The sequence below is a fragment of the Brevibacterium aurantiacum genome (genome assembly GCF_003932995.1).
In the GTDB taxonomy this organism is placed as follows: domain Bacteria; phylum Actinomycetota; class Actinomycetes; order Actinomycetales; family Brevibacteriaceae; genus Brevibacterium; species Brevibacterium aurantiacum.
In genome coordinates this window covers 3,226,649-3,452,453 of sequence record NZ_CP025333.1, presented here as the reverse complement: position 1 = coordinate 3,452,453, position 225,805 = coordinate 3,226,649, and the positions used below count along the sequence as shown (strand labels likewise).

General features: G+C 62.9%; 220 protein-coding genes, 2 tRNA genes and 4 pseudogenes (2 of these 226 cut by a window edge). 122 read left to right on the top strand and 104 right to left on the bottom strand.

Annotation, left to right across the window (positions count from 1 at the left end):
• From CXR25_RS16010 to CXR25_RS15965, 10 genes are all read left to right on the top strand, one after another.
• On the top strand, positions 1 to 103 hold the 3' end of the coding sequence (locus CXR25_RS16010) for a TRAP transporter permease (RefSeq protein ID WP_096161801.1). The gene continues 1,970 nt to the left of window position 1, outside the view; 103 of the gene's 2,073 nt are visible here — the last part of the coding sequence; its start codon lies beyond the left edge, outside the window; it ends in the stop codon at positions 101 to 103.
• A gap of 85 nt (positions 104 to 188) precedes the next feature.
• Positions 189 to 320, top strand: coding sequence for an ABC transporter ATP-binding protein (locus CXR25_RS19150; RefSeq protein ID WP_226825638.1), 132 nt, complete (start codon positions 189 to 191; stop codon positions 318 to 320).
• Entirely contained in the window at positions 313 to 1,443 is a 1,131-nt protein-coding gene (locus tag CXR25_RS16000; protein WP_101597863.1) for a S66 peptidase family protein, read from the top strand. Before CXR25_RS19150 ends, CXR25_RS16000 begins: the two co-directional genes overlap by 8 nt.
• Before the next feature lie 85 nt (positions 1,444 to 1,528).
• Positions 1,529 to 2,383: a serine hydrolase gene (locus CXR25_RS15995; RefSeq protein WP_226830443.1), complete on the top strand. Its 855-nt coding sequence runs from the start codon at positions 1,529 to 1,531 to the stop codon at positions 2,381 to 2,383.
• A gap of 81 nt (positions 2,384 to 2,464) precedes the next feature.
• Entirely contained in the window at positions 2,465 to 2,779 is a 315-nt protein-coding gene (locus CXR25_RS15990) for a DUF3870 domain-containing protein (RefSeq protein ID WP_069600892.1), read from the top strand.
• Between the two features lie 213 nt (positions 2,780 to 2,992).
• Positions 2,993 to 4,144 (top strand): DUF819 family protein, encoded by a 1,152-nt coding sequence (locus CXR25_RS15985; protein ID WP_009883668.1) that lies wholly within the window; start codon positions 2,993 to 2,995, stop codon positions 4,142 to 4,144.
• A gap of 106 nt (positions 4,145 to 4,250) precedes the next feature.
• Positions 4,251 to 5,300 (top strand): dipeptidase, encoded by a 1,050-nt coding sequence (locus CXR25_RS15980; RefSeq protein ID WP_009883666.1) that lies wholly within the window; start codon positions 4,251 to 4,253, stop codon positions 5,298 to 5,300.
• Positions 5,297 to 6,007 (top strand): type 1 glutamine amidotransferase, encoded by a 711-nt coding sequence (locus CXR25_RS15975; RefSeq protein WP_009883665.1) that lies wholly within the window; start codon positions 5,297 to 5,299, stop codon positions 6,005 to 6,007. Before CXR25_RS15980 ends, CXR25_RS15975 begins: the two co-directional genes overlap by 4 nt.
• 40 nt (positions 6,008 to 6,047) lie before the next feature.
• On the top strand, positions 6,048 to 7,478 hold the full coding sequence (locus CXR25_RS15970; protein WP_009883664.1) for an APC family permease: 1,431 nt from the start codon (positions 6,048 to 6,050) through the stop codon (positions 7,476 to 7,478).
• A 49-nt stretch (positions 7,479 to 7,527) separates the two neighbouring features.
• Complete coding sequence (locus CXR25_RS15965) at positions 7,528 to 7,923, top strand: universal stress protein (RefSeq protein WP_009883663.1); 396 nt, start codon at positions 7,528 to 7,530, stop codon at positions 7,921 to 7,923.
• A gap of 19 nt (positions 7,924 to 7,942) precedes the next feature.
• Here CXR25_RS15965 and CXR25_RS15960 read toward each other — a convergent pair whose 3' ends face one another.
• Positions 7,943 to 9,055, bottom strand: a complete 1,113-nt coding sequence (locus tag CXR25_RS15960) for an NAD(P)/FAD-dependent oxidoreductase (protein WP_096161795.1) — start codon at positions 9,053 to 9,055, stop codon at positions 7,943 to 7,945.
• 362 nt (positions 9,056 to 9,417) lie between these two features.
• Between CXR25_RS15960 and CXR25_RS15955 the strand changes: the two genes are divergently transcribed.
• The 3 genes from CXR25_RS15955 (at position 9,418) to CXR25_RS15945 (ending at position 14,358) form a co-directional block, all read left to right on the top strand.
• The gene (locus CXR25_RS15955; RefSeq protein ID WP_101556502.1) at positions 9,418 to 11,745 is read left to right on the top strand and encodes a DUF222 domain-containing protein; all 2,328 of its coding nucleotides are present in this window, start codon (positions 9,418 to 9,420) and stop codon (positions 11,743 to 11,745) included.
• Positions 11,746 to 11,815: 70 nt separating this feature from the next.
• On the top strand, positions 11,816 to 12,907 hold the full coding sequence (locus tag CXR25_RS15950; protein ID WP_009883660.1) for an LLM class flavin-dependent oxidoreductase: 1,092 nt from the start codon (positions 11,816 to 11,818) through the stop codon (positions 12,905 to 12,907).
• Positions 12,908 to 13,269: 362 nt separating this feature from the next.
• Entirely contained in the window at positions 13,270 to 14,358 is a 1,089-nt protein-coding gene (locus CXR25_RS15945; protein ID WP_009883659.1) for a C40 family peptidase, read from the top strand.
• Between the two features lie 105 nt (positions 14,359 to 14,463).
• Here CXR25_RS15945 and pepN read toward each other — a convergent pair whose 3' ends face one another.
• Complete coding sequence (gene pepN, locus CXR25_RS15940; protein ID WP_096161793.1) at positions 14,464 to 17,442, bottom strand: aminopeptidase N; 2,979 nt, start codon at positions 17,440 to 17,442, stop codon at positions 14,464 to 14,466.
• 30 nt (positions 17,443 to 17,472) lie between these two features.
• Between pepN and CXR25_RS15935 the strand changes: the two genes are divergently transcribed.
• A complete protein-coding gene (locus CXR25_RS15935; RefSeq protein ID WP_096178529.1) occupies positions 17,473 to 18,675 on the top strand; it encodes an FUSC family protein in 1,203 nt (400 codons plus the stop codon).
• A gap of 41 nt (positions 18,676 to 18,716) precedes the next feature.
• Here the strand turns inward: CXR25_RS15935 and CXR25_RS15930 are convergent, their stop codons facing one another.
• Positions 18,717 to 19,268, bottom strand: coding sequence for a helix-turn-helix domain-containing protein (locus CXR25_RS15930; RefSeq protein WP_009883656.1), 552 nt, complete (start codon positions 19,266 to 19,268; stop codon positions 18,717 to 18,719).
• Positions 19,269 to 19,333: 65 nt separating this feature from the next.
• On the opposite strand from CXR25_RS15930, the gene CXR25_RS15925 reads away from it, so the two are divergent.
• The 7 genes from CXR25_RS15925 (at position 19,334) to CXR25_RS15895 (ending at position 24,216) form a co-directional block, all read left to right on the top strand.
• A complete protein-coding gene (locus CXR25_RS15925; RefSeq protein ID WP_009883655.1) occupies positions 19,334 to 20,155 on the top strand; it encodes an AzlC family ABC transporter permease in 822 nt (273 codons plus the stop codon).
• Positions 20,152 to 20,601: an AzlD domain-containing protein gene (locus CXR25_RS15920; RefSeq protein ID WP_009883654.1), complete on the top strand. Its 450-nt coding sequence runs from the start codon at positions 20,152 to 20,154 to the stop codon at positions 20,599 to 20,601. Before CXR25_RS15925 ends, CXR25_RS15920 begins: the two co-directional genes overlap by 4 nt.
• A 141-nt stretch (positions 20,602 to 20,742) precedes the next feature.
• On the top strand, positions 20,743 to 21,072 hold the full coding sequence (locus tag CXR25_RS15915; RefSeq protein ID WP_069600885.1) for a DUF2516 family protein: 330 nt from the start codon (positions 20,743 to 20,745) through the stop codon (positions 21,070 to 21,072).
• A 21-nt stretch (positions 21,073 to 21,093) separates the two neighbouring features.
• Positions 21,094 to 21,909: an alpha/beta fold hydrolase gene (locus CXR25_RS15910; protein WP_101639465.1), complete on the top strand. Its 816-nt coding sequence runs from the start codon at positions 21,094 to 21,096 to the stop codon at positions 21,907 to 21,909.
• Between the two features lie 9 nt (positions 21,910 to 21,918).
• Positions 21,919 to 23,292 carry a glycosyltransferase gene (locus CXR25_RS15905; RefSeq protein WP_096178538.1) on the top strand — a complete coding sequence of 458 codons (1,374 nt, stop codon included), beginning with the start codon at positions 21,919 to 21,921 and terminating at the stop codon, positions 23,290 to 23,292.
• Between the two features lie 34 nt (positions 23,293 to 23,326).
• Positions 23,327 to 23,863: a YbjN domain-containing protein gene (locus CXR25_RS15900; RefSeq protein WP_009883650.1), complete on the top strand. Its 537-nt coding sequence runs from the start codon at positions 23,327 to 23,329 to the stop codon at positions 23,861 to 23,863.
• Positions 23,860 to 24,216 (top strand): iron chaperone, encoded by a 357-nt coding sequence (locus CXR25_RS15895; RefSeq protein WP_009883649.1) that lies wholly within the window; start codon positions 23,860 to 23,862, stop codon positions 24,214 to 24,216. Before CXR25_RS15900 ends, CXR25_RS15895 begins: the two co-directional genes overlap by 4 nt.
• Positions 24,217 to 24,219: 3 nt before the next feature.
• Here CXR25_RS15895 and CXR25_RS15890 read toward each other — a convergent pair whose 3' ends face one another.
• Both CXR25_RS15890 and CXR25_RS15885 read right to left on the bottom strand, forming a co-directional pair.
• Positions 24,220 to 24,831, bottom strand: coding sequence for a GNAT family N-acetyltransferase (locus CXR25_RS15890; RefSeq protein ID WP_096178541.1), 612 nt, complete (start codon positions 24,829 to 24,831; stop codon positions 24,220 to 24,222).
• The gene (locus CXR25_RS15885) at positions 24,828 to 25,901 is read right to left on the bottom strand and encodes a bile acid:sodium symporter family protein (protein WP_009883647.1); all 1,074 of its coding nucleotides are present in this window, start codon (positions 25,899 to 25,901) and stop codon (positions 24,828 to 24,830) included. Before CXR25_RS15885 ends, CXR25_RS15890 begins: the two co-directional genes overlap by 4 nt.
• A gap of 180 nt (positions 25,902 to 26,081) precedes the next feature.
• Between CXR25_RS15885 and CXR25_RS15880 the strand changes: the two genes are divergently transcribed.
• The gene (locus CXR25_RS15880) at positions 26,082 to 26,825 is read left to right on the top strand and encodes a phosphoglyceromutase (protein ID WP_069600881.1); all 744 of its coding nucleotides are present in this window, start codon (positions 26,082 to 26,084) and stop codon (positions 26,823 to 26,825) included.
• Positions 26,826 to 26,836: 11 nt separating this feature from the next.
• Here the strand turns inward: CXR25_RS15880 and CXR25_RS15875 are convergent, their stop codons facing one another.
• Entirely contained in the window at positions 26,837 to 27,787 is a 951-nt protein-coding gene (locus tag CXR25_RS15875) for a LysR family transcriptional regulator (RefSeq protein ID WP_125240783.1), read from the bottom strand.
• A 71-nt stretch (positions 27,788 to 27,858) separates the two neighbouring features.
• Between CXR25_RS15875 and CXR25_RS15870 the strand changes: the two genes are divergently transcribed.
• Positions 27,859 to 28,809: an EamA family transporter gene (locus tag CXR25_RS15870; protein ID WP_096168192.1), complete on the top strand. Its 951-nt coding sequence runs from the start codon at positions 27,859 to 27,861 to the stop codon at positions 28,807 to 28,809.
• 70 nt (positions 28,810 to 28,879) lie between these two features.
• Here CXR25_RS15870 and phoU read toward each other — a convergent pair whose 3' ends face one another.
• Positions 28,880 to 29,542, bottom strand: a complete 663-nt coding sequence (gene phoU / locus CXR25_RS15865) for a phosphate signaling complex protein PhoU (protein WP_009883643.1) — start codon at positions 29,540 to 29,542, stop codon at positions 28,880 to 28,882.
• Positions 29,543 to 29,758: 216 nt separating this feature from the next.
• On the opposite strand from phoU, the gene CXR25_RS15860 reads away from it, so the two are divergent.
• Entirely contained in the window at positions 29,759 to 31,141 is a 1,383-nt protein-coding gene (locus CXR25_RS15860; RefSeq protein ID WP_236850509.1) for a sensor histidine kinase, read from the top strand.
• A complete protein-coding gene (locus tag CXR25_RS15855; protein ID WP_009883641.1) occupies positions 31,138 to 31,821 on the top strand; it encodes a response regulator transcription factor in 684 nt (227 codons plus the stop codon). The genes CXR25_RS15860 and CXR25_RS15855 overlap by 4 nt, the downstream gene beginning before the upstream one ends.
• Positions 31,822 to 31,909: 88 nt before the next feature.
• On the opposite strand, the gene CXR25_RS15850 is transcribed toward CXR25_RS15855, so the two are convergent.
• A complete protein-coding gene (locus CXR25_RS15850; protein ID WP_069600878.1) occupies positions 31,910 to 32,494 on the bottom strand; it encodes a hypothetical protein in 585 nt (194 codons plus the stop codon).
• Positions 32,495 to 32,823: 329 nt separating this feature from the next.
• Here CXR25_RS15850 and CXR25_RS15845 point away from each other — a divergent pair, with 329 nt between their 5' ends.
• The 4 genes from CXR25_RS15845 to CXR25_RS15830 are packed head-to-tail and all read left to right on the top strand — an operon-like array spanning position 32,824 to position 35,864.
• Positions 32,824 to 33,306, top strand: a complete 483-nt coding sequence (locus tag CXR25_RS15845) for a CarD family transcriptional regulator (protein ID WP_009883639.1) — start codon at positions 32,824 to 32,826, stop codon at positions 33,304 to 33,306.
• Entirely contained in the window at positions 33,243 to 34,280 is a 1,038-nt protein-coding gene (locus CXR25_RS15840; protein ID WP_307722854.1) for an IspD/TarI family cytidylyltransferase, read from the top strand. Before CXR25_RS15845 ends, CXR25_RS15840 begins: the two co-directional genes overlap by 64 nt.
• Positions 34,277 to 34,831 carry a 2-C-methyl-D-erythritol 2,4-cyclodiphosphate synthase gene (gene ispF / locus CXR25_RS15835; RefSeq protein ID WP_069600877.1) on the top strand — a complete coding sequence of 185 codons (555 nt, stop codon included), beginning with the start codon at positions 34,277 to 34,279 and terminating at the stop codon, positions 34,829 to 34,831. The genes CXR25_RS15840 and ispF overlap by 4 nt, the downstream gene beginning before the upstream one ends.
• Before the next feature lie 7 nt (positions 34,832 to 34,838).
• Complete coding sequence (locus tag CXR25_RS15830) at positions 34,839 to 35,864, top strand: hypothetical protein (protein ID WP_101597856.1); 1,026 nt, start codon at positions 34,839 to 34,841, stop codon at positions 35,862 to 35,864.
• On the opposite strand, the gene CXR25_RS15825 is transcribed toward CXR25_RS15830, so the two are convergent.
• The 5 genes from CXR25_RS15825 to CXR25_RS15805 form a co-directional block, all read right to left on the bottom strand.
• Positions 35,834 to 37,144 carry an amino acid permease gene (locus CXR25_RS15825; RefSeq protein ID WP_096146329.1) on the bottom strand — a complete coding sequence of 437 codons (1,311 nt, stop codon included), beginning with the start codon at positions 37,142 to 37,144 and terminating at the stop codon, positions 35,834 to 35,836. The genes CXR25_RS15830 and CXR25_RS15825 overlap by 31 nt on opposite strands.
• A gap of 237 nt (positions 37,145 to 37,381) precedes the next feature.
• Positions 37,382 to 38,053 (bottom strand): MBL fold metallo-hydrolase, encoded by a 672-nt coding sequence (locus tag CXR25_RS15820; RefSeq protein WP_069600874.1) that lies wholly within the window; start codon positions 38,051 to 38,053, stop codon positions 37,382 to 37,384.
• Complete coding sequence (locus CXR25_RS15815) at positions 38,053 to 39,144, bottom strand: S-(hydroxymethyl)mycothiol dehydrogenase (RefSeq protein ID WP_069600873.1); 1,092 nt, start codon at positions 39,142 to 39,144, stop codon at positions 38,053 to 38,055. Before CXR25_RS15815 ends, CXR25_RS15820 begins: the two co-directional genes overlap by 1 nt.
• A gap of 245 nt (positions 39,145 to 39,389) precedes the next feature.
• Complete coding sequence (locus tag CXR25_RS15810; protein WP_083248838.1) at positions 39,390 to 39,494, bottom strand: methionine/alanine import family NSS transporter small subunit; 105 nt, start codon at positions 39,492 to 39,494, stop codon at positions 39,390 to 39,392.
• Complete coding sequence (locus CXR25_RS15805) at positions 39,494 to 41,062, bottom strand: sodium-dependent transporter (protein WP_069600872.1); 1,569 nt, start codon at positions 41,060 to 41,062, stop codon at positions 39,494 to 39,496. The genes CXR25_RS15810 and CXR25_RS15805 overlap by 1 nt, the downstream gene beginning before the upstream one ends.
• Before the next feature lie 294 nt (positions 41,063 to 41,356).
• Between CXR25_RS15805 and cysS the strand changes: the two genes are divergently transcribed.
• Both cysS and rlmB read left to right on the top strand, forming a co-directional pair.
• On the top strand, positions 41,357 to 42,808 hold the full coding sequence (gene cysS, locus CXR25_RS15800; protein WP_096178544.1) for a cysteine--tRNA ligase: 1,452 nt from the start codon (positions 41,357 to 41,359) through the stop codon (positions 42,806 to 42,808).
• Positions 42,809 to 42,886: 78 nt separating this feature from the next.
• Positions 42,887 to 43,822, top strand: coding sequence for a 23S rRNA (guanosine(2251)-2'-O)-methyltransferase RlmB (rlmB, locus tag CXR25_RS15795; RefSeq protein WP_009884462.1), 936 nt, complete (start codon positions 42,887 to 42,889; stop codon positions 43,820 to 43,822).
• A 99-nt stretch (positions 43,823 to 43,921) separates the two neighbouring features.
• Here the strand turns inward: rlmB and CXR25_RS15790 are convergent, their stop codons facing one another.
• The 4 genes from CXR25_RS15790 to CXR25_RS15775 all read right to left on the bottom strand — a co-directional run bounded on the left by CXR25_RS15790 (position 43,922) and on the right by CXR25_RS15775 (position 48,582).
• Positions 43,922 to 45,415 (bottom strand): amino acid permease, encoded by a 1,494-nt coding sequence (locus CXR25_RS15790; RefSeq protein ID WP_096157551.1) that lies wholly within the window; start codon positions 45,413 to 45,415, stop codon positions 43,922 to 43,924.
• Between the two features lie 59 nt (positions 45,416 to 45,474).
• Complete coding sequence (locus CXR25_RS15785) at positions 45,475 to 46,368, bottom strand: SDR family NAD(P)-dependent oxidoreductase (RefSeq protein WP_226823655.1); 894 nt, start codon at positions 46,366 to 46,368, stop codon at positions 45,475 to 45,477.
• 171 nt (positions 46,369 to 46,539) lie between these two features.
• Positions 46,540 to 47,808, bottom strand: coding sequence for a DUF4032 domain-containing protein (locus tag CXR25_RS15780; RefSeq protein ID WP_096159734.1), 1,269 nt, complete (start codon positions 47,806 to 47,808; stop codon positions 46,540 to 46,542).
• A 3-nt stretch (positions 47,809 to 47,811) separates the two neighbouring features.
• On the bottom strand, positions 47,812 to 48,582 hold the full coding sequence (locus CXR25_RS15775) for an ABC transporter ATP-binding protein (RefSeq protein WP_096157550.1): 771 nt from the start codon (positions 48,580 to 48,582) through the stop codon (positions 47,812 to 47,814).
• Between the two features lie 302 nt (positions 48,583 to 48,884).
• Between CXR25_RS15775 and CXR25_RS15770 the strand changes: the two genes are divergently transcribed.
• Entirely contained in the window at positions 48,885 to 49,865 is a 981-nt protein-coding gene (locus CXR25_RS15770; RefSeq protein ID WP_029417503.1) for a LacI family DNA-binding transcriptional regulator, read from the top strand.
• Positions 49,862 to 50,929, top strand: a complete 1,068-nt coding sequence (locus CXR25_RS15765) for a LacI family DNA-binding transcriptional regulator (RefSeq protein ID WP_096178550.1) — start codon at positions 49,862 to 49,864, stop codon at positions 50,927 to 50,929. Before CXR25_RS15770 ends, CXR25_RS15765 begins: the two co-directional genes overlap by 4 nt.
• A 45-nt stretch (positions 50,930 to 50,974) precedes the next feature.
• Here CXR25_RS15765 and CXR25_RS15760 read toward each other — a convergent pair whose 3' ends face one another.
• Together CXR25_RS15760 and CXR25_RS15755 are read right to left on the bottom strand one after the other, a co-directional pair.
• A complete protein-coding gene (locus tag CXR25_RS15760; RefSeq protein WP_009884469.1) occupies positions 50,975 to 51,895 on the bottom strand; it encodes a trehalose-phosphatase in 921 nt (306 codons plus the stop codon).
• Positions 51,892 to 53,451 carry an alpha,alpha-trehalose-phosphate synthase (UDP-forming) gene (locus CXR25_RS15755; protein ID WP_081448626.1) on the bottom strand — a complete coding sequence of 520 codons (1,560 nt, stop codon included), beginning with the start codon at positions 53,449 to 53,451 and terminating at the stop codon, positions 51,892 to 51,894. Before CXR25_RS15755 ends, CXR25_RS15760 begins: the two co-directional genes overlap by 4 nt.
• Before the next feature lie 65 nt (positions 53,452 to 53,516).
• Between CXR25_RS15755 and CXR25_RS15750 the strand changes: the two genes are divergently transcribed.
• The 4 genes from CXR25_RS15750 to CXR25_RS15735 all read left to right on the top strand — a co-directional run bounded on the left by CXR25_RS15750 (position 53,517) and on the right by CXR25_RS15735 (position 57,793).
• Complete coding sequence (locus tag CXR25_RS15750; RefSeq protein WP_009884471.1) at positions 53,517 to 55,613, top strand: serine/threonine-protein kinase; 2,097 nt, start codon at positions 53,517 to 53,519, stop codon at positions 55,611 to 55,613.
• Positions 55,614 to 55,747: 134 nt separating this feature from the next.
• Positions 55,748 to 56,608 (top strand): DsbA family protein, encoded by an 861-nt coding sequence (locus CXR25_RS15745; protein WP_101597852.1) that lies wholly within the window; start codon positions 55,748 to 55,750, stop codon positions 56,606 to 56,608.
• Positions 56,609 to 56,767: 159 nt separating this feature from the next.
• A tRNA-Thr gene (locus CXR25_RS15740) sits at positions 56,768 to 56,843 on the top strand.
• 236 nt (positions 56,844 to 57,079) lie between these two features.
• Complete coding sequence (locus CXR25_RS15735) at positions 57,080 to 57,793, top strand: hypothetical protein (RefSeq protein ID WP_226823656.1); 714 nt, start codon at positions 57,080 to 57,082, stop codon at positions 57,791 to 57,793.
• A gap of 104 nt (positions 57,794 to 57,897) precedes the next feature.
• Here CXR25_RS15735 and CXR25_RS15730 read toward each other — a convergent pair whose 3' ends face one another.
• From CXR25_RS15730 to CXR25_RS15700, 7 genes are all read right to left on the bottom strand, one after another.
• A complete protein-coding gene (locus CXR25_RS15730) occupies positions 57,898 to 58,491 on the bottom strand; it encodes a hypothetical protein (protein ID WP_009881854.1) in 594 nt (197 codons plus the stop codon).
• Between the two features lie 153 nt (positions 58,492 to 58,644).
• A complete protein-coding gene (locus CXR25_RS15725; RefSeq protein WP_009881855.1) occupies positions 58,645 to 60,111 on the bottom strand; it encodes an ABC1 kinase family protein in 1,467 nt (488 codons plus the stop codon).
• Between the two features lie 112 nt (positions 60,112 to 60,223).
• Positions 60,224 to 61,501 (bottom strand): MFS transporter, encoded by a 1,278-nt coding sequence (locus tag CXR25_RS15720; RefSeq protein WP_081448512.1) that lies wholly within the window; start codon positions 61,499 to 61,501, stop codon positions 60,224 to 60,226.
• Between the two features lie 62 nt (positions 61,502 to 61,563).
• Entirely contained in the window at positions 61,564 to 62,751 is a 1,188-nt protein-coding gene (locus tag CXR25_RS15715) for a sensor histidine kinase (protein ID WP_083248833.1), read from the bottom strand.
• Positions 62,748 to 63,470 (bottom strand): response regulator transcription factor, encoded by a 723-nt coding sequence (locus tag CXR25_RS15710; RefSeq protein WP_035278265.1) that lies wholly within the window; start codon positions 63,468 to 63,470, stop codon positions 62,748 to 62,750. The genes CXR25_RS15715 and CXR25_RS15710 overlap by 4 nt, the downstream gene beginning before the upstream one ends.
• 150 nt (positions 63,471 to 63,620) lie before the next feature.
• A complete protein-coding gene (locus CXR25_RS15705; RefSeq protein ID WP_125240782.1) occupies positions 63,621 to 63,989 on the bottom strand; it encodes a hypothetical protein in 369 nt (122 codons plus the stop codon).
• Positions 63,986 to 64,597 carry an ArsR/SmtB family transcription factor gene (locus CXR25_RS15700; protein WP_009881861.1) on the bottom strand — a complete coding sequence of 204 codons (612 nt, stop codon included), beginning with the start codon at positions 64,595 to 64,597 and terminating at the stop codon, positions 63,986 to 63,988. The genes CXR25_RS15705 and CXR25_RS15700 overlap by 4 nt, the downstream gene beginning before the upstream one ends.
• Before the next feature lie 94 nt (positions 64,598 to 64,691).
• Here CXR25_RS15700 and CXR25_RS15695 point away from each other — a divergent pair, with 94 nt between their 5' ends.
• Genes CXR25_RS15695 through CXR25_RS15680 form a run of 4 tightly spaced genes read left to right on the top strand, consistent with a single transcriptional unit; the run spans position 64,692 to position 68,083 of the window.
• A complete protein-coding gene (locus CXR25_RS15695; RefSeq protein ID WP_096157545.1) occupies positions 64,692 to 65,816 on the top strand; it encodes a M4 family metallopeptidase in 1,125 nt (374 codons plus the stop codon).
• Positions 65,813 to 66,205, top strand: a complete 393-nt coding sequence (locus tag CXR25_RS15690; RefSeq protein WP_125240781.1) for a hypothetical protein — start codon at positions 65,813 to 65,815, stop codon at positions 66,203 to 66,205. Before CXR25_RS15695 ends, CXR25_RS15690 begins: the two co-directional genes overlap by 4 nt.
• Before the next feature lie 49 nt (positions 66,206 to 66,254).
• A complete protein-coding gene (locus tag CXR25_RS15685) occupies positions 66,255 to 67,211 on the top strand; it encodes a tryptophan 2,3-dioxygenase (protein ID WP_009881863.1) in 957 nt (318 codons plus the stop codon).
• A gap of 44 nt (positions 67,212 to 67,255) precedes the next feature.
• Complete coding sequence (locus CXR25_RS15680) at positions 67,256 to 68,083, top strand: PaaX family transcriptional regulator (RefSeq protein ID WP_226829625.1); 828 nt, start codon at positions 67,256 to 67,258, stop codon at positions 68,081 to 68,083.
• A 2-nt stretch (positions 68,084 to 68,085) separates the two neighbouring features.
• Here CXR25_RS15680 and CXR25_RS15675 read toward each other — a convergent pair whose 3' ends face one another.
• Positions 68,086 to 68,856 (bottom strand): alpha/beta hydrolase, encoded by a 771-nt coding sequence (locus CXR25_RS15675; RefSeq protein ID WP_009881865.1) that lies wholly within the window; start codon positions 68,854 to 68,856, stop codon positions 68,086 to 68,088.
• Positions 68,853 to 69,647 carry an SGNH/GDSL hydrolase family protein gene (locus tag CXR25_RS15670; protein WP_009881866.1) on the bottom strand — a complete coding sequence of 265 codons (795 nt, stop codon included), beginning with the start codon at positions 69,645 to 69,647 and terminating at the stop codon, positions 68,853 to 68,855. Before CXR25_RS15670 ends, CXR25_RS15675 begins: the two co-directional genes overlap by 4 nt.
• Positions 69,648 to 69,823: 176 nt before the next feature.
• Between CXR25_RS15670 and CXR25_RS15665 the strand changes: the two genes are divergently transcribed.
• Both CXR25_RS15665 and CXR25_RS15660 read left to right on the top strand, forming a co-directional pair.
• Entirely contained in the window at positions 69,824 to 71,104 is a 1,281-nt protein-coding gene (locus CXR25_RS15665; RefSeq protein ID WP_009881867.1) for an amidohydrolase, read from the top strand.
• Positions 71,101 to 72,843 carry a threonine/serine exporter family protein gene (locus CXR25_RS15660; RefSeq protein ID WP_069600859.1) on the top strand — a complete coding sequence of 581 codons (1,743 nt, stop codon included), beginning with the start codon at positions 71,101 to 71,103 and terminating at the stop codon, positions 72,841 to 72,843. Before CXR25_RS15665 ends, CXR25_RS15660 begins: the two co-directional genes overlap by 4 nt.
• 24 nt (positions 72,844 to 72,867) lie before the next feature.
• Here the strand turns inward: CXR25_RS15660 and CXR25_RS15655 are convergent, their stop codons facing one another.
• Positions 72,868 to 73,569: a uracil-DNA glycosylase gene (locus CXR25_RS15655; protein ID WP_029416622.1), complete on the bottom strand. Its 702-nt coding sequence runs from the start codon at positions 73,567 to 73,569 to the stop codon at positions 72,868 to 72,870.
• Between the two features lie 163 nt (positions 73,570 to 73,732).
• Between CXR25_RS15655 and CXR25_RS15650 the strand changes: the two genes are divergently transcribed.
• The 6 genes from CXR25_RS15650 (at position 73,733) to CXR25_RS15625 (ending at position 79,477) form a co-directional block, all read left to right on the top strand.
• On the top strand, positions 73,733 to 75,199 hold the full coding sequence (locus tag CXR25_RS15650) for an aldehyde dehydrogenase family protein (protein WP_009881870.1): 1,467 nt from the start codon (positions 73,733 to 73,735) through the stop codon (positions 75,197 to 75,199).
• Positions 75,200 to 75,503: 304 nt separating this feature from the next.
• Positions 75,504 to 75,770, top strand: coding sequence for a DUF3263 domain-containing protein (locus CXR25_RS15645; RefSeq protein ID WP_009881872.1), 267 nt, complete (start codon positions 75,504 to 75,506; stop codon positions 75,768 to 75,770).
• A gap of 2 nt (positions 75,771 to 75,772) precedes the next feature.
• Positions 75,773 to 76,396, top strand: coding sequence for a LytR C-terminal domain-containing protein (locus CXR25_RS15640; protein WP_009881873.1), 624 nt, complete (start codon positions 75,773 to 75,775; stop codon positions 76,394 to 76,396).
• 357 nt (positions 76,397 to 76,753) lie between these two features.
• The gene (locus CXR25_RS15635; RefSeq protein ID WP_009881874.1) at positions 76,754 to 76,957 is read left to right on the top strand and encodes a cold-shock protein; all 204 of its coding nucleotides are present in this window, start codon (positions 76,754 to 76,756) and stop codon (positions 76,955 to 76,957) included.
• A gap of 405 nt (positions 76,958 to 77,362) precedes the next feature.
• Positions 77,363 to 79,000 (top strand): chaperonin GroEL, encoded by a 1,638-nt coding sequence (groL, locus tag CXR25_RS15630; protein ID WP_009881875.1) that lies wholly within the window; start codon positions 77,363 to 77,365, stop codon positions 78,998 to 79,000.
• A gap of 93 nt (positions 79,001 to 79,093) precedes the next feature.
• Complete coding sequence (locus CXR25_RS15625; protein WP_125188244.1) at positions 79,094 to 79,477, top strand: nuclear transport factor 2-like protein; 384 nt, start codon at positions 79,094 to 79,096, stop codon at positions 79,475 to 79,477.
• Positions 79,478 to 79,532: 55 nt separating this feature from the next.
• On the opposite strand, the gene CXR25_RS15620 is transcribed toward CXR25_RS15625, so the two are convergent.
• Positions 79,533 to 80,309, bottom strand: a complete 777-nt coding sequence (locus CXR25_RS15620; RefSeq protein WP_009881877.1) for a DUF1707 SHOCT-like domain-containing protein — start codon at positions 80,307 to 80,309, stop codon at positions 79,533 to 79,535.
• A 52-nt stretch (positions 80,310 to 80,361) separates the two neighbouring features.
• Here CXR25_RS15620 and CXR25_RS15615 point away from each other — a divergent pair, with 52 nt between their 5' ends.
• The 3 genes from CXR25_RS15615 (at position 80,362) to CXR25_RS15605 (ending at position 82,319) form a co-directional block, all read left to right on the top strand.
• The gene (locus CXR25_RS15615) at positions 80,362 to 81,111 is read left to right on the top strand and encodes a TSUP family transporter (protein ID WP_009881878.1); all 750 of its coding nucleotides are present in this window, start codon (positions 80,362 to 80,364) and stop codon (positions 81,109 to 81,111) included.
• A 174-nt stretch (positions 81,112 to 81,285) separates the two neighbouring features.
• The gene (locus CXR25_RS15610) at positions 81,286 to 82,089 is read left to right on the top strand and encodes a hypothetical protein (RefSeq protein WP_240516205.1); all 804 of its coding nucleotides are present in this window, start codon (positions 81,286 to 81,288) and stop codon (positions 82,087 to 82,089) included.
• Positions 82,089 to 82,319 carry an RNA-binding S4 domain-containing protein gene (locus CXR25_RS15605; protein WP_009881881.1) on the top strand — a complete coding sequence of 77 codons (231 nt, stop codon included), beginning with the start codon at positions 82,089 to 82,091 and terminating at the stop codon, positions 82,317 to 82,319. Before CXR25_RS15610 ends, CXR25_RS15605 begins: the two co-directional genes overlap by 1 nt.
• 125 nt (positions 82,320 to 82,444) lie before the next feature.
• Here the strand turns inward: CXR25_RS15605 and pspAB are convergent, their stop codons facing one another.
• From pspAB to CXR25_RS15550, 9 genes are all read right to left on the bottom strand, one after another.
• A complete protein-coding gene (gene pspAB / locus CXR25_RS15600) occupies positions 82,445 to 83,044 on the bottom strand; it encodes a PspA-associated protein PspAB (protein WP_009881882.1) in 600 nt (199 codons plus the stop codon).
• A gap of 51 nt (positions 83,045 to 83,095) precedes the next feature.
• Positions 83,096 to 84,007, bottom strand: coding sequence for a zinc metalloprotease HtpX (htpX, locus tag CXR25_RS15595; RefSeq protein WP_009881883.1), 912 nt, complete (start codon positions 84,005 to 84,007; stop codon positions 83,096 to 83,098).
• Positions 84,008 to 84,108: 101 nt separating this feature from the next.
• Positions 84,109 to 84,393 (bottom strand): PspA-associated protein PspAA, encoded by a 285-nt coding sequence (pspAA, locus tag CXR25_RS15590; RefSeq protein WP_009881884.1) that lies wholly within the window; start codon positions 84,391 to 84,393, stop codon positions 84,109 to 84,111.
• Complete coding sequence (locus CXR25_RS15585) at positions 84,390 to 85,136, bottom strand: PspA/IM30 family protein (protein ID WP_009881885.1); 747 nt, start codon at positions 85,134 to 85,136, stop codon at positions 84,390 to 84,392. The genes pspAA and CXR25_RS15585 overlap by 4 nt, the downstream gene beginning before the upstream one ends.
• Before the next feature lie 253 nt (positions 85,137 to 85,389).
• Positions 85,390 to 85,677: a WXG100 family type VII secretion target gene (locus CXR25_RS15580; RefSeq protein WP_009881886.1), complete on the bottom strand. Its 288-nt coding sequence runs from the start codon at positions 85,675 to 85,677 to the stop codon at positions 85,390 to 85,392.
• 211 nt (positions 85,678 to 85,888) lie between these two features.
• Positions 85,889 to 88,081, bottom strand: a complete 2,193-nt coding sequence (locus CXR25_RS18715) for a S1C family serine protease (RefSeq protein WP_164513991.1) — start codon at positions 88,079 to 88,081, stop codon at positions 85,889 to 85,891.
• On the bottom strand, positions 88,078 to 89,946 hold the full coding sequence (locus CXR25_RS15560) for a sensor histidine kinase (RefSeq protein ID WP_069600850.1): 1,869 nt from the start codon (positions 89,944 to 89,946) through the stop codon (positions 88,078 to 88,080). The genes CXR25_RS18715 and CXR25_RS15560 overlap by 4 nt, the downstream gene beginning before the upstream one ends.
• Before the next feature lie 30 nt (positions 89,947 to 89,976).
• Positions 89,977 to 90,732, bottom strand: a complete 756-nt coding sequence (locus CXR25_RS15555) for a response regulator transcription factor (RefSeq protein ID WP_009881891.1) — start codon at positions 90,730 to 90,732, stop codon at positions 89,977 to 89,979.
• 267 nt (positions 90,733 to 90,999) lie between these two features.
• Positions 91,000 to 91,587, bottom strand: a complete 588-nt coding sequence (locus CXR25_RS15550) for a CGNR zinc finger domain-containing protein (protein ID WP_009881892.1) — start codon at positions 91,585 to 91,587, stop codon at positions 91,000 to 91,002.
• A gap of 228 nt (positions 91,588 to 91,815) precedes the next feature.
• On the opposite strand from CXR25_RS15550, the gene CXR25_RS15545 reads away from it, so the two are divergent.
• Positions 91,816 to 92,775, top strand: coding sequence for an EamA family transporter (locus CXR25_RS15545; RefSeq protein WP_035278244.1), 960 nt, complete (start codon positions 91,816 to 91,818; stop codon positions 92,773 to 92,775).
• Positions 92,776 to 92,824: 49 nt separating this feature from the next.
• On the opposite strand, the gene CXR25_RS15540 is transcribed toward CXR25_RS15545, so the two are convergent.
• Together CXR25_RS15540 and CXR25_RS15535 are read right to left on the bottom strand one after the other, a co-directional pair.
• On the bottom strand, positions 92,825 to 94,459 hold the full coding sequence (locus CXR25_RS15540) for a DNA repair helicase XPB (RefSeq protein WP_125240927.1): 1,635 nt from the start codon (positions 94,457 to 94,459) through the stop codon (positions 92,825 to 92,827).
• 58 nt (positions 94,460 to 94,517) lie between these two features.
• A complete protein-coding gene (locus CXR25_RS15535; protein WP_241212349.1) occupies positions 94,518 to 96,656 on the bottom strand; it encodes a helicase-associated domain-containing protein in 2,139 nt (712 codons plus the stop codon).
• A gap of 72 nt (positions 96,657 to 96,728) precedes the next feature.
• Between CXR25_RS15535 and CXR25_RS15530 the strand changes: the two genes are divergently transcribed.
• The 5 genes from CXR25_RS15530 to CXR25_RS15510 all read left to right on the top strand — a co-directional run bounded on the left by CXR25_RS15530 (position 96,729) and on the right by CXR25_RS15510 (position 100,697).
• Positions 96,729 to 96,959 (top strand): hypothetical protein, encoded by a 231-nt coding sequence (locus tag CXR25_RS15530; protein WP_009881896.1) that lies wholly within the window; start codon positions 96,729 to 96,731, stop codon positions 96,957 to 96,959.
• 546 nt (positions 96,960 to 97,505) lie between these two features.
• Entirely contained in the window at positions 97,506 to 97,886 is a 381-nt protein-coding gene (locus tag CXR25_RS15525; RefSeq protein WP_009881897.1) for a cold-shock protein, read from the top strand.
• Complete coding sequence (locus CXR25_RS15520; protein ID WP_009881898.1) at positions 97,886 to 98,794, top strand: DUF3027 domain-containing protein; 909 nt, start codon at positions 97,886 to 97,888, stop codon at positions 98,792 to 98,794. Before CXR25_RS15525 ends, CXR25_RS15520 begins: the two co-directional genes overlap by 1 nt.
• An 8-nt stretch (positions 98,795 to 98,802) precedes the next feature.
• Positions 98,803 to 100,062 carry an MFS transporter gene (locus CXR25_RS15515; RefSeq protein ID WP_125240780.1) on the top strand — a complete coding sequence of 420 codons (1,260 nt, stop codon included), beginning with the start codon at positions 98,803 to 98,805 and terminating at the stop codon, positions 100,060 to 100,062.
• Between the two features lie 137 nt (positions 100,063 to 100,199).
• Positions 100,200 to 100,697, top strand: a complete 498-nt coding sequence (locus tag CXR25_RS15510) for a DUF456 domain-containing protein (RefSeq protein ID WP_009881900.1) — start codon at positions 100,200 to 100,202, stop codon at positions 100,695 to 100,697.
• A gap of 270 nt (positions 100,698 to 100,967) precedes the next feature.
• On the opposite strand, the gene serC is transcribed toward CXR25_RS15510, so the two are convergent.
• Positions 100,968 to 102,125 (bottom strand): phosphoserine transaminase, encoded by a 1,158-nt coding sequence (serC, locus tag CXR25_RS15505; RefSeq protein ID WP_009881901.1) that lies wholly within the window; start codon positions 102,123 to 102,125, stop codon positions 100,968 to 100,970.
• A 139-nt stretch (positions 102,126 to 102,264) separates the two neighbouring features.
• On the opposite strand from serC, the gene pdxH reads away from it, so the two are divergent.
• The 5 genes from pdxH (at position 102,265) to CXR25_RS15480 (ending at position 107,281) form a co-directional block, all read left to right on the top strand.
• On the top strand, positions 102,265 to 102,936 hold the full coding sequence (gene pdxH / locus CXR25_RS15500) for a pyridoxamine 5'-phosphate oxidase (protein ID WP_009881902.1): 672 nt from the start codon (positions 102,265 to 102,267) through the stop codon (positions 102,934 to 102,936).
• A 252-nt stretch (positions 102,937 to 103,188) separates the two neighbouring features.
• Positions 103,189 to 103,875 (top strand): metal-dependent transcriptional regulator, encoded by a 687-nt coding sequence (locus CXR25_RS15495; RefSeq protein WP_009881903.1) that lies wholly within the window; start codon positions 103,189 to 103,191, stop codon positions 103,873 to 103,875.
• Between the two features lie 449 nt (positions 103,876 to 104,324).
• The gene (locus tag CXR25_RS15490; protein WP_009881904.1) at positions 104,325 to 105,155 is read left to right on the top strand and encodes a C40 family peptidase; all 831 of its coding nucleotides are present in this window, start codon (positions 104,325 to 104,327) and stop codon (positions 105,153 to 105,155) included.
• Between the two features lie 418 nt (positions 105,156 to 105,573).
• Positions 105,574 to 106,074, top strand: coding sequence for an HNH endonuclease (locus CXR25_RS15485; protein ID WP_009881905.1), 501 nt, complete (start codon positions 105,574 to 105,576; stop codon positions 106,072 to 106,074).
• A 142-nt stretch (positions 106,075 to 106,216) separates the two neighbouring features.
• Positions 106,217 to 107,281, top strand: a complete 1,065-nt coding sequence (locus CXR25_RS15480) for a universal stress protein (RefSeq protein WP_009881906.1) — start codon at positions 106,217 to 106,219, stop codon at positions 107,279 to 107,281.
• Positions 107,282 to 107,317: 36 nt separating this feature from the next.
• Here the strand turns inward: CXR25_RS15480 and CXR25_RS15475 are convergent, their stop codons facing one another.
• From CXR25_RS15475 to CXR25_RS15465, 3 genes are all read right to left on the bottom strand, one after another.
• Positions 107,318 to 107,944: a class F sortase gene (locus CXR25_RS15475; protein ID WP_009881907.1), complete on the bottom strand. Its 627-nt coding sequence runs from the start codon at positions 107,942 to 107,944 to the stop codon at positions 107,318 to 107,320.
• A 66-nt stretch (positions 107,945 to 108,010) separates the two neighbouring features.
• Positions 108,011 to 109,453, bottom strand: coding sequence for a hypothetical protein (locus CXR25_RS15470; protein ID WP_096157537.1), 1,443 nt, complete (start codon positions 109,451 to 109,453; stop codon positions 108,011 to 108,013).
• A 468-nt stretch (positions 109,454 to 109,921) separates the two neighbouring features.
• Positions 109,922 to 109,997: transfer RNA gene (locus tag CXR25_RS15465), tRNA-Arg, on the bottom strand.
• A gap of 107 nt (positions 109,998 to 110,104) precedes the next feature.
• Between CXR25_RS15465 and CXR25_RS15460 the strand changes: the two genes are divergently transcribed.
• A complete protein-coding gene (locus tag CXR25_RS15460) occupies positions 110,105 to 115,279 on the top strand; it encodes a DUF4011 domain-containing protein (RefSeq protein ID WP_096157536.1) in 5,175 nt (1,724 codons plus the stop codon).
• The gene (locus CXR25_RS15455; protein WP_009881910.1) at positions 115,272 to 115,451 is read left to right on the top strand and encodes a hypothetical protein; all 180 of its coding nucleotides are present in this window, start codon (positions 115,272 to 115,274) and stop codon (positions 115,449 to 115,451) included. The genes CXR25_RS15460 and CXR25_RS15455 overlap by 8 nt, the downstream gene beginning before the upstream one ends.
• Before the next feature lie 139 nt (positions 115,452 to 115,590).
• Here the strand turns inward: CXR25_RS15455 and mscL are convergent, their stop codons facing one another.
• Positions 115,591 to 116,067, bottom strand: coding sequence for a large conductance mechanosensitive channel protein MscL (mscL, locus tag CXR25_RS15450; protein ID WP_009881911.1), 477 nt, complete (start codon positions 116,065 to 116,067; stop codon positions 115,591 to 115,593).
• 217 nt (positions 116,068 to 116,284) lie between these two features.
• Entirely contained in the window at positions 116,285 to 116,794 is a 510-nt protein-coding gene (locus CXR25_RS15445; protein ID WP_240519922.1) for an SAF domain-containing protein, read from the bottom strand.
• Positions 116,795 to 117,078: 284 nt separating this feature from the next.
• Here CXR25_RS15445 and CXR25_RS19240 point away from each other — a divergent pair, with 284 nt between their 5' ends.
• Positions 117,079 to 117,222 carry a hypothetical protein gene (locus CXR25_RS19240; RefSeq protein WP_307722855.1) on the top strand — a complete coding sequence of 48 codons (144 nt, stop codon included), beginning with the start codon at positions 117,079 to 117,081 and terminating at the stop codon, positions 117,220 to 117,222.
• A gap of 14 nt (positions 117,223 to 117,236) precedes the next feature.
• Here the strand turns inward: CXR25_RS19240 and CXR25_RS19235 are convergent.
• Positions 117,237 to 117,377 (bottom strand): annotated as a pseudogene (locus tag CXR25_RS19235) (FmdB family zinc ribbon protein); the annotation flags it as partial.
• 132 nt (positions 117,378 to 117,509) lie between these two features.
• A complete protein-coding gene (locus tag CXR25_RS15435) occupies positions 117,510 to 118,217 on the bottom strand; it encodes a 5-formyltetrahydrofolate cyclo-ligase (RefSeq protein WP_009881914.1) in 708 nt (235 codons plus the stop codon).
• A gap of 41 nt (positions 118,218 to 118,258) precedes the next feature.
• Here CXR25_RS15435 and galU point away from each other — a divergent pair, with 41 nt between their 5' ends.
• The 3 genes from galU (at position 118,259) to CXR25_RS15420 (ending at position 121,758) form a co-directional block, all read left to right on the top strand.
• The gene (galU, locus tag CXR25_RS15430) at positions 118,259 to 119,161 is read left to right on the top strand and encodes a UTP--glucose-1-phosphate uridylyltransferase GalU (protein ID WP_009881915.1); all 903 of its coding nucleotides are present in this window, start codon (positions 118,259 to 118,261) and stop codon (positions 119,159 to 119,161) included.
• A 28-nt stretch (positions 119,162 to 119,189) separates the two neighbouring features.
• Entirely contained in the window at positions 119,190 to 119,786 is a 597-nt protein-coding gene (locus CXR25_RS15425; protein ID WP_096162982.1) for a GNAT family N-acetyltransferase, read from the top strand.
• Between the two features lie 73 nt (positions 119,787 to 119,859).
• Entirely contained in the window at positions 119,860 to 121,758 is a 1,899-nt protein-coding gene (locus tag CXR25_RS15420; RefSeq protein ID WP_009881917.1) for a hypothetical protein, read from the top strand.
• A 33-nt stretch (positions 121,759 to 121,791) separates the two neighbouring features.
• Here CXR25_RS15420 and CXR25_RS15415 read toward each other — a convergent pair whose 3' ends face one another.
• Both CXR25_RS15415 and CXR25_RS15410 read right to left on the bottom strand, forming a co-directional pair.
• A complete protein-coding gene (locus CXR25_RS15415) occupies positions 121,792 to 122,304 on the bottom strand; it encodes a putative immunity protein (protein ID WP_114384473.1) in 513 nt (170 codons plus the stop codon).
• A gap of 87 nt (positions 122,305 to 122,391) precedes the next feature.
• Positions 122,392 to 123,189: an IclR family transcriptional regulator domain-containing protein gene (locus tag CXR25_RS15410; RefSeq protein ID WP_240513708.1), complete on the bottom strand. Its 798-nt coding sequence runs from the start codon at positions 123,187 to 123,189 to the stop codon at positions 122,392 to 122,394.
• Positions 123,190 to 123,391: 202 nt separating this feature from the next.
• Between CXR25_RS15410 and shiA the strand changes: the two genes are divergently transcribed.
• Together shiA and CXR25_RS15400 are read left to right on the top strand one after the other, a co-directional pair.
• Positions 123,392 to 124,756 carry a shikimate transporter gene (shiA, locus tag CXR25_RS15405; protein WP_096162979.1) on the top strand — a complete coding sequence of 455 codons (1,365 nt, stop codon included), beginning with the start codon at positions 123,392 to 123,394 and terminating at the stop codon, positions 124,754 to 124,756.
• Positions 124,756 to 125,742, top strand: a complete 987-nt coding sequence (locus CXR25_RS15400) for a zinc-dependent alcohol dehydrogenase (protein ID WP_009881921.1) — start codon at positions 124,756 to 124,758, stop codon at positions 125,740 to 125,742. The genes shiA and CXR25_RS15400 overlap by 1 nt, the downstream gene beginning before the upstream one ends.
• Before the next feature lie 39 nt (positions 125,743 to 125,781).
• Here the strand turns inward: CXR25_RS15400 and CXR25_RS15395 are convergent, their stop codons facing one another.
• On the bottom strand, positions 125,782 to 127,239 hold the full coding sequence (locus tag CXR25_RS15395; protein WP_009881922.1) for an NAD-dependent succinate-semialdehyde dehydrogenase: 1,458 nt from the start codon (positions 127,237 to 127,239) through the stop codon (positions 125,782 to 125,784).
• A gap of 114 nt (positions 127,240 to 127,353) precedes the next feature.
• Positions 127,354 to 128,034, bottom strand: coding sequence for a MerR family transcriptional regulator (locus CXR25_RS15390; RefSeq protein ID WP_009881924.1), 681 nt, complete (start codon positions 128,032 to 128,034; stop codon positions 127,354 to 127,356).
• A gap of 119 nt (positions 128,035 to 128,153) precedes the next feature.
• On the opposite strand from CXR25_RS15390, the gene CXR25_RS15385 reads away from it, so the two are divergent.
• Positions 128,154 to 128,660 (top strand): DUF2306 domain-containing protein, encoded by a 507-nt coding sequence (locus CXR25_RS15385; RefSeq protein ID WP_035278249.1) that lies wholly within the window; start codon positions 128,154 to 128,156, stop codon positions 128,658 to 128,660.
• Here the strand turns inward: CXR25_RS15385 and CXR25_RS15380 are convergent.
• Positions 128,606 to 128,932 carry a GNAT family N-acetyltransferase gene (locus tag CXR25_RS15380; RefSeq protein ID WP_009881926.1) on the bottom strand — a complete coding sequence of 109 codons (327 nt, stop codon included), beginning with the start codon at positions 128,930 to 128,932 and terminating at the stop codon, positions 128,606 to 128,608. The genes CXR25_RS15385 and CXR25_RS15380 overlap by 55 nt on opposite strands.
• A gap of 169 nt (positions 128,933 to 129,101) precedes the next feature.
• Between CXR25_RS15380 and CXR25_RS15375 the strand changes: the two genes are divergently transcribed.
• Entirely contained in the window at positions 129,102 to 129,689 is a 588-nt protein-coding gene (locus tag CXR25_RS15375) for a GNAT family N-acetyltransferase (RefSeq protein WP_009881927.1), read from the top strand.
• A 136-nt stretch (positions 129,690 to 129,825) separates the two neighbouring features.
• Here the strand turns inward: CXR25_RS15375 and CXR25_RS15370 are convergent, their stop codons facing one another.
• The 3 genes from CXR25_RS15370 to CXR25_RS15360 form a co-directional block, all read right to left on the bottom strand.
• Entirely contained in the window at positions 129,826 to 131,244 is a 1,419-nt protein-coding gene (locus CXR25_RS15370) for an SLC13 family permease (RefSeq protein WP_114384474.1), read from the bottom strand.
• Positions 131,245 to 131,391: 147 nt separating this feature from the next.
• Positions 131,392 to 132,795, bottom strand: a complete 1,404-nt coding sequence (locus tag CXR25_RS15365; protein ID WP_009881929.1) for an NAD(P)/FAD-dependent oxidoreductase — start codon at positions 132,793 to 132,795, stop codon at positions 131,392 to 131,394.
• Between the two features lie 162 nt (positions 132,796 to 132,957).
• A complete protein-coding gene (locus CXR25_RS15360) occupies positions 132,958 to 134,061 on the bottom strand; it encodes a YeiH family protein (RefSeq protein WP_114384475.1) in 1,104 nt (367 codons plus the stop codon).
• An 86-nt stretch (positions 134,062 to 134,147) separates the two neighbouring features.
• Between CXR25_RS15360 and CXR25_RS15355 the strand changes: the two genes are divergently transcribed.
• The 5 genes from CXR25_RS15355 to CXR25_RS15335 all read left to right on the top strand — a co-directional run bounded on the left by CXR25_RS15355 (position 134,148) and on the right by CXR25_RS15335 (position 139,595).
• The gene (locus CXR25_RS15355; protein WP_114384476.1) at positions 134,148 to 135,065 is read left to right on the top strand and encodes a LysR family transcriptional regulator; all 918 of its coding nucleotides are present in this window, start codon (positions 134,148 to 134,150) and stop codon (positions 135,063 to 135,065) included.
• A 43-nt stretch (positions 135,066 to 135,108) separates the two neighbouring features.
• Positions 135,109 to 136,266: a trans-sulfuration enzyme family protein gene (locus CXR25_RS15350; RefSeq protein ID WP_125188228.1), complete on the top strand. Its 1,158-nt coding sequence runs from the start codon at positions 135,109 to 135,111 to the stop codon at positions 136,264 to 136,266.
• The gene (locus CXR25_RS15345; protein WP_096162976.1) at positions 136,266 to 136,835 is read left to right on the top strand and encodes a GNAT family N-acetyltransferase; all 570 of its coding nucleotides are present in this window, start codon (positions 136,266 to 136,268) and stop codon (positions 136,833 to 136,835) included. The genes CXR25_RS15350 and CXR25_RS15345 overlap by 1 nt, the downstream gene beginning before the upstream one ends.
• A 156-nt stretch (positions 136,836 to 136,991) precedes the next feature.
• Complete coding sequence (locus CXR25_RS15340; RefSeq protein WP_009881934.1) at positions 136,992 to 137,750, top strand: enoyl-CoA hydratase; 759 nt, start codon at positions 136,992 to 136,994, stop codon at positions 137,748 to 137,750.
• A 213-nt stretch (positions 137,751 to 137,963) separates the two neighbouring features.
• Positions 137,964 to 139,595: a long-chain-fatty-acid--CoA ligase gene (locus CXR25_RS15335; RefSeq protein ID WP_009881935.1), complete on the top strand. Its 1,632-nt coding sequence runs from the start codon at positions 137,964 to 137,966 to the stop codon at positions 139,593 to 139,595.
• A gap of 138 nt (positions 139,596 to 139,733) precedes the next feature.
• Here the strand turns inward: CXR25_RS15335 and CXR25_RS15330 are convergent, their stop codons facing one another.
• Positions 139,734 to 140,699 carry a hypothetical protein gene (locus CXR25_RS15330; protein ID WP_009881936.1) on the bottom strand — a complete coding sequence of 322 codons (966 nt, stop codon included), beginning with the start codon at positions 140,697 to 140,699 and terminating at the stop codon, positions 139,734 to 139,736.
• 433 nt (positions 140,700 to 141,132) lie between these two features.
• Positions 141,133 to 142,690 (bottom strand): annotated as a pseudogene (locus CXR25_RS15325) (FAD-dependent monooxygenase).
• 134 nt (positions 142,691 to 142,824) lie between these two features.
• Between CXR25_RS15325 and CXR25_RS15320 the strand changes: the two are divergent.
• The gene (locus CXR25_RS15320; RefSeq protein ID WP_009881937.1) at positions 142,825 to 143,607 is read left to right on the top strand and encodes an IclR family transcriptional regulator; all 783 of its coding nucleotides are present in this window, start codon (positions 142,825 to 142,827) and stop codon (positions 143,605 to 143,607) included.
• Positions 143,608 to 143,636: 29 nt separating this feature from the next.
• On the opposite strand, the gene CXR25_RS15315 is transcribed toward CXR25_RS15320, so the two are convergent.
• Entirely contained in the window at positions 143,637 to 144,500 is an 864-nt protein-coding gene (locus CXR25_RS15315; protein ID WP_029416635.1) for a hypothetical protein, read from the bottom strand.
• A 119-nt stretch (positions 144,501 to 144,619) separates the two neighbouring features.
• Here CXR25_RS15315 and CXR25_RS15310 point away from each other — a divergent pair, with 119 nt between their 5' ends.
• Positions 144,620 to 145,555, top strand: coding sequence for a 3-hydroxyacyl-CoA dehydrogenase NAD-binding domain-containing protein (locus CXR25_RS15310; RefSeq protein ID WP_069600827.1), 936 nt, complete (start codon positions 144,620 to 144,622; stop codon positions 145,553 to 145,555).
• Positions 145,556 to 145,584: 29 nt separating this feature from the next.
• Here CXR25_RS15310 and CXR25_RS15305 read toward each other — a convergent pair whose 3' ends face one another.
• Positions 145,585 to 145,938, bottom strand: coding sequence for a nuclear transport factor 2 family protein (locus tag CXR25_RS15305; RefSeq protein WP_125240779.1), 354 nt, complete (start codon positions 145,936 to 145,938; stop codon positions 145,585 to 145,587).
• Positions 145,939 to 146,115: 177 nt separating this feature from the next.
• Here CXR25_RS15305 and CXR25_RS15300 point away from each other — a divergent pair, with 177 nt between their 5' ends.
• From CXR25_RS15300 to betT, 3 genes are all read left to right on the top strand, one after another.
• Positions 146,116 to 147,495: an NAD-dependent succinate-semialdehyde dehydrogenase gene (locus CXR25_RS15300; protein WP_101639504.1), complete on the top strand. Its 1,380-nt coding sequence runs from the start codon at positions 146,116 to 146,118 to the stop codon at positions 147,493 to 147,495.
• Between the two features lie 117 nt (positions 147,496 to 147,612).
• Positions 147,613 to 148,992 carry a short-chain fatty acid transporter gene (locus tag CXR25_RS15295; RefSeq protein ID WP_096146368.1) on the top strand — a complete coding sequence of 460 codons (1,380 nt, stop codon included), beginning with the start codon at positions 147,613 to 147,615 and terminating at the stop codon, positions 148,990 to 148,992.
• A gap of 177 nt (positions 148,993 to 149,169) precedes the next feature.
• Positions 149,170 to 151,239, top strand: a complete 2,070-nt coding sequence (gene betT / locus CXR25_RS15290) for a choline BCCT transporter BetT (protein WP_096146369.1) — start codon at positions 149,170 to 149,172, stop codon at positions 151,237 to 151,239.
• Positions 151,240 to 151,387: 148 nt separating this feature from the next.
• Here the strand turns inward: betT and CXR25_RS15285 are convergent, their stop codons facing one another.
• Entirely contained in the window at positions 151,388 to 152,284 is an 897-nt protein-coding gene (locus CXR25_RS15285; RefSeq protein WP_096146426.1) for an aspartate dehydrogenase domain-containing protein, read from the bottom strand.
• Between the two features lie 91 nt (positions 152,285 to 152,375).
• On the opposite strand from CXR25_RS15285, the pseudogene CXR25_RS15280 reads away from it, so the two are divergent.
• Together CXR25_RS15280 and CXR25_RS15275 are read left to right on the top strand one after the other, a co-directional pair.
• Positions 152,376 to 153,000, top strand: a pseudogene (locus CXR25_RS15280) (DNA-3-methyladenine glycosylase I).
• A 75-nt stretch (positions 153,001 to 153,075) separates the two neighbouring features.
• The gene (locus CXR25_RS15275; protein WP_114384481.1) at positions 153,076 to 153,519 is read left to right on the top strand and encodes an NUDIX hydrolase; all 444 of its coding nucleotides are present in this window, start codon (positions 153,076 to 153,078) and stop codon (positions 153,517 to 153,519) included.
• Positions 153,520 to 153,548: 29 nt separating this feature from the next.
• Here the strand turns inward: CXR25_RS15275 and CXR25_RS15270 are convergent, their stop codons facing one another.
• Positions 153,549 to 153,818 (bottom strand): hypothetical protein, encoded by a 270-nt coding sequence (locus tag CXR25_RS15270; protein WP_096167678.1) that lies wholly within the window; start codon positions 153,816 to 153,818, stop codon positions 153,549 to 153,551.
• Positions 153,819 to 153,854: 36 nt separating this feature from the next.
• Between CXR25_RS15270 and CXR25_RS15265 the strand changes: the two genes are divergently transcribed.
• On the top strand, positions 153,855 to 154,412 hold the full coding sequence (locus CXR25_RS15265) for a hypothetical protein (protein WP_125240778.1): 558 nt from the start codon (positions 153,855 to 153,857) through the stop codon (positions 154,410 to 154,412).
• A gap of 485 nt (positions 154,413 to 154,897) precedes the next feature.
• Complete coding sequence (locus tag CXR25_RS15260; protein ID WP_096146373.1) at positions 154,898 to 155,137, top strand: hypothetical protein; 240 nt, start codon at positions 154,898 to 154,900, stop codon at positions 155,135 to 155,137.
• Between the two features lie 145 nt (positions 155,138 to 155,282).
• Here the strand turns inward: CXR25_RS15260 and CXR25_RS15255 are convergent, their stop codons facing one another.
• On the bottom strand, positions 155,283 to 155,828 hold the full coding sequence (locus CXR25_RS15255; protein ID WP_164513843.1) for a hypothetical protein: 546 nt from the start codon (positions 155,826 to 155,828) through the stop codon (positions 155,283 to 155,285).
• Positions 155,829 to 156,137: 309 nt separating this feature from the next.
• Here CXR25_RS15255 and CXR25_RS15250 point away from each other — a divergent pair, with 309 nt between their 5' ends.
• From CXR25_RS15250 to CXR25_RS15240, 3 genes are all read left to right on the top strand, one after another.
• Complete coding sequence (locus tag CXR25_RS15250; RefSeq protein WP_096146374.1) at positions 156,138 to 157,088, top strand: YihY/virulence factor BrkB family protein; 951 nt, start codon at positions 156,138 to 156,140, stop codon at positions 157,086 to 157,088.
• Between the two features lie 101 nt (positions 157,089 to 157,189).
• Positions 157,190 to 158,422 carry an MFS transporter gene (locus CXR25_RS15245; RefSeq protein WP_096146375.1) on the top strand — a complete coding sequence of 411 codons (1,233 nt, stop codon included), beginning with the start codon at positions 157,190 to 157,192 and terminating at the stop codon, positions 158,420 to 158,422.
• A 47-nt stretch (positions 158,423 to 158,469) separates the two neighbouring features.
• Positions 158,470 to 158,958, top strand: coding sequence for an SRPBCC domain-containing protein (locus tag CXR25_RS15240; RefSeq protein ID WP_096146376.1), 489 nt, complete (start codon positions 158,470 to 158,472; stop codon positions 158,956 to 158,958).
• On the opposite strand, the gene CXR25_RS15235 is transcribed toward CXR25_RS15240, so the two are convergent.
• Positions 158,959 to 160,386 carry an MDR family MFS transporter gene (locus CXR25_RS15235; protein WP_096167680.1) on the bottom strand — a complete coding sequence of 476 codons (1,428 nt, stop codon included), beginning with the start codon at positions 160,384 to 160,386 and terminating at the stop codon, positions 158,959 to 158,961. It lies immediately after the preceding gene.
• 261 nt (positions 160,387 to 160,647) lie between these two features.
• Between CXR25_RS15235 and CXR25_RS15230 the strand changes: the two genes are divergently transcribed.
• On the top strand, positions 160,648 to 161,223 hold the full coding sequence (locus tag CXR25_RS15230) for a hypothetical protein (RefSeq protein WP_114384482.1): 576 nt from the start codon (positions 160,648 to 160,650) through the stop codon (positions 161,221 to 161,223).
• Between the two features lie 35 nt (positions 161,224 to 161,258).
• Positions 161,259 to 161,729 carry a hypothetical protein gene (locus tag CXR25_RS15225; RefSeq protein ID WP_096167683.1) on the top strand — a complete coding sequence of 157 codons (471 nt, stop codon included), beginning with the start codon at positions 161,259 to 161,261 and terminating at the stop codon, positions 161,727 to 161,729.
• A gap of 18 nt (positions 161,730 to 161,747) precedes the next feature.
• On the opposite strand, the gene CXR25_RS15220 is transcribed toward CXR25_RS15225, so the two are convergent.
• From CXR25_RS15220 to CXR25_RS15200, 5 genes are all read right to left on the bottom strand, one after another.
• Positions 161,748 to 162,755, bottom strand: a complete 1,008-nt coding sequence (locus CXR25_RS15220; RefSeq protein ID WP_096167685.1) for an aldo/keto reductase family protein — start codon at positions 162,753 to 162,755, stop codon at positions 161,748 to 161,750.
• A gap of 9 nt (positions 162,756 to 162,764) precedes the next feature.
• A complete protein-coding gene (locus CXR25_RS15215) occupies positions 162,765 to 163,520 on the bottom strand; it encodes a GntR family transcriptional regulator (RefSeq protein ID WP_096167687.1) in 756 nt (251 codons plus the stop codon).
• Between the two features lie 68 nt (positions 163,521 to 163,588).
• The gene (locus CXR25_RS15210) at positions 163,589 to 164,914 is read right to left on the bottom strand and encodes an MFS transporter (protein ID WP_114384484.1); all 1,326 of its coding nucleotides are present in this window, start codon (positions 164,912 to 164,914) and stop codon (positions 163,589 to 163,591) included.
• 71 nt (positions 164,915 to 164,985) lie between these two features.
• Positions 164,986 to 165,636 carry an NAD(P)-dependent oxidoreductase gene (locus CXR25_RS15205; RefSeq protein ID WP_096157511.1) on the bottom strand — a complete coding sequence of 217 codons (651 nt, stop codon included), beginning with the start codon at positions 165,634 to 165,636 and terminating at the stop codon, positions 164,986 to 164,988.
• Positions 165,633 to 166,550: an EamA family transporter gene (locus tag CXR25_RS15200; protein ID WP_096167691.1), complete on the bottom strand. Its 918-nt coding sequence runs from the start codon at positions 166,548 to 166,550 to the stop codon at positions 165,633 to 165,635. The genes CXR25_RS15205 and CXR25_RS15200 overlap by 4 nt, the downstream gene beginning before the upstream one ends.
• A 79-nt stretch (positions 166,551 to 166,629) precedes the next feature.
• Here CXR25_RS15200 and CXR25_RS15195 point away from each other — a divergent pair, with 79 nt between their 5' ends.
• Genes CXR25_RS15195 through CXR25_RS15185 form a run of 3 tightly spaced genes read left to right on the top strand, consistent with a single transcriptional unit; the run spans position 166,630 to position 169,088 of the window.
• Positions 166,630 to 167,520, top strand: coding sequence for a LysR family transcriptional regulator (locus tag CXR25_RS15195; RefSeq protein ID WP_125240777.1), 891 nt, complete (start codon positions 166,630 to 166,632; stop codon positions 167,518 to 167,520).
• Positions 167,520 to 168,236, top strand: a complete 717-nt coding sequence (locus CXR25_RS15190) for an enoyl-CoA hydratase/isomerase family protein (RefSeq protein ID WP_009884863.1) — start codon at positions 167,520 to 167,522, stop codon at positions 168,234 to 168,236. The genes CXR25_RS15195 and CXR25_RS15190 overlap by 1 nt, the downstream gene beginning before the upstream one ends.
• A gap of 54 nt (positions 168,237 to 168,290) precedes the next feature.
• On the top strand, positions 168,291 to 169,088 hold the full coding sequence (locus CXR25_RS15185; protein WP_096159648.1) for a sulfite exporter TauE/SafE family protein: 798 nt from the start codon (positions 168,291 to 168,293) through the stop codon (positions 169,086 to 169,088).
• 48 nt (positions 169,089 to 169,136) lie between these two features.
• On the opposite strand, the gene CXR25_RS15180 is transcribed toward CXR25_RS15185, so the two are convergent.
• A complete protein-coding gene (locus CXR25_RS15180) occupies positions 169,137 to 169,790 on the bottom strand; it encodes a hypothetical protein (protein ID WP_101583002.1) in 654 nt (217 codons plus the stop codon).
• 223 nt (positions 169,791 to 170,013) lie between these two features.
• Between CXR25_RS15180 and CXR25_RS18710 the strand changes: the two genes are divergently transcribed.
• Together CXR25_RS18710 and CXR25_RS15170 are read left to right on the top strand one after the other, a co-directional pair.
• Positions 170,014 to 171,162, top strand: coding sequence for a GmrSD restriction endonuclease domain-containing protein (locus tag CXR25_RS18710; protein ID WP_096158881.1), 1,149 nt, complete (start codon positions 170,014 to 170,016; stop codon positions 171,160 to 171,162).
• Positions 171,163 to 171,335: 173 nt separating this feature from the next.
• Positions 171,336 to 172,184, top strand: coding sequence for an HNH endonuclease family protein (locus CXR25_RS15170; RefSeq protein WP_162619350.1), 849 nt, complete (start codon positions 171,336 to 171,338; stop codon positions 172,182 to 172,184).
• Here CXR25_RS15170 and CXR25_RS15165 read toward each other — a convergent pair.
• The 3 genes from CXR25_RS15165 to CXR25_RS15155 all read right to left on the bottom strand — a co-directional run bounded on the left by CXR25_RS15165 (position 172,181) and on the right by CXR25_RS15155 (position 173,467).
• Positions 172,181 to 172,459 carry a hypothetical protein gene (locus CXR25_RS15165; protein ID WP_069600805.1) on the bottom strand — a complete coding sequence of 93 codons (279 nt, stop codon included), beginning with the start codon at positions 172,457 to 172,459 and terminating at the stop codon, positions 172,181 to 172,183. The two genes, CXR25_RS15170 and CXR25_RS15165, sit on opposite strands and share 4 nt — an antisense overlap.
• Positions 172,460 to 172,521: 62 nt before the next feature.
• Positions 172,522 to 173,031 carry a PaaI family thioesterase gene (locus CXR25_RS15160; RefSeq protein ID WP_009884868.1) on the bottom strand — a complete coding sequence of 170 codons (510 nt, stop codon included), beginning with the start codon at positions 173,029 to 173,031 and terminating at the stop codon, positions 172,522 to 172,524.
• 1 nt (position 173,032) lies between these two features.
• Positions 173,033 to 173,467: a PaaI family thioesterase gene (locus tag CXR25_RS15155; RefSeq protein ID WP_009884869.1), complete on the bottom strand. Its 435-nt coding sequence runs from the start codon at positions 173,465 to 173,467 to the stop codon at positions 173,033 to 173,035.
• Between the two features lie 75 nt (positions 173,468 to 173,542).
• Between CXR25_RS15155 and CXR25_RS15150 the strand changes: the two genes are divergently transcribed.
• Positions 173,543 to 174,064, top strand: coding sequence for a winged helix-turn-helix transcriptional regulator (locus CXR25_RS15150; RefSeq protein ID WP_069600804.1), 522 nt, complete (start codon positions 173,543 to 173,545; stop codon positions 174,062 to 174,064).
• 58 nt (positions 174,065 to 174,122) lie between these two features.
• Here CXR25_RS15150 and CXR25_RS15145 read toward each other — a convergent pair whose 3' ends face one another.
• The 4 genes from CXR25_RS15145 to CXR25_RS15130 form a co-directional block, all read right to left on the bottom strand.
• A complete protein-coding gene (locus tag CXR25_RS15145; RefSeq protein WP_125240776.1) occupies positions 174,123 to 175,292 on the bottom strand; it encodes a calcium:cation antiporter in 1,170 nt (389 codons plus the stop codon).
• A 148-nt stretch (positions 175,293 to 175,440) separates the two neighbouring features.
• Positions 175,441 to 175,881 (bottom strand): MepB family protein, encoded by a 441-nt coding sequence (locus CXR25_RS15140; RefSeq protein ID WP_009884872.1) that lies wholly within the window; start codon positions 175,879 to 175,881, stop codon positions 175,441 to 175,443.
• A gap of 145 nt (positions 175,882 to 176,026) precedes the next feature.
• Positions 176,027 to 177,634 (bottom strand): benzoylformate decarboxylase, encoded by a 1,608-nt coding sequence (gene mdlC / locus CXR25_RS15135; RefSeq protein ID WP_125240775.1) that lies wholly within the window; start codon positions 177,632 to 177,634, stop codon positions 176,027 to 176,029.
• Positions 177,635 to 177,756: 122 nt separating this feature from the next.
• A complete protein-coding gene (locus CXR25_RS15130) occupies positions 177,757 to 178,107 on the bottom strand; it encodes an ArsR/SmtB family transcription factor (protein ID WP_096157507.1) in 351 nt (116 codons plus the stop codon).
• 84 nt (positions 178,108 to 178,191) lie between these two features.
• On the opposite strand from CXR25_RS15130, the gene arsB reads away from it, so the two are divergent.
• The 4 genes from arsB to CXR25_RS15110 are packed head-to-tail and all read left to right on the top strand — an operon-like array spanning position 178,192 to position 181,656.
• Entirely contained in the window at positions 178,192 to 179,307 is a 1,116-nt protein-coding gene (gene arsB / locus CXR25_RS15125) for an ACR3 family arsenite efflux transporter (RefSeq protein WP_125240774.1), read from the top strand.
• A complete protein-coding gene (locus CXR25_RS15120) occupies positions 179,304 to 179,720 on the top strand; it encodes an arsenate reductase ArsC (RefSeq protein ID WP_096146391.1) in 417 nt (138 codons plus the stop codon). Before arsB ends, CXR25_RS15120 begins: the two co-directional genes overlap by 4 nt.
• Positions 179,717 to 181,228, top strand: a complete 1,512-nt coding sequence (locus CXR25_RS15115; protein ID WP_125240773.1) for an NAD(P)-binding protein — start codon at positions 179,717 to 179,719, stop codon at positions 181,226 to 181,228. Before CXR25_RS15120 ends, CXR25_RS15115 begins: the two co-directional genes overlap by 4 nt.
• A gap of 17 nt (positions 181,229 to 181,245) precedes the next feature.
• Complete coding sequence (locus tag CXR25_RS15110) at positions 181,246 to 181,656, top strand: arsenate-mycothiol transferase ArsC (RefSeq protein ID WP_083248953.1); 411 nt, start codon at positions 181,246 to 181,248, stop codon at positions 181,654 to 181,656.
• A 1-nt stretch (position 181,657) separates the two neighbouring features.
• On the opposite strand, the gene CXR25_RS15105 is transcribed toward CXR25_RS15110, so the two are convergent.
• Complete coding sequence (locus tag CXR25_RS15105) at positions 181,658 to 182,296, bottom strand: isochorismatase family protein (RefSeq protein WP_009884879.1); 639 nt, start codon at positions 182,294 to 182,296, stop codon at positions 181,658 to 181,660.
• A 169-nt stretch (positions 182,297 to 182,465) separates the two neighbouring features.
• Here CXR25_RS15105 and CXR25_RS15100 point away from each other — a divergent pair, with 169 nt between their 5' ends.
• Positions 182,466 to 183,422: a GlxA family transcriptional regulator gene (locus CXR25_RS15100; protein WP_069600797.1), complete on the top strand. Its 957-nt coding sequence runs from the start codon at positions 182,466 to 182,468 to the stop codon at positions 183,420 to 183,422.
• On the opposite strand, the gene CXR25_RS15095 is transcribed toward CXR25_RS15100, so the two are convergent.
• From CXR25_RS15095 to CXR25_RS15075, 5 genes are all read right to left on the bottom strand, one after another.
• Entirely contained in the window at positions 183,370 to 183,834 is a 465-nt protein-coding gene (locus CXR25_RS15095; protein WP_009884881.1) for a DoxX family protein, read from the bottom strand. The two genes, CXR25_RS15100 and CXR25_RS15095, sit on opposite strands and share 53 nt — an antisense overlap.
• Positions 183,835 to 183,937: 103 nt before the next feature.
• Positions 183,938 to 184,504, bottom strand: a complete 567-nt coding sequence (locus CXR25_RS15090) for an NADPH-dependent FMN reductase (RefSeq protein WP_009884882.1) — start codon at positions 184,502 to 184,504, stop codon at positions 183,938 to 183,940.
• On the bottom strand, positions 184,501 to 185,688 hold the full coding sequence (locus CXR25_RS15085; protein WP_009884883.1) for an LLM class flavin-dependent oxidoreductase: 1,188 nt from the start codon (positions 185,686 to 185,688) through the stop codon (positions 184,501 to 184,503). Before CXR25_RS15085 ends, CXR25_RS15090 begins: the two co-directional genes overlap by 4 nt.
• Before the next feature lie 60 nt (positions 185,689 to 185,748).
• On the bottom strand, positions 185,749 to 186,198 hold the full coding sequence (locus CXR25_RS15080) for a MarR family winged helix-turn-helix transcriptional regulator (protein ID WP_009884884.1): 450 nt from the start codon (positions 186,196 to 186,198) through the stop codon (positions 185,749 to 185,751).
• A gap of 110 nt (positions 186,199 to 186,308) precedes the next feature.
• Complete coding sequence (locus CXR25_RS15075; RefSeq protein WP_069600795.1) at positions 186,309 to 187,253, bottom strand: hypothetical protein; 945 nt, start codon at positions 187,251 to 187,253, stop codon at positions 186,309 to 186,311.
• 120 nt (positions 187,254 to 187,373) lie between these two features.
• Here CXR25_RS15075 and CXR25_RS15070 point away from each other — a divergent pair, with 120 nt between their 5' ends.
• The 5 genes from CXR25_RS15070 (at position 187,374) to CXR25_RS15050 (ending at position 192,663) form a co-directional block, all read left to right on the top strand.
• Positions 187,374 to 187,943 carry a MogA/MoaB family molybdenum cofactor biosynthesis protein gene (locus CXR25_RS15070; protein WP_125188192.1) on the top strand — a complete coding sequence of 190 codons (570 nt, stop codon included), beginning with the start codon at positions 187,374 to 187,376 and terminating at the stop codon, positions 187,941 to 187,943.
• A 5-nt stretch (positions 187,944 to 187,948) separates the two neighbouring features.
• On the top strand, positions 187,949 to 188,830 hold the full coding sequence (fdhD, locus tag CXR25_RS15065) for a formate dehydrogenase accessory sulfurtransferase FdhD (protein WP_101582901.1): 882 nt from the start codon (positions 187,949 to 187,951) through the stop codon (positions 188,828 to 188,830).
• Positions 188,831 to 189,013: 183 nt separating this feature from the next.
• Positions 189,014 to 189,253: a hypothetical protein gene (locus CXR25_RS15060; protein WP_101582899.1), complete on the top strand. Its 240-nt coding sequence runs from the start codon at positions 189,014 to 189,016 to the stop codon at positions 189,251 to 189,253.
• 113 nt (positions 189,254 to 189,366) lie between these two features.
• Complete coding sequence (locus CXR25_RS15055; RefSeq protein ID WP_125240772.1) at positions 189,367 to 190,635, top strand: MFS transporter; 1,269 nt, start codon at positions 189,367 to 189,369, stop codon at positions 190,633 to 190,635.
• Between the two features lie 183 nt (positions 190,636 to 190,818).
• Positions 190,819 to 192,663 (top strand): MFS transporter, encoded by a 1,845-nt coding sequence (locus tag CXR25_RS15050; RefSeq protein WP_241212348.1) that lies wholly within the window; start codon positions 190,819 to 190,821, stop codon positions 192,661 to 192,663.
• Between the two features lie 255 nt (positions 192,664 to 192,918).
• On the opposite strand, the gene CXR25_RS15045 is transcribed toward CXR25_RS15050, so the two are convergent.
• Both CXR25_RS15045 and CXR25_RS15035 read right to left on the bottom strand, forming a co-directional pair.
• Positions 192,919 to 193,647 (bottom strand): 4'-phosphopantetheinyl transferase family protein, encoded by a 729-nt coding sequence (locus CXR25_RS15045; protein WP_125188190.1) that lies wholly within the window; start codon positions 193,645 to 193,647, stop codon positions 192,919 to 192,921.
• A 333-nt stretch (positions 193,648 to 193,980) separates the two neighbouring features.
• The gene (locus CXR25_RS15035; RefSeq protein ID WP_083248826.1) at positions 193,981 to 194,454 is read right to left on the bottom strand and encodes a DUF2505 family protein; all 474 of its coding nucleotides are present in this window, start codon (positions 194,452 to 194,454) and stop codon (positions 193,981 to 193,983) included.
• Positions 194,455 to 194,630: 176 nt separating this feature from the next.
• Here CXR25_RS15035 and CXR25_RS15030 point away from each other — a divergent pair, with 176 nt between their 5' ends.
• From CXR25_RS15030 to CXR25_RS15005, 6 genes are all read left to right on the top strand, one after another.
• On the top strand, positions 194,631 to 196,163 hold the full coding sequence (locus CXR25_RS15030) for a DUF2867 domain-containing protein (RefSeq protein WP_335622113.1): 1,533 nt from the start codon (positions 194,631 to 194,633) through the stop codon (positions 196,161 to 196,163).
• 63 nt (positions 196,164 to 196,226) lie between these two features.
• On the top strand, positions 196,227 to 196,586 hold the full coding sequence (locus CXR25_RS15025; RefSeq protein WP_069600789.1) for a hypothetical protein: 360 nt from the start codon (positions 196,227 to 196,229) through the stop codon (positions 196,584 to 196,586).
• A gap of 107 nt (positions 196,587 to 196,693) precedes the next feature.
• Positions 196,694 to 197,606 (top strand): IS5 family transposase gene (locus CXR25_RS15020; protein ID WP_236850497.1). Its coding sequence is split into 2 segments (ribosomal slippage): positions 196,694 to 197,065 and positions 197,067 to 197,606, totalling 912 coding nucleotides; the frame shifts between segments, so codons are not numbered across the junction.
• A 93-nt stretch (positions 197,607 to 197,699) separates the two neighbouring features.
• On the top strand, positions 197,700 to 199,205 hold the full coding sequence (locus tag CXR25_RS15015; RefSeq protein WP_206430637.1) for an SDR family oxidoreductase: 1,506 nt from the start codon (positions 197,700 to 197,702) through the stop codon (positions 199,203 to 199,205).
• A 162-nt stretch (positions 199,206 to 199,367) separates the two neighbouring features.
• Positions 199,368 to 200,267: a squalene/phytoene synthase family protein gene (locus CXR25_RS15010; protein WP_101620188.1), complete on the top strand. Its 900-nt coding sequence runs from the start codon at positions 199,368 to 199,370 to the stop codon at positions 200,265 to 200,267.
• The gene (locus CXR25_RS15005; RefSeq protein ID WP_125240770.1) at positions 200,264 to 201,850 is read left to right on the top strand and encodes a phytoene desaturase; all 1,587 of its coding nucleotides are present in this window, start codon (positions 200,264 to 200,266) and stop codon (positions 201,848 to 201,850) included. The genes CXR25_RS15010 and CXR25_RS15005 overlap by 4 nt, the downstream gene beginning before the upstream one ends.
• A gap of 26 nt (positions 201,851 to 201,876) precedes the next feature.
• Here the strand turns inward: CXR25_RS15005 and CXR25_RS15000 are convergent, their stop codons facing one another.
• From CXR25_RS15000 to idi, 9 genes are all read right to left on the bottom strand, one after another.
• Positions 201,877 to 202,689 carry an SDR family oxidoreductase gene (locus CXR25_RS15000; RefSeq protein ID WP_125240769.1) on the bottom strand — a complete coding sequence of 271 codons (813 nt, stop codon included), beginning with the start codon at positions 202,687 to 202,689 and terminating at the stop codon, positions 201,877 to 201,879.
• 66 nt (positions 202,690 to 202,755) lie between these two features.
• Complete coding sequence (locus tag CXR25_RS14995) at positions 202,756 to 204,219, bottom strand: cryptochrome/photolyase family protein (protein WP_125240768.1); 1,464 nt, start codon at positions 204,217 to 204,219, stop codon at positions 202,756 to 202,758.
• Complete coding sequence (locus CXR25_RS14990) at positions 204,219 to 204,737, bottom strand: TspO/MBR family protein (RefSeq protein WP_125188178.1); 519 nt, start codon at positions 204,735 to 204,737, stop codon at positions 204,219 to 204,221. The genes CXR25_RS14995 and CXR25_RS14990 overlap by 1 nt, the downstream gene beginning before the upstream one ends.
• A gap of 46 nt (positions 204,738 to 204,783) precedes the next feature.
• On the bottom strand, positions 204,784 to 206,337 hold the full coding sequence (locus CXR25_RS14985) for an FAD-dependent oxidoreductase (RefSeq protein ID WP_125240767.1): 1,554 nt from the start codon (positions 206,335 to 206,337) through the stop codon (positions 204,784 to 204,786).
• Positions 206,334 to 206,657: a lycopene cyclase domain-containing protein gene (locus CXR25_RS14980; protein ID WP_101642998.1), complete on the bottom strand. Its 324-nt coding sequence runs from the start codon at positions 206,655 to 206,657 to the stop codon at positions 206,334 to 206,336. Before CXR25_RS14980 ends, CXR25_RS14985 begins: the two co-directional genes overlap by 4 nt.
• On the bottom strand, positions 206,647 to 206,994 hold the full coding sequence (locus tag CXR25_RS14975; RefSeq protein WP_101642996.1) for a lycopene cyclase domain-containing protein: 348 nt from the start codon (positions 206,992 to 206,994) through the stop codon (positions 206,647 to 206,649). Before CXR25_RS14975 ends, CXR25_RS14980 begins: the two co-directional genes overlap by 11 nt.
• Entirely contained in the window at positions 206,991 to 208,283 is a 1,293-nt protein-coding gene (locus tag CXR25_RS14970) for a cytochrome P450 (protein ID WP_241212347.1), read from the bottom strand. The genes CXR25_RS14975 and CXR25_RS14970 overlap by 4 nt, the downstream gene beginning before the upstream one ends.
• Positions 208,280 to 209,344: a polyprenyl synthetase family protein gene (locus tag CXR25_RS14965; protein WP_101620196.1), complete on the bottom strand. Its 1,065-nt coding sequence runs from the start codon at positions 209,342 to 209,344 to the stop codon at positions 208,280 to 208,282. The genes CXR25_RS14970 and CXR25_RS14965 overlap by 4 nt, the downstream gene beginning before the upstream one ends.
• Positions 209,337 to 209,879, bottom strand: a complete 543-nt coding sequence (idi, locus tag CXR25_RS14960) for an isopentenyl-diphosphate Delta-isomerase (protein ID WP_101620197.1) — start codon at positions 209,877 to 209,879, stop codon at positions 209,337 to 209,339. Before idi ends, CXR25_RS14965 begins: the two co-directional genes overlap by 8 nt.
• Positions 209,880 to 210,072: 193 nt before the next feature.
• On the opposite strand from idi, the gene CXR25_RS14955 reads away from it, so the two are divergent.
• Together CXR25_RS14955 and CXR25_RS14950 are read left to right on the top strand one after the other, a co-directional pair.
• The gene (locus CXR25_RS14955; RefSeq protein WP_241212346.1) at positions 210,073 to 210,570 is read left to right on the top strand and encodes a MarR family winged helix-turn-helix transcriptional regulator; all 498 of its coding nucleotides are present in this window, start codon (positions 210,073 to 210,075) and stop codon (positions 210,568 to 210,570) included.
• A 197-nt stretch (positions 210,571 to 210,767) separates the two neighbouring features.
• A complete protein-coding gene (locus tag CXR25_RS14950) occupies positions 210,768 to 212,045 on the top strand; it encodes a dicarboxylate/amino acid:cation symporter (protein ID WP_125240765.1) in 1,278 nt (425 codons plus the stop codon).
• A gap of 214 nt (positions 212,046 to 212,259) precedes the next feature.
• Here the strand turns inward: CXR25_RS14950 and ku are convergent, their stop codons facing one another.
• On the bottom strand, positions 212,260 to 213,123 hold the full coding sequence (gene ku / locus CXR25_RS14945; protein WP_164513990.1) for a non-homologous end joining protein Ku: 864 nt from the start codon (positions 213,121 to 213,123) through the stop codon (positions 212,260 to 212,262).
• Between the two features lie 155 nt (positions 213,124 to 213,278).
• On the opposite strand from ku, the gene CXR25_RS14940 reads away from it, so the two are divergent.
• The gene (locus CXR25_RS14940) at positions 213,279 to 215,849 is read left to right on the top strand and encodes an ATP-dependent DNA ligase (protein ID WP_125240764.1); all 2,571 of its coding nucleotides are present in this window, start codon (positions 213,279 to 213,281) and stop codon (positions 215,847 to 215,849) included.
• A gap of 645 nt (positions 215,850 to 216,494) precedes the next feature.
• Positions 216,495 to 217,328, top strand: a complete 834-nt coding sequence (locus CXR25_RS14930) for a formate/nitrite transporter family protein (RefSeq protein ID WP_125240763.1) — start codon at positions 216,495 to 216,497, stop codon at positions 217,326 to 217,328.
• 263 nt (positions 217,329 to 217,591) lie between these two features.
• Here CXR25_RS14930 and CXR25_RS18705 read toward each other — a convergent pair whose 3' ends face one another.
• From CXR25_RS18705 to CXR25_RS14900, 8 genes and pseudogenes are all read right to left on the bottom strand, one after another.
• Complete coding sequence (locus CXR25_RS18705) at positions 217,592 to 217,735, bottom strand: GPGG-motif small membrane protein (RefSeq protein ID WP_164513989.1); 144 nt, start codon at positions 217,733 to 217,735, stop codon at positions 217,592 to 217,594.
• A gap of 206 nt (positions 217,736 to 217,941) precedes the next feature.
• Entirely contained in the window at positions 217,942 to 218,034 is a 93-nt protein-coding gene (locus CXR25_RS19405) for an Lsr2 family DNA-binding protein (RefSeq protein WP_125240924.1), read from the bottom strand.
• A 50-nt stretch (positions 218,035 to 218,084) separates the two neighbouring features.
• Positions 218,085 to 218,321, bottom strand: coding sequence for a hypothetical protein (locus tag CXR25_RS19060; RefSeq protein WP_241212345.1), 237 nt, complete (start codon positions 218,319 to 218,321; stop codon positions 218,085 to 218,087).
• Between the two features lie 23 nt (positions 218,322 to 218,344).
• Positions 218,345 to 219,118 (bottom strand): annotated as a pseudogene (locus CXR25_RS19400) (MFS transporter); the annotation flags it as partial.
• Between the two features lie 191 nt (positions 219,119 to 219,309).
• On the bottom strand, positions 219,310 to 220,686 hold the full coding sequence (locus CXR25_RS14915) for an alpha,alpha-trehalose-phosphate synthase (UDP-forming) (protein ID WP_125240761.1): 1,377 nt from the start codon (positions 220,684 to 220,686) through the stop codon (positions 219,310 to 219,312).
• A gap of 110 nt (positions 220,687 to 220,796) precedes the next feature.
• Complete coding sequence (locus CXR25_RS14910) at positions 220,797 to 220,994, bottom strand: CsbD family protein (RefSeq protein ID WP_125240760.1); 198 nt, start codon at positions 220,992 to 220,994, stop codon at positions 220,797 to 220,799.
• Between the two features lie 63 nt (positions 220,995 to 221,057).
• Positions 221,058 to 221,336: a GlsB/YeaQ/YmgE family stress response membrane protein gene (locus CXR25_RS14905; RefSeq protein ID WP_125240759.1), complete on the bottom strand. Its 279-nt coding sequence runs from the start codon at positions 221,334 to 221,336 to the stop codon at positions 221,058 to 221,060.
• Positions 221,337 to 221,380: 44 nt separating this feature from the next.
• The gene (locus CXR25_RS14900; protein WP_125240758.1) at positions 221,381 to 221,692 is read right to left on the bottom strand and encodes a YflT domain-containing protein; all 312 of its coding nucleotides are present in this window, start codon (positions 221,690 to 221,692) and stop codon (positions 221,381 to 221,383) included.
• A gap of 355 nt (positions 221,693 to 222,047) precedes the next feature.
• Between CXR25_RS14900 and CXR25_RS14895 the strand changes: the two genes are divergently transcribed.
• The 4 genes from CXR25_RS14895 to CXR25_RS14880 form a co-directional block, all read left to right on the top strand.
• On the top strand, positions 222,048 to 222,629 hold the full coding sequence (locus tag CXR25_RS14895) for a TetR/AcrR family transcriptional regulator (RefSeq protein ID WP_241212343.1): 582 nt from the start codon (positions 222,048 to 222,050) through the stop codon (positions 222,627 to 222,629).
• Positions 222,630 to 222,677: 48 nt separating this feature from the next.
• Entirely contained in the window at positions 222,678 to 223,766 is a 1,089-nt protein-coding gene (locus CXR25_RS14890) for a hypothetical protein (RefSeq protein ID WP_164513987.1), read from the top strand.
• A gap of 65 nt (positions 223,767 to 223,831) precedes the next feature.
• On the top strand, positions 223,832 to 224,890 hold the full coding sequence (locus tag CXR25_RS14885) for a hypothetical protein (RefSeq protein ID WP_125240757.1): 1,059 nt from the start codon (positions 223,832 to 223,834) through the stop codon (positions 224,888 to 224,890).
• A protein-coding gene (locus CXR25_RS14880; RefSeq protein WP_241212420.1) for a PIG-L family deacetylase crosses the window boundary here: on the top strand, positions 224,835 to 225,805 show its 5' portion. The gene runs 493 nt beyond the window's last position; only the first 971 of its 1,464 coding nucleotides appear in the window; the start codon lies at positions 224,835 to 224,837; the stop codon falls past the right edge of the window. Before CXR25_RS14885 ends, CXR25_RS14880 begins: the two co-directional genes overlap by 56 nt.

Below are 225,805 nucleotides of genomic sequence, written 5' to 3'. Positions count from 1 at the left end.
GGTGGGCCTGGGTGCGCTGGTCATCATCGCGGCCGAGCAGAAGCTGCGCAAGGCGACCACCTCCGATCAGATCGCGAAAGAACTCGTGGAGCAGAAGGCCTGAACCCCGAGGCCGCCCTAAGGCCGGGGCCGGGGTCGTCACCCACGACCTCGGCCTGGCCTGGAACATCGCCGACACCGTGGCCGTGATGAAGCAGGGCGAGATCGTCGAATACGACGACGTCGACACTGTCCTTGCGAATCCACGCCACGCCTACACGCAGGAACTCCTCGCCGCAGTTCCCCGAATGGGAAGTCAGAGTCTGGTCAATAATGGATAGCCCATACCTCGACACAGCGCCGCTGCAGGTCGGCGACACCGTTCGTCTCATCGCGCCCTCGGGACCGACGGACGAGGAGTCCCTGCAGCGGGCGATCGCACAGCTCGAATCCTGGGGGCTGAAGGTGGTGGTCGGCGACAACGTCCGCGCTCGCCACCCGCGCGTGAAGTACCTGGCGGGAACCGACGAACAGCGCCGACGCGACCTCGTCGAGGCCTGGTGCGATCCGGACACCTCGGCGGTCATCGCGCTGCGCGGCGGATTCGGGGCGATGCGCCTCCTCGACGGAATCGACTTCGATCTCATGCGCGCCCATGCCCTGCGCGCCGACGGGCGGCCCAAGCTGCTCACCGGCTCCTCGGACATCACAGCGCTGCACCAGGCATGGGACCACCATCTGTCGGTGGCGACGCTGTTCTGCCCGATGGTCGGCAACGACCCATTCAAGAACTCGAGAGTTGTCCCCGCGGAGGTGGCCGGCTGGCTGTTCGAACCCTGGGGCGGCCGCGAACTGGGGTTCCCGGCCGAATCCGCGCACCCCACAAGCTCCAGCCTTCCCAGAGCTGCGAGCGGCGCTGCTGCGAGCGATGGGCTTGAGTGGTCGAAATGGTCCGAAGATTCGCCCGGCGACCGGACCAAAACGACCACTCAAGCCGCGCAGCAGGATGCTGAATCCGGCCCGCTCAGCCGGGCGCGGACTCTGGTGCCGGGGATGGCGAAGGGCCGCCTCGGCGGGGGAAATCTCAGTCTGGTGGCGGCCGGGATCGGGAGTCCGGAGCTGGCCGGGGTGCGGGAGGCCCGTGAGCGATACGGACCTTCGATCCTTCTGCTCGAGGACGTCGATGAGGAGCTCTACCGCCTCGACAATCTGCTCCTGCAACTGGTCCGCGGCGGCTGGTTCGACTCAGCGGACGCTGTGGTGCTGGGGTCCTGGCAGGACTGCGCCGAGATCGTCGAGGTGGAGGAGCTGTTCATGGACTACCTCGGCGAGGCGGGCATCCCGGTCGTGAGCGAGATGGGCTTCGGCCACGATCCCGATGCGCCGAGCACTCCGCTGGGAGCGGCCGTCACGCTCGAGGCTCCGGCCCAGGGCAGACCCCGGATGTGGGTGGATGGAGCGTGAGCGGGTGACGAGGCGTGAGCTGGTGGACGGAGCGTGAGTGGGCTGTGACGCTTGGAACGGTCGAAGAAGGAGAGGAATTCCTACGATGATTGAGGATACGAACATGAGCGACGTGTCGAACACCTGCGAGGTGTCGAATGCGGGCGAGGTGGACTTCGAACGACTGCCGGGGGTGCGATTCAGCGCACTGGCCCACGACATCGACAGCGGCGAACGCGTATTCGCGCACAATGAGAATGAGGAGCTCGACACCGCCAGCATGGGCAAGGTGTTCCTCCTGCACACGGCGCTGCAGATGCACGTGGGCGGCACCCTCAATCTGCAGGAGCGACTCTCACGGCGGCCCTCGGAACGGGTCGACGAATCCGGCATCTGGTACCTCATGGAGCAAAATGACCTGAGCATCTACGACGTGGCCGTGCTCGTCGGAGCCTTCAGCGACAACTTCGCGACGAATGTGCTCATCCGCCGAGTCGGGCTTGAGAACGTTGCTCGCCAGGTCGAGGACCTGGGGTATCGGAACTCTGGCCTGCATGACTTCCTTCGCTGGCCCCGTCCGGCGAAGGCGCCGCGCACCCTGTCGACGGGCACCGCTGCCGAGATCAGCAATTTTATGGCCCGGCACGCGAAGGACGAGTTCTGGGACGAGTCGACGAACGAGATCTTCCGCCGCTGGTTGGGAGCCGGCGCGGACACCTCGATGGTCGCCTCGGCGTTCGATCTCGATCCTCTCGCTCACTACAACTACCAACGTGACGTGTGGGTCTGGAACAAGACAGGCACGAACGGGACGATCAGGGCCGACGCCGGGATCGCGATGACGCCCACTCGCCGCGTCGCCTATGCGGTGTTTGCGAACTGGGAACCCGGCACAGACCGCGTCGTCGACGTCATGCCCATCATGCGCGAAGCCGGGGAGGTGATTCACCGATTCCTCTGAGGATTCGGACACCGATCGGCATTCAATCGGCTCAAGAATACGCACATCCACACGCCGTTCCTCGAGTATGGTTGATGTCCTATGACTTCCTCGATCTACCTCACCGGTGAAGCGAAGGCGCCATCGAACAACCCGATCATGGCACAGTACGGGTTGTTCTACATCGCCTTCGAGATCGAGGCAGACACCCACCGAGTCCTCGATGTCGACTGCTCGGCGACGTTGGCACTGACAAGGAAGTTCATCAGGAGCCTGTTCATCGACGCAGACATCACGGACACCGGTCGACTCACGGAGTCGATCACAGCCAGATACCACGGGTCCTCCCAGAAGGCGCTCATCGTCGCGGTGAACAACGCGGCGAAGAAGTACCACGAGCTCCCAACCTCTAGCTGAGACGACTCCTCGACCACCAAGATTGCCCGGGTCCCCACCGGACCGGATCCAATCGACAACCACACATGGCTTCGCCGCGCACTGCGCTGCACCCACCTTTCGGGGCTCCGGACGGAGCTGTCCGTCTCGGAACGGTTCGTCTCGGAGCTGTCCGTCTCGGAACGGACCGAGGGCGGCGCGACGCGGTCCAATCCACCTGAAGGAGTGTCGTTTGTGATCACGAACGGTTTTCTATTCATCAGCCTGCTGCTGGCGATTTCGGCGGTTCTCGTCGTCGCCGGCCACAGCGGGAAGTTCAGAGTATTCAAGTATGTCCCCGGGTTCGTCTTCCTCTACATCGTGGCGGCCCTGCTCAACACCGTCGGCCTGTTCGACCACGACTCGATCGACGGCGTCGGCGACGGGCTGCAGGATGCGCTGCTGCCGGCGATGATCCTGCTTCTGCTGTTCAAATGCGATGTCCGGCAGATCATCCGGCTCGGGCCGAAGCTGCTGCTGACCTTCGTGGTCACGGCCGCGAGCATCATGCTCGGCTTCATCGTCGCCTACCTGATCGTGCACTCGGCGCTGGCCCCCGAATCCTGGAAGGCCCTCGGCGCTCTCAATGCTTCATGGACCGGCGGCTCGGCGAACATGGTCGCGGTCCAGGACATCCTCGAAGCACCGGAGGACGTCTTCGGCTATGTGCTCATCGTCGACACCGTCCTCTACTCCTTCTGGCTGCTCCTCATCTTCTCTTCGGTCGCGGTCTCCGATAAGTTCAACAGATGGACGAAGGCAGACACCTCGAAGTTCGACTTCGGCGGTCGAGTCACCGGCGAGGAGGAGAAGCCGATGACCCTGTCCTCGATCATCGGTCTTCTGGGTTTCGCCCTGCTCGTCTCCGCTCTGGCCGCCAAAGCGGGCGAGATGCTGCCGGAAGTGGGCACGGTGATCAACGCCTCGGCTTGGACGATCCTCATCGTGAGCATCCTCGGCCTGGTCATCGGGTCGACGCGGTGGGGGCGGGCCGCAGGCTCGAGCCAGCTCGCGACCATCATGCTCTACCTCATCATCGGCATCATCGCTTCCGGATCCGACTTCACCTCCCTGGCCGAAGCCCCGATCTACCTGGTCGCCGGAGTGATCGTGCTCCTCGTCCACATCGTCATCATGCTTGTCTATGCGAAGCTGACGAAGACCGAGCTGTTCAGCATCGCTGTGGCCAGCACTGCGAACATCGGGGGAATCGCCTCGGCGCCGGTGGTCGCGGGTGCCTTCAACCGTGCGCTGGTGCCGGTGGGCGTGCTCTTCGCGCTCATCGGAACGTTCTCTGGAACCTTCCTGGGGCTGTTGGGCGCGCAGATGATGTCGGGGATCGGCTGATGAGCGTGATCCGGCACCAGAGGCCACAGACTTCCACCGAACTCACCGACGACCGCTCGAACTCAATGAACTCACCGACGATCATCCGAACTGAAGGAGCACACTCATGACATACGACGTCTTCGACGGACACAACGACCTCGCCTGGTACCTGCGGGAGGAACGCGACTACAGCACAGAGGGTCTCAACGACCCGAGCGTCTCGCCCTTCACCACGATGGATCAGCTGCGCGCCGGGCATGTCGCCGCGCAGTACTGGTCGGTCTACGTCCACTCCTCGATCACCGGCGCCGAGGCGATCAAGGCCACCTGGGAACAGATCGACGCCGTGCAGCGCGTCGTCACGAGTTATCCCGAACGGCTCCAGTTCGCCCGCACCGCCGCCGAGGTGGTCGCCGCCCGAGACGCCGGAAAGGTGGCCTCCCTGATGGGCGTCGAAGGCGGGCAGCAGATCGACGAATCGTTGGCCGTGCTCCGCTCCTATGCGCGCGCCGGGTCTCGGTACATGACCCTGACCTGGTCGACGACGCACTCCTGGGCGGACTCGGCCACCGACGATGCGCAGCATGGGGGCTTAAGCGTTTTCGGGCGAGTGGTTGTGGCGGAGATGAACCGGATCGGCATGATCGTCGATCTCTCACACGTCGCGCCGAGCGTCATGCACCAGTCCCTGGACATCTCCACTCTGCCGGTGATCTTCAGCCACTCCTGCGCCTTCGGACTCAACCCGCATCCGCGCAACATCCCCGACGACGTCCTCGACCGGGTGCCCGGCAACGGGGGAGTGGCGATGATGACCTTCGTGCCCTCCTTCGTCTCGAACGCACGTCGTGAATGGGTGGACGCCGGAGAGAACGGCACCGCCCCCGAGGTGACTGTTGCCGATGTCGCCGACCACTGCGATTACGTACGCGAGAGGATCGGAATCGACCACATCGGCCTCGGCGGCGACATCTGCGGTGTCGATGAGCTGCCGACCGGCCTCGGCGACGCGGGACAGTATCCAGTGCTGTTCGAGGAGCTGGCCGGTCGCGGGTGGTCGGAGACTGATCTGCGCAAGCTCGGCTTCGACAACGCGATGCGGGTTCTGGAAGCACACGAGGAGGCATACGTGCGGTTCCTGGGCACAACCACCTCGGCGGGGGAGCGCGCATGACTCGTCTCCTCGTCATCGTCAATCACATCGAATCCCAGCCCGGGCTGCTCACGCAGTGGATGATCAGCGAGAACATCGAGTTCGACCTGCGCATCGGCGGGGTGTCCCGACTTCCAGAGCCGAGCGCGCTGAGTGACTATGACGGACTCATCATGCTCGGCGGTGGGTACATGCCCGATGAGACCGATCGCGCGCCGTGGCTGGACGCCGAGGCGCGACTGTCACGGCATGCGTTGGAAACGGACCTGCCGCAGTTCGGCATCTGCCTGGGCGGGCAGCTCATCGCACACGTCATCGGCGGCGATGTGCGGGCACGGACCGGCGCGCCCGAGAAGGGGTACACCTGGATCGATATGACCGAGGACGCGAGCCAGGACCCAGTGTTCTCCGCGATCGGGAGGTCTGCTTCCTTCGTTGAGAGCCACGTCGACCGGATCGTCGATCTGCCGCCGGAAGCAACCCTGTTGGCGACCAGCACCGCCTGCCGGTTTCAGGCGTTTCGGTTCGGCAATGCGTGGGGCACACAGTTCCATCCGGAATCGTCGGGACAGAACATTCGCAAATGGGACGCGCAAAAACTGCAAGAATTGGGTTTTAATAAGGAGACCCTGTTGGAACAGGCAGAGGAACGCAGCGAGGACAGTCAGCGGGACGCGAAGGCGCTCCTGACGGCATTCTTCGACGTGGTCCGCAACCGAGACACGTGATCGCGAGGCGGCGATTGCGGGCGAACACGGAGGCACCATCGTGAGTCACAGCGAGAACACAACCAAGACAGGCCCGGGGGCAGAGCAGCAGCCGGAGACCCTGAAGCGGGTCATGGGCCCCAAGCTTCTGCTTCTCTTCATCGTCGGAGACATCCTGGGCACCGGCGTCTACGCGCTGACAGGCAAGGTCGCCGGGCAGGTGGGAGGCGCCGGCTGGGTACCGGTCATCCTCGCCTTCAGCATCGCCGCGATCACGGCATTCTCCTACATGGAGCTCGTCACCAAGTACCCGCACGCCGCTGGTGCCGCGCTCTACACGCACAAGGCATTCGGGGTTCACTTCGTCACCTTCCTCGTCGCCTTCGCCGTCCTCAGCTCCGGAATCACCTCGGCGTCAACTGCGTCGACGGTGTTTGCGGAGAACATGGCTGCCGGCTTCGGCTGGGACCTCCCTGTCACGGCCACGATGTGGATCGCAGTCGGGTTCCTCGCGCTTGTCGCGGCGATCAACCTCCGCGGAGTGAGTGAGAGCGTGTGGTTCAACGTGGTCCTGACCACGATCGAGCTCACCGGCCTGCTGTTGGTCATTCTCGTCGGGTTCTTCGCCCTCGGTTCGGGCAGCGCCGACTTCTCACGGGTGATGATCTTCGAGACCGCCGACGACAAGAGCATCTTCCTGGCGGTCACCGCGGCCACCTCGCTGGCGTTCTTCTCGATGGTCGGATTCGAAGACTCTGTGAACATGGTCGAGGAGACCAAGGACCCACAGGTCTTCCCGAAGATCATGCTCAGTGGTCTGACGATCACCGGCATCATCTACGTGCTGGTGTCGATCGTGGCCGTCGCCGCCGTACCTATCGGTGTGCTCAAGGAGAGCAAGACGCCGTTGCTCGAAGTCTTCGAAGCCGGTGCTCCGGGCCTGCCGATCGACGAGATCTTCCCGTTCCTGACCATGTTCGCGGTCGCGAACACGGCACTGATCAACATGCTCATGGCCAGCCGCCTGCTGTACGGGATGTCGAAGCAGAACGTGCTGCCACCGGTGTTCGCCAAGGTTCTCAAGGGGCGCCGCTCGCCCTGGGTGTCGATCCTCTTCACCACCCTCATCGCCTTCGTTCTCATCATCGCCGTCTCCACCTTCCTGCCGGAGACCGTGATCGCCTCCCTGGGCGGAACCACGTCGCTGCTGCTTCTGGCCGTCTTCGCAGTCGTCAATTGCGCGGTCCTCGTGCTGCGCAAGAAGACGGTCGAGCACAAGCACTTCCGCGCCCCCACCTTCCTGCCGTGGCTGGGCGTCTTCACCTGCTTGTTCCTCGTCGGGCCGTGGGCCCGACTCGATGACCTCATCCAGTACCAGATCGCGGTGGCGCTGATCGGCATCGGCGTCGTCCTGTGGGCGGTCACCTGGTTCTGGAACCGGTCAGTCAAGGGTGCGAGCACCAAGTTCCGCAATCCCGAGGAGCTCACATGATCGCGGGATGCTCCAAGATTCAGTCAGTCTCAACAAGTGAAGGTGAAAAATGACCATCATCGTGGGATACGTCAACAATCCAGCAGGCCATGCCGCACTCGACAAGGGGATCTCAGAGGCGAAGAAGGACGGCCTGGAACTGGTCGTCGTCAACGCTTCCCGATCATCAGATCGCAGCGATGCCTACCGCCTCGGCGAGGGTGAGATCAGGTCGGTCCAGGACTATCTGTCGCGCTCCGGTGTGCAGGGACGAGTGCTGACGCGGGGCAGTGAGTACGATCCCGCGGAACAGATTCTCGATGCTGCCGCCGAGGTGGGGGCTGAGCTGATCGTGCTCGGGACCAGAAAGCGGACCCCAGTTGGGAAATTCCTCCTGGGATCAACGATCCAACGAGTCATCCTCGAAGCCGTGTGCCCCGTCCTCTGTGTAAAGGCTAGTCGCTGAACGCGTCATGATGGTGGTCTCATGAGGGGACTGAACTCATGATGAACTCGGCGTTGATCTGCGCACCGACCAGGACACCGCTGGTCGCGCTCGCCACCACCATGGCCGAGATGTCGGCGCTGTTTCCCACCGCCCAGACGCCGGGCACATCGGTGGCTCCGGTCGCCTCGGCGGGAATGGATGAGCCCATGCCCGACGGATGGTCGGCGACGGTTCCGCCGAGCTGTTCGTAGATTTCGCTGTTCGCGCGGAAGTAGGGGCCTACGGCTAACGCCCCGACGGTCATGGTCTCGTTCTCTGCAGTCGCCCCAGCCTCATTGCCTCGCGGTGCGGCGCTCGAGGTGTGGCTGCGTAGCGTGACGTCGGTTCCGCTGTCGGTGCGTACTACCGCTTCGACGGCCGCATCGACGTAGGTGATGCCGAGCGATTCGAGCATTCTCGTCTGTGCCTCATCGGGTTCCGGAGCATCGTGGCGTATGAAGGTGACGCGGTCGCTGAGCTGGGAGAACAGCATGGCCTGGTGATAGGACATGGCGGTTGTGCCGATGACGCCGATACGCTCCCCACGCACCTCATAGCCGTGGCAATAGGGACAGTGAATGACGGTTTCGCCCCACCCGTCCGAGAGCCCGGGGATATCGGGAAGCACATCGGTGAGGCCGGTCGCGATGACGACTCGCTTCGCCTCGATGGAGACACCGAACGAAGTCTCGAGGATGAAGCCCACTGCCTCGGATTCCTGGGGCACTTGCTGCGTGTGCTCAGCACTGACGACTGTGGCGTCGACGAACCGGACGCCATATTCCTCAGCCTCTCGACGTCCCTTGGCCACGAGCTCGAGGGGATTGATTCCTTCTTGGCCGAGGACGTTGTGCGCGTGCGCGCTCGGCGCATTGCGTGGCGAGCCTGCGTCGATGACGACGACACTGCGCAATGACCGAGCCAAAACGATCGACGCGGCCAGACCACCGGCGCCACCACCGATCACGGCCACCTCGGCGATGAGAGTATTCGGGTCCTGACGGTCATGGGGATTCTGTTGGACTTGTGGGTGCTGTTGATTCTGGGGGCCCTTTAGATTCTGGAGGTGCTGTTGGTTTTGGGGAGTATCAGTGACGAGAGGGTCTGACATGGCGGTCCTTCTGCTGTGGGGCAAGGATTCGGGTACCTCAGAAGTCTGATCTGAAGTGCGTCAGTGGCGCAAGCAATTTTGCCGGATTGGCAAAATAGGACCGATCGCTGCCTCTGAACTAGAGCGTGGTGCAGGGTGAATGCGCCGAGGTGTGGGGTTGTTCCGCTGAGCGACACAGGAAACGACGAGTGGCCTGAACTGGGCCGATTCGATATCTGATGAGATTTAAAGTTAGAACTAGATCGAACATCGAAATAAAAAGCTTTAAAAAATAGAACAAAACTATAGACACTATGCTAATGATGCGCGTAAAATTGGAATCAAGCGGACAACAAGGCAGTTGACGAACGGATTTCGAGATCATGACTCTCACCCCCGACCGCAAGCGCGATAAGCAGAACAGGCGTGACGACCCCGCCTCATCTGCTGCGCCCGTTGGCGAGAGCACGGCCGAAGAGAGCCACGAGACTCGCACGTATCGAGAACTTCTGCGCGAAGCAGGTTTTGACCTCGATGGTCACCCACTGGCTGATCGCTTCGACGAAGTGGCCACTCCACCCCCAGATGATTTCGAGTTTGCCGATGCCGAGCATCCACTCGAATCCTCCGAGCCGACAGAGAACGACACACTCACAGAACCCGCCGCGCCTGACGAGCCCGGTGCATCCGCGGACTCCACGGAGTCAGTTGAGCCCGGTGCTCCCACCAGCTCTGTCGAGTCATCAGAGGATGAGTTGCGGGAGCGGTGGGTTGGTCGGAACCCGTGGCAGGCGAGTGCTGACGATCCGGACGCGAGAGCCGAACTCAAGCGGCGTGCGGCAGAGATCGACGCCGAAAAAGAAGCGTGGATGCACAGGAAGGACGAGGGGGCCGAAGCCGAGCGCAGTGACGGCGACGGCGGAACAGGCACCAGCGAAGACGACGACTGGGCAACATCCCTGGATGGCGAAGAAACCCACGGTGAGCCAAAACCTCAGGACGTCCGAGACCGTACAGGACAAGCCGGTGCCATCGGCACCGAGAGTGTGCACGCATCCGACACTGGTCTCGAATCGGAGCATCCTCTTCTGGATAAGCACGCCTGGTCGGACTTGGCGCGCATCGCTCCCGAAGTCGTCAGCAGCATCCAAGGTCTGCAAACACTCGTCGGCGATCTCCATTCGTGCAACCGACCATTGGGCCCTGACGAAGCGATCACAGTGATGGACGGGTTGGAGACCGTCAACCGACTGGTCGAATCACTCTCAGTCGTGACACTTTCCGTGTTCGAGCGAGTGGGAACTCCCCGAGACTACGGTGCAAAGACGACGAAGGCGCTGGTTCAGAATCGTCTCAACCTCTCGGAACGAGAGGCCTACCGGAGATCAGAGTTGGCAGAAAAACTGGGAGACCAGGTCAGTTTCAGCGGCGATCCGATCGCACCGGTGTTTCCCATAGTTTCTGAAGCACTGCAGAAGGGGTTGCTCTCAGCGACCCAGGCCAGCGCGATCATCGGGTGCCTGAGGCACCTTCCGCTTCGGATCGGTCAGGAAGACCGTCTGGAAGCGGAACGAATCTTGGTCGAAAAGGCACACTCGGTGCGTGTGAAGGACATACAGCAGCTATTCAACGAAATTCTCGGATGGCTCGACCCCGATGGTGAACTGCCTGACGAAGCGCCGAGACGTGATGACTTCTCAGTCAGCCTGCGCCAGCGAAAAGACGGAACTTGGGCCCTCAAAGGAGTCCTGGACGCAGTCACTGGCGGAATCATGAGCGGACACCTCACCTCGCGCATCAAAGTCGACGGCGAAGCGACCTCAGCAACGGCTCAGCAGAGCGAAGCTGGCACAGGTGCGGACGCGGATACGGACGCAGCCGCAGCGGACGCCACTACCTCAGCGGAAGCCATTTCGGCAGCAGATCAGGAAGTGGTCGACGTATACGCTCAAGTGCTGCACGGTGATCGTGCGGACGCGCTTGACCCTTCTCTGGAATTCGGTTTCGACAACCAAACCGCTGACGGGCTGGGAGATTCAGAGACAGCAGGCGGCGCCGGCTCCGGTGACGTACCGCGTGGATATGGCGTGAGAGAAGACGGCTCCACTGTGGCGATGGCCGGCCGACAGCCGAGCGTGAAGAACAGGATCTACGAACGATTCGCGACAATGATCGGCCGAATCGAAATGAAACGAGTGATGGCGGGTGCGCCCTTCGCGCTCGTGGTCACAGCGAAAGCCGAGGACCTCGCAAAGCAGTCCGGTCGCGCAGCCACCGACGCAGAAGCACCCTTTCCGATGCAGACGGCCTCCTATGAAGGGCTGAACGGTTCGGTGTTCTTCCACCTCATGAGTGAGAAGACGAAGAGCATGGAACTTGCGACAGAACGACGATTCGCCACCTCGAAGCAGTTGGCAATCATTTCCAGCAGAGACCAGGGCTGTACATTTCCCGGTTGCGACACTCCACCTGGGTGGTGCGACGCTCACCATATAGTTCCGTGGTCGCAAGAGGGTAAGACCGATGTCAATAATCTGACACTGGCATGCGGGTCGCACCACCATCTGATCGACGAATCGGACTGGCACACCATAATGCTGAAGGACGGACGCCCTGCATGGGTGCCACCAGCATCGATTGATCCAGCCAGAACCCCGATTCTGCACGCACGGTTCATCGCGAAAGAGATCACAGATACTCTCTTCGATTAGTGCGGTTTGCTTGATGCAGGGGAGCGGTGTGCCGTAGGTCCTGCGGGCAAAGCGGAATGAACCCGATGAGGTGGCTGTTGCCATCAGCATGGAGCTTTCTATTCTTGACCTCGTGCCGGTCCGTGTCGGACAGAGCACCTCAGATTCTTTTGCCGCCTCCCACGAGCTGGTTCAGTCCGCGGACAAACTGGGCTTCACCCGCTATTGGGTTGCCGAACACCACAACATGCCATCGATCGCCTCAACGATGCCGGGCGCCGAGCTCATGTACCTCGGGCAGGGAACCGAACGCATCCGCCTCGGATCCGGCGGTGTGATGCTGCCCAACCACGCTCCGCTGGCAGTCGCTGAACTCTTCTCGCTCCTCTCTGCGGTCTACGGTGACCGCATCGATCTGGGCATAGGTCGGGCCCCAGGCACAGACCCGATCACCTCCGCAGCGATGAGGGGCCACCTCGGCGAAGGACGCATGGTTGATCGGGAAGGAAACACGGTCGACCCCGTCGAACAATTCCCCCAGCACGTCATCGACACACTGAGCCTGATGAAACCCGAAGGGCTGCGCATTCCACTCCACGGTGGCCGCGAGCACGTCCTACACGCGACACCCGCTGCGGTACCGGGAACACAGCCGCTGCCATGGCTGCTCGGGTCATCCGGCTACTCGGCCCGACTGGCCGCACAGCTCGGCATGCCCTACGTCTTCGCCAATCACTTCGCCGCAGGTGCCACCACCGGGATGAAGATCTACCGTGACAACTTCACTCCAGGTGCATACGGCGACAAACCGCAGACGTTCGTCACCGTCAACGCCGTGGTCTCGCCGACCGAGGAAGAGGCACAGCTGCGTTCGGAGCCTTTCCTGCTGCAGATGTCTCGCCTGCGGACCGGTGGGCGAATGGAGCCCTTGCGGCTGGCCGGCGACGACGTGCGCTCGGTCAGGACCGAACAGGAGCGCATGGTCGGCGAAGATATGTCCGAGAACTGGATCATCGGCGACGCTGCATCTGCCAAGGCCCAGCTTGAAGAACTTGCCAGCCGGTTCGAGGTCGACGAGATCATGATCCAGCCCGTTGCAGGAGCGATGGAAGGCGAAGACCTCCGTCAAGACGCCGCTCGAATTCAATCGCTCGAGCTGTTGGCGGCCGAGTTCCTCAACTGAGAGACAGCAAAGTGAGCTGAGCTCAACACCATCATGATGAGCTGAAGGCAGCGACTCGATCTGAGGACGCCGCCTTCAGCTCATTGTGCTTGTTGGAAGTCTCATCTCTGTATCGATTCGGACAAGTGCACTTCTTTTCAAGCTGGCATCGCGATATCCTGCCACAGTGTCGACGTTGCCGTTCGCTTCCGAGCGGGCAGTAATATTGGCACTGTGCGGCGCTTCGATGCGCATGGGTTCGATCGATGTCGACCACAGATTTCGATACCGGTCGGTGCCATGGGCTGCGGAGCACGCATACCGAATGACCTTCGGAGACTTCCCCCACGCGGGAGTGACACCCGCAGACCGAAAGAGAAATAATGCGTACCAAAATTGCTGTTTCGGCGGCACTTGGGCTCGGACTGGTATTTGGCGCAGGAGCTCCTGCGCTGTCGAGCAACCTGACGTCGACCGATGAAGAATCCGCGACCGATTTGGAAGCTGCAGTCGTCCCGGGCCAAGAGCTTGAGCGGGTCACTGACGGCAAGATCGAAAAGGGCGAAACAGCCTACGTCGATGTCACTGTCGCAACTCTGTGGACCGATGCGAAAGCACCCCGTAAGGTCGACAAGCCTGCCCTGGGACATCCTGTCGACCTCGACAAGTGGAACAAGAATCTCAAGGACGCCGAGGTGCGGCGCGGCTTGACCGGCAAAGTCGAGACCCAGGCCGCCTACGGTTCCGAAGTCACTGTCCTCAAAACCAAGGGTGCTTGGGCCCAGGTCGCGGTCAAAGACCAGTCGACCTCCAAGAACAAGAAGGGGTACCCCGGCTGGGTGCCGAAGAAGCAGCTGGTGGAAAACGATCGGTTCGGCGATTTGAAGGACGACCAGCCTCGTGCGGTCGTCACCAAGAAGAAGAGTGAACTCGAAGGCATCGAGTTCACCAAGGACACCGGTGCAGAGATCACCTTCAACGTCGACCTTCCTCTCATCGCTCAAGACGTCGACGATGTGCGCGTGGCGCTCCCAGGCGGCGGCGCAGCGTGGATCGACGTCAGCGATGTTGACGTCTACGACACCGACGGCAAACCGGAGAAGCCCAGCGGCGATGACCTCGTCGAGACCGCGAAGAAGTTCGACGGGCTGCGCTACCTGTGGGCCGGCGTCTCACCCTATGGCTTCGACTGCTCAGGCTTCACGTACAGCATCTACCGAGCACACGGCATCGACATCCCCCGCGACTCGGGTGAGCAGGCGACAACCGGAAAGAAGGTCGCCGAGGGTGACCTCAAGGCCGGCGACCTGCTGTTCTTCTCGACCAGCTCGGGAACCGTCCACCACGTCGGAATGTACGTCGGCGACGGCAAGATGATTCATTCGCCCAACGCGTCGAAAGACGTCTACGTCACCGACTGGAAGTCGTGGGACACCGGCAATGAGTTCTCCGGAGCTCGCCGAATCATCTGAGCCTGAAGCTGAGCTATGAACACAAAGCGAAGGCCGATTCCCCGTTTCATTCGGGGAATCGGCCTTCGCGCTTGTTGTCCTGAATCAGACCAGGTCAGAGCACTGTCAGTGGCGTGAACTCTGGGTCGACTTGAGGTAGATCGCCCGAGCGAGATCGTCGCGTCGTTCGATGAGCAGGCGACGAAGCGCTGCTGGGGCGTCGCCGTGTTCTGCCAGCCAGGCATCGGTCTTCTCGACCACCCTCTCTTCGTCAATAGACCAGCGAGGGTAGAGGCCAAGCACGAGGCGCCGGGCGATCTCGATCGAATTATCGGACCAGAACGTCGCAAGCAGCGAGAAGTACTCATCGACGTAGTTTTCAATGAGCGGCATCGATGTGGGTGCCACGAAGCCGGAGATGATTGCTGAGAGCACGTCGTTGCTCAGCGCGGCCGCTTCGTTGATGACCTCCCAGGCGCGGATCTTCACGATCGGCAAAGGCATGGCGGCGCTGGCGGTCTCCGCATGGAGGCGACCCGATGAGCTGGGATCAGACTGGTTCTCTCGGGCGATGTCGGTCTGGTCAGCCCATCCCAGACACACGAGTGCAGTCAGTGCATTCCAGCGCAGGGCATGATCGTTGATCAGGCCCTTGAACGGCATTGACGCCGCCGCGTGGTCCGGAGCAGCAGATCCAGCACCACCAGATCCAGCATCGGCAGACTCAGCTCCAGCAGTTCCAGCCTCACTCTGGCTCGTGCCGTTGGGAGTGGTTCTCTGCTCAGCGGGTGCACCCGGGGTGAGGCGATCGATCTCCTCGCCGACGGGCACTGCGAGGATCTGCGACGCGAAGCTGCGGCCCATCGCGATCGCGGCACTCCCCTCGAAGCAGCGCGCAGTGCGAGACGTGAGAGCGAGAACCAGATTCGCCAGATGCAGCTGAGCATCCGAGCCGGCGCGTGCCGTGGCCAACGCGTCGAGTGCAGCACCCAGCAAGCCTGAGATTGCGGTCTCGAAGTTCCTCTCCGAAACCCACTGATCCAGACAGGTCAGGGCCGTCTGGCTCAACCCAGCCATGATGCCGGCATGGCTCTCCTTGCCCAGGCTTCGGGCATAGGCCGTGAGGTATCGCTGCACGGGGAGGAGGCCGTCGCGAACGGCGTTGTCCAAGGCCGACCAGACCAGCGCCCGCGAAAGCGGATCGGCGATCCGGGACACCGACCTGATCGCGGCCTCCGTCGAGGCCTGATCCAAGCGCACGCGCGCATAGTCGTGATCGGCATAGTTCACCAGCGTGATATCGCCGAGGGTGCGCCCAACGAGCTGCTCCACCTCGGCGGATTCAGTGGAGAAGTCGAAGGAGAAGGTGTCAAGGGGGACCAGCTTGCGTCCCGAGCGCCCCAGCGTGGCGATTTCGAGCGTGTGCGGGCGCAGCAGTTCGGCCCCACGAGCCGAATCGGCCTGTGTGATCTTCGCACTGGTGATGTTCTCCCGTCCGGAGCGCTTTGCGGATGCCGCGGCACCGCCGGGACTGCCAGCACCACCGGCACTGCCAGCACCACCGGGACTGCCAGCACCACCGGCACTGCCAGTGCCACCGGCGTTGCCACTGCCACTGCCACTGGCGCTGCCGCTCACATACGTACCGGTGCTCGCTTTGCTCCGCACCGCTTCGGAGCTCCCAGTCGTCAGCTCCAGGGACAGCTCTGATACTCCTGAGGTACCCAACCATGCGCTGGCCCAGGTGGCGATGTCCCGGTCAGGGGCCGCCTCGGCGAGGCATTCGAGGAAGTCGGCAAGCTCGGTATTGCGGAAGTCGAAGCGCTTGAAGTAGAGACGCGAACCGGCGAAGAACGCCTCCCGACCGACGAAGGCGACGAGCTGCTTGAGGACGGAGGCGCCCTTGGCATACGTGATGCCGTCGAAGTTGAGCTTTGCGGCCTCGACGTCGGGAATGTCGGCGACGATCGGGTGCGTGGTCGGGTACAGATCCTGTGTGTACGCCCACGCCTTCCGACGCAGCGCGAAGGTCACCCAGCCGTCGGTGAAGCGGGTCGCCTCGGCCAGCGCCAGCCCGCCCATGTAGTCGGCGAAGGACTCCTTGAGCCACAGATCGTCCCACCACTTCATGGTCACCAGGTCGCCGAACCACATGTGCGCCATCTCGTGGAGGATGACGTTGGCCCGCGACTCGTAGTTCGCGTCGGTGACCTTGTCCCGGAAGATCAGGCTGTCGGTGAACGTGACCAGGCCCGGATTCTCCATGGCGCCGAGGTTGTACTCCGGAACGAAGATCTGGTCGTACTTGCCCCACGGGTAGGGGTAGTCGAATTCGGAACTGAAGAAGTCCAGCCCGGCCTTCGTGATCGAGAAGATGTCGGAGGCATCGAGATGGTCGACGAGGCTGGCGCGCGTCCATGCACCCAGCGCGATGGTCTCGCCCGTCGTGGGGTCCGTCCACTCATCCGTCGCACCTTCATAGGGGCCCGCCGTGATGCAGGTGATGTAACTCGACTGCCGCAGCGTCGGAGCGAAATGGTGAGTGATCGCGGGGGAGTCCGAGTCGACCGGCTCCTGGCTCTTCTCCTGGCTCGGCCCGCGACTCGTCTCGGGCCGGTTCGAGAGAACCTGGAAGTGCTCGGGAGCCGTCACATTGAAGATGAACTCGGCCTTGAGGTCCGGCTGGTCGAAGTTCGCGAACACGCGGCGGGCATCGGTCGGTTCGTACTGGGTGTAGAGATAGACCTTGCCGTCGGCAGGGTCGGTGAAGCGGTGCAGCCCCTCGCCCGAGGTGGAGTAGTAGGCCTTCGCCTCGATCGTCAGGATGTTCTTCCCCGTGCGGATGGGCACTCCCACGCGCGCGCCGTCGAACACCTCGGCGGGGTCGAGAATCTCATCATTGATCTCAGCGAATGTGACCGAGTCTGCGATCAGGTCGATGAATGTGCGGCACTCGGTTCGAGCAGTGAACTCGACGACGGTCCGGGACAGATACGTCGGAGCTCCGGTCTCGGCATTGCTGACGTCGATATCGACGGTGTAAGTCGAGACATCGAGCACTTGAGTGCGGCTCTGCGCTTCATCTCGGGTCAGGTTGGTTGTCATTCATAGCCTCCTCGGCGCACAGACTTTAGCATGTCACAATTCCGGTACGCTGGGTACAGCGATGGCGAGTACGAAGGGGGACTGCAGGTGAAATCCGAGGTCAGCGAGTTGCCGCAGCGTGCCTTCAACACAGTGGTGCATCGCTCTCGGATGGGTCTCAAGCGTGTACAGGCCAACGCAGGGCAGCTGATCCAGATCCCGATCGCAGCCACCGCCGCCTACGCATTCTGTGTCTATGTGCTCGGCCACCCCTATCCGTTCCTGGCGGCCGTCGCCTCTGCCGTCGGCATCGGTCCAGTCGCGGATCGTCGTCTGCGGCGGGCCATGGAGATCGGCTTCGGTGCGACCTTCGGCGTGCTCGTCGGTGAGCTCCTCGTCAACGTCTACGGCACCGGGGTCTGGCAGCTCACGGTGACCCTGGCCATCGGTCTCTTCATCGGCACGATGCTCAATTCCGGCGGCATCTTCATCACTCAGATCGCCGTTCAGTCCGTCTACGTCGTCGTGGTTCCCGCCACAGCCGCGACCCTGCCGTTCCCGCGCACCCTCGATGCCCTCACCGGCTCGGTGTGCGCAATCCTCCTTGCCCTGATCCTCCCGCGCGATGCCCGCAAGGTCCCGCGCGGTCTGGCCGCGAGCATGCTCGACGAGATCAGTGCAATCCTCCAGATGATGTCTAGGGCACTGCAGGACTCCGACGTCGCGCTGGCCAAGCGGGCGCTGACCCGGGCCCGTGAGACTCAGGACATCATCGACTCCTGGGGCTCGTCGCTCAAGATCTCGAAGGAAGCGGCGAAGATCAACGCCAGAGGCAGGCGTCATGCCGCCGAGGTGACCAGGCTGTCCCGTGCTCACACCCATGCCGATCGTGCCATGAGGACCATTCGAGTCATCGCGCGCCGAGTCGTGGGCATCACCGAATTCGGAATCGAGAAGCCGATCATCGCCGGCTATGTGGGCTCGCTGTCGGAAGGATCGAAGAAGCTCGAGGTCGCACTGCGCCGAGGCACTGATCGGGCTCTGGCGGAAGCGGCGCTGGCCGAGGCTGCCTCCAGTCTGGACCCACGCGCAGAGGCGAGCTGGGACATCCACGACGAGTCCCTTGTGCTGCTGCTGCGCCCGGTCGCTGTCGACCTCCTCGAAGCCTGCGGGCTGACCAACGACGCCGCCCAGAGTCGCCTCCCATCATTGAGCGAAGACACGCGAGACACGGACGAACCGCCTGCGGAGTGAGCCTCGAACGACTGGAGTGATTCCAGAGCTCAGCGGCTCTCTCAGCGGCTCTCGACGATGAACACCACAGTGGTCTCAGGCTTGAGTGCCGTGAACTTGTGCGGCTGGTCGCCGGGGTAGGTGAGATAGTCGCCGACGTGCAGCTCGTAGGAGTTCCCGAGCACCTCGATGCGAGCCGCGCCCTGCCCGAGGATCACATGCTCCACGGTGCCGATCGGGTGGGGCTGTGAGTCTCGAGGCTGGCCCGGTTCGGCCTGAATGAAATAGACATCGCGTCGGGCGTTGGCCGGAGATGCCGAGAGCAGAGTCGCCGCGTAGTTCGCAGTGTTCGACGGCAGGCTGGGCAGGTCCTTGGCATGGACGAGGGCAACCTCATGCTGCGGAGGATCGAGCAGTCTGGCCAAGGGGATGTCGAGCGCTGCCGCCAGGGCCCACATCGTCTCGACGCTGGGGTTGCCGGTGCCCGCCTCGAGCCCGGACATGGTCGACTTCCCGATCCCCGCCCGGCGCGCGACTTCGGAGAGTGAGAGGTCGGCCCGCAGTCGCTCGCGCTTGATGGCGGCTGCGATCTGTTCGCGTGGTTGAGAGCTCATGGGTTCACTATAGCGACAGGGCGTTCTGGTTGACGAACGAGAAGCCAATGTGCAGTATATAGAACATGAGTTCTGTATTTCGCACGATCGATCGGGTACTTCCGGGCTCGACCTATCGTGATGTCGCGATCGTCACGATCACGATCACCGCCGTCGCCCTGTCCTACGGGGCCATCTCCGCGGTATCCGGATTCCCCTGGTGGCAGACGCTGCTGCTGGCAATGTTCGCTCTCGGTGGCGCCGCCGAGTTCACCTTCGTCGGAGTGATCGCTGCAGGCGGCGCCCCGATACTGGCGGTGCTGGCAGGGCTGCTGGTCAACTCACGGAACTTCGCATTCGGCGTGGCAGTCGGACCGTTCTTTCCGCAGGACTGGCGCGCGCTCATCGCCGCGCACTGGATCAATGACGAATCGATCGCCGTATCGCGAACGGTCAACTCCGACCGAGCTCGGTGGCACGCCTTCCTGCTCATGGGGGCTGCCATCGCGCTGATGTGGCCGAGCGGGGCCATGGTCGGGCAGTGGCTCGGCAATGTCATCGATGCCGATCTCCTCGGCCTCGACGCGGCCTTCCCGATCATCCTCTTCTGCCTCATCCGCGGCGATCTGAAGAACAAGTCGACACTGACGCTGACGGTCGCAGGCATCCTCGTCGCCGTCCTCCTGACGCCGATCCTGCCGCTCGGGCTCGGGGCCGTGACTTCTCTGTCTGTATTCGTGTTCGTGGCCGCCGGGTGGCTGATCCGAACCGCCATCAGGAAGCGCCGAGGTGACTCCTCCCCGAGCGCCGCAGGTGAAGAACCAGCCCCAAGCCCTGCAGGTCAAGAACCACCCCAGGTTGATCGCGACGGTGTCGCTGGGCCCAACTCTCGGGAGGGGCGTCGATGAGCCCGGTCAGCTTCCTCATTGCGCTCGCCGCGCTGAGCATCGGAACCTACGCAATGCGCTTCGCCGGTGTGAAGCTCGGTGCGGCCATCGCCACCAAGGGCAGGCGTCGACAGCTCACGACCACCTCGGCGGGGGCGGGTGACACCGGACCGGACACCTCAGCGCCGGATGGCCCTGCGGGGGAGGGCCCGGGTGACGCTGCGACAGAGCAGGAGGGCGACTCGACGGCGACGGTGACGAAGTGGATGGATCGGGCGACGGTCGTTCTCATCGGTGCTGTCTTCGCCACGACGGCGATCTTCGATGGCCAGGACCTCGCGGATCCCGCACGGCTCATCGGCGTCGGGGTGGGAGTCCTCGCCTCGATCCTGCGGGTGCCGATGCTCATCTGCGTGCTGGTGGGCATGGCGGTGTGCGCGGGCATCCGCCTGACCGGAATCCTGTGAGTCCCTGTCCAGCGCAGCCGAGTCCAACCCAGTGCCGGAGGTGGCCCGGTTCATGTGCGGAGGGTGACTCGTCGGTGGGGATTCGCCCAGGATCCATGCCGACGCAGTGCCGGCGACGACTGTGATTGCTAGGGTGGATGCATGGAAATAATTGCTGGCTTTCAGCAGATCATCTTTCTCGCCTTGTCTGTCGCCGCCTTCGGCCTCCAGCTGTGGGCGTTCATCGACTGCCTCCGCTACAAGGACGAGAACTACCGCGCCGTCGACAAGCAGAGCAAGAAGTTCTGGGTCATCCTCCTCGGCGTTGGTCTCGCGCTCGCGCTCATCGCACTGCCGCCGATGGGAATGCGCATCATCTTCCTCAACCTCATCGCTCTCGTCGCAGGCATCGTCTACCTCACCGACGTCCGCCCGAAGATCAAGGCCATCGACCCGCGCAATCGCAAACAGACTCGGAAGAACTGGCGCTGAGCCGGCGACGAGCACGCATCGATGACACAGGACCTCAACCTCCCGGGCCCCGAAACCGACTTCATCGCCACCTTCGGCAACGGTGAGCCCCACACACTGTTCGGCCACGGATTCGCCGGCGCGATCCGCGACACCCGACCATTCGGCACCGGCATCACCGGAACCAAGCACTTCCTTCACCTCCCCGGCCACGGCGGCCGCCCATCACCGGGTCCAGGGTGGAACTACGGCCAAATCGCCGAGGTGCTGGCGCAGGCACTGACATCCACCTCGGCGACTCAGGCCCTCGGGGTCTCGATGTCCGCCGGTGGGCTTCTCCGGCTGCTGAGCACGGGCCATCCGGTGACCCAGAACCTGGAGAAGGTCGCCCTCGTGCTCCCGGCCTCATTCACCGGATTCTCCGCCGAGGTGGCCGAGACCAACCGTGCTCACCTGGAGAAACTGCGCGAGCTGTCCGCCGCCGGTGACGTCGAATCCATCACCGACCTCATGCTCTCGCGAGAGCCCGCCGAGGTGGCCGAGCTCCTGCCGGCCCGCGCCTGGACAAAGACGAAGGCCGAGAACCTCGTGAACACAGACATGTCGGACGGGCTCGGCCTGGCGCTCGAGATCGCCGTCGACGCGAGCTCGGGCGACAATCCGCTGGGCACTCTGGCGCGTTTCCCCGGGGAGGTGCTCGTGCTCACCCACGACGATGACCCTGCACATCCGGTCGAGGTCGCCGAGGCGGTTGTTGCCGCGATTCCCGACTCCCGTCTGGAAGTCCTGCCGGCGGGTTCGATCCTGTGGCGTGGTCGCCACGAAGTTCGCCGGATCCTCGGCGAGTTCTTTGGCTAAACTGGCACCGTGCGCATCTCCGTTCTCTCCCTCCACACCTCGCCCGCGGCTCAGCCGGGCCAGGGCGATGCCGGTGGCATGAACGTCTACGTCGACCAGTCGGTGCGCGCCCTGGCGGCCGCCGGCCACATCGTCGACGTCTTCACTGCTGACCCGAGCGGCATCGATGGGCTGGGGAACAGCGGGAACCAGGACAGCTTCGACGAGGTCGAGGATATCGACGGTTGCCTCGACACACTCCAGATCGCTGAGAACGTCCGTCTTCATCAGCTGCCGATCGAGGCTGCGAGCAAGGACGAGCTTGCCGACGCCATCGACGAACTTTCGCTGCTCCTCCTCGCTCAGCCGACCTTCACCTCGGCGGATCTGATCTGGGCCCACTATTGGATCTCCGCCGAGGCAGCCCTGCGCGCCCAGGAACTGCGCGCCCAAGACCTGCATGCCAAGGACCTCGGCTCCGGTGAGCGTCCGCGGATCGTCGTGAGCATGCACACGATCGGCGCGGTCAAGAACCGCGACTCTGAAACCAGCCACGAGCGACCTCAACGTCTTGAGGCAGAGGAGAGGATCGCCTCGGCGGTGGACCTGCTTGTGGCCAACACTCCGGCAGAGCGTCGCGACCTCATCCACGAACTCGGCGCCGATGCGGAGTCCGTCGTGGTGGCCAGACCTGGCGTCGATCACGAACTGTTCTCCCCCGGAGATCGTGCCGAAGCCAGAACCCACCTGGGCCTCGACCCGGACGAATTCATCGTCCTCTATGTGGGGCGCATGCAGTTCATCAAGGGCACCGATATCGTCGTCGACGCGATCTCGGGGCTGCGCGAGAACAACCCGCACCTGGCCGCGCGGACACGAGGGATCCTCCTCGGCGCAGTCTCGGGCCAGGAGGCTCCGACCGGATCCACGCCCTACCTGCGCACGCTGAATAACGCGATCGCCGCCGAACCCAGCGTCGAGGTGCGACGCCCTGTTCCGGCACACGAGCTCGTCACCTACTACCGTGCCGCGGACGTTCTCCTCGTCCCCTCGCGCAGCGAATCATTCGGACTGGTCGCCGCCGAGGCCTCAGCATCGGGACTGCCCGCCATCGCCTCGGCGGTGGGAGGTCTGCCCGACATCGTCGAACACGAATACTCCGGTGTCCTCATCGCCGACCACAACCCCAGGCACTGGGCGATGGCGCTTGAGCGGATGCTCCTCGATGACGATGTGCGCAGCGAGCTCGCCGCCCACGCCGCCGAGCGCTCGGCTCGATTCGACTGGGCTGCCACGGCAGCGGCGGTGCTCGGAGCACTCGAGGTGCCGGACCAGGTGCTGCACACAACCATGACGACCGTTGAAGAGCCGGCCCCGGCGAGTCTCGTCGGGCGCACTTGCTGAGCCGGTCGTTGAGTCGCAGACGGAAGGACACGAGATGACGAGCGACACTGAATCGACGAACGACACCGAGACGATCTTGGCCGGGGTGAGGCAATGGGCCCACGAGAACGAGGTCGAGGTCGACGCCGTTGAAGACTCACAGATCGCCGTGGTCCTGCCCGGGGAGAAGAAGCTGAAGACGACCGTGTCGATCACGATCGCAGCGCGAACGGTGCAGCTGCAGGCGTTCGTCATTCGTCATCCGGACGAGAACTCCGAGGAGTTCAACCGGTGGCTGCTGATGAAGAACCTGAAGCCGGGGCCCGTGTCCTTCGGCATCGATGCTCTCGGCGACGTCTACCTGGGAGCCAGTGTCCCCCGGGACCGACTGCTGGGGGAGCTCGACTCGCTGCTCGGAGCGATCCTGGCGACCGCCGACTCCTCATTCAACGAGCTCCTGCTCATCGGCTTCCGCACCGGAATGAAGAAGGAATGGGCATGGCGGATCAGTCGCGGGGAGTCGACGCGCAATCTCGCTGCCTTCGCAGACGTCCTCAGCGGGGACGACAATGAATTCCTGGAGCAGACATGAACGTCGACGACTACATCGCCGGGTGCGACGATGAGTACAAGAGAGGCTTTCTGGCCCGCCTCCGTGACCTCAGCCGCAGTGCTGCGCCCACCGCGGAGGAGGGCATCAAATGGGGGAACCCTGCCTATTCGCTGGACACGATCCTCTTCGCATTCGCCGGCTATGCCAAACACGCGAACTTCGTGTTCACCCCCAGCACCAAAGAGGCCTTCGCCGATCAGCTCGGCGACTTCGACACCGGAAAAGGGTCGATCAAGCTCTATTACGATCGTGAGATCCCCACCGACCTGTTGTCGCAGATGATCGCTCACCGCATCCACGAGGCCGAGGTCGACGGCGTGAAGTGGATGTGAGCCTCAGCTCAGATCCAGTTTGAGTCCTTCGTGACTGGCTTCGTAGCCGAGACGAGCATAGAACCGCTGCGCATCCGCACGCGATTTGTCGGTCGTCAGCTGAGCCAGCGAGGCCCCGAATCGACGTCCGCAGTCATGGGCCCAGTCGAAGACGGCAGTGCCCAGACCAAGCCCCTGCGCGGCCGGGCCGATCCTCACTGCTTCGATCTGCAGCCGTGTCGAACCTCGCCGTGACAGGCTCGGGATCAAGGTCAGCTGCAGAGTGCCCACGAGAGCAGTCGACGCCGTTCGCGAAGGCTGTGACTGTCCGTCCGCGCGAGGTTCCGCGGCACTGTCGGCGCTGTCGGTGACCTCGGAACTGTCGGTGACCTCGTCGACTGCGACCAGAAGCTGATTGGGGTCGGAGTCGATGAGACCGAAGGCGTGCTGGTAGCTGGCAGCCTCATTGGACCCCGACCCCTCGCGACCGGCTCCGAGAGCGTCATCGCGAAGCAGAGACACCAACTGTGGCACGTCTGTTTCGGTCGCGCGACGAACCAGGAACTTCCTGTCCGCGAGGGAGATCGTCTCCTCGACGAAAGCGGAGAAGCCCGCCGGAGTCGCAGACTCGGTCATCGCACTGACTCTTGTGCGCGAGCGTCCTGAGCGAGCTGCTCACGCGGCGGTTTGGAGTAGGGCCGACGTGCGAACAGCGAGGCCAGGAGTGCGCCGGAGACGTTGTGCCAGACGCTGAACACGGCTCCGGGGAGTGCGGCCAAGGGGGAGAAGTACGTGGTGGCCAGGGTCGAGGCGAGACCGGAGTTCTGCAGGCCGACCTCGAAGGAGAGCGCGCGTCTGGTTGGTGTATCGAGGCGGCAGGCGGCCGCGACACCGTAGCCGATGCCCAGGCCCAGTACGTTGTGGGTGATGACGGCCAGGAGGACGAGGAGTCCGGCCGAGGCGATGGAATCGGCGGAGCCGGCGACGACGATGGCAACGATGTAGGCGATGGCGACCGATGCCAGCCACGGCAGCACGGGTGAGATCGCATCGACGAGCTTCGAGGCCACGACCCGCACCAGGACACCGACGATGACGGGCACGAGAACCGTCTGGCAGATCGAGACGAACATCGACCAGAACGGCACATCCATATAGGAGCCAGCCAGCCATAGGGTCAGCAGGGGAGTCAGTACCGGAGCGAGCAGGGTTGAGAGCGTCGTGATCGACACGGACAGCGCGGTGTCGCCCTTGGCCAGATAGGTCACCACATTCGAGGCAGTGCCGCCGGGTGCACAGCCGACGAGGATGACGCCGACGGCGATCTCGGCCGGAAGGTTGAACAGGGTGACGACGAGGAGGCCGAGCAGCGGCATGGCGATGAACTGCGTGACGACGCCGAGTGCGGCGATCCACGGTTTCTTGGCGATGCGGGCGAAGTCCGGCAAGGTCAGGGTCAGCCCCATGAAGAACATGACGACGCCGAGGCTCCACGTGATTGTGGGTGCCAGCGGCGTGAACGTGTCGGGGGTGAGGAATCCGAGGACTCCCGCGATGACGACGAGGACCGGCAGCGCTGTGACGGCGATGATCGAACTGCGATCAGCTTTCGGCTGCTGGGCGGGAGACGGCGATGTCTGCCCGGAGTGTGAGTGAGGGTTCGGGGTCTGCGGTGACCCCGCTGGAGGCGTGGATGAGTCGGACATGAGCTCAGGCTAGCCGTGCATTTCGGGATGCAAGACGGTGTGCCGAATAGTGAGAAACGTCTCGAGGGCTGATGCGGGCTCACCCAAGGACTCACCCGCAGGCTCACCCAAGGACCCGTCCGCAGGCTCATTCCGTGGGCGCGTCTGTGCTCGCGTGTGCGGTCGTGCAAAAATGGTGCCATGACGCATAACCTCATCCTGCTGCGCCACGGCGAGAGCGAATGGAACCAGAAGAATCTGTTCACCGGTTGGGTCGATGTGACCCTGACCGACAAGGGCCGCGCAGAGGGCCAGCGCGCCGGAGAGCTCCTGCGCGAGGCCGAGCTCATCCCTGACGTCGTGTACACCTCCCGTCTCAAGCGGGCCATCCTCACCTCGAACCTGGCGCTCGAGGCCGCCGACCTCTCCTGGCTCGACGTCCATCGCAGCTGGCGACTCAACGAACGCCACTACGGTGCGCTGCAGGGCAAGAACAAGAAGGAGATCCGCGAGGAGTTCGGCGAGGAGCAGTTCATGACCTGGCGCCGCTCCTTCGACACCCCGCCGCCGGCTCTTGGTGATGCTTCCGAATTCTCACAGGCCGGAGATCCCCGCTACGCCAACCTCGGCGATTCCCTGCCTCGTACGGAATGCCTGGCCGATGTCATCGACCGGCTCCTGCCCTACTGGTACGACCGGCTCGTCCCCGAACTCACCGTCGGACGCACTGTGCTCGTCGTCGCCCACGGCAATTCGCTGCGTGCCCTCGTCAAGCACCTCGACGGGATCTCCGATGCCGATATCACCGGCCTCAACATTCCCACCGGAATCCCGCTGCACTACGAGCTGACTGAGGACTTCACCCCGGTCAAGCCCGGCGGCACCTACCTCGATCCCGCTGCCGCCGAGGCCGCGATCGGTCAGGTCGCCAACCAGGGCCGCTGAGGCTCAGGCTGTCACTTACTCGGGCTCGCGTCCGCAACTTCACTGGCCGTCACTTCGCCGGCCGCCACCTCGGCGACCGCCCTCATCTGCTCAAGGAGGAGGGTGATCGCCGGGGAGGCGCTCATCGAGGCCCGCCAGACGAGGTAGATCCAACGGGCGATGCTCGGATCATCGAGCTCGACGACGGTGACGTCGTCGGGCAGATGCGGTCGACCCAGCCGCGGCACCAGCGCAAGCGCCCCGACGGCCCGGACGAACTCGATCTGGGTGTCGTACTCCATCGCCCAGTACTCGATCCGCGGTTCGGTGTTGAGCGGGTCGAAGAGTGCGGTGAGCCAGCGGTGGCACACGCCGTTGCGCGGTGCCGAGACGAAGACCTCGCCGAGGAGGTCCTGGCGACTCACCCGACCACGCGCGGCCAGGTGGTGGTCGCGGTGCATGACGATGTCGGCCCGGTCGACCGTGATGAGCTCGGATTTGAGCGTCGAGGGCAGCTGGGGAGGCGCCTCCCGCCAGTCGAAGATGAGTGAGGCGTCGATCCGACCGGCCGTGACCATGTCGATGAGCTCATCGGGCTCTTCCTCGATGTTGGTGATCGTCAGCTCCGGCGCGGTGTCCTTGAGCAGCGGCAGGGACGGCACCAGCACCCCGCGGATGCCGGTCGAGAATCCGCCCACCGTGATTCGACCCCGAGGTTCGCCCGACCGTGCCCTGGCGTCGGTCTCGAGGCTTTCGAGATCCTGGAGCAGCTCGGCACCGCGACGGCTGAGCTCACGACCCATCGGGGTCAGTGCGATCCCACGTCCGGTGCGCTCGGTCACCGGTGCCCCGAGGTAGCGCGAGAGCTTCTGCAGCTGATGGCTGATGGCCGCCGAGGTGTAGCCGAGCGCGTCGGCAGTCGCCGTGACGGATCCGGCCGAGTCGAGAGCAACGAGCGTGCGCAGAGCGAGAGTGTCGATCATCAAATTATTTTAACGAAACCGCGCATTTATATTCAATGGAAATTTGATGCAGTGGCTGGGATCCTTGAAGCATGCGTCCCGTCCACTACATGCTCGCCCTGCTCGTCGTCGTCCTCTGGGGCGTCAACTTCATCTTCATCGACTTCGGGCTGCGGGACTGGCCGCCGCTGCTCCTCGTCGCCGCTCGCTTCACCCTCGTGGTGTTCCCGGCGATCTTCTTCGTGAAGTTCCCACACGGGGACTTCCGCCGCATCCTGCTCATCGGGGTGTTCATGTCCGCGGGCCAGTTCGGTCTGCTCTACACATCGATGTTCCTCGGTCTCCCGGCCGGTCTGACCTCGATCGTCATCCAGATCCAGGCGGCATTCACCGTCCTCGTCGCCGCGCTCGCACTGCGCGAGTTCCCGAATCGGCGTCAGATCATCGGCATCCTCATCGGCCTCTCAGGGCTGGGCGTCATCGGGCTGAGCCTGCAGGCCTCGGTCCCGATCGCAGCCTTCCTCGTCGCCCTCGGCGCCTCCCTGTCGTGGGCGATCGGCAATGTCATCGCCCGCGGTGTGAAGGAAGGGACCAACGGCGTGCAGATGACCGTGTGGTCGGCACTTGTCGTGCCGGTTCCGCTGTTCGTGCTCTCGCTTCTCGTCGATGGCCCCGCCGAGGTGGCCCATGCCCTCGCGCACCCGACCTGGGGTGTCGTGGCCTCGATCGTCTACACCGCCGGGTGCGCATCTCTCATCGGCTATGTCATCTGGAATTCGTTGCTCGCCCGCTTCCCGGCATCGCAGGTCGCACCGTTCTCGCTGCTCGTCCCGCTGGTCGGTGTGCTCTCTGCCTGGCTCGTCCTCGGCGACCGTCCCACAGTGCCCGAGCTCATCGGGGGTGTGCTCCTGCTCCTCGGCGTCGCGGTCACAACCGGAGTGCTCAAGACGATTGCGCGCAGCATCACGGGATCGAAGCAGCGATCACGGAAGGTCATCGCGAGCGAAAAGCCCGAGGCCGAACATTCGTCGGCCTCGGGCTGATTCGAGGTCTCACACCTGATGCAGAGTCTCACATCAGGTTCAGCTGTCTCACACCTGTTTCAGGCGTATGTCACTTCTTCGACAGGTACGGTTCCCAGTTGCCGGTGAGCAGGTATTCGACCTTCTGGGACACGGACACCGCGTGGTCACCGAAGCGCTCGTAGTAGCGCGAGAGCAGGGTCACGTCGGCGATGTGACGAGGCGCCAGCGAACCGGCAGGTGCCTCGGCGAGCTTGGCGAAGATGCTCAGGTGCAGTTCGTCGAGCTCTTCGTCGATCGCGTTGATCGTGGGCACGGCTGTCAGGCCGGGGTTCGACAGCAGGTTCTCGGTCGCCTCGGCGATCTTCTCTCCTGATTCGCCCATCCGGGTGAACGTGTCGGAGAAGTGATCGGGGATCGCGGACTCGGGGTAGCGGATGCGCACCTGCTGGGCGATGTGGCGAGCCAGGTCGCCCATGCGCTCGAGGGAGGCGGACATCCGCAGGGAGCCGATGACCGCGCGCAGGTCAGCGGCGACGGGTGCCTGCAGGGCCAGCATCTCAGCGGCCTGCTGGTCGAGGGCGTACTGCATGTGGTCGATGACGGCGTCGGCTTCGATGACCTTTTCGGCCAGCTCCAGGTCGTTGCTGCGCAGGGCCTGGTTCGCCAGGCGCATCGCCTCGTGTACCTTGATGGACATGTCGACCAGCTGCGTGGCCAGGTCGTCCAGCTCATTTCTGAAGACTTCGCGCATTGACAACGGTTCCTTAATCTCGTGGATCTCTGGTGAGGCTGACGTGCCTCATGGTGTCCCGGGGCGGACAGCTGTCCGGTCAGGACAGGCACACTGTGCCAGCTTGACACGATTGGGTGAACGTTGTCTGGCGTGTAGGTGAATTCCACGGCAAAAGCGGCGCTCTGGGGCCGATTCGGTGCACCCGTGAAGCAGACTGCGCATAAGCTTGATGACGTGGACCTCTTGATCGTAGCGGTCCTGACCGGCATCGTCGGTCTGGGACTTGGCATAGCGGGAATTCTGGCGTTTCGTTTCAGCGAACGCTCCCGTGATGCTGCCGATCTGCATTCAGAGGATGACCTGCCGGAGGGCATCGCCGAGGTTCTGGCCGTGCTTCCCTCGGCCGCGATCGTCCTCGACGCCGGAGACGACGTCGTCAAAGCCTCCCCGGCCGCCTATACTTTCGGTCTGGTCAGAGGGCATTCCCTCGCCTCCCCTGAGATGCTGCGGATGGTTGAACGTGTGCGCTCCCGTGGCCTCATCGAAGAGATCGAACTCGAACAGAAACGTGAGCAGACGGACTCGGTCCTGCGCTTCCTCCACGCTCGAGTGGCCCCCTTGGGCACGAACTTCGTACTCGTCCTCTGCGACGACCAGACCGAGTCCAAGCGCGTCGATGCCGTTCGCCGTGACTTCGTCGCCAACGTCTCCCACGAGCTCAAGACCCCCATCGGTGCTATGGCGCTCCTGGCCGAGGCGGTCACCGACTTCTCCGATGACCCGCAGGCTGTCGAACGCTTCGGCGGACGCATGCAGCGCGAGTCGAAGCGCCTGACCCAGCTGGTGCAGGAGATCATCGACCTCTCCCGGGTGCAGGACCACACGGCCCCGTCTGCGACGGAGAAGATCTCCGCCGCCGAGGTGGTCGATGATGCCGCTGACCGTGCCCGCACGCGCGCCGAAGGCAAGAACATCCACATCGAGGTCTCGCCTCCTGGCCGGATGCTCATCGAAGGCAACTACGAACTTCTCGTCAATGCGGTGCGCAACCTCATCGACAATGCCATCAACTACTCACCCGACGGGACCCGCATCGGAGTCGGGGTCGAACTCGTCGACGAACGCGTTGAGATCTCCGTGACCGACCAGGGCATCGGGCTCTCCACCCAGGACACGGAGCGAGTCTTCGAACGGTTCTACCGCGTCGATCCGGCACGTTCGCGCATCACCGGCGGCACCGGTTTGGGGCTGAGCATCGTCAAGCACATCATCGCCACTCACGGCGGCGAGGTGAAGGTCTGGAGCCGACTCGGCAAGGGCTCGACGTTTACGATCGTGCTGCCGCTGGCAGGGACGGTCACCGACGACGAAGCATCCTCCTCGGCGCCGGATGGGGTCCTCCTCGAACACTCGGCACAGGCGGAAGCCGGAGCTGGCAGCGCTGCTGGAGCCGATGACGTCACCGAACACGACGCTCACGGCAACAGAGACGTTGACGAAGACGCTGAAAAAGACGGTGACAATGACGTTGACGGTGACAAGGGTGTCAGCACAGTGGAGAATGAGACAACCCAGGTTCTGAAAACCGGAAGCGAACAAAGGAAGCTCAAGACGTGACTCGAATTCTGCTTGTCGAGGACGAAGATTCGTTCTCGGACCCACTCTCGTACCTGCTCGGTAAAGAAGGTTATGAGGTGACTGTTGCCGATGACGGTTTGAAGGCTCTTGCAGAGTTCGACCGCAACGGTGCCGACCTCGTCCTGCTCGACCTCATGCTGCCGGGAGTCTCCGGCACCGAGGTGTGCCGAGAACTGCGCGTGAAGTCCAGTGTGCCGATCATCATGCTCACCGCCAAAGACTCGGAGATCGACAAGGTGGTGGGACTCGAGCTCGGCGCCGACGACTACGTGACCAAGCCGTACTCCTCACGTGAACTGCTGGCCAGGGTCCGTGCGGTGCTGCGACGCAATGTCGAGTCGGAGGGCTTCGACGACGAGTCGGTGCTCGAGGCCGGGGGAGTCCGCATCGACGTCGAACGCCACGTCGTGAGCGTTCGCGGCGAAGAGCTCTCGATGCCGCTCAAGGAGTTCGAACTCCTCGAGATCCTCATCCGCAACTCGGGTCGAGTGATGACGCGTGGTCAGCTCATCGATCGGATCTGGGGAGAGGACTACGTGGGGGACACGAAGACCCTCGATGTTCACGTCAAGCGCCTGCGCGCCAAGGTCGAGCAGAACCCTTCGGAACCGCGCCTGCTCACCACGGTGCGTGGGCTCGGCTACAAGTTCGAAGCCTGATCACCCGCAGACTCCACCCGACAGACAAGAAAGGAGCCGCCCACATGGGCGGCTCCTTTTCTTGTACTCAGCTCTCGTGCGGCTGTGCTCAGCCGTTGACTCCAACTGCAGACTCGCCCTGTTCACCGGACTGAGATGCATCGCCACTGGGCTGGGACGCATCCTCGCTGGGTGATTCCGAGGGCTTTTCGCTGGGAACGTACTCTTCGTACTGCGGCAAGGAGTTCGACAGGACCTGGGTCCGGATCGTCTTCTCATCGTCGCCGACCTTGACGGTGACATCGGCCAGATCGCCGGGCTTGGCCTTGAGGCCGTCCACAATGACCGGCTTCGTTGACGTCGCCGCCGAGCTCTCTGGGTCCTGAACGTAGGTCTCGCCGGCCTTGACCGACTCCTTCTGCGTCTTCTCGCCGACTTCCAGGGACACCGAAGCAGTCGAATCGCCCTTGTTGATGAGCGTGTAGAACAGCTGGGCCGGGCCCTCGCCGGACTCGTCCATGATGAGCATCATTCCGCGCACCTCGACGTCTCCGACCGAACCCCACGCACCGTCACCGGCGTTGTAGTGATACTCGGCAGTCTGGTGAGGTGACAGCATGCTTGCACATCCGCTGACGGGAATGATGAGAGCGAGTGCGGCAACTGCGAGTGCCGCGCGGTTGTGCCGTTTCATTTTGCTCCTTGAAGTGGCAATACAAGATCAATCTGTATACTACCCGGTTTTTGACCGGCCGTAGAACCCGGAATGCCTCCGAGCGAGATCGAGCGGGAGACAACGGAGATCGAGCGGGTGAGATCGAGTGGGGGAGTGCGGACCCGGAGGATGACAGTGCCCAGCCCAGGTGAAATAGTTTCAGCCCTGAGTTCTCAGCATTGCCCGTGATGAGGTGCTGGACGTGACGACGCGCAGCGGAGCCTAGCATGAAGATTCCCTACCCTGAACGATTTCTGTGGCGCGCCTCATGGTAAACTGGAGGTCCGCGAAAGGGGTTTGAAGAGAATATGAGTTTCGAGGTCGGCGACACAGTTGTCTATCCACATCACGGTGCAGCGACAATCCAAGATATCAAAAAACGAACCATCAAAGGTGAGGAGAAACTGTACCTCAAGCTCCAGGTCGCCCATGGTGATCTAGTCATCGAGGTTCCCGCGGAAAACTGCGATCTCGTCGGCGTGCGAGATGTCGTCGGTGAAGAAGGTGTCGAGAAGGTCTTCAACGTCCTCCGCGCCGAATTCGTTGAGGAGCCCACCAACTGGTCTCGTCGCTACAAGGCGAATCTTGAGAAGCTGCAGTCCGGTGACGTGATCAAGGTTGCCGAAGTCGTTCGTGACCTGTGGCGTCGCGAGCAGGACCGCGGCCTGTCGACTGGTGAGAAGCGCATGTTGTCCAAGGCTCGGCAGATCCTCGTTTCCGAACTCGCATTGGCCGAGAAGAAAGAGGAATCCGAGGCCGAGGCCATTCTGGACGAAGTGCTCGCGTCCTGAGTACCTGCGTCATCGTTCCGGCCGCAGGGTCGGGATCGCGCTTGGGCAGTGCAGACCCGAAGGCCCTCGTTCGGCTGAACGGGAAGAGCCTTCTGGCTCGCAGTCTTGAGACGATCATCTCCTCGGGAGTTGCTTCCGCAATTGTGGTCGCTGCTCCCGAGGAGTTTTTAATGCGTGCTCGCAGTGAAATCGATTCAATTGCAGAATCGACGCTGACGGATTCCGGAACTGATCATTCCGACATTTCAATCACAGTTGTAGCAGGTGGAAATGATCGAATCGAATCTGTGCAATTAGCCTTGAAATCCGCTGGTGCCGCAGACGTCGTTCTCGTCCACGATGCAGCCCGCGCGTTGACCCCGCCTGAGGTCTTCCGACGCGTGGTCGCAGCAGTCCGTGCCGGCGCCGAGGCGGTCGTCCCGGTCCTGCCGATGACCGACACCGTTCGCCGCGCCGAGACTCGACCCGCGGTGAAGTCGGATCGCGGTACCGCCGTGAACGACGGACCCTCGGCGCCTGAACCGCGGCCAGAGGCAAACGGTCGGCAACTTGTGGTCGAATCCAGTGCCGAGAGCGACCAGGAGTTACCGACTGTTGAGGTCCTCCACGGCGATCTTGATCGTTCGCGCTTGCGCCGGGTCCAAACGCCGCAGGGTTTCACTGCAAGCACCCTGCGCCGTGCACATGACAAATACGAAGAGGATCTCGCCTCCTCGGGGCCCGGGGCTGTCGCCGCGACCGATGATGCGGGACTCGTCGAGCGCCTCGGCGTCGATGTCGTTGCTGTTGACGGAGACGAAGAGGCCTTGAAGATCACATATCCGCTCGATCTTGTACTTGGTGAGCACATCGCGACGATGCGAGACGCTGAGGAAACCAAGCGGAGTGCCGAGGTGGCAGGTCGAGACGACACGATGAGCGCGGCGAGCGAGGCATCGGACAAGGCAGAGAGCGAACAAGGAGAGCGACGATGACAGTGGTGATTCCGCGTACCGGTATCGGTGTGGACGTGCACGCCTACTCCGAGGATCCCGCGCGTGAACTCTGGGTCGCGGGGCTGCATTGGCCCGGAGAACGCGGGCTCGAGGGGCACTCCGATTCCGATGTCGCCGCTCATGCGTGCTGTGATGCTCTGTTCTCCGCTGCGGGGATCGGTGATCTGGGACTGCATTTCGGTGTCGATCGACCCGAATTCGCCGGCGCTTCCGGGGCCACCCTCCTCGCCGAGGCTGCACGCCAGGTCCGCGCGGCGGGCTTCGAGATCGGCAATATCTCAGTCCAAGTCATCGGCAACCGCCCGAAGATCGGCACCAGGCGCGACGACGCTCAACGAGCACTATCTGCGGCAGCCGGCGCCGAGGTGTCAGTGTCAGGAACAACGACCGATGCGCTCGGACTGACCGGCAGGGGCGAAGGAGTCGCGGCGATCGCGAACGCTCTCGTCTACCCAGCTGCAAGCGGCGAGGCTGCGGCATCCGAGCCGGCACCGGCCGCGGAACCAGCATCGGCACCGACTCAGCGGTGAGCACGGCATGAAGGTCGTGTTCCAGGGTGCCGGGGCGATCGGCGCCGCAGCCGCAGCACTGTTCGGCAGACGCCACGAGACGGTTGTGGTCTCACGTTCGGCGAACCCGGGTTCTGAGGCTCTGAACTCGCCAGACACTGTGCGCCTGCAAGACACTGTGCGCCCGCAAAGTTCAGCACCAACGCGAGACACCGCGCGCCCGCGCGACGCGGCATACCCACGACGAGTGGGCTCGACTGGGCGAGAGACTGTGCGACGGGTGCCCGTTGTCGATTGGGCCACCGTGAGTTCAAGCTCGTGGGATCTTGTCGTGCTGACCACACGGCCAGGGGACCTCGACGAGCCGGTTGCAGCCTCTATTTCCGGGATTCGGCCGAGCATCATTGCGATCACCAGCCAGGTCGACGGGGACCGAGATATCGCAGTATCGATGTTCCCGGAGTCCGAGATCCTCGTCTTCTCGCCAGCACTCCTGTCGGAGAGGACAACTGGCCGCAACGCCCGCTACTGGCAGCCGCCCGCGATGCCCGTGTTCATGGCCAGCGGCCGTCGGGAGACCGTGCGAGGGCTACGGCGTGGACTCGGTGGTGGCCTCATCGTGGCTGTTCCGGCCGCTCTGCTCTCCGCTCCACCGGCAGTATTCATTCCCTACGTCGCGGAACTGAGTGTGCGCGAGGGCAGTTGGACCGCGCTGAGAACGCACCTGCGGAGGCCCACTCAGGCATCCGCCGAGGCCGTACATGCCGTCACCGGTGTGCGGATACCGATGTCGGCACGAGGAGCCGGGCTCGTCCTCGACGCACTGGAGCTGTTCGTACCCATCGACGTCGGCGAGTATGCGGGCCGACATTTCGCCCGCCATGAGGGGCAGACCCTCGACATGCTCAACGGGTGGGCCGGACAGATGGCTCGACGTGCGGCACGACGGGACTCGCAGCGAAACCCCAAGCGAAACGCAGCTCCCGCTCTGGCTGAACTGGCTCCCGCTCTGGGCGAACTGGCTCAGGCTCTGCGCTTGCGCGTGACCAGGTAGCCGATGCCGTAGAGCGCTGCGGTGAAGACCAGGGTGCCGATGATCTGGATGCGCACGGACTCCACGGTCAGACCGAGGATGATGATCATGGCGATGCCCGCCAGCGTCGCATAGGACAGCCAGGGGAAGAGCCACATCTTCAGCGGCAGTTCTTCGCCGGCGGCCTCGGTACGGCGGCGGATGATGATCTGGGAGATCAGTGTCACGACCCAGGTGACGATGAGCGTGGACCCGACGATGTTGAGCAGCACACCGAGCACTTTGGCGGCCCAGAAGTAGTTCAGGGCCACTGCCACGAATCCGAACGCCGAGGTGGCCAGCACCGCGATCATCGGGACGCCGCGTCTGGTCGTGCGGCTCAGTCCTGGCGGAAGCATCTTCCGCTCGGACATGGAGAACGCCATTCGGGAAGCACCATAGATGTTCGCGTTCATCGATGACAGCAGTGCGATGACGATGACCGCGGCCAGGAGAGAGGCGATGACGGGGAGACCAGCGGTGTCGAGGACCGCGACGAAGGGTGACTCGGCCAGCCGTTCGTCCTTCCAGTCGAGCACGAGCACGATGATCGCCACGGAGCCGATGTAGAGGAACAGGATTCGCCACACAATGGTCTTGATCGCCTGTGTCACGCTGCGACTCGGGTTCGCGGTCTCGGCGGCGGCGACCGCCACGATCTCGATCCCGCCGAAAGCGAACGCGACGACGAGGAGACCGGCCGCAACACCGGGGAGACCTGTGGGCATGAATCCATCGGCGAAGATGGTCTCGGGCGGTTGTGCCGGGGTCCAGCCGAACAGGAATGCGGCGCCGAGGACGAGGAACAGGGTCACGAAGGCGACCTTGATGAGGGAGAACCAGAACTCGAACTCACCGAAGCTGCCCGAGGTGGTGAGGTTGATCGCGGTGAAGATGACCATGATGGCCAGAGCGATGACCCATTGTGGGACCGACGGCACGTAGCTGGCCGCGATCTGTGCAGCGGCAGTGGCCTCGGCGGCGACGACGAGGCAGAGCTGGACCCACCACAGGGCGCCGACGGCGAATGCGGCGGCAGGACCCATCGCTCGGCCGGCGTAGTGGGAGAAGGCGCCGGGATTCGGGTCGGCAGCCACGAGCTCCCCGAGTGCTCGCATGACGAAGACGACGATGAGCCCGGCAACCACATAGGAGATGAGAACGGCGGGTCCTGCGGCCTGGACGCCGGCACCGGAGCCGACGAAGAGGCCAGCTCCGATCGCTGATCCGAGGCTCATCATGACAAGGTGGCGCGGCTTCATTCCGACTTTGAGGCCGGCTCCGCCTCCCGCAACATCAGGCGTCGGTGCAGCTGATGATGCGTCTGCGGGTTCGGGCGGCAGCGGTGATTGAGATTCAGGCACCAGATGATTCTAACCTCCGACCCCAAACGAAGAGATGCCGTGGTCGCAGATCTGCGACCACGGCATCTTCAACCGGGAAACTCAGGCGCCACCTCGGCGAGTCAGAGGTTTCCGACTCTCACTGGTGTGCGGCTCTCACTCTCCGCGTTTGATCCAATCGTCCAACGACGGCGCTTCGGCGCCGATCGAGGTCGGCTCACCATGTCCGGTGAGGACGATGGTGGCGTCGGGGAGCTTGAACAGGACGTCCCTGATCGAGGCGATGATCGTGTCGAAGCTCGAATGGGAACGTCCGGTGGCTCCCGGACCGCCGTTGAACAGTGTGTCCCCGGAGAAGAGGACAGGCCCGACGGCACTGCCGGCACCGGCCGAGGCTGGGATCGGCAGTCCTGTTTCGATGAAGAAGCAGGTCGAACCGGGGGAGTGGCCCGGCGTGTGCAGTGCCTTGATCCTGACCCCGGCGACGTGCCAGGTGTCGCCGTCGGAGATCTCCGCATCGGGCCGGTAGCCCTCGTAGGTCATGTCCCAGAGGATATGGTCCTCGGGATTGAGGTGGACGGGCGGGTTGCCCACGCGATGTGCGAAGTCGCGCACGACTCCCACATGGTCGTCGTGACCGTGGGTCAGCAGGATCGCTTTGACCTCACGCGCCCCGACCTTCTCCGCGATGGCATTGACGTCATGCGCGGGGTCGATGACGATGACTTCGGAGTCGTCGCCGATGATCCAGACGTTGTTGTCGACATCCCAGGTTCCGCCGTCGAGCGAGAACGTTCCAGACGTGACCAGATGTTCGATTGCCGTCATCAGAGCTCCACCACCGATCGCAGTACCTTGCCTTGACTCATCTTCTCGAATGCCTCCTCGACGTCGCCGAGCCCGATGCGCTCAGACACGAACTTCTCCAAAGGCACGCGTCCCTGCTGATACAGGTCGACGAGCATTGGGAAGTCCCGTTCGGGCAGGCAATCACCGTACCAGGAGGACTTGAGGCGACCGCCGCGGCCGAAGACGTCGAGCAGCGGAACACTCAGCTCCATCTCCGGGGTCGGCACGCCCACGAGCACCACGGTGCCCGCGAGGTCACGGCCGTAGAAGGCCTGTCGCCAGGTTTCAGGTCGGCCGACCGCGTCGATGACGACGTCGGCGCCGAAGCCTCCGGTGAGTTCCTGGATGGCCTCGACGACTTCGTCCTCGCTCTTGCCGCGGGTATTGACCGTGTGGGTGGCTCCGAGATCCTTCGCCCAGTCGAGCTTCTTGTCATCGAGATCGAGGGCGATGATCGTGCCGGCACCGGCCAGCGCAGAACCGGCGATAGCCGAGCAGCCGACGCCGCCGCAGCCGATGACGGCCACGGTCTTGCCGCGGGTGACCTCGCCGGTGTTGATGGCGGCACCGATTCCGGCCATGACACCGCAGCCCAGCAGACCCACGACAGCGGGATCAGCCTCGGGGACCTTGGTGCACTGTCCGGCCGCGACCAGGGTCTTCTCTGCGAAGGACCCGATGCCCAGTGCGGCTTCGAGCTCGGTGCCGTCGGGCAGGGTCATCTTCTGCGAAGCGTTATGGGTGTCGAAGCAGTACCAGGGTTCGCCGCGCTTGCAGGCCCGGCACTCACCGCAGATGGCGCGCCAGTTGAGGATGACGAAGTCGCCCACCTCGACGTCGGTGACGCCTTCGCCGATCTCTGAGACCGTGCCGGCCGATTCGTGGCCGAGCAGGAACGGATAGTCGTCGCTGATTCCGCCCTCGCGGTAGTGGAAGTCCGTGTGGCAGACGCCGCACGACTTCACGTCGACGACGACCTCGCCGGGTCCCGGGTCGGGGATGACGATGTCTGTGAGTTCGACCGGCGCCCCCTTGCTGCGGGAGATGACACCTTTGACAGTCTGTGGCATTGCGTCTCCTAGTGCTCTGGGCGGTGTGCTCAATGCGTTGTCAACGGCTGAGTTCGCCCGACGATGAGTTCGTACAGCCCCCACCCTAACCAGGCATGGCGCTCACGACCAGTGTGCTCACCGAATGAGAATTCAGGTCAGCAGGCAGGCAGAGCAAAGGAGGCGGCTCGACTCCTTTCACCAGGTGTCGAACCGCCTCCGAGCTATCGGATCGTCAGTGTGAGATCACTGCCTTTCGGCGGTGATCACTCCTGGTCCGGGTGCTTACGCAGGTGCATGATTGCGGCGATGAGGCCGCCCCAGACGGTGACCATGGCGATGACCATCATGACGATTGCTGAGGTACCCATCAGTGTGCTCCTCCGTGAGTGGTGTTTGTGCGATTCTTTTCGGCCACAGAATCGGCGACGGCCGCTTCGGCCGCGTCGAGTGTCTTCTGGGGCCATTTGATCAGGGTCAGGACGATCGAGGCGATGATGAGCAGTCCGATCATGCCCCAGCCGAAGGTGCCCGTGAGGACGGCTGGATACTCTTCGTAGCCTTCGGTCGAGTAGGTCATGATCTGGGTGATGAGCATGTAGATGAGCACGATGGTCGTGAGACCGCCGAGGATGATCATCCAGAGCCAGCCCACCTTGAAGCTCGAGATCGCGTTGAGGTGATCACGCAGGACAGGAAGTCTGCGGGCGATCCAGCCGATGGTGATGAGCGCGACGACGGCACCGCCGACGATGCCGATGTTGTTGGCCCAGGCATCGATCGTGTCGAGGACGTAGAGGCCGGTGACGGTGGGCATGAGCAGGATCGAGATGACCGCCATGATTCCGCCGACGAGCAAGGTCGACGCCCTGTCGCCGAGGCCGAACTTCTCACGCACGGCCTGGATCGGGACTTGCACGATCGAGATGATCGACGTCAGCCCGGCGAACACGAGGCAGGCGAAGAAGGCGAAGCCGAACAGCGCGCCTCCCGGCATCTCCGAAATCAGTGTCGGGAACGCCATGAACGCGAGTCCGATGCCGCTCTCGGCAACCTCGGAGACCTGCGTGCCCTGCGCCGCAGCCATGAAGCCGAGAGCTGCGAAGACGCCGATTCCGGCGAGGATCTCGAACGCGGAGTTCGAGAAGCCGACGACGAGTCCGGCACCGGTCAGGTTCGTCTTCCGCTTCAGGTAAGAGGCGTAGGTGATCATGATGCCGAAGGCGATCGACAGTGAGAAGAAGATCTGCCCATAGGCCGCGATCCATACTGCCGGATCTGCCAGCGCAGCGAAGTCCGGGGTGAACAGTGCGTTGATGCCGTCGAAGGCGCCCGGCAGGAACAGGGCCCGGACGACGAGCGCGAGGAACAGGACGACCAGCAGCGGGATGAAGATCTTCGAGAATCGCGCGATGCCGTTCTGCACACCGGCCAGGAGGATTCCCAGCGTGGCGATCCACACGAGGATGATCGGAATCAGGATGCCGGGGACGAACTCGAACGAGATGCCCGGGTCGCTGGCGTGAAGGAACGTCTCGGTGAAGAAGCCGGTCGCGTCATCGCCCCAGGCCTGGTTGAGCGAGAAGAACATGTAGCAGCCGGCCCAGCCGATGATGGCTGCGTAGTAGATGCCGATGAAGAAGGCCACACCGGTCTGGAACCAGCCGATGGGCTCGGCGACCTTCGACGCCATCCTGAACGCCAGCGGCGCTGAGCCGCGGGACCGGTGGCCCATTGCGTAGTCGAAGAACAGCAGCGGAATGCCAGCTGTCAGAAGAGCGACGAGATAGGGGATGATGAAGGCGCCGCCGCCGTTGTCGTACGTGATGTACGGGAAGCGCCAGATATTGCCGAGGCCGACTGCCGATCCGATGGCTGCGAAGATGAACGCGCCGCGGGTGGCGAAGACCTCCCTCTGGGGTGCTTTGGTGGAAGACATGATGTCCTTTCTGTCCAACCGCATTGTTGTGAGGCTGATGCCGATGGGGCAGTCTGCTGTGACCGTGCCGTCGGCAAGCTAGCGTACCGCTTCTGAGAGTTCGCCTCGTGGTGGATCTGGAGCGGTTTCGTTGACCGTCCACCAGCATAATGGGAAGGACCTGTGAAACGTGCCGTAAGTCACGTGAGCTGAGTAACAGTCGCGTATCAAATGTTGGACACCTCATAGTCGTCCTTACACCCTGATGTTCGCACAGGCGGCAACACACCGCCCGTCCCCGGTAGACTTGTGTGCGTGACTATCGCTCTGTACAACACCGCCAGCCGCACCACCGACGAACTGCGCCCCGTCAATGCCGGGCACGTGGGCATCTACGTCTGTGGTGCCACGGTGCAGGGCGAGCCACATATCGGCCACCTGCGCTCGGCCTCGGTCTTCGACCAGCTTCGTCGTTGGCTGATGTACCGCGGCTACAGCGTCACCTTAGTCCGCAACGTCACGGACATCGACGACAAGATCCTGTCGAAATCCGCCGAGGAGGGGCGACCCTGGTTCGCCCACGCCTTCAAATACGAGCGGGCCTTCACCCAGGCCTATGCCGCCCTCGACGTGCTGCCACCCAGCTACGAACCCCGCGCCACCGGGCACATCACCGAGATGATCGAACTCATCGATCGACTCATCGACGCGGGGTATGCCTACCCGGCACTCGATGACAGCGGCGATGTCTACTTCGCGGCCACCTCGTGGGCGGACTATGGGGAACTGACCAACCAGCGCCTCGAGGACATGGAACCCGCGAACGATGCGGACATGCGGGGCAAGAAGGACGCCCGGGACTTCGCTTTGTGGAAGGCGCACAAACCCGGCGAGCCCGGCACCGCCTCGTGGCCGGCTCCTTGGGGTCGGGGCCGACCGGGCTGGCACATCGAGTGCTCGGCCATGTCGACGAAGTACCTCGGCGAGAATTTCGACATCCACGGCGGTGGGCTCGACCTGCGCTTCCCTCATCACGAGAACGAGTTGGCCCAGTCGCGCGCGGCTGGCGACCGGTTCGCCAACATCTGGATGCATTCGGGCCTGCTCAACGTGGGCGGGGACAAGATGTCGAAGTCGCTCGGCAACTCGGTCTTCGCCTCCGAACTCTTCCACCGCTACAGCCCGCTGGCCGTGCGCTTCTTCCTCACCGGTGCCAGCTACCGGTCGATCCTCGAGTTCTCACCCGAGGCCATGGACCGGCAGACGGCCTCGCTGGACCGCCTGGCGAATTTCCTCCAGCGGGCCCGGCAGACGCTCGGAGACGGCGCACCCGCACTGCCCGATGTCAGCGACTCCTACCGCGGTCGCGGCGTCGACGTGCCCGCGGAGTTCGCAGCGGCGCTCGACGACGACCTCGGCGTGCCCCGTGCGCTGTCCGTGGTCTTCGCGACGGTCACCGAGGGTGCGAAGCTCCTCGACTCCGGTCAGGATCGGAGCCAGCTCACGCAGATCGTCGCCGAGGTGGAGCTCATGCTCGATATCCTGGGAGTCAATCCCAGCGCCGAGGCATGGGCTAAGTCAGGAACGAATGCGACGGTGGAAACGGCGCTGGATTCCCTCGTCGATGCGCTCGCCTCACAGAGGGCTGCGGCGAAGGCGGAGAAGGACTTCGCCACCGCCGATGCGATCCGGGACAGTCTGGCATCTGCCGGAATCGTCATCGAGGACACGGCCGACGGCTACCGCTACCACGTCAAAGACAGCTGACCCACCGCACTTCGCTCAGAAAATCTCTCCCGGTGACGGACTCCGGTTCGCCACCACCTACGACTCTTAAGGAATCACATGGCTTCCAACCCACGCTCCGGCGGCTCGAAGAAGGGCCCGACCAAGGGCTCCGGCGGCAAGAACAAGCGCAGCCTGCAGGGCCGCGGCCCCACGCCCAAGGCCGAGGACCGCGTCTATCACAAGGCGCACAAGACGGCAGCGGCCAAGAAGGCCTCCAGCGCCAACCAGGCCAGGCGCCGCAAGAAGGAGAACGGTCCGAACATGGTCGCCGGGCGCAACTCGGTGCTCGAGGCTCTGCGCGAGGACGTTCCGGCAACCGCGATGTACGTCGCCGGTCGCATCGACTCCGATGACCGTGTCCGTGAGGCCATCACCCTGGCCACCAAGCGCGGCATCTCGATGCTCGAGGCGAGCAAGCCCGACCTCGACCGGCTCACCGATGACGCGATCCACCAGGGCATCGCCCTACAGATCCCGCCGTATGACTACGCCGAGCCCCGTGACCTGCTCGAGGTCGCAGCCGACCGGGCCGAGGCTCCGCTGCTCGTTGCCCTCGACGGCATCACGGACCCGAGGAACCTCGGCGCCATCGTGCGCTCGGCGGCTGCCTTCGGCGGGCACGGGGTCATCATCCCCGAACGTCGTGCCGCTTCGATGACCGCCGCCGCGTGGAAGACCTCCGCCGGTGCGGCCGCCCGCATCAAGGTCGCCCAGGTCGTCAACCTGGCGCGCGCCATCGACGAGCTCAAGAAACAGAACGTCTTCGTCGTCGGACTCGACATGGACGGTGAGGTCGAGCTGCCGGAGCTGACCTTCAGCCGCGACCCGCTGTGCATCGTCGTCGGCTCCGAGGGCAAGGGCATCTCGCGTCTCATCGCCGACAAGTGCGACCAGATCGTCTCGATCCCGATCGCTGCGACCACGGAGTCCCTCAACGCGGGAATCGCAGCGGCCGTCTCCCTCTACGAAGTCGCCCGCACCCGCCGCGGCTGACAGCGACCAGCCCGAACTGAACCTCCCCGACGTCACTAAAAGTGCCCGGCGCCGGGGAGGTTTTGTGACATCGGGAGGTTGAGCGAACCGTATCGCGGCTCAGGCGTCCATGCTCGCGCGGTAGTCGCTGTCGCTGAGGGCGCCGACGCGGGAGTGGCGGCGGCTGTAGGTGAGGTAGACGACGAACCCGACGACCATCCACAGGCCGAAGACGATCCAGGTGGTTCCGCCGAGGTTGACCATGAGGAACGCACACGCCAGCGAGCCGAGGATCGGAATGACCGGGCCGAAGGGCACCTTGAATGAGCGCGGCAGGTCCGGACGCTTCACACGCAGGTAGATGACGGCGATGTTGACGAGGCAGAAGGCGAAGAGCGTGCCGATGCTCGTGGCATTCGCCAGCTCGCCAAGCGGAATCAGCGCCGCAGTGATCGCCACCAGGACACCGGTGACGAGCGTGCCCACCAGGGGAGTGCCGGTCCGCGGGGAGACGATGCCGAAGACACGCGGGACCATACCGTCGCGGGACATGGTGAGCAGGATCCGTGACTGTCCGTAGAGGACGGTGATGACGACCGAGAGGATCGCGAGGACTGCGGAGGCCGCGAAGATGAAGACCGCAAGGTTGGACTGCGTGAGCTCGTGGACGATCTGGACCAGGGGAGCCTTCGCGGTCTCGAACCACTGCCACTGCCGTGCACCGATCGCAGCCACGGCGACGAGCACGTACATGGTGGTGACGATGACCATCGAGAGGATGATCGCCCGCGGCAGGTCCCGTTTCGGGTTCTTCGCCTCTTCACCGGCGGTCGAGGCCGCGTCGAAGCCGATGTAGGAGAAGAACACACTCGATGCCGCGGCGGTGACACCGGCAGCACCCATGGGCAGCAGCGGTTCGAAGTTGCCGGCCTTGAACGCGGTGAAGGCGACGACGGCGAAGAACACGAGGATGCCGAGCTTGACGAACACGATGATCGTGTTGACGATGCCGGACTCCTTGGCCCCGCGCATGAGCAGGACCGTGGCGAGGAGGACGACGATGAGGGCCGAGAGGTTGATGACTCCGCCGGGGCTCTCGGCGATGCCGGGGCCGGCCGACAATGACGCGGGCAGCTCCAGGCCGAAGATCCGCAGCGTCTCATTGACGTAGTCGGCGGCACCGACGGCCACGGCGGCGACGGAGACCGCATATTCGAGGACCAGGCACCACCCGCAGACCCAGGCCACACCCTCGCCGAGGGTCGCATAGGAATACGAATAGCTCGACCCTGACACCGGAACCATACCCGCCATCTCCGCATAGCTGACAGCGGAGAGCAGGGCCGTGATTCCGGCCAGGATGAAGGCCAACCAGACGGCGGGACCGGCGATCGGAACAGCCTCACCGAGGATGACGAGGATGCCCGTGCCCAAGGTGGCGCCGACGCTGATCATCGTCAGCTGGAAGACGCCGAAGGTTCTGCGCAGACCGCCGGTGGACGCGTCCTGGGTGTCCTCGATCATGCTGGTGATCGACTTGCGACGCACCAGCTGAGTGCTCAGCCGAGTTCGTTCGGTCGCTGCAGGGGAGGGCACGTTGTCTCGAGCGGTCATGCGAATATTCTTGCACGTGCAGTCACGGCGGTCGCACGCGACTGCGTACGACCGGAGACTTACAGCCGCGGGGAGAAGCGACCGTCCTGAGCCATCCAGCCGCCGTCGACGAGCTGCGAATGTCCCGTGACGTAGGTCGAGGCGTCGGAAGCGAGGAAGAGCACCGGCCCGGCGATCTCGTGCAGCTGGCCCCACCGGCCCAGAGCTGTCTTCTCCGCGTAGGCGTTCCACCATTCCTCATCGGCCTTGATCTGCTGAGTCAGGGGAGTGTCGAAGGGCCCTGGCAGGATCGCGTTGACGCGCACACCCTTGGGGCCCAGCTCGCTGGCCAACGTCTTCGTCAGCTGCACGACCCCGGCCTTGGCTGCGGCGTAGAGACCCTGGCCTGGTTCGATCGCCAGCGCACGGAACGAGGAATAGGTGACGATGGAGCCGCGTCCGCGCTCGGCCATCTCGGCACCGAACCCGCGCATGAGACGGTAGGTGCCCTTGAGATTGATGTCGATGACCCGGTCGAACTCCTCATCGGTCGTCGACAGCAGTCGTTTGCGCACGTTCGCGCCCGGGGTGATGACGAGGACCTGCGCTTCCGGGTGAGCTGCGACGAGGGCGTTGACCGACTCGGTGTCGGTGATGTCCACGCGGGCGGCTTCGGCTCCCGGCGAGGCGGCGACGCTGTGCCCGCCCTTGCCTGTGCTGCCCGCATCTCCCTGGCGTTGGCTGATGATGCGCACTGTCTCCTCGGCGCCGTCGAGGTTGAGGTCGGCGACGACGACATGAGCACCGGCATCGGCGAGTCCGATCGCACTCGCCTGACCCAGTCCGGATCCGGCACCGACGACGACGGCGGTGCGGCCGCTGAGGTCGAAGAGCGCGGGAATCGAGGGGTTGTTCTCATTATTCGGCATGGAGTTCTGCTTCGCCGGTGCTGAATCTTGTGGGACTTGCGACATCGGAGGTCCTTCCGGGGTTCTGATCGAGTGGACGGCCATGATGGTGGTCATCGTGGACGGCGATCCTGGTGATCTCAAAGATATGCCCGCCGAGGCGGCTGTCGGGTCCACGTTCCACGTAATGGAATCCCGACCACGGCCTACCTTGCCCGAATCTGTGCAGCCGGAGGCTCAGAACTTCTGGCTGTCGACGTAGAGCGCTTCGTCGGGGAGGTTGGAGAGGTAGTCGACGATGAAGTAGGCGATCGCCTCCATCGTCGGGATGTCGCGTTGCCTGGCCCGGGACATCACACGCCGGTGTTCGACGAACTCGTAGAAGATCTGTCCCGGTTCTAACTTGTGCGTGAGGTTCTCCGGGATGGCGGCGATGAGGGGTTTGTAGACCTCGTTGAGCCAATGTCGGGCGGCCTCTTCCTCGCCGAGTTCGACGGGCAGTTCTCCCGAGCCATGGGCTCCGCCGGTGAAGCCGGGGGCGCTGCGATGGGAGTCGAGGTCGTTGAGCATGGTCCGCGCCTGGTTCTCGTTGGCGCCGATGCCGGTCAGGCGCAGGAGCCTGCGCGAGTGGTGGTTGGGTTCGACGACCTTCGGCTCGACCAGCAGGCTGACGCCGTCGAGGTCGGTGGTCACGGTGAGCTCACCCAGGTCGAAGCCCAGGTCGTTGAGGCGGCGGATGCGTTCGTCGATGCGCCAGCGTTCGTTGACGGAGAACTCCTCGACCCGGGTCAGCTCGGCCCACAGCCCGTTGTAGGCCTCGAGCAGGCGCTCCCCGGCGGCCAGGGGGTCGACCTCGGGATCGATGAGACCAGCGGCCTGCAGGTCGAGGAAGTCACCGGCGATGTTCGTCTTGGCGATCCGCAGATCCATCTGCCGCTGACCATCGGAGAGCTGATCGTGGAGCTCACCGGTCTCCGCATCGACGACGTAGGCGGCATAGGCGTCGGCGTCGCGCCGGAACAGGGTGTTCGACAGCGACACATCGCCCCAGTAGAAGCCCACGAGGTGGAGCCGGGCGAGGAGGACGGCCAGGGCGTCGACGAGGCGCCCGGTCGTGTCCTCGGCCAGGGACCGCGAGAACAGGGCGCGGTAGGGCAGTGAGAAGTCCAGATAGGCCGTCAGCAGCGCTCCGGGCAGCTCCTTCGCCGAGGTGGTGCTGCGGTTGGTCACATAGGCGCGCGGTTCGACCGTGGGCACGGCCAGATTCCCGAGCACGCCGAGGATGTCGAATTCGCGCAGCGCCCGACGGTCGTCGGTCTCCTTGATCGCGAGGACCTCCTCGCCGATTTCGACGAAGCGCACGACGTGGCGGGAGATTCCACGGGGCAGCCCGCCGAGGAAGTCATGGGGCCAGTCACCGAGCGGAAGATGCCAGGGCAGCTGTGCTATCGCATCATGATCGGCACTGTGGACCGCATGGATCTGCGGTGCTGTGGTCTCGGGCACCGATCAGGAGTCCACGTCCGAGATCGAGGCGACGAGCGCCTCGGCGACTTCAGGTTTCTCCACCCCGATCAGACGCCCATGGTCGAGGAAGGCGATGCGGTCGCCGAGGACCTTTGCGTCCTCGAGATTCGCTGTGGCATAGAGGGTGGTCAGCCCGAACTCCTGCTGCAGGTCCTTGACCAGGCGCAGGGTGTCGGCCTGGTGCTCGGGGACGAGGTTGACGACCGGTTCGTCCATGATGAGGACCTTGGGCTGACGGACCACGGCCCGGGCCAGGGCGATCGTCTGGCGCTGCAGGGCGGAGAGGTCGCCGGGCACATCGTCGAGGATGTCGCGCAGCCCGATCTTCGAGGTCACGGACTCCACACGGTCCCGGATCTCCTCGGCTGGGAGACCATCGACGCGGAGGGCGAATCCGAGGTTGTCGCGCACGCTCATGTGCGGGTAGAGGGCGTAGCTCTCAAGAGCGAGGGTGACATCGCGATCGTTGACCGCGGCATGGGTGACATCGTTTCCGTCAATGAGGATCGTGCCGGTCTTGGGGGCTTCGAGGCCGTGGAGCATGCGCAGGATAGTTGACTTGCCGGACCCGGACGGTCCGTAGAGGACGAGGAACTCTCCGTCGTCGATGAAGAGGTTGAAGGGGTGAACCGAAGGGGACACCGTGTTCTCGTAGGCGTGACTGAGGCCATTCAACGACACTGTTGACATGTTTCCTCCTAAAAAACTCGTGAGCAGCTGGTCGTCGGTGACCTGGCGGGGATGCTCAGTCATCCTCATCCTAAGCCGTCGACTGCGCCCGGTGACAGTCAATTCGACAATGCGTAGAGTGATTCTCAGCACTGTGCCAGCGCGCGGGCGCACAACTGGGCGAAAGCTGGGTGAGAAACCGCGGATCTCACGATTGCTCAACACATCCTGACAGCCCGACGGGCAGGCCCTCAGAGTGACAAGATAGTTTGTGAGAACGGCGTGTCGCATGGGTGGGAGACGCGAATTCTGAGCCGGCGGAGCTCGATGCGGCCCAGATCGCCGAGGTGGTCGCCGGGCAGGCTGACCCCGATAGACTTCCCGGTATGAAGGTCAAGCTTGACGACGTCGCCGCCCGGGCAGGCGTGTCCTTGGCGACCGTCTCCCGTGTCCTCGGCAAGCGCGGTGCCGTCGCCGAGGAGACCCGAGCCAGAGTGCTTGAGGCCATGGATGCGCTGGGATACTCCCGCTCCACCCTCCTGCACGAGGCGCCGAGGCGCTTGGTCGCCGTCAGCGCACCCGGGAACCCCGAATACTGGCAGGTTCAGGTCTGCACCCGCGTGGCCACAGCACTGCAGGAACACGGCCTGCTCATCACCCGACCTCCCGTCGAAACCGAGACGACCCCGCTTGAGGTCGCCGTCGATGCCGGTGCCGTTGCTCTCGTGACGCCGACCCTGACGAGCCTGCACACCGATATCCCCTGCATCCGCGTCGACGAACAGTCGGCGGTGGACTCCGATGATGTCAGCGGCGACATCATCGCCGCCCGCCTCGACCTCGGCGGGGGAATGACGACGGCCTTCGAACATCTCCAAGCCATCGGTCACCGCCGCATCGGTCTCATCTGCAACGACAGCGGTGAACTGGCGGTCCAGCTGATCAGACGCTTCCGGGCCGAACATCCCGCACGCAATTTCGGGGTCAGGCTCGATGACTGGATCGCACAGGTTCCGAAGTCCTTCTCCGGTGGTTCGCGTGCCGTCCTCGATCTCAAGGATGCGACCTGCACCGCCGTGATCGTGCAGTCGGCACTGCAGCTGCACGGGGCTCTGCATGGTCTGCGCAACCGGCACCTGCAGGTCCCACGCGACATGTCGATCGTGGGCTTCGGTGACTCGCCGACGATGAAGTTCACCGGTCCGCCGGCCACAGTCCTGGGCATCGACGTCGAGGGACTCTCGCAGGCACTCGTCACCGCGACACTGTCGACGCTGAAGATCTCCGGCGATGACCTCCAATCGGTCCCACCGGTGTTCCGGCCCCGGCTCTTGGCCCGAGCCTCAACGACGGCGGCGCGACAGTGAACTCGGCAGCCAACCCACCGTGCAGCACACCCGAGCCTGCTGAACACAAACACGTCGGGCTCGACACCATCGCCGACGCGGCAGGAGTGTCGAAGGCGACGGCCTCGCGAGCACTGCGCAACCCCGACTCGGTCTCCGCCGGTTCCCTGGCCAAGGTCAGGCGGGCCTTGGCCATCCTCGGCGTGGATTCGGGCACCCGGGAGACACCGCCCAGGCAGATGATCGCCCTGGTCAGACCCACCGTGGCGCCCGGAAACGTTGACCCCTACGCACGCCTCTTCGAGCTTCTGACCAGCAAAGTCTTCGCACAAGGAATCGCGGCCGTACACGTGGAGGCTGCCGTTGAACGCGCCGATGCCCTGGCCGAATCGCTGCTGGGCCCGCACGGGAGCAAGCCGCATGTGCAGGGTGCGATCGTCCTCGGCGGGGGAGCGGCCGGTGAGCTGGCGGCGAAACTGGCCGAGCGTGACCTGCCGCAGATCAGAGTCTCCAACGCCCGACACTCGGACGGCATCTCCCGCATCGTCCTCGACGCCACGGACGGAATCGCGACCGCCGTGCAGCACCTAGTCCACCTGGGCCACCGTCGGATCGGGCTCGTCGTGCTGCGTGACTCCGCCGCAGCCGTGCGCATCGCCGGGTTCCGCAAGTCCATCGCCCAGGTCCTCCACATTCCCGCCACCCGTGATCAGGCCCCCGTCGTCGAAGCTGCCGGCGGCACCATGGCCGGCGTCGCCGCAGCCGAGGAGCTGCTGGGCCAGCAGTGTTCGGCCGTCATCGCCTGTGCACCCTCGCTGTCCTTCGGCATTCTCGAGGCTGCCGGCCGCGCTCGCCTCGACGTCCCCCGCGATCTGTCCCTGCTCACGGTCGGGGACATGCCCGATGCCGATGTCATCGCCCCGCCGCTGTCGCAGGTCAGCTACGACTGGGAGGCGATCGCGGTGTCCGCGCTCAACGAGGTCAGAGCGATGATGGCCGATCCCGGCGCCGAGGTGGCCATCGACTATTCGGTGACCCCGGACCTTGTCCTGCGCGCCAGTGCAGTGCCCCCGCAACGACGCTGACAGCGTGTGCTTCGCAGATGAGATGGAGCCTGAGCCCAGGCTTCGTCAGGCCCGTGGCAGGTGTGCCACCTGCGCGCGGCGCTCGTTCGCCAGACGGGTGAGAAGCTCGGCGACCGCGTCGGGGTCCGTGATTCGCCAGGGTGCGCGAGTCGGGGCGGGTCCGACCTTGATGCTCAGGCTCGTGGTCAGGTTCTCGAGCTCGGCGAAGGCATCCTCGTCGGTCACATCATCGCCGAGGTAGAGGACCGCCGAGGGTGACCCGGCGGCGATGAGGGATCGCAGTCCATCACCCTTCGTCGCAGTCTTCACCGCAAGCTCGGTGATGTCGTGACCCTCGATAACGCGGATCCCAGGATATTCGGCCTGCACGGCGATGACATGGGCGTGCAGTGCGGAGGCGAATTCCTCGTCGAGGCCGCGCGTGTGCACCGTGCGTGAGAACGGCTTCCGCTCCACCCTCACCTCGGTGTCTGAACCTGTCCGCATGTCCGACCCAGTCTGTATGTCCGAGCCCGACCGTACCTCCGAGCCTGACCCCGCGGACAGGTCGAGTTCGAAGGACTCGATGTGGGCGTCGATGGCGGTGAGCATCTGCTGTTCCTCGGTGCTGACCTCAGGTGACGTCATCGACACCTCGGGGACAGACGAGGAGCCCAGCTCCACCTCGGCGCCGTGCGAACCCACCAGCCACACGCCGACAGGCGGGTCGGCAAGCCGACGCAGGGTGGTGACGTCGCGTCCAGAGACCAGAGCCACCCGGGTCGCGGGCAGGATGCTGAGGCCAGCGATCGCCTGCGCCGACTCCGGGAGCATCCGGGACAGCTCGGGATTGTCCTGCAGCGGGGCGAGGACACCGTCGAAGTCGAGAGCGATGAGAGCCGAATCGGCGCCGGTGAGCTGCCCAAGGTCGAGGGCGTCCGAGGGAGTGTATTCGGGAGTCGACTGTGGTGACGAATCCGCTGTCACTGACGATCCTCACCAGGTGCATGTGTAACGGTGGAGGTGACGCGATCCGAGGCCGTCGTCGACCGCTCGGGCAGGGCGGCGGGACGGGCGGGGATGATCGCCTCCGGGTTCGTGTGAATGGCCTCGAGTTCGGCGAGGAACTTCTTCGACCAGATGCTCACGGTGTCCGTAGCGATCTTCTTGCGCATCTGCCTCATCCGCCGTGAACGCGTCTTCTCATCCATCTGCACGGCGTCGAGGATGCCGGCCTTGAGGTCGCCGATGTCGTGCGGGTTGACCATCACGGCGCTCTTGAGCTGGTCGGCGGCCCCGGTGAATTCGGAGAGCACGAGGGCTCCGTCATCACGCCTGCGGCAGGCCACATACTCTTTGGCCACGAGGTTCATCCCGTCGCGCAGGGCGGTCACGAGCATGACGTCGGCGGCGAGGAAGAACGCCGTCATCTCATCGCGCGGATAGGAATGGTGGAGGTAGTGGACGGCGATGGACCCGACTTCGGCCTGCTCGCCGTTGATCCGCCCGACCGCCAGCTCCACGTCGTGACGGATGATCTTGTACTGTTCGAGCCGCTCCCGCGACGGGGTCGCGATCTGGATCAGGACGACATCCTCGACGTCGAGCTTGCCCTCGGCCAGCAGCTCCCCGAACGCCTTGAGACGGTGCCGGATGCCCTTCGTGTAGTCCATCCGGTCGACGCCGAGCATGATGACCTTCGGATTGCCGACCTCTTCGCGGATCTGCCGGGCTCGCTCGATGATCTTCGGATCACGCGCCAGCTCCTCGAGGTACGGGGTGTCGATGGAGATGGGGAAGGCCTCGGCGCGCACGATGTGCTCCGGCAGGAAATCACCTGCCGGGACGTTGACGGTTGAGCCCTTCGTCGTGAAGTTGAGACGCCCACGCACAGCACGTCGGAAGTTCGCGGCATCGGCCGGACGCTGGAATCCCACGAGGTCCGCGCCGAGGAGGCCGCGCAGGATCTCGTCGCGCCAGGGCAGCTGGGCGAAGAGCTCGAACGGCGGGAAGGGAATGTGGTTGAAGAACCCGATCGCCAGGTCCGGTCGCATCCGTCGCACCAGCTGCGGAACCAGCTGGAGCTGATAGTCATGGACCCAGACGGTTGCACCCTCAGCAGCCACCTCGGCGACCTTGGCCGCGAAGCGCTCATTGACTCGCACATACGAGTCCCACCAGGTGCGGTGGAACTCGGGAGGAACGATCACATCGTGATAGAGAGGCCAGAGAGTTGCATTGGAGAATCCTTCATAATATTTGAGGACATCCTCACTCGTGAGGGTGACGGGAACCAGATGCATGCCGTCGATGGTGAACGGGTCGAAATCAACATCGGGCACCCCGGTCCAGCCGATCCACGCACCCTCCTGAGACTTCATCACCGGAGCCACGGCAGTGACCAAACCCCCAGGTGAGGTACGCCATCCTTGGCTTGTCTCGGCTGGGTCCCGGTCCACGGGCAGTCGGTTTGCGACAACAACGAAATCGCTGTCGCCATACGGAGATGCGGTAGTGGTTTCGGCAGAGTTGACGGTGTTCATCTGCGCCTCCTCCTGTGTCGGTCCTTGGAACGAACTGTACTCGCTCGACTACGCTTGGGAGGGTGATGGATCAGGATCTGGGAGGCTACCGCCTCATCGAGGAGCTCGGCTCGGGCGGCATGGGTGTCGTCTACCTCGGTGTCGACGGCGGAAACAACCCTGTCGCCGTCAAGGTTCTCCACCCTCACATCGCCAATGATGAGACCGCTCGCAAACGCCTCGGACGCGAGGTCAGGACGTTGCGGAGGATCAAACATCCCCGAATCGCCGAGGTGCTCGACGCGGAGCTCGAATCCTCTCAGCCCTTCATCATCACCGAGTTCGTTGATGGGCAGACGCTGTCCGATGATGTCAGGGACCACGGTCCCTTCGCCGAGGATGAGCTCGTCCATTTCGGCCACGCCCTCCTCGATGCCCTCAACGCCGTGCACGAATCCGGTGTCATCCACCGCGACCTCAAACCAGCGAACGTCATGATCATGGACGGCGAACCGATGGTCATCGACTTCGGCATCGCCCAGGTCGCCGACGAAGTGCGAGTGACCGCGACCGGCCTCGTGATGGGAACACCCGGCTACCTGTCACCGGAGATCGCCGATGGCAAGACCTCAAGTGAGAAGACCGACTGGTGGGGGTGGGCCGCGACCATGGCCTACGCCGCCACCGGCCGCAATCCCTACGGTTCGGGGCCTCTCGAGGCGGTGCTGGGGCGAGTGGCCATGGGCAAATTCGACCTCGACAATGCGCCCCGCAACTTCGTTCCCCTCATCGCGGCCTGCCTCGACCCGAAGCCCGAACGCAGGCCGAGCGGCCAGATGATCCTCGATGCCCTCGTCGACATCGAATCCGGACGCGAACCGCAGCTGGGATCCGGACCCGCAGCCGGGGCCTCGAACCAGGCATCCCCGACGGGCACGGCGCGGATGCCTGCAGTCGACGGCGGTGGAGGCAATGGGTCAGGCTATGGCGGAGCTGCCGCTTTTGGTGCTGCAGGTGCTGCCGCCGGTGGTGCCGCAGCGGGCGCAGCCGCGGGCTACGGTGCTGCCGGATTTGACGGTTCAGGCTATGGTGCAACCGGCCATGGCTCACCCCGTGGCGGCTACCCGGGGTCGGGTCCCGGCGGGACGAACCCGCAGGGATACCCACAGCCGGGTTACTCCCCACACGGCCAGCCAGGGCAAGGCCAGCGTCCGCAGGCCCAACCGTTGCAGGGCCAGCCAGTGCAGGGCCAACCGGTGCAAGGTCAGCAGCCGCAGGCCCGCTCCGGGATGATGCCCGGTGGGCAGGGGAGTCCGCCCACAATGGCCCCAGGCCCGATGAACCGGGGCACGGCACCTCCCGTGCGCAACCCCAACGGCGGCATCCAAGCCGCTCCCGGTTCAGCGATGGCCGGGACCAACCTCGGCGGGGCAGGGTATGGACTCGCCGGACCACCTGCTGCTCGCGGCGGACCACCAGCTGGTCAGGGGACTGCCCGACCCGATTCCAACGGCACCGGAGTCCAAGGCGGACAGCAGAGCCGACCTGTCCAGCCGGGCCAGCCCGGCTATGGCTGGGCACCGATGACCTATCGGACGGTCCGGACCGGCGGGTGGGTGGTCTTCGGCCTCATCCTGCTGGCCATCGCGATCATGCCGCTGGGCCCGCTGCTCGTGACACTCCTCGTGTTCCTGTGGTCGATCCTGGCGCGGACCGGCACACGACTGGATCGCAAGGCCCAGAAGCACCGGTTCGAACGCGGAACCGACGGCGGAGGAGTTCTGCGCTCACTCGCCTCGGCGCCGGCCGCGATCCTCGCTTCGGTGCTGACCTCGATCGCGACTCTCATCCTGCCGGCGATCGCGGGTATCGCGATGCTCGTGCTGACCCGACTCGACATCGCGGGAATCGTGCCCAGCGGATACTCGGAGCAGTGGTCGGTGTGGGCCGCCGGTGCCGCGGGTGCCCTCGTGCTGTGGCTGGGTCCGGGCGCGGGCAGCCTGCGCTACGGATCACGGCTCATGGTCTCCGGGGTGACACGCAACCACCTGGGCAGGCTCATCGCACTGTCGGCGATCGCGCTTCTCATCATCATCGGCATCATGGCTGTTCAGTCCGGATCCGGGATGTCCTGGTGGCCGCTGACGTCGAACCCTTTCACCTATCTTCCGGACCCGGTGTAGTTGATTCTTGAATTTCACTGGGAGTCGGGCCACCACCTGTTTGGGTAAGGTGGGACGGTCGGGACTCGTATATCGACCCGATTCCCCACGGTCCGAGGCCGGGCCGACGTCAGACGATCGCAACGTGAGGAACAATGGCGAAGAACAATTCCGGTGACAATCGGCGGAACCAAGCACGTGAGAACGCGCGTCAGATCGCAGCGGCTCAGGCCAAGAAGGAGAAGACCGCCAAGACCATCCTCTACGTGGGGATCGGCGTCGTCGTGGTCGTTGTGGCCGCGGTCGTCGGTGTTCTCATCTTCCAGCAGAGCAAACCGGGCATCACCCCGGCCAACTACGTCGCCAACGGTGTCAGCATGGCCAAGGACGGCGAAGTGGTGCAGCCGAAGCAGCTGCCCGACGGTGAAGAGTCAGATCTGCCGACCCCTGCCGAAGCCGGTGCCAAGAAAAACGCCGCGACCGTGACCGTCTACTTCGACTTCCAGTGCCCAGGCTGCAAGGCGTTCGAAGAAGCCAACACTCCGACTCTGGAGAAGCTGGCCGACGAAGGTTCGATCGTGCTTGACTACAAGCCGGTGTCGATCCTCGACCGGATGTCCAGCGGCAATGAGTATTCGACCCGTGCCGCCAACCTCGCGGCCTGCGTCGTCGACTCCCAGCCTGAAACCGTCAGGGACTTCTTCCCCGCGATGTATGCTCAGCAGCCCGAAGAGCAGGGCAATGGCCGCACCGATGAGGAACTGCTCAAAGTCGCCGAAGAAGCCGGTGTCGACACCTCGAAGAAGCTCACCTCCGACCCTGAGCAGACCGTCGAGAGCTGCGTCACGGACCAGTCGTTCAAGGACTTCGTTGAGAAGTCGTCGAAGGAGGCCCTCGACAGCGGAGTGGAAGCCACTCCGTGGGTGCTCATCAACGGCAAGCAGACCGACAAGACCAGCGACCCGCAGGCGCTGACCTTGGAGATCCTCAAGGCCACCGGCGAGTTCAAGGGCTGACTTCGTCCATCAGCATCGGTCGACCGCCGCCGAGGTGGCAGTCGGCCGATGCCCGGACGTGAAGTCCGTACGGTGAAGTTACCCTCGCGTCCGTTTTGTCGCCGCGAAGGTGAATGGACTACTATCGTGTAGGCGCAGACGGCATCGTTTCGCCGCCACGCCTCCCTAGCTCAGTTGGTAGAGCACCGCTCTTGTAAAGCGAAGGTCATCGGTTCGAGTCCGATGGGGGGCTCCACGTAACCGGGCCAGACAGTTCACTGTCTGGCCCGGTTCTTTTCTGCCCCGGTGAGGGTGCGTCACGCATGCGCCTCCGCCCGTCACAGGTGCGCCACACATGTGCGACGGCCAGTTGTGTCAGATCTGCCACGCAGTGTGCTGTGATCATCACCTGCTCCCCAGGCCGTGTGCCATAGAGTCTCTTCTTGTCAGGGCCAATGAGTCGTCAATCACGCAGCTCATGCAGCGCCCATCATGTCGAAAGGGAAACCGATGAACCGCACCGGACGCCACTCAGCCCGAATCCTCACCCAGACCTCCGCCTTGGCCTTTGCCGCCGTATTGGCACTGTCAGCCTGCGGCAGCAATGACACAGCGGCGGATGAAGCCCCCGAAGACGCAGCACCCAGCCAATCGCAGGGCGAAGCCCTCGAAGCCGAAGAGCCCGCAGAGGAGACCACGGACGAGACAGCGGCTGAGACCACAGAGACGGACGAGGCCGAAGGCATGAGCGACAAGGCCGAGGGCACCGAGGTGGAGATCGGCACAGAGTTCACCGATGAGGAGACCGGGGACGTCATCACCTTCGTGTCCGCAGTCCGCAACAACCCCACGGAGTACTACGAAGCCGCCGACAACCCAGATGGGGAGATGGTCTACATCGAGGTGAAGGTGGAACCGGGCGACAGCTACGGCGGCACCATCAGCGCATCGGACTTCTACCTCGACAGCGCCGGCGAAGAGGCCAACTACGCATCGAGTGCCAAAGACGAACTCAAGGATGCCGGTTTTGAGTATTTCGACCTCGCGCCGCGCCGCGATGGAGAGCACACGGGCTACGTTCCGATCTACGTGAGTGAAACAGCCGACGTGCTCAAAGGGACCTACCTTCGTCCCGAGGCGAAGGTGCTCGGCGAGGACAAGAAGGTCCCCGAATTCAGCTCTGAGTTCGAGGTCCCCGCCACCTGACCAGAAAGCAGCAGGGCGCTCATTGAGAAGACCCCGCGTTCTCCACAGCAGTGCAGAACGCGGGGTCTTCTCATGTGCTCTGACTATCGTCAAGGCAGCCGTGCTCAGACCAGGCCCGACGTCTCCTCTTCGAGTTCGCGGGTGTGTGAGACTGTGAGCCCGAGGAGCGTGAGCACGGCACTTGCGAGGACGGTGATGAAGAGCGTCGACTGCTCGTTGAGTGCATATCCGTAATACGTCAGACCCTGACCGGAGGCGATATAGCTCTGCATCCAGCCGGTCAGCCAGCCGCCTCCGAGCCCGCCGACGAGAGAGACCAATCCTGAGATCAGGATCGTCAACGGCCAGCGGTTCGAGGCGACTGCGTCTGCGCCGGATGAGGCGATGAACGCGGCGTATCCGATGATGAGGGCGATGAAGCCGATGATCGTCAATGCGACCGCAATTCCATAGGTGATGATGGGCCAGGTCGAGACCGCTGATGCGTCGATGAGGACGGTCAGGTTGGTGTCGGCGACATGCACCGACTCCGATATCGGCTCATGAGCCTCGCTGTCCTGCAGACGCATGGTGATCTGCTTGTCCTTGAGGAGGGTGAACAGCGGTCGGAAGATGTCGACTCCGGCGACAGCGACACCTGCGGCGAAAATCCCTCCAGTGAATGTGCTGATCTGCTTCTTCCGGTGCTGTGTGAGCATTGCGCTCCTTCTCAGCTCGGTGCCGTCAATCAATGGCTTCATATCGTTAATCGATGTATCGAAAAACGATAACATACCGTCTGTGTCCAGCGAGAATACAGAACCAGGTGCCCTGGAGAGGGTGTGAGTCGACGAGGTTGGCCGCGTGCGGCCCTAACCGTCGACGCCGCGTTTGAACACGAGCATGAGGGAGCGCATGCTCAGCACGAAGCCGCCGAAGAGCAGGACGAATCCGAAGAATGCGTACAGGTGGATGCCTTCGGTCAGCAGTGGTCCCTCCTCGCTGGTGATGAGCATGATCGAACCCAGGACGGCGGCGCCGGCGAGGACGGCGACGATGAGCTGCTGGAACAGGCTCGTGAGGAACCGTCGATCCGAAGGGTTCTCCAACACGCGCATGTTCATCGAGAAACGGCCCTGCTCGAGGTCCTCGGTGATCTTGTTGATCCGCCGAGGCATGCGGTCGATCATCGGCAGGATCTGCATCGCACGACGCTGGAGCTCATCGGTGATCTTCGTCGACTTCAGCTTGCTGCGCATGAGGCGGTTGCCTTCGTTGCGGGCAACGGCGACCACGTCAAAGGTGGGATCGATGACCAGCAGTGCTCCCTCGACCGAGGCCAGTGCCCGGAAAGCAGCGCTGATCGGGGCCGGGACCGAGAAGCGATGGGCCAGAACCAGGTTGAACAGGTCGTCGAAGAGCTTCTGCCCGTCATAGGACTGGCTTCCGCCGCCGTAGCGGGTGAGCAGTTCGCCGACGGCACGTTCCACGGCCCGATCGTCGAGATTCTCCGGGCGGCCGAGGAGTTCGATGATGGAGTCCGTGGCACCGGCGCTGTCGTTCTGGTCGATCGAGTAGAGCATGAGGCCCAGGGCCGTCTGCGTTCCCGGGTCGAGCCTGCCGACGGCCCCGAAGTCCAGGAGCCCCAACCCGCCGTCGGGCATGATGAAGATGTTGCCCGAATGCAGGTCCGCGTGGAAGACGCCGTCGGTGATGATCTGCTCGAGTGTGGCTCCCAGCAAAGTGGTGGCCAGCCCTTTTCGCTCCTTATCGGAGAGTTCAGCCAGGATCTTCCCCGCCGAGGACACCGGTCGCCCGGGCAGTTTGTCCATGATGAGGAGCCTCTCGCTCGAGAACTCCGGGTAGCTGTGGGGCACGGTCACGGAGAACTTGCCCGATCGCCGGAGGCTGTCCTCGATGGCACGCATATTGCCGAGCTCGATCCGATAGTCCAGCTCCTCCTCGAGGGAATTGGCGAACCCTTTCGCCAGCTTCTCGATCCCCAGATCCTGACCCCACACAGTGGTCTTGTTCAGCCAGCTGGCCAGACGCAGGATGATGTCGAGATCCTGATTGACCTGGTTGAGGGCCTTGGGCCGTTGGACCTTGACGATGACATCGGTGCCGTCGAGCAGTGTGGCTTCATGGACCTGCGCCACCGAGGCTGCGGCCAGGGGTGTGGCATCGATGCGGGAGAACACGTCGCTCAAGGGCCTGCCCATGCGCTCGATGATCGCCGGTTCGATGACCGACCAGGGCTCGGGGGAGACCTGCGTCTGCAGCAACTCCAGTTCGTGGACGTAGGCGGGAGGCAGCACATCACGACGGGTGGAGAGCATCTGTCCGAGCTTGACGAAGGTGACTCCGGCCTCCGAGAGCGAGTTCTTCAGTGCCCGGTCGTCACCAGCCTAATCGGTGTTCGCCGATTCTCAGGGTGGATCGGGACTCGGCTTATCCTCGGCGCATTCGACCGGGCAGGCCGATCTGCTTGGCCCAGATGAGCACCCACACCGCGCCGAGGATGGCGAAGAGTCCGGGGAACAGGATTCCGAAGCGCAGTGAGGCGAGGGTGATGACCAGTGAGATGAGGGCCGGGCCGCCCAGCTTGCCGCCGTTGGAGAAGATCGCCCAGATGCCGAGGAACCGGGCCCGCCCGATCGCCGGTGACAGGTCGGCTCCGATCGTCATGTTCACCCCGGCACCGAGGCCGTTGCCCACGGCCATGATGGCCACGGCGATGACCATGCCACTCAGGCTGGGCACAAGCACCATGACGACGAATCCGGATCCGAAGATCGTCAGGCAGGCCACCAGGGTCGCCACCCGCCCGAGGTGGTCCTTGATGTATGCGCCGAGGAACATGAAGACGAGTTCGAGGCCCGCGCCGAAGGCGATGAGCAGGGAGATCGATGATTCTCGGAGGCCGATGTCGATGCCCCAGAGCTGGATCACCACAGGTTGAGCCGATCGGGCCACGGTCAGGGCGATGATCGAGATCCCGACGAGGACCACGGCCTTCCACCTCACCTCCAGGCGCGGCCGAGGTGGCTTGTGCGGATGGCCGGCCACCTCCTCGGCGAGGGTGGGGTCCTTCGAAATATCGGCACCGTCACCCGCATGGGCGCTCGCCTCGGTGCCAGCCGATCCGCGGTCGGGGTAGCCGGGGATGCGGGCGATCGGCAGGGCCATGATGATGATCGCGGCGACGGCGGCGAGGGCTGAGAGCACGAAGACCGACCAGAGCGGGAAGATGAGCATGAGCCCGGCACCGACGATCGGGCCCACGAGGTTGCCCACCCGCTGAGTCCCGCCCAGCGCGGTCATCGCCTTCGCCAGATCCTGCGGAGGCATCACCTCGGCCACAACGGCCTGACGGGCCAGGTTCCACACATCGGAGACGGGAGCGAAGAGCATGAGCCCCACCGTGTAGAGGATCAGCGAGGCGGGGGAGTCCCAGATGAAGGCGGCGACGATCCCGCCGAGGACCACAACCGCGGTGGCCGTGGCCACGAGCATCGCCCGGAAATCGCCGAGGCGGTCGATGAGCATCCCGGCCGGCACCGTCGCTGCCAGGGAGACCGCACCCATGATGCCGACGATGGCGGCCGCGAAGGAAGCGCTCGAGCCGAGCTGAAGCGCACCCAGGACCATGACCGGAAGTATCGCTCCTATGCCGACGGCGAAGAGAAGCGACGGCGCGAGGACCGGCCACAGAATGGGTTTGAGCACCAGGCCAGTCTAGTCCGGCGCTGTGTCCGTCTTCCTCGACCGCACCGGCGGAGAACCGTCGCTCAGACGGCAGGGGCGATTGCGGGCAGACACACCTCGAACCGGGCACCTGATTCGGTGTTGGAGACCCCGACGGTGCCAGAATGCGCCTCGACGATGCCGCGGACGATGGCCAGACCCAGCCCGGCATTGCCGGTGAGGACCCCACCGCCATTGACTGTCGGGTCCCCGGTGATCAAATCGTCGTCGGGAGTGCGCGCCGGAGAGCCTCGCCACCCGGTGGTGAAGACCTCGGTGAGAGCCTCGGCCGGGACCCCACCGCCGGTGTCGCTGACGGTGAGCACAGCTTGTCCCTCACCATTTCGGCTCGTCTCGAGCACGACCTCGGTGTCCTGGGACGAATGCTGCAGGGCATTCATGAGCAGATTCTCGACCACCCGAGTCAGCTCACGGGGGTCACCGGCCACGATGACGTCGGTGAGTCCGCGCTCATGGACCGCGATGCCCTTGGCCGCGGCGACCGGTCGCAGATCGGACACCGCATCCGAGACGAGGTCGTAGAGGCTGACGTCGATGGTTTCCAGCTCGAGGGCACCCGACTGGATCCGTGACAGGGCGAAGAGGTCATCGACCATGCGTGAGAGTCGATCGATCTGGATTCGGATCTTGGCATAGTAGCGCTGCCGATCCTCGATCATCCCGTCCTCGAGAGCCTCGGCCATGGCCTTGAGCCCGGCCATCGGAGTTCGCAGATCATGGGCGATCCAGGCGATGAGCTCGCGTCGTGAGCGATCGAGCGCGGCCACCTCATCGCGGGAGTCCGCGAGCTTGCGGCTGGTGGCGACGAGCTCGGCGCGCAGCAGCGCCGTCTCCGAGACATCCTTCGGGTCACTGAGATCACCGAGGCGATGGCCCTCACCCATTTCGGCGGTGAGACTCCGCAGGTCCTCGTACTCGCGGGCGATGAGCCGACCGAGGAACCAGGTCACGACCATGGTCGAGAGCAGGGAGGCGAGGGCCACGGTGAGGAACACATAGAGGTCGTGCTCGGACAGGTACATCGCCGCGGAGATTGCGACCATCCCGGTGAGGACTGAGACCAGGGTCGTGGCGACGATGATGGACAGGCGCGCTCTCAGCGATCGGCGGCGGCTGAGCCACAGCGCACCGACGCCGATGATCCCGATCCCGGCGGAACAGACAATCGCGACGAGGAAGATGGCGGCCATCTCCGGCAGCGGAAGCATCATCGTAGCTCCTCCTCGACATCGAATCGGTAGCCGGCGCCCCAGACCGTGGACAGAAACTGTGCATGGGAGGGATCGTCCTCGATCTTCTCCCGCAGCCTGCGCACGGTCACGGTGATCGTCGACGGGTCGCCGATCTCCCACCCCCAGACGGAGCGCAGCAGGGTCTCCCGGTCGAAGACCTGGTGAGGGTGTTTGAGGAAGAATGCGAGCAGGTCGAATTCGCGAGCAGAGACCTCGAGTGGGATCCCGTTCCGGCTGACCCGGCGTCCGGATACGTCGAGGTGGAAGGGGCCCAAGCGAAACGGTGCTTCCGGTGTCGACTCGTCCACGGTGCGCTTGAGGATCGACTGGACTCGCAGGACGAGTTCCCGAGGAGAGAACGGTTTCGTGAGATAGTCGTCGGCGCCGGACTCGAGACCATCGATGCGGTCCTCCGTCGCGGACAGCGCCGTGAGCATGAGCACCGGGACCGCAGTGAACGAGCGCAGACGGCGACACACTTCGGTGCCGTCGATGCCCGGCAGCTTCCGATCGAGAATGACGAGGTCGGGGACCAGCTCGGCGACGGATTCGAGCGCCTGGAAGCCGTCGGCGACCTCATCGACGAGGAAGCCCGCGTTGCGCAGATAATTGCGCGCAACCTCGGCGACAGTCGGATCGTCCTCGACGAGGAGGAGCCTGCGGTCTCTGAGGTCGGGGTCTCCTGGCGCATCAGTCATGATCTCAGTGTAGAAACCTCTGTTCCCCGGGCCAAGGTGCATGACACGGTCACTGCGGGCCATCTCGGCGAACTCGAATGGGATCGAATCGTCCATCGGCGCCGAGGTGGAAGCGTGAGTCACGTATGAGGGCTCGCCTTGAGGACGGGGTCAGTTCGGGAGGCCGATGAAGTGCCTCATATCGTGGGCCTTCGCGGCATCGACCCGGCGTGCGATCTCGTCCGCGCGGGCTGCTGGGCCAACTGCCGGGCGAAGCGCGTGCCTGCGGCCTGCTTCGATCAGCCACACGCCGAGGCGGACCATGGCCCGATTGAGCCCGTGAAGTCGCATATCCGATGAGGTAGTCAGCAGCTCGGCTGCCGTCTCGGAGCTGTGCGGGGAGGCTGAATTAGCACGGGACTTCGTAGCTGGCAGGTCGTCGAGGAAGATCTCGCGAGTGGTGGTGGTCGTGCGCTCGACGATCCTGCCGGGACCTCGTGGGAAGGTCGGTGGTCTGATCGGGCTGATGAGGGTGCTCATGATGGTGTTTCCTCTCCATCGGTCAAGGGGAAGGCATTGAACTGGATCTGCACGGGACGGGAGCCGGGGTCGTTGCGGCCCCGGAACTCCGTGACGATTGCGTCGATCGTGTTGTGAACCCGATCGTTGATCTCCCGCAGTTGGGCAGGCGTCACGTGCACGTTGCTCGTGTCGACCGCCGCGGCATCGGCCCACACATCGGGCAGCAGATCATCCGAGTTGAGGACATCGACGAAGTCCTCAAGCGCCCGGGTGCCGTTTCTGGTCCATTCGCGCAGAATGAAGCCGGCCGAGGCACCAGCGGAGGGATCCTCCTTGGCGGTGTGCCGACTGACATCGATGGCCCCCGGGGAGCGATCCCACCACTTCGCTCGTCCTCCGGAAGGGCCATCGACCTGGTGGATGAAGTTGTGGCGGGCGAGCTGACGCAGGTGGTAGCTCGTTGATCCGGTCGATTCGCCGAGCCGGCTGGCCAGGCTGGTCGCCGTCTGCGGTCCGAACTTGGACAGCGCGTCGTAGATCTCGACGCGCAGCGGATGGGCGAGCCCCTTGAGTGCTTCGGGGCCAAGGGTTCGGATCGGTGTCGGGGAATCTGGTGTGTCAGCCATAATGCAAAGATACGCTTGCAAAGAAGTCTTTGCAAGGAAAAGTTTGCACGAATTTTCCTATTCGATGCATGGGCAGAGGTGGCACCCTGGACATATGAGTCTTCGACACGTCATTCCGCCGTACCTGCTCGATGCGATCGCCGAACGCGGAGGCGAGAAGTTCCCCCGAGCCGCCCGCGCCGCGCGCAGCTGTCAGGTCTCCGATGAGTCCTGTCGCAACCTGCGGGCCGAGGGGCTGCGCTATACGCCGGTGGCCACGTCCGCTGGGGGAGCGCAGGACTCCGAGGCCGCGATGCACTCGCAGGTCACCGGCGCCAGCGCCGGGGTGAACCGCCTCATCCACGACGCGCAGGGCACCGAAACCCTGCCGGGATCCCTCGTGCGCAGCGAAGGCGAGGACGCAGTGTCCGACGAGGCGGTCAACGAGGCCTACGACGGGCTCGGTGCCTCCTATTCGCTCTTCGCCGAGGCCTTCGAGCGCAATTCGCTTGACGGCAAAGGGATGCCGCTCATCGCCAGCGTCCACTACGGCCAGGACTACGACAACGCCTTCTTCGACGGACGGCTCATGGTCTTCGGCGACGGTGACGACGAGGTCTTCACCGGCTTCACCGGGTCGCTGTCGATCATCGGCCACGAACTCAGCCACGGCGTCATCAGCCACACCGCCGACCTCGAGTACCTCGGGCAGCCCGGTGCCCTCAACGAGCACTGCGCCGACGTCTTCGGTGCCCTGACTGAACAGCATGACTCCGGTCAGGAAGCCGGGGACGCCACCTGGCTCATCGGAGCCGGCATCTTCACGCCCGAGGTCACAGGCCAGGCCCTGCGCTCCATGCTTGCGCCGGGCACCGCCTACGACGACGATGTCCTCGGCAAGGATCCCCAGCCTGATCATATGGACCGCTACGTCACCACGGATTCGGACAACGGCGGGGTCCACCTCAACTCCGGAATCCCCAACCGCGCGTTTGCGCTCGCTGCCACCCGCCTCGGCGGCCAGGCCTGGGAGACCGTGGGGCAGGTCTGGTACTCCGTGCTGACCGGTGACGACATCACCACTCGCACCGATTTCGCGGGCTTCGCAGCCCTGACCATCGCCGAGGCGGTCGCCCAGTTCGGTGAGGGATCCGACGTCCACGATGCGCTCGTCCAGAGCTGGGATGCCGTGGGCGTGACTCGCGGTGCAGGGCGGGGAAATGTCGGGAGCAGCTGGTGAGTGAGGAAGGTTCGTCTCCTGCGTCCGGCGAATTCGGCCATCTCATAGTCGAGCGCAGCGGTGGAATCGCCGGGCTTCTGCTGGTCTGGGACCTCGACATCGATTCGAGCGAGCACCGGGCGAGCATCGGACCGAAGGTGGCAGAGCTCCCATGGCCGAATGACTCGGCAGGGCACGTCGATGGCGGTGCCGGGGTGAAGGCCAATGGTGGGGCGGCGGGCATTGGTGCTGGACCTGGTGCTGGTGCTGACTGTTACGTCTATGCGATCGAGAGTCGCTTCGGTCTGGTGCGTTTCGGTGAGACCGAGATGCCGGGGGAGTGGAAGAGCCTCGTCGAGCAGGTCCGGGAGATTGCAGCCCCTGAACGGCGCAGGCCGGGAACGGAATGATGTTGCGTATCTGATCCTCTCGGTCGATAACTGCAATACACTGGCTGTCATGACTCATGACGACTCCACGGCGGAGAACAACGAGCGGGATCTTGAAGACGGAATCCACACGGATCTGAGGTCGACGATGACCTACGGTTCCTATCTTCACCTCGACCGACTGCTCGACGCCCAACATCCTGTCAGCGACCCGGTTCATCACGACGAGCTGCTGTTCATCATCCAGCACCAGACCACGGAGCTGTGGTTCAAGCTGGTCATCCATGAGCTCGTCGATGCCCGACGTCTCATCGCCGATGACCAGCTCCCGCTGGCACTCAAGCGCATTGCCCGCGTCAAGCACATTCAGAAGACCCTGACCGAGCAGTGGTCGGTCCTCGCAACCCTGACGCCGAGCGAATACGTCGGGTTCCGCGACGAACTCGGCAAGTCTTCGGGATTCCAGTCCTGGCAGTACCGGGCCGTGGAGTTCCTGCTCGGGAACAAGAACGCCGGCATGCTGCAGGTCTTCGACGGTGAACCCGAGGCCCGCGCACAGCTCGAGAAGTACCTCAACGAGCCCAGCGTCTACGACGAATTCCTCCGTGCCCTTGCCCGCCGCGGACTCCCGGTGCCGCAACGACTGCTGGACAGAGACGTGTCCGTGGCGCACACCTTCGATGAGGAACTTCTCGACACTTTCCGGATCATCTACGAGAACCCCGAAAAGTACTGGCAGGAGTACGAAAGCTGCGAGGAGCTCGTCGACCTCGAGGAGAACTTCCAGTTCTGGCGCTACCGCCACATGCGCACGGTGCTGCGCATCATCGGCATGAAGCGAGGAACAGGCGGTTCGAGCGGTGTTGGCTTCCTGCAGAAGGCACTCGATCTCACCTTCTTCCCGGAGCTCTTCGACATCCGCACCGGCATCGATAACGGACCCGGCACAGCGACGGGTCCGGGCACGGCGCGCGCGAAGAACTCTACGGGCGGTCATGGTTCCGCTTCAGGCTGTCCGGGGCTCTGAGACCGATCGTCGATCTCGATCACACCTCCGGCAGCCCCACCTCTTTGCTGCGGACCTTCGTCGGTCTTCACCTGCGTGACCTGGGCGGTTGGATCCGAGTCGCTGCCCTGCTCGATCTTCTCGCCACCGCCGGGGTCTCGAACTCCTCAACTCGCAGCGCCGTGTCGAGACTCAAGGGCAAGGGACTGCTCATTCCGGACAAGCGGGAGGCAGTAGCCGGATATCGTTTGGACTCGGCGGCCGTGTCCGGACTTGAACGCGGGGATCGGAGGATCTTTACCTACCGTGGTCAGAGAGATGACGAGCCCTGGTGCCTGGTGTCCTACTCCCTGCCCGAGGTGGACCGGTCGAAGCGGGTGCAGCTGCGTCGAACACTGATGGGGTTGGGATTCGGAGCGGTCACCGACGGGCTGTGGATTGCGCCCGGGCATCTGCGCGCCGAAGTCGAGGACGCCCTGGAGGGCCTTGACGTGCGAGACCGGGCGACGATCTTCATCACGCAGACACCCCTGACCGCTGAACCCTTCGCTCAAGCGGCGGCGAAATGGTGGGAGCTGGACACCCTGGCTGCCAGGCACACCGAATTCCTTGACCGGTACGAACACGCTGCGCCACTGTCGGAGAACTCAGCCCCACTGCCAGAGAACTCAGCGCCGAAGTCGTCTCTCGAACCGCGTGAGGCGTTCGTTCTGTGGCTGCACTGCGTCGACGAGTGGAAGGCGATCCCCTACGTCGATCCGGGCCTTCCACCCAGCGCCCTGCCCTCGGACTGGCCCGGGATGAGAAGCGTGGAACTCTTCGCACAGCTGCGCCGCACCCAGGCGGAGCCTGCCCGTGCCCACGTCCGGGAGATCAGCTCAGCAGAGTCGTGAGATCAGTTCAGCAGGGTCTTAAGCACAAGCGGGAAATAGGGCGAATCGGGGTCGACGAGATCGGCGTGATCGGCGCCCTCGGCGACGGACAGCCGTGCCGGGAACGTCCGAGAGAATGCGACGTCGACCGTCTCATCACGGTCCCCGTGGACGATGAGCAGATCCGCCCGCGCGGGAATGAGTACCGCCCTCGAGCGCGGATCCTCCCGCAGGTACGGTGCCAGATCCTGCTCCGGTCTCGCGCCCATGTAGTCGAGCACAGCCCCCTCACCCAAACCGTCCTCGACCTCCCGGAACAGGTCCGTGACCGGGGCCAAGGGCCGCAGTCGGAACTCGGGCCCGTCCGTACGGAGGTGGCTCGCCCACGCCAGCACCAGGCACCCTCCGGCCGAATGACCGGTCACAGTGAGACTGCGCCGTGCCCGATCATTGACGCCCCAGTCCGACAACGAGTCGTATGCAAAGGTGAGGGCGGCGGTGACGTCGGCGGAGCAGTTGGGCTGCCCGCCTACGCGCCGGTATTCGATGAGTACGCACAGCACCCCCGCCTCGGCGAGGGCCGCGGCCATGGGCCTGGCATGGGCGAGGTCCGTGCGCTCACGGAAGTAGCCGCCGTGGACGAAGAACACCGTCGCCGAGGCGGTGCTCGGGTCGCCGTGGACCTCGAGGAACTGATCGGCCTCAGGCCCGTAATCACATCGGAAGAAGTCCCGCTGCGAGTCCAGCGCCGAACCGGCGGCACCTAGTGCCGCGAAACGATCGCTCTGGCTCATTCTGGTTTGCGCACTCGGGTGAGTTCAGGAATCTTCGCATCCAGCTTGTCGCCGGAGGACTGCCCGCGCAGGCGTCGGCCGACCCAGGGGCCGAGGTATTCGCGTGCCCACTTGGACTCTTCGCTCATGGCCGCCCGAATCGGACGCGTCGGTCGAGCCGGCATAGCGAAGCCGGTCACCGGCAGGGAATGCCCGCTTTCCAGCGTGGCCAGGGCCTGACTGGCCACGAGCTCATGGCCCTTGGGTGAGAGGTGAATTCTGTCATCGGCCCACATGTCGCCAGCGTAGAGCTGCCGCAGCCCCCAGACGTCAGTCATATGGCAGCCATGTCGCTGCGCAATCGACCACAGGTGCGCGTTGTAGATGCCCACGCGCGGGCGCACGGCGCGGATCAGGGGTGAGGCGATCTCGGTGTCGAAGCCGTTGCACATGAGCACCTCGATGCCGGCCTCGCGAAAGGCGATGACGGCACGTTCGAACTGGTCGGCCAGGTCATCGATATCGGCTTTCGGGCGCAGACAGTCATTGCCCCCGGCGCAGAAACTGACCAGGTCGGGTTTGAGGTCAAGTGCCTTGGGCACCTGCTCTTCTATGATCCGGTCAATGAGACGCCCACGGATGGCGAGGTTGGCGTAGGTGAGTTCGGGGCTGCCTGCGGGGGAGTCGACGAGCTTGTCAGCAAGGCGGTCGGCCCACCCCAGGTAGCGATCGTCTGCGCTCGGATTGTGGTCCATGAGCCCTTCACTGAACGAATCGCCGATGGCGACATACGAGGTGATGGTCTGGAGCATTGGGGTCCTTCTCTCATTGATTCTCTGACTCCGAACTATACTGAATCGGCCTTGCCGGAATCAGCCGGGACTGCGACAGATTCTGGTGGCCCCGCGTCATGACCTGTGCTGATCGCCTGGCGTAGACTCGATTCGAGACGGATCTCATCGTTGACGGCAACTGCAAGAGGAGCACAATGTATCGTTCGATTCCGGTTCCCGAGATCACTGATTTCGCCATCACGAATGCTCGGATTCTGCCCATCGCAGATGCCAAGGGGCAACGTGTCGAACCAATCGATTCCGGCACGATCCGGGTCTCCAACGGCACGATCACCTCAGTGGAATCCGGCACCGTCACCGCTGCGGATCTGCCGGCCGACACTGAGCTCATCGATGCCGGGCAACGCTGGGTGCTGCCGGGATTCATCGAAGCCCACGGCCACCTCGGCGTCCATGAGGATGGTGAAGGCTGGTCCGGTGACGATACGAACGAGATGACCGACCCCAACGGTGCCGGCGTGCGTGCCCTCGACGGCATCGACCCGTCCGAGATCGGATTCAAGGACGCCCTGCGAGGAGGCGTCACCTCGGCGCTGATCAAGCCCGGATCCGGCAATCCGATCGGCGGGCGCACCGCCTTCGTGAAGACTTGGGGACGGATCGTCGACGAGATGCTCGTGACCCAGGACCTGTCCGTGAAGTCGGCCCTGGGAGAGAACCCGAAGCGCGTCTACGGCGAGAAGAACGTCACCCCATCGACCCGCATGGGAACCGCGAAGATCCTCCGAGATGCCTTCGTCGATGCCCAGAACTACCTGGCCAAGCGCGCCCACGCCGGGTCGGAGGGCACTCCCTTCGAACGTGATCTCGTCAAGGAGACCTTGGCGGATGTCCTCGAGGGCAAGCTCGCCTTCGACCAGCACTGCCACCGCGCCGATGACATCGCCACGGCCATCCGCCTGTCGGAGGAGTTCGGCTACCGTCTCGTCATCAACCACGGCACCGAGGGCCACAAGATCGCTGACTACATCGCCGACAAGGGCATCGACGTCATCCTCGGACCGCTGATGACCAGCCGGTCGAAGGTCGAGCTGCGCGACAGGTCCCTGGCAACCGCGGGCGCACTGGCCAAGGCCGGGGTGCGCATCGCACTGACCACCGACCATCCGGTCATCCCGATCAACTTCCTCATCCACGAAGCCTCCCTGGCAGTCAAGGAAGGCCTCGATCCCGTCGTCGCGCTCGAAGCGCTGACCATCAACCCCGCCGCGATCTTCGGCCTCGAGGATCGTCTGGGTTCGCTGGCTCCCGGCCGCGACGCCGACCTCGTCATCTGGTCCGGTGACCCGCTGGACCTGAACTCCCGCGCCGATCAGGTGTTCGTGACCGGCCGCAAGGTCTACGAATTCGACGCCGCCGCAGGCACCGCCGATGTTGCGGACCCATTCGGCCCGACTCTCATCAGTGAGCCGTGACGAACGACAACACTGAAGAAGCACCCACCGCCGAGGTACCGGTCGACGCACAGTCGTCGTCCGGACCTGAACACGGGACGAATAAGGCCGAAGCCGGATCCTCGGCACTGCAGGAACTGCTCGAACTCTCCCGTCAGCAGCGGCTCCAGGAGCTGCGCGAGGCACCGACCGGTCAACTGAAGTCCGATGAGGACAGCCCCGCGGGTGCGAGTTCACCGAAGACGACGACGGCCAAATCCAAACCCAAGGCCGAACACAAGGGCGCCTCCCAGCGGATTGCTCAGCGCGTGGCCAGGCGCACCGTGGGCAGGCTCGTGTCCGGCACCTCGGTCAACACCCAACCGGTGCCCATCGTCACCGCCCTCAAAGGCAGTCCGTACAAGGCTCCGGTGCAGGCCAGCGAGCCCAACGAGGACGAGGCCAGAATGGTCCTCGACCTCGCCGCCGACATTGCGGCGATCATGATGCGCGCCGGGGCCGGAACCTCCGACATCGAGGTCTCCGTCATCGCGGCCTGCGCCGCCTTCGGACTCACGACTGCCCAAGTGGATCTGACTTCGAACACCCTCACCGTGCACTATTCGACGTCCGACGGTCGTCTCATGACCGTCATGCGCGTCAACCGGGGCGAATCCATCCACTTCGCGAAGCTCGGCTCCGTGCATAAGCTCGTCACCGATCTGGTCGCGGGCAATCTGGGATTCAACGATGCCCGGAGTCGCCTCGACGCCATCCGGTACCAGCGCCGTCCCTATCAGGAATGGTTCGTCACCGGTGCCTGGGGAATGATGGTCGGCAGCCTGGTCGTGCTGTTGGGCGGCGGAGCGATTGCTGCCGGTCTCGGCATCGTCATGTCGATCATGATCAGTCAGGTCGGCAGGATGATCGGCCGCACCGCCCTGCCGAGCTTCTTCATCACCGCACTGCAGGCGGCGATCGCGACCCTGGTGGCGATGGTGGCCGGCAACTTCGGCATCATCGAATCGCCGCAATACCTGGTAGCCGCCGGCATCGTCCTGCTGCTGCCCACACAATCACTGTATTCCTCGGTCCAAGATGCCCTGACGAACTTTCCGCTGACCGCCGCCGGGCGCATGGTGGGGGTGGTCCTGACCCTGGCTGGCATCGTCTCGGGCATTGCCCTGGGGGTCGTCACGGGCGAAGCGATCGGACTCGATGCGATCGAAGTCTTAGTCCCGAAGACCAGTGTCCACGTCATCTCAGCAATCGTGTCGATGGTGGCCGCGGCTGTCGTGGCCATGGCCGGCGTCATCGGCATGCAGTCCACGAGGCGGTTCATCCTGCCCGCCGCGTTCGTCGGCCTCGCCTCCTACATCACGATGACGGCGCTGACGATACTGGCCATCGACAATGTCCTGGCCAGTCTGTTGGCGGCGACCGTGACAGGATTCCTGGCGCGACCGCTGTCCCTGCGTCTGGGCGCACCCGCCATCGTGCTGATGATTCCCGCGATCTACACACTGCTGCAGGGCCTGTCGATCTTCACCGCCGTCTATCAGATCGTTGCCGAATCGGAGACGACGTCCTTCGCGGTGGGACTGTCCTCGCTGTTCACCGCGATCCTGGCCAATGCGGCACTGGCTGTCGGCGCCGTGCTCGGCAGCTACCTGGCCAGGCCGCTGAAGAACCTCAAGGCCGATGCCGTGGAGAAGACCGCCGAATCCGCGCGATCGAACGAATCGACGATCACCCTGGACACGGTCGAGCCCCGAGACTGAGGACGCAAACCTGGGGCTGCGGAATCAGTTCTGGGCCGGGAGGCCCCAGTCGATGGGCGCGAGGCCCTTCTGCTCGAGCAGCTCATTCGTACGGGAGAACGGCTGGGAACCGAAGAAGCCCCTGCTGGCAGACAATGGTGAGGGGTGCGCGGATTCGATGATGGCGACCTCGGAGCGACCCGATTGCAGCATGGGGGCGAGGTTCCTCGCATCCCGGCCCCACAGTATTGCCACAAGCGGCTGATCTCGGTCGACGAGTGTCGCGATCGCGGCTTCGGTGATGGCCTCCCAGCCGCGTCTGCGGTGGGATGCAGGTTCGCCCGTGGACACCGTGAGCACCCTGTTGAGCAGCATGACCCCCTGCCGCGACCAGGCCTGCAGATCACCATGGGCGGCTGGTTCGATGCCCAGGTCCGCCTCGATCTCCTTGTAGATGTTCTTCAGTGACCGGGGGAGTGGGCGCACATCGGGATCGACGGCGAAGGACAGACCGATCGCATGTCCGGGCGTCGGATAGGGATCCTGTCCGACGATGAGCACCTTCACCTCGGCGAGGGGATCGGCAAAGGCACGGAACACCTTGTCACCGCTGGGCAGGTAGCTGCGCCCGGCGGCGATCTCCTCACGCAGGAAATCGCCCATGGCGTGGATGCGTTCGGCCTGGTCGGACAGTGCGGCGGCCCAGTCGGGGGACATGATGTTCGTGAGCTCAGCGGTGGACGTCATGGCCGCGATTCTACCGATGGTGCGAAGGTGGGTGCCGATGTGCACGCAACGCAGACGAGGTGTGCATCATCGCCTACTGCTCCGCCATTCTTTTCGGATGGGGGCAGGCGATATGCTCGTCGGAGAGAGTTCAGCGGAGAGCTATGTAGGTGAAAGGATCACAATGTCGCAATTTCCCGAGGCCACGAACTGGAAGATGTTCATCGGCGGAGAATGGGTCGAAGCTGCCGACGGTGACAGGAAAGACGTCATCACCCCCATCGATCGCAACGTCGTGATCGCCACTGTGGCCAATGGCAAGGAAGAAGACGCCGACCGCGCCGTCAAGGCCGCCCGGAAGGCCTTCCCCGAATGGGCCGCGCTGCCGTTCAAGGAACGCCAGAAGATGCTCATCCGCTGCGCGGACGCACTCGAAGCCGGCTCCGAGGAGCTGGCCCAGCTGACAGCGATAGACACCGGCAACGCCATCCGCACCCAGGCACGCCCGGAGACGATCATCCTGGCCGACCTGTTCCGCTACATGGGCGGTGTCGCAGGTGAGGTCAAGGGCAACACCCTGCCTGCTGGTGACGGACAGCTGCAGTACACGAAGCGCGTGCCGCTGGGTGTCGTCGCCGGAATCCTGCCCTGGAACTCGCCGCTGATGATCGCGGCCTTCAAGACACCGGCCGCACTGGCCGCAGGCAACACGATCGTCCTCAAGTGCGCCGAGGATGCGCCGCTGACGATTCTGAAGATGGCTGAGCTGCTGGCCGACATTCTGCCGGCAGGCGTCCTCAACGTCGTCACCGGCAAGGGTTCGGTCATCGGCGAGGCGCTCAACGTCCACCCCGACGTCGACAAGGTCTCGTTCACCGGTTCGACGAACGTCGGCCGTCACGTCGCCGAGCTGGCAGGCGGACGCCTCGCCCACTCCTCGATGGAACTCGGCGGCAAGAGCCCCAACATCGTCTTCCCCGACTCCAACGATGACGACACCCTCCAGCAGGTGCTGCTCTCGACCCGCTTCGCACGTCAGGGCCAGTCCTGCACGATGGGTTCACGCCTGTTCCTGCACGAGGACATCTACGACGACTTCCTGGGCAAGCTCGTCGACGCTGTGTCGAAGATGAAGGTCGGTGACCCTCGCAACGAGGATTCAGACATCGGCTGCATCATCAACGAGAAGCAGTACAACCAGGTCTCGGACTACATCGAGATGGGCAAGTCGATGGACGGCGTCGAGATCGCCTACGACGGTTCGGACTCACTCGAGGTCGGCGAACCCGGTTTCTACCACGCACCGGTCATCTTCTCCAAGGCCAAGAACGAATGGCAGACCAGCCAGGAGGAGATCTTCGGACCCGTCCTCTCGGTCATTCCCTGGAAGGACGTCGACGAGGTCATCGACATGGCCAATGACAGTGAGTTCGGTCTCGCTGCCTTCGTCTTCACAAGGAACGTCGATGCCGCACTGACCATGGCCAACCGGATCGAGTCCGGCTGGGTCCAGGTCAACCAGGGCGGCGGACAGCTCGCCGGACAGTCCTACGGCGGCATGAAGACCTCAGGCTTCGGCCGCGAGGCCTCGCTCGAGGGCATGCTCGAAGGCTTCACCCAGATCAAGCAGGTCAACATCCGCATCCGCTGACCAGCACATATCTGAGCAGCCCGAATCTGACCGGCGATCCGCCAAGGACCGTCGCAGCAGCACTGTCGACCCACTCGGCTGCGGCCGGTTCACCCACTGTGGTGAGCCGCCTGCAGCAGGGTGGGTCGGCTGCTTCCCACGGGGTAACCAGGAGATCCCCCGGAGGTGGAAGGTGCCGGAAGAAGGCGCCGAGAGACGCATGAATCCGCGCCCGCAGGGCAGCGACGGCGCGCCGGGAATTTCAGTCCTGTCCTCCGGGCGATAATATAGAAGCAACGATTCTTCTCGAAGGAGCACAACCTCTATGCCGCAGAACCAAGGCGCCCCCGAACTGAGTGAGCTCGAGGTGTCCGTTTTGGAGTTCGAGCGGCGGTGGTGGAAGTACGGTGGAGCCAAGGATCACGCGATCCGTGAGCGGTTCGACATGTCTGCCACCAGCTACTTCCAGATCCTCAATTCCCTGCTCGACAACCCTGCCGCACTTGCCAGTGACCCTATGCTGGTCAAACGCCTGCGTCGCATCCGCACTACGCGGCAGAGCGAACGTGCACAAGCCCGCGTCTCGAGGTAGACATGACTGACGAATTCGACGAGATCGAACCCGGACGACGCAGTGGAGCCCATCGACAGGACTCCTCGGCGCAATCGAACGTCGGTGCCATCGCGCTGGTCATCATCCTCGCACTCGTTGCCGTTCTGCTCGTCGTCGCGGCCATCAACATCATCACGTCTTCGATGAAGGACCCCGAGGACAACGTTGCCGACTCCGGATCCGATAAGACCGCCTCGGCGAGCCCATCGCCGAGTGAAAGCGAAGTCAGCGTCGCCGATTCGGACCTCAAAGTTGACGTACTCAATGGTTCGGGAGTCTCCGGAGTTGCGAAGAAGTTCTCCGAAGCAGTGGAGGAGAAGGGCTGGGGCATCGGCCAGGTCGGCAACTATTCGACCGGGCTGAGCGTCTCCACGGTCTACTACTCGGACGAGTCGAATAAATCTCAGGCGAAGATGGTCGCCGACGCACTCGGAATCGAGGCCACGGAAGCCTCGACGGACTTCGACGCCGACATCACCGTCGTCATCTGCTCCGACATCGCCGAGCGCGGACCCGAGCCCAGCGAAGGCGGCTCCGGCGAGGGAGATTCGGCCGAAGGCGGCGCAGATTCCGGCTCGGCCGGGGCTACCGACAACAACGGCTGAGGCCCACGCGCCAGCTCGTTGTTGTTTCCAGCAGCGCATTTCTCATTCACGCCGGTGAAGTCGGTGATCGACGAAGGTTTCGTACCGGAAATGACGCCGTCGAAAACACCTTGATAACGAATTGGTAACAGTGTTGAGCGGCCGGAGGACCCGTGCGGCGCTGGGGTAGAGTTGCATCAGCTAGGCAAGCACTGCCCTTGTGTTCTATTCGTGCTTCACCGAGATCATTCTCTAGAGGTCAATGAGAGAAATCGCGGGGTCGGTTGAGTTTTACTAGCTTCCGTTGTCCGCGGCGCGGCCAGACCGGTCGCAATGGGGTGACGGAATGTCAATGACACTGCACTGTATGGAGAAGTAATGGCACAAGGTACCGTCAAATGGTTCAACGCCGAAAAGGGCTACGGATTCATCACCCTGGAAGGCAACAACCAGGACGTGTTCGTTCACTGGAGCGCAATCCAGATGGACGGCTACCGCGCTCTCGAAGAGGGCCAGCAGGTTGAGTTCGAAGTTGGAGAAGGACAAAAGGGTCCTCAGGCGGAATCCGTCACCCTCCTCTGAGACTCACGTACGTAAAGTCTTTTGATCCGCTGCGGCGGGAAGACGGTGAGAGCCCGAATCCCTCCGAGCGGGGAAAGCGCCAAGCAGGCAACTGCTTGGCGCTTTTCAGTTGTCTGGCGCACAGCGGTCCACGCAGTGGACGGCACTGAAGTTTCGCGCTGGGCCGAACCGCACAATCCCGCGGAATCCACCCGATTCGAAGGCCCCGGGAACGCGCAATATTTGCACTCGCATGGGGAGAGTGCTAAATCTAGTACTGGTGAAAACCACTGGGTTTCTCATCAGTTGTCTCGAGAGCGTGGTCCATATGTGGAATGGAACATGCGGACCCACTCTCTGCCGTCGCGGGCGTTGACGACTGCTCTGGAATCCCACTCCACTCCATCAGGGAGGATCTAAGCCACTATGGCAAAGATGATTGCATTCGACGAAGAAGCTCGTCGGGGACTCGAAGCAGGTCTCAACCAGCTTGCGGACGCGGTCAAGGTAACCCTTGGACCCCGTGGCCGCAATGTCGTGCTCGAAAAGCAGTGGGGCGCTCCCACCATCACCAACGATGGTGTCTCCATTGCCAAGGAGATCGAACTCGAGGATCCCTACGAGAAGATCGGCGCTGAGCTCGTCAAGGAAGTCGCCAAGAAGACTGACGACGTCGCAGGCGACGGCACCACCACAGCTACAGTTCTTGCTCAGGCTCTCGTCCGCGAAGGCCTGCGCAACGTGGCAGCCGGTGCTGACCCACTCAGCCTCAAGCGCGGCATCGAGAAGGCTGTTGAAGCCGTCACCGGTGTGCTGCTTGAGAACGCCATCGACATCGAGACCAAGGAACAGATCGCCGCTACCGCCGGTATCTCCGCTGGAGATCCTGCTATCGGTGAACTGATCGCCGAGGCCATCGACAAGGTCGGCAAGGAAGGCGTCGTCACCGTCGAAGAGTCCAACACATTCGGACTCGAGCTCGAACTGACCGAGGGTATGCGCTTCGACAAGGGCTACATCTCCGGTTACTTCGTGACCGACACAGATCGCCAGGAAGCTGTCCTCGAGGATCCCTACATCCTCATCGTCAACTCCAAGATCTCGAACGTGAAGGATCTGCTGCCCGTCCTTGAGAAGGTTCAGCAGTCCAACAAGCCGCTGTTCATCATCGCTGAAGACGTCGAGGGCGAAGCTCTTGCGGTTCTCGTGTTGAACAAGATCCGTGGCACCTTCAAGTCCGTGGCCGTCAAGGCTCCTGGCTTCGGAGACCGCCGCAAGGCTCAGTTGGCCGACATCGCCATCCTCACCGGTGGTCAGGTCGTGTCCGAGGAAGTCGGGCTCAAGCTCGACAACGTGACCACCGAACTGCTGGGCACCGCCCGCAAGGTTGTCATCACCAAGGACGAGACCACCATCGTCGAAGGTGCCGGAGACGCCGAGGAGATCGCAGGCCGGGTCGCACAGATCCGTGCCGAGATCGAGAACTCGGATTCGGACTACGACCGCGAGAAGCTGCAGGAACGTCTGGCCAAGCTGGCCGGCGGCGTTGCAGTCATCAAGGCCGGAGCCGCGACCGAGGTCGAGCTCAAGGAAACCAAGCACCGCATCGAAGATGCAGTGCGCAACGCCAAGGCTGCTGTGGAAGAGGGAATCGTCGCCGGTGGCGGCGTCTCGCTCATCCAGGCGGGCAAGACTGCCTTCGCCAACCTCGCACTCGAGGGTGACGAAGCAACCGGTGCCAACATCGTCAAGGTTGCCATCGAAGCTCCGCTGAAGCAGATCGCCACCAACGCCGGCCTCGAAGCCGGTGTGGTTGCCGATAAGGTCGCCAACCTCGAGCCCGGATTCGGCCTCAACGCCGCAACCGGTGAGTACGAGGACCTGTTGGCCGCTGGCATCAACGACCCGGTCAAGGTGACCCGCTCTGCTCTGCAGAACGCCGCCTCGATCGCCGGTCTGTTCCTGACCACCGAGTCGGTTGTCGCCGACAAGCCTGAGAAGGCTGCACCAGGTGCTGACGCAGCTGCTGCCGGTATGGACGGAATGGGCGGCATGGGCTTCTGATCAGCCCTTCTCGCTCGAAGAGCCGTGCCGGTACCCGAAAGGGTGCCGGCACGGCTCTTTTCGGTTCGAGAGACGTGCAGTAGCCTGGACGGTATGAACTTCACAGGCACAGATTCCTGCGGAAACAGCCCGAAGAACATGTTCGTAGCCAGGTTCGAGGAGAATCTGATCAACGGTGACAGAGAAGCCCTCGCCGAGGTGGTCGATGAGGACTGCATCCTCCAGATCGTGGGCAGCGGGGGAGTCGCGACCAGCACTGGTCGTGATGAGGTCCTCGCCGCTCTGCTGGGGCTGGCAGCCTCGAATCCCGTGGCCGGTCATCTCGAGGCCGCCATCACCCACGGCAAGGCCGCCGCGGCATGGGGGCAGTGGGAGAAATCGAGCGATGGTGAGGACATCCTGCACTTCTCACACACCTTCTGGTTCCGCACCAACAAGGCCGAGGAATTCGCTCAGATCCGGGTCTTCCAGCCCTGACGGGAGTGCTGTCCTGACGGGTGCGCTGCCCTGCCAGCGGACGTTTGTTTGTGCTTCAGTCCCAGGGGTTTCGGCGTCTGCGGCGACGCTCTTCGCGTCGTCGGCGCATCTCATCATGTGGTGAGTCTCGTCCCGGTGAGAAGGGCGGAGCCAGAGGGTGAGGTGGCTGCAGCCCGTGGCCGAACGTGTCCTCGGGGTCCTCGTCATCGTCACCGTCGTTCCTGCGCTCTTCGAGCTCGCGTTTGGCTTCAGCATCGCCGAGGTGCGCTCTGGCCCGCTTCGTCAGCTCGCGCTTCCGGTTGCGGATGAGGCTCTCCTTGTTGGAGATCTGTGAGATCGCGCCGAAGAGCATCGGCAGGATGATGAAGATCGGCCAGAAGAAGATGAGCCCGCCCGACGCAAATGAGGTGAAGGCCCAGATTGCGAGAGTGATGCCGGCAGGACCGGCGAACATGCCCAACAGTGCGTTCCGGACTCGGTCCCGGTAGTACTTCTGCGCGGCGGCATCGATCTGCTCAGGAGTGATCGGGACACGATCGCCATCCAACCGGGCCAGAGCCTGGGCGCGAGCGGAATCGTCGAGTTCTCCGGGTTCGACCTCGCCCGCCTCGGCGATGATGAGGTCCTGCACGAGCTCGGGCACCTCTCCCAAAGTCTTCAGACGGTTGGCTGCCTCACTGCGTTCATCGAATTCCTCCGCATCGATCTGACCCAGCGCATACGCCTCGGACAGCACATCGGTCACGACAGCGCGATCAGCGTCAGAAGCGCGCACCTGTCGGTAAGCGCGGGGATCAGCGCTGAATCGGGACCACAGGGGCGAGGCATTCATGACTCTTACTGTAACCCCGCCCAGATATGAGCCTTGAACTAGAATTGAGCAAATGGAACCCGTCATTGTGCTCATCCTGTTCGCGGTGTTCCTCGGGGCAGTATCTCAGCGGGTCACGGGTATGGGATTCGGCCTGGTCAGTGGGCCGTTCCTCGTGCTTCTGCTCGACCCGTTCTCCGGTGTCGTGCTCGTCAACATCTGCGGCATCGTCGCCAGCGGCACCGTCTTCGTTCGCACTTTCCGCGAGGTTGAGTGGGGCTCGTTCTGGAAGCTGTCGCTGGGTGCCGTGGTCGGCACGGTCCCGGGCGCTCTCCTGGCTGCGGCTCTTCCGGCCCCACCTCTGCAGATTCTCATCGGACTGCTCATCATCGTCTCCCTCATCAGCTCCATGATCATCGGCCGGATCGGTAAGACGATGCCGGCGAACTTCGGCACCAAATTCACTACCGGATTCCTCTCCGGAACGATGTCGGCCGCTGCCGGGGCAGGCGGGCCGGCCGTCAGTGCCTATGCTGTGCTGACGAGATGGGAACAGCGGAAGTTCGCCGCCACTCTGCAGCCGTTCCTCGTCGTGGGGACCACCTCGGCGGTCATCTTCAAGGCCGTGTTCGATCACGGCTCCTGGCCGCAGTTGGCGGCACCGACCTGGATCGGGATCGCAGCGGTGCTCGTCGCCGGGCTGGTCGGCGGTGACTGGCTGTCGAAGAAGATCGAATCCTCGACTGCGCGAATCGCTATGATCATCCTCGCCCTCGGCGGTGGAACTGCGACCCTCGTCAAAGGTCTCAGCCACCTGGCATGAGTGAGATGGACGCCGCGAGGGATGCCGGTCAAGGACCCAGGATTTGGGCCTGCCAACTGAGCGGATACAAGGTTTCGGCTCAGTCCCTTGTCAGACTCATCCGGCATACTGTGGAGTGACTCGTTTTGCTGGGAGGCATAGATCGTGGGAGCAGTATTCCTGATAATACTCGTGGTGCTCGGCACCATTTTCTTCGTGAGCTACCGCAAGGAAAAGCACCGAAAGAAGGAGCTCGCCGACGCTGAGCTCCGTCAGGTGACGAAGACCGCTGAAGAAGACGTCACGTCCTTCGGCGAGGAAGTCGCCGAACTCGATATCCTCACTGCCGGAGTCGAACTCGACACCGGCGGTTCGCAGGATTACAAACAGGCACTGGATTCCTACGATGTGGCGAAGGAGACGCTCGACAACGTCGACGAGCCCTCTGACATCCGCCATGTCACCGAGGCTCTCGAAGACGGTCGCTACGCCGCCAAGTGCTTGCGGGCCCGCGTTGACGGAAAGCCGCTTCCCGTACGCCGCCCACCATGCTTCTTCAACCCGCAGCACGGCCCCTCGGTCGAGGACATCGACTGGGCACCAGCCGGTGGACAGCTGCGACCAGTTCCCGTCTGTGCAGCCGACGCCGAGCGCGTGGCCGTGGGTGCCGAACCTGCGGTGCGCAAGGTCGTGACCGGTGACGGACACACTCGCCGTGCCTATTGGGAAGCAGGCCCGGCCTACGCCGAATACAACCGTGGATACTTCAACTCCTATGCAGGCTCCGGACTTCTGCCCGGTGTGCTCATGGGGTCGATGATGTTCGGTGGCATGGGCGGCGGTGGCTGGGACGGCAACGTCGGCGGTGACGCGACCGGTGGTGACGCCGGAGGCGGCGATGCTGGCGGAGACGGCGGCGGATTCTTCGGTGGAGGCGACGGCGGCGATGGCGGCGGTCTCTTCGGCGGCGACGGATTCGATCTGGGAGATATCTTCTGATGGAGACGATCGAGATTCGCGGCGATTCGATCAAACTCGGTCAGCTGCTCAAACTCCACGGTGTCGCCGAACACGGCGCGATGGCCAAAGACATGATCGCCGACGGTGAAGTTGTGGTCAACGGTGAGGTCGAAACTCGCCGAGGTGCCACGATCCGTCCCGGAGACACGGTCGAAGCCCTGGGCGAAGTCATCCAGGTCTCAACCGAAGAGGTCACTGCAACCGACTAGGACACAGGGACCAGCGTTTCAGCGGTCTCTGAACTGGTACTGACAAGGCAGAAGGGACGTCCCCGCGGGGACGTCCCTTCTGCCTTGTCTGATTCCTATTGGCTGATCTCGAGGGCGCTCGGGGCTCAGCGCTGTGCGTTCGACTCAGGTGAGTCGTTGAGGCCCGGTGCGTCCCACAGCGCCGACCACCGCGACGTGTCTTCTTCGAACGGGAGTTCGTTGGCCAGCACACCGCGGATCTGAATCTCCAGAGGGTTGTCGCGCTGCTTGGGGCCCGACTGCGCGAACGGATAGAACGTGCCGCGCTTGTACTGGTAGACAAGCGCCAGGCGGCGCCCATCCGGGTTGGCGAAGTAGACGGTTGAGCACAACAGCATCGTGTCGAAGCCCTGGCTGACCAGAGCCGAGTTCACGGCGTGCAGATTGGTCACGAGGTTGACCACCTCGGCGTCGGTGTCGGAGACGACCTGCCAGGTGTAGCCGAAACCGTCGTTGCGCTGTGACACGTTCGCGGCCGGGTCGGAGCTGATGAGGGCGATGCTCTCGGACTCAGCGGTCTGAAATGCCGCACCCTCGACCTGTCGGAACGCCACGGCCCCGACGCCGGTGGGTTTGAAGCCGGTCGCGGCTTCGAGCGTCAGAGCGGCGGGAGGAAGTGCGAAGAGGTCGTCGAGGTTGGCCCGCTTCGGTTTGGAACGGCCCAACAGCGCGTCGAAGAAACCCATGAAACTCCTAGTGGATGTCGGTCGGTGCGGTTGAGGTCAGCACAGTGATCGTCACTGCTGCTGTGAGAGCTGCCCGGAGATCTTTGCGAGCTGTTCCAGGCGCTTGTCGAGGGAAGGGTGAGTGGAGAAGAGCTGCGTGACGGCGGCCTTGCCGCTGGCAGCGGGAATGAGCGCCAAGTGATTGGCGGAAGAGGAAGCCCGCAGATCCTTCTCGGGGATCTTGCTCATATCTCCGCTGAGCTTGGTCAGTGCAGAGGCCAAGGTCGAGGGCGCACCGGTGAGGATCGCGGCTGCTCTGTCTGCGGCCAGTTCGCGGTAACGCGAGAGGCTGCGGATGAGGAGGAATGAGAGGCCGTAGACGACGGCTCCGACAAGGACGAACAGCAGCTGGACGGGAACGCCGCCGTTGTTGTTGTTCGAGCGACCGAAGCTCATGTAGTAGCCGGCGCGCATCATCAGCGCGGCCACGACACCGGTGACTCCCGCGACGGTCATGACGGTGACATCGCGGTGGGCGACGTGGGAGAGTTCGTGAGCGAGGACGACCTCGACCTCATCACGGTCGAGTTTTTCGAGCAGGCCGCGTGTCACACACACAACCGAGCGCTCCGGCGAACGGCCGGTGGCGAAAGCATTGGGAATGGCTGAGTTCGACACCGCGACGCGCGGTTTGGTCGAATCGGCGAGCTGACAGAGCCGGTCGACCATGGTGTGCAGCTCTGGGGCCTCCTCTGGGGAGACCTCCCGTGCACCCATCGCCTTCATCGCGATCTTGTCGGAGAAATACCACTGGAAGAAGAACGCGCCGGCGCTGATGAGGACCGCAATGATCACGCCACCGGTGCTGCCGCCGAGCATCCACCAGATGGCGAGGATGAGGATCACATAGATGAGTCCATTGAGGAATATCGTCCACCCCATGCGCATGGTGAGTCCGTTGTCCTTGACGAAGCGATTCTTCATCGTGGGTCCTCTCTGGGTAAGTCAGCTCCGGCCCACAACCTCGGGTGAAGGCAGCGGGCCGGAGTCAGCGATATCAAACTATGTGGATCGAGCAGTGCGGATCAGGTCGGATCCGGGATGAAGCCTTCACCGGTGAGGAGCTCCGTGATCTCCTGCAAGGTCGCATCAACGAACGGTACGACGGCCTCGCTCGAACCCAAATAGTCATCGGAGACGGGCTTGCCGTGACCGACGACGTAGTCGTGGAGGGACTGCAGAGCGTTCTTGGCGGCTTCTTCATTGCCGACGTTGACGGCGTCTTCGACCTGGTTGTCATACTTCTGCAACAGGTCCTGGTCGACGTCTGCGACGTCGTACTGGCCCTCGCCCATGATGCGGATGATCATTGCTTGTCCTCGCCTTCAAGCGACTGCTGCTGCTTGTTCGACGAAGCCGGCAGGGACTCACGCATCCGGTTGAGCTCCATCTCGACGTCGTTCTCGCTCGAGAGCGCATCGAGCTGCGAGCTGATGTCGTCCTTCGAGGAACCGGTGACATCTTCGAGGGCACCCGAAGCGATCAGTTCATCGACGGCACCGGCACGTGCCTGGAGCGAAGCGGTCTTGTCCTCGGCACGCTGCACGGCGAGTCCGACGTCGCCGAGTTCTTCGGAAATGCCCGAGAAGGCTTCGCCGATCTTCGACTGTGCCTCTGCCGCGTTGTACGTGGCCTTGATCGTTTCCTTCCGTGTGCGGAAGGCATCGACCTTGGCCTGCAGCCGCTGTGATGCCAGAGTCAGCTTCTGCTCTTCGCCCTGCAGCCCTTCGTGCTGTCCCTGCAGATCGGTGATCTGCTGGTCCAGGCCCGACTTCCGGGTCAGGGCCTCACGTGCGAGGTCCTCGCGGCCGACCTCCATGGCTTTCTGGGCCTGACCGCTGAGCTTGGTCTGCTGCTGTTCGAGCTGGGTCATCTGCAGTTCGAGGCGCTTGCGGCTGGTGGCGACATCGGCAACACCGCGGCGTACCTTCTGCAGCAGCTCAAGCTGCTTCTGATATGAATAATCGAGGGTTTCATTGGGGTTCTCGGCTTTGTCCAGTGCCTTGTTGGCCTTGGCGCCAAAGATCGCCGCGATCCTTTGGAAGATGCTCATCCGTAGTCGACTCCTGCATTGGTCTTGACCCGACGCTGCAGACCGATCGTCTCCGAACCTGGAGAAACCCGTCCAGCACCGCCGCGAACTATCGCTATCAGCCTACTAACAAAGGCTGACAATTTGCCAGACGCGGACAGAGAACTCGAACAGACGATCCGGGTGGGATTCGGCAGTCACAGTGTGCCTGTGACTCGAGCCGCCGACGGGTGCCGGTGACCTGTGCCGCCGGCTGATGTCGATGACTCGACGCTCACGGAGCGAAGAGCCGAGAATTCGCTGCCTCCACCTCCGAGTACTGCGCAGCTGCGGTGTTCAGGGCTCCGTGGATCGAGGTCAACGATTCGAGCAGCTGCTTCTGTGCGCCTTCCCACTCATTGATGACCGTCTGAAAATTCTGTGCCGCACTACCCTTCCAACACTCCTGCAAGGCCAAAAGATTCCTCAGCATCGTGTTTGATTCCGCGACAAGGGTGCGGGAGGTGCCTGCTGTGGCGGTGGCAGCGGACGATACGCGCTCGGCATCGACTTCGAAACTCATGACTTCTCCTAACGATGGGACACCGGAGCTCGGGACGAAGCGCCGGGATAGGCACTTAAGCATCGCGGTTGCCCTGCGCAGGCAGAAGCCCAGAGAAAGAGGGTGTGGATAGCGCTTGGCTGTCCACACCCTCAACGCACCCGAGTGAGATCGTCATCCACAGCGTTCTGCACTCAAGTCCGACGGATTCTCTACTGCGGGATCAATGTCATCACTTCAGGACCAATGTCGTCTTCAGCGTCTGTTCCTGACCGCCGCGCACGACCGTGAAGTCGACGGGGGTGTTCGTCGGCTGCGCACGGACGAGTGCACGCAGAGCGATGGCATTGTTGACCTTGGTTCCGCCCACGGCCACGATGTCATCGCCGTCCTTGAAACCCGCCTTGTCTGCCGGTGACCCGGACTGCACAGACTGCACTTTCGCGCTGCCCTGGGTAGCTCCGCCGCTGTTGATCTGTCCGTCCGTCAGCGTGATCCCGAGGAACGGATGCAGTGCCTTGCCGCTGGAGATGAGCTGGTCGGCAATCATCACGGCCTGCGAGGAGGGGATGGCGAACCCGATGCCGATCGATCCTGACTGGCCTCCTTCGCCGGCTTGGCTCAGCGAAGCCGCAGCGGAATTCACACCGATGAAGTTGCCATCACCGTCGACCAGCGGACCGCCGGAGTTGCCGGGGTTGATCGCCGCATCCGTCTGGATGGCGTTCGTGATCGTCATCTCCTTCTCCTGCGAGGTCGCGTCCTCGCCGATGTTCTCCGTAGAGACCGGCCGGTCGAGGGCCGAGACGATGCCGGTGGTGACCGAATCCGCAAGACCCAGCGGATTGCCCAGTGCCATCACCGGATCTCCGACCTTCATCTTCTTCGAGTCACCGACGGGGAGTGGACCTGCGTCCTTGGGAACTTGGTCGAGTTTGATGACGGCGATATCCGTCGAGGGATCGCGGCCGACGATCTCTGCTTTCACCGTCCCCCCGTTCTTCATCGTCACAGCGATCTCGCCGGAGGGTGTGTCGGCAGGAGCCACCACGTGGTTGTTCGTGATGACGTGACCCTGGTCGTCGTAGATCGAGCCTGAGCCCAGTCCCTGCACCTGTCCACTTGTGCCGACCTGGATCGAGACGACACTCTGGGAAGTGTCCTTGGCGACCTCGGTCCAATCCGGGGTTTCGATGGTCTGATCAGCGACCTTGCGTGAGTCCTCGCCGCCGAGAGCGTTGACGGCGTAGCTACCGCCGAAGGCTGCACCTCCGCCCAGAAGCGCTGCGACCGCGGCGATCGCGATGGTGGCGATCCAGCCCGGCCCTCGCTTCTCTCGCCGAGGTGGTGCTTCGACTCCGTACGGTCTTGGACCGTAAGGACCGCCTGGACCACCGGGTCCATTGGGACCACCGGGTCCATTGGGGCCACCGGGTCCGTTGGGTCCGTTGGGGTCGCCGGGGGCTCCTTGGCCGCCGGGGCCGGAGTAGAAGCCTGCGGAACCGGTCTGGGGGTAGCCGCCGTGATTCTGCTGGCTGCCCATGTGACCGTAGGCGGCTGCGCCCGCGGCACCCGCACCCGCACCCGCTGCGGCTCCGGCACCGGCTCCCACCGCAGCTGTACCTGCGCCTGGGCCAGACCCTGTCCCGGGCTGCCCGGCTCCCTGCGCATACGGCGTGCCGTAGGGATTCGTGGCAGTGGAGGAATTGGGGTCAGCCTGTGATGCGCCGTGGGTTGTATCGGTTCCGGGATAGGGATAGCCGGAGTGACCGCCGACGCCGTTGTCTGGGCCGCGATCATAACGCTGGGTGCTGCCGTAGCGCTGAGTGTCACCATAGGGCTGGGTGCCGTCGTACGACTGGTTCGCACCAGCGCCGGGACCCTGTGGAGGCTGGCCCTGCTGTCCCGACTGACTCTGCTGGCCTGGCTGCCCCTGAGGATTCTGATAACCCTGTTGGCCTTGATAGCCAGCTGCCCCTGATTGGGTGGGAATTCCGGATTGCGCGGTGTGGTCGGTCGACGCGTTCACAGGGGGTTGAGCACGAGTCGGCTGCACCTGGGAGGGATCCGACTCTTGGCTGCGCCTCGGGTCCTGGCCTTGCCACGGAGCCTGACGTTGTCTGGGATCCTGACCCTGCCACGGTGTCTGGCCCTGCTCAGAACTGTTCGAACGGGACGATGGCGCGACCGGAGGACTGACCCGCGCAGGACCACTCGAGCCAGTCGTGTTGTTCGGGAAGGTACGGGGGACCTCGGCAGAACGGCGGGACTTGTCTGCAGGGCTTTGGGATCCTGCTGCCGAGCTGCGGGGGTTGTCTGAGGATTCGCGTGAGCCATCGGTGGGGAACGTACGGTGATCCTGATCCCCGTGCCGGCCCCTGTAGTCGGAGTTGTTGCCCTGATTGTTAGGGTCGTTGCTGCTCATCGCTCGTCCTTTCGTGCGTCCGGAGCGCTGTCTTCAGTTTCTGAGATGGGCAGATCGATGCGGAACGTTGCACCGCCGCCCGGGGTCTGGTGCACTGATATCGCACCGTGGTGGTTCTCTACGATCGCCTTGACGATGGACAGCCCGAGACCCGACCCGCCGGTATCGCGAGTCCTGGACACGTCGAGGCGGTAGAACCTCTCGAAGATCCGGGGTACAACCTCGGGGTCGATTCCATCGCCGTGATCGCGAACTTCGATCCTGACTCGTCCGTTGGGGAATCCGCGCAGCGAATCGTCGACCGTGATCGACCCGGCCGCTGTCATATCCGGCACGATTCCTGCAGGCGCCTGGGCGTCGTTCTGATCGTTGCCGTTCGAGTCGCCTCGGCGGAAGATGCGTACGCCGCCGGTGACGAATCCGCGCTCGCGGGACTTGTCCTTGGCCGCAGCCTTGTTCGCCCCGGTCTTGTTGGCACCGGTCTTGGACTCGGTGTCCTGACCGTTCGACGCCTCTGCTGACTCCGCGCTCGCCTCGGCGCGGCCGCCGACGACGCCGACGGCGAACTCGATGGCGGTGTGCTCGGGGGTGTGGCGGACAGCGTTGCCGGCGAGGTTGACGACGACCTGGCGGATCTTCGATTCCGAGCCCCTGATCATCGGCACCGGCTGGGCGTCTTCCCCATCGAGTCCGATGAAGCTGATGTCACGGTCGGGGGCCTGAGCGGCTGCGTCGGCGGCGGCGTCGCGGGCGATCCGGTGGAGGTCGACTGGACCGATCTCAGCGGGTCGCTGCTCATCGAGACGGGCCAGCACTACGAGGTCGTCGACCAGGACGCCCATACGTTTGGCCTCAGACTCCATCCGCTCCATGGCATTTCCGATGTCATCGGATTTCGTGATCGCGCCCTGCCGGTAGAGCTCGGCATAGCCGCGGATCGTGACCAGTGGTGTGCGCAGTTCGTGCGAGGCATCGGAGACGAACTGGCGGATGCGCTTCTCCGACCGCGTCTGTCCGTCGAAGGAGTCCTCGATTCGCCCCAACATCGTGTTCAGTGCGCCCGACAGACGACCGAGTTCGGTGTTGCGGGGGAATGTCGGCACCCTCTGACTCAGGTCACCGGCGGCGATCCGTGAGGCGGTCGTCTCGATGTCGCGCAGCGGCCGGAAGGTGTTGTTGATCGCCCAGTATCCGACTCCTGCCACCATGGCCAGCGCCAGCAGTCCGATGCCGATCATCGTATTGCGAGCACGCTCATTGATGTTGTCGATCTCGCGGTCGAAGGGCACAGCGATCGAAACGAGCACGTCCGTGTTCTGAACTTTCATCGCCCGAGCGCGCCACTGCGAGGTGGTCCCGGGGACGGTGAATGGCTCTCCGCCCTGCGCATAGACCTTCGACTCGTTGATCTTCGGCAGAACCGGGCTGTTACCAGGCTCCGGAGCCACAGGATCGCTGAGCGGCTTGCCGTCCGTGTCATAGAACTGGACGTAGAAGCCACCAGGCATCAGAGTCTTGAGCTCGTCCCAGGAACTCGAATCGATGGTGGTGGGAGTCTCGGTGGAGGAATCCGACCCGTCGCTGCCGTCCGAGTCCGCTGACTCGTTCTTGTCCGACGACGAAGACGACTGCAGCTGGGCAGGCTGGAACACATCCTGGTAGGCCTGCTTGGCAAGCGTCTCCGAAGCATTGATGAGTCTCTCATCCGTGCGTTCGACGAGACTGTCTCGAAGGTTCTCGAGTACCCAGGCGCTCGTTCCGGAGAGAACGAGCAGCATGAGCAGCATCATGATGGCCAGCAGCTTGGTGGTCAGCGACCATTCTTCCCAGAAGCCGGGTCGGGTGGGACGGGATTCTTTTGCCACGTAAGTAATCTAGCGCCTGAGCTTGTCCGACTACTTGGATTCCGGTGTGCGCAGCATGTAACCCACACCGCGCTTGGTCTGGATCATCGGCGTCCATTCCATCTCGACAGGGTGTCCGGCGGCGTCAGTCTCCGGTGTGACATCGATCTTGCGACGCAGGTAGGAGATGTAGGACTCGACGATTCCGGTGTCGCCGCCGAAGTCGTATTCCCAGACATGGTCGAGGATCTGGGACTTCGAGAGCACACGGTTGGTGTTGAGCATGAGGTAACGCAGCAGTTTGAACTCGGTGGGGGAGAGATCGATGAGGATTCCCGAGCGACGCACCTCGTGGGTGTCGTCATCGAGTTCGAGATCGCCGGCCATGATGACGGCGTTCTCTTCGTCCTCGAGGCTGCGGGTCCGACGCAGCACGGCGCGGATGCGGGCGACGACCTCTTCGAGGCTGAAGGGCTTCGTGACGTAGTCATCGCCGCCGACGGTCAGGCCGGTGATCTTGTCCGAGGTGTCATCACGGGCGGTGAGGAACACGACCGGAGCGTTCATGCCGATCTGGCGGAGGCGACGCGTGACGGTGAAGCCGTCCATGTCCGGCAGCATCACGTCGAGGACGAGGAGATCGGGGTTGGTCTGCTCGGCCAGACGAAGAGCTTCGGCGCCGTTGGCAGCCGAGACGACGTCGAATCCTGCGAAGCGCAGGCTGGTCGAGAGGAGTTCGCGGATATTGGGCTCATCGTCGACAACGAGGAGTGTGGCTTCGATGTCGGTATCGTTTGCTGTAGTCATGCATCCAGTCTGAAGCTCAATTCTGAGAGTGGCTTGACAGTTCCCTGAATGCGAATGTGACGTGAGTCACTAAAAAACTCTCAGAAAAGTCCCGTGGGGACCGAAGTGCCGCATGCGTTCACAGGAACGCCACCACAAATTGAGGGTTATATGTGCTCGCGCACGTCTATTGCACAGAAATGTCGATGCGTGCTCGCTGGCCATCGCCGAGGCGGGGCTCCGGCTGTCGTATTAGGACTCCGGTCGTTGTTCCAGGGGGCTGATCTCTCAGGAGTCTGCCTGCCGGGCGCGGAATGCGGCCACGTGCGTGCGGTTCGCGCAGTTGCCGGTATCGCAGAAGCGCTTCGAGCGGTTGCGGCTGAAGTCGGCCAGGTAGGCGTCGCAGTCCTCGGCGGCGCAGCGGCCGAGACGGTCGAGGTCTCCGCTGCGGATGAGGTCGATGAGGACGAGTGCGACGTCGGCGGCGACGCGATCGGCCAGGCTCGCCGACTCGCCCACCCCGTGCAGGTGCCAGTCCCATTCCCCGTGCTTGACGAGCAGGGGCAGTGCATTGGCCTCGCGGAGTGTGAGATTGACCTCATTGACGACGCTCTCTTCGCCCGCCGCGACCTCGGCAGGTGTCACAGCGTCGAGGGTCGCGTCGAGCGCAAGAGCGAATCTCTCCCGCAGGCGACGCGTCTCATCGACATCGGATTTCGTGGCCCGAATGGGGCCCGAGAAGTCGTGCCGGGCCGCGAATCCGCGGAGTCCGGCGGTTGTCGTCAGCTCGTCTCCGTCCTCGGCGAGTGCTCCGGAGGTATTGAGGAGGTCGACGAGCATCGTGAGATTCGAGCGAATGTCATAGGCAAAAGGCATGGTGGGCACATTCTGCCACAGCGATGTAAGGACCAAAATGCACTTGACTCATTTCACGGGCGTGTTCAATACTGGATTCAGGCGGCAGACCAACGTCAGAGTCCTCCGGGACTGGGCCCCACCTCGGCGAGGGTGCCGGCATGTGCCCCACTCCCACCGCACTCGGATCACATTTCCACCAGCGCGTCCATCATCGTTTCAGCAGTCATGCACTTCAGGAGGTCAAGAATGAGTCGTACCGTCGTCATGGGGTTTCTCCTCACGCTTGCCTCGGCATTCTTCTTCGCGGTCTCGGGACCGATCGCGAAGACGATGTATGAGATCGGGTGGACCCCGGGCTCGGTCGTGCTCATCCGACTGGCCGGATCGGCCGTTCTGCTGCTCGTGCCCAGCATCATTGCCCTGCGCGGACGCTGGGACGAGGTGCGCAGGCATTGGAAGACTGTGCTCACCTACGGCCTCGTGTCGATGGCCGGTGTCCAGGGCTTCTACTTCGTCGCCGTCGAGCATCTCACCGTGGCGGTGGCGCTGCTGCTCGAGATGACCGCACCGATGCTCATCGTCTTCTGGATCTGGGCGCGGACGCGGACTCGTCCGGCGACGGTGACCTTCATCGGTGTGGTGGTCTCGATGATCGGGCTCGTCCTCATCCTCAATCTCCGTAACTCCGATATCAGCATCTTCGGTGTCGTCATGGCTCTTGCAGCTGCGGTCTGCCTGGCCAGCTACTTCCTCGTCTCGGCGAAGGACTCCATCAACGTCCCACCGGTTGCACTGACCGGGTTGGGCATGGGCGTCGGGGCCCTGGCGATGTCGCTCATCGTCTTCACGGGAGTCATGCCGGCCGGTGCGGTCGCTGCCGATGTCGATTTCGGCGGCTACAAAGTTTCGTGGATCCTGCCTATGGCGATGATCGTCGTCTTCACCGTCGGCGCCTACATCACCGGCATCCTCGGCCTGCGCTACATCGGTGCCACGGTCGGCTCCTTCGTCAACCTCATCGAGGTGCCCTTCTCCGTCATCGTCGCCTGGCTGATCCTGTTCGAGATGCCCGCACCCATCCAGCTCTTCGGCGGTGTCTTCATCGTCGCCGGCGTCGGGTTCATCAAATGGGGCGAGGCGCGTCTGGCCCGCCGGGTCGCTTCCCGCGAGGTCGTCGTCACGTCCGAGGAGCTCGTCTCGGTCTGAGCCGCAGCAACCTGGCGCTCAGGTGCTGAGCCACGTGGCGCAGGCTGACTCAGCGGACCTCGATGTCGTAGCTGTAGCCCTGCTCGGTGAGGAAGCGACGACGCTGGGCGGCGAAGTGCTCGTCGACGGTGTCGGCGGCGACGACGGTGTAGAACGTCGCGGATCCGGAGTCTTCCTTCGGCCGCAGAATCCGCCCCAGGCGCTGGGCCTCCTCCTGCCGGGAGCCGAAGGCACCTGAGACCTGGATCGCCACGGATGCCGCCGGCAGGTCGACGGAGAAGTTCGCGACCTTCGACACCACGAGAACCGGGATCGCGCCGGACCGGAAGTCGCGGAAGAGCTCCTGGCGCTGCGATTCCGGCGTCTGACCGGTCAGCACAGGAGCGTCGAGTTCGCGCCCGACCTCTTCGAGCTGATCGAGGTACTGGCCGATGACGAGGATCTGCGCCTTCGGGTGGTCGGCGACGAGCTCACGCACGATCGGCAGCTTCGCATCCGACGTCGCAGCCAGCCGGTACCGATCCTCACCATCGGCACGGGCATAGGCGGTGCGGGTTCCTCCGTCGAGGCGGACCCGGACTTCGTGGCAGGAGGCGGTGGCGATGTAGCCCATGCGCTCGAGTTCCTTCCACGGCACCTCGTACTGCTTGGGCCCGATGAGGGAGAACACCTCGTCCTCACGTCCGTCCTCACGGACCAGGGTGGCCGTAAGCCCGAGCCGCCGCCTGGCCTGCAGGCTCGCGGTCAGACGGAAGATCGGTGCCGGCAGCAGGTGGACCTCGTCATAGATGACCAGACCCCAATCCTTGGCATCAAGGAGCTCGAGATGCAGGTAGGAGCCTTTGCGGCGCGTGGTCAGCACCTGATAGGTAGCGATGGTGATCGGCCGGATCTCCTTCGTCGACCCCGAGTACTCACCGACCTCGTCCTCGGTCAGCGAGGTGCGCGCGAGGATTTCGTCCTTCCACTGCCGAGCGGCCACGGAGTTCGTCACGAGGATCAGCGTCGTCGTCTGCACCCGCGACATCGTGGCCACTCCGACGATGGTCTTGCCAGCACCGCAGGGCAGAACGACGACGCCGGACTCGCCGCTGAGGGAGTGGTCGATCGCCTCCTTCTGATAGTCGCGCAGATGCCACTGCCCGCCATGGGCATCATCGGACAGGGCGATCTCGTGGGCCTCACCGTCGACATAGCCGGCATGGTCGGAGACGGGATGACCCAGCTGCAGCAGCGCATGCTTGAGCTCACCGCGCTCCGAAGGATGGACGAGGACAGATTCGGCATCGAGGGATTTGCCGAACTTGCCCACAAGATCCGGCTGGCTGATGAGCGAGGCGAGCAGATCCGTGTCTGCCGAGGTCAGGGTCAGTCCGTGGATCGGATTGTCGACGAGGGTGAGCACGCCGAAGCGGTCCATGATGTCGACGATGTCGACGAGCAGCTCATGAGGCACCGGGTACTTCGCGAACTCGAGGAGGACGTCGACGACGGACTCCGCGTCATGGCCGCTGGCCCGGGCGTTCCACAGCCCCAGCGGGGTGATCGTGTACGTGTGGATGTATTCCGGGGTCCGCGACAGCTGCGCGAAGGGTGCGATCGCCACAGCCGCCTCGACGGCCAGGGGATGCCCCGACTCCAACAGCACAGTCCGGTCGGACTGCACGATCAACGGACCGTTCATATGTGTTCCTGCTTCTTCCCACGCCGAGGTGACTTCCGAGGGCACAACGCATGTGTCCTCAGGATTGTTCCTCCGCACCATCGGATTGAGCACCGGCCACATCGACACTGACGATGCGCGAGATCGACAGGGACGCCTCGGCGCCGGTGGTCTTGACCGTGCCCCGCACGCGGCCGCCGTTGACGGTGGCAGGGAGCATCTCGATGACGCGTTCCTTCCCGTGGGAGTCGGCGAGCGTGATCGTGACCTGCTGGCCCGCACTGGCGGCTTCCCGGAGACGATCCATGTGTCCCAGGGGTTCGTCGGTGCTTCTCACCGGGGCCGCGCGGGCCCCGGGGGAGCGGAGGATGCGGATGTAGTCGTCGAGGTGGTTATCTGTGACCCGGGCACGCTTGCGCAGATGCACCTCCGGCTCGGCCTGCGTGATGACCCTGCGTTTGCGCACCGGACCCGAGGGCGAGTGCAGCATGGCGTGGTGCTCGGCGGACTCTAAGAGATGCATGGTGCGTTCGGGGCCCAGCTGCCCGATCGCCACGGTCGGGGCCAATCGTTCCAGACCGGCCGGCAGCATGGCCTGGTCGGAGAGGATGACGTCGAGGTCGACGGGGTCATCGACGACGAGGACGGCGCGGGCACCTGCGACCTGGACCCGGCGCAGCTTCGACGCCGTGTTCTCGACGAGGAAGTTCAGGGTCGAGGGCAGAGCCTCGGCGCTGATCTCTGCGAGTTGGGCCAGGGCATCCTCGGCATTGATGCCGGTCTGCATGCTCGCCTCGATCGTGTCGGCGTCGATGCGGTACACGGTGCCCTGCCCACGTGCCTCGACGACGGCGAACTTACGCAGAATATGGTGGACCCTGGGTTCGATGGGCCCGGTCGCCACGGCGGTGAGATCGGACTGGATGAGGACGGTGTCGACCTCGTCGACGAGCCCGCCCCGAACCTCGTCGACGACATCGCCGGGCACCTCGAGACTCTCGAGGCTGAAGTTCACAGGGGCGATCGAAGGATCCTGCGCAGCCTGGGCACGCATCGCCGAAGCCAGGCCTGCGGCGAGGAGGACGCCGAACCTGCTGGGGCCGAAATGCTCAGAGTTCTGCAGCGGCGTCGTCGCCAGACCGAAGGCGCCGGCGGTGTGCAGGATCGCCTCCGTCATTGCGAAGTCATGGGCGGGAATGAGCGGTCGCCTGGCCAGGACCTGCGCGTGGATCCACTGCGCCGAGCGCGAGGATCCCTGCCCGATGTCGTGGAGTATCTCCAGGATGGTGAAGCGCAGCAGCGGCATCGTCGGCTGCGACTGGCTGAACCCCTTGAACAGGGACTTCTTGGGCGAGGCGAGGACGGTGAGGCGTTCGTTGGCGCTGGCCCCTGCCGCCAGTTGGGTGACATCGAGAGGTTCACGCAGCCAGGAGGACACCAGTGCTGCCCACAGCTGCGCCCTGTCTCCTTCGAGGACATCGGCGGCGTCATCGCTGGCCGTCCACTGCGGATCCAGCGGGTCATCGAGGACGCCGATGAGGTTGAGCGATTTCGCCGCGAGCAGCAGGGTGATCGTCTGTTCGAGTCCCAGATCGATGGTCTTCCCGATCCGCGTGACATCGCGTTTGGAAATTCCGCCGCTGGTCAGACGGGAGATGGGGGAGCTGGCCAACTCATCGACGAGCCCGCGCAGGGAGGAGATGGCCTCTGCCACGGCGGCTCGTTCGCTGTTGTGGATGAGCGACGTGGGGATGGTCTCGGTGCTCGAATCGAGCTCGGCCGATCCCGCCTGCCACGGAAGTGCCCGAGCGGATTCGGCCGCCGAGGTGGGCAGGAGTGTGATGGCCTCGGACTGGATCCGCCAGGTGGACTTCGGCGACGATGCCGTCTCGCTGGGGGCGGCCGAGGGCCAGGCCAGGCCCAGGTCGCGCAGTCGGGGGAGGACAACCTCGGCGAGGGCATCGTCGATATGACGATTCTCACCCACGTTGATGTCCGTGGTGGTGCGTGCGGCCTTGGCCAGGTCGATGAAGACGTCGAGCTCGGTGGCGCTGAGGGCTTCGATGCCCCGGGAGACGCCGATGCGCGAGGACGCGGCCGCGGCCAGCGAGGGAATCGTCGGGGACTCTGGTTGGAGGAGATCGCGACGGGTCCGGACGAGGGACTCGAAGTCGGTATCGGCACTGTGGGACAGCCACTGGCTGAAGGTCATTGACATCGCTGTTCAGTTTAGCGTGAGGGGTACAATAGGTGGGCAGAACAGGTTCGCAGATCTCGGAAAGGACGAGCATTGTCAGCCAAGCGTGTCGACTCGACCATCGTCGTCGTGGCCGTTGCCGCCGCCATTGTCGGAGCGGTCGCGCTGCTCGGCGTACTGGGGCAGGCCTGGATGGGCTACGCCCCCTCGCACCTGCTGACATACCTGCCGATGATCCTCCTCCCGATCGCCTTCGCCTTGGTCGCTGTGGCCCTGGTCAGAGCGGCACTGAGACGCAGACAGACCGAGGTGGGCCAGAGCTGAAACTCGGCCGCGGGCGCAGCCGACGGCACACGCACATCCGCTGAGGCGAACGCCTGAGACGGGGTGGCCGTTGAGTCAGCGTCGGGCACTTTCCCACCATGACGGCACCCACGCCGAGGTTGGCCGCAGTCAGCGTTCGTGTCCCGGGCGAATCGAGTGGCCACGGCCGGAATCTCGCACAGTATCGTGACGTTGAACCACTGAGATGGCACGCACGAGGACGGGCGCGGAGCAGGTTCCGGAGCTTGACCCGGATCGGATGCCGGATCGCGTCAGTGCAGGAGCGGTCGCAGACGGCGACGCGGACTCTGGGTCAGATGCAGGTCTTGGCGCGATCACTGGTACAGGCGCCGATACAGGCGTCGGCACAGACGCAGACTTAGCCACAGACACAGACGCAGACGCAGACGCAGACGCAGACTTAGCCACAGACACGGTCGAGCGAGGCCGCCGCACCACTGAGCATCACCGAATACGAGCTTGACCAGTACGAACAGCAACACCGACGAGCAACACCAACGACGAGCAGCAACAGGAAAGGACATCATGCCAACCGGACGCGTGAAATGGTTCGACGTCGACAAGGGCTTCGGCTTCGTCATCGCCGAGGACGGCTCCCAGGCCTTCCTCCACTCCTCGGTCCTGCCCGAGGACGCCGAGGTCACCAAGGGCACCCGCCTCGACTACGATGTGGTCGATTCCCGCCGCGGAGCCCAGGTGCTTAAGGCCAGACTGCTGTCGGGCCCGACCAAGGTTGCGAAGGTCCGCCGACGTCCGGCCGAAGACATGGCGGTTATGGTTGAAGATGTCATCAAAGTACTCGATGACCTCAACAACGGACTGCAGCACGGCCGCTACCCCGATCCTTCCCACGGGAACAAGGTAGCCTCGCTGCTGCGGGCAATTGCCGACGATTTGGAGTCCTGATGTCATCACTCTTCAGTGATTGGATGGCCGGCCAGAGTGCCGAGCCGACGAACGACCCTGCGCCCACAGAGGCGACGTCGGTTGCCGAAACGACGGCCCAGGCTGAGGCGTCTGCGCCGGTGAAGCCGGCCAAGGCCCCGCGGGCGACGTCGGAGAAGATCGTCCTCGACACCCAGCTGGCCGCCGCGATCGATACCGCTCGTTCCGCCATCACCGAGGTGGCCGGCAGCTCCGTGGTCGGAGACCACCTGGGGACATTGGCCGAGGGCACTCGCCTGGTCACCCATTACTTCGCATGCACCGACCCGACCTACCGTGGTTGGCGCTGGATCGCAGTGCTCGCACGCGCACCCCGGGCCAAGAAGGTCACGGTCTGCGAGACCGCACTGCTGCCCGGTCCTGACTCACTCGTCGCACCGGAATGGGTCCCCTGGGAACAGCGGCTCGAACCCGACGATCTGACTCCTCGGGACACCCTGCCGAAGGTTGAAGACGATCCGAACCTCCAGCAGGGGTTCGAGCAGGTCGAAGAGACCTCTGACGGCAATCTGGACGAGATTCCGAATTTTGAGTTCGGGCTCGGCCGTCGTCGGGTCCTCTCAACCGAGGGCATCTCATCGGCGGCCACCAGGTGGGCCGAGTCGGAGACCGGCGCGGAGTCCGAGTTCGCGGCGAAGGCCTCGGCGCACTGCTCCAGCTGCGGTTACCTGATGCCATTGGCGGGATCGCTGCGGCAGAAGTTCGGCGTCTGCGCCAACGGCTGGTCCCCGGCCGACGGCAAGGTCGTCGCACTCGACTTCGGGTGCGGAGCACATTCTGAGACCGACGTCAGCAAGCAGAGCACAGAACCTGCCGAGGCCGTTGTCGATGACTACTCCGTCGGCGAACTCGAGTTCCAGGAGGGCTGACACACTCGATGGCCCACACGTTCCGGTCACTGGCAGAACCGAACTACCGACATTGGTTCGCCGGTGCCCTGATCTCGAACACCGGAACGTGGATGCAGAGGACGGCCCAGGACTGGATCGTCCTCACCTACCTGACGAACAACAGTGCCTCCGCCCTAGGCATCACCATGGCATTGCAGATGGGCCCACAGCTCATCATGTTCCCCTTCGCGGGAGCGATCGCCGACAGGTTCTCCAAGCGCAGACTTCTCATGGTCACCCAGACACTGTTGGGGGCCGTGGGCCTGTTGCTGTTCGTGCTCGTCATCACCGACGCCATCGAACTCTGGCACGTCTACCTGACGGCTCTGGCCCTGGGCATCCTGGCCACCCTCGACAACCCCGCCCGGCAGGCATTCGTCTCCGAACTCGTCGGTGAGAAGCTGCTCCCCAACGCGGTGAGCCTCAACTCCGCATCATTCAACGGTGCCCGCATGATCGGTCCCGCCGTCGCCGGTGTCCTCACCGCACTCATCGGCGCCGGGCCGGTGTTCCTCATCAGCGGGCTCGGGTTCGCCGCGACCCTGACGGTGCTCATCCGGCTGGATCAGACCCGACTTCACCCATCGAGTCGCCGTGGCACGGGTGGAATCCTGGGCGGATTCAAATACCTGCGCCAACGTCCCGATGTGACGATCGTGCTTGTGGTGCTGTTCATCGTTGCGACCTTCGGGTTCAACTTCAACATCTACACCGCCACGATGGCCCGGATCGAGTTCGGCAAGGACGCCTCCGGCTTCGGACTGCTCAACTCCGTCATGGCGATCGGATCGGTGACCGGGGCGCTGGCCTCGGCGAAGCGGGAGAAGCCGAGGCTGCGCTTCATCTTCGGTGCGGCAGGCGGCTTCGGTCTCGCAGTCGGGACGGCGTCCCTGATCCCCAACTACTACGTCTTCGCAGCCTCACTTATGCTGGTCGGCTTCGCATCGCTGACGATGATGACCTCAGCCAACGCCTATGTGCAGACGACGACCCCACCGCACTACCGTGGTCGGGTCATGGCGATCTATGCCGCCGTCGTCATGGGCGGCACCCCCATCGGTGCGCCGCTGGCCGGGTGGGTCGCCGACCTGTACGGACCGCGGATGGCGATGGTCGTCGGGGCCGCCTCGGGGATCATCGCCTTCGCCGTCGGGCTGGTGTGGATGATCGTGGCGAAGAACCTGCGGCTGCACTACGACCCCAAATCACGCATCCGTCTCCACGTGAGCTATCACGGACGGCCATGAGAGTCGGGCCGGACGCTCATGAAGGTCGGGCCGGACCCTCGTGAGGGGCAGGTCGGCAGGCGTCTGCCATCCTGAGTGCTGCGCAGAACTTGGTCCCTTAATATGAAAAACCCCATGAGCAACAGATCGGACACACAGTGAACGCGGACATTCTCACCTCGGTGCTGGTCGGATTGGCGATCCTCGTCGGCTGCCTCGGCATCATCTTGCCCGTGCTGCCGGGTTCCATCCTCATCGCGATCGCCGTGCTGGTGTGGGCCATCGTCATCGGTGGGCCGATGGCCTGGATCATCTTCGCCATCGTCGCTGTCTTCGTCGCCGCCGGTATGAGCGCCTCGTTGGTGCTCACGGGCAGGAAGCTCAAGGCGATGAAGGTCCCGAACAAGTCCGTGCTGCTGGCAGGTCTCCTCGGCATCATCGGATTCTTCGTGATCCCCGTCGTCGGTCTGCCGATCGGCTTCATCGCCGGGCTCTACCTCGCCGAATACCTGCGGCTCAAAGAGGCGAAAGAGGCCCGGGACTCCAGCTGGGAATCACTCAAGGCGATCGGCATCGGCACCGCCCTCGAATTCCTGCTTGCGCTGCTGGCAGCCATCACCTTCGGCATCGGAAACCTCATCCACTTCCTCGGCTGAGGAGCGGGGGACGGGGGCCTCGTGCGGGTTCTTTCCACCGCATCACGCACCGGTCGTCGCACGTCCTCCCGTGAGCTGCTTCGCCTACAGATAGTTCAGCACCCCGCCCTCGCAGCTCTAAAACGCCTCGTTGCAACGGGGTGTTGAGACACTGCGGGTGCGGGGTGCTGAAAGCTATTGCCGGGAACGGCACCTAACCATTGGGCGCCGAAGCAGCTGGCGCCGAACCACTTGGTGCTCACCTAGCTGGCGCCTAAGCCGCCCGAGGTATCAGGCCAGGGCGTCGATGACGAAGTCGATGCTGGCCAACAGCGCCTTGACGTCCTCGGGATCGACGGAGACGAAGGTCGCGATGCGCAGCTGGTTGCGGCCCAGCTTGCGATAGGGCTCGACGTCGACGATGCCGTTGTTGCGCAGCACCGAGGCGACGAGGGCCGCATCGACCGAATCGTCGAAGTCGATGGTTGTCACGACCGACGAGCGATCCTCAGGGTTCTCCACGAAGGGATGAGCCACCTCGGCGGCATCGGCCCAGTCGTAGACGAAACCGGAGGTCTCACGGGTGCGAGCGGTGGCCCACTCGAGGCCGCCGTTGCCGTTGATCCAATCGATCTGCTCAGCCAGGAGCACCAGGGTCGTCACAGCAGGAGTGTTGTAGGTCTGGTCCTTGCGCGAGTTCTCGATCGCGGTCACGAGATCCAGCGATGCGGGAATCCACCGCCCCGAGTCCTTGATCTCCTGGGCACGGGCGATGGCCTTCGGCGACATGATCGCCACCCACAGGCCGCCGTCGGAGCCCATGTTCTTCTGCGGCGCGAAGTAGTAGACGTCGGTCGCGGTGATGTCGACGGGCAGACCGCCGGCACCCGAGGTGGCGTCGATGACGACAAGCGAATCCTCGTCGATGCCCTCGGGACGCGTGATCGTGGTGGCCACACCGGTCGAGGTCTCGTTGTGCGGCCAAGCATAGACGTCGGCCGTGACATCGGAATTGCCTGTCGCCTCGGCGAGGGCAGCAGGGGAGGGGACGGCGGAGGTGCCGGGCTCGGCCTTGAGGATGAGGGAATCCTGCAGATGCGGGGCCTCGTCAGTGGCCTTGGCGAACTTCTGACCGAATTCGCCGAAGGTCGCGTGGGCGGCGCGTTCGCGCACCAGCCCGAAGGCGGCGACGTCCCAGAAGGCGGTGGAGCCGCCGTTGCCCAGGACAACCTCGTAGCCGGAGGGCAGGTTGAAGAGTTCGGCCAGGCCGGTGCGGATGCGCCCGACCAGGTTCTTCACGGGTGCCTGGCGGTGGCTGGTGCCCAGCACATCGGCGGCGGCAGAATTCAGCGCCTCGATCTGGGCTTTGCGGATGCGGGCCGGACCGGCGCCGAAGCGTCCGTCGGCGGGCAGGAGTTCGTCTGGGATCTCTATATTCGTGGCAGTCACGCACGACAGTCTACGACGCACCTACCTGTGCCCGATGGCCGGCACCGTCATCTTGAGTCATGTCGGCCTCGGCGAGTCGGCATCGCCATGTCTGTATCTGCGCGAGCGTTGTGTCACTGGGTCGCCGTAGAGTGAAGGTATGAGTGAGCCAGTCGACCGATTGCCGCAGACGCGGAAGTCCTACGAGTCACCGACCTTCGACCATCCCCAGGTCTCGCCGCTGGAGCTGTTCAGACAGTGGTACGACGAGGCCGCCGGCCACGTGCGGGAACCGAACGCGATGACGGTCTCGACCCTCGACGAGTGGGGTCCTTCCTCGCGGATCGTCCTGCTCAAGGGCATCGACGAAACCGGTTTCATGTTCTTCACCGACTATGACTCTGCCAAGGGCCGGCAGCTGCGCGCCGATCCCAGGGTGGCCGTGAACTTCCCCTGGCAGGATATGGAACGGCAGGTCAGGATCAGGGGCCTCGCCGAGGTGGCCGCCCCCGAGGACTCCGACGCCTACTTCGCCGTGCGCCCCCGCGGATCACAGATCGCAGCCTCCGTCTCGAAGCAGTCCCAGCCGGTCAGCGGTCGGGAGCAGATGCAGGCAGAATACGATGCCGCCCTGGCGGAGTATGAGGACAAGGACGTGCCCCGACCAGAGCACTGGGGCGGGTTCAGGGTCCGTGTCTTCGAGATCGAGTTCTGGCAGGGGCAGAAGAACCGGTTCCATGACAGGTGGGTCTTCCGCCGTGCCGACGGCAGCCACGAACCTGCAGATCTCTCCCGGGCGGAAGAGTGGAGTCCGGTTCGCCTCTACCCCTGATCCGGGCTCCGTCTCGAGTGGGGTCTTGCTGAAATATTCGTCGTGCCGCCAGCGTTATCCGGAAGACAGGGCGACTACGACAGGCGAGGCCGGCGGCAACGCATTGAATGAAGGCCTCGGATCACACGAGCCGGTGGACTTCAACTCTGCTTGAAGGCACGTGATCATGTGTACGCGGGATAGGATTGAGGCTGAGAACGCCTGAAATGGTCGAATGGGCCTGAAGACGAAGAGTGGAGTGGCTGGTCTGAAGTGAACGACCTCATTGATACAACTGAGATGTACCTCAAGTCGATCATCGAGCTTGAGGAGCAGTCGATCGTGCCGTTGCGAGCTCGCATTGCTGAACGTTTGGATCACTCCGGTCCCACCGTTTCACAGACTGTGGCGCGCATGGAGCGCGACGGTCTGCTGCATGTGAGCAATGACCGACACCTGGAGCTGACGGCAGAGGGGCGTCGTATCGCCACCGAGGTGATGCGCAAGCACAGGCTGGCAGAACGACTCCTCGCCGACGTCGTCGGACTCGAGTGGGAACTCGTCCACGACGAGGCATGCCGGTGGGAACACGTGATGAGCGAGCAGGTCGAACGTAAGCTCGTCACCCTGCTCCCCGAGATCGCCTCGGGCCCGTACGGCAATCCGATCCCCGGTCTCGACGTGATCGGTGGAAAGCTGAACAACGGCACGGAGGTCGTCGATCTGGCGACCGCAGTGGCTCGCGACGGAGCGAAGGAGCTTCGGATCGCCTGGTTGGCAGAACCACTCCAGGTCGACATCCATCTGCTGCAGCAGTTCCAGGTCGCAGGCGTCCTGCCCGAGAGTGATGTCGAGATCTCACGCAACGGTGAGTACATCACTGTTCAGGTCCCCGGTGCGCAGGACGTGCTCGATCTGCCGCTGGATACCGCCTCGCACGTATTCGCCTATAAGAAGTAAACCTGGCCAGGGAGTGAGCCCGGCCGAGATGTGAGCCCGGCTGCCGAGGCATTGCGGTGTCACGGTCACGAGACTGCGCGGTCACGGTCACGAAACGTTGCCGGTTACGGTCAAAGGTCTCGACTCGGGCCAGTTTGTTACAAAGCATCGCCGAACACGGCCCAGAGAGCGTCAGATCGCTCCCTGGGCCGTGTCGTATAACGAGCAAATGTTACGAAGATTTATCGGGAATTCACGCCTCTGACCTGCACCTTTATGGAAAACCTCAGGTGTTTCCCCCGTGGTTCGTGACAGAAACGTGACAATCGGTCACTGATTAGTTACAGTTGTGGAGGTCGTTCACGAAAGTGGCGACTTTGCATCGAGAGCCGCACGCCACGCTCGATGTGATATCTCTGAGGACCGAGAGTGGCGGTTGGGTTTCTTCCAATAGGTGACGAGAGGGAAACGTGGCAACTAAGCAGCATGGCCGCCGCGCCGCTGAAGCCAAGGTCAAGACACCATTGACCGAACTGACCGAAATCCTGAATGCCAACTCCGCCGTCTTCGGACGCCGTGCAGCCGTCGTTGCTGCCAGCGGTGGACTGCTCACCGCAGCCGTCCTTCCGGCAGCAGGACAGGGAGCCGACGAGAACGTCGCAGTCTCCGCCGAGTCAGAGGCTCACACCCAGGTTGAGTACAAGAACCAGACGGCGACCGTCACTGCTGGCGACGAAGACCAGGACAAGGACAAGAAGCAGGATTCATCCTTCAGCGCCGACGTCCAGACCGTCACCGCCAAAGCTGCACCAAAACCAGAACCAAAGCCCGTTGAGACCGCTGAAGACACTTCAGACGATGACTCCGCTGATGCTCCGACCGCCGGTTCCTCGGATTCCGGTGACAAGGACAAGAGCGAGAGCAAGGACTCCGGGTCCGACGATGCCGGCTCGATCGACGGCTCCAAGGCCGAGCAGGTCATGGGCTGGGCTGCCAAGGGCGTCGGCACTCCATATGTTTACGGTGGAACTTCGCAGAGCGGCTGGGACTGCTCCGGTTACACCTCGTGGGTCTATAGCAAGGTCGGCGTGAACCTGCCTCGCAGCTCGGGCGCACAGAAGGCCGCTGGCCAGGTCGTCTCCCAGTCGGAGGCCAAGCCCGGTGACCTCATCTGGCACCCAGGCCACGTCGGCATCTACGCCGGTGGCGGACAGATGTACGATGCCGGTTCACCAGGTTCAGGCACCTCGAAGCGCAGCTACAGCTGGATGGGCAACGTCACCTTCATCCGCGTTCTCTGATCTAGTTCACACAGAAACTCCCCGCCTGACTCGACGGTCCTCGAGCCAGACGGGGAGTTTTTGCGTACCCGATTGCATCAACTTCCCGCAACGCACCTGTGGTGCCAGCCTCGACACCGGTCCTCACGGCCCTGAAAAGTGAACGACAGTGAAAGAATCCGTGACGCGAGCGGTATGAATTCGGTCACAGGGGAGAGTCGGCGTTAGTCTTAATAAGATTGAGTTTGGCGTAAGTGATGGGGAATCAGATGGGCCACAGCCGAATAGTACGAATAGCCGCTCCAGTTTCTGGCGCGGAGTACATATCTGTGTCTGTCCCTTCTTTCAAGGCGTTGTGCTGCGGCACAGCGCCTTTTGCGTTCCCAGGGCCCGTGTCGATCGACCGGAACCACACTCACACGAAGATGAGGGGCGGGATATGAAGACTCTTGTGCTGAATGCCGGGTACGAACCACTGTCGATCGTTCCGTTCACCAGGGCCGTAGTCCTGGTGCTGACGGGCAAGGCGACGGTTCTGGCCGCCGAGGACGTTCCAGTGAGATCCGAGCACCTGAACCTCGACCAGCCATCGGTCATTCTGCTCACACGGTATGTGCGGCCGCCCCATGACCGTCGAGTCTCACTCTCCCGACGGGGAGTGCTCCGGCGCGACAATCACCGCTGTGCCTACTGCGCGAAGCCTGCGACGACCGTCGACCATGTCGTTCCCCGCTCCCGCGGCGGAGTCAACAGCTGGGAGAACCTCGTCGCCTGCTGCCGCGAATGCAACAACCGCAAAGGCAACAGGTCACTGGCGGAGATCGGGTGGAAGCTCAGCTTCCACCCCCAGGAGCCGCGAACAGGTCAATTCTGGATGCGCGGGATCGACAAACCGGTCGAGCAGTGGCGACCGTTCCTGGAGCTCTCCAAAGCCGCCTGAGACAGGCATCGTTCCAGCTGGTCGTCGTGGTGTCCGCACTGAGACGCAATTCGGATAACGATGTGACATAGGCCCAGGCCTGCGATCGATTCTGATTTAGGGTGGAAGCGAGAGAAGTTCACTTCAAGATGAGGAGCTTGCTATGAACGAGCAGGACCGACCCCAGAACGCCGAAACAACACCCCCAGGGGAACCCGACGCCGTCATCGTCGGCATCGACGGTTCGCCACCCAGCCGCAATGCGCTGGCATGGGCGATCCGCGAAGCGAAATATCTGGACAAGCCGATCCGCCTCGTCGGTGCCTACACGATCCCCAGCGTGGCTGCGGCTGCGATCGACGTCTCCTACGTCCCGATCGATGACACCTCAATCCGTGCGGCAGTGACCAACACACTCAAAGAAGCCGCCGCCGAGGTGAAGGCCGCCGGTGTGCCCGTCGAAGCCGTCATTGAGATCGGCGACGCCGCCGGTGTCCTCATCGACGAATCGAAATCGGGGAGCCTGGCCGTCGTCGGCTCACGCGGACGCGGGGGATTCGCCGGACGCCTGCTCGGCACCGTCTCCAGCGCACTGCCTGCCCACTCCGCCTGCGCGACCGTGGTCGTTCCAGCCTCGTGGCAGCCAGATGTGGAAAGGACCGCTCACCCCACATCCTCCCGGCCTATCCGCCAGGACGGCATCGTCGTCGAAGAACCCGACCCCAATGTCGACGCCATCGAAGGGCTGCGTTTCGATGGCAAGGTCGTGGTCGGGGTCGATTCCCTAGGGGCTGAGTCTCCCGCGCTGTGGAAGGCTGCTCGACTGGCTGTGCGCCGTGGATCGCCGCTGCACATCGTCGCTGTCATCACCACGACAGTGATCGGCCCGGAATGGCTGCCCAGCACAGCGGACCTCGAGCGACTGGTCAATGAAGGAGCCGACAAGCTCGTCGTGGCCAAGCAACGCCTGCAGGAGGAGTTCGCAGACCTAGACGTCACCTGGACCCTCTTCGACGGTCAGCCCGCCGAGGTGCTCGTCCGGGCCTCTGACACCGCCGAGGTGCTTGTCATCGGTTCTCGCGGACGCGGCGGCTTTGCGGGACTGCTCCTGGGTTCGACCTCGCAGTCGGTTCTGCCGTATTCGCAGTGCCCGACGATGGTCGTGCGTGTCACCCGCGACCATAACAAGCGTCGACACGATGGCGAGGTTCCTGAGCCGGGGCTGTGATTCTGGGACCGCTGCCTCGCCTTTCGGCTCGGTTGGTCATCGCCGGTCCGCGATCGCCTCGATGACGACGTTGTCGGCTGATCGACCGGATCTGCGCTGCAGGCACGTGAGAATGACGAGGCGGCCGGGTTCATCGGCCCACACACGATCATCACCGGAGATGTCAGTCTTGGGCACAGTGTAGGCCTCGGTCACCGTGTAGTCGCGGTCCTGGAGAGTGATCGACTCACCCTTTTCGACAGTCGGCTCTCCTGCATCGACATCGATGAGTGTGTTTCCGGGCAGCTCGGCTCCTTGTACGGAGTGGATGGCGACATAGGTCGTGCCGCGTTCGGGGTGGTCGGGAGTGCCGTGATTACGCACAACGTAGCCATTGCGCAGCCCGGGGGGATTGATCGCACCGTTGACCTCGGACATTGTCTCCAGCCCGGTATCAAGTCCGACAGAAGGGATCTGGAATTCTCCGTCGAGGGCTTCGATCTGCATCTCCTCGACGTCGGTTTCGCTTGGGGGCTCTTCGAGCTGAACATCGGCCTGACTCCCGGCGGTGCTCTGTTCGTCGGTGAGGCCATGGGTGAGCATCCATGCACCTGAGCAGATGAGCGCAATGATGACAACTGCGGCGGGGACGGACCACCAGTCACGAAATATTCGTGCCGTCATGGGTTCCTTTCATATGTCGGTGGCGGCCACCGAAGCAGTGGCCGCCACCGAGTCATGACTGAATCGTCAGTTGCCCGTCATGCGACGCCGAAGTGCACCGATGATGAGTCCTCCGGCCACGGTCAGAAGGCCGATGCCGCCGAGGAGGTTCCAATTGGGTCCGGCGTCGGCCGAGTCAACGTACGCACCGGTTTTCACTACCGGGTTGTCGTCTGGCTTATCGGCCTCGGGAATGGCGATTTCCACGGTCTCCGAGGGCACACCGTAATCATGAGAGAAGGCTTCGTTCGATTCGGAGGCAGGAGCCGAGGCCACGAATGTCACAGACTTCTCTTCGCCGGGCTTCACGAAGTCGGCATCGAGTGTGAGCTCGTCGGTCTTGAAGTCGACGGTGCCGTCTTCCTCGCAGGTGACATCGGGAGTGAAGGTTTCAATCAGCTCCGCATCCTCGGGGGCAGTCTTGGACTGAGAGATGGTTCCGTCTTCGGCATACACCTCGACCTTGGCATCTTCGATGGTTTCACCCGGTGCACAGTGGTCCAGGCGAACCTTGTCAGTGACCTTGGCCGGGAGCTCAGTGATCTCTTCGACCGAGACCTGCGAAGATACCTTCGGGGTGTAGAGGCCCTGGTAGGAATCCGATGCCTGGACCGTTGTCTCCTGCCCCTCAACGACAGCTTGCAGGCTCGCGCGATCATATCCATCAGCGTCGAAGTCCTTGGGGTTCCACTGGGTGACCGAACCAGTCGGCATTCCCGAGAAGGTCACTGATACAGAGACATCGGGAACGTCGTCGGTGAAATCGAGGGGCACCTCGACCGACGATGTGTCGGATGTGATTTCCGTCGTCTCAGGCTTGGCGCCGTCGACAGTGAGCTCACCGTGGAATCCGGGAACGCTGACGCCCTCGGAGTTGACCAGCGAGACAACCGCAGCCGATGAGTCGTCGTCAATGGTGACTTCGGCCTTATAGGTGCCGTCTCCGGCATATTTCGCGGCTTCGTCGCCCATGAGTGCCGAGAGGTCGTATGCGTCGGGAAGTACGTCATCGTAGAACGCGTCCGCGCCGATGTCCTTGAGATTCTGAGAGTCCTCGTTCCACCCGATGCCATCGGTGACCTCTTGCAGACTGCGGTCCTCGAGAATATCGCGGTGGTCTATTTCATCAGAGCTGTGTACGTGCTCGCCGATTGCCATGTCATGAGCCATCTGATCGGCCTGGTCGTCGCGGGGCTCGTCCCACTTCGCGAGGATATAGGCCAGCTCGGGGGCTTCGACCGATGATCTTCCACTTTCGTCGTAGCCGTTGCCCATGGGCTGGTTCAGGCCCCGGTCGATGCACCAGACACGGTTGCCGGAGAGGACACCCGACGATGGAATGTAGGCACCGTACATGGTGGCATTGTCGACGCCGCCCTGGTTGTCAGTCTCAGGGTTTGTGGTGACGCCGGTGAAGTCTGGTTCGCCCTCGTATGCGCTGAGCTGGGGGCCGAGTTCGGGCGCAGCCATTGCCGGAGACGAAAGGAGAGTGCTCCCGGCGATCAGTGCAATCGTTGTGCCGACTACGGGGAGTCGTCTGCGGAGTTGCCGCATGTTCTGGTCCTTCCTGGGGTGCGCCACGTGGTACGCGTGGTTTGGCACAAGGCAGTTTGCCGTAGCTCGCTCCCACCCGGATAGCATAGACGCAGCAAGGATTATTGTCTTGTTGAGTTGACGATGTTCTCGGCATTCGGGTGCCGGTGGCCATTGTCGTTGCAGTTCAGGGGTGTACTCGGACATGCGACGGCGCACGCGGGCATCGCTGTATCGTCGATTACCAGGCGCAGATGAGTGAGGGTGATTGCCGCGGCGGGTCCGGGAATGCGATGCGATGAAGCAGATTGACCATGCCATGCGATGGGCCTGAGTGCAGGTGCGCAATGTGCGGCGATCGAAGGCGGGTATGCGGCCGAGAATCGGCCTGATCCGCAGTGGTGATGGCGCCCCCGGGCAGATTCGAACTGCCGGCACCCGCTTTAGGAGAGCGGTGCTCTATCCCCTGAGCTACGGGGGCGATGTGGCCTTCTTCAACCACGACCACCAAGTGTAGCGTAGAAGAAACCTGGATGTTTCACGGTGTGCCAGCACCTATTATGTGTAGTTTCTCGTTAGGGTCGAAGTGTGCCAGATTCCGTTGTTGACGATCAGTTCCCAGGACTCGACGATGTCTACGCCGAGTGGAAACAGCAGGCTGCCCATCTGGGCGGTCGCGACACCATGCTCCATTTCCGGGACTCGCGTGATGGCAGCATCGATCTCTCCGGAGCACATCCCTCTGGGCTAGCCCAGCTCCTGGCCGGTCGCGCCACTCGACTCTCCAGCCTGGTTCGTGACCACGAAGTCCTCGCCGACGCACGCCGCCGTGCGAAATCGATCCGATCGAAGGCCGAGCAGCTCGATAACGAACGCGGAATTCAGGCCGCACACCTGGCGATCGGCTTCGCCTCGTGGACGGAGAAGGACTCCACGTACAAGTTCAACGCACCGATCGTGATGCGTCATGTCACGCTCGTTCCCCGCGGTTCCCGCGTCGAGGACTTCGAAATCGTGCTCGGCGACGGGATCATGATCAACCCCGCCTTGGTCCAGCACCTGTCTGAGGTCTACGACCTCGAGGTACCCGTTGACGAATGGGTCGATGCCACGGGCGGACCACACGGCTTCGATCCGGGTCCTGCGCTTGATCGCCTCCGTGACCTTGCGCAGTCCGTGCCCGGTCTGCGCATCAACCACCGCTTCGTGGTGTCGACGTTCGCCAACATTGCGAGCCCATTCACCACCGACTATCTGCCCACTCAGCACCCGATCCTCCGCGCCCTCGCCGGGGACGAAGAGGTGCGCGGCGCACTGGGCGGCCCTTCCTACTCACCGACCCCACGCCAGCATGGCACCCGTCAGAGCGACGCTGCCGTCTCCGACGAGCAGGGTAGTCGAAACACTCAGGCTTCATCTGAGCATGATCCGGCGACTGCCGACGACGATGAGTTCTCACAACCCACGGTTCCGATCACGGACGGCTCCCTGCCAGGGGCTGCAGCGGATCGAACCGGAACCGCGACTGCGGGTGAGACTTCAGGCTCCTCCGCATCTGCGGCTGCGGCACCGAAGGACGCCAAGCCTGGCGTCACTCAGCCAGTCGATACCAAGTCGGGCGACGCTAAGCCGGAAGACACCACCTCCGCTGACGACGTTGCCTCGGGCGACACTAAATCTGCCAGCGCGACACCTGCCGACACCACGTCTGCTGGCGCCACACCTGCTGACGATACTGTGGCAATCGCCGATGGCACGTCGGCCGTCGTCGGCTCCGAAACGAGCCGCACCGAATCCGACAAAACACCGTCGGCCTCCACCAGCTCAACTGCTGAGAAGACTGCGAACGAACAGGCTTCGGCGAAGGCTGCTGAGAGCGATTCCGGCACCCCCTCAGACCTGGGCACAAGCAAGAGCACGGCCGAGAACAAAGGCACGGCCAAGAAACCTGAGTCTGCCGCAGCACAGGGCAAAGAAGCTGCCTCTGCGACCGCTCACGGGCCTGCAGCTTCCGGACGTGAGGATGTCGCCAAAACCGGAACTGCGAAGTCCGAACCGACCGTCGATGCCGACACTGCAGGTGCCGAGAAGTCAGGCACCAAGCCGCCGGTCGCAGACACTGCATCCGGCCTGGACAAGGACGCACCCGCAAGCGCAGAGACACCTGACTCCGACGAGGACGAGGTCGTTCCGGCCGCACTCAAGGAACCCGTCACGCCACTTCCTGATCGCAAACCTCAGGAAGAGTTCCTCGTCATCGACGTCGACGGAGATCAGCAGGCCGTGGTCGACGCCGCAGTCTCCGGACAGTCCGTCGTCGTTGACACCCCTCCCGGGACCGGTGCCACACAGGTCGCCGTCGCGGTCGCCACAACCCTGGCCCACACCGGCAAGAGCGTGCTCTTCCTGGCGCAGACCGCCGATGCTCTCGACGACTTCTCCTCCCGCCTCGGCGAGGTCGGGCTCTCTGAATTCGCCGTCGACACCCGTCAGGGCACCGGTGCGATCAGGAAGCAGCTCGTCGGCCTCATCGGTTCGGCCGAGAAGGCCGAGCGCCCCGACCTGTCCGGCCTGCTCAACGAACTCAACGAACAGCGCGAGACGCTCAACGAGCACGTGTCCTCACTGCACCGTCGTCGTGAGCCCTGGGACGTGTCCGTCTACGAGACGATGCAGCATCTGGCGGAACTGACCTCCGGCGAGGATTCTCCTCAGACTCCTGTCCGGTTCGGTGAGGACCTTCTCGGCGCCAGCGATGACCGTCGCGATGCGCTGCGCGGAAAGCTCAGCGAACTGGCGTCACTGGGTGCCTTCACCCTCGACGTCGAGGACACCGTCTGGTTCGGTGCCGACCTCAAATCTGTCGAAGAGGCCGAAGCTGCGCGCACTGTTGCCGAACGTCTCGGTCGGACCATTCCCGACCTGGTCAAGTCCGTCGAACCGGTCCTGTCCAAGGCCAAACTGAACCCGCGCCGCAACCTCAATGACTGGTCACGCGCCATCAAGGTGCTGCTGCGGGTGCGCACGACCCTCGACAACTTCGCCCCCGACATCTACGACCACCGCCTCGATGATCTCATCGCAGCAACAGGCAGCTCAGAATACCGCGCCGAGGCCGGCGTGGAGATGGGCATGCTCCAGCGCAAGCGTCAGAAGAAGGCCGCGAACGAGTTCCTCCGTCCAGGCGCTGACGTCTCCGACCTGCACGCGGCGCTGATCGACGTCCGTTCCCAGCGCATCGTGCTTGAGGATCTGGCTGGCCACGACGGTCGTCCGCAGATCCCGCGCGGCGTCCTCGAGGCCGATGCGATCCTGCAGACCGTTGAGGCCGACGTTGCCAAGATCGCACCGATTTTGGAGACCACCCCCGACGGCGGCGACCTGGGCCTCATGCTCATCGAGGAGCTGCAGGCACGCACCGAAGCCATGGGTCGTGACTCGGAGAATCTGGCCGAACTGCCGGAGCGGTCCCGACTCCAGCGTGAGCTGACCGACGAGGGACTGTCTGATCTGCTCACGGATCTGCGTCGTCGCAAGGTCGACACCACCTTGGTCGGACCTGAGTTCGACCTAGCCTACTGGGCATCGGTTCTGCAGCGGATGGCCAGTGAAGATCCACAGGTGGGCCGCCACGACGGTGCCGAACTGCATCAGGTGGCCGAAGGCTTCCGTGAGAACGACCGTGCCTTCGTCGCAGCGGGCGCTGGTCGCCTGCGTTACAACCATGCACAGGCATGGAAGCGGGGAATCGACAACGACCCGATCTCCGCTGGTGTCATCAAGCAGGAGCTGCTGTCCCCGCACACCTCGGTGCAGACCATGTCGACGCGGGCCCCAGAACTGCTCACCACTCTGGCACCGGTCTGGATGGCCAGCCCCTACACCGTGCCTGAGCTCTTCTCCGCACTGCCGCTCTTCGATGCCGTGGTCATCGCCGATGCCGGACGTCTGTCGGTCCCCGACGTGGTCCCGGCCATCACCCGCGCCCGACAGGTCATATCCCTGGGCGACTCCCGCCTGCTCGGACCGCGCCCGTTCTCAATCGCGGTCGATCGCTGGGGCATGGACGATGGGAATCATCCGAGCTCAGTCCAGGAGCGCCTCGGCGAGTTCCTGCCTCGTATGGAACTGTCGAACTCCTACCGGCAGTCACCGGTCGGACTCATCGATCTGGCGAACCGGCACTTCTACGATTCGACGATCACGACGATGCCGACCGCCCACACAGGCGAGGGCACCGGGCTCGAATTCTCCTATGTCGCCGACGGCAGAGGCCCAACCGATATCGGCACCGGCCGTGTCGAGAGCCCCGATGCCGAGGTCAAACGGGTCGTCGAGCTCGTGCTCAGACACGCACGCAACCGATCCCGCGAGTCCTTGGCCGTCGTCGCGCTCACCGCACATCACGCCCAGCGCGTGGCCACCGCGATCTCCCGGGCCATGAAGGACCTGCCCTACGTGGCGGCATTCTTCAACGATTCGAGCAAAGAGCCCTTCGTCGTCACCGATGCCGAGCGAGTCCAGGGCATGTCCCGCGACGCCGTGATCTTCACCTTCGGCTACGGACGGACCGTCCACGGCCGAGTCATCCATGACTTCGGGGCACTCTCGGGTCCCGACGGCGAACGGATCCTCGCAGCGACGATGACCCGGGCACGCAAACGTCTCACCGTGGTCTCGAGCATCGAATCCGATGACTTCGAGACGCACCGGCTCACCGGGGGAGCGGTCCTGCTCCCACGGATCCTCGACGAGGTCGCCGCCGGAGGCATGAGGCAGCCGGGGCCACACGGTGAGATCTACGACCCTCTCTTCAACGACATCGCCGACCGTCTGCTGCAGCTCGGCGTGGTCGCTCACGAACATTACAACGGCATCGATCTGGCCGTGGCGAACTCGACCGAGGACGAACACGGCATGATCATCGCCGTCGCCGGAGACGGGCCCGAATACGCTTCGGTCCGAAGCCTGCGCCAGCGCGATCGCGTCGTGCCCGAGCAGCTGGCCCGTCGCGGGTGGAAGTTCATGCGCGTGTGGTCCACCGATGCCTTCGTCGATCCGCAGACGGAGACTGAGAAGATCTTCGGTGCGTGGAAGTCCACGGTGGAGAAGATGAGCCCGCAGGCCGTCCTCAACGCGGCACGTGCGGCCTCCGTGGTCGTCGGCCGTACCGGCAGCCGACCCAAACTGGTGCCGGGCCTGCCCATGCACAAGTATTCGGACTCCGGCCTTGACGCAATGATCGACTGGGTTCAGTCCGATTCCGTCGTCCGCGGTGACGGGGAGATCAAGGATCTGCTCCGCACGGCACTGGCGCAGAAGGGCAGCTCCACCCGCGGTGACTCCCAGCTCCAGGCCGCCGTTGACCGTTACCGTCAACGGCATACACAGGCCAAGCGAGTCACCGGCGCCGAGGTGTTGGTGCCCGAATCTCAGCAGCACAGTCCCATGGAGGACGAGGTCGTGCCCACCTTCGACACGGGAAAGATCCGGGCCGATGAGCTGCGTCAGGCCGGTCTGATCGAGACCGCAAGCAACGATCAGGTGCCCGGCCCCGTCGAACGGGATGCCCTCGGAGACAGGACCCAGGCGTCCGCAGACACCGAGCATGCGTCCGCAGACACGACGGCAAGCCCGCTGGAATCTTCCGAGCCCACCGCCGATGCGCACACGACGCCGACTCGTGACCAGGATGCGGAGAGGAAGCGTCCGCGTGCGGCCGATGTCGAGCCGCGCGAGGATGACTCACTGCGAGATGAGTGACGACGACCTCGAGACACCATCCGAGGGCGAGCACGAAACCGCTGAGCAGAAGGAAGCCCGTCTTGAGGCAGTGCTGCGCAAGTACCGGGCCACGCTGCGCAATGAAGCCGAGACCGAGGCCGGAGGCTTCAGCGCCGACTACTACAGATCGCAGAAACCTCCGCACTGGTGATCCGGCGGCAGTGTGCGCCCACCTTGAGGCGTGCCCACTTCGAGAAGTGAGCGGCTGAGGGACCTGAATTACTGCGCCCGACCATGACGAAGGCCCGCTTCCCCACGGGGGAAACGGGCCTTCGTGACGCTTGTGCGAATCAGTGGCGCGGGGGCTCGGTCGACTCGGTGTCGTCGAACGGGCCGGCCGTGCTGGCAGGGCCTTCGCCCGGGCCACCGGCGGTGGTGGCCGCCTGAGTCCGGAGGATTTCGCGGATGTCGCCGAGGAGGTCCTCGGTGGTCGGAGGAACTTCTTCCTCGGGTGCTCCGCGCTTGCGCAGTTCGTTGAGCTTGTTCATTGGGACGATGATGATGAAGTAGACGATGGCGGCGACGATCAGGAAGTTGATCGCTGCTGTGATCACGGCGCCCAGATCAATGGTCGTTTCGGGGACGTTCTCCTTGATCTGGAAGGACAGAGCAGGTCCTTCCGCGCCGCCGACGGCAGCGATGAGCGGGTTGATGATCTTGTCGGAGAAGGCCGTCACGATTGCTGTGAAGGCGCCGCCGATGATCACCGCAGTTGCGAGTTCGACGACATTCCCCTGGAGAATGAAGTCTCTGAATCCTTTAAGCATTAGAGGCACCCTTTCGGCGTATTTGTAAACAATAATGCGATGTGAAAATCTTCTATTACCGCTACATGATACACACAGGTAACTCGTCTACACGCCGAAGACATGCACGCTATTCTGACGCGAAAGATCCCGGCGAATACGGCTCTAACCGGCATTGCGACGTCAGTCCCGCGTCATCGAGAAGTCATTGATGGGCCATCAGGGACCCACCAGAGAATCAGTCCGGAAGAATCGCAAAGCTGATCGGCATCCCGGCGAATTCTGCGATCCGAGCTGCATCACCCGAAGACAATATCACCGAAACAAGCTGCCCTGATTCTGCTGAAATGCCTTCGCCTTTGTCGACCAGCCGGGCTATTGTCACTTCCTTCACGACGATGTCAGAACCTCCATCGGGCAGGGAGCTGAACAGGCGGATTCTCTGCCCCGGCTGCAGCAGTGCCGCCGACGCATCGTCAGCCAGACGTACCGGCATCAGGAGATCCGTACTGCCGTCGGGCAGCGCCTGCTGATCAAGAACTGCCGACTGTGTCAGCGGCGAACCTTTGGACAGGCCCGCCGAAGTGCGTTTGTGATCGGCATCCGAGACCGAGGTGAAGGCCTTGTCCGGGACGAGCCGCGCCGGAAATTCGACAAGGGTCAGGTCCTGAGTTCGCAGCTGCGATCCCGGCGGCAGATTCCGGTTGGCGACGACGATGGGTGTTCCACCCGGATCAGGGGTGAGCACCCACACCGCGAGCGCGCATGCACACGCGAAGCAGACAGCGGCGATGATGCGCTGTGGTTTGATCCGTGAGGACTTCGACCAGGTTGAGATGCCGGCTCTGATGCGGTGAATGATTCCCATGCCCAGAGCTTTGCTGTGCTCACAGTCCTAGGCCAAGGGCACGGATTTGGCATGTGGATAGCCGGTGTGTGTCCACAGGGGAATCGCACACGAGTGAACGCAGAGTTCACAGGGAAGTGCGGTGAAGTCAGTCGGAAGAGGCGCTGCTGCTTGCCGCGGCGCTCTTGGCCGGGGAGCTGGAAGTCTTTGAGGACGAATCCGATGAACTCGAGGATTCCTTCGAAGAACTCGATGACGAGTCGGAATTCGACGAGCTCGAAGAGGAGGGCACTGTGCTCGAATTGCTCGCGCGGGAGTCAGTGGCGTAGAAGCCTGAGCCTTTGAAGCTGATGCCCACCGTGCCGAAGACCTTCTTCAGGCGTCCCTGACATTCGGGGCAGACCGTGAGCGAGTCATCGCTGAAATCCTGGTGAATATCAAAAGCATGACCACAGCTCTTGCAGGCGTAGGAGTAAACGGGCATTCGAGACCTTTCTTCGACGAGAAGATTATAGTCCACTGGCCTCGCACACTGATAACGCACGGGGTCAGGTGCCCGCAACGCTGTCGTCCCATCCACAAGTGCGTACGCGCCAGTGACTCCAAGGAACTCGGTTCAGTCGAGAGTGTGGACGCCGTGATCGGTGACGGCTTGGGAGATCTGCAGATCCCACGGCTCAATGGTGAGGCCCGGGAGGTTGAGCTCGGAAGAGAAGCAGACACCGTAGATAGAGGCAGGCTCAGTGCGTTCACCATCAGTGCGAGCGCCGTCTGCCAGCGGCTCCTCGTCCTCCGCTCCGGACAGCGGCACCTCGCCCTGGGGGCCGAACGTACGGTCGTAGAATCCGCCGCCGTTGCCCAGTCGGGCACCACCGGGCCCGAACCCGAGGGCGGGGACGAATATCAGGTCGGGGGCCACCTCGGCGGCCAGAAGAGCAGACGCGGTCAGGGAAGGGGACGGTTCACGGATGCCCCACTTACCGCGAGGTTCGAGGGTGGACATGGAGCCGGTGACAGCACCGAACATGAGTGCGTGACCGACACTCGTGACCACGGGTAGGTAGACGGTGCCGCCGTGGGCGAGGAACCGGTCGATGGTCGGATCAAGATCGGGCTCGCCCGCCAGGGCGGCGTAGGCGAGCATCGAACAGCCTGTGAGATCGAGGTCCGGTCGCAGGCTCTTGACCACCTGCCACGCGGATTCGGCGATCGACGAGACGTACTCGGCGCCCGACGATTCGGCCTCCGCCGCAGCTCGGGCCGCACGTTCGGAACGTATGCGCTTCCGCAATTGCGCCTTTGAAGTTTCTGCATCCACACGCATAAGCTTAATCGGGGCCACCTTCCATGGTTAAGATGAACGACATGAGTGATGAATCGCAGCGCACAGTGCGCAAGGCCGTGATCCCCGTGGCCGGCCTGGGTACCCGTTTCCTCCCAGCCACCAAGGCGACTCCAAAGGAGATGTTGCCAGTCGTCGACAAGCCTGCCATCCAGTACGTCGTCGAAGAGGCGGCCGACGCGGGACTGCAGGACCTCCTCATGATCACCGGTCGCAACAAGCGACCCTTGGAGGATCACTTCGACCGGGTCGACGGGCTCGAAGCCGCACTGGCCAAGAAGGGCGATGACAAGAAGCTTGCCGCCGTTCGTCACGCTTCCGAACTCGCCGATATCCACTACGTCCGCCAGGGAGACCCCAAGGGTCTGGGCCACGCCGTGCTCAAGGGCCGCCAGCATGTGGGTAAGGAGCCGTTCGCGGTGCTGCTCGGCGACGACCTCATCGACGAACGCAGCCCGATCCTGCCGAAGATGATCGAAGTTGCCGAGGAGACCGGCGGCAGCGTCGTCGCACTCATGGAAGTCCCACCGGAGGCGATCCACCTCTACGGCTGCGCCGCCGTCGAAGCGACCGACGATGACGAGGTCGTCAAGGTCACCGGCCTGGTCGAGAAGCCTGAGACGGGGGAGGCCCCGTCGAATCTGGCGATCATCGGCCGCTACGTCCTGGCCCCGGAGATCTTCGATGTCCTGGAGACGACCGAACCTGGCCGCGGCAATGAAATCCAGCTCACCGACGCCCTCCAGGTCCTCGCCGAGCAAGAGGGCGGAAACGGCGTCTACGGCGTTATCTTCAAGGGCGCCCGCTACGATACGGGCGACAAGCTCGACTACCTCAAGGCCGTCGTGCAGATCGCCAGCTCTCGTGAAGATCTGGGGGCTGACCTCAACAGCTGGCTCAAGGAATACGTGGCGACGCTTCCCTGATGGAGCACCCAAGAGCGGAGGCAGCCGTTTGTGGCCAGTCATCCTGACTGATCAGCAGTCCGACATCGTGCTGCGCCCGCTCCACCGGCGCGACGAGAATCAGTGGCGAGAAGTCCGCAGGCACAACCGTGATTGGCTGCGCCCCTGGGATGCGACGCTGCCGATTCCCGGCCAGCAGCTGCCGGGCTTCCGCACCATGGTCCGCATGTATGACAAGCAGGCCAAGCGGGGACAGTCCGTGCCGTTGGCGATCGAGGTCGGCGGTGCCTTCCGCGGCCAACTCACCGTCTCCAGCATCAGCTGGGGGTCCATCCTCAGCGGCCAGATCGGCTACTGGATCGATTCGCGCGTTGCTGGCCGCGGCATCACCCCCATCGCCGTGGCCATGGCTGTTGACCACAGTCTCTTCGCCCTGGGCCTGCACCGCATCGAGATCAACATTCGCCCCGAGAACACGGCAAGCCTGCGGATCGTCGAGAAGCTCGGGTTCCGGGACGAGGGTCTGCGTGAGAAGTACATGCACATCGACGGCAGGTGGTGTGATCACCGCACGTTCGCCCTGGTCGCCGAGGAGGTCCCACAGGGAATCCTCGCCGCCTATCGACACAGCCTGAGAAAGTCGTGAACTTGACACCTGTTTGACCGACACACCACCGTCCTTCACGTCGTTGCTGATCCGGGCACTCTAGGGTTGCAGTGTGGACACCAGCATCATCGTCGTTATCGCCATCATCGTGGTCTTCGTCGTTGTCGTGCCCACAATGATCCGCAAATCAGCGACGGAGCTCTCCCGAGTCGAGATCGACACCGTCCCGGATCGGGCACAGGTCATCGCCGCCGACCCCCAGATCCCCGGCCACGACCACACCGAACGAGCGAGAGTCTTCCACTCCTCGGCCACCATCGAAGCGAGCGTTCCCCGACCCGCTATCGCACCGATGACCGAGGCACCGAAGCTCAGCCTCTCCGCCAAGGCCCCCGAATTCGCCGTCATCGACGGACACGCGAACTCCAGTTCGACGACCACAGATTCCGCCAGCGCCGAGGTGGACGAGACCCACCAGCGCGCCACCCTTCCCGTGGCCGTCGGTGAGACCCGCTCCACGTATCTCGACAGTCACAGTCGTCACGAGGCATCCACCTCGGCGATGGCCGACAACGTTCGGATGCTCCACCCGGCAGTCCACGCCGTGTTCAACCAGTCCCAGCAGGGATCGGGCGGCCACGGTTCGACAGGACGCGGTACCGGAATTTCCAGCCACCTCGGCGGGGATTCCGGGACGGTTCCGATCCGGCCGGGACGCACCCAGCCCCGGTCACCGCAGCGCCGATCCGGCGAGGCCGTCACCACAGGCACAGCAGAGACAGACAAACGAGGTACACAGATTCCCAATCCGACTTTCGGAGCCGATGAGGACCATTCGATGACTGAGAAAGCAACGACACTGCGCGAGTCGATGAAATCGCTGGGCACAATGACGCGAGGATTTGGCCTGCTCTTCCTCGCGTCTGTCTTCGGCGTGCTGGTGACGAGTGTGCTCGCGATGTTCTCCGTCGTCCACATCGCCCTGGCCGGAGTCTTCCTCGGGCTCGCAATCGTCTCCCTGGTCATCGTGCGCACCCTCAACCTGCGCAGGCGTGAACTCAAGACCCGCCTCCGGAAGATCGAGGGCCGGACCGCGAAGACCAAGACAGCTGCACCACAGACCAAGGCCGTACCACGGACGAAGGCTGCACCTCGGACCAGCAACGTGCCTCGGACCAGCAACGCGCCTCAGGCGAAGGCTGCTGCGAAGCCGGCCACCACCTCGGCGACTACGGCCTCGAAGACCGCAGGATCCGGGACTGCTGAGGCACGGTCGGCAAGCTCGACCAAGGCGGCCCGGGCGCGTGCGGTCATGGAGCGCAACGCGAGCGTGAAGCAGAGCAGGGAAGAAGCCGACACCGGCGAGATCCCGGTCGTGCGCATCCGCAACGAAGCCGCTGAGGGCCACACCACCCGGCAGGTGCTGCTCACCGGACCGATCCCCATCGTCGAAGAGGCCTCACCCGAGGGCACAGCCACTGGCGATGAGGAAGCAGTCGCAGCCAAGACCGACTCTGCCGAAACAGCATCGGCAGCCGAGTCGGCACCAGAGACTTCAGCCGCGACCGATGATGACTCTGCAACCGCGACCGAGGCTGAGTCTGCGGACAAAGACGACTCCGCAGACAAGGACACAGACACCACCGCCGAGGTTGTGGCGGCCGCGTCGAATGTCGACATCGTCAAGGTCAACGATCCGTTCATGCAGCGGCTGCAGGCACGCGGCGCATGGTCGCCGACACCCCTGCCGATCCCCAGCTACGTGGCCGCCCCAGAGGCTGAGCACCCGGTCCCCGAAGCGAAGGCCGCCGATGCGTCCTCCTACGAGACCGAGGCCCGCAGCCGCGAGGACATCGCCGCGCAGTTCGCCGCCGAACTCGGCTACCGTGCTGAGCTCAGCGACTCCGCCCGCGAGGACAGCCCGCTGGAACATGGCCGCAAGGCGATCCGGACCAACAAGGCTCCCGAGCTGGGCGCCGTCGACGACGTTCTCGCTCGCCGCCGCGCCTGAGCAGCGACAACTGTCCTTCGCCGCTCACCAGACTCAGTCAGTGTCGAAGACGAACCAGCAGATGGAATTGTGTCGGCGCTGATCGGCAAGCACGAGGCTGCGGACCTGATCGGGCAGCTGCGCTCTCTGCCAACCACGTTCCTTGTTTCCCGCAGCGGGGTCCTCGGGACTCGCACTGCTGGCGGCCTTGATGGCGTAGGCAGCCGCGCCGAGATCGTGTTCGGCAACGTGTCCGACGCATGCCGCCTGCCCTGCCGAATAGGCGGCGAACCGTGCAGCCCCTCGCAGAGGCCGGGCAGCACCCATGGCATGCCCACCGGCGGCGCGCGCCTGCATCATCGGCATGGTGCCGCCCGCCCATGCACGTGTGGCAGCGAGGGCATCGCGGACACGTGTATCCCCGGGGACCTCGGATTCGAAGAGATGCATGACGTGCTCGGCGCAGCCGGCTGCCCACAGCGCCAGCAGTCGGTGATCGTCATCGCTGAGAGTTCCACCCCGTCGCACGGTGACCATCGCCGGGTCGCGAACCTCGGGCAGAATCATGGTCGCTTCCCAAGCGGCTCGAACAGCCCGAACGGCTCAGGCGTCGTGCCGGCTCCGGCTGGCTCGAGCACTGTGCCTTTGACGCCGTCAGTCGGCGCGGCCACCGAAGTCCTCCGCAATCGAGGCCGCAACGCGCTGCAGACGGGGGACAAGGTCGTCTTCGACGGAGAGCCCGCGCAGATGAGACGTATGCAGGGAGACATTGAGCGCGGCAAGGGTGTTGCCACCTCGGCGAATAGGAACCGCTAGGCCGCGGAGGCCGTCATCGAGTTCCTGGGACACCAAGCACCAGCCCTGCTTGCGGATTCGGTTGAGTTCCTGGCCGAGTTCGTGAGCCGATGACACGGTGTGATCGGTGAACGGCGAGATCTCGACGCGGGCGAGGAACTGCTCCTGGAAGGACTCGGGCAGCTCGGCGATGAGCATCCTCCCCATGGACGTGGCCCAGGCAGGGAGCCGGTTTCCCAGATTGACGGTGACCGCATGAAGTCGGGGCGCTGCGGCCCGCGCGATATAGACGACGTCGTCGGCGTCGAGGATGCTCAGCGTCGCAGATTCGTCGAGGTCATGAGCCAGGTCGTTGAGGTGCGGTTGGGCGACCTTGGGCAGATCGAGGCCAGCGAGGAAGCCCGCTCCGATGTCGAGTACACGAGGAGTGAGTGCGAAGTGCGAGCCCTCCGTCGACAGGTAGCCCAAATCGACGAGTGTCAGGAGGAAGCGTCGAGCCGCGGCCCGGGTCAGCTGGGTGGCGGCGGCCACCTCGGTGACGGTGCGATAGGGGGTCTCGGCGGTGAAGGCGAGGAGAACGGCCAAGGTCTTCTCCGCAGACTTCACATAGTGGGCGCCCTGCGACGGCTCTTCGGCGGGACTCATCTCTGACTTCACCTCTCCAGGGTAACGGTCGCAGCCACGCGCATCCTCCATGGAAGACGACAGCGACGACTCAGACAACGTCCGAGCGATCATATTCGTGTGCGCATAGTGCACATCTGTGCGATAAGCGTACAGCGTGATAATGTGATCTGCGTTAACCCGAACCGACAGCACTGCCGACGACCGACAGCTCCACCATTCGAAGGAGAATGACATGTCCACAGGACAGCCCCAGACGACAGCGAGCCCCGAGGCCATGAAACGCGCCCGCCGGGCAGCGGCGGGATCATTCGTCGGAGCCGTGGTCGAATGGTACGACTTCCTGCTCTACGGAATCATTGCCGCTTTAGTCTTCGGTGAACTCTTCTTCCCCGGCTACAGCGCCCACGCCGGCACCTTGGCCGCCTTCGCCACATTCGGAGTCGGCTTCATCTTCCGGCCCCTGGGCGGAATCATCTTCGGACACTTCGGCGACAAGCTCGGACGCAAGGCCATGCTCATCTGGACCATGATGATCATGGGCGTCGCCACTGCCGTCATCGGCATCCTCCCCACCTACGAAACGATCGGCTGGTGGGCTCCGGCCCTGCTCGTGCTCCTGCGCTGCATCCAGGGAGTCGCCGTGGGCGGCGAATGGGGCGGAGCTGCACTGATGGCCGTCGAAAGCGCTCCCTCGAAGCTGAAGGCCTTCTTCTCCAGCGGCGTCCAGATCGGATACTCCGTGGGTCTTCTGCTGGCCACCGGACTCGTGGCCTTTCTGAGCGGAAACTTCTCACAGGAGGCCTTCCTCGCCTGGGGCTGGCGAATCCCTTTCATCTTCAGCGCCGTCCTCGTTCTCGTCGGGCTGTGGATTCGTTCGGGAGTTGAAGAGTCAGAGGAATACCTTGAACGCGTCAAGAACGCCAAGGAGGACAAGGTTGCGAAGCTGCCGATCCTCGAAGCTTTCAAGCGCTACCCGGCACAGATCTTCCAGATCATCGGCATGCGGTTCATCGAGCTGCTGACGATGTACATTGTGACGACCTTCGCCCTGGCCTACTCCACCGACGAGCTCGGCTTCGATCGCCAGATCATGCTCAACATCACCCTCCTCGTCGGCGGGCTCGGCATCATCACGATCCCCATGTTCGCCTACCTCTCCGACCGGTTCGGGCGCCTGCGCGTCTACCTCACCGGCGGAATCGTCGGCCTCGTGTGCGCAATCCCGTTCTTCTTCGCCCTCGAGAGCGGCAATATCGTGGCCATCGTCATCTTCGCGGTGCTGCTGATCAACATCGCCCACGATGCCGTCGTCAGCGTGCAGCAGCCGCTGTTCGCCGAGATGTTCAGCCCCGAATTCCGCTACAGCGGTGCCGGAGTCGGATACCAGCTGGCCAGCGCCATCGCCGGCGGCTTCACCCCGTTCATCGCCACCTTCCTCGTCGGCGTCGGCGGAGGCTCCTGGTACCTCGTGGCCGCCTACCTGGCCGGCGGCTGCCTCATCTCGATCGCCATCGCCATGTACCTCGTCCACCAGTGGCGGGTGGAGCGCGATGCCGAGCGCGCGGCGACGAGCACCAAGACGGCAGCCCAGCTCTGATGCGCTCGGCGGAGATCACAGCACCCGGCCGCGTCGAGATCGTCGACCGCAGCCTGCCGCAGGGCCTGGTCGGCAGGGGCGATCTCCGCATCCGCATGCTCGCCGTGGGCATCTGCGGGACCGATCAGACCCTGGCCACCGGCCGGCGCACACCGCCGCAGCTTCCGTGGCGGCTGGGCCACGAAGGCATCGGTGAAATCGCCGAGGTGGGCCCCGGTGCCTGCGGATTCGCCGTCGGCGACCGGGTGGCCCTCGAGCCGAACATCACCTGCGGCCGGTGCGAATACTGCCGGCGCGGCATGACCTCCGCCTGCACCTCACGATTGAGCGCGGGAGTCCTGACGCAGCCCGGCTTCCTCGCCGAGGTGGTCGACCATCCCAGCGAGTTCTGCCACCGGCTCGATGCCCATATGAGTCTCGAGCGTGCGGTGTGCGCAGAACCGTTGGCCGTCGCTGCCTCGGCGATTCGCCGCACGGACCTCCAAGGGTCGGAGACCGTGCTCGTGCTCGGGGCCGGTGCCCAAGGGCTGCTGTCGATCCTCACCCTCGTCGCGCAGGGACATCACCCGTATGTCAGCGAACCCGACGATGAGCGTCGCCAGTTAGCCGTCGAACTCGGTGCGCAGGTCTTCACTCCGGGGCAGAGCCCTGCGCCCGAGGTCGTCATCGACGCGGCCGGAGTGCCGGAGGCACTCGGTGCCGTCGTTGACCATCTGGCTCCATTCGCAGCCGTGACCCTGGTGGGGGAGGACCACCACCACCTCGGCGCCTCCAGCTTCAGCATTGTGCAGCGGCAGCTGCGCATCAAGGGCTCATTCATCTACGAGCACCCGCAGGACATGGCAGCGGCCGTGCATCTCCTTGAGGAGATGCCCACGGAGGCGATCATGGGTCCGGCGATGGCACTCGACGAGGTGCCCACGGTCTTCACCGCAGGCACCCGGCCGCGGGCCGGCGTCAAGCAGTGGGTCGATATGCGGCTGTGAGCCGCCGACAGCACCGACGGCCCTGGTAGAGGTGTTGTCTCAGGCGCGGGGCAGGGCCACGTACTTGACCTCGAGGAACTCCTCGATGCCCACGCTTCCGCCCTCGCGCCCCAGGCCGGACTTCTTCACGCCGCCGAAGGGCGCGGCAGGATTGGAGACCAGGCCGGTGTTGAGGCCGACCATGCCGACCTGCATCTTGTCGGCCAGGTTCAGCGCCCGCTCGACGTTCTCGCTGAACAGGTAGCCGGCCAGGCCGAATTCGGTCTCATTGGCTAAGGCGATGCCCTCTTCGTCGGTGTCGAAGGTGACGATGGGGGCCACGGGCCCGAAGATCTCGGTGGTGCGGATCTCGGAGTCCAGTGGCACATCGGTCATGACGGTCGGGGAGTAGAAGAAGCCCTTGCCCTCGATCTTCGACCCGCCGGTGAGGACCTTCGCACCCTTGGACACGGCGTCGTCAACGAGACTGGCGACCTTGTCCAGAGAATCCTGATCGACCAGCGGGCCCACCTCGGTGCCCTCGTCGAGACCGTTGCCGACGGTCATCGAGCCGATGCGCTCGGTCAGCTTCGTTGAGAATTCCTCGGCGATCGAGGAATGGACGAACAGGCGGTTCGCCGAGGTGCAGGCCTCGCCGCCGTTGCGCATCTTCGCCTGGACCGCACCGGTGACGGCCTTGTCGATGTCGGCATCATCGCAGACGACGAACGGGGCGTTGCCGCCGAGCTCCATCGACGTCTTCATGACATTGTCGGCAGCCTGCTTGAGCAGACCGATGCCCACCTCGGTGGAGCCGGTGAAGGTGACCTTGCGGGCGATTCCGGACTCCATCCACGGGGTGACCACGCGGCGCGCGGATTCGGAGGTGACGACGTTGAGGACACCGGCGGGCAGGCCGGCCTCGACGAGCACGTCGACGAGCATGAGCGAGGTCAGCGGCGTCAGCTTCGCAGGTTTGAACACCATGGTGCATCCGGCGGCGATGGCGGGACCGATCTTGCGGGTGCCCATGGCCAGCGGGAAGTTCCAGGGGGTGATGAGGATGCAGGGCCCGACCGGTTCGCGAGAGACCATGACGCGGGTCTTGCCGTCGGTGGACTGAGTGTATTCGCCGCCCACGCGCACGGCCTCCTCGGAGAACCAGCGGAAGAATTCGGCACCGTAGGTGACCTCACCCTTGGACTCGGCGAAGGGTTTGCCCATCTCGGCGGTCATGACCGCAGCGATGTCATCGGCACGTTCGATGAGGAGCTCGAACGCGCGGCGCAGGATCTCGGCGCGTTCGCGTGGTGGGGTGGCGGCCCAGGATTCCTGGGTGTCGCCGGCGACCTTGATGGCTTCGGCGGCATCGGCGGCGGATCCGTCGGCGACCGTGGTGATGAGGTCACCGGTCGCGGGGTTCAGGACGTCGATGGTCTTTCCGCCCTCGGCCTCACGCCACTGGCCATTGATGAACAGTCCGGTGTTGAGCTTGTCGATGATCGGGGCGATGTCCACGACAGATCCTCCCTTGGTTGTCGTTCGGTTATTGAAAAGATATGACTGCGGAGTGGCCGATGGGCACGGCAGTCAGCAGTCTTCACACAGTGTAGTGGTGATAACCGCTGCAAGTCATTCGAATTTCGTTGTCTCAGGTGCGCTATTCTGCGGGCTTCGTGGCATGGCGGACAGGGAGGCGTGGACGAGTGCGCTGGTCGTGATGAGCAGTCTGTTGTGCATCGTAATGCCGCGCATCACCTCGATGCAGATGCGATCTCTGCTCAGATCATCGGTGATCGGGCTGGTGTTCTTGCTGGCGACCTCGGCCAGGGATTGAATATGGCGACGAATCGTATCCGGTCCCACCTGGTATCCCGAGGCGCTGAGTTCATCGAGAACACCGGCCATCGAAGCCACTGCGGTCGGCGAGATGTCCGGCCATCCCAGTTCGTGAAGTACCCCACGAATATCGTTTTCGACGGATGAGGATTCAGGGGCGGGAGGTGAAGCCGGGTCAGCAGACTTCAGGACGTTGCTCGCCTCCAGAGCCAGCCTCTGACAGATGCCCATCAGTTCGATGTTCTCCAAGGACTCGTCATCGATGGACCGAGTCAGTGCGGCGATGGACTCGATCGGGGACCCGAGCTCTCGTCGCAGCCAGGTGATGAGGGCAAGGCGATCGAGATGGGCCTGGGAGTAGACGGCCGTGGTCGCATTCCGCTTCCGGCCGGGGGGAAGGATGCCGACGTGGATGTAGTACTTGATGCTGGCGGTCGAGACCCCGGACTCTGCGGCCAGAGCGCTGAGTTTCATGCGAATCCCCACATCCTCGAACGGGTTGGAACGCCAGTGGTTCGGCGACTCAATCGGATAGCAGATCCGACTCTGCTATCTACGTTGCCGACCTTGGTTAGTGGAACTATCTTAAGTCTATGACAACGATGTTCATAGCAATCCACGCGCTGGCCGCCTCGGGTGTTGTGCTTCTGGCGCCGGTTCAGCTCATCCGACGAACCAAGGACCGCAAACACAGATGGATCGGACGGTCATGGGTCATCCTCATGTACTTCGTATGCATAAGCGGCATGTTCATCTACACCCTCAGCGGAAGCTTCACGGTCTTCCATGCGCTCGCGATCTTCACCTTCGCAACCACGACCATCGGCGTCATCTCGATTCGCCTCGGCAAGGTCCGCAGGCACGTGTCGATGATGGTCGGATCGTGGCTTGGGGCGTTGGCGGCGGGCACCTTCGCTGCGATCATCCCCAGCCGCGACATTCCGCAGCTGGCGGTGGCCGAGCCCGGTCTGCTGTGGGGCGCCGTCGCCTTCGTCGTCATCGCCGCGACGCTCTGGGTGGGCTACGTCCTCAGGTTCGTGCCTGCTCAGGCCCGCATCTCGTCGAACTCGGGGTTCTTGCGGAAGAAGTCCATGACATAGGAACAAGTCGTACGGAAGGCCAGATCCGCCTCGGCGCTGGTCTCCAGGGCATAACGCACCAGGTGGGCGGCGATGCCGCGGCCACCATAGGCGGGGGACACCTCGGTGTGGGTGAAGGTGCGCACCGCGGATTCGGACGTGTCGTCCGGGCCGGCCTCGCGGTCGATGTAGTCGACGTGACCGATGGACTTGCCGTTGTGGCTCACCGTGAAGCGGGCAGCCGCCTCATCCTGGGCGAAAGTGTACGTCTGATCCGAGATCACGAGGTCCATGCACGCTCCTCAAAGGCGAAGCTGCCGGTCATTTCATACCGGCAGGCGAATGTGTCAGTCCTGATACGTGAAACTATAGTTGTGTTCGCGCCCGAGCGACTAACCTGTTGAGCAACCCGTTCTTTCGGCCGTTCCCGGCGACGGTCAATCATCCTCAAGGAGCCGACCTATGTCCACCCATGCCCCCGCCACCATGGTCGATGCTCACACTCTGATATTGAACGAAACAGGCTTCGATGTCAGCGAACTCGGCCCAGACGATATCGACGACTATGTCGCGTTGGTCGCCTCCGCGTACCGTGGCGAACCCTCGAAACAGGGGTGGACGACCGAAGCGGATCTGCTCAGCGGTCAGCGACTCGATGCCGATATGGCCCGCGAAATGCTCGCCGAATCCGACTCCTCGATGATCTTGGTGCGCTCGGCGGAGGGCTTGGCCGTCGGCAGCGTCTACCTGCGCGAACCCGTTGACGGTACCGCCTACCTCGGCGTGCTCGCAGTGTCCCCGGAAGGTCAGGGACAAGGTGTGGGATCGGCCCTGATGAACCTCGCCGAGGCATGGGTGGCCGAACGCTGGAACGCGCGCTGGCTGCGGATGAGCGTCATCAACAAGCGCGCCGAACTCATCGCCTACTATGAGCGCCGCGGCTACGAGCGCACCGGCGAGGTCGAACCCTTCCCCTACGGTGACGACCGGTTCGGGGTGCCGCTGGTTGATGATCTCGAGTTCGTCGTCCTGGTCAAGGAACTGCGCTGACCTGAATGAAGTGACACACAAATGGTGCCCAGCGAATTTCGCTGGGCACCATTCGTATGTCGGTCGGCGGCTGCTGCGCTGACGTGATGAGAACTCTGTGGTTCGAGCGCCTCAACGGGCCCGGACCACAGAACACTCAGAAGAACATGGCCGGGACGACGAGGCCGCCGACGAGGACGATGGGTCCGATGATGACCATCGACATACCGAACTTCACGAGGATGCGCGTGAGCCTGGCCTTGTGATCCTGCGGGGCGGTGGCCACGACAGTGGCACCCAGTGTCGAGAACGGTGAGACGTCGACGACGGCCGAGCACACACCGAGTGCCGCGATGAGCGCCCAACCGGGGACTCCGCCGGCGGCGATGAGAGGCAGCGCCAAGGGCACGAGTGCCGCGAGGATGCCTGTCGTCGAGGCGAAGGCTGAGACGAGTCCGCCGACGATGCACAGAACCAAGGCTGCGATGAGCGGCGAACCGATCGCTTCGGCACCCTCGCCGAGGAGGTCGACGGCGCCCATGTTCTGCAGAACACCGACGAAGGTGATGATGCCGCCGACGAGCAGAACCGTCGACCAGTCGATCTTGGGCAGCGCGGCCTTGCCTGTCTTGGGATCGGCGAGCGAGAGGATCGCACCGAAGAGGAAGCAGAGCAGACCGATGTCGGGTTCTTTGCCGAACGCGGCCAGAACCACGACCGAACCGATGAGGCCGACCATGAGGACCACTGTGAGGATCTGCACGAAGGTGAAGGGCCCCGACTCGGCACTTGCCGAGGAGTTTGAGGAGTCGAACAGGGCTTCGTCCTCGTCATCCTCACCGAAGGCCACATTCGTCGCCGAGGCGGATCCGCGGGAGATCGTCGAACCGGCAGCGTCGCCGGTGGTTCCGAATTCGTTCGTCGCAGTGGCGTGTGTACCTGAGTTCACTGATCCTGCAGCGGCCATGGCGGACTTCCGGCCGAAGAGTTTGCGGCCGAACATGAAGTAGGCGACGGCGAGCATCACGAGGTAGACGACGACCGCGATGCCGAAGAGCAGGAAGGGAGACAGATCGATTCCCGCATCATGGGCGGTGCTGTAGGTGACGATGCCGTAGAGGCTGGTCGGGGCGAACCCGCCGGCGCCGATGGCGAAGCAGATCGCGAGACCCATCAGTGCGTAGTCGACTCCGTACTTGCGGGCCACCTGCATGCCGACCGGCATCATGACGAGGCCGGCCAGGGGTGCACCCATGGAGGCGATGCCTGCCGTGATGACGAAGAAGACGATCGGCAGGAGGACAGCAGAGGATCCGACCTTCTCCAGCGCCCAGTCGATGATCTTGTCGACGGTCCCGTTCTCCTGCGCAATGGCGAAGAAGTAGGTGACCCCGGCCAGCAGGATCATGATGGACAGCGGGAACTCCGCAATGATCTTTTCGACGGTCATATCTGTCAGGAACAGGCCGGTTCCGGCGGCGCCGACGAGCATGAGCACGCCGATCTGCACACCCCGGATCGCGCCGATTGCGAACAGGGCGACGAAGATCAACAACGCAATGATTTGTACGAGCATAATTTCCCATTCAGGCTGAAATTTCGCTGAGCGAAACTGGTTGACTCGCTGAGTGACACTACCAGTTCGGCAGGGTCAGTAACGGTTGCCGCAGCCCGAATGTTCAGTATTTCTCATCTACCGGCACTCGCATGTGTTCAGTCGAGATCAGCCCATCACATTGCCGCTGGTTCCTGCTGGTGTGCGCAGGCGGGAGAAGGTGCCCAGGTCCAACTCTTCGCCCGTGAGATTGAGTGGTATCCGGACAGGATCATTGTCGTGATCGTGGCCGGCTTCGACGGCGTCGATGAGGCCTGCCATGAGCTCACCGACCATCGGTGCGTTCTTGAACTGATTGCCGCTGGTGCCGACGGCCTGATAGAAGCCATCTGCCTCTGACTGATCGTAGATGGGCGTCCAGTCCGCGGCGACGTCGTAGACGCCGACAACTCCGCGCGCTCGGTTCGGGATCGTGATGTCGTTGAATCGTTTGGCTGCGCGCAGGGACTGCGTCTCGAACTGCTCGGGTCGAACACTCATCGACACCTCGTCGGGGTCATCCACCCATTCGAGTTCGTCGCACTCGGGTTCTGAGCCTCCGATGAGCAGCTGCCCTCCTACCTCGGCGCGCATATAGGTGCCGATGCCGGCATCGAGGAGTGCAGGGATGCGGGAGCCATCGGCGCGGATGACGGTCGATTCAGCCGGCAGAGTGTGGACCTCCTGGCGCAGCGGAGTCAGCGAGACCCCGTGGTCCGATCCGACGCCGGCGAGCTCGTTGAGTCTCGAGGACCAAGGACCGGCTGCGTTCACCACCACAGCGGCATCGAGGACCCGGCCGTCGGCAAGGTCGATGCTCCAAGCGGCGCGTCCCTCGCTGGAATCGCCTCCTTCGTCAGGTGCGCCTGCTTTGCTAGGTACGCCCTCGGTCACGTCTTCGGGCGCGCTGCCGACAGTCTGCTGTCGGTCGAGGACTCGGTGGTCTAGGGCGATGACTTCGGCGTTGTAGAGGAACTGTGCGCCGTGTCGTTGGGCGGCGCGGACGAAATTCTCCGTGGCCAGGACGGGGTCGGAGATGTACCCGCCGTCCGGTGTGTACAGGGCATTCGCCTCCTCAGCACTGTCGTCGAGGAACGCCGGATCATCGGGACGCACGGGCGGGTGGTAGTTCGAGACGTCGATTCCGGGCAGCTCCCGCGAGAGCTCGACTGCGTCCCATTCGGCGTAGGGGATTGCGAGATCGTCGAAGTGGGACCGGAGGGTGGGTGGAAGCAGTCCGGGAATGTCGATGACGGCCATGCCGGTGCGGATGAAGTCCGCCACCGGCTCCGCTTCCGGTGCCTGGAGGTGGTCTCGGAGGTTCTCCCACAGATGCTTGGACTCCCAGGCCATGGCGATGGAGTCTCGCAGTGAATAGGTGAAGCGAACGATCGCACTCGTGGCCCCGGTCGATCCCTGGGCCGGTCCCGATTTCTTGTCGACGACGGTGACCGCGTATCCGCGTCTGGCCAGTGAATAGGCGATCGAAGCCCCCATCACGCCGCTGCCGATGACTACCGCGTCTGCGCTCATTGCTGCATCCTTCGCTCACCTAGGCGTCGATCGTGATCTCGGCCGACCTTTTGATCTCAGCCGTCCGCGGGATCGTCTCCCGATCCGACTTCTGCACATCGTATCGAGATCGGGCTGTCGGCAGGGCAGGCTTCCAGCATGTGTGCTCAGGTCAGTGCTCGCTCAGGTCAGCAGAAGGGCTCCGCCAAGTCCGATCACGGCAACGATGAGAGTCGTCGTCGCGGCCAGCCCGATGGGACCGGCGCCGAGGTTGCGCAGCGAACGCCATTGGACGCCGCGTCCCAGGGCGAACATGGCCATGGCCAGGCACACGGTCTGCAGCCAGCCCAGACCGGAGACTGCGAAATCGGGCAACAGGCCGAAGGTGCGCAGGCCCGCCATGAGAAGGAACCCCACGACGAAGAGCGGCACGATGGGCGGACGTTTCGTCGCTGGCGCCGGTGGCTTCCCACCCGAAACTGACTCCCCGGAGGAGGACTGGGCAGTCGACGCTGACTCAGCCGTTGACGAGGACTGCGGGGCCACCTCGGCGGGAGACGTCACCGAGGTCTGAGCCCGGCTCTCCCGGCGGCGCATCACCATGCTGAGGACGGCGACGGTCGGGGCGAGCATGATGACGCGGGAGAGCTTGACGAGGACGGCGACCTGCAGGGCGGCGGGGCCGATGATGCCGCCGATCGCGACGACCTGGGCGACCTCGTGCGTCGAGGCCCCACCCCACATTCCGGCGGTGTCCGGGGCCAGCCCGAAGGCGATGCTCAGCGACGGGATCACGGCGATCATCAGCGTGCCGAAGAGGACCACAAGGCCGATCGCCGCTGCCACGTCCTCCTTCTTCGCCTTCAGCGTCGATTCGACCCCGGCGACAGCGGCGGCACCGCAGATGCCGAACCCGCACCCGATGAGCAGCGCCAGATTCGACTCGACACGGAACGGACGTGCCAGGAGCAGTCCGGAGACGATGCCGACGCCGACGACCACGGCGGCGAGGACGAGAACCAGCCAACCGAGTTCGAGGATGTCACCGAGAACCACCTGCGCGCCGAGGGCCACGATGCCCAGACGCAGGAGAGGCTTGGCTGCGAAGTCGAGGCCGGGTCGGAAGGTCGGCGGCAGCTCGGGGAAGACGTTGCCCACGACGATCCCCAGGACGATGGCGATGAGGAGTGGGGAGAGGACGGGTGCCAGCAGGGAGATGGGCCACGCGATCGCGGTGGCGGCTGCGGCAACCCCCAGGCCGGGGAGGAGACGGACAATGTGCTTCATGGAATCAGTCTGTCAAGCAGGCGCGGGAAGCGGTAGCCGCTAAAAGTCGAACAACCCATATCGGGATGATATGGCATAATCGGGCCATGCAGGAGCTCAGCAGGATGCAGGATTGGCCCGAGTTGCCGGCTCTCGGGCTGCTGGTGACGCTGAGCGCGAGCGCTCAATCCATCGGGCAGGCCGCCGAGGCGATGGGACTTGCCCAGCCGAATGCCTCGCGCAGTCTGCGCAACCTCGAGCGGGATCTCAAGGTGCCGCTGCTGCGGCGCTCGCCTCGAGGGACTCAGCTCACGGCCGAAGGCCACGCGGTTGCGCAATGGGCTTCGAAGGTCATCGACGCCTATGCCGATCTCAATGCGGGCACCCGCGCCATCCAGGATGCCCGGGCCGGCACCGTGCGCGTGTCCGCCTCCCTGACCGTGGCCGAATACCTGCTGCCGCGTTATCTGACGACGTTCACCTCGACGCATCCCGACATCGATGTGGGCCTGGCCGTCGAGAACTCCTCGGCAGTGATCGCGGCCGTGCGCGAGCAGCGCTGCGACCTCGGGCTCATCGAATCCGTGTCCCTGCCGGAGGGCTTTCCCGCCGAGGTGGTCGGTCATGATCGCCTCATGATCGCCTCCGCACCCACCTTCGCCGAGGCTTGGACCCACCCGATCAGCGCCGAGGAGTTGGCGACGGTGCCGCTTCTGGTCAGAGAGGTCGGTTCGGGAACGCGGGAGGTCCTCGACGCCGCGTTGGCACAGGTCGGAGGGGCGCGCGTGGCGGGGGAGTACGGGTCGAACTCGGCGCTGAAGATCGCCGCGGCCACCGGACTCGCGCCGGTCGTTCTCTCGGAGCTGGCCCTGCGCGATGACTTCAGCGCTCGCCGCCTGGTGCCGCTGCCGGTGGAGTCCGGAGTCGCCCTCGACCGCGAACTGCACGCGGTGTGGTCGCCCGGGCGTCGGCTTTCAGTCGGAGCCACAGCATTGTTGGAGCACATGGTCAACGTGCACGACTGAGACATCGATGCACCGCCGCCTGCGCACGACATATATTGGGCAAATGACCACACGAGATTCCTCCCACGAGCCAGAGACCGTCGTCGTCGAAGCGGGTCGTCCGCAACGCTCGAACGGGTCCTCGGTCAACCCTCCCATCGAACTGTCCTCGACCTTCGTCGGCAGCGGCGAGATCGATCATTCCGACTATGTCTACGGTCGGTTCTCGACTCCGGCGTGGACTCCGTTCGAAGAGGCGCTGGCTGAACTCGAACATGCCGAACTGCCCGGACTGGTCTTCGGCTCGGGACTGGCCGCGATCGCCGCGGCCCTCAGCCTGGTCCCTCGCGAGGGCACACTGATCATGCCCCGGCACTGCTACCAGGGATCCCTGGAATCCGCGGCTGAGGTCGCCGAACGCAGCGGATTCACCCTCACCACCGTCGACATCGCCGACACAGAAGCCGTCGTCAGCGCACTCGATGACGTGAGCGCCACCTCGGCGGTGCTGTGGATCGAATCTCCGACGAACCCGATGCTCGAAGTCGCGGACACCCCCGCGCTCATCTCCGCCGCACGCGATCGCGGCATCCTCACCGTCGTCGACAACACCTTCGCAACCCCACTCCTGCAGACGCCGCTGGATCTGGGCGCCGACGTCGTCGTCCACTCCGTCACCAAATACCTCGCCGGTCACTCGGACGTCGTACTCGGTGCTGCCCTGACCAGCAGCGAAGATCTGCACAAGCGGCTGCACAGCGAACGCTCACTGCGGGGAGCGATCGCCGGACCCTTCGAAGTCTGGTTGGCCCTGCGGGGCCTGCGGACACTGTCGGTGCGCATGGAACGAGCCCAGGCCAATGCCGCGCTGATCGCCGAACGACTGAATGCGCACCCCAACGTCGTCGAGACCCGCTACCCGGGGCTGCCCACCGACCCCGGCCACAAGCGTGCGGCAGCCCAGCTCTCGGGATTCGGTGCGGTCGTTGCCTTCTGCACGAAGACAGCGGAACAGGCTACAGCCGTCGCCGAGGCGGTCCGGGTGTGGACTCCGGCCACGTCCCTGGGTGGGGTGGAATCCCTCATCGAACGTCGTCGGCGTAATGCCTCGGAACCGGAGTCGGTTCCCGACGGGCTGCTGCGTCTGAGCGTGGGCATCGAGCATGCCGAGGATCTGTGGGCCGATCTCGACGCGGCTATCAAGGCCGCTCACAGCGCCTGATGGCTGAGCCGTTCGTGCTTGACCGTCCGGGTCTTGAGGACCTGGATGAGATCTTCGAGATCTACGGCGACCCCCGCGTGTGGACGCACTTTCCCAGCGGCAGGATGGTCAAGCGGGAAGAGGCCGAGGCCTACCTGCTGACGCGCATCGCTGATTGGGAGATCGACGGGCTCGGATCATGGATCGTCCGCGAATCCGAGGGCGGCCCGGTCTTGGGAATGTGCGGCTGCGGTGTCAGACGCATGCCCTTGGCTGATGAATGGAGCCCGGATCGGATCGAGGCCTACTGGAACTTAGGCTATCGCTTCCGTCCCGAGGTCCAGGGTCGCGGCTATGCCAGTGAGATCTCTCGCTTGGCCATCGCTCGAGCCCAGGCGGTCAATCCCGAACTGCCGGTCATCGCCTATCTGCTCGAACACAATGAGGCCTCCCGAAAGGTGGCCGAGAAAGTCGGCCTGAGCCTGCAGTATCGCGCTCCCGATGCCGGCAACCCCGATCCGCAGGCCATGCGCCTGGTCTTCGCTGACCGCACCCTGACCGGGACGCAGCTGGCGGCCGCCCTGATCTGAGCGGGAGACGGTTGGCCTGAGTGTGAGACGGCTGGGTTGAACGAGGCGCTTCAGCGGCTGCGTGCGCCCGGTGAGACGTGTGACCCAGATCAACTTATCGTGCGTTAAGGTTGGGGTGAAACATCAGTCACCCAGCGCCAACTATGAGGAGTCGCTTTGACCTCGAGTGTTCTCACCGATCTGCAAGACGGGGTCGTGACCATCACGATCAATCGCCCCGAAAGCCTCAACGCGCTGACCAGGGAGGCCATCGAAGCGGTCGGGGAATCCGTCGCCGAGGCGGTTTCCACGGCCCGTGCGCTCATTCTCACCGGCAATGATCGCTCCTTCAGCTCGGGAGCCGATCTGCAGGGCTCGGTGCAGAACGGGGGCCTCGGCCTTGACCGGGCCAATGAGATCATCCGGTCGATCATCGACCTGCCGATTCCGACCATCGCCGCGGTCTCCGGGCCGGCCGCCGGCATCGGCTGCTCTCTGGCTCTGGCCTGTGACTACACCGTGATGAGCGAAGAGTCCTACCTGATGCTGGCCTTCACCAAGATCGGCCTCATGCCCGACGGCGGAGCAACGGCACTCGTCGCAGCCTCGGCGGGGCGGCATCGAGCCATGAAGATGGCGCTGACGGCACAGAAGGTCTGGGCGAAGGAGGCTGCGGATTGGGGCCTGGCGAGCCTGGTCACGCCGGCGGGCGAGCACCTGAACCGGGCGCAGGAGATTGCGGCGCAATGGGCGCAGGGTGCACCTCTGGCCTTCGCTGCTTCGAAGGAAGCCATCAATACCGCGACGCTGACCGAGCTCGACGATGCATTCGATCGGGAACTCAAGGGGCAGACGGACTTGCGAGCCAGCAAGGACTTCGCCGAAGGCGTTGCGGCGTTCATGGAAAAGCGCGGCCCGAACTTCACCGGCGAATAACCGATGGCCGGTGAGCGCACGGCCCACCCTCACCTCGGCGCCCACGTGTTTCTAATTGGTAACGTTGCGGCAAAAGTTGTGAGCGGCATCACTTGCCGGGATAGTCTGACGATGAAAATAGTCCGGATATCTGCAAACCCCCTCTGATACAGCAACACGAACACATCCCAGCACGAATACACCCAGCACGACCATCATGACCAAAGGAGTCTCATGCTTACAGGCATTCCATCCACCCTCGGTGACAGCTACCAGCTCAACACCACAAGTCTGATCCGCCATGCCGCGACGGTCTTCGGCGAATCAGAGGTTGTCTACCGCCGGTCCGATGGCTCCTGGGGTCGATCGAACTATGCCGACGAGTACAAGCGGATGGCTCAGTTGGCACACGGGCTCGACGAACTCGGTGTGGGCGCGGGATCCATGGTCGGCGTCATCGACTGGAACTCCCGTCGCCACCTCGAGCTCTACTTCTCGGTTCCCGGCGTGGCCGCGACCATGCTCCAGCTCAATCTGCGCCTGGCACCTGAAGACCTCGCCTACGTCGTCAGCCACTCGAAGTCCGACTGGATCTTCGTCGACGAGTCCCTCCTCCACGTCGCCGAGGCACTTGCCCCGAAACTCGACGTCAAGGGCTGGGTCGTCATGACCGACAAGCCGGCATCCGAGATCGAGACGAGCCTGAACAACGTCGTCTTCTACGAAGACCTCATCGCCGACAAGCCCGACACCTACGACTGGCCCGTCGTTGACGAGAAGACCGCTGCCTACGCCGGATACACGACCGGAACCACAGGCCGGCCCAAAGGCGTCTACTACTCCCACCGCTCGATCTACCTGCACACAATGGGCGGACTGGCAGCACTGCAGGCGACCTTCGATGACTGCGTCATGCCCATCACTCCGATGTTCCACGTGCTGTCCTGGGGCTTCCCGCAGAACGCGGTCGCAGCCGGCGCCAAACTCGTCCTGCCCGGCAAGTTCGCCGCCGAGGAGTTCGGCGCCATCGGTCAGGCCTTCATCGAGGAGAAGGTGACGCTGGCCAACGGTGCGCCCGCGATCTTCACCCCGATGCTGGCGATGATGAAGAGCATGCCGACCCCGCCGGACCTCACCGGAGTCCGTCTGGTCTCCGGTTCTTCGGAGCCGCCGCTGTCGATGATGCGCGGCTTCAAGGAGGTCACCGGCGCCGAGGTGATCCACGGCTACGGTGCCACCGAGACCACCCCGCTGGCGACGACGAACTGGCGCATCAAGTCGGGCATGAACCTCAGTGATGAAGAGAAGTGGGACCTCAAGCGCTACCAGGGCCTGCCGATTATCGGCGTCGAGGTCAAGATCGTCGACCCCACCGGTGAGGAGATGCCTCGCGACGGCAAGTCGGTCGGCGAGATCGTCATGCGCGGTCCCTGGATCACCGAGTCCTACTACCAGCTGCCCGACAACGCCGACCGTTTCCTCGACGGCTGGTGGCGCTCGGGTGACGTCGGCGTCATCGATGCCCACGGCTATCTCAAGATCACCGACCGTCTGAAGGACGTCATCAAGTCCGGCGGCGAATGGATCTCCTCGATCGACATGGAGAACGCGATCCTCGACAGCCCCAACGTCAAGGAGGCCGCGGTCATCGGTGTCCCCGACGAGAAGTGGGACGAGCGTCCCGTGGCCTATGTCGTGGCCAATGACGGCGCCGAGGTGACCCGCGAGTCCATCGTCGAAACGCTCAGTGAGCGCTTCGCCAAGTGGCAGATGCCAGATGAGGTCTATGTCGTGGACGAGATGCCTCGCACCTCGGTGGGCAAGCTCGACAAGAAGCTGCTGCGCAAGAACTGGGAAGAGAAGTAAGAATCAAGTCCAGAAGTTGGGCTTAAGCCCGCGCGGCCTGGCTCGAGCTGGCTGCGAGATCGAAACAACGCTGGAGCGCCGAGGCGGCTGTGCACGCACAGTGGCCACGGCGCTCCAGCGTTGTCTCGCCGGGATCTCCTATGAGTCATTGATCGCTGAGTCGATGGCCCACTTGATCTGGGCGAAGATGTTTGGCCGGAAGAGGTCGCCAAACGTCAGGTTGAACACCTTGAATCCTGCATTGACGAGGTTCATATTGCGTTGGTGATTCTCACGGGCGGCGGCATTGGGGCCATTCGGATGCATGTAGTACTTGCCCACCCCATGAACTTCGACGATGACCTGCGCCGTTTCGTGTCGAAAGTCATTCCTGCCGATGAAGTTGCCTGTCGGCGAATAGGTATTGACCTGGGGCGTCATTCCAGTGACACCGTGGCGACGGAATTTGACCGCGCAGAATGCCTCCGCATTGGACTCGTAGGCTGCATTGGACAAGGTCAGCGCCAATTGAGCGCGCTTGAGACCCCGTGATCCTGCGGCGAAGTGGAGCTTGATCATCTCTCTGGTTGCGCGGCCCTCCCGCATTGCCTCCGATATCAGCGGAACCGATACCTCGAGCGAATGGTCATGCGCGATGTCCGCAAGCGTTCTGGGCAGACTAGTCACGGGGTAGCTGAGGCTGCGGTCGACATCTTCGCCGGCGATTGTGCGGTCATAGAGAGTCAGGTCCGGGTAACTGCGAGAGTATGCGCTCCTTGAGACCTCGACCTTTTTCGTCCCTGCGACAACAGGATCGAGTCCATGGATCAGTGCGGCGGAAATATGTGAGAAGACATCGCTCGGTAGCACCGAGTCTCTCCGTGATGCGATGCGAATCCGCAGCTCCTCGACCTCGTCCCTGATGTCGCCGTGGAACTGCGGAAACGTGATTCCGGGTTCGTGTGCCAGGGCCCGGATGAGTTCAAAGTGCGAGTGGGTGCAGTCCGCCATAATGATGTATTTGCCGCGGCGTACTCTGCGCAAGCAGCATTTCAGAGCCGCAGCGAGATCGGCGCGAGGCATATCGAGTTCGGCGAGGTCGCTTCTCGTCACGATCCGAAACATGCGACTATTATGCAATCATATGAATCCAAACGCAATCAAACTACATCAAAGCACATAACTGGAGAATGGGTGACACGGCTGGATGCTGTGAGATGAGCCCTGAGCCCTGAGTGCTGAGCCCTGAGTGCTGAAGGTGGAGTACTGGACACTTTGGCTGACGCAGCTTTTGAGAGTAACTGCCCGTGTGGAAGCGCTGCTGTCAGGCGACGGAGGTTGGTGTCCTGTCCAGCCTCACTTTTGCGGGCCAGCAGTTCGTCCGCGGCAACGGTGGAGCGTCGAGACCACTTGGTGTGCACGGTGGCTCCGGCGCTCCAGCGTTGTCTCGACAGATGAAGGATATGGGAGACCTCGGCCCAGGTTCTAGCCAGGTTCTGTCCTGCTCGAACGCTGAGCGGCTGTCGTCAGTGGTTGCCCTCGGCTGCCGCTGATCGGGTCAGGCCGAGGGCACCATGATCCCGGAAAAGAAGTCGACGAGCTCGGCATGGGCATCGAGCGGCAGCACCTGGGCAACATACTGATCCGGGCGGACGATGACCAGGGCACCCGCACTGCGGTCGATGCCGCGGACGTCGAAGATGTCCGGACCTGTCCGCAGGTCCGCGCAGAACATCTTCTCGTAGTCGATGAGGCCGAAGCGTCCCTTGCGCGGCAGCAGGAACTGCGGCATCGCATCGACAGACAATTCGCGATGGCCCTGTTGGAAGATCGCGCGGACGTCGAAGACCGCGTCGGGGTCTGCCCCGGCAGGCGTGTAGCGGCGAACCGGGGACTCGGGTGACTCAGCGAGGAAGTCGCAGAGTCGGCGGATCGCCGAATCCGTCGAGGCCGGATCTGCGTCGTCGGCGAAGGCATAGAGTCGCCAGCGACCATCGGCCTGCGCCTGATGCCCGATTTCGAGGGGCTTGGCGTCGGCGAGGCGGATGGTGGGGGCCGAATGGAAGCGCTCGCCGATCGGGAAGCCAGTGGCCAGGTGTTCGTGGGCGTCGTCACCGGTGATCAGGTTCGGCGGATAGTCGGTGGCGAAGCCGGCAGTGAACCGTCCACCCGCGGTGAAGATCTCCTGCCGCTCGGCAGCGCTCATGCCACCCGCCTCGGGATCATTCGGATCGGCTGGCTTCGCGGCCATAGCCTCTGACCAGGTGAGATCGAAGTCGATGAGCTCCTGGGCAATGGCCTGACGCTCCTGGGCGTAGGTGCCGAGGAGCGTGCTCGGGCTGCGGCCCTGCAGCACTGCGGCGAGCTTCCATCCCAGGTTGAACCCGTCCTGCATGGACACGTTCATCCCCTGGCCGGCCTTCGCCGAATGGGTGTGGCAGGCATCGCCGGCGATGAACACATGCGGTGAACGGGTGCCGCGCTCCGCCTCGGCGACGTCATCGAAACGGTCAGCGATGCGCTGGCCCACCTCGTAGACCGACCACCAGGCGATGTCCTTGACCTCGAGCGAGTAGGGATGGAAGATCCGCTGCGCGGCTTCGATGATCATGTCCGAGGTGAACCGACTGCGGGCACCGGAGTCGTTGGGATCGAGATCGCCGAGGTCGACGTAGAGGCGGACCATGTAGCCGCCCTCGCGCGGGATGAGCAGAACGCTGCCGCCGGACGCGGACTGGATCGCCGACGTCGTCCATGCGCCCGGTGCGAGTGATCTGTGCCCGGTCAGCCTCTGCCGGCCCCCAGAAGGTCGTCTCGTTGACCCAATAGGCTTCGCGCACGAGGCGTTCGGCCAGGCCGAACGCGCCGAACATCTCTACCGTCCGGCAGGCGACCCCGTCGGCATGACCCAGCTCGAGTGGTCCCGCACGGCGCTCGATGACGCGAGTGGTGATGTCGGGGAACTCAGCCAGCTGTGCGGCGAGAACGGTTCCGGCCGGCCCCGAGCCGACGACGAGGACGTCGACTTCCTCGGGGAGCTCAGGCGTCTGTGCCGGGGTGTGTGATGAAGACTTCTCCGGGTCGCCGGGCTGGAATCCATTGAGGTAGAACTGCATGATGCTCCTGTCGTCTGCAGAATCGTCATCGATCAGTGACGTGTCTGCTTCCACTGTGGTCGCCGTCACCATCAAGGAGCAAAAAGATTCTGCTATGTGGAAAAGCTGCCGTGGTGGGGCATTACGATGAGGGAATGGAACGTCGTGTGGTGGCCCAGGCGCCGGCTCATCTGCTCGGCTCGGTCGACAACGCGCTGCGTCTGCTGCAGACGCTGCGAGACACAGGGGCCGTCTCGATCACCGATGCCGCAGCCGATCTGCAGGTCAGTCCCTCGACCGCGCATCGACTGCTGAGCATGCTCGTCTACCGTGGCTTCGCCGTCCAAGACGAGTCGCGTATCTATCACCCTGGGCCGGGGATCGTGGCCAATGTCGAGGCCCAATCGGCCCATCGCAGTCTGCTGCAGATTCTGCGCCCGCATCTCGACTCGCTGTCAGAGACGACGGGAGAGACCTGCAATCTCCTGGTCCGCGTCGGCACCACAACGCGCTTCCTGGCCAGTGCTGAGGGCTCCGATCGATTGCGGATCGGCAGCAGAGCAGGGGAGATCCTGCCTGCGCGCCTGACCTCGGGTGGGCAGGTGCTGCTGGCCGACCTCTCGCCGCAGGTTCTTGCCGGTCTCTACACCTCGAACGCAGCCCGCACCTCGGGTGAATTCCTCGACGCCGAGGCGTTCGCTCGCTTTCGCCGCCAGCTCGACCACATTCGCAAGGTGGGCTCGGCGCTCAACCGGGAACGCACCGAACGTGGAGTCTCCGCTCTGGGGATGCCGGTGCGGGGACCCGAAGGTCCGATGGTGGCCGCGATCAGTGTGTCGGTTCCCAGCCCACGGGATGAGGCCCTCGGCTCGGAGAGAATCCGATCGGCGTTGAGTTCTGCCTGCCAAGCAGGAGCCGCCGACCTTGCGGGTGGTTGATTCGAAGCCAGAAAGTGATGCCGCCGGCTTCAGGGGTGGTGGAGCAGGTACGTTCCGCCCTTGAGGCAGGTGTCGAGGACCCAGCCGTCGGCGACCAGTGCGGTCAGCGAGTCACGCAGTGCCGTCCGCCACCGTGAGGCGAGATCGGCATCGTGGCCGCGCAGCGCCTCGATGTCGGAGGGAAAGTCGAGGGAGACCAGACTGGCTTCCTTGGGCACCTCGGCGACCAGCGGTTCACCGTTGTCGTCACTGCGCAGACATTCGAAGGCATCGTCCGCCTCGGCGAGGGTGGCCCGGGCCGGCTTGTCGAGCGGCCAGGAGACGACCATACGGTCACTGGCCTGACCAGCGTTGACGCCGTCGCGCATCTGTCCGTAGAAGTCCTCGAGGTATTCGACCATTCCGACGCCCAGGCGCTGGAAGTTGAAGTAGGCGTTGCGTGCCACCAGCGGGTCGAAGGTCCAGGTCATCTCCGTGATGCCGAGGTTGAGGCACCACAGGCGCTGGTGCAGCTTCATCGCCGACCCAGCTCCGCGACCGATGACCTGATGGCGCACGCCGGCGATGTGAGAGTGCATGACCGTGCCCAGGGGCTGTCCGAAGAAGCCGATCGTCACTCCGATCATCTCGTCGGGTTCGTCGAGGCTGTAGGCGGCCGAGACGTAGTTGCCCGCGTGGGCGAAGGCGACGATGAGTCCGGGTTCGAGCACATTGGTGCCCGTCTCGTCGACGCTCCACACCTCGTCGAGCAGAAGGGCGGCTTCGGCGGCCTCGGCGGCGGTGTGGATCTCCCGCACCTCGATCCGCGCTGACTCGGCCGCGGCCGCGTACTCATCCTCGGCCAGGGCGATGATCTCCGAGTCCACTGTGGTCAATCCTTCTCGCGGTGTCATGGTGACATTGTGCCACCGAACCGAGCGTCTGGACGTGGCCGAACGTGGATATCTGGAGCATCAGTGCTGGTGTCGGCGTGCGGCATCGAGGAGCGATCGGCAGGTATAGCCTTAAGAATATGAGCTTCTGCGTTGCTGTCATCGGGGCCGGGACGATCGGCCGTTCATTCGCTTGGCTGTTCGCCCGATCGGGCTACCCGGTCCAGGTCTTCGACCCCAGACCCGACCTTGCCGAGGTGGTCACCGAGCTGCAGGCCGAGGTCAGTGCCGATGCTGCCGCCCACGACATGCTCGCCTCCGAGCTTGGAACCATCAGCCTCGCCGAGTCCGTCGAGACCGCCGTGGCCGGAGCCTCCTTCGTGCAGGAGTCAGGGCCCGAGGATCCGCAGGCCAAGCCGAAGCTGTTCGCCCAGATCGCTGCGGCGGCCCCGAAGGATGCCATCTTCGCGACCTCGTCGTCGACCATCCCCGCTTCATTGATCGCACGGCATCTGCCGCCGGAAGTCGCGGCCCGCGTCATCGTCGGACACCCGTTCAACCCACCTCACCTGATGCCCCTGGTAGAGGTGGTTCCGGCCCCGGCGACGAGTTCGGACACCGTTGAGCGCGCCCTCGAGTTCTACCGCAGCTGCGGACGTGAACCCGTGGCGCTCAATCGTGAAGTCCGCGGCTTCGTCGGCAACCGCCTGCAGAACGCATTGATGAAGGAAGCGATCTCACTGGTCGAAAACGGCGTCATCTCGGCACCCGACCTCGATTCGGTGATGAAGAATTCCCTGGGCCTGCGATGGTCCGCGGTGGGCCAGTTCGAGGCGATGCACCTCGGCGGGGGAGACAAAGGCATCCGCGGTTTCATGGACCACATCGGGACCTCGTTCGCTGAGATCGGCGAGCTTCCCCTCGATCTCAGCGAGGCGGGAATGGCCGATGTCTATGCTCAGGTGGAGCAGGCCTACGGTCAGACGCCGAGCCGAGCGGGTGCCCAGACTCGGGACCGTGCCCAGCAGGCTGTGCTCGAGGCGCGCAGGCAGCGTGACAGGCACACCCCGCAGTGAAGCCGGACCCTGACTGAGACTCCGGACGCTCACACCGCGGCTTGGTAGAAGTAGGTGGTGCGTTCGGCGATGAGGCCATCGGTGTCGAAGAGGAAGAAATCGGCGAAGCCCACGGAGGTTTCGCTGCCGTCCTTGAGTCGACCGGTGAAGACGCCGCGACTGGACGCACGGTCACCGTCGACGAGGATCTCCGTCAGCGAATGCGCACCAGCTTCGATGACGCGCTCACCGTGATAGAAATCGGTGATCTGAGTTCCGATCATGGTCGGATATCCGGGGCGGTCGTAGCGTCCCTCTGCTGCGAACAGCGCCGAGGTGGCGCCCGCATCCCCAGCATCGACGGTGGTGTAGTAGCGCTTCACAAGTTCAGTTACACTCTCCATGCCAACACAGTAACAGCGATCACACTCACGCTTGCGCTCAAGGGGTGGGACAGGGAATTGCCGCCGAGGTGATTGGGCCATAGCGTGGGAGATGAATCCTTTCGTCGTCTGGTGCCGAATCCACGGTTCCGGGCCGTTGGATTGAGGTCAACAACCCCAGCAGAAATGAGGCTCGACATGTCCACCATGTATCGCGTGACCAACCCGGCAACCGGTGAAGTTGCCGAAGAGTTCGCCACCGCCACCGACTCAGAGATCTTGGCCGCCCTTGACCGATCAGCAACGGCCTTCACCGAATGGAGCCAGACGAGTGTGGCCGATCGCGCCGCGATCCTCGTCCGTGTCTCCGAGATCTACGCGGAGCGGGCCGAAGAGCTGGCGAAGGTCATCCAGATGGAGATGGGCAAGGCCGTCCCCGAAGGCAAGGGCGAGGTCGGACTGAGCTCCGCCATCTACCGTTACTTCGCAGACAACGCCGAAGCATTCATGGCCGACGAGCCACTGCGCGGGCCCGACGACGGAACCGCGCTGATTCGTCGTAAGCCAGTCGGATCCCTGCTGGGCATCATGCCCTGGAACTTCCCCTACTACCAGGTCGCACGCTTCGCAGCCCCCAACCTGGCATTGGGCAACACCATCCTGCTCAAGCATGCTCCGCAGTGCCCTCGCTCGGCTCAGATCATGGAAGAGATCTTCATCGAAGCCGGGCTGCCCGAGGGAGCCTACATCAACATCTATGCCAGCAACGAGCAGGTCGCGGACCTCATCCTGCCCGACCCACGCAACCATGGAGTGTCCCTGACCGGTTCCGAACGCGCAGGTTCGGCCGTGGCCGCCGAAGCCGGTAAGAACCTCAAGAAGGTCGTCCTCGAGCTCGGCGGATCCGACCCCTATGTTCTCCTCGACACCCCCGATGTGGCGAAGAGCGCGAACACCTTCTTCAAGACCCGCATGGGCAACACCGGCCAGGCCTGCAACTCGCCCAAGCGCATGATCGTCATGGACGACGTCTACGACGAGTTCCTGACGTCCATCACCGAGGCGGCGAAGAAGTTCACACCAGAGGCCCCCGATACCGAAGGTTCCCGCCTGTCCCCGCTGTCATCGACGGCGGCCGCTGACCGCTTCATCGAGCAGGTCCAGGACACCGTCAAGGACGGTGCCACCCTGCTTGCCGGCGGCAAGCGCTACGACGGTGGCGGCGCCTACGTCGAGCCAGTCGTCCTCGCCGATGTGGAGAAGGGCATGCGCGGCTACTACGAAGAGCTCTTCGGCCCCGCCGTCATCGTCTACAAGGTGAGCAGCGAGGAAGAGGCCGTCGAGATGGCCAATGACACCCCTTTCGGCCTCGGTGCCGCTGTGTTCTCCAACGACCTGGAGCGGGCAGAGCGCGTCGGGTCCCAGATCGACTCCGGCATGGTCTTCCTCAACGCCCCCGAAGGCACTCGTGAGTACCTGCCCTTCGGTGGAGTCAAGCGCTCCGGCGTTGGTCGTGAACTGGGACCGCTGGCCATGGATGAGTTCGTCAACAAGCAGATGGTGTTCACGAAGAACTGATCCACACACACTGACTGGTCAACAGTCGCTGGCCTTCAGGGCGCTGTCCGCAGTAGCGGTCAGCGCCCTGATTGTATGCTGAACCCATACACAGCTATTTCTCAGCAGGAGGATCTCATGTCGGCACAGAAGCCGTCGACCCAGGTAAACGCCGCCGCATCAAAAGGTCTCATGCGTCCGGTCAACCGCTTCCTCGAACAGTGGATTCCGTCAGCGCTGACGTTCGCCATTGTTCTCACACTCATCGTCGCCGTTCTGGCATTCATTCTCACCGATGCCAGTCCCACCGAGGTCGTCACCGGCTGGGGCGAAGGGCTGGCCGGGCTGCTAGCGTTCATGACGCAGATGTGTCTCATTCTTCTGCTGGGACACATGCTTGCGAACACAGGCCCGGTACGGAAACTGCTGACCAGATTGGCCAGCGTTCCAGGCAGCCCGGCATTCGCCTATGTCTTCGTCTTCGTCGTCGCCGCTCTTGCCAGCCTCATCACTTGGGGCCTGGGTCTCGTCGTCGGTGCTCTTCTGGCACGTGAGATCGCAGTGCAGGCACGCAGCCGCGGCCTTAAGGTGCACTTCCCGTTGCTTGTCGCCGCCGGTTACTCTGGTTTCATTGTCTGGCACATGGGATATTCCGGTTCTGGACCGTTGACGGCAGCCACTCCCGATTCCTTCCTGGCTGAGTCCCTCGGGGGAGAGATCATTCCTGTCAGTGAGACCATCTTCTCAACCTGGAACCTGCTGGCCATCCTCGCAGTCATCGTCGTCTGCGCCGTCTTGTTCTTCCTCGTCGCACCGAAGAAGGATGCCCCAGTCTACGAACTGCCCGAGTCGATCGCTTCCGAATCGAGAAGCACCGTCGACGAAGAGATCGTCACACCTGCCGACCGCATCGACGCATCACGGGTCCTGACCCTCATCGTCGGTCTGGCACTCGTCATCTACCTCGCCGTCCACTTCGCCCAGGGCGGGGGACTGACCCTCGACATCGTCAACTGGTCCTTCCTCGCACTCATCTTCCTGCTGGTGAAGAACCCTTTCGAGCTCATCCACTTGACGAAGGAAGCCGCCTCCAATGTCGGCGAGATCCTGCTCCAGTTCCCTCTGTATGCGGGAATCCTTGGGATGATGAGCACCACCGGTCTGATCGCGGTCTTCTCCGATGCGCTTGTGTCCATTGCGAATCCCACGACGTTCGGTGTCCTCGCTCTGATTTCGGCAGGCCTGGTCAACTTCTTTGTCCCCTCCGGTGGCGGACAGTTCGCGGTTCAGGGTCCGATCATGCTCGATGCCGCCAACCAGCTGGGAGTCGATCCTTCAGTTGCCATCATGGCAGTCTCTTATGGAGATCAGTGGACGAACATGCTGCAGCCGTTCTGGGCCCTGCCTGTCCTGGCCATTGCGGGACTCAAAATGCGCGACATCCTCGGCTATACCTCGGTGATTTTCCTTGGTGCTGGTGTGGTGATGGCCGCCGCGTTGATCTTCGTCTCATTGTGAGGTGCAGGTACGAGAATCGATCCGAGACGAGGAGGCAGATCTGAGCCAGGCACCCGGGGCAGTTAACGATGGTTACGTTATGGTAGCCTCCTTGGTTGGTTGCATCCGGTGAGGCCGGGTGCGGGGAAACAGTCAATTCGAGTCGGGCGCAGATTTGTCCGTTGAAGGAGAGAGCAGATGTCAGCCGCAATAGACAAAACCACAGATAAGCCGGAGAAGGGAGTGAAGAAGGTCCTCCCGCAGTTGAACAAACCAGTATTCATATCTGCAGCAATCGTGACATTAGCCGTTACGATGTGGGCATTCTTCGCGCCCACTAATGCCCAAGAGGTTCTCGGCAGTGTCGTGGGGTGGATCTCGACCTGGTTCGGATGGTTCTACGTCCTACTTGTCGCCGCCGTCCTGGTTTTCGTTATCTACCTGGCCGCCTCGAAGTACGGGAACACGAAACTTGGTCCCGAACATTCGAAGCCGGAATTCGGTCTCCTTGCTTGGGCTTCCATGCTCTTCGCCGCCGGAATCAGCACCGACCTCATGTTCTTTGCCGTGGCTGAACCGGTCACCATGTATCTTGATCCGCCCAGTACGCAGCCAGAGACAGTGGACGCGGCCCGCGAAGCTACCGCGTGGACGCTGTTCCACTACGGAATCAGTGGTTGGGGGCTGTATGCACTGATGGGCATGGCCCTGGCGTATTTCGCCTACCGGATGAATATGCCTCTGGCGATCCGGTCAGCGCTTGCTCCTATCTTCGGAAAGCGGGTGCAAGGAACTCTCGGCGATGGTGTGGACTTCGCCGCATTGGTGGGTACGGTCTTCGGCGTCGCCACCTCCTTGGGCATCGGCGTAGTCATGGTCAATGTTGGTCTCAACACTGTCTTCGGACTGCCGGTCAATGAGGTCTCGCAGATCGGCATTGTCGTCATCGGAGTCGTCGTGGCGACATTGTCCGCGGTATCCGGTGTCGACAAAGGGATCAAGTTCCTGTCGATGCTCAACGTCTTCCTTGCGATCGCATTGAGCCTGTGGGTTCTCATCGTCGGCAAGACGGAGTTCCTCCTCAACGCCATGGTCCTCAATGTGACCGACTTCGTCAGGCTCTTCCCCAATATGGCTGGTCAGACCTTCGCCTTTGAAGACACCGGCACATGGATGACTGACTGGACCCTGTTCTTCTGGGCGTGGTGGATCGCTTTCGCCTCATTTGTCGGTCTCTTCCTTGCCCGCATCTCTCGTGGACGCACAATCCGTCAGTTCGTGCTCGGGACCCTGACGATCCCGTTCATCTACATCTTCATGTGGATCTCGATCTATGGAAACTCCGCACTCGACCTCATTCGCAGCGGAGACAAGAAATTCGGCGAAGCGACAATGCTCAGCCCCGAAGGTGGATTCTACGACCTGCTGTCGAACTATCCGGGATTCTTCGTGATTGCTGCCTTGGCCACACTCACCGCGCTGCTGTTCTACGTGACGACAGCTGACTCCGCGGCTCTGGTGATGGCAAACTTGTCCTCTCGTCTGCCGACACCCCAGGACGATGGTCGACCAGGTCTTCGTATCTTCTGGGCAGCGCTCACCGGTGCATTGACCGTAGCCATGCTCATCGTCGGTGGGATTGGGGCGTTGCAGAGTGCCACGATCATCATGGGGCTGCCGTTCGCCTTTGTCGTTATTCTCGTGATGATCGGGCTCTACAAGGCACTGCGCGTCGAAGCACATCGAGTCGACAGCATCGATCAGAGCCTGCCGGCGTCGCTGGCGCGGCGCTCCCACACAGATACCGGACACGAAACCTGGCAGCGTCAGTTGGCGCGAGTTCTGTCCTTCCCCAGCGGCAGTAAAGCGCGAGACTTCGAAACCGATGTCCTGGTGCCCACTTTGAACGAAGTCGCGGCGGAGTTGGTTGAGAAAGGCGTGTCGGCACACTGCGGTCGAGTGGACGCAGAGGGGCAATCCGTCGAAGACGGGGAGCTCATCCAACTCGAAGTCGACGGGGAGGGACAGTTCCCCTTCCGTTATCAGGTCTGGCCGCACAAGGTGAACGTGCCTTCGTTCGGCGGACGTGTGCCGCGTGGAACGGAGGACTACTTCCGCATGGAGGTTTACCTCGACGGCGGTGCCGGGCAGGGCTACGACGTCATGGGCTACACCAAGGAGCAGCTCATCGATGATGTCCTCGACAAGTACAGTCGTCACCTTGAGTTCCTGCAGCTGCAGGAGAACATCGCCAACCCCGACGACTGACTGACGGCACCTGGAGACTGAGGCCCGGCACCTCAAGTCTGAGGCCTGGTACCTCACGGCTGAGGCCAGTCCATGCCGAAGGGTTCTCTGAGCCAGATATCCGATTTGCTGAGTCCGGCGCTTGCCCCACATAGGGCAGGCACCGGACTCAGTTGCGTTTGAGACCTGCCAGACATGTCCGCAAAGTTCGCGTGACTGACAGTGCAGTGAGGCCGCTGGTGGCAGGATTCTCAGGACTTGGCGTCGATGAGATTGAGAACTCAAAGACTCCCGCTGATCCTGCGGCCGTGATGTGATGGTGGGAATCCTCTTGGCTCAGGTCAGCCCGGATCTCGACTCGAGTGCGTTCGAGAGCTGTCTCCATGAGTTCGTCATCTGCTGCCGCGTCGACTCCGAGCCCCCGAGTCGCCCATGCCAACGCCACCGTGATGTTGACGTTGGCGGGGAACTTCACGATGGCTTCGGCCGGGGTCCCAGTGAAAATCGTCAGTGGTTCATCGGCAGCGCTCAGCTGATTCAGGCGACGGACCTCCTCGGCGTCCATCCACGGTTGCACGAGGCCACCGGGTGCCTTCGCAGTCGTGATGGACACAGAGTCAAGGGCGTGTGCCTGAGCGGCAGCTTCGAGGACGTCAAGCCCGCCGATAGCCCCGTTCGTCACGTGGAGGTCTCCGGGCCGGTCAAGGAGCGCTCGTCGGGTCGGACGATCGGCGAGAGCCCCGACGCTGGTGAGGACAAGTGGAATGCCAGCGGCTGTGGCTGCGGGGCCGTAGCTCTTGGCGGCTGAAACCCCAGCGCATTCGACTACGACATCGATGACGGACCCGGCCATGAGCTGGGCCCAGTTCGGGTCCTGCGGTCCCTCAGCCTGGACCAGCTCGGCCCCCAGATTCCGGTGACCAGCATGTTTGTCGAGGTCCCGGACTAAGGCGGTGAGTCTCAGCCGACCACTCGAGATCTCGGGGTGCAGCAGCGCGGCAACATGACGACCGATCGCCCCGAACCCGATCATCAGGACTGATTTCACTTCATCAACTGGCCTCATGAGATCAGGGTACACATCGACACGGTCATGCCATGTCAGCCCGCCGAGGTACTGTGACCATGTGGACGACCGGAGCAGGGGAGCAGCACAGATGACCGAGACCAAAGTAGGCGAAAGCCCCGATGGCGATGGTGCGGTGGTGGGTGAGGACGGGATCGCGCGGACCCCGTGGGCCTATGGCGATCCACTGCTTCTCAGCTACTACGACACCGAATGGGGTATGCCTGTTCGCGACGAATCCGGGATGTTCGAACGCCTGAGCCTCGAAGGCTTCCAGGCGGGTCTGTCATGGTTGACGATCCTGAAGAAACGCGAGCGTTTTCGTGAAGTTCAAACAGTTCGACGCCGAGGCGGTCGCTGAGTTCGGCGAGCCCGAGATCGAATCGCTGCTCGATGATCCGGGAATCATCCGGCACCGAGGAAAGATCGAAGCCTGTATCGGCAATGCCCGAGCAACATTGGCCCTGCGTGACGAGGGCGGTTTGGTCGACTTCATCTGGAGCTTCCAGCCCGAAGATACGCCTCGACCTCGCACGCTGAGTGAGGCGCCCACAACAGGGCCTGAGTCGACGGCACTGTCGAAGGTGTTGAAGAAGAAGGGGTTTCGGTTCGTTGGGCCGACCACCATGTACGCGCTCATGGAGGCGGTCGGTATGGTTGACACGCACGTCCTCGGATCCCATCGCCGAGGTGCGTCCGGAGTCTGGCACGACTGACCCTTCCGACGACTGCCGTGATGACGGACCGAGTTCACCGTCTGCGCGCAATGACCACGCCGATGAGAGGCTGAAATGAACGATATTCGAGTCAGTGCACTCGCCCTGCTGCACCCGTTTGAACCGCTTTTGCTCATGGTGCGCAAGGAGGGCACGACGTCGTTCATGCTTCCCGGTGGTAAGCCCGAAGCTGGGGAGACCGCCGAAGAGACGATCGTCCGGGAGATCAGCGAAGAGCTCGGGCTCAGCCTCGAGACCAATCGTCTGTCCCCATTGGGAACCTTCGCTGCAGATGCAGCTAACGAAGCAGACCACCAGGTGATCGGGGACGTGTTCCGCTATGACGGGCTGCCCGCCGAACTCAACGTGGATCGCATCAATCATCAGGCCGAGATCTCTGAGGCTGCGTGGTTCCCGTATGCGCCTCTGCCTGCAGACACTGATTCTAGACAGTTTGCTCCACTGACGCGGCTGCAGGTCATACCGGCACTTGCAAAGCACGGTCTGCTCACTGAGTGAACGAACGTGGTGTTCTCATGGGGTGACGATCAGACGCCTCGGCGCTGGAATGCCAGTTCCATGATGAACAGGTGGACTCCATGCCCGAGGGCCAACCCTGCCGTGAGGAAGCTGAGCACGATATCGAATACCCCGACGTCCTTGTAGGGCGGAGGATCGACATGACCAGGTGACTGCAGCAGTGTGGATCCGACGACGGTGGCTGCCATGAGGATCGTAGTCAGACCGCTTGTCGAGATTTTTCCGACGGCGGCAAAGGCCAGCAGCACTGCGGCAAGCAGGAGGACCAGCAGCGCCATGAAGTCATAGCTCGGATCATCTGTTCGGGCAGAGTCTTGCCTTGGCTGTCCTTACTGTCCGTCATCGGGATTCAACTTCCGTGGCTTCTGCTTCACGACGGCTGTTGCTGCTGCAATGACGACAAGCGCGAGCAAGCTCAGTCCCACACCGGTCCTCAAGTGCATGAGGCGGTCGGTTCCTGGGCGAGGGTGCTGGACATCCATTACAGTCCCGTTTTCAAGGACCATCGGCGTGACTGCTTGCCGGAGGCATCGAAGTATCAACACCTGGTCCACGAATACGGACTTGTTGATCGTTACGATTCGGAAGAAGCACGGATCGCGCTCAACCATCTGTGGAGAGCTGTCGATGATCGATTGAACTTCTTCACGCCGACGCGGAAGCCGGTCACCTGGGTCAAGGACTCTTCAGGCCAGCGCAAACGGATCTATGACGAACCGGCCACACCCTTGGATCGTCTGAGTGAAGCGGGTGTGATGTCACCCAGCCAGGAGTCAGAGCTGATCACGTACCGCAACAGCCTCGACCCTGCTCAACTTACGTCTGAGATCGGCCATTGGCAGGAACGGCTCAAGTCGATTTCGGCGCTCTGAGTGTGACCTCGGCGTAATGGGTTGGACTGACGGTCGACAGCCCGCAGGGTGGCTCGACGGGCACCCCACAGGCGATTGTAAAAATTTCAACTTTAGCAGGGGTGCCTGCTATAAATCCACCCTTGATCGAACTCCGAGACGGGAGATTCTCTGGGGGTTACATTCGCGTAACTTCCAGGTACAGTGAGTACCGATTGTGATCTGACGAACCTTCTGAGCTACGACACAACGATATGTGTCGCCCCACGCCTGAGACGCATTCGCACGTGTGTGGAGTGGTACTTCAGTGGGGATTCACCGGGGTTGGAGACGACCACCATCGCTGAGGGTGTCGGTGTGCAGCCAGGCCATCCTCAAGCACCGGAAGAACTGGAACGTCAGAACAGCATCTTGGGGGATGGATATGGAACTGTGCGCACTGATGGAAGAGACTGACTGGTGAGGGCAAGCGGAAGTGCCCTGCGGCGCGGCCGCTGGGAGCGCTCATGATTCAGATCATTGCAATTTCCCTGATCGCCTATGCAGGGATCGCCATGTTCATCATCATCTTGCTGTTGTCGAAAGCCGATTACGGGCGATCATGGCGTGATCGCAGAGACGCTGCGCGCATGGGATTCTTCGTCCCAGTCTGGCCGCTTCTGGTGCTCTATCTGATCTACCGCGCTGTCTCACGACTATGGCACTTGGCCGAATGGAACATGCCCGCTGATCGGCAACACCGCTGAAGAAATGGGGAGCGGAAAAACGGGCACGTTGAAAGTCAGACGGGCTGAAAAGCAGGCACGCCGACGGTGCGATGCGCCTTGGGATAGACGGGCATCAACGCCCAACCGCCTCACCTGAGATTGCCCACCCGCTCCCTCTTTCATGTCAGGTATTTGGCTGGCGTGAATAGGCGATGAGAGCCCGATACAGATCGAGTGGTGCGCAATTGGCGCCCTTCGCCAGTGATTTCACGAGTTTCCGATAGGACTGGTAGTCCGTCTGGTTCGGGTTGGCCGAGTCGAGCAGGTTGTACTCGTGGAGGACACCGGTGGCGCGAGAATCCATGATGGAGTACTTTTTCGGGTTGAACACTGTCAGCAGGGTGCTGGCCAGTGGCCCGCCGACCCCGGGAAGTACTTTGAGGAACGGCAGTCGCAGGTGATTGGGTGTGTCCTCGTCGAGGGCCACAGCGGTCACATACTCGATGTCATCGGAGTTGATGTTTTCGAATGTCGCCTGCGCCGCGATAGCCTTCCACTCGGCAACTTTGAGGAATTGCTTGTGTTTGTATGACTCACGTTTGACGACCTTGGGCCCGATGGAATCAAAGATCTCTGCTTCGGTGTCCGTGACCGTGTACTGAGGCTCGAATCGCAACACGAATGCCGTGTCGATGACGCCGCTGGAATTGTTTTCGTGAGAGGAGGTCATGTCGTGATTGTACAGAGGAGGCCTGACTTGAAGATGAATACTTGAGGCCGCAGCGTCGCCCAGCACCCCGGCGATGAGCATGGCTTCCATCGTTGAGACCATGGCCTCAGAGTGCAACCGTCGGATCACCTCTCGCCGGGATTGAATGTGAGTCTCGCGTGGTGTTGTGGCAGCGCCGGGCAGTGACTCCGAGCAGTTACGATGTCTTCGTATCGCACTGTCCCCAGCAGAGTTCCCCAGCAGCAGTTCCTAGCACCGTTTCCCAGCAGCAGATCCCCAATGGGTGATTCGAGAATCCAGGAGATTGTCATGGCAGAGAATATCCCCACTCGCGCCGAGTCATTCGCAGCTGAAGACGGGTCGTCGGCCCCAGCCGGTGCCTCTGCCAGGCGCGATCGGGCACTGAGTCACCGCCTGCGGACGCCGGAGCGAGGCAAGCGGCACATTCTCACCAACACGATCCGTCACGTGGTCAACGACGAAGGCCTTGACCTGGCAGCGGGACTGGCGTTCTACGCACTCCTGTCGATCGCGCCCGCGGCCCTCGCTCTTGTATCGGTGCTTGGTGTGCTGGGTGAGGCGAAGTCCACCACCGAGGCAGTCCTGGCCCTGGTCTCGGATCTGTCGTCTGAGGTCGCCGAGGCGATCCGTCCGATCGTCACCGACCTGGTGTCGACACCGGCGGCAGGTTTCACCCTCGTCGTCAGCCTTATCGTGGCGATCTGGTCTTCCTCGAAATACGTCGGTGCCTTCGGCCGAGCAGCGAACAAGGCCTACTCGGTTCAGGAGAGCCGGCCACTGTGGAAGCTCAAGCCGACGATTCTGCTCATCACCCTGGGATTGCTGCTGCTGATGGTCGGACTGGGACTGCTGCTGGTGGTTTCGGGCCCCATAGCTGAATATATCGGCAAGCTCGTCGATCTGGGGCCTGTGGCGGTGATGATCTGGAGTATCGCCAGGTGGCCGGTGGTGATCGTCTTCGTCATGCTCGTGATCGCCATCCTCTACTATGCGACCCCGAACGTGACGAAGTCGCGGTTCCGCTGGTCGAGCCTGGGAGCACTGATCGCGCTCATCGCGCTGGCCCTCGTATCCGTGGGTTTCGTCATCTATATCAACAATTTCGACAACTACAACGCCACCTACGGTGCCATCGGAGGTGTGATCGTCGGATTCGTCTGGCTCTGGATGGTGAACCTTGCCCTCATCTTCGGCGTCGAGCTTGATGCTGAGATCGAAAGATCCCAGCCGTCTGACTGACAGCACCAACAGCACCAACAGCACCAACGGCACCGACAAGACTGCGACGCCCGAGAGGACCGGACTTCGGCCCCCGGTGCCGCGTGCCGTATGGTCACAGCATGAGTTCTGACCGGTCTGCTGCTTCGACGTTCACGCCGGCCCTGTTGGGGCTGGTGTGGACGGCCATGTTCGGATTCTCGGCCTTCTTCTTCAGCTATTCGACGATGGTCTCGATCGCTGCCGTCGACGGGCTCTCCACAGTCACCGGTGGTACGGTGCTGACGACGATGATGATCGGTGTCATCGCAGCTCAGCCTTTCGCCCCGTGGGTGGGGCGGGCTATGGGACTCAAAGGCGCTTTGTTCTTCGCTCTCGGGCTGCAGCTGTTGGGCCAGATCCTCGGGCTGACGGTGCCTGCGCCGCTGCTTGGTCTGGTGTTGGCGGGGCTGTGCGGGGGAGTGGGCTTCGGGCTCTTCGTCGTCTTGGCCAATGCCGCCGTGCCGTCCACGACAACGCCGGGCCGCATCGGCAAGGCCTTGGGATTCTTCGGCGGCATCACCTCCTTGGCCGCGGCGATCGGAGCTCCACTCGGACTATGGCTGGTCGGAGCGGTTCCCGTATGGACCTTCCGGGTGATTGTGTGTCTCTCACTTCTTCTCGCCGTACCGACTGTCATCAAGTATCTGCCGGGTCGTGAACCCAAAGCAGAGAAGCTGTCCGATGGTGACTCCGGGGCCACAGTCCACGGCCGCACGGAGGACCGAGGGCGAACGGAGGGAACACCTCCACGCCAGACACAGCGCCGAGGCGGGCGCAGCCTCGGCGAGGTCCTGTATTTAGTCATCATGCTCTCCCCGTTTCTCATCGGCATGATCGTCTTCGGCGTCATCATCGGGTTCGGGCCGGGCGAAGATGTCGCTGGTGCCGCCCTGTACATCGGTGCGATGCAGATGTCGGCCGTGGTCGGACGGTTCGCGGCCGGGGCCATCGCTGACCGTTTCTCCCCATTCGCCCTCAATCTTCTGGGTTTGGCCCTGGCGATCATCGGACTGGTCGTCACCGTCATCGTGTCCGGCGGCATGCTCTTCCTGGCCATGATGATCATCGGACTGGGATTGGGCACTCTGCAGTCAGCGAGCTTGGTGATGGCGTTTTCCAATGTCAGCACACCCGCGAAGGCCAGCGTTGCTTGGAACATGAATTTCGATATCGGTTTGGCCATCGCCGGAGTTCTCGGCGGGCTCGGCTTCACCTACCTCGGCGACTCTGCGACGTTCCTCGTCTGTGCCGCATTGCTGCTGCTCACTGGTGTCCTCTCCTTGATATTGCGTGCTCTGCGACGCTCACGGTGAGCGCAGGGTCTGTTCCTTTCGTCCCCCGCAGGTGGTAGGAATGCCACATGAGCGATGAACAGAGCACGAAGAATGCGCCACTGGACGAGTTGTCCTTCACGGTCATGGGCTACATTTCGAAGTCTCCACATGAGACCTTTGAAGCCGTGGCCGAGCCCAAGCAGCTCTCGAAGTACTTCACCACGGGAGGTGCGCACGGACGACTGGCACCCGGCGCCGAGGTGACGTGGGACTTCGCGGATTTCCCGGGCCGGTTCCCGGTCGAGGTCATCGATTCGGTTCAGGATGAGAAGATCGTCGTCGCGTGGGCCGGAACTGAGCACGCCACAGCCGAGAACACGACGACGACCTTTGAGTTCTCGCCCGTCGACGATGGGACCCGGACGCTTGTGACCGTGACCGAGCAGTCGTGGAAGACAACCGTCGGGGGAGCCGAGGGCGCTTTCGGAAACTGCATGGGCTGGACCGGCATGCTGGCCGCGCTGAAGGCCTGGATCGAATACGGCATCGACCTTCGCGAAGGCTTCTACAAGTAATCAGCCCGGCGTATTCTGCCCGTGCGAGTTCTTGATGAAGAAGGAACCGACGATGCCGAAGATGCCGACGACCGCGGCAACGAAGAACGCGACGTCGGCGCCGTGAACCAGCCCCTCGACTCCGTAGACTTCGGGATCGCGCGTCGTGGAGACCATGATGGTGACCAGGACTGCGGTACCCACCGAGGCCGCGATCTGGCGGAAGGTGTTGTTCAGTGCCGTCCCGTGTGGGATGAGGCTCTGCGGCAGCTGATTGAGTGCGGCCGTCGTCACCGGCATCATCACCATGGCCACCCCGAACATGCGAATCGTGTTGACCACGGCGAGGTAGGTGAACGAGGTGTCGGCCGAGAGGTCGGCGAACATGAACGTGGTGACGGTGAGCAGTGTGAACCCAGCGACGGCCAGCCACTTGGCACCGATGGCGTCGAAGATGTGTCCGGTGACCGGCGACATCAGCCCCATCACCGCTGCACCCGGCAGAAGGACCAGGCCTGATTCCATGGCGGTGAAGTCGTTCATGTTCTGCATGTAGAGCGGCAGGATCATCATGCCGCCGATCATGACGATGAACACGCACATGCCCAGGGCGGTGTTGAGAGTGAACATGCGGTAGCGCAGCACCCGGAACTCGAGCATCGGCTGGTCCAACTTGAGCTGGCGTGGAATGAAGATGGCCAAGGCGATCACGCCGATGGCGAGGGGGATGATGACTTCGAGGCTCAGCCATCCCGCGTCTCCGGCAGTTCCGAAGCCGAAGAGCAGTCCGCCGAAGCCGAACGTTGAGAGGATGATCGAGGCGACATCCAGCTTGGGATACGTGCGCTCGGTGACGTTCTTGAGGATGAAGTAGGCGACGATGATGTCGATGATCGCAATCGGCAGCATCATATAGAAGAGAACCTCCCAGGGGAGGTGGTCGACGATCCAACCCGAAAGGCTTGGCCCGATAGCCGGGGCGAAGGCGATGACGAGACCGAAGGTGCCCATTGCCGTGCCGCGCTTCTCCACCGGGAAGATGGCGAAGAGGATGGTCTGCATCAGCGGCATGATGATGCCACCGCTCGACGCCTGGATGACGCGTCCGAGAAGAAGGACGGGATAGGTCGGTGCCAACGCGCAGACCAAAGTGCCGACGATGAACAGCAGCATCGCGGTGAGGAAGAGCCCTCGGGTGGTGAATTTCTGGATCAGGAAGGCCGTGATCGGAATCATGATGCCATTGACGAGCATGAAGCTCGTCGTCACCCACTGCGCGGCGCTGGCCGTGATGTCGAATGACTGCATGAACGCAGGCAGTGCAGTGTTGAGCAGGGTCTGGTTGAGGATGATGACGAAGGCCCCGGAGACGAGAACCGCGAGGACTACATTCCGGTTGATCGGTGTGCCATCGGCAGTTGTGTAATGGCCCTTGTCCTCGTCTGTCACCGAGATTCCTGCTTTCCCTCAACCGCCTGTGTGCACCGGCGCGGTCGGAAGGCAAAGCGAATCTGTCCGCTCGCACTGTCTGTGTGCCTACCGCGCCGTGCGAGTCTACTCTCAAGGACTCGCGCTGTGTGAACAGGGTATCGGCACGTGGCAAGCGGGGAGTGGCGCAGAGGTGTCCTTGAGTCGACGGTTCATCCACCGCCGAGCCGACCCCTGAGATCATCAGTCTCGCCTCCGGGGCGATTCCTGAAATCCTCAGCAATGGCTGACACGGTAGGTTGCAATCGTAGAAAGGGGCGCCAGATGATCTTCGGCAGATGGGGGACGTTCGCTCGGTTCGTTATGCTCACGACCGGTATCGGTTTGGCCACCAGTCTGACGTGGTCTCTGTTCACCCTCGCAATCGGCGGGTGGGACCGGAGTGGCGACGACGTGACAACCTTTTCATTGATCGCTGCCATCGGCGCGGGGCTCGGCCTCGTCATGGGATTCCCCTCCTATTGGGTGGTGCGGCTATTCGTGCGCTGGATGACCTCGCGGGCAGGAACTGTGCTCTTCTTCTTCCTGCTTGCCGTCGCCTCGGTGATGGTGGAAGTCGTTGTGGTGGTCATAGTGGCTGGAGGCGACGTCGGTGAAATCGCATCATTCTTCGTCATCCGTGGTGCAGGAGATCTGATGGGCCTACCCGGGATCGCACTTTCGGCGGGTGTGTTCGCCGCTGTTTGCGCTCCGCTCGTGCTCCGGCCCATGCCAGATTCGCTGCGAGAGGCGGATTCTCCGCGGCCCGCTGGAAGTGGAGTTGCTGGATGTGGGGCTGCTGGTGCTGATGAAAATTGACAAGCTAGATCACAGGTGCAGAAAGGGTGTGCAGGATGGTTCTCGGCAAATGGGGTTCGTTCGGACGATTCGTGTTGTTGACGACAGGTGTCGGTGCCGTATCCGCACTGGGGATGTATGTATTCAGTTCGCCTCCCGCAAGCTTCTTCGAGGTGTTGGAGGGTGCGGCGTTTAGTCTGTTCTTCCTCGTGCCGGGTGCCGGGCTGGGGCTGGTTGTCGGAGTACCGGCCTATGGGGCGCTTCGTCTCTGTCTTCATGCGTTGCCCGGTCGGAAGTCGGCTCTCGCCTTTTTCTTCGCTCTTGGCATCTTTTCGGCGCTGACCGCCTTCGTCGTGGTCCTCGTCCTGACGGGAGGCCCGTCAACGTATACCTATACATCGGTGGGGGATCTGGTGGCGGCACTCGGGTGGCCGGCCTTGACGGCTGGAATTCTCACCGCTGCTGCCTCATTCCTCATAGTTGAGCCAGCAGGCAACGAAGCACGGCCGGCCCCGCTGCCCAACTGACTCAACTCAAAGAAACAGTCACACGATCCGGGTCGGCGGCGACTTCGTCTTCGATGGATCCGTGACAGGCCGATCACCGAGGGCATCATCGATGCGCGCGAGCACCTCGGCGTCGAGTTTCACGCCGGCTGCGGAAACATTCGACTTCACCTGCTCGGGACGCGAGGCACCGACGAGCGCGGTCGCCACATTGTCGTTGGCAAGCACCCAGGCGATGGCGAGCTGGGCCATTGTCAGCTCCAGGTCGGCTGCGATCGGTTCGAGTTTGGCCACCGCATTGAGCGTGTCGTCGTCGAGGTAGCGGTCGGTGATCATGTCCTTGCCGCCCTTCTCGTCGGTGGCACGCGAGCCGGCAGGGGCAGGCTGGCCCGGCTTGTACTTGCCGGTGAGCACACCCTGGGCGATCGGTGACCAAACGACCTGTGAGATCCCGAGTTCCTTCGAGGCCGGGACGACCTCGGACTCGATGACGCGCCAGAGCATGTTGTACTGCGGCTGGTTCGACACGAGCTGAATGCCCAGGTCACGGGCCAGATAGTGCGCGGCACGCAGCTGATCGGCATTCCACTCGCTCACGCCGATGTAGAGGGCCTTGCCCGCGCGGACAAGATCCGCGAACGCCTGCATGGTCTCTTCCAATGGGGTCTCGTAGTCGTAGCGGTGGGCCTGGTAGAGGTCGACGTAGTCGGTGCCCAGGCGTGACAGGGAGCCGTTGATGGACTCCATGATGTGTTTGCGGGAGAGCCCGGTGTCGTTGTGGCCCTTGGGGCCGGTCGGGAAGTACACCTTGGTGAAGATCTCCAGGGATTCGCGACGTTGTCCCTTGAGGGCATCGCCGAGGACCTGCTCGGCCACGGTGTTCGCGTACACGTCCGCGGTGTCGAAGGTCGAGATGCCGGCATCGAGAGCGGCATGAACGCACTTCGTCGCGGTGTCGTTCTCCACCTGGGAGCCGTGCGTGAGCCAGTTTCCGTAGGTGATTTCCGAGATCTTCAGGCCGCTGTTTCCAAGATATCTGTGCTCCATGATTTCAGCCTACTGCTGTATGGGCGGAGTGGACACCCCTCGCCGAAGCATCGTCGAATCGAAGGCTGACGATGACCTCACCGAGGTGGCCGTGGGCGGTGCATTCTCTGCGAGGTGCCCGCGTAGAACGTTTGCAAACGCCGCTGAGTCGCCCGAGCTCAGGTGTTTGGTCAGAGCGACGTGTTCGTCGATGATCGCCTCGCACCGGTCGAGGAGCCGCTCGCCCGAGGCGAAGAGGATGAAACGGTGCCGGTCGGAAAGCTGGGAATAGAGTTCGAGCATCACCTGATTGTCCCCGGCCTCGACGAAGCCGCGATGGAACTCAAGCGTCAGGTCGATGAACGCGGCGACGTCACCTGCATCGAAAGCATCACGCTGAGCCTGGATCGAGGCTTCGAGGGCATCGGCGAGTTTCTGTCGCAGGGCATCCGGAGCCCGATCGACGGCCGTCGTCTCCAGCACGAAGCGGGCATCGGCGAGCTCGGCGATGGTGCGCTGATCGACTCCCTGGACGATGGCTCCGCGCTTGGGGTAGATGACGATCCATCCCTCGTCCTGCAGCCTGGCGAGAGCGACCCGCACCGGTGTGCGGCTGACTTCGAGCTCGGATGCCAGACCGGCCTCGCCCAGCATGGTCCCCGGCTGATGGGTGCTGTTGAGGATCTGAGCGCGGATGAGCTGATAGGCGCGCTCGGCTGCGCTGGGGGTCTCGCCGCTGCTGGTCGTCGCCACCGGATTCTCCTCGTGTGTTGCAGAAAACGTCATATCCGGACCTGATGATCATCGATCGCTTCGGCCGGAATCCTTCCCCTCAAACTACCCGAGAGGTCCCTTCAGTCTGCATATGACGCCTCTGCGGTGCTGTCGGCTGAGCCGAGAGGTTGCTCTCGCCCGGGCCAGCGCATCAGAGGCACCGCCCTGATCGAGAACGCCAGGGCGATGAGGAGGACGATCGTGGCCATCATATTGATCCACAGGAATCCCCCCGCCTGGAGCACCGTGCCGGCCATGCCGGCCATGAGAGCGCCGCCGAGGTTCATCGCCGCATCAGAGGCACCCTGCAGCGTGACCTTCGCATGCTGCGGCACTGAGGCTGTGAGCAGCGCGGATCCGCCGATGAGGAACATCGACCAGCCCACGCCGAGGAATATCAGAGCCGTGCTCAACAGGACCATTGACGAGACCTCGGCCGCGGCATCGATGACGCCGAGGGTGATAGCTGTGGCGAAGACGACGACGCCGCTGGCGATCACCGTTCCTGGACCGAAACGGTCGGCCATCCACCCGAATACGGGGGAGAGGGCGTACATGCCGGCGATGTGCACGCTGACGACGATGCCGATCGCGCCGAGCGAGAATTCCTGGTGGTCCATGTGCACCGGGGTCATGACCATGACGTTGGTCATCATCATCTGACCGGCGATGATCGTGATCATCGCGAACAGCGGCACCGGCCGCGCTGACGCGAAGCGCAGTGCCGGACCCAGCTTCATCGTCGGCGGTTCGCTCGTCGAATCCTCAGCGGCCGCCTCGGCGAGGGGGCTGTGGTCGGAATCCGCCGCAGTCGGAGCTGATCCCGGCTTGATCTTCTTGGCCAGCGTCGACGCGACCAAGGTCGCCAGCCCGAAGGCGGTCATCGAGATCAGGTATGGCCCGGCCAGTTCGTTCATGCCCAGTGCCGCGCCGAGGTGCGCGCCCGGTGCCGTGAAGCTGGGCCCGAGCACGGAGCCGACCGTCGTCGCCCACACGACCAGCGACATGGCCCGCCCGGCATTCGCGGGATCGACGAGATCGACCGCGGCATAGCGGGCCTGCAGGCCAGAGGCCGTCGCGGAGCCACACAGCATCATGCCCAGCATGAACAGCGGCAGGAACTGCAGGGCGACGCCGAGGAGGACGACCGTCGCACCGATTGTGCCGATGCCGAATCCCAAGGTCAGAGCGGTTCGCCGACCGGCCCTGCCCGCCAGCACCGCGAGGGGATAGGCGATGAAACCGGCGCCGAGGATGACGCTCATCTGCGCGATGCCCGCCATCGAGGTCTTGCCGGTGATCTCCTCGGCCAGCAGACCGCCGACCGCGTAGCCGGAGGCGATTCCGGCACCGGAGAGCAGCTGTGCGGTGATCAGCTTGGCCTGTGCACGCGTGCGGGTCTTCATCGACGCCTTCCGTTATCTCAGTCGTGTACCCACACAACGTATCTTGGACCCATCTTGGATACAAGATGATCTCAGGGCCGCCGAGGTGGCTCCGAGGCGATCGTGATGTGGCGGTCCGTGCCCGGGGACTCGAGTTCGTCGATGACTGCCACTGCGAGGTCCTCGGCGCTGATGTGCGATCGCCCCTCGTGATCGGTCAGCAGCGTCGTCGTGCCGCGTCGGTAGGAGCCGGTGCGAACTCCGGGTTCGAGAACGGCTGGAGGACTGAGATAGGTCCAGTTCTCATTCGAGTGTTCGCGGCAGGCCGTAAGTTGGGCGACGCTGGCGGCGGCAGTGGTCCGCCACCTTGCGGGAACGAAGGCGGGGTCGTCGACAACGAGCCGATCAGGATCCTTGGGTGAGTGCAGCGGCCCGGCGCCTCCGACGACGAAGAGGGGGGTGTCGGCGCTAGCGCTGGCGGCAAGGACCGCCTCGGTGATGGTGATGAAAGCATCCTCCTCACCGGGCACGACGCGGACGGTGAGCACGACAGCATCGGCCCGCTCGAGCACAGAGTCGAGGTCGGTGGCATTGCTCGCATCTGCCTGCGTCGACGTCACCCCGCTTCGGGGTTGGTGAAGGGCTGTGCGTGAGGCTGCGATTACGTGATGGTCACGGTCGGCCGCCTCGGTGACGATGCGAGACCCGACCATTCCGGTGGCTCCGATGACAGCGATTCTCATTTTCGTTCTCCATTCTCAGTGCGTGGGCTCAGCTGACCGCAGAACAAGGCGGCCAGGGCGAGGGCGAATCCGGCGAGCTGGACGAGGTTGAGCGACTCCCCAACGAAGGCGACGCCCACGGTGGCTGCGACCAAGGGCGAGAGCAGGCCGAGCAGGGCCGTTGCCGTGACGCGGAGTCTGCCCAGCCCCCGAAACCACAGGGTGTAGGCCAGGAGTCCGCCGATGAGGCCCAGCCACAGGTAGCCGAGGAGGCCGGCGCCGTCGATGGTCTCGGGAACTCCCTCGATAAGCAGGGTCGGGACCAGCAGGACGAGACCGCCGGCGCTCAGCTGCCAGCCGGCGAAGCCCACCGCGCTGACCCCGGCTGGTCGACCCCAGCGTTTGATGAGGATGACCCCGATGCCCATTGATGCCGCCCCGCCGATGCCTGCGAAGATCCCGACCGGGGCGAAGCCGGCACCCGGACCCAGCACTACCATGCCCACGCCTACCGCACCGACGAGTCCCCAGACCAGGCGCCACCGAGAGAGGGCCTCGCCGAGGACGATGACTGCGAGGAAGGTGACGAGGATCGGCTGCGTGGCGCCCAGGGTGGCGGCGACCCCACCGGGCAGACGCTCGGCGGCGACGAAGAGCAGTGGGAAGAAGATCCCGATGTTCAAGGTGCCCAACACGAGGGTCTTCCACCACCAATCTCCGTGGGGCAGTCGACGGGCGATGAGCAGACCCAGGAGCCCTGCGGGGAGGGCGCGCATGAGCGCTGCGAACAGAGGATGATCGGCGGGCAGGAACGCTGTGGTCACAAAGTAGGTCGTGCCCCAGACGGCCGGGGCCAGTGCCGTCACCGCAGTCACCAGGGCCGCCCCACCTGTGGCCTGGCCGGTGACCGGAGCAGGAGAGCGTGTCGTTGTCATGACTCCAGCATCGAACGCGGCAGGTCTATGAGTCCAACACATAGTTTTCATCCCAACGATCATCTGTCACGATAGATGAATGGAATTGCAGCAGCTGCGCTATGTTCTCGCCGTCGCCGAGGAACGCAACTTCACCCGCGCGGCCGCGAAATCGCATGTCGTGCAGTCCGCGCTCAGCCACCAGATCAAGACCCTCGAACACGAACTCGGCGTCCAGCTCTTCGCCCGAACCAGCAGACGCGTCGAACTCACCGAAGCCGGTGCGGCCTTCCTGCCCGCAGCCCGGGCCACTCTCGACGCGGCCCAGCGTGCCATCGCCGAGGCGACCTCGACCATGGGCGACCTCCGCGGTCGGCTGCTCATCGGGGCCATCCCGACCGTGACGACCGTGGACGTCACCGCCGCGCTCGGGGTCTTCCATCGCGCCCACCCGAACGTGGAGATTGGACTGACGGCCGGTGGCAGCCTCGACTTCGTCACCGCGATCCGAGAGTCATCCATGGACGTGGCGGTGCTCGGACTCCCCGATGCCACAGCCCCGACGGGGGTGTCGACCGAGGTGCTCGCGCACGAGCGCCTCAGCGCAGTGATGTCACCCGAACACCGGCTGGCCTCGCGTCGCGGACTTCGCTTGGAGGACCTGGCTGCCGAGACCTTCGTCGACTTCCCGTCAAGCAGTCCGGGCCGGTACCAATCCGATCGAGCCTTCGCCGCTGCCGGACTGAGCCGATCCGTGGCCTTCGATGTCATGTCGACCGAGGTGATGCTCGATCTCGTGGCCCAGAACCTGGCCGTGGCCCTGCTGGCACCGGACGTCGTGCCCGAAGACAGCGGGCTTTCGACTGTGCCGATCACCGATGGTCCGACGCGGATAGAATATCTCGCTTGGAGTGAATTCAACCCGAGTGCAGCGGCGCTGGCCTTCCTCGACATCCTTCGCGCCACCTCGGCGCAGAAAGTGAGCCCTTGATGATCCGACGCACCCGCAGCGACGATGGGATCCTCACGATCACGATCGACAACACCACCAGTGCGAATGCGCTGCGCCCGGGCATGCTCGACGCGCTCATCTACGCCTTCGAAGCGGCATCGGACAATCAGGAGCTGCGCGGAGTTCTGCTCACCTCGGCGGGTCACAAGGGCTTCTCCGCGGGAATGGACACCTCGCAGTTCAAGCATGCGAATGCCTCTCTTGCCCACGTGACGATCACTCGGCTGGGGCAGGTGTGCGAGGCGATCAAGAACTGCGATCTGCCCGTGGCCGTCGCCATCGAAGGCTACCGCATCGGGGGAGCGGCCGAGATCGCTGCAGCAGCCGACTTCCGGGTCGGCGGCACCAACTCCTGGTACTCGATGCCCGAGGTGCGCATCGGCATCCCCTCGGTCCTCGAATCTGTCAATCTGCACCGACTCATGGGGTGGACGAAGGCCACCGAGCTCATCCTCACCGGCAGCCGTTTCACCGCGGCTGACATGGATCGATGCGGCTTCCTCAACACAGTCGTCGAGGACAATGCGGTCGAGACCCGAGCGCTGGAGTACCTGCACGAGACGATGAAGGCCGACCGCGCGGTCATCGCCCAGCAGAAGCGCCTGCACCGGACGTGGAAGAACAGCTTCGAACGCGAGGCGCTCGCCGACAGTCGCAAGGAGTTCGCGCTCGCCTTCGCCCGGAAGAACGACTGACCGACGAGGCCCCAGGGGTTGCCCGCCGAGGTGACGGTGGGGTGAGATAGGCGAGTGGACTTTCTGGGGTTGGTGCTCGTCGGCGTTCTGGTCGGATTGACCACTGTGCTGTTCGGATTCGGCGGCGGCTTCGTCACCGTCCCGATCATCACCCTCGTCCACGCCGACCTCGGCAGTGACACGGCACGGGTGGCCGCAGCCACCTCGGCGCTGGTCATGCTCGTCAACGCCGTCGTCTCCACGCTCTCCACGAAGCGCGAAACCCTGGCCCACATCAAAGGGGAGTGGTGGCTGTTCATCCTCCTTGCCGCCGGTGGGGCCTTCGGGGCATTCTGCGCCAAATTCGCTCCCGAGCCCCTGCTGAAGTGGGGCTTCGTCATCTACATCGCAGTGACCGCCATCGACCTGCTCGCCCGTCCCGGTTTCTTCCGCCGAGGTGGTGCGAAGGTCCGCGATGAGAACCTGAGCGACGGCGGTCGCGGCATCGCCGCCCTGTTCGGATTCCCGATCGGTGGCCTGGCGTCATTCCTCGGCGTCGGCGGCAGCGTCATGACGGTGCCGATGATGCGCCGATCCGGGTCGACGATGACCGTGGCGACCACCCTGGCCAACCCGCTGACCTTGGTGATCATGCTGCCAGCGGTCCTCGTCACGATCACGACCCATGCCTCCACTGCGGTTCCGGGGATGGTCGGCTCGGTGGACCTGCGTTCGGCGTTCGCCCTGCTCATCAGCGCGATCCCGCTGATCGTGCTGCTGCGTCGCCGAGTGCCGAAGATCCCGGAGATCATCCACGCCTGGGGCTACTTCATCCTGCTCATCATCGCCGGAGTCGTCGTCGCGGTGTCGTGATCAGTTGCCGTCTTGACTAGGCCGCCGTCTTAACCAGGTTGCGGAGTCTTACGCGTCCCGGCGACGGCTGCGCAGTACGTCTGGAAGTCCGAAGTAGATCGGCGGGCGGGTTGCTGCACTGTCCGAATCGCGTGGAGCTTCAGTCTTGCTCAGGTTGTCAGAGGTGTCGCTGAGTGCCCATGCGCTTTCCCAGCTGATGAGCTCGCCGGCGTGGCAGACGGGATCGCCGCCGCTCGAGGGAGGCTCGGCCCATAGCCAGAGGTTGATCCCGTACTCGATGAGGGTGAGCTTCTCAGCCCGTTCCCGGACCGTGTTCTCTTTGACCAATGCCGCACGCACCCTCGCCGAGGTGGTCTCGAGTTCCGTCCACCCGTCCTGTCGGTGCGGGAGGAAGACCCACGTCCCCGCGGCGACGTCGGCAGGCACAACCTCCTCCGCGGTCATGATCGTGATGAACTCGTCCGTGGCACGGGTGCCGGTGACTGGGTCAGCGCTGTCAAGGAGATCGGCGAAGCAGGTGCGGGCCACCTCGGCGGTGGGGGAGACTATGAGGATGTGAGGCGCTTCGGCCCGGACCTCGGCAAGACTGAGGCAGGTGAAGGCATTTGCGCGCATCGTCGCCAATACCTGGATCCAGAGACCTGGGATTGGGGCACCGGTGATCAGACGATTCGACTCAGGACGTTCTGCATCGTGTCGCACGATCAACTCCCTTCCTTCGTCACCGACGAATTCGTTCTATTCCACCATGGCACGAGTCAATGCTGAGTGACGTGGGCCAATAACGAATCCGTCTCATTGTCCCCAGCCAGCGTGCTTTCGGTGCGGCGCCACCATATTATGACTGTAGTGGATCGCGACGCGGCATCTTGGCCGCGCACGGTCCACGACCACGTTCTCACCCTTTTTGCACGACTGGACACCCATGACTCATTCCGCCTTCCTCAACCATGCCACGACACGTTTCCGTGCAGGCATGGTCTTCGTCCTCATCGCCTTCCTCAGCCTCGCTCTCCTCTCTGCCTGCGCCGACGGCGGAGATGTCGAAGCCAGTGCTGACGATGCTTCCTGGAGCTCAGAGACAAAGGCGGCAACCGAAAAGACTGCGCAACCCGAAGCCGAGCCCAAGACCACGGCCCCGAGCGAGGATGCCGAGAGCAGCGAAGGCCAGAATGAGTCGGGGGAAACCGAGCAGGGCAGGGCTGGCGGTGCGACTGCCGGTACAGCTCTGGCGATGCTTGAGGAGTTGGAGGTCAAGGGGCGCGCACCCAAGACCGGCTACGACGCGGACCTGTTCAAATGGCGATCCGATGCCGACCACAACGGCTGCGACACCCGCAACGACGTGCTGCGCCGGGACCTGAACGACATCACCCTCAAGGCAGGGACGAAGGGCTGCGCCGTCATCGCCGGCGACCTGGACGACAGATACAAGGGCGAGACCTACGCCTTCGACCGGGACCCGAACAACATCGACATCGACCACATCGTTGCCCGCTCCAACGCCTGGCAGACCGGTGCCGCGAAGTTCGACGAGGACACTCTCAAGGAATTCGGCAACGACCCGCTCAACCTGCTTGCCGTGAGTTCGAGCCTCAACCGGCAGAAGGGCGACGGAGATGCCGCGACCTGGCTGCCGCCGGCCAAGAGCTACCGCTGCGAATACGTCTCCCGCCAGATCGCGATCAAGCACAAGTACGACCTGTGGGTCGTGGCAGCGGAGAAGTCCGCGATGAAGCGAATCCTCGGCGCGTGCGATGACCAGCCCGCGTTCACGAAGAACGTCGCATGGCCCGATCCCGGTGAGGGCGACAATGCGAAGACGGCAGAGGACACCTCAATGAAGAAGAAGTCGAGCTCCGGTTCGGAGTCGTCGTCGGGGTCGAAGTCGGGCTCCGGTTCGACGAGCGATTCGGGCCAGAAGTCGACGTCTTCCGGCTCAGGGTCCTCGGGTTCGGTCTACTACAAGAACTGCACCGCCGTCCGTGACGCCGGAGCCGCACCCGTTCGCCGAGGTGACCCGGGGTATGCGTCTCACCTCGACCGTGATGGTGACGGAATCGGCTGCGAATAGTCGCCGAGGTGGCTCAGCGTCCACGGTTTATGACAGTTTCGTTTTCAACTTATAACGAATCGATTACCGATTGGTCAGCCCCGTTCCCTATAGTGACAACCTGCCCTAACATTTCAAGCGTGCCCAATTCGATGAACTCCGCAGTCGCTACTCGCAGCACTCGAATTCGGGCAGTGTCCCTTCTCGCCATAATCGTCTTCGCATTGCTCTCCGGATGTGGAAGCGACGGCACGAGCCAGATCAACGGAAACGATGTGGCATGGTCGACCGGCGGAGGCGGAACCGCGGACTCCGACCCGGTACCCTCACGACCGTCAGCCTCGGCGGCACCTGCCCCGGGACCGCGATCGCACAACGACTCGGAGGCGCCCGCAAATTCCGGTCCTGATGTCTCCACGCAGAACGAGTCGAAGCCCGCAGCAGACGGTGAAGACGGCAGCGGTTCTCCACAGCGCGGCGCAGACGGCGCGGAATTGGGCGCGGCACGGTCGATGCTCGACGAACTCGAGGTCAAGGTCAAAGAGCACAGGACCGGTTACGACCCGGAACTCTTCGACTGGAGCGCCGATGTCGATGACAACGGCTGCGATACACGCAACGATGCGCTCAGGCGTGACCTCAAGGACCTTGAGATCGAGGCGGAGACCAACGGGTGTGTAGCCATCGCGGGGGAGCTCGATGACGACTACCTTGGCGAGTCGTATGCCTTCGAGCGCGGATCCGCCAATGTCGATGTCGATCAGATCGTCTCCAGCTCAAATGCCTGGCAGACCGGGGCCTCAGACATGTCCGTCGATGAACTCCGCGAGTTCGGAAACGACCCTCTCAACCTGCTGACCGTGAGTGCGAATGTCATGCGGCAGAAGGGCGGCGGTGACGCGGCCGCATGGCTGCCGCCGAATGAAGCCTTCCAGTGCGAATACGTCTCCAGGCAGATTGCCGTCAAGCACAAGTACGGGCTGGCGGTGGCCTCCGCGGAGAAGGACGCGATGGAGGCCGTGCTCGGCACGTGTGCGGATTAGCCAGCCTTCACCGAGGATGTCGCCTGGCCGGAACCGGGTGAGGGCGAGACCGCCAGGGCCGAATCGGCCACCGAGAAGAACTCGACGGAGTCGTCGGGTGAACCTTCGGAGACCAACTCATCAGAAACCCCAACGAGCCCGAACGACGGCGACACGAGCCCGACTGACGGTGGCGCCACCTCGGCGGACGGCGACACCAACTCGGCGGACGGCGACGAGGATGGCTCGACCGGCGACTCATCGTCGCCTGAACCGACGGAATAGTCCGCGAACAATCGCCGAGGTGGTCGCCGGGCAGCCGACGATCACGTCGTCGATCACAGCCGCAGGGCCTCGCCTACTTAGTCTCCAATGGGAAGGCGAGCAGGCTGCCCGATGCGGTGGCGACCGTCTTGCCCTTGTTGTCGACGACTTCGCCTTCGGAGAAGATCACTCGGCGACCAGGCTTGACGACTCTTCCTGTGGCGACAAGGGGTCCGCTGTCCTTGGTGACGGGGCGCAGGTAATTGACCTTGATCTCAATCGAGGTATAGCCGGTGCCCTTCGGTAAGGTGGTCTGTGCGGCGCACCCGAGCACCGAGTCGAGGAGGGTGCAGACCAACCCTCCGTGGACCATGCCGATCGGGTTGTAGTGGGACTCATCGGGATGGCAGTGGAACGTGACCGTCCCCTCACCCACCTCGGCGATCTCCATACCCATATGAGATCCGATGGGTGCTCCGGGGATGTCGCCGGCGGCGATCTTGCGCAGGTAGTCGATGCCGTCCAACGTCGGCAGGAGCGCCAGCCCCTCTGAAGGGTCGCTCCAGGTCACCGTGGTTTCGCGAGTGCTCGAATCAGTGCCCATCTCAGTTGGCCTCCTTCGGCATGGGGACGTTCTGCAGGCGCAGCTGGCCGCGGGCCAGGACCTTGTCCGATGAGGTGTCGGTGATGATGACCTCCCACAGCTGCTGGGTCCGGCCCTGATGCAGGGCGGTGCCCTCGACTGCAACGCGGGCGCCGGCGGTCGGGCGCAGAAAGTCGGTGGCGTTGTGGATGCCGACGGCGAACTCGCCGCGCTCGCCCACAGCGTGGCTGGCACCAATGCTTCCCGTGCTCTCCACGAGCGTTGTGTACACGCCGCCGTGGACGACGCCCCAAGGCGTGTGGTGGTCGCTGCCCAGATCGGCATGGCCGCGGACGCTTGTGTTCGTGACCTCGTCGATGACGAGTCCCGAGGCGGCGACGAAGTTGCTGGCTGAGGCAAGTGAGACATCTGGAAGTGCGTCCGACTGCGGATTCATGAGTTCCCCTTCGAGCTGGCTGAATAATTTGAAGTTAGCCTACAATGGATCAGGCGGTCAAACGAAGGAGCGCATATGGACTGGTTGGGATTCGACACTGCCGAATGCTCGATCCAGAAGACCATGGATGTCATCGGGGAGAAGTGGACCGTGCTCATCCTCCGAGAGGCGTTCAACGGAGTGCGCCGGTTCGACCAGATCCGTGACCATGTCGGAGTCTCGGACCCAGTGCTCTCCGACCGGCTGCGCAAGCTCGTCGCCGCTGGTGTCCTTGAGGCCACGCCCTACCGCGAACCCGGCCGGCGAGCACGCAAGGAATATCGACTCACGGGCAAGGGGATCGACCTCTACCCGGTGATGATCTCTCTGCTGCGCTGGGGCGACAAGCACGGCGCCGGCCCCGACGGCGGCACTGGCCCCGATGGCGGTTCGGGTGGCCACGACTTAGGCTCAAGCGGCCCGCCGCTCGAAGTGCTGCACCGTGACTGCGGCGAACCGGTCAAGGCTGTCGTCGAATGCGCCGCGGGCCACGCCATCTCCTCACCGCGGGAGAGTCTGACCCGTGCAAATACCTCAGCCAAGACGCGCGGAGACTGAGGTAGTCGCCACCATAAAAGGCCGAGAAAGAGTCAGGGCACCGAAGCGCCCTCCCTCCTCACGAGAAGAGCGTGATCCCGAAGATCGCGAACACGACGAGGTGGGCCGCACCGTGGACGGCTGTGACCTTCTTCGCCGCGAACGTCGTCACCGACAGCAGCAGCGTGACCGCGAACAGAAGCAGATTGGCTGGGGATTCCGCGAGCACGATCGGCTGATCGGTGAGCAGCCCGATGAGCAGCACGGTCGGAATCGTCAGCCCCACCGTTGACACCTGCGCCCCGTGACACAGGTTGCTCACCCGCTGGATCTCACCCTGCCATGCGGCCCTGATCGAGGTGATCGTCTCCGGGAGGAAGACGATGAGCGCGATGACGACACCGGACAGAGCCACAGGAGCGCCGAGGCGGCCCAATCCGTCATCGAGCAGCGACGCCATATCGTGGCTGAGCAGCACGATCGGGGTGACCGTGGTGATGAGCAGAGCCAGACGCACGATGATCTCGGCGCGGTGGGCGGAGATGATCGCAACGATGCCCTGCTTCTGCGTGGTCGCGACTGTGGTCGAAGCGGACTCCGGAGCCACCTCGGCGGGCTTGGTCAGACGCGGATCGACCTCGTGGAAATCGGCGGCCTGAGCACCCATCTGACGGTAGAGGAAGAAGGCATAGATGCCGATCGTCAGCACGATGATCGGGATCTCCTGCCACGTTTGGTAGCTGCCATTCGTGCCGATGAGTGCCGGCAGGGCGAAGGCGAGGGCGGCGAGGACGATGATGAGTGACAGATACGTTGAGACGCCCGTGCGATTATGGGCGAGACTCCCGTGCCGCAGCCCCGCGACCAGCAGGCACAGTCCGATGACGGCGCCCAGGATGATCATCGACACGGCCATGACCGAGTCGCGGGCGATCGTCGCGTGCTCGCCCGGGCCTAAGAGGACGGCGGCGATGAGCACCACCTCGATGAGCACGATCGAGAGGGTGAGCACCAGCGAACCATAGGGATCGCCGAGGCGGCGGGCCAGATGCTCGGCCTCGTGGACGACTCCGAAGGCGCAGATGAGGATGACGCCGACGATGGCGATCAGGGCAGTGACGAGGAGTGGGCCTGCAACGGGCGGAGCCAGCAGAGAGCCTGCTAAGAGGAGTGCTGCGAAGGCACCCCACCCGAGGACCAGGCGAATGATGGCAGTGGGAGTGGGAATGCTGCGAACGGCGGCAGTCATGACGGGAATTCCTGTTCTTCGAGGCCGTCCTCATCGTGACTGATTGCGTTCGGGTCGTCCCGAGCGTTTCTTGCTACTGTTGCTTACTTCCCAGGATATCGGGCCGAGCTCATGGGGGACAAACAGTGGCCCGGCTTGTCCGAATGACTCAACGAAATTGTTCGAAGAACGGAGTCTGCTTGCGCTGCGTGCGAGTCGCTTGGGGATTCAGCGACGTGGACCAAGGCGGGTAGAGACGGAAGCCTCGCTTCCCTGTCGAGCGTTGTGACGAGTAGATTCCCAACTTGATCAGGTCCGCGGTGGGAAACTTGAAGAGGCCGAAGAACCCTTCGTCTGAGACGAACACGAGAAGCCCCGCACAGGTATCGTCACCGGAGAATGGCGCAGTACTCCCCTCTGGGGTGCGTTCCCAGACGGCTACGAAGGCACCTGGTTTGGTCGGTGTGATGCGTGCTGTCCGGACTCGCCACCAGGTTCCCTCGAGCTTGGCGCATCCCGACTCATAGTCGCTGTTCTGTTCCTCGGGGACCACCGCTGCCACAGTCAAGCCCACGGTTTCTGCGTAGTGTTCCAAAGCCCCGAATCCCATGAGTGTCAGCGTAGGCGATGTCCTTATGTGTGCGTGCAAGAGGGTGCATCGGCATACGTGCCAGGTCGAAGCGAGTCGTTATTGACCTTGACACGACCTCAGTGCAAACGGTCATGCCTCAACCACAGTCACGAGACGACAGTGATCACGAGACGATCGAAGCATCAATGAGCACCGGTCCGGTCGCGTCGAGTGCCTCCCGATAGGCGGCCGCAAACTCGGCACGGGTGGACGTCTGCTTTGCGGGGACCCCGTACCCCTTGGCCAGGGAGACGAAGTCGATGCCGCCCAGTGCCAGCCCGGGAACTTTGGGCACGCCCATGCGCTGGGCAAAGCCTGCCAGGGCACCGTAGCCGGAGTTGTTGACGATGACGAATACGGTCCGCGTCTGCAGCTGAGCGGCCGTGTACAGTGCGGTGATGCCGTAGTTGGCCGAGCCGTCGCCGACGGTCGCCACGACCGTCTTCTCTGGCGCACCGATCGACATTCCCACGGCGACAGGCAGCCCGAAGCCCAGGCCGCCAGAGGCTGGGAAGCTGTACATTCCAGGCCGGTCGATCGCGACCCGTTCGAGGTAGTCAAGGTCCAATGTGGTGGTCTCGTTGACGTAGGACACCGAGTCGTTGACGTGCTCATTGAGCACCTCGAGAATTTCGCCACCTGTCATCCCTTCCGCCGAGGTGGCCGCTGGGCTCATGATCCGTGAACCGCGCTCGCCGCGCCGGGTGCCACGATCGGTGACCCCATCAGCGAGAGTCGCAGCGGTGCTGGCGACATCGGTGATGACGGCCCTGCCGAACGGCGCCCGAGTGGCCTCGCGCGGATCCTGGGTGATCTGAACGACTTCAGTGCCGGGGCTCAGATAGTTCGAAGGCTCCCACCGGTGATACCTGAACACGGCAGCACCCAACACGAGGACGACATCATGGTCGGCCAACCGGTCACGCACCGACCCGATCCCAGGGACCATCACACCCTCGAAATTCGGGTGGGTCGTGGGGAAGGGGCAGCGAGTCGGAGACGGTGCGACATAGACAGAGGCATCGAGCTTCTCCGCCAATGCCTGCACTGCTTCTAAGACCTCGGGATCAGATACAGCGGCGGCATCCACCTGGGGTCCGACCACGAGCGCGGGACGCTTCGCCCCATCAAGAGACGCGAGGAGCTCTTCCTGCAGCTGCGGGTCGAGACCACGCCCGGTCGACACTGTCCGAGTCGTCAGCAGGTCATCGTCATCGAGCGCCTCCTCATCCCAATCATCCAAGGGAACGGAGACATAGACAGGTCCGCTGGGCTGAGTGGTCGCTTCGAAGGCGGCTTGGGACAGAGTTCGCGGGACGTCCGTGGCAGACAAGGGCTCGTGGGAGTACTTCACCAACGGTGTCGGCAGGGTGGCAGCATCGGCGCTGGCCAGCATGGTCTCCTGACCCACCGTCCGACGGACCTGCTGCCCGGCGAGGACAACCAGGGGAACGTGGCCGTAGTGAGCGTTGGTCAGCGCTCCCATCCCGTTGCCGGACCCGGAAGCGGCATGCAGGTTGACCAGGACCGGACGTCCGGTGGCGCGAGCAAAGCCTTCAGCCATGCCGACGACGACCTGCTCGTGCAGGCCGAGCACGAAGCGGAAGTCATCGCCGAGTCCTGCCAGGAACGGCAACTCGTTCGAGCCCGGATTGCCGAAGATCGTCGTCATTCCATGGGTGCGGAAGACATCCAGGCTGGCCTGCAGGACAGTCTTGCCAGTCGCAGTCATTGACCTCATTGCTTTCGTCGGGGGAGTGGGGCGGTCTCATTTCGGAGCGTACCCCGATCCTGTCCGGCGGTGCGAAGCCTCTCGAGGTGCGGTCGCAGTGTGCACGGCCGCAGACGGTGGAACTACGCGGGAGACAGGAACGCCGCGATGCGCTCCAAGGTCTCTTCTGCCATTGAGTAATACGACCAGATGCCGCGCTTCTCCCGGTGGAGGACTCCGGCGTCGACGAGGATCTTGAGGTGATGTGAGACCGTGGGCTGGCCCAGTCCGACCGGATCGATGAGATCGCACGCGCAGGCCTCATTGTCCTCGTGCGCGGCAACCAGCGAGACCAAGCGCAGACGAGTCGGATCGGCGAGTGCCTTGAGTATCCGCGCGAAGTCCTGTGCCTCGTCCAAGCCCAAAGGCTCAGCGGTCAGAGGAGTGCAGCAGGCCGCCGAGGCGGGTGCGGGCAATGTCTGTTCAGCAGTCACCTCTCCATTATGCCCACATATTGACAGATGTCGATACGTAGTGGTTGGATTCATATCGATACCTATCGATGTCTCAGGAGTCCGATGAACACCCCCGTCACCGCCACCACCAACGAACCGGCCCAGGCCAAACTGTCGACCCTCGACCGTTTCCTGCCGGTGTGGATCATCGCAGCGATGGTGCTCGGCCTGCTGCTTGGCCGCCTCGTGCCGGGACTTGGTGCGGCGTTGGACTCGATCAAGATCGCCGACGTGTCGTTGCCGATTGCTCTGGGGCTGCTGGTGATGATGTACCCGGTGCTGGCCAAGGTCCGCTACAACGAGACGGGCCGGGTGCTCGCCGATAAGAAGCTGATGATCACCTCCCTGCTCATCAACTGGCTGGCTGCACCGGCATTCATGTTCGCCCTTGCCTGGATCTTCCTGCCCGACCTTCCCGAATATCGGACGGGACTGATCATCGTCGGCCTCGCCCGCTGCATCGCCATGGTCCTCATCTGGAACGACCTCGCCTGCGGTGACCGCGAAGCCGCAGCTGTCCTCGTCGCGATCAATTCGGTATTCCAGGTCCTCGCCTTCGGTCTCCTCGGCTGGTTCTACCTGCAGTGGCTGCCGAACCTGCTGGGACTGCCGACGACCAGCGGCGAATTCTCCTTCTGGGCGATCACCCTCAGCGTCCTCGTCTTCCTCGGCATACCGCTCTTGGCCGGCTTCCTCACCCGCACCATCGGTGAGAAGACTAAGGGCCGAACCTGGTACGAAGACCGATTCCTGCCCAAGATCGGGCCCTTCGCGCTCTACGGACTGCTGTTCACCATCGTCCTGCTCTTCGCTCTCCAAGGTGACGAGATCACTTCTAATCCGTTGAACGTCGCCCGCATCGCGCTGCCACTGCTCATCTATTTCATCGTCGTCTTCGCCTTCGGCATGATCGTGGGACGTGCCCTGCACCTCGGATACGCGAAGACGACCACGCTGGCCTTCACCGCTGCCGGAAACAACTTCGAACTCGCCATCGCCGTGGCCATCGGCACCTACGGAGTCGCCTCCGGGCAGGCTCTTGCAGGTGTCGTCGGCCCCCTCATCGAGGTCCCCATCCTCGTCGCACTCGTCTACGTGGCCCTGTGGTCACGACGCCGCTTCTTCCCCGAATTCGCCGGAGGCCAGATGGCCCCGAACCGACAGGAGTCGCACTCATGACCTCAACCGAAATGAAACCCACCGTCCTCTTCGTCTGCGTGCACAACGCCGGCCGGTCACAGATGGCTGCCGGTTTCCTCCGCGAGCTCGGGGCCGATCGAGTTGAGGTCCGCTCCGCTGGCAGCGAGCCGAGGGACATGATCAACCCGACCGCCGCCGAGGCGATGGCTGAGGTCGGCATCGACATCACCGACCAGCAGCCGAAGATTCTCACCCCGGACACGGTGAAGACCTCGGATGTGGTGATCACCATGGGCTGCGGCGATGCCTGCCCCATCTTCCCCGGCAAACGCTACGAAGACTGGGAACTCGACGACCCGGCAGGTCAGGGAATCGAGACCGTGCGCATCATCCGCGACGACATTCGCGCTCGAATTAAGGCTCTGCTGAACAGCCTGGAGGATGCATCATGACTGAGTCCACGCCGCTGGCTGAACTTCCGGTTGTCATCATCGGTGCTGGCCCTGTCGGGCTTGCCGCCGCAGCGCACGTCGTCGCTCGCGATATGGAGCCGCTCATCTTCGAAGCTGGTTCGAGGCCTGCCGCGGCGGTGAGTCAGTGGGGCCACATCGGTCTCTTCTCACCATGGAAATACAACATCGACCAGGCCGCCCGCGCTCTGCTCGAACCGACAGGATGGGTCGAGCCCAACGGCGACTACCTGCCGACCGGGGCTGAACTCGTCGCCGAGTACCTCGCACCCTTGGCCGCAACGCCACAACTGAGCAACACGATTCGCACTCAGACACGAGTCATCGCAGTCAGTCGCGTCGGCAAAGACCGCACGAGTACCCCGGGCCGCGCTGACACTCCGTTCCTCGTCCGCACCCAGAACGCACAGGGGGAGATCGAAGACCACCTCGCACGCGCCGTCATCGACACCTCCGGCACCTGGGAAAGCCCGAACCCTCTCGGCCAAGCAGGACTGCCAGCCATCGGGGAACCAGCGGCCCGAGAAGCTGGGCTCGTCACCTCGCCGTTGCCCGACGTCCTCGGCCGAGATCGAGCACAGTTCGCTGGCCGGCACGCACTTGTCGTCGGGGCCGGCCACTCGGCAGCCAATACTCTGCTGGCACTGGGGGAGCTCCGCGAGGCTGAACCGTCCACTCGCATCAGCTGGGCCATTCGCGGAACTGATCCTGCCAGTGTCTACGGCGGTGGCGACCAAGACGGGTTGCCCGCACGTGGGGCGCTGGGCACGCGACTGCGCAACCTCGTTGAGGCCGGAGCCATCGAGGTTCACACCTCGACGACCATTACGGAACTGCGCATCGCGGCGCAGACGAACTCTGACTTCAGCACCACCTCGGCGACGGATATCCCAAGCGCACTCACGATCACCGGGACCACCTCGGCGGGCGCTGCCTCGCTCGACGCGGACCTGGTCGTTCCGACCACAGGTTTCCGGCCAGACCTCAGCTTCCTGCGCGAGATTCGACTCGATCTCGACTCGATCGTCGAGGCGCCTACGGGTCTTGGGCCACTGATCGACCCGGAGCACCACAGCTGCGGAACCGTCGCACCACACGGCGCTCGCCTCCTGTCCCACCCAGAGAAGGATTTCTACATCGCAGGGATGAAGTCCTACGGGCGAGCGCCCACATTCCTCATGGCTACCGGCTACGAGCAGGTTCGTTCGATCGTCGCCGCCATCGCCGGCGACCAGGCGGCCGCCGATAAGGTCGAGCTCGTGCTTCCGGAGACCGGAGTCTGCTCGGCTGACATCGGTTCCTCGTGCGACGTTCCATCGGCTGCCTCTGTGGCTGACGATGATGGCGGATGCTGCGGACCAGCGCCGGTGGGCGAGGCTGAACCTGCGGCTGAAGGCTCCGGCTGCTGCGGCTCGACCCCGCAACCGGTCACACTGGGCATTCCCACCGGGCTGGAACACGGTCGCGGCGCACACCAGGATGCACGATGAACTCACCGGGAGACACGATGAAAACACCACCTCACGTCCTCTTCGTCTGTGTGAAGAACGGCGGAAAATCACAGATGGCCGCCGGCCTCATGAACAACATCGCCGGCGACTCGGTCGATGTCGCCTCCGGCGGCACCAAGCCCGGCACCTCGCTCAATCAGCTTTCGGTGGATTCTCTGGCCGAATTGGGCATCGACATCAGCGAAGGAAGCCCGAAGCCGGTCACCCCAGCCGATCTGGAAGCAGCCGATGTCGTCGTCACCTTGGGGCGAGAAGCGAAAGTGCATGCGCCCGACGGAACCAGGCTCGAGACCTGGGACACCGACGAACCTTCTGAGCGCGGCATTGACGGAATCGAGCGCATGCGTTTGGTCCGCGATGACATCAGCGAACGCGTCAAGGACCTGCTGAGCCGCCTGCAGTCATAGCTCAGCTCTGCCCTGCCTTCTGCGCACCGGTGACGGCCGAGCTGCCCAGGTCTCCCTTCGGCAGAGGCTCCTGAGCACTGAGCGCTTGGCTCCAGGCATCAGTCGTCGCCACGGCGGCCCAGTTCGAATGCAGAACCGCCATCAGGGTTGTATGCACGGTCTTGGCATCGGCGAAGCCGGCATCATTGGCGATGTTGATAGCACCGGTCGCGTCCGAGAGCACTTCCGTGGTGAAGCCAAGCACCTCGGCACTCGCCGCTGAGGAGAGGATGCAGTTGTTCGTCATGTACCCGACCAGCGTCACGGTGTCGACGTCTTTCTCGCGCAGCCATGATTCCAGGTCGGTGTCGGCATAGACGGAGCCGTACTCCTTGACCACTGACTTCCAGGAATCAGTCTGGCGCTGTGCGACCTCGGGGTGGAGTGCGAAACCGGGCTCGTTCGGATTGAACACGGGCGCCTCAGTGCCCATGGTGTGCTGAATGACGGCGACGGGGATGTCCGCGGCAACCGCGGCGTCGATGGCCGCAGTGATCTTCGGCAGTGACTGGTCATGGCTCGGGTACTGGATCTCCAGCGGGCCGTCGAAGTACTGCTGCTGCACATCGACGAGGACAAGGGCACGGCGCGCGGTAGGCATAGCGAAGCTCCAAAGTTGTGATGAGTGAAGAAGTGGCGCGAATCCGCGGCACATCTCCAGTGTGCAAGAGCCGACCGAGGGCTGCCAGCAGCATAAATGCTCATCTACGATGGAATTACGCCAAACTGATTCCAGCCAATCAGTAAGCAGTCATCGGGAGGAGCCTGCCGTGCGCATCGCCATCTACGCCTTCACCGGCATCACCATGTTCCACCTGTCCGTGCCGCAGATGGTCTTCGATGAGGTTGCCCGCCAAGGCCTCGCCACGTGGGAGACGATTCTGTTCTCCGACGACGCCGAGCCGATCACGACGGCGGAGGGATACCAGATCACCGGGGTGAGTGGGCCGGAAGCGGCATCCGGCGCCGAGGTGGTCGTGGTCCCGTCCTGGTACGACGATGGTCGCCCGGCTGGGCAACCCCTGCGAGAGCTGCTGGTTGCCAGCCATGACCGGGGTGCTTCCATTGCCGGACTGTGCCTGGGCACGTTCCCCATCGCGGATGCTGGTCTGCTCGCCGGCCGCAAGGCGGTGACGCACTGGCAAGGGTTCGACCAGCTCACGGCTCGGCATCCGGATCTGGAGATCGATGATTCGGTTCTCTACATCGATCACGGCGATGTCATCACCTCGGCTGGCACCGCCTCGGCGCTGGATGCCTGTTTGCACATGGTCCGGACTCGACTGGGTGCCGCCGCGGCCAACCAGGTGGCGCGCAGTCTGGTCATTGCTCCGCATCGCGACGGTGGGCAGGCGCAGTACATCCAGCGACCATTGCCTGAGCGTGCCGATGATGATTCGATCTCGGCGGTGCTCGATTGGGCGGCGCACCACCTGGACGAAGACCTGTCGGTCGAGAGATTGGCCGAGGTCGCACATATGAGCCTGCGGACCTTCATCCGCACCTTTCGGGCATCGACTGGGGCGACACCTGCTTCATGGGTGCGGATGCGCCGCCTCGATGAGGCCAGGCGGGCACTGGAGGCTACGAGCCTGTCGATCGATCAGATCGCCGTGAATTGCGGCTTCGGCAGCGTGGTCACGCTGCGGCAGAACTTCGCTGCCGCGTTCAATGTCACGCCGTCGGAGTATCGACGTCGCTTCGAAGCGCAGCCGTCTTCCCCTTGAATAGGAACCGGTCGACGCTGAAGCGGCCCGGACCCGTGGCAGCCAGCAGCAGAGCGCCTGCGGCCAGAGCGGCGACAAGTTCCCAGCCGCCCTGATCGACGAACGGCACAGGGGTGAGGTGGACGATGACCAATGCGCCGATGAGGTTGGCGGCCAGCAGGATGCCGACGATGGGAGTCAGAGCGCCGAGGATGAGCAGCGCTCCGCCGATGAGCTCGACGAAGGTCGCGAACGGTGCCGCAATGTCTGGCAGCGGCACACCCATCTGAGCGAAGGACTGCGAGGTACCCGAGACGGTCCACTCATTGAACTTCTGCCAGCCGTGGGCGATGAAGATGACGCCGAGGGTGATCCGGGCGAAGACGGTGATGATGTCGCGGGCGATGGTCGGGAATCCAGTCGTGGCGTACACAGCGATCTCCAAAGTTGGTTGAAATTGCAACTACAGAGTATTCGCCGCGTTTGGCAGAACCCTGGCAACAGCCTCACTTGTCGTCTGGGACAATCGCGAGCGCTCAGAACCCGTAGGCGGCGTCCTTGGCCTCCCGGATCGAGGCATAGGTCTGCGTGAGCACGAGAGTGTCCTCGACGAGCCGGTCGAGGCGCGCGATGACATCGTTGTTGACGATCTGGCCCCGCAGCAGGTCCTTCTCCTCGATGAACACATAGGGCTGGACGACCTGCGCCTTCATATAGGTCAAGATCGGCTGCAGCTGCTGTTGGGGAACCATATAGTGCTTGGCCGAACCCGCGGTCGCGACCATGGCCACGACCTTGTCCCGGAAGGCATTGACCGGCAGCAGGTCGAAGATGTTCTTCAAAGTCGCCGGTATCGAGGCTTGGAAGATCGGGGTGCCGATGATGATCACATCAGCGTCCATGAGGGCCCGGGTCACGCGACCGGTATCGCCGGTGTATTCGGTGAAGTTGCGGCCGTCGCTGAAGACCATGTCGACCTCGGCGAGGTCGATGAGTGTGGCCTCGACGTTTGGGTCCTGGACCATCACCGTCTGGGTGAGGTGTTCCATGACCGTGCGCGTCTTCGTGCCTACGTTCGAACCGGATAGAGCGACGAGCTTCATCGGGCAACCTCCTCGGCTGTGTTCGCATTCATCGCCGAGGTGGCCTGGGGAGTCGACGAGACCGTGTACTTCTTCACGGCGGGAATGACCTCAGAGCCGAGGATCTCGATCTGCTTCATCACCTTCTCGTAGGGCATGCCGCCGAAGTCGATCTGACCGAGGTAGCGCTGATGACCGAAGACCTCGTGCTGGTGCAGGACCTTCTCCACGATCTGCTGCGGGCTGCCGAGGTTGACGATGCTGTGCGGGTCAACGGCCTGGGCGAAGAGCTGTTTGGGCATGCCCTGCCCATTCGAGCGCTTCATCCCCTCATTGATGTGCGGGTAGAGCCCGCGCAGCGCCTCCTGCGAGGTTTCGGCGACATGGAGGAATCCGGCGTTCGCGATCGGCAGGGTGGCGGGATCGAAGCCCCGGTGACGTGCCGCTTCCCGGTAGGCATCGACCGTCGGCTTGAACGACGAGGTGGTCCCGCCCAGGTGGGCCATGACCATGGGCACTCCGGCCAGGCCCGCCTTGATCGCACTTGTCGGGGCGCCGCCCACGGCCCGCCAGATCGGCAGCGGGTCCTGTGCGGGACGGGGGAGCACCTCGGCGCTGTTGAGCGGGGCGCGGAACTTCCCGCTCCAGGTCACCCGCTGCTCCCGATTGATCCGGCCCAGCAGCTCGAACTTCTCCTCGAACAGCTCTTCGTAGTCACGCAGGTCGTAGCCGAGGAGTTCGAACAGGCCGATCCGGGAGGCGCGGCCGGCGACGAGTTCGGCGCGACCGTTTGAGATGTGATCGATGGTGGAGAAGTTCTCGAACACGCGCACCGGATCCGAGGTGCTCAGGATCGTCGAGGTACTGCCGATGCGAATCGTGCTTGTGGCCTGCGCGATCGCGCCGAGGATGACGGCATGGGCCTGCGAGGCGAAGTACTCCTGATGGCTCTCACCGACGCTGAAGAAATCGAAGCCGGCATCCTCGGCCGCCTGGGCGTAGCCGATGAATTCGCGGATGCGCTCGCCGGCGTCCACCCTGGACCCGTCGGCCGGATTCGGCAGATGATCGCCGAGGCTGTACATCCCGAACTGCAGTCCCTGACCGGAGGTGAATCCGAGGTGATCCATCATGTTCGTGGCTTGGGCCTGCTCAGTGGGCGCTGTCTGCTCAGGAGGTGCAGTCTGGCCGGTGGTTTCGCTCAATTTCTCTCCTCAGTGAAATGTCATTTGCCATGTCAACTGATAGTGCCGGAGAAATATTCCCTAGGACTGCGAATCGTCCTCGCGACGGGTGATGCTGTGCTCGTAGAGCTTCTTCATCAGCGCATGCAGCTGCGTCTTCTCGTCCTCATCGAGGACCTCGTCGAAGAGTGAAGCCTGCTGCTCAAGCTGGGAAGGATAGGCCCGCTCGAGGAGCTCGGTGCCCTTGTCGGTCAGCGAGATGTGCTTGGTCTTCCAATCCTGCTGCCTCGAGATGAGCCCCTCGGATTCGAGACGGGAGAGCATTCTGGAGATGCCACCTCCCGTGACGGTGAGACCACGGGCCAGGTCGGTCTGCGTGATCGGCTGAAAATTGCGGATATGGGCCAGCGCTTCGAATTGGGCCAGGGTGAGATCGAACTGCCGCAGATGGTCATTGGACAGCTGATTGCTGTTCTCGACGAAGCGCACCATGCGCAGCCAGACCAGCGTGCTCAGCGACAGATCCTCCATCGCGCCTCCTCCCTGCGGGGTGTCTCTACTTTACTGGGTATGTGCTGAGGTCATCACCTAGCCACCGATAGGAAAGAGTTGTAAGAACGAGGCAGTCGCAGACGTGAATATCATTGCCATGGCATCTGGCTGTCAGGAGTTCCTGTGGAGGACAAGGGAGTCCGTCCAATGAACTCTTCTGGCGTTCCTGATTCAGTATGCGAGTTGTAGAAGCCAAGGTGAAAGCTGATTTCGAACGCGTCGTGATTGAGGTCGTAGAAGGCCCGCCATATCAATGCGAGCTGCTGAAAATCTTGGTCGTCGACCTCGGTGTACACCTCCGAGGGCTGCGTTCCTTTTTTGTGTTTGAAGACCTGACCGGTCGGATGGCCGTCGGCTCCAGTGCCTCTGATGCCATGAGTGGCAAAATTCCGCTTGTCGTACCAAGCGTAGTATCTTTCCCCGAGCTTGCTGAAAATCGGGCTCTTGCAGTGCTCGCCGATCTCGGTGAGCTTATCCTTTAGTGCCTTTCCGCTTTGCCCGTGTATCTTTTCCGGCGAACGGCCGAGGATGAGGTACGCCGTCGTCGCCAACCCAGCGAGTGCGACGTCGCACTTGGCGGCCTCCGTTACGACGCGGCCCACATAGTATGCGTACTCCTCTTCTCGCCATGGAAGTGAGTTCAGTTGTGGTCCAGCATGATTGAGGGGGAAGAGGTCGAGCCAGAGGTTTTCGAGGTACTGCGCATCTTCCACGGATATGTAGTGGGGCCACCTGGTCCGGAAGTTCTCCGTTGCGACATTGGTTGTGGTGCACAGTTGAAGACCGCCCGTGTTTACCGACCGTAGCGCACGGATATTTCGGCTTCCCACGTCCAGGACAACTTTCCCCTTCTCGTTGACTAGCTGGATATTGTTGAACCCGATCACAAGCACCTGTGGGTGGCCGTCCTCGTCCAGTCCTGCTGAGGCGGTCAAGGTCTTGTCAATATTGTGACCAATTCGTCTGAGGAAGTTCGTGCCGGCTAGGAGGTGATCGTCTTCATCACCGAATGCTTCATTAGAGTCTGATGGCATACGCAGATCATATGCACGATGACTGACATCAAGTCGCTGAGCAATTCAAGGGCCAGTTAAAGACCGTTGACCTAAGTCACCGCTATGCAGCTACCTTCCTGTCCGACGTACGATGGCATCGTGAGCAGTGAAACGAATGGGGCAGCACAAGCCCAGGCGACATCCCAGGCCGATGACCTCCTCGGCGCGGGTCGGTCTGCTGCCGTCATCATCGCCTCCACCTCGGCGGCCAGGGGAGAGGCGGCCGATACGACCGGCCCGATCCTCGTCGACTGGCTGCGCACGCGCGGCTATGAGACGCCCGATGCCATCGTCGTCCGCGACGGCGAACCCGTCGGCCAGGCGCTGCGGTCCCTCCTCATCGACACCCCGGAGAGCGAACGCCCGCGCATCATCGTCACCAGCGGCGGCACCGGCTTGGCCCCGGATGATCGGACCCCGGAGTTCACCGCCGAACTCCTCGAACGGCAATCCCCGGGGCTCGTGTACGCGATGTGGCGCAAGGGGCTCGAATCGACCACCTCGGCGGTGATGAGCCGTGGGGTCGCCGGGGTACGTGGCCGCAGCTTCGTCATCAACTTCCCCGGGTCGAAGGGCGGGGTCAAGGACGGCATCACCGTCATCGACGACCTCCTCGAACACATCCAGACCTCGATCGAGGACACCACCGACCACGGACCACGGGTCTGATCGGCATGGTGCAGCGCAGAGCCGTCCGTGCCCGGGTCCATAAATTCGACGCCACCGGTGAGATCTCCGCGGGGCCGGACTCCTTAGCCGGCGAGGAGCCGCTGGAGATTCAACTCAACGGCGAGCAGTTCTCCGTCACGATGCGCACACCCGGCAATGACGTCGAGCTCATCGCCGGCTATCTGCTGTCCGAGGCGGTCATCACCTCGATGGACGACATCGAAGAGATCGACTTCTCCGCCGGGCTCGCCCCCGACGGGTCGCGGAACTACAACGTCGCCAAAGTGCGCCTGCGACCCGGAATCTGGAGCGCCGAGGCGGCCCCCGCCCGATCCGTCTACACCTCGTCCTCGTGTGGGATATGTGGAACCGCGGCGATCGACGCGGTGACGAAGACCTCCGCCTATCCTCTGATCCCGGCGTCGTTCCCGGTCGACCTCGACGAGGAGTTCCGATTCCCGCAGCTGCTCTCGGCCGCCCGGATCGGTGAGCTGCCGGATCGTCTGCGCACCCAGCAGGAAGTCTTCGACAAGACCGGGGGAGTCCACGCCGCCGCGCTCTTCGCCGTCGGCGACGACCCTGCTGCTGAACCCGAACTCCTCATCGGACGCGAAGACGTCGGCCGCCACAACGCCGTGGACAAGGTCATCGGTTGGGCCATGGCTAATCGGGGGCTGCCGCTGAACCGCACAGTCCTCCAGGTCTCCGCCCGGGCCTCATTCGAACTCGTGCAGAAGTCAGCGATGGCAGGCATCCCGATGATGTCGGCCGTCAGTGCACCCTCGGCGCTCGCTGTCGACCATGGCAAGAGCCTGGGTGTGAGCGTCATCGGCTTCAACCGCAGGGGCCGCTTCAATGTCTACTCGTACCCAGAACGGGTGGCCTAAGCCCAGAGCGCATCGCCTGAGCCCGGAGCCCATCGCCTCAGCCCGAGGGGCGTGTGAAAAGCCGAAGGCTGACTCCGCCGCACGGCGGACCGGGAAGTCGATCCTCAGGGGGACGCGGACGAAGACTGGTCGCGAATACGCTGAGACAAGGGCCTCCTGCCCTCCTTGAGCGAAGGAATCAGCATGACCGCAGTCACCGTCAACAACAGGCATCTGACAATCATCTTTCCCGGGTGGGAACGGCTGATGACCCGACGCCGCTTTTATTCTGTTCCGCTTGAGGCGATCAGCGCGAGGCAGGTGACCGAGTGGACGTTCGAGTTCCTCGGGCTCCGATATGGGTTGGCGATCCCAGGAGTCCGCACTCTTGGCACTTATCGGCATCCGGACGCCGCCGAGGTGGAGTCTGAGCTCTCGGTCTGACTTGCTCCAGCCGGACCTTTTGCTCGAATGGTTCGTGGCCACCAGTCGGACTCATCCCACTTCAACCTCGCCAGGGCCTAACATGCTGGAGTGGGATGCGAGGAGGGTGGCAGGTGAACGCGAGCGAGCAACGGGGACCGGGTCTCGGGCTTCTGACCGTCCTCACCGGTGCCGTCGGTGCCGGACCGCTGCTGCTCTACGGGCTGAGCGCGACGAGTGATCGGATCATCTCCGACCTGGGCATCACTGAGGCGCACTTCGGCCTGCTGGCCACCGTCTGCTTCGGGTGTGCCGCGATCGGCAGTGCGACCTTGGCCCGCCTCGCCGACAATCGGTCCGACCTGCTGCTGATGTCGTCGATCTTCCTGCTCGCAGCCGCGAGCTTCGTGTTGGCGGCGCTGCCAGCGGGGTTCGGGCTGCTGCTGGTCGCCGCAGGCCTTGCCGGAGTCGCCCAGTCCTTCCCGAACGGTGTGACGAATCGGATTCTCCTCGAGCGTGTTCCCGGCTCCCGCCGGATCGGCTGGGTCGGCATCAAACAGTCTGGGGTCCAGGTCAGCCAGCTGGTCTCGAGCCTCGCCTTCCCCGCGTTGGCGTTAGTCATGGGGTGGAGGGGCGCGGCCCTGGCCATCACCGTCATCCCGATCTTCCTCCTGGTGATGACCTGGCGCTCACTGCGCTCGACCCCGCTGTTGGCGGTGGCGGCTTCGCCGACGACCGATAGCGCCGAGTCTGCTGCTGGCACTGGTGCGCAAGATCCGGAATCCTCGCGCCCCTCACACCCATCGAAACCTCCGCGCCATCCGGGCATGGTGTGGGCCATGGCGGCGTTCGGTCTGCTCAACGGCATCAGCGTCCAGGCCACGAACGTCTACATGCCGCTCTTCGCCGTGCGTGAGCTCCACTTCTCACTCGTGCTCGGCGGTGCCACTGCTGCCCTGGCCGGAATCATCGGCGTCATCGCCCGAGTGAGCTGGGCGAGGCTCATGGCCCGTGGTGCTTCTGGGCTGCGACTGCTGCTCGTCCTCGCGCTCATCGCACTGGCAGGGGGAGTGCTGTTCTTCATTGCCGATGTCAGCGGTCGGGTCTGGCCTCTGTGGGTTGCAGTCGCCTTGCACGGAATCTCGGCGCTCGGCGTCTCCGTGGTGCTCATGAGCGCGCTCATGCGATCGATCCCTTCGGCATCGATGGCCTCGGCCAGCGGAATGGTCACGGCAGGCATGTTCACCGGATTCGCCCTGGGACCGTTGGGCATGGGACTGCTCATCGGCTCGGCCGGTGGATTCCGTGCGGGCTGGATCGCCGTCGCGGTGGTGTATCTGCTCTGTGCCGTTCTGGCTGCGATCCTCATTCAGAGGGTGCGCGGACAATCGCGATCTGCATAGGAACACAGATCTCAGCTGGCGACGCCGCGCGGATGCCGGCCGCAGCCATGCCGACAGTGCTGTTGGCTGAACGGCCTCCCCTTGAAGGGGTACCATGTCAATACTTTTTGCTCTTGTAGCTGGCACACTGACGTGCATAGACTTCCAGCAGCAAGTCGTCGAGGCGATACAGCGAGGTGTCTGGTGAACAGAGATATCGAACTCGGAACCATCACCACAGACGTTCCGGCACGCATTGACCGACTCCCGTGGGCGCAATTCCACTGGATGGTCGTTGTCGGCCTGGGCAGCGTGTGGATCCTAGACGGTCTCGAAGTCACCATGGTCGGCAATGTCGCCGCCCGGATGACCGAGGACGGCAGCGGAATCTCAATGACTGCCGGTCAGATCGGCACCGCGGGAGCGATCTATGTCCTCGGAGCCTGTGTCGGTGCGATTGTCTTCGGCCAGCTCACCGACAGGTTCGGGCGTCGAAAGCTCTTTCTCATTACCCTCATCCTCTATCTCGTCGCCACTGTGGCCACCGCGTTCTCCTTCTCGCCCTGGTACTTCTTCCTGGTCCGTTTCCTCACTGGAGCCGGAATTGGCGGCGAATACGCGGCCGTGAATTCGGCGATCGATGAACTCATCCCCGCACGAGTGCGCGGTCGTATCGACCTCATCATCAACGGCTCCTACTGGCTCGGTGCTGCGGGAGGGGCGGCGACGACGCTGTTCTTCCTCAACACTGACATCCTGCCGCAGATGATCGGTTGGCGACTGGCTTTCGCTGTCGGTGCGCTGCTGTCGATCTTCGTCTTCGTCGTCCGCAAGAACGTGCCCGAAAGCCCGCGCTGGCTGTTCATCCACGGGCAGCAGGACGAAGCCGAACGCATCGTCGAAGGCATCGAGTCCGACATCGAGGAGACGACACGTCAGAAGTTGCCCGAACCGGATCGGACCATCACGATCCGACAGCGCAAGACGATCTCCTTCGCCGAACTCGCGAAGGTCGCTTTCAAGGTCTACCCGAAGCGTGCGGTCCTCTGTCTCGTGCTCTTCGTCGGCCAGGCGTTCCTCTACAACGGAATCACCTTTAACCTGGGTACGATCTTTCACGGGTTCTACGGCGTAGCTGCCGGGACTGTGCCGATCTTCATCATCCTGTGGTCGCTGAGCAACTTCGCCGGACCGGTCGTCCTCGGCAGGCTCTTCGATACGATCGGTCGCAAGCCGATGATCTCGTTCAGCTACATAGGTTCGGCTGTCGTAGCAGTCGTCCTTGCGTTCGTCTTCAACGCTGGCATCGGCAACGCCTGGCTCTTCCTGATCATCCTCGCCGCCTGCTTCTTCCTTGCCTCATCGGGTGCCAGCGCTGCATATCTCACGGTTAGTGAGATCTTCCCGATGGAGACCCGGGCACTGGCGATCGCATTCTTCTACGCCATCGGCACCGCCGTCGGCGGCATCGCCGGACCGTTGCTCTTCGGCGAGATGATCGAATCCGGCAACCGCTCCCTGGTCGCCATGGCCTTCTGCATCGGTGCCGGAGTCATGGCATTGGGTGGCATCGCGGAGATCTTCCTCGGCGTCAGGGCCGAAGGTGCCAACCTCGAGGACATCGCCCGCCCCCTCACCGCCGATGATGCCGATGAGACCAAAGGGGCGGTCGAAGCGAAGAAGACCGCCGAGGCGGGTGCCAGCCAAGGCATGGGTGCCGACGGCAGCGTGGAGCCGACGACAGCGGTAGGGGATCGGCAGACGAGGAAACGCGACCGGCTGCGCCCGGGGCCGGGATCGGCCGGAGGTTATGCCCCGTGGCCTTCAGTCTCCTCGCGCGACGTCCCATCGGAAGTCTCGGCCAATGAGGTGCAGGGCATCATCGACTATGTCCGCGACTTGCAGCCGGTCTCCGAGACTAAGCTCTATCGCGCTATCGGTGCCCGTCAGTGGGGCCCCGGACGTTTCCGCTCGTCGGTGCGCGAAGCCATTCGGCTGGGACACATCAAACGCAATCGCCGCGGCACACTGGAGTCGACCGACCGGTGATCCGAGACGAAGACACGACCCAGACATCCCACGTAGAATGGGGAGTATGCTCAAACGCGTCCTCGTCATTGCTTTGGCCGTCATCGCGGTGCTCGGCCTAGTCGCCGCTATGCTCAGCGGCACTCCATAGCGCACACGGTCACAGTCTCGGACACAGTCGCAAGCACACTGTGAGAAGTGATTCATGGGAGCACGAACGCACGATTTCGCTGTAGTCTTCCGTGCAGTCGGAAAGCAGGGTGGCACACATCGTCGTCAGCCGATGAGAAGTTCCGACAGATCTGTTGAGATGAGAGGCAGATGGTCGGCACAGCTCAACGCGGCTGCATGAGATGGTGGACAGGGGATGATCGCCAGACTCAGCCGGTTGAGTTCGGGATGTACGGCAGCTCTGATCGATGCCGCCCAGTACTCCGAGCTGGGAGCACAGTCGGTTCGAACGACCTCGAGATCGCTGGGTTCCACACTCAGACCGTCACCGGTTGCCTTCAGAGCAGCTTCCTTGGCTGCCCAGAGCTCGATGCGTCTGCGGGTGGTGTTCGCACCGGGGGACAGGGATTCGCCTGGTGCCAGCGCATAATCGTCGAATCCCGCGAAGACTTCGCTCGGAATGCATTCGATATCGACGCCGATATGAGACGGCGAAGGCGCCGAGGCGACCGCCACCATGTCACCCGAACGTGACAGACTGAGCTCCGCCCCCGCGATCTGCGGTTTTCCGTGGGGGCCGCCGCAGCTGCGGCAGGTGCGAGTGAACCTCAGACCTGCTGCGTCTCGCGGCTCGATGCCCAGCCGTCGGGCAGCCATGAGCCGGAACAGGATATGCGCGCTCCGATAGGCAACCTTGTTCGTCGTCTGTCGAAGACGGCTCTCTTGCGCCACTTCGTCAGGCGAGAGAACGGAGTCCAGCCAGCGGTGTTCCTCACGCGCACGGCCCACCGAGCTGACATCGCAGAGCAGGTATTCGATAGTGTCCCGGGTCATCTCCTGCTGATTCTCCGGTACTGGGATACGGCAAGGGTGGAGAAGATCGCAATCACTGCCACGCAGCTGATCACCGCGTAGAGAATCGGGTTGTCTGCCGCCCAGCCCGTGCCCGAGGTGTACCCGGCCGGAGAGACATTGCCGAACAGCTCGCGGACGCTCGCCGGGAAACGTACTCATTCAGTCTAGTCGCTGGGTTTCAGTGGCATCAGGCGAATGGCAGGAAAGGGGCTCCGTAAGTCGAATTCCAGTGCTGAACTCCACCGTCAGGACTTCCCGCCTGGTTTATAGGAGGATCGCCCCATTCTGACGGCAGGTGCTTTGAGGGGTGGTCTAGAGATCCGAAAGTCTGTCGAGGCTGACGGAGATCATGTCTTTGATATGGGGCTGAGCCCCGGATTCGATCGCTTTGCCCACGAGCGGCAGGGAACAAACCGTCTCGATCACTGCGAGAACATCGGTGAAATTGTCGTCCTGACGGAGCATGGTGATTTCCACGTGGACCTCGAGGGGTGCGCCAGGGATCTCAGCGTCGATGTTGAGACTGGCAACTGCGGCCGTGTCTGCAACAGGGGCGGAACGCAGGCGCTGGATGAGTTTAGGATCAGTACCCAGAAATCGCTGTGCTGCAGTCGGCACTCCGTTGTCGGACAGAGGCGTTGATGCAGTCAGATCGAGCCCCTCAACTCGGTGGGAGTGGACCGTTAAAGTTGCTCCGTCTGTGCGCCACGTTCCCTCGTCGGCGATGCGGTCGAGAATCTCTGCCGGCCACATCGCCGCTCGGCGTTTCAAAGTCGCACGTTGCATGATGGCAAGTATCTCACGGGGCAGTTTCGTCGCGTCACGCCGAGGACAGTTTTTGATTTCAGCTGATCGTCTACTGATGCTAGTTCAATGCGCAGTCAAACGGAATCATTGGACGTAGAGGCTTACACTCTCAATATGATTGCTGAGGATGCCGTGAATCCATTTCACCATGATCGGTGCGTGCCGGAGTGACTGGAGAATCTCAGCCGGAAGGCGGCATCCCAAAAGTGCAGCACCCACGACGAGTACTGGTTCTTGGGGCAACCGGGTATGTTGGCGCACGCTTGGTCCCAAGGCTCCTGCGGGCCGGTCATGCAGTCAGTGTTGCCGTGCGCTCGCCCGAGAAGCTCGCCGAGATGCCGTGGTCGACCGACGTGACGATCTTCACGGTCGATCTCGACGATGGTGACGGTCTGGTCGAAGCGATGTCAGGTGTCGACGTCGTCTTCTACTTGGTTCATTCGATGAATTCTGGAATCGTCTTCGAGTCTCGTGAAACGCGCTCCGCCTCTCGTGTCGCTTCCGCTGCAGAATTCGCTCACGTCAATCGGATCATCTATCTCGGGGGACTTCACCCTGACTCTGGTGAACTCTCAGCGCATATGCGCTCACGAGCGCATGTTGGGCAGATATTCATCGAGGCTCCCGTCGACGCGATCGTGTTCCAAGCCGGGATCATCATAGGGGCGGGATCGGCATCATTCGAGATGATTCGACATTTGGCAACAGAATTGCGTTGGATACCTGCACCGAACTGGGTGTCGAATCGGGTTGAGCCTCTGGCGATCCGTGATGTCCTCTACTACCTGGTGTCAGCTGTTGAAGTCCTGGGTCGCGTGAATAGGTCCTTCGATATCGGATCAGGTGACGTTCTGACCTACGCCGAGGTCGTGAAGTCCTTCAGCCGAATCGCGGGTCTCAAGCCAAGGCACGTGTTCAATCTGCCGATTCCTGCACCCCTTCTGTCGGGGCTGTGGGTGGGGCTGGTCACTCCTCTGCCCTTGACGCTCACTCTGCCGCTTGTGCAGTCTTTGCAGGAAGACGCGGTTGCCGACGAACACGCCATAGACTCCCTCATACCTCCTCCTGCCGCTGGGCTCCTCACCTACGAGCAGGCAGTCGAGCTGGCGCTCTTCCGGGCAGCGGAGACGGAAGGGGCAATCGGTACGGACTGGGAGGCTGATATCGATGAACTGAGCGAAGCCGCTGACTCGCTGCCTATTGATCCGCACTGGGCAGGGAGTCAGCTGATCGAAGATGACCGAGCCTTTGTCTTTCCCGATCTTCGTGCCGATCAGCTGTGGACTATCGTTGCCAGCATCGGTTGGGAGCGCTGGTGGAATTCACAGCCTCCGGCATCAAAGCTGAGAAGACTGCAGGACCGTATCTTCGGGAGTGCCGGTCCCCGCCGTGGTCCTCGCTTTCTCACTGGTGTGAGGGAAGGCGACCCCATCGCCTGTTGGACGATTGTGGAGATGGAACCGACGTCTCGGGTGCTGCTGCGTGCAGAAATTGAACACGCGGGGGATATCTGGCTTGAATTCACTATGACGGACCAAGCAACGGGTTGCTCGTTTCGGCAGCGAGCCATGTTCAACCCGTCAGGGGTGCGAAGCAGAATCTACTGGGCAGCTGTTACGCCGCTTCGCAGGAAGATCTTTCCCCATCTGGCGCAGAACATCGCAAAGGCCGCGAGAAGATTGACATGACCGGCAGCGAGCAGTTCGCGGGCAGATTCACAATCACCTCACCACAGATGCATAATAGAACGTATGACCGAATACAGCCGGCCGGAATGGCTCTCCCGGTATCAGGACTTCAAGTCGCTGTGCTCAGACGTCTGCGGTGAGTTCATTCGCTTCTACCTCACGACAGGCTGCGACCAGATCAGCTATACGCATTCGCAGAACACTGAGGGGCTGCCGACGTATTCGTGCCGGCTCTCATCTGACGACGGCGCGGTGCTCCTGCTCCCGCTCGACGATTGGCGGGAGCGGATGGATGAAGTGCCCGAGCTGGTGCGGGCCTGGCTGGTCGAGCATTCGGATCTCAAGGGCTTCAAGCCCTCCGAGTCGCACTACCAAGGGGACCGGTACTGGTTCGAGAAATGGCAGCTTGCGAACCCGTGGTGACGCTTGCGCACTTGCCTTTCTCGTCGAGGACTCTGTTGACCTCAGGTGACCGGGATTCTAGGGCGTGTCTCCTTTATTGACCATTCCAGGACTGGCACGGTGGAGACGTGACTACACAGCAACGACACCGAGTCTTCACTGATGAGCAGTGGGAGAAGATCGAACCACTCCTGCCCTCAAACGTCGGCAAAAGAGCCCGACCGTTTGAGAACAACCGGCGAATCGTCGAAGGAATCGTCTACCGCTACCGCGCTGGCATCGCCTGGCGTGACCTGCCGCGCGAGCATTTCGGGCCGTGGCAGACAGTATGGAAACGTCACCGCCGCTACGCCGCCGACGGCACCTGGGACCGAGTCTTAGCTCGGGTGCTTTCCGATGCTGATGCTGCCGGTGACATCGATTGGAACATCTCCGTCGATGGCACCATCAATCGTGCTCACCAGCACGCGACGAACACGACACGCCTCGATCAGGACACAGGGGGCTACGTCGAATTACAAAAATCTGCCTGATTCGGAATGTGAACCCGCCGGGCACGGCATCGGTCGCTCACGTGGTGGGCTGACGACGAAGATCCATCATGCCGTCGACGGCAAAGGCCGGCCTTTGGCTGTCGTGGTCACCGGCGGACAGCGCCACGACGGGGTGATCCTGCCGCAGGTGCTGGCTGACATTCGAGTACCGCGGGTCGGCGGTGGTCGTCCTCGCACGTGTCCGGACGCTGTTCTGGCGGATCGAGCGTATGGGTCCAGAGCCAACCGCGACTATCTGCGTTCGCGTGGTATTCGGGCGGTGATCCCGGAGAAGAAAGACCAGATCGCGACTCGTAAGAAGCGCGGTAGCAAAGGTGGGCGGCCGCCGGCGTTCGACGCCGGTGTCTACCGGAACCGCAACGTGGTGGAGCGTTCGTTTGCCTACGTCAAGCAATGGCGGGGGTTAGCGACGAGATACGACAAGCTCGCCATCACCTATCGAGCGGCCGTCGTGATCAGCGCGATCCTGACATGGCTCCGCCAATAAAGGAGACATGCCCTAGTTCACGTGTGCAGTGCCGCAGTGGGTTAGTCTTGCATCACTGCAGTTCCGAGCATGATGACTCCTAAGGATTCGCGCATGGCACAATCTCATCCCGAAACCATCGTCCCCTCCCCACATCCTCGAACCGTGCTCGTGCTGGGGGCTACCGGTTACATCGGGGGACGGCTCGTCCCTCGTCTGCTCCAGGCCGGTCACCGAGTTCGTGTTGCCGTGAGGACACCGCAGAAGCTCGAGCAGGTGCCATGGGTGGATCAGGTCGAGGTCCATCGTGTTGATCTTGACGATGGGGACGGTCTCGTCGAGGCCGCCACCGGGGTCGACGTCATCCATCATCTCGTGCATTCGATGGGCTCGGGGCACGACTTCGAGAAGAAGGAGGCGGCGACGGCCCGTCGGGTCGCCGAGGCGGCCGAGGCTGCCGGGGTTCGACGCATCGTCTACCTCGGCGGGCTCCATCCCGACAAGGCGGACCTGTCCATGCACATGAGATCTCGGGCTCATGTCGGACGTATTCTCCTCGACTCGCCAGTGCCGACGATTGCGTTTCAGGCGGGCATCATCATCGGGTCGGGATCGGCTTCCTTTGAAATGGTTCGTCACCTCGCCATGACGCTGAGGCTGATGCCTGCACCGAATTGGGTCAACAACCGTGTCGAACCCCTGGCCGTGCGTGATGTCCTCTACTACCTACTCAAGGCCGTCGACCTCGATGAAGACGTCAACCGCGCCTTCGATATCGGATCACATGATGTCCACAAATACGCGGACATCATGAAGAGGTTCGGTGCAATTGCTGGCCTCAAACCCCGGCATGTCCTCGTCCTGCCGTTGCCTGCTCCGACCTTGTCGGGCATCTGGGTCGGTCTCGTCACCCCGTTGCCATTCACGTTGACCCTGCCGCTCGTCCAATCGCTGCAGGAGAACGCTGTGACCAAGGACAGCGACATCGACGAGGTCATTCCCCCTCCCCCCGATGGTCTGCTCGGCTACGAACAGTCCGTGCGCCTGGCCCTCCAGCGTGAAGCCGAGGGTGCTGTCGACACCAATTGGGCCGCCGTGGCTGGAGGACTCGACCAGGCGGCGAAGCCCTTGCCCAATGATCCCGATTGGGCAGGAGCACGCGTTTTCACCGATGATCGGACACTGCATTTTCCTGATCTGACTCCCGGACAGCTCTGGCCGGTCATTGAAGGCATTGGTGGGAAAAATGGTTGGTACTCGTGGCCGTTGGCATGGCGGGTACGGGGAGTATGGGACAAGATCGTCGGCGGTGCCGGCCTCAACCGTGGACGGCGACTACCGGACCGTCTTCGAGTCGGCGACCCCGTTGACTGGTGGCGAGTCGAAGAGCTTGAGTCGGGGCATCGGCTGCTGCTGAGAGCAGAAATGCGGGTATCTGGAAGGGCATGGCTCGAATTCACCACCAGCAAGGCCGGCCGTGGCAGCGACTTGAGGCAAAGGGCGATCTTCATCCCCAAGGGCATCCGCGGCCAGCTGTACTGGGCATTTGTCTCGCCCTTCCACCGGTTCATCTTTCCAGCCATGGCGAAGAACATCGCTCGCGCGGCAGAAAAGCCCTGACCAATCAAGGTCGCAAGCTGTTTCGTTAGCTAAGCTAGCAGTTATGTTCTTCACACACAGACGCTGCAGTGCCAGTGGTGTCAATGATGTCTCGACTCGCAGTGCCCACATTCGCCTCAACGCCGCCATGGCAGGACCCGTGACGGTCGGAGGTGCTGCACGGTGAGCAGCTCACCTACCTACGACGTATTCAGCCGTACGGCGCAACAGGCAGCCAAAGCCGTCATCTCGAACTATTCGACATCGTTCGGACTGGCTACCCGGCTGCTCGGACCTGCTCACCGTCATCACATCCGCAACATCTATGCTCTCGTCCGAATCGCCGATGAGATCGTTGACGGTCTTGCCTCCGATGCGGGCCTCGACTCGAGTGAGCAGCATGAGATGCTGGAGAACTTCGTCGCCGCGAGTCGCGCTGGACTCAGACATGGCGTCAGCGACAACCTCATCATCCACGCCTTCGCTCAGACTGCGAACGCGACGGGAATCACCGTCGATCTCATCGAACCGTTCTTCGCCTCGATGAGAGCGGATCTGGAAACACCCAGTGAGCCTTTCGCCCCGGTCCGCGGGTTCGATCAGGACGAACACCGGGCCTACGTCTACGGCTCCGCCGAGGTTGTCGGTCTCATGTGCCTCAAGGTCTTCCTGTGTGGTCAATCCCGAACCCCGGCCCAGACCGAGAAGCTCGAATACGGTGCCCGTCAGCTTGGAGCCGCATTCCAGAACATCAACTTCCTCCGCGACCTTGCCGACGACAGTCTGCGACTTGGCCGCAGCTACCTCACCGCTGAAACCCGACTCACCCAGACCGAGAAAAGCGCATGGGTGACAACGATTCGCCAGCAGCTGACCAACGCCGACGACACGATTGCACTGCTGCCAAAAGATGCCAGAGCCGCGGTGAGAAGTGCTGCGGCGCTCTTCACCGCCCTCAACGACAAGATCGCAGACATCCCCGTCGATCGTCTCTATCGGGAGCGTGTGCGCATCCCCAACGCCCTCAAAGCTCAACTCACGGCGAAAGCGCTGCTGGCCACGGCAAAGGAGAACAGGGCATGACTGAGCGCATCGGCGTCATCGGTGGAGGTGCGGCAGGACTGGCCACGGCAGCACTGTTGGCACGTGAGGGCTACAGCGTCGATCTCTTTGAACAGAACTCAACTCTGGGCGGGCGGATCGGTTCGATCGAAGAAGACGGCTATCGATTCGACACAGGGCCATCGTGGTATCTGATGCCAGAGGTCTACGAACACTTCTTCAACCTTCTCGGTACGACGGCGGCCAACGAACTCGACCTGCGCACACTCGATCCTGCCTACACCGTGTTCAGTCCCGCTTCGCAGGCTCGGCGGGAACAGTCGGTCACGATTCCTCACGGCACGGCCGAGGTCATCGACACCTTCGAGCGAATCGAACGCGGCAGCGGGGCCACCTTGGCCAAATATCTGGACTCTGCCAAGGCCACCAAAGACTTAGCGATCGACTACTTCCTGTACAACCCCTTCACCTCCCCGAAATCGATTCTCAGGGCAGAGCTGCTCACCGCGCTCCCCGCGCTGGCTCGGCTGTTGACCACCTCTCTGGAACGCCACGCCTCTCGATCGTTCCACCATCCGGTGCTGCGACAGATCCTCCAGTACCCGGCCATCTTCCTTGGCACCGACCCGAGGAAGGCGCCGGCCCTCTATCACTTGATGAGTGCCCTCGACCTCAGCGACGGAGTGCTGTACCCGATGGGAGGGTTCAGAACCATCGTCGATGCTCTGACCCGACTTGTCGAGGAATCAGGGGTGCGAGTGCACACCGATTCCACCGTCACACACATATCCACCGTGTCAGAAAGTGGCCGCCGACGGTCTGCCAACAGCATCGCATGGAAGGATCAAGACGGTCGCGAACACGAGCACGACTGTGACATCGTCGTCTCCGCCGCTGACCTCCACCACACAGAGACACAGCTCTTGGACGAGGGTGATCGCAGCTACCCTGAGAGCTGGTGGCAGAAGGTGACAAGCGGGCCAGGCGCCGTCCTGGTCTTTCTCGGAGTCGAAGGCGAAGTCCCACAGCTTCCCCACCACTCACTGTTCTTCACCGAGGACTGGTCGACGAACTTCGACGACATCTTCGGGCCGCAGCAGAAGATCTCCTCTCCGGCGTCGGCATATGTGTGCAAACCCAGTCACACCGATCCGAACGTGGCACCCTTCGACTGCGAGAATCTCTTCATCCTCATCCCGGTGCCAGCAGATGCAGGACTCGGGGCGGGGGGAGACGACGGGCGGGGAGATCCGCGAATCGAGCGTGCAGCCGACCGGGCCATCGACCAGATCGCTGAATGGGCCGACATCCCCGATCTGAGAGATCGGATCAGTTTTCGCCGGACATTGGGGCCGACGGATTTCTCCAGCAACTACAATTCGTGGCTGGGAGGGATGCTCGGGCCAGCTCACACGTTGCGCCAGAGCGCAATGTTCCGGCAGCAGAATGCCTCCAAGAAGGTGGATGGACTCTACTACGCAGGTGCGACGACGGCGCCAGGGGTGGGTGTGCCGATGTGTCTGATCAGCGCTGAGCTCGTCCTCAAACACATTCGTGGGGATTCGAGTCCGGGACCGCTGCCCGTCGCCGACACACAGGGGTAAAGACCTACTGTCGGTCGGTGACCGGCTTATGCTCCGGTGCGCAGCTGATGAGAGTATCCCTCTCGGTACGTCGGAAATTCCAAGGACCCGAGGAACTCGTGGAATCGGGTGTTGTCGAGTCTCTTTCCCTCTGCAGGTTCCGCAGAGAGGTCTGGCGGAGGCGAGACGTTGAGCTCGGATGCCAGAAATTCGACGACCTCCCCCAGCTGCACGGGGCACGAGTCCACTGCGTGCATCAGCCGTGGAGCATCAGAGCTGAAGAGAAGAGCCTCGAGCGCCCGGACCAGATCAGCATGATGGATGCGGTTGGTCCACCGTCGGTAGTTCACGGGCCGACCCGAACGGACCCCCTCGATGAGTCGAGAATTCTCCCGCCCGTAGATGCCTGCTGCCCGAATGATCGACGCGGAAGCGAAAGTGTTCCTGATGAGATTCTCGGTCTCCCAGAGAGTCCGGGCGGGACTCGAGTCAGGGTGGGGTTGGGAGTCTTCATTCGCAACAGCACCCGGCGATGAACTCCCGAGGACTCGAGTCGAGGACAGGAGGATCACACGCTCAGGCGTGGATTCCAGGACACCGATCAGGCCCTGAACCCCGCGCAGATACGTCTGTTCATAACCGTCATCGGTGTACTCATCGGGGGTGAGAGTGATCACCACTGCATCGATGTCATCGATTTTGGCCGTGCCGGGACTGGTGAGATCGACTGCGAAGGGAGCGAACGAGGCGGGAAGTGATTCAGTGTGTCGCCGCAGTCCGATGACCTCATGGCCCTTGCGCACCAGATTCAGGCCCAAACGGGTTCCGAGATCTCCGCATCCTGCCAGTAGTACTCTCATGCTCGACCTGCCATCCTGTATTCGTCGTCTGTGAGCCGGGGATCCTGTGTCGTGTGGTCCACCATGTCAGGACCCGCCGGAGTTGTCGCGGGTTGTGGACCTGTTCTTCATGTGGTCGTAGGCGCTCAGAGCTGCCTGCCGTGATTGCCTGAGATCGACGAGGGGAGGCGGAGCTGCCTCCGAAGTGTAGGGAAGCCAGTCGTCGATGTAGGCGTCGTCGGGGTCGAAGCGTTCGCGTTGTCGCTCCGGGTTGAAGACTCGGAAATACGGCGCGGCATCGGCACCGCTTCCGGCGACCCACTGCCATGAGACTGGGTTGTTGGCTTCATCGGCGTCGACGAGGGTGTCCCAGAACCACTGCTCTCCGTGCCACCAGTGCTGAAGGAGGTTCTTGGTCAGGAAGCTTGCCGTGACCATGCGGATCCGGTTGTGCATCCACCCGGTCTGCCACAGCTGTGCCATTCCCGCATCGATGAGCGGGTACCCGGTGGTCCCTGATCTCCAGTGGGAGAGAGCATCGTCATCATCTTCGTAGGGAAAGTTCTGGAACTCGGGTCTGATCGGCGCAGAGTCGATCTGGGGATAGTGGTAGGTCAGGTGCCAGGAGAACTCTCGCCAGTAGAGCTGACGGATCCATGCCGCGCGGTCGTCCTGGGTGAGCGAGCTGGTCGTCCGAGCGGCCTGGAGCAGCTGTCGCGGGGACAGTTCTCCGTGCCGCAGCCTGGGCGAGAGCCGCGAGGTACTCGCCGCGTCAGAGGGCACATCCTTGCTGGTGGTGTAGCCGTCGATGCTCGCGGACAGGTCATCGAGCTGGCCTGCGGCGGCGCGCAGGCCCGGCGACCAGTGGCCGGCGATGGTGTCCTGCCACCACCGGGGGCCTGGGGCTGCGGCGGCTTCACCCGCTCCTGTCTCTGTGCCGTCGAGGAGCCCCAGCCCGTCGAGTTCCATCACCGCCGGGCACTCACGTGCCCTGCTGAGCAGTGTCTGGCTCAGCGGTGATTGCCCGTGCGGCTTCGGCAGCACGTCACCGACATCGCGTCCGGCAACGGCCTTCCAGAACGGGGTGAAGACCTTGTAATGGTCACTGCTCTGAGGGGCAGCCGTCCACGGTTCGACGAGGAGGGACCCGGTGTGGGAATGGACCGCGAACCCCTGATCGCTCAGCACGGTCTTGATCTGGCCGTCGAGAGCCCGGGAAGCGGATGCGTAGCGGCGCGTCCAGCGAACAGCGGTGACGCCGAGGCTGCTGGCCAGCTGCACAATGATCGCTTCCGCCCGGCCCGCGGCGAAGAGCAGAGGAATGCCGAGGTCGGCGAGCTCCTCGTGGAGCACGGTCAGCGATTCGTGTGCCCACCACCGGCAAGCCCCGCCCAAGGGCCTGGGCCCCAGACCCTCCTCGTCGCGGGTCTCACGGATCCAGACGGCGATGACACGTCCATCGGCACGCGCCGCGGTGAGGGCCTCATGGTCGGCCACGCGCAGGTCGTCACGAAACCACACCAGAGTGAGGTCCTCACGGCTTGTGCTCATCAGCGACCTTCTGTCCGGGTGCAACTCAGAGATCGAGGCATCTCATCGGGATTGAGTCTGAGGATCTCTCCATTGAGGACAGTCGCGAACCCCACCCAGGCTGCATAGGGGGTGAGCATGAGCGCTGCAGCCTTGTCGACGGCAGCCGCCTTCCTCAGCAGCCTCAGCGTCGAGGCCTCTAGGATCAGGGAGTCGACCAGCGACGCATCCGGGCGACGGGCGGAGAAGAACAGCCAGCTCCATGCGACATTGACCGCCATGTTCGCGCCCAACTCACCCAGGTAGGCGCGGCGGTCCCGGCTGTCGGGCAGGCGTGTGAGCACCCGCCCGGAGGCGACTGCCGTCAACGTGTACAGGGTCGACCATGCGGGTCCGAAGACCCAGCCCGGGGGCTGCCATGCTGGTTTGGTGACATTTTTGTACCAGTCGGAGTCGACTTTCGTCCCGAATGCCCCGATTCCTGCTGCTGCAGCGCACATGGCGGCCGGAAGGAGATAGCGTTTCCACGGAGCTTTCATGAGATCCTCTCGATGATTCGCAGTGATGGTCTTCGACGGGACATGGTCATCGACGACTCCTGATGCGCCCGAGCACTCCACGCCGAAGCAGGCCTCGAGTCGGTGGTGACCACAGGTCCGTCCCCTCGACCCTCCAGGTCGAGAGCAGGTGGTTGGCCGCCAGATAGCCGGTCGTGGCGGCACGCTCCATCAAGGCCACAGGGGTGTTGCAGCGCACATAGTCTCCGGCGACCACCAGCCCGGGGATCGGGGTGGACGGCTCGGGCCTGTCCTCCCACGGGCGGGTGTCAGTGAGCCCGCAGTCTGCTTCGATGAGCAGCTCCTGGTCCACGATGGTCAGGGCTGCGGTCTCGGGGTAGACGTGATGCAGATCTGACAGCAGTCGCGCAACGATGTCCGCCCTCCCGCTCTCGGTCTCGTGTGATTCGCCTTCGAGGGCATAAGCGTGGAGTTCGAGGACCGAGCCGTGGTGGGATTCGGACCACGCTGTGGCTCCGGCCTCGAAGCGCTCAAGCACGGACACGTTGTCGAGGAGGTCGTACCCGCTTGTCCCCAGGAAGGCCGGTCGGTGGTCGGCCACGGGCGCGCCGAGCCACAGTCGCAGCACTGCGAACGCGGGAGCGTTGGTCTGTGAGCCGATCGTCTCCATCCACGGTTGGGCCGCAGGCGCGCTGTCCACGAGCGAGTCGTGGCTTGCGCTGAGCAGATTACGGGCCGCGGCGGGATCGACTGCGAGCACGACGGCATCACTTTCCAGGTTCGCTTCCCCTGTCGTGGTCGTCCATCCGGACTCGGCGGGTTCGATCGAGGTCACGGTTGTCCCCGTCTCGATCGTGACCCCCAGCGACCTTAGGTAGTCGCCCAACGGTGCCCAGAGCGCTGTGTCGTAGTCATCGACAGGGACGTCGAAGAGCAGCCCTTCCGCTGAACCGGTGAAGTAGGTATGGAACATGGCCACGAGCTCACCCGCAGAGAACTCTGTCGGGTCGGCGAAGAAGGAGCGGGCGAAGACTTCGAGCGCCAGATGGCGGGCTTCGTCGGGAAAGCGCAGCCGGTCGAGGAAGTCGGCGGCAGATTCGCCGTCATAGTAGCTGTACGTTGCGGGGAACTCGACATCGATGAGTTCGACTGCGGCAGCGATATCGACATCACGGAGTCGTCTGATCGGGAATGTGGGGCTCTGCCAGACGAAACCGAGGAGATTGAACGGCGGGGTGCGGGGGATTGAGGCGAACGTGTCCATCGAGCCTCGGCGATGGATGAGCGGGTAGTCGTCGACGGGTCGCAGGCGCTCAAGGTCTGGGTCCGCCCGGCTGAGCAGGTCGCGCAGGTTGTAGTACTGCCGGAAGAAGGCGTGGAATCCTCGGCTCATGGTCCGTTCGTCGTCGACCGGCCAGGCACCCACGCGGCCGCCGAGGTAGTCGTTCTTCTCGATGACCGTGACCTCGGCGCCGTGTTCGGCCAGGATCGCGGCTGCAGCCAGTCCGGCGATGCCGGCGCCGATGATGGTGACCCGTTTGGGTCGCAGCAGGCGCGGCCGTCCCTGCGGGCCCTGGATTCTCTCGGCGAAGCGATCTCTGGGCCGGTGTTTCGGTGTCATGGGGTGTCCTTGCGCGATCGGTTGAGTTGCCACTGCCACAGCATGAGCACGGATGTGATCATGGCGAACCCGAAACCGAAGTCTTCGATCGGGATGTCCCAGGGGAAACGCAGGTTCAGGAACTGCGACGGGTTGTACCTGACGATGGGGTCACTGAGTTTGGTCAGCCACCCATCGACCAGGCACTGGAAGGCCAGACAGATGGCCAGCGCGGCCCAGTACTGCGTCCGTCGGAAGATGCCGCTGCGGAAGACGAACACCTCGAGACCGATGACGACGATCATTCCGAGGATCGTCATGATTGTGTACTCAGGCATCATCTGCTGCAGCCTTTCTGCTCTTTTTGGCAAAGAACCTGAGCACGGTGCCCACTGCCTCGTAGCTGAGCAGGGCGCAGACCGGGATGACGATGAAGAAGACGAGCTCCTCCAGCGGCAGGTTGCCGAGGTGGATGCCGGTGACGAACTGAGGATTGTATGTCCAGTGGTCCCGGCCGATGGCGACGATGTCCCAGAGCGAGAAGACGATGACGACTGGGATGAGAGATCCGAGGAGGAGCTTCGGGCGACGATAGATCCGGGCGGAGAACAGCAGTTCGAGGGGAAGCGTGATCAGCAGACACGCGCCCATCAGCAGAAGGTATTCGAAGGAGCTCATATCGTCATTCTCATCGATGGGTGCGAATCGGCAGTCTGCAGCCGTGATCGGGTGGGTGAGGGATTCTGCCTGCTGACGCTCGCTGGCCGTGATGGGGCCATCAGGCTCAGGTCCAGGCCGCGCAGCCGGTAGCCTTCGATGACGTTGTCCCAGCTGATGGTGGGCTCTTTGAGGATGCGAGGTCGATGGGCAAGGAGCTTGTGCACCAGGGCATCGGTCTCGTAGAGAGCCAATGCCTGGCCGGGGCATTTGTGTGCTCCGTCGCTGAAGCTCATTCCTGCTGCAGGCGTTGCCCGGTTCAGGCCGCGACCGGGGCAGATCGTCTCCGGGTCAGGCCCCATCACCTGAGGGTCAGTATTGGTCTGCCGGACGCAGACGTCGATCAAGTCACCGTCGGAGATGGTGAACGAGCCGCTGTTGTCCGAGATGTCGATATCGGCTTGGGCCCGACGGTAGAGATGGCCGACGACCGGGTCGAGTCGGATGATCTCCTCGAGTATCTCCAGCCTGGCCGGCAGTGCGGCCTCGACGTACTCGCGACCCAACTCGGCGTTCGTCAGCAGATGCCAACATGCCATGGTGATGAATTCGCGGGTGGTGACCATGCCCGCTGTGCCATAGGTGACGCATTCGACGAGGATGTCGGCGGTGCCGTAACCGGCCGTCAGCAGATGGGACAGGACGTCATTGCGTTCTCGTCTGCGGCGGGACCGAATCGCCGGCCGCACATCTGCGCAGTAGAAGGAGACGATGGGAATGAGGCCGTTGATCGCCGCCTGCATCCATTGTCGGCGCGTGCGTCCCATCGCCGGGGCGGCAAGGTCGACAGGGGGCTGTCTGAAGAACCCGACCAGACGTTTGGCCATGCCCTCGATGGAGGATTCGGTCAGACCCACCACCGTGGCTGTGACGTCGACCGAATAGTGCAGTGCCACCTCGTCAAGGCGGCATCTGCCGTCCATGACCGCGTTGTCAACGACCGCTTGAGCGCGGTCGTTGATGAAATCTCCATACTTTTCCGCGACCACCGAAGGGGCGAAGAACCGAGCGACTTCTCGGCGCTGGGCATCGTGATCTTCACCGTCAGAGATCAGGATCGGGTGATGGCGAAAGTAGCCTCGTGGAATCTTCTCGGCGGTGAATCCGGCTTGGGTGGTCTGATCGCGTGCGCGCAACACTGCCCTGGCCGCATCAAAGGATCGGATTCTCCACATCTGTCCGTCATAGTCGACAGGTGGTCCGGTGTTCTCGTCATCTCTGATTGCTCTGCGCTTGGACAATGGCTTCATGCACTTCGGGAGTTGCACTCGGCGGTGAGCTGGGTGAGGTGATTGCTCAATGCTGTCGGCAGAGCAGCCTCGCGAATGAGTCGGTGCAGGTTCTCAATGCGTTGTGTGATCATCGACTCCACGAGCATGAGTGCGCCTGATTCCTCGATGACACTGCGCAGCCGATTGCCGTCGGCAATGCTCAACATCGCGTCTCCGAAGAGGGAGCGGACCTCGGCCCAGGCCGGATCGGAGCGAGCAAACGTGACCAGAAGAGTCTCCTTGCCTTCACGGAGGTCGCTGAGATTGGACTTTCCCGTCTTTCGTTCGTCGCCGAAGAGGCCGAGGACGTCGTCGCGCAGCTGGTAGATCACACCGATCTGCCTGGAGATGGCGGCCAGTTCGTCGATGAGGCTCCTGTCGGCTCCGGCCAGAACAGCGGCGATGAGCAGTGGTGCCTGAAACGAATACACGGCGGTCTTCTGGTCGATCATGGCCAGAACATCATGTGATCTCGCTTCTTCGAGATGCATGCTCAGCCACACGTCTGCGTGTTCGCCAGCCGCGCTTTCGAACACCGTGTCGTCGAAGATGTCGAGGACGGCTCGGCGTTTGGTCTCGTCGACATCGAGTCGGGCGAGGAGGGAGTGGGCGAGAGTGAGCATGAGGTCACCGGCGAGAATCGATGTTGTGTCTCCCCAGGCATCGGCCTCACTGGCCACAGCCCCGCGGGCCAGGGCCTCGGAGGCGAACTCTCCGGAGATGTTGGCCTCGCCGCGACGGATGGTGTCGTTGTCGATCACATCATCGTGGATGACCAGGGCGATGTGGAGCATCTGCATGGCGCAGGCCGCGTCAACGGCTGCCCGCTCGTCGGTGCCGCCCAGCGCGCGGTGTGCTTCGATGAGCAGTCGCGGGCGGATCAACTTTCCGCCCGTGGTCATGTGCGCCAGTGACTCCCAGAGCTGGGCGTATTGTGAGGAGAAGGCGCGAGAGCGCCTCTGCCCGTCCGCCAGGACCTGGGTGAGCCTGTCCTCGAATGAGAAGGCGATGTCATCGATGGGGTTGGCCGAGTCAGTCATCGTCTCCTGCTTCGACGATGTGGCCGGCGAGGTGCGGCGCCAGCTGGGGGAAGTGCTCGACCAGCCAGGGGCTGAATGCCCAGGGGGCCGCGTCGATCGCTGACCGCAGCTCTGAGGCGCTCGTCCACTGAGTCTGGGCCACCTCGGCGGGGTTCGGCGTCAAGTCCGATACGGCTCGGGCGATGAAGACAGGACAGTGCTCGTTCTCCTGGATTCCCGTAGCATCACGGGCAACGTAGCCGAAGTCGGCAATCGCGCAGGTGATGTCATCGACAGTCAGTCCGAGTTCGAAGCCGGCGCGACGACGGACCGCGTCTTCGAGGCTCTCACCGGGTCCGGGATGGCCGCAGAATGAGTTCGTCCAGACTCCCGGCCACGTCTTCTTCGTAAGCGCACGCCGGGTGACCAGGAGGCGACCGCGCTCGTCGACGACATGGCAAGAGAAAGCCAGGTGCCGAGGGGTGGACTGACCATGGACGTCTGCCTTGCTCTGGACACCGATGGGATCTCCGAGGTGGTCGACGAGAACAACCATTTCCACTGTTGGAACTCACTTTCGTTAGCCAGGCGAGCGTTAAACCCAGCATAGCAACGCTATGCTGTTTTTTGTGGCGACCATCAAGACAGGAATCGCATCTGATTCAGATATCGAGCATGTTGTGAACGATTCGGAATTCTCTGAGCGTTCTCATCTGTCGCAGGCTGAGATCGATCAGTGTCAGAAGGTCATGGAGTCTTTGCGTCGATGGCGTGAGGCGGACCGTGCACTCTCCGAGGTCTCCCGCCGCTACGTGCGGCTCAATGAAAGTGACATGCGCACGATTAGGATGCTCATCCGCGCCCAGCAAAGGGGTCGTGTCGTCACACCGAAGGACATTGCCCGCGAGGTCGGGATCTCCAGTGCCTCCACGACGAAGCTGGTCCGACGCCTCGAAGTCAACGGCCACCTGGTCCGCGTGGCGCACCCCAGCGACCGGCGCACAATATGCCTCGAGGTGACAGCGGCGACAGCCCGCGTTGCCCGTGAGACGATCGGTCGCCAGCACTCCCGCAGGTTCGATGCCGCCGCCGCACTTGACGGTGTCGAACGAGAGACCGTCATCCGGTTTCTCACGGCCCTGGCAGAGGCCGACTCGCCGCAGGGTTATCTGGCTGAGGCAAGCGACTCAGCGAAGCAGGAGACCGTTGAGACGGAACAGGAGTCCGATACATGTGCGTTAGAGTGAGCGCCGACCAGTATCAGTGCGGGCCGCAATGCCACCATCTCCAGCTGCGAGGTGAGCACTCATCTTCGAAGGAGCATCGAATGGGCGTGACTGCAGAAGCGGCACCGACGTCCCTTTCGGTGCCGAGCGTTTCACGATTCTGCTGCGAAGCTGTGCGACACCTCGGTGCTGGAACTCCGAGTACGGAGCTTTAGAATATGTCACAGATCCTCAAGCGCATCTGGCACCGTTACCGGGATACATCACTCTTTGTGAAGATGACGATCGGCTTCGTCCTTGGGCTGATCGTTGCGCTGCTGTTCGGGCAGCAGGCGCAAGTGCTCTCACCAATTGGTGACATCCTGCTGAACCTCCTGCAGCTGGTCGTCATCCCCATCATCATGTTGACGCTGATCGACGCGGTCAACAGCACACAGTCGGGAAGGCTTGTCAGGGTCGCCTCCAAAACCTTCGTCTTCTATCTGGTGACCACCATTGCCGCCGTCGTCATCAGCTTGGCTCTCGCGCTCCTGGTGAACCCTGGGACTGGACTGCAAAGCCCCGAGAGCGGTGGCGAGACGCCCGACCCGCCGTCGTTCATCGACCAGCTCGTCGGAATATTTCCTGAGAACATCTTCCAGGCCTTGGCCGACGGCAATATTCTCGCGCTGATCTTCGTGTCAATGGTTGTTGGCCTCACGTTGGCGGGGATGCGCCGCTCCTCCGATTCGACGATCTCGGGCTTCGGAACTCTGCTGTACAAAATCGTGCTGGGCGGCAAGGAAATGACCTTCCGCATCCTCGGCGGAATACTCCAGTACGCGCCGGTCGGTGTCTTTGCTCTTGTTGCAAGCGATATCGGCAACCAAGGTTTTGATGCACTTGCCGCGCTGGGAAAACTGACCGGGGTCGTCTATGCAGGCCTGGCTGCACAGATTCTCCTGATCTACATTCCCTTGCTGCTCATCTATCGAGTTCCGATCGGCGGTTTCTTCCGCACCGCCCGTGAGCCAATGGTCACTGCCTTCACCACTCAGAGCAGTTCGGGCACTATCCCGGTATCGCTGAAGGCGACGAAGAGTGCAGGCATCCTGGACGAGGTCGCGAGTTTCGTGGTCCCACTGGGAGCGACCATCAACATGGATGGTGCAGTCATCCGCCTGGGAGCTTCGGTGGTGCTGGCGGCCAATATCGTTGGACGCGACATGTCCATGCTTGAACTTGGTGTCATTGTCCTCACCGCCACATTTGTCTCAATCGGCACAGCGGGAGTTCCCGGCGCCGGACTCATCGGATTGACGATCCTGCTGAAGCAAGCTGGGTTGCCGATGGAAACTGTGGCCTTGGTTGCCGGCGTCGACGTGATACTGGGAATGGGAGCGACGGGGCTCAATATCACCGGCGACCTCGTCGGCACCCATCTGATCGACAAGAGCGAGAAGCGGTTCAGCCGGAAGCGAGCACTCTCGAAGATCGAGGGCAGTCCGGCCTCCTAGCCTGGCCGAATCTGGTGCCGAGACGATGCTTTGCGGCTCCGGCGTGCCATCGCCGTTCAGGCAGCAGAGGCCCTCGGTCGGCTCCTCATTGCCTCTGCTGAGGTCAACCCGCTGCAGATTGATCTAGTTGCCGGAATGAACTCGGCGAAGCAGGAAGCCGGTGAGTCAAAGCCACACGGCTGAGGCATGATTCTTTCATGTTCTGGTGAGGGGGTCATCCAGTGTTCGTCTTCTTCGACGTGGCCTTCTTGCCAGTCTTCTTCGCGGCCTTCTTCTTCGACGACCGTGAGCGATCAACCGACTTCTGCAGTGCTTCCATCAGGTCTATGACATCACCGCTTGGCTCTTCCTCGTCTTCCTCGTCTTCTTCGTCTCCGAAAGCTTTCGCCACGTCGAGGGTCTCGCCCGATTCGATCTTCGCATCGATGAGCTTGGCCAACTCTTCCTGGTAGTCGTCGGTGAATTCCTCAGGGGTGAAGTCCTCCGAGTAGGACTCGACGAGCTTGGCCGACATCTCCAGTTCCTTGTCGGAGATCTTTGCACGGGAACTCACACCTTTGAAGTCCACATCCCTGATCTCGTCGGCCCAGCGCAGCGTCTGGATCATCAGGACCTTTCCGCTGACTCGCAGAACAGCCAGTCGCGTTCGAGTGCGCAGAGTCAGTTTGACGATGGCAGTGCGGTCCGTGTCCTCGAGTGTCTGGCGCAGCAGCAGGTAGGCCTTGGGAGTCTTCGACGTGGGTTCGAGAAAATATGACTTCTCCAACATGATCGGGTCGATCTGATCATTTGGAACGAACTGCAGAACGTCAAGGTCATCATTCTCGCCCGCAGGCAGAGCCTCGAAGTCCTCGTCGGTGAGAATCACCCGATGGTCGCCATCATCATAGGCTTTGACGATGTCGTCATACTCGATGACTTTCCCGCATTCCTGGCACCGGTGCTGATTGCGGATACGTCCGCCGTCCTTCTCATGTACTTGGTGCATGCTGACGTCATGGTTCTCGGTGGCCGAGTACAGCTTCACCGGCACGTTGACGAGACCAAATGCAATCGATCCGGTCCAGATAGCTCTCATCCTCCCATTGAAGCCCAGTCCCGCAACCTTGGCTACCCCCGGAACTTGGCCGGCGTAGCGGCCTGGCCGATGAAGTATGCCCGCCGAGGTTGTTCTCCCATTGCTCTCGTCCCCGACGCTGCAGTCGAGTAACGTGCACAGAACAGGAGGCGCCTATGTCACGCCATGAGCAAAAGGTCACCGTCGAGGGGCATCGGTTGACCCTGACCAACCTCGACAAGGTCTACTACCCCGAGTCGGGCACGACCAAGCGTGAGGTGCTCGACTACTTTGCTCGCATCAGCCCTCACCTGATCAGGCATTCCCGTGATCGCATCGCGACTCGCAAACGGTGGGTCGACGGTGTCGGCACTCCGCAGGACCCTGGGGACGTGTTCTTTGAGAAGGACCTGCCCGCATCCGCCCCCTCCTGGATTCTCTCCCGGTCCATCCGTCACTCGACCGGTTCGAAAAGATACCCCCTGGTGCAGGACCGGGCGACATTGACCTATCTCGCTCAGATGGCCTCACTCGAGCTGCACGTTCCGCAATGGCAGGTCGGTCCAGGATCGTTGGACCCCCGCACCATCGAATCGAGGACCCGGAAACCGGACCGGATGGTCTTCGACTTAGACCCCGGTCCAGGACGCGGACTGTCCGACTGTGTTGAGGTTGCCCAGTTGGTGCGAGAGCTGCTTAGCGGAATGGGACTCGACTCCTACCCGGTGACCAGCGGCTCCAAGGGAATTCATCTCTACGCCCCTCTCGACGGATCGGCCACCTGTCAGCAGATCTCTGACGTCGCCCACGAGTTGGCGCGCAGCCTCGAGGCCGATCACAAAAGGTTGATTGTCTCGGCGATGAAGAAGAAACTGCGGGAGAACAAGGTGCTCATCGACTGGTCGCAGAACTCGGCGGCGAAGACAACTGTCGCGCCCTATTCGCTGCGGGGAAAGTTCACGCCGACCGTGGCCGCACCACGTACGTGGCAGGAACTCGAGGCCCCTGCAGCCGTTGGACAGCTGAGATTCGAAGAAGTCCTCGACCGGATCGAGGACCTCGGGGATCTGCTCGAACCGCTGGCGAAGTCCGCCGGTAACACTCGCACCGACAATTCGCTTGGTGAAACCAGCCCCGGTGATCGCGTGAAAGCAGCAGGCACCTCGGCCTCGGCGACAGTCCCTCGTGATCGATTGGACGTCTACCGATCCAAGCGCGATGCGAAACACACCGGCGAGCCGGTCCCCGAGAGCCACGGGGTCAGCGGGAATGAGCTCTCATTCGTCATCCAAGAGCACCATGCCAGCTCCCTGCACTGGGACTTTCGACTCGAGCACGATGGTGTGCTGGTCTCCTGGGCGCTGCCGAAGGGACCGCCGACGGATCCGAAGAAGAACCATCTTGCTGTCCAGACCGAAGACCACCCACTGGAATACGCAAGCTTCGAAGGCACCATCCCGAAGGGCCAGTACGGTGCCGGTGAGGTCACGATTTGGGACTCGGGGACTTTTGAACTCGAGAAGTGGCGGGAAGGCAGAGAGATCATCGCAGTCCTCCACGGAGGTGACGACGGCGGCCTGGGCGGAGTTCGCCGGTTCGCACTGTTCAACACCGGTGACCACGGGCCGAACAAGGAGCCCGAGAAGAACTGGATGATCCACCTGACCAAAGACTCGCCCGCCCCATCCGAGGCGCCCGGCCCGGTGGGTCGTAGGCTCGCAGATGTCGAACCCACCCACTTATCACCGATGCTGGCCAGCATCGGTGATCTCCCCTCGATTCGACGTGAGGCAGGGGAGTGGGCGTTCGAGATGAAGTGGGACGGAATCCGTGCGCTCGCCACTGTCCGGGCCGCGACTGAAGCTTCTGCCGGAGAGGTGAGGCTGAGCAGTCGAAACGGCCACGATTTGACGAATATCTACCCTGAACTTGCTGAACTCGCCACGTGCGTCGACGTCGACTGCATCCTGGACGGGGAGATCGTGGCCCTGGGCCCCGGCGGCCGTCCGGACTTCGGTCGACTCCAGCGCAGGATGGGTCTGAGTCACGACCGCGACATCGACCATGAGCGGGGCCGGACTCCGGTGCACGTGATGATCTTCGATGTGCTCAGTGCCGATGGTGATTCCCTGCTGAAGACCCCTTATCTGACACGACGTGAACAACTGACGAAAATGGTCACCGAAGGTGAGTCCGTTCATGTGCCGATTGCCTTCGAGGGAAGCGTTGATGAGGCGATGGATGCCAGCCGAGAGCTCAAGCTCGAAGGAGTCATGGCGAAGCGAACCGGCAGCACCTACCTGCCGTGCCGACGAACCCATACCTGGGTCAAGCTCAAATATGTCTCGACTCGCGATGTGATCATCGTCGGCTGGCGCACCGGTCAAGGCGAGCGTTCCGAGACTTTTGCCTCCCTGTTGCTTGCCGCTCATGGCAAGGACGATCTGGTCTACCTGGGTCGCGTCGGTACCGGTTTCGATGAGACTCAGCTGCAAGCGCTGCGCAGCAAGCTCGATAGGCTGGCCAGGAAGACAGCGCCGTTGGAAGTGCCTGCCGCTGAGTCACGTGATGCGAACTGGGTGCGACCCCGCCTCGTCGGTGAGGTCCGATTCGCCGGGTTCACTGACGCGGGGCGCCTGCGTCATCCGGTGTGGCGTGGACTGCGCGACGACGTGGATCCAGACGACGTCGTCGCGGGAGCTGAAGACCCAAGACCTCGCGGCGCCAACAGAAACGATGCTAGGTAGAGTTGCTCGGTCTTCCTGCTCGATAGAACCAGCGACCGGCCCTGGTCCTTGGCCATCTCAGCAACGATTTTCGCCGGGTTGAGACTGTCGCGTTACGCCGTCATTGCCTTCGCCTGCTTCGGCACCTGAACTCGCGCGTCGGGGTGCCTGTCGAACGGTGTTTGTGGCCCTTCACACCTTCGTAACCATCGAGCACCTTGATTGCGTTGAAATCGACAACGAGAAGAAGAACCTGCCAAACGGTGCAGTAGGACAGGAGCATGGAGCTGAGGGGTAACTCGAGCGCATTGCCGCAAAGCATGATGTTTCGATAGAGAAGACCTGAAGGCTGCCTGAGCTGCAGCCGAAGCCTCCTCGCCCGACAGCGAGCGCGACTTCCGCGGGGGAGATAGGAAGCAGGAACAGGACACCGCGTTGGAACCACCGGACTGAGCATGCGCTGTACAGGTAGCTGAGTCGGGAAGCGCAGATTTCAACCGGGTACACCGTCGTGAGTGGTTGGCCTGATCGCTGGCTAGTCCGTCGTCGTTGTTCCTACCAACTGCCCGGCCAATCGCTCTGCAACCGGTCGGGATCTTCTTGCCGCACGCATTACGATGGTGCTAGATCGCGACAACCGCCGCGGCAATTCGAGAGTGAACGCCTATGAATGCCGACCAACGCCGACGACAACTGGGTGAAAGCAATGCCCCAGTCGACGATGAAATTGCCGCATCTTATGATCGAATCGTCGCCGAAGGGGCAGGCCGTTTAGCTCGCTCTTGGACGATCATCTTAATCACCGGAACCTTCGGAGGATTCGAAGTCGCCACGGGGGTCATGGCCTATCTGGCGGTGATGCACGCCACGCAGAGCCATCTGCTGGCGGGAGTGGCATTTGGTATCGGCTTAGTGGCATTGCTGTTGGCAAAAAGCGAATTGTTCACCGAAGGCTTCCTCGTACCTATTACTGCCTTCGCCGCAAAGCAGGCCATCTTCGCAAGCCTGCTGAAACTCTGGTCGGGGACATTGGTGATGAACCTCGTGGGCGGATGGGTCTTCATGTGGCTGGTAGCCCGGGCCTTCCCTGAATTCCGTCCCGAACTCGAGACAGCGGCCCACCACTTTGTCGACGCCGGATTCGGATGGCAATCGATATGCCTGGCTATTCTAGGTGGTAGCACCATCACTTTGATGACTCGCATGCAGCACGGGACCCGATCAGATATGGCCAAAATCGTGGCCGCAGTCGCCGGTGGCTTCCTACTGGCCGGGTTGCAGATGTTCCATTCCATTCTCGACTCGTTGATCATCTTTGGTGCCATCCACGCGGGTGTTGCCGTCACTTACGGCGATTGGCTGGGGTGGTTTGGCTACACGGTGCTATTCAATATTCTCGGCGGCCTGCTTCTGGTGACCGCCTTACGTCTGCTGCGCAACAAGGATCTGATTGTCGAGAGTAGGCGCGGGGCCCCTAATGACCCCGATTCCCCGCGATAGACGTTGCGGAGGTGACACCATTCGAAGTCTTTCCGACTCTTCGCGGTCGGGCTCTCGTTGAGGAGCGTAAGTTGACCGCGACACCCCAGTCTCCTCGCAGTCAGCAAGGCTAAACATCCCATGCTGATGTGACTGGATTCTGCCCGTTGCTGTAGCTGACAAAGCAGAGGAAGACTCGAAACATTCTTGAACCACGCAGAGATAACGTACTGCGGCGCCCCAACCCAGAGTGGGTGAGGGCGCCGCAATAGAGTCTGAGCAGGTCAGGTGAAGATGCTCACCCCACCTGGGCCAACTAGGCAACCGACGACGATGAGGACAACTCCCCAGAGAATCTGCTTGCGTAAGATCGCGAAGATGCCCGAAATGACGAGCAGTGCTGCAATGATCCAGAGAACTATAGCCATAGTCTTACCTATTCCTTATCATTTTCACTGTTGGTGTCACGCCCACAGAGCTGTGGCCCGGGGAGGGATCCGGTGATCCCTCAGTGCTGCGAAGCAGCCCGGGCAGAGAATCTACTCTACTCTAGACAGGATGTCATCACCCTTTTTCTTGGACCTAAAAGAGTGTCGAGTCTACCTACCAGTTGCGTATCGAGATCCTTCGATACTCAGCCGGCTTGGCAGTAGGCATCCTTGGTAGCTTGTGGGATACGTCTATGGTCAGAGACTTCGTATCCCACTTCGCGAGCCCATCGCCTAATGGCGTCGAGTGATTACCTATCCCGGCGAGGCCACTGGGACCGCGACTCTCTCAATGAGACATCGGACGTTCAGCGGTCTCGTTGAAGAAATGGATTCCGACGAGCCCAGCGATCCTCGCACCCACGAGGTAGACAGCTGGGGAGAACTCGAAGTCGGTGGACTTGACGACAAAAGTGTTGACCGCAGCCGTGGTTTCACCGACGACTGCGGTCGAAGCATTGTAGCCGATGGCGAATCCTGAGAAATGGACCTCGGTGCGATCGCCGGCAGAGTCGCCGAGACACACGATTGCATCATCACCTGCAACAAAGCGATGATCCCCAGACCCAGAAACTGCAGACCACGGGCCACTGCCTGCATGAGCATGAAGACAGGGACAGACAACACTGCGAAGCCGGTCGTCGAGGCGTAGAGGAATGGTTTGCGCCCGATCGTATCTGTCAACCAGTCCAAGGGGCTGACGACGATGATCATCGCCAGAAGCAGGGCGGCGAGCATCAATTTGCTCTCGATCTGGGAATGGCCCAACGTTTCGGCAAAGTCGGTCGGCATATAGGTCAGGGCCATGTGCTGACCGATATTGAGCAGGACGACGAAGGCCATAAGCATGACGATCTGCCTCTTGAACTCGGTGAACAGCTCACTGAATGGTTGACGATTCTTCTGCTGTTGTGTGGTCGCCTTGGAAAAGGCCTCTGGTTCATCGAGTTTCATCCGCAGCCGCAGGGCAACGCCTCCCAGTGCAAGTGTGCGGAGGAACGGCCGGCGCCACCGACTGGCATCCACTCCGTCCGTGCCCACCGTGACTAGCAAAATTGTGCAATCTAGTCGCCGAGGCGGTACCCGCCAGGGTACCCACCTCGAGGAACGAGCCTCAGTAACCCCGACGTTTGTCCTGTGCCGATGGCGGCCGACCTTGTCTCCCAGGGGGCCGAGGACGAATCCGCCCAAAGGTCGAAAAACGAAGGACAGGGCTAGGAATGCGAAGGTGAGCGCGGTCTCCCATTCGCCGGGGGAAGAACGAGTGGGCGATATAGACGGACACGTAGGATTAGACCCCGTAGTCGAACCATTCCACAGCATTGCGGAGGGCGGATTCTGAGATTGCTCGTTTGAGCGTCAGTTTATCCTCTGGGGGCAACGACTTCAGGTCGATGCCATGCGGTGTAGGGATATCGTCCTGCGGTGTTGACTCATCACGATCGCGCCTATTGTTGCTCACTTGGTCACTCTTCACCCAGATTTCCTGCAGTTCACGTCGCGCTGAGTTCTCGTCAGCAATCTGCTGGAGCTGTGGCTGCCTGCAGGTCGTCGAGAAAATCTCGTGCCCACTCGTGGACGTCATAATCCCCCACAGTGGCCGCCATCGCAGCGATACGTTCTCGGGCGTCCTCCGGCCTTATAATCGCTGCCTGATGAATGGCGTGTTTGAGACCAGTGATGTCATGGGGGTTGACCAGCACGGCCTGACGAAGCTCATCGGCCGCGCCGGCGAACTCGGACAGAACCAGAGCGCCAGCACGTCCCTGGCGTGCGGTGACGAATTCCTTGGCCACGAGATTCATCCCGTCGCGCAGGGAAGTGACGAGGAGAACGTCAGCGGCCAGGTACAAGGCGATGGTGGAATCGGCGGAATAGGACCGATGGAAATAGTGGACAACGCTGCGGTCTAAGGTGCCGAAGCGACCATTGATATGGCCGACCAATCGTTCGACTTCATCACGCAGATCCTGATACGCGTCGATCCCCTCACGCGAAGGAACCGCGATCTGGACGAAGCACGTTTCCTTGGGGTCGAGGAGCCCGTCTTCGAGGAGCTCCTCAAAAGCGTGGAGGCGATGGAGAATGCCCTTCGTGTAGTCGAGACGGTCAACTCCGAGAATGAGCGTAGCGGGATCACCCAAATCACTCCGGAACCTTCGCGCCACCTCGTTGACTGCCTCGGATTCGGTGGCCCTAAGGACCTCGTCGACATCAATCGATATCGGGTAGACGCCGATCTTGGTCTGTCTGTGTTCGCCGCTTGTACCCAACAGTCTGCGGCAGGACTGTTGGAAGTTGGTGGCATCGGACTCACGTTGGAAACCGATGACATCGGCGGACAACAATCCATTGAGGATCGAATCTCGCCATGGCAACTGTGCAAATTGTTCGACCGGAGGGAACGGAATGTGATTGAAGAATCCGATCTGCACGTCGGGGCGTTGGGCGCGGATCATGTCGGGGACGAGCTGAAGATGGTAATCATGAACCCACACCGTGGCTCCGTGGGCTGCGACGGCGATTGCGGCCTCGGCGAACCTGGAGTTGATAGCGTAGTAGGCCTTCCACCACGGGCGGTGATATTGAGGTGCGACGATGAGATCGTGGTAGAGGGGCCAGAGTGTGGCGTTGGAAAACCCCTCGTAATATTGGTGGTGCTCGTCGTGGCTGAGAGCGACGGGGAGTAGACTCATACCTTCGAATTCGAAAGGTTCGACGTCCTCATCGTGTATTCCGGCCCACCCTATCCAGGCTCCGCGGTGAGCCGAGACCACTGGTGCTAAGGCCGAGACGAGACCACCTGGGGAGGGCTCCCAACTGCCCTCGCGTCGATCAACGGGCAGACGATTGGCCATCACGATAAAGGAATGACGCCCGGGCTCTTCCATATTTGTTCCGCCTCCGTTGGCATTGGATCGTGAGCATCCCGCGATGCGGGCGAAGTAGATAGCAGGATGGGAGCAACGAAGACGTTGCTCCCATCCTCACGCGCGACTACTCAGTCGTCGGACGAATCCTTGACGGAGTCCTTGATGCCGTGGACGGTGTCTTTTACCTTGTCGCCGGCTTGTTTGCCTTCAGCTTGGACCTGATCGGCCTTGCCTTCGGCTTCTAGGCCCGTGTCTCCAGTGGCCTTACCGGCCACTGTCTTCGCTTTGCCCTTGAGCTCTTCGCCTTTGTGGGAATTTTCGTTCATTGTGCTTCCTTTCGATCTTGCAGCGCCGAATGACGCAGCTCGGACGCTGCTGCCAACTATTGGCTATGGTTTCGCGGTACGGTGACGGCCTGCCAGCAGGCCCCACGCAAAGAGGACGACGACGGATCCGCCGATGGCACACAGCCATGTCGAGGGCGAGAAGAATGATCCGACTTCTACGCCGAAGAGCAGTCCTCCCAGCCAGCCGCCAACAAGAGCACCGATGACGCCGAGGATTAATGTCGCGATCAAACCACCGCCCTGCCGACGGGGCAGGATCGCTTTGGCGATAGCACCGGCTATCAGACCGAGTACCAGATAAGCAATATAAAGCCCATGCAATTCTTCCTAGTCAGGTATCACGCTTAGCCACCGCTGGTCGCCCATTAGCTATTGATGAGGAGCAGGATTTTTCCGTGGTCGAGCTTCTCTTCGAGGTCGTTGGACTCACTGGGGGTGAAGTCGAACTCTTCGAAAATCGCTCGGAGTTCGTCGCCCTTCTTGTCGTAGCGTGTCCCCACTAATTCGCTGAGGTCGTCGGGCTCATTCGCGTTGACTTCGTCTGCCACACGATCGGTGCGGTCATCGTCATGCGAGAGGACATAGAGATTGTTTTTGGATATCCCGTTCGATGCTTGACGTGTCACCTCGGCCATGAGTTCGGTGTCATCCTGAAATTCTTTAATTTCGGGTTTCATAGTGTGCCTTTCGTGTTTACGCTGTAATCACGCTAGCAGATTATCGCTTCGGAGTCGAGCATGCAAAGTGGTATCCATTCGTTGTCGGCTTTCGACACGGGACTCTTGGTGATATTCTACATAATCATGGCATGTTTACAGGTTAAACTCTTTGGGGGAACCCTTCGCTGTTAGACGTTAGAGGGGATAGACTGTGGGCATCTGTCCAGCTCTTGGGTGCGGGGGTAGTGGTACCGTCCTTATTTCGGTTGATTCGGTTGAGGAGGAATTTTTGGCTCGGCAGCGCCTTTCCAGAGACGACACTGTGCGTGCGGCTATTGCATTCGTCGACGCACACGGTCTCGAGTCACTCACCATGCGTCGCCTCGGCGACGCCCTCGAAGTAGAGGCAATGGCACTGTACCGACACGTCTCCGGGCGAGGAGATCTTCTCGAAGCCATGGTCACGGACCTCATCGCCGGGCTCTTCCAGAACGAACTCATGACCGAGACTCCGACATCGTGGGAAGACTATCTCCAACGTGTTGCCAACGCCACGCGCGACTTGGCCAGCGACCACCCGGAAATCTTCCCTCTAATTGCCACTCAACCCTCGGAAGCACCGTGGCTACGACCTCCACTGCGCAGCTTGCGGTGGGTCGAAGACTTCCTTTCCACACTGCAAGGATTCGGTTTCTCCGACATAGCCGCGGTCAGCGCTTACAAGGCCTTCACAAGCTTCCTCATCGGCGATTTGCTCCTGCACGTCCATTCCAATTCCTTCGACGCCATTATTGGAAGACAGGACGGCGATACCTCGGGCGAAAAATCAGCTCTGTCTGGCTATCCCACTGTTGACAGACTCAGTGCGCTTCTGAGCCAAGATCATCGACAGCGCGAGTTCGACGATGCCCTCGATGAGATCATCGAGCGAATCCGCACCACTTTAACCAACTAGCTAGACAACGTGCCGGCGCCACCCACGAGACCAGAAAGACCGCTGCCTATGCTTGACACGACTTCGAAGGCGCTAAAGATCCTGCTCGTCGCCGATCCTGGACTGCCCAGCCGACGAGCTGCCTCCATCCACAAACGCCTCGAGAAGCTTCTTCAAGAGGCGTATGGGGTCACCACCACACTCCACACGGTGACCGACACTATTCGTCTGACCCCCGAGCGCGAATTGGCTCTCGACGCTGTGGACGATCTTCGCTCCGATTATCCCGACGTCAACGTCGTCCTCATCCTGACGGAGATTCCCCGGCACACCCAGGGGGATCCTCTGGTGGCAGAAGTTCATTCCGATCGCAATCTTGCAGTAGTCTCGTGCCCCACACTAGGTGCCTGGGCGACAAAACGCCGGATCATCAAGGTAATGATGAGTTCTGTCAACAAACTCATCCCCTGGGACCCCGACGAGTACACCCGACGATTCCTGCTCCGGTGGAGCAATTGGTCGAACAACGAAAACTCTGACCATCAGTCTCTCCATGCCCACACCGTCACAGGTGGCCCGCGACTGATTTTGGGAATGACGATGGCTAACGAGCCATGGCGCACGGCACCGAAGCTCTCTGGTGCGCTCGCGGCAGCCTCAGCCACAGGAGCGTTCGGCATCTTTTACAGCTCGATTTGGCAGATGTCCACCTATCTGTCAACACTTCGGTTACTGTCGATCGGCGCTGTCGCCATCATCGTCATGGTCTCCTGGTTACTCGTCAGCCACAAACTCTGGGACTCACCACGCAAAGAGAGACTTGCGACAGTTGTCATGTACTACAACCTCTCCACGGTGTTGACACTGCTCGTCAGTGTCGTCGCTCTCTACGCCATCCTGGTCGTCCTTATTCTCTTCGGCAGCCTCGTTGTGATCGATCCAGAATTCATGGGCCACCAGATTCAGCAAAAGGCCGCATTTACCAACTATCTCGACATCGCGTGGCTCAGCGCAGCAATGGGAGTCGTCGCCGGTGGAATTGGCGCCAGCTTTGACTCTGACGTCGACGTCCAGCGGCTGACCCACGGTCAGAGAATGAGGCAACGAGTCTACACTGACAACTCTGAAAAGTCCGAGGATGTCGACAAGACGAGCTAGCTGATGAGCACCTTTGCCCGCGACACTCGCAGTGGCTCAGACAGATACCCTCAGAAGGATGCACAATGATTGCACAATTCGACAGACCTCTAGCAGGCATCATCACATCGCCCCGAGAACCTTGGTATGCCGAAGCTGCCTTCCATGACGATCTCGCCAAGCTCGTCACGAGCAACGCGCCCACTGCTCAGAAGATCACCGGACTTGCCCGGTTTCTCCATCTGTCAGGACAATCAACGCAGACCGACCAATGGGAGGCGCTGGTCGAGATTGCGGCCATCGACGTCGCAGTGGCTCGCATGCTCGAACCGCACGTCGATGCGCTCGGCATTCTCGCTGAAGCTGGTCACGAATCACCCGATGCACACTCGACTTGGGGTGTGTACGCGGCCGATGTTCCCGAATTCGCGGTCGCTGCCAACGATGAAGGCGGCCAGACTCTTCTCACGGGGGAGAAAGCATGGTGCTCGCTGGCCGCTGAGCTGACTCACGCAATCGTCATCGTCGAGGGCATCGACGGCAGTCGCGCATGTGCGGTGGATCTGACAAATTCGCGCGTGCAGGCACAGACAGTCTCATGGCCCAGTCTAGGACTCAAGGAGATTCCGAGCGGATCTGTGATGTTCGATCATGCGCCCGCCACAACCGTTGGTCCTCCGAACTGGTACCTCGACCGGCCGTCGTTCGCTTGGGGCGGTATCCGGGTCGCAGCATGTTGGTTCGGGGGAGCCGTGGGGATGGCAAGAAATGCCGCCCACCGCCATCTCAGAAGGCCGACCCCGTCTCCGATGGGTGAGCTTCAGCTCGGTCAGCTCGATGCTGAGATCTCCGCGGTCCGTGCAGTTATGGCTCAGGCCGCCGCAGCGGCGGACGGAGACGACGAATTCTCGCGCGCTGAAGCCTGGACATTGGCGCTGCGAGTTCGCAACATCGTATATCGTAGCGTCCAACGAGTTCAGCATCTGAGTAGGGAACTCGCCGGGCCCGCAGCTTTGACGGGCGACGCAGGCTTTGCCAAGGCCGATGCCGACCTCACCGTGTACCTGAGTCAACATCACGGGCTTCGTGATGAAGCAGCTCTGGGTGGGGACCTCTACAAGCGATCCCACGGCGATGAGCTTTAGCCATCGAGATCAGAGCACTGCCGAAGATGCGTGGATGCAGGCTGGTGCTCTGGACCTGCCGATCATTCCAGACGATGTCATCGCCAAGCATCGGCCCCTCATTGTTCTGGCCGCGCACCCTGACGACGAAGCTCTCGGTGCAGCGTCACTGCTAGCCCGTGCAGGCGAGTGGAATTGCCAGGTGACTATCTTGCTTTTCACCGCGGGTGAGAACTCCCATCCGTACTCTCGCACACATTCTCCACTGCAACTGGGACAAAGTCGACTGCGGGAGTTCGAACTCGCGCTCGCCACATTGGGTGGTGAGCTGTCGAGTCGATTCCTCGCATTGCCTGACGGGGCTCTGCCCGAGTTCAGAGATCAGATCGTGGACGAAATCATGAGAGAGGTTGCCCGGTCTGCCGGACCTGTCACTCTCGTTGCGCCCTACAGTCAGGATGGGCATGGTGATCACGAGGCTGTGGGGTCGGCCGCCCTGGAAGCCGGGCGAAGAAGTCGCACAGTGGTGCTGGAATATCCGATCTGGTTCTGGCACTGGGCCGCTTCCACCGATCCTCGATGGCGCTCTTGGAGATTTCTCCCCGATCCGGTGTGCTTTGACAGACAGGCGTTATTCGCCTGCTATCAATCACAGATAGCTTCGTTATCCGATCGCCCTGGAGACGAGGCAGTTCTTGGCACATCGCACCTGAAGCATTTTGACCGTGGCGGAGACACTTTCGCGATTTCAGATTTTCGCCCAAGAACAGCAACGAAGGCAGATGAGTCTGCGTTCGAAGAACGCCGACATTTGTACGACGCGCACACAGCTTCTGCAGTGTTCGATGGAGTACATGAGGCCCGCGCGGACCCTTGGTCCGTGTGGAACTCCGAATACGAGCTTGCCAAGCGTGAGAATCTGCTCGGCCACCTTCC

Excerpts from the sequence above, each read along its gene's own strand:
- CXR25_RS15715 (WP_083248833.1), bottom strand. The coding sequence starts at position 62,751 with ATGATGCTTCCGCTGCCGGAGATGGCCGCCATCTTCCTCGTCGCGATT.
- CXR25_RS15750 (WP_009884471.1), top strand. The coding sequence starts at position 53,517 with ATGGATCAGGATCTGGGAGGCTACCGCCTCATCGAGGAGCTCGGCTCG.
- CXR25_RS15945 (WP_009883659.1), top strand. The coding sequence starts at position 13,270 with ATGCGTACCAAAATTGCTGTTTCGGCGGCACTTGGGCTCGGACTGGTA.
- CXR25_RS14930 (WP_125240763.1), top strand. The coding sequence starts at position 216,495 with ATGAATGCCGACCAACGCCGACGACAACTGGGTGAAAGCAATGCCCCA.
- CXR25_RS15830 (WP_101597856.1), top strand. The coding sequence starts at position 34,839 with ATGAAGGTCGTGTTCCAGGGTGCCGGGGCGATCGGCGCCGCAGCCGCA.
- CXR25_RS15980 (WP_009883666.1), top strand. The coding sequence starts at position 4,251 with ATGACATACGACGTCTTCGACGGACACAACGACCTCGCCTGGTACCTG.
- CXR25_RS15635 (WP_009881874.1), top strand. The coding sequence starts at position 76,754 with ATGGCACAAGGTACCGTCAAATGGTTCAACGCCGAAAAGGGCTACGGA.
- CXR25_RS15455 (WP_009881910.1), top strand. The coding sequence starts at position 115,272 with ATGAGTGACGACGACCTCGAGACACCATCCGAGGGCGAGCACGAAACC.
- CXR25_RS15385 (WP_035278249.1), top strand. The coding sequence starts at position 128,154 with ATGACAACGATGTTCATAGCAATCCACGCGCTGGCCGCCTCGGGTGTT.
- CXR25_RS15120 (WP_096146391.1), top strand. The coding sequence starts at position 179,304 with ATGACCTCAACCGAAATGAAACCCACCGTCCTCTTCGTCTGCGTGCAC.
- CXR25_RS15540 (WP_125240927.1), bottom strand. The coding sequence starts at position 94,459 with ATGAACGGTCCGTTGATCGTGCAGTCCGACCGGACTGTGCTGTTGGAG.
- CXR25_RS15900 (WP_009883650.1), top strand. The coding sequence starts at position 23,327 with ATGACGAGCGACACTGAATCGACGAACGACACCGAGACGATCTTGGCC.
- CXR25_RS15990 (WP_069600892.1), top strand. The coding sequence starts at position 2,465 with ATGACTTCCTCGATCTACCTCACCGGTGAAGCGAAGGCGCCATCGAAC.
- CXR25_RS15605 (WP_009881881.1), top strand. The coding sequence starts at position 82,089 with ATGGAGACGATCGAGATTCGCGGCGATTCGATCAAACTCGGTCAGCTG.
- CXR25_RS15300 (WP_101639504.1), top strand. The coding sequence starts at position 146,116 with ATGTCCACCATGTATCGCGTGACCAACCCGGCAACCGGTGAAGTTGCC.
- mscL (WP_009881911.1), bottom strand. The coding sequence starts at position 116,067 with ATGCTTAAAGGATTCAGAGACTTCATTCTCCAGGGGAATGTCGTCGAA.
- CXR25_RS14950 (WP_125240765.1), top strand. The coding sequence starts at position 210,768 with ATGTCACAGATCCTCAAGCGCATCTGGCACCGTTACCGGGATACATCA.
- CXR25_RS15665 (WP_009881867.1), top strand. The coding sequence starts at position 69,824 with ATGTATCGTTCGATTCCGGTTCCCGAGATCACTGATTTCGCCATCACG.
- CXR25_RS15150 (WP_069600804.1), top strand. The coding sequence starts at position 173,543 with ATGGACTGGTTGGGATTCGACACTGCCGAATGCTCGATCCAGAAGACC.
- CXR25_RS15790 (WP_096157551.1), bottom strand. The coding sequence starts at position 45,415 with ATGACCGCTCGAGACAACGTGCCCTCCCCTGCAGCGACCGAACGAACT.
- CXR25_RS15910 (WP_101639465.1), top strand. The coding sequence starts at position 21,094 with ATGACACAGGACCTCAACCTCCCGGGCCCCGAAACCGACTTCATCGCC.
- CXR25_RS15195 (WP_125240777.1), top strand. The coding sequence starts at position 166,630 with ATGGAATTGCAGCAGCTGCGCTATGTTCTCGCCGTCGCCGAGGAACGC.
- CXR25_RS15975 (WP_009883665.1), top strand. The coding sequence starts at position 5,297 with ATGACTCGTCTCCTCGTCATCGTCAATCACATCGAATCCCAGCCCGGG.
- arsB (WP_125240774.1), top strand. The coding sequence starts at position 178,192 with ATGAACACCCCCGTCACCGCCACCACCAACGAACCGGCCCAGGCCAAA.
- pepN (WP_096161793.1), bottom strand. The coding sequence starts at position 17,442 with ATGACAACCAACCTGACCCGAGATGAAGCGCAGAGCCGCACTCAAGTG.
- CXR25_RS15880 (WP_069600881.1), top strand. The coding sequence starts at position 26,082 with ATGACGCATAACCTCATCCTGCTGCGCCACGGCGAGAGCGAATGGAAC.
- CXR25_RS15275 (WP_114384481.1), top strand. The coding sequence starts at position 153,076 with ATGAACGATATTCGAGTCAGTGCACTCGCCCTGCTGCACCCGTTTGAA.
- CXR25_RS15620 (WP_009881877.1), bottom strand. The coding sequence starts at position 80,309 with ATGAATGCCTCGCCCCTGTGGTCCCGATTCAGCGCTGATCCCCGCGCT.
- CXR25_RS15225 (WP_096167683.1), top strand. The coding sequence starts at position 161,259 with ATGGTTCTCGGCAAATGGGGTTCGTTCGGACGATTCGTGTTGTTGACG.
- ku (WP_164513990.1), bottom strand. The coding sequence starts at position 213,123 with ATGAGAGCTATCTGGACCGGATCGATTGCATTTGGTCTCGTCAACGTG.
- CXR25_RS15380 (WP_009881926.1), bottom strand. The coding sequence starts at position 128,932 with ATGGACCTCGTGATCTCGGATCAGACGTACACTTTCGCCCAGGATGAG.
- pspAB (WP_009881882.1), bottom strand. The coding sequence starts at position 83,044 with ATGGGTTTCTTCGACGCGCTGTTGGGCCGTTCCAAACCGAAGCGGGCC.
- CXR25_RS15390 (WP_009881924.1), bottom strand. The coding sequence starts at position 128,034 with ATGAAACTCAGCGCTCTGGCCGCAGAGTCCGGGGTCTCGACCGCCAGC.
- CXR25_RS15525 (WP_009881897.1), top strand. The coding sequence starts at position 97,506 with ATGCCAACCGGACGCGTGAAATGGTTCGACGTCGACAAGGGCTTCGGC.
- CXR25_RS15080 (WP_009884884.1), bottom strand. The coding sequence starts at position 186,198 with ATGGAGGATCTGTCGCTGAGCACGCTGGTCTGGCTGCGCATGGTGCGC.
- CXR25_RS15355 (WP_114384476.1), top strand. The coding sequence starts at position 134,148 with ATGCAGGAGCTCAGCAGGATGCAGGATTGGCCCGAGTTGCCGGCTCTC.
- CXR25_RS15330 (WP_009881936.1), bottom strand. The coding sequence starts at position 140,699 with ATGTTTCGGATCGTGACGAGAAGCGACCTCGCCGAACTCGATATGCCT.
- CXR25_RS15215 (WP_096167687.1), bottom strand. The coding sequence starts at position 163,520 with ATGACGTTTTCTGCAACACACGAGGAGAATCCGGTGGCGACGACCAGC.
- mdlC (WP_125240775.1), bottom strand. The coding sequence starts at position 177,634 with ATGACTGCGACTGGCAAGACTGTCCTGCAGGCCAGCCTGGATGTCTTC.
- CXR25_RS15515 (WP_125240780.1), top strand. The coding sequence starts at position 98,803 with ATGGCCCACACGTTCCGGTCACTGGCAGAACCGAACTACCGACATTGG.
- CXR25_RS15615 (WP_009881878.1), top strand. The coding sequence starts at position 80,362 with ATGGAACCCGTCATTGTGCTCATCCTGTTCGCGGTGTTCCTCGGGGCA.
- CXR25_RS15960 (WP_096161795.1), bottom strand. The coding sequence starts at position 9,055 with ATGTCAGACCCTCTCGTCACTGATACTCCCCAAAACCAACAGCACCTC.
- CXR25_RS15755 (WP_081448626.1), bottom strand. The coding sequence starts at position 53,451 with ATGAACACCGTCAACTCTGCCGAAACCACTACCGCATCTCCGTATGGC.
- CXR25_RS18710 (WP_096158881.1), top strand. The coding sequence starts at position 170,014 with ATGACTCATTCCGCCTTCCTCAACCATGCCACGACACGTTTCCGTGCA.
- CXR25_RS14915 (WP_125240761.1), bottom strand. The coding sequence starts at position 220,686 with ATGGAAGAGCCCGGGCGTCATTCCTTTATCGTGATGGCCAATCGTCTG.
- CXR25_RS14940 (WP_125240764.1), top strand. The coding sequence starts at position 213,279 with ATGTCACGCCATGAGCAAAAGGTCACCGTCGAGGGGCATCGGTTGACC.
- CXR25_RS15825 (WP_096146329.1), bottom strand. The coding sequence starts at position 37,144 with ATGAAGCCGCGCCACCTTGTCATGATGAGCCTCGGATCAGCGATCGGA.
- CXR25_RS15700 (WP_009881861.1), bottom strand. The coding sequence starts at position 64,597 with ATGGCTGACACACCAGATTCCCCGACACCGATCCGAACCCTTGGCCCC.
- CXR25_RS15255 (WP_164513843.1), bottom strand. The coding sequence starts at position 155,828 with ATGACCTCCTCTCACGAAAACAATTCCAGCGGCGTCATCGACACGGCA.
- CXR25_RS15270 (WP_096167678.1), bottom strand. The coding sequence starts at position 153,818 with ATGGCGCTGCTGGTCCTCCTGCTTGCCGCAGTGCTGCTGGCCTTTGCC.
- CXR25_RS15925 (WP_009883655.1), top strand. The coding sequence starts at position 19,334 with ATGAGTTCTGTATTTCGCACGATCGATCGGGTACTTCCGGGCTCGACC.
- CXR25_RS15520 (WP_009881898.1), top strand. The coding sequence starts at position 97,886 with ATGTCATCACTCTTCAGTGATTGGATGGCCGGCCAGAGTGCCGAGCCG.
- CXR25_RS15695 (WP_096157545.1), top strand. The coding sequence starts at position 64,692 with ATGAGTCTTCGACACGTCATTCCGCCGTACCTGCTCGATGCGATCGCC.
- CXR25_RS15785 (WP_226823655.1), bottom strand. The coding sequence starts at position 46,368 with ATGTCGCAAGTCCCACAAGATTCAGCACCGGCGAAGCAGAACTCCATG.
- CXR25_RS15485 (WP_009881905.1), top strand. The coding sequence starts at position 105,574 with ATGAAGACTCTTGTGCTGAATGCCGGGTACGAACCACTGTCGATCGTT.
- betT (WP_096146369.1), top strand. The coding sequence starts at position 149,170 with ATGTCAGCCGCAATAGACAAAACCACAGATAAGCCGGAGAAGGGAGTG.
- galU (WP_009881915.1), top strand. The coding sequence starts at position 118,259 with ATGAGTGATGAATCGCAGCGCACAGTGCGCAAGGCCGTGATCCCCGTG.
- CXR25_RS15475 (WP_009881907.1), bottom strand. The coding sequence starts at position 107,944 with ATGACGGCACGAATATTTCGTGACTGGTGGTCCGTCCCCGCCGCAGTT.
- CXR25_RS15705 (WP_125240782.1), bottom strand. The coding sequence starts at position 63,989 with ATGAGCACCCTCATCAGCCCGATCAGACCACCGACCTTCCCACGAGGT.
- CXR25_RS15585 (WP_009881885.1), bottom strand. The coding sequence starts at position 85,136 with ATGAGCATCTTCCAAAGGATCGCGGCGATCTTTGGCGCCAAGGCCAAC.
- CXR25_RS14910 (WP_125240760.1), bottom strand. The coding sequence starts at position 220,994 with ATGAACGAAAATTCCCACAAAGGCGAAGAGCTCAAGGGCAAAGCGAAG.
- CXR25_RS15625 (WP_125188244.1), top strand. The coding sequence starts at position 79,094 with ATGAACTTCACAGGCACAGATTCCTGCGGAAACAGCCCGAAGAACATG.
- CXR25_RS14975 (WP_101642996.1), bottom strand. The coding sequence starts at position 206,994 with ATGAGCTCCTTCGAATACCTTCTGCTGATGGGCGCGTGTCTGCTGATC.
- CXR25_RS14885 (WP_125240757.1), top strand. The coding sequence starts at position 223,832 with ATGATTGCACAATTCGACAGACCTCTAGCAGGCATCATCACATCGCCC.
- CXR25_RS15850 (WP_069600878.1), bottom strand. The coding sequence starts at position 32,494 with ATGAAACGGCACAACCGCGCGGCACTCGCAGTTGCCGCACTCGCTCTC.
- CXR25_RS15365 (WP_009881929.1), bottom strand. The coding sequence starts at position 132,795 with ATGAGCGCAGACGCGGTAGTCATCGGCAGCGGCGTGATGGGGGCTTCG.
- CXR25_RS14955 (WP_241212346.1), top strand. The coding sequence starts at position 210,073 with ATGGAGTCTTTGCGTCGATGGCGTGAGGCGGACCGTGCACTCTCCGAG.
- CXR25_RS15845 (WP_009883639.1), top strand. The coding sequence starts at position 32,824 with ATGAGTTTCGAGGTCGGCGACACAGTTGTCTATCCACATCACGGTGCA.
- CXR25_RS15310 (WP_069600827.1), top strand. The coding sequence starts at position 144,620 with ATGAGCTTCTGCGTTGCTGTCATCGGGGCCGGGACGATCGGCCGTTCA.
- CXR25_RS15090 (WP_009884882.1), bottom strand. The coding sequence starts at position 184,504 with ATGAAGCTCGTCGCTCTATCCGGTTCGAACGTAGGCACGAAGACGCGC.
- CXR25_RS14890 (WP_164513987.1), top strand. The coding sequence starts at position 222,678 with ATGCTTGACACGACTTCGAAGGCGCTAAAGATCCTGCTCGTCGCCGAT.
- CXR25_RS15670 (WP_009881866.1), bottom strand. The coding sequence starts at position 69,647 with ATGCTCCAGACCATCACCTCGTATGTCGCCATCGGCGATTCGTTCAGT.
- CXR25_RS15000 (WP_125240769.1), bottom strand. The coding sequence starts at position 202,689 with ATGAGAGTACTACTGGCAGGATGCGGAGATCTCGGAACCCGTTTGGGC.
- CXR25_RS15995 (WP_226830443.1), top strand. The coding sequence starts at position 1,529 with ATGATTGAGGATACGAACATGAGCGACGTGTCGAACACCTGCGAGGTG.
- CXR25_RS14990 (WP_125188178.1), bottom strand. The coding sequence starts at position 204,737 with ATGAAAGCTCCGTGGAAACGCTATCTCCTTCCGGCCGCCATGTGCGCT.
- CXR25_RS15210 (WP_114384484.1), bottom strand. The coding sequence starts at position 164,914 with ATGAAGACCCGCACGCGTGCACAGGCCAAGCTGATCACCGCACAGCTG.
- CXR25_RS15360 (WP_114384475.1), bottom strand. The coding sequence starts at position 134,061 with ATGAAGCACATTGTCCGTCTCCTCCCCGGCCTGGGGGTTGCCGCAGCC.
- CXR25_RS15145 (WP_125240776.1), bottom strand. The coding sequence starts at position 175,292 with ATGACTGCCGCCGTTCGCAGCATTCCCACTCCCACTGCCATCATTCGC.
- CXR25_RS15105 (WP_009884879.1), bottom strand. The coding sequence starts at position 182,296 with ATGCCTACCGCGCGCCGTGCCCTTGTCCTCGTCGATGTGCAGCAGCAG.
- CXR25_RS15260 (WP_096146373.1), top strand. The coding sequence starts at position 154,898 with ATGATTCAGATCATTGCAATTTCCCTGATCGCCTATGCAGGGATCGCC.
- CXR25_RS15915 (WP_069600885.1), top strand. The coding sequence starts at position 20,743 with ATGGAAATAATTGCTGGCTTTCAGCAGATCATCTTTCTCGCCTTGTCT.
- fdhD (WP_101582901.1), top strand. The coding sequence starts at position 187,949 with ATGGTGCAGCGCAGAGCCGTCCGTGCCCGGGTCCATAAATTCGACGCC.
- CXR25_RS16000 (WP_101597863.1), top strand. The coding sequence starts at position 313 with ATGGATAGCCCATACCTCGACACAGCGCCGCTGCAGGTCGGCGACACC.
- phoU (WP_009883643.1), bottom strand. The coding sequence starts at position 29,542 with ATGCGCGAAGTCTTCAGAAATGAGCTGGACGACCTGGCCACGCAGCTG.
- groL (WP_009881875.1), top strand. The coding sequence starts at position 77,363 with ATGGCAAAGATGATTGCATTCGACGAAGAAGCTCGTCGGGGACTCGAA.
- pdxH (WP_009881902.1), top strand. The coding sequence starts at position 102,265 with ATGAGTGAGCCAGTCGACCGATTGCCGCAGACGCGGAAGTCCTACGAG.
- CXR25_RS14900 (WP_125240758.1), bottom strand. The coding sequence starts at position 221,692 with ATGAAACCCGAAATTAAAGAATTTCAGGATGACACCGAACTCATGGCC.
- CXR25_RS15140 (WP_009884872.1), bottom strand. The coding sequence starts at position 175,881 with ATGGGATTCGGGGCTTTGGAACACTACGCAGAAACCGTGGGCTTGACT.
- CXR25_RS15480 (WP_009881906.1), top strand. The coding sequence starts at position 106,217 with ATGAACGAGCAGGACCGACCCCAGAACGCCGAAACAACACCCCCAGGG.
- CXR25_RS15870 (WP_096168192.1), top strand. The coding sequence starts at position 27,859 with ATGCGTCCCGTCCACTACATGCTCGCCCTGCTCGTCGTCGTCCTCTGG.
- CXR25_RS15775 (WP_096157550.1), bottom strand. The coding sequence starts at position 48,582 with ATGACTGAGCATCCCCGCCAGGTCACCGACGACCAGCTGCTCACGAGT.
- CXR25_RS15545 (WP_035278244.1), top strand. The coding sequence starts at position 91,816 with ATGAGTCGTACCGTCGTCATGGGGTTTCTCCTCACGCTTGCCTCGGCA.
- CXR25_RS15435 (WP_009881914.1), bottom strand. The coding sequence starts at position 118,217 with ATGCGTGTGGATGCAGAAACTTCAAAGGCGCAATTGCGGAAGCGCATA.
- CXR25_RS15815 (WP_069600873.1), bottom strand. The coding sequence starts at position 39,144 with ATGCCACAGACTGTCAAAGGTGTCATCTCCCGCAGCAAGGGGGCGCCG.
- CXR25_RS15025 (WP_069600789.1), top strand. The coding sequence starts at position 196,227 with ATGACCGAATACAGCCGGCCGGAATGGCTCTCCCGGTATCAGGACTTC.
- CXR25_RS15245 (WP_096146375.1), top strand. The coding sequence starts at position 157,190 with ATGAGTTCTGACCGGTCTGCTGCTTCGACGTTCACGCCGGCCCTGTTG.
- CXR25_RS15075 (WP_069600795.1), bottom strand. The coding sequence starts at position 187,253 with ATGCCATCAGACTCTAATGAAGCATTCGGTGATGAAGACGATCACCTC.
- CXR25_RS15930 (WP_009883656.1), bottom strand. The coding sequence starts at position 19,268 with ATGAGCTCTCAACCACGCGAACAGATCGCAGCCGCCATCAAGCGCGAG.
- CXR25_RS14970 (WP_241212347.1), bottom strand. The coding sequence starts at position 208,283 with ATGAAGCCATTGTCCAAGCGCAGAGCAATCAGAGATGACGAGAACACC.
- CXR25_RS15335 (WP_009881935.1), top strand. The coding sequence starts at position 137,964 with ATGCTTACAGGCATTCCATCCACCCTCGGTGACAGCTACCAGCTCAAC.
- htpX (WP_009881883.1), bottom strand. The coding sequence starts at position 84,007 with ATGAAGAATCGCTTCGTCAAGGACAACGGACTCACCATGCGCATGGGG.
- CXR25_RS15305 (WP_125240779.1), bottom strand. The coding sequence starts at position 145,938 with ATGGAGAGTGTAACTGAACTTGTGAAGCGCTACTACACCACCGTCGAT.
- CXR25_RS14895 (WP_241212343.1), top strand. The coding sequence starts at position 222,048 with ATGCGTCGCCTCGGCGACGCCCTCGAAGTAGAGGCAATGGCACTGTAC.
- pspAA (WP_009881884.1), bottom strand. The coding sequence starts at position 84,393 with ATGATCATCCGCATCATGGGCGAGGGCCAGTACGACGTCGCAGACGTC.
- rlmB (WP_009884462.1), top strand. The coding sequence starts at position 42,887 with ATGGCTTCCAACCCACGCTCCGGCGGCTCGAAGAAGGGCCCGACCAAG.
- CXR25_RS15350 (WP_125188228.1), top strand. The coding sequence starts at position 135,109 with ATGACCACACGAGATTCCTCCCACGAGCCAGAGACCGTCGTCGTCGAA.
- CXR25_RS18705 (WP_164513989.1), bottom strand. The coding sequence starts at position 217,735 with ATGGCTATAGTTCTCTGGATCATTGCAGCACTGCTCGTCATTTCGGGC.
- CXR25_RS15810 (WP_083248838.1), bottom strand. The coding sequence starts at position 39,494 with ATGGGTACCTCAGCAATCGTCATGATGGTCATCGCCATGGTCACCGTC.
- CXR25_RS15345 (WP_096162976.1), top strand. The coding sequence starts at position 136,266 with ATGGCTGAGCCGTTCGTGCTTGACCGTCCGGGTCTTGAGGACCTGGAT.
- CXR25_RS15935 (WP_096178529.1), top strand. The coding sequence starts at position 17,473 with ATGTCACAATTCCGGTACGCTGGGTACAGCGATGGCGAGTACGAAGGG.
- CXR25_RS15725 (WP_009881855.1), bottom strand. The coding sequence starts at position 60,111 with ATGCTCTCCACCCGTCGTGATGTGCTGCCTCCCGCCTACGTCCACGAA.
- CXR25_RS15640 (WP_009881873.1), top strand. The coding sequence starts at position 75,773 with ATGACTGACGAATTCGACGAGATCGAACCCGGACGACGCAGTGGAGCC.
- CXR25_RS15320 (WP_009881937.1), top strand. The coding sequence starts at position 142,825 with ATGGAACGTCGTGTGGTGGCCCAGGCGCCGGCTCATCTGCTCGGCTCG.
- CXR25_RS15220 (WP_096167685.1), bottom strand. The coding sequence starts at position 162,755 with ATGGAGCACAGATATCTTGGAAACAGCGGCCTGAAGATCTCGGAAATC.
- CXR25_RS15580 (WP_009881886.1), bottom strand. The coding sequence starts at position 85,677 with ATGAGTTTCGAAGTCGATGCCGAGCGCGTATCGTCCGCTGCCACCGCC.
- CXR25_RS15655 (WP_029416622.1), bottom strand. The coding sequence starts at position 73,569 with ATGACGTCCACCGCTGAGCTCACGAACATCATGTCCCCCGACTGGGCC.
- CXR25_RS15535 (WP_241212349.1), bottom strand. The coding sequence starts at position 96,656 with ATGTCAATGACCTTCAGCCAGTGGCTGTCCCACAGTGCCGATACCGAC.
- CXR25_RS15035 (WP_083248826.1), bottom strand. The coding sequence starts at position 194,454 with ATGCAACGTGCGACTTTGAAACGCCGAGCGGCGATGTGGCCGGCAGAG.
- CXR25_RS15885 (WP_009883647.1), bottom strand. The coding sequence starts at position 25,901 with ATGTCCGACTCATCCACGCCTCCAGCGGGGTCACCGCAGACCCCGAAC.
- CXR25_RS15645 (WP_009881872.1), top strand. The coding sequence starts at position 75,504 with ATGCCGCAGAACCAAGGCGCCCCCGAACTGAGTGAGCTCGAGGTGTCC.
- CXR25_RS15160 (WP_009884868.1), bottom strand. The coding sequence starts at position 173,031 with ATGGGCACTGATTCGAGCACTCGCGAAACCACGGTGACCTGGAGCGAC.
- shiA (WP_096162979.1), top strand. The coding sequence starts at position 123,392 with ATGTCCACAGGACAGCCCCAGACGACAGCGAGCCCCGAGGCCATGAAA.
- CXR25_RS14980 (WP_101642998.1), bottom strand. The coding sequence starts at position 206,657 with ATGATGCCTGAGTACACAATCATGACGATCCTCGGAATGATCGTCGTC.
- CXR25_RS15875 (WP_125240783.1), bottom strand. The coding sequence starts at position 27,787 with ATGATCGACACTCTCGCTCTGCGCACGCTCGTTGCTCTCGACTCGGCC.
- CXR25_RS14995 (WP_125240768.1), bottom strand. The coding sequence starts at position 204,219 with ATGAGCACAAGCCGTGAGGACCTCACTCTGGTGTGGTTTCGTGACGAC.
- CXR25_RS15375 (WP_009881927.1), top strand. The coding sequence starts at position 129,102 with ATGTCCACCCATGCCCCCGCCACCATGGTCGATGCTCACACTCTGATA.
- CXR25_RS15710 (WP_035278265.1), bottom strand. The coding sequence starts at position 63,470 with ATGACTGATGCGCCAGGAGACCCCGACCTCAGAGACCGCAGGCTCCTC.
- ispF (WP_069600877.1), top strand. The coding sequence starts at position 34,277 with ATGACAGTGGTGATTCCGCGTACCGGTATCGGTGTGGACGTGCACGCC.
- CXR25_RS15240 (WP_096146376.1), top strand. The coding sequence starts at position 158,470 with ATGAGCGATGAACAGAGCACGAAGAATGCGCCACTGGACGAGTTGTCC.
- CXR25_RS15045 (WP_125188190.1), bottom strand. The coding sequence starts at position 193,647 with ATGACCCGGGACACTATCGAATACCTGCTCTGCGATGTCAGCTCGGTG.
- CXR25_RS15205 (WP_096157511.1), bottom strand. The coding sequence starts at position 165,636 with ATGAGAATCGCTGTCATCGGAGCCACCGGAATGGTCGGGTCTCGCATC.
- CXR25_RS14985 (WP_125240767.1), bottom strand. The coding sequence starts at position 206,337 with ATGACACCGAAACACCGGCCCAGAGATCGCTTCGCCGAGAGAATCCAG.
- CXR25_RS15735 (WP_226823656.1), top strand. The coding sequence starts at position 57,080 with ATGTCGAAAGGGAAACCGATGAACCGCACCGGACGCCACTCAGCCCGA.
- CXR25_RS14965 (WP_101620196.1), bottom strand. The coding sequence starts at position 209,344 with ATGACTGACTCGGCCAACCCCATCGATGACATCGCCTTCTCATTCGAG.
- CXR25_RS15745 (WP_101597852.1), top strand. The coding sequence starts at position 55,748 with ATGGCGAAGAACAATTCCGGTGACAATCGGCGGAACCAAGCACGTGAG.
- CXR25_RS15415 (WP_114384473.1), bottom strand. The coding sequence starts at position 122,304 with ATGATTCTGCCCGAGGTTCGCGACCCGGCGATGGTCACCGTGCGACGG.
- CXR25_RS15110 (WP_083248953.1), top strand. The coding sequence starts at position 181,246 with ATGAAAACACCACCTCACGTCCTCTTCGTCTGTGTGAAGAACGGCGGA.
- CXR25_RS15115 (WP_125240773.1), top strand. The coding sequence starts at position 179,717 with ATGACTGAGTCCACGCCGCTGGCTGAACTTCCGGTTGTCATCATCGGT.
- CXR25_RS15805 (WP_069600872.1), bottom strand. The coding sequence starts at position 41,062 with ATGTCTTCCACCAAAGCACCCCAGAGGGAGGTCTTCGCCACCCGCGGC.
- CXR25_RS15015 (WP_206430637.1), top strand. The coding sequence starts at position 197,700 with ATGGCACAATCTCATCCCGAAACCATCGTCCCCTCCCCACATCCTCGA.
- CXR25_RS15555 (WP_009881891.1), bottom strand. The coding sequence starts at position 90,732 with ATGACTACAGCAAACGATACCGACATCGAAGCCACACTCCTCGTTGTC.
- CXR25_RS15685 (WP_009881863.1), top strand. The coding sequence starts at position 66,255 with ATGACTCATGACGACTCCACGGCGGAGAACAACGAGCGGGATCTTGAA.
- CXR25_RS15965 (WP_009883663.1), top strand. The coding sequence starts at position 7,528 with ATGACCATCATCGTGGGATACGTCAACAATCCAGCAGGCCATGCCGCA.
- idi (WP_101620197.1), bottom strand. The coding sequence starts at position 209,879 with ATGGTTGTTCTCGTCGACCACCTCGGAGATCCCATCGGTGTCCAGAGC.
- CXR25_RS19150 (WP_226825638.1), top strand. The coding sequence starts at position 189 with ATGAAGCAGGGCGAGATCGTCGAATACGACGACGTCGACACTGTCCTT.
- CXR25_RS15200 (WP_096167691.1), bottom strand. The coding sequence starts at position 166,550 with ATGACAACGACACGCTCTCCTGCTCCGGTCACCGGCCAGGCCACAGGT.
- CXR25_RS15650 (WP_009881870.1), top strand. The coding sequence starts at position 73,733 with ATGTCGCAATTTCCCGAGGCCACGAACTGGAAGATGTTCATCGGCGGA.
- CXR25_RS15730 (WP_009881854.1), bottom strand. The coding sequence starts at position 58,491 with ATGCTCACACAGCACCGGAAGAAGCAGATCAGCACATTCACTGGAGGG.
- CXR25_RS15890 (WP_096178541.1), bottom strand. The coding sequence starts at position 24,831 with ATGACCGAGTCTGCGACTCCGGCGGGCTTCTCCGCTTTCGTCGAGGAG.
- CXR25_RS15005 (WP_125240770.1), top strand. The coding sequence starts at position 200,264 with ATGACTGAGCGCATCGGCGTCATCGGTGGAGGTGCGGCAGGACTGGCC.
- CXR25_RS15315 (WP_029416635.1), bottom strand. The coding sequence starts at position 144,500 with ATGACACCGCGAGAAGGATTGACCACAGTGGACTCGGAGATCATCGCC.
- CXR25_RS15230 (WP_114384482.1), top strand. The coding sequence starts at position 160,648 with ATGGCTGACACGGTAGGTTGCAATCGTAGAAAGGGGCGCCAGATGATC.
- CXR25_RS15920 (WP_009883654.1), top strand. The coding sequence starts at position 20,152 with ATGAGCCCGGTCAGCTTCCTCATTGCGCTCGCCGCGCTGAGCATCGGA.
- CXR25_RS18715 (WP_164513991.1), bottom strand. The coding sequence starts at position 88,081 with ATGAGCAGCAACGACCCTAACAATCAGGGCAACAACTCCGACTACAGG.
- CXR25_RS15470 (WP_096157537.1), bottom strand. The coding sequence starts at position 109,453 with ATGGCTGCGCCCGAACTCGGCCCCCAGCTCAGCGCATACGAGGGCGAA.
- CXR25_RS15550 (WP_009881892.1), bottom strand. The coding sequence starts at position 91,587 with ATGCCTTTTGCCTATGACATTCGCTCGAATCTCACGATGCTCGTCGAC.
- CXR25_RS15820 (WP_069600874.1), bottom strand. The coding sequence starts at position 38,053 with ATGACGGCAATCGAACATCTGGTCACGTCTGGAACGTTCTCGCTCGAC.
- CXR25_RS15770 (WP_029417503.1), top strand. The coding sequence starts at position 48,885 with ATGAAGGTCAAGCTTGACGACGTCGCCGCCCGGGCAGGCGTGTCCTTG.
- CXR25_RS15060 (WP_101582899.1), top strand. The coding sequence starts at position 189,014 with ATGACCGCAGTCACCGTCAACAACAGGCATCTGACAATCATCTTTCCC.
- CXR25_RS15895 (WP_009883649.1), top strand. The coding sequence starts at position 23,860 with ATGAACGTCGACGACTACATCGCCGGGTGCGACGATGAGTACAAGAGA.
- CXR25_RS15955 (WP_101556502.1), top strand. The coding sequence starts at position 9,418 with ATGACTCTCACCCCCGACCGCAAGCGCGATAAGCAGAACAGGCGTGAC.
- CXR25_RS15250 (WP_096146374.1), top strand. The coding sequence starts at position 156,138 with ATGGCAGAGAATATCCCCACTCGCGCCGAGTCATTCGCAGCTGAAGAC.
- CXR25_RS15400 (WP_009881921.1), top strand. The coding sequence starts at position 124,756 with ATGCGCTCGGCGGAGATCACAGCACCCGGCCGCGTCGAGATCGTCGAC.
- CXR25_RS15295 (WP_096146368.1), top strand. The coding sequence starts at position 147,613 with ATGTCGGCACAGAAGCCGTCGACCCAGGTAAACGCCGCCGCATCAAAA.
- CXR25_RS15190 (WP_009884863.1), top strand. The coding sequence starts at position 167,520 with ATGATCCGACGCACCCGCAGCGACGATGGGATCCTCACGATCACGATC.
- CXR25_RS15370 (WP_114384474.1), bottom strand. The coding sequence starts at position 131,244 with ATGCTCGTACAAATCATTGCGTTGTTGATCTTCGTCGCCCTGTTCGCA.
- CXR25_RS15675 (WP_009881865.1), bottom strand. The coding sequence starts at position 68,856 with ATGAGCCAGAGCGATCGTTTCGCGGCACTAGGTGCCGCCGGTTCGGCG.
- CXR25_RS15285 (WP_096146426.1), bottom strand. The coding sequence starts at position 152,284 with ATGAGGCCAGTTGATGAAGTGAAATCAGTCCTGATGATCGGGTTCGGG.
- CXR25_RS15155 (WP_009884869.1), bottom strand. The coding sequence starts at position 173,467 with ATGAATCCGCAGTCGGACGCACTTCCAGATGTCTCACTTGCCTCAGCC.